This is a genomic window from Actinomadura pelletieri DSM 43383, assembly GCF_003634705.1.
Lineage (GTDB): Bacteria > Actinomycetota > Actinomycetes > Streptosporangiales > Streptosporangiaceae > Spirillospora > Spirillospora pelletieri.
Map to the genome: position 1 here is coordinate 346,030 of NZ_RBWU01000007.1, position 230,125 is coordinate 576,154.

Annotated in this window: 206 protein-coding genes and 1 pseudogene (2 of these 207 running past the window's edge); 94 read left to right on the plus strand and 113 right to left on the minus strand. The window is 72.0% G+C overall.

Annotation, left to right across the window (positions count from 1 at the left end; genetic code table 11):
* Both BZB76_RS29810 and BZB76_RS29815 read left to right on the plus strand, forming a co-directional pair.
* Positions 1–609, plus strand: the 3' portion of a protein-coding gene (locus BZB76_RS29810) for a phosphotriesterase family protein (protein ID WP_121437751.1). Its footprint begins 396 nt before the window's first position; 609 of the gene's 1,005 nt are visible here — the last part of the coding sequence; its start codon lies beyond the left edge, outside the window; the stop codon is at positions 607–609.
* Between the two features lie 117 nt (positions 610–726).
* Complete coding sequence (locus BZB76_RS29815; RefSeq protein WP_121437752.1) at positions 727–1,431, plus strand: phosphoribosyltransferase; 705 nt, start codon at positions 727–729, stop codon at positions 1,429–1,431.
* A gap of 350 nt (positions 1,432–1,781) precedes the next feature.
* Here the strand turns inward: BZB76_RS29815 and BZB76_RS29820 are convergent, their stop codons facing one another.
* From BZB76_RS29820 to BZB76_RS29835, 4 genes are all read right to left on the minus strand, one after another.
* Positions 1,782–2,078: a WhiB family transcriptional regulator gene (locus BZB76_RS29820; protein WP_075901375.1), complete on the minus strand. Its 297-nt coding sequence runs from the start codon at positions 2,076–2,078 to the stop codon at positions 1,782–1,784.
* Between the two features lie 183 nt (positions 2,079–2,261).
* The gene (locus tag BZB76_RS29825) at positions 2,262–3,176 is read right to left on the minus strand and encodes a sucrase ferredoxin (RefSeq protein WP_121437753.1); all 915 of its coding nucleotides are present in this window, start codon (positions 3,174–3,176) and stop codon (positions 2,262–2,264) included.
* An 87-nt stretch (positions 3,177–3,263) separates the two neighbouring features.
* Entirely contained in the window at positions 3,264–4,829 is a 1,566-nt protein-coding gene (locus BZB76_RS29830; protein ID WP_121437754.1) for a glycerol-3-phosphate dehydrogenase/oxidase, read from the minus strand.
* Positions 4,826–5,425 carry a TetR/AcrR family transcriptional regulator gene (locus tag BZB76_RS29835; protein ID WP_121437755.1) on the minus strand — a complete coding sequence of 200 codons (600 nt, stop codon included), beginning with the start codon at positions 5,423–5,425 and terminating at the stop codon, positions 4,826–4,828. Before BZB76_RS29835 ends, BZB76_RS29830 begins: the two co-directional genes overlap by 4 nt.
* Before the next feature lie 76 nt (positions 5,426–5,501).
* Between BZB76_RS29835 and BZB76_RS29840 the strand changes: the two genes are divergently transcribed.
* From BZB76_RS29840 to BZB76_RS29860, 5 genes are all read left to right on the plus strand, one after another.
* Entirely contained in the window at positions 5,502–7,205 is a 1,704-nt protein-coding gene (locus BZB76_RS29840) for an FAD-binding oxidoreductase (RefSeq protein WP_121437756.1), read from the plus strand.
* Positions 7,206–7,215: 10 nt separating this feature from the next.
* Positions 7,216–8,118, plus strand: coding sequence for a YegS/Rv2252/BmrU family lipid kinase (locus BZB76_RS29845; protein ID WP_121437757.1), 903 nt, complete (start codon positions 7,216–7,218; stop codon positions 8,116–8,118).
* 342 nt (positions 8,119–8,460) lie between these two features.
* Positions 8,461–10,038, plus strand: a complete 1,578-nt coding sequence (locus BZB76_RS29850; protein WP_246007302.1) for a metallophosphoesterase family protein — start codon at positions 8,461–8,463, stop codon at positions 10,036–10,038.
* Between the two features lie 149 nt (positions 10,039–10,187).
* Positions 10,188–10,712 carry a DUF4234 domain-containing protein gene (locus BZB76_RS29855; RefSeq protein WP_121437759.1) on the plus strand — a complete coding sequence of 175 codons (525 nt, stop codon included), beginning with the start codon at positions 10,188–10,190 and terminating at the stop codon, positions 10,710–10,712.
* Positions 10,713–10,836: 124 nt separating this feature from the next.
* Entirely contained in the window at positions 10,837–12,696 is a 1,860-nt protein-coding gene (locus BZB76_RS29860) for a bifunctional 3'-5' exonuclease/DNA polymerase (RefSeq protein WP_170180813.1), read from the plus strand.
* Between the two features lie 23 nt (positions 12,697–12,719).
* Here the strand turns inward: BZB76_RS29860 and BZB76_RS29865 are convergent, their stop codons facing one another.
* Positions 12,720–14,117 carry an MFS transporter gene (locus BZB76_RS29865; RefSeq protein WP_170180814.1) on the minus strand — a complete coding sequence of 466 codons (1,398 nt, stop codon included), beginning with the start codon at positions 14,115–14,117 and terminating at the stop codon, positions 12,720–12,722.
* 113 nt (positions 14,118–14,230) lie between these two features.
* Between BZB76_RS29865 and BZB76_RS29870 the strand changes: the two genes are divergently transcribed.
* Positions 14,231–14,839: a TetR/AcrR family transcriptional regulator gene (locus BZB76_RS29870; RefSeq protein ID WP_121437762.1), complete on the plus strand. Its 609-nt coding sequence runs from the start codon at positions 14,231–14,233 to the stop codon at positions 14,837–14,839.
* Positions 14,840–14,841: 2 nt separating this feature from the next.
* Here BZB76_RS29870 and BZB76_RS29875 read toward each other — a convergent pair whose 3' ends face one another.
* The 8 genes from BZB76_RS29875 to BZB76_RS29910 form a co-directional block, all read right to left on the minus strand.
* Positions 14,842–16,107 (minus strand): flavin-dependent oxidoreductase, encoded by a 1,266-nt coding sequence (locus tag BZB76_RS29875; protein WP_121437763.1) that lies wholly within the window; start codon positions 16,105–16,107, stop codon positions 14,842–14,844.
* Between the two features lie 13 nt (positions 16,108–16,120).
* Positions 16,121–16,939 carry an ABC transporter ATP-binding protein gene (locus BZB76_RS29880; RefSeq protein ID WP_121437764.1) on the minus strand — a complete coding sequence of 273 codons (819 nt, stop codon included), beginning with the start codon at positions 16,937–16,939 and terminating at the stop codon, positions 16,121–16,123.
* 98 nt (positions 16,940–17,037) lie between these two features.
* Positions 17,038–17,859 carry an ABC transporter permease gene (locus BZB76_RS29885; RefSeq protein WP_121437765.1) on the minus strand — a complete coding sequence of 274 codons (822 nt, stop codon included), beginning with the start codon at positions 17,857–17,859 and terminating at the stop codon, positions 17,038–17,040.
* Positions 17,856–18,632 carry an ABC transporter permease gene (locus BZB76_RS29890; RefSeq protein ID WP_121437766.1) on the minus strand — a complete coding sequence of 259 codons (777 nt, stop codon included), beginning with the start codon at positions 18,630–18,632 and terminating at the stop codon, positions 17,856–17,858. Before BZB76_RS29890 ends, BZB76_RS29885 begins: the two co-directional genes overlap by 4 nt.
* Positions 18,629–19,621 (minus strand): ABC transporter substrate-binding protein, encoded by a 993-nt coding sequence (locus BZB76_RS29895; protein WP_121437767.1) that lies wholly within the window; start codon positions 19,619–19,621, stop codon positions 18,629–18,631. The genes BZB76_RS29890 and BZB76_RS29895 overlap by 4 nt, the downstream gene beginning before the upstream one ends.
* A gap of 137 nt (positions 19,622–19,758) precedes the next feature.
* Complete coding sequence (locus tag BZB76_RS29900) at positions 19,759–20,607, minus strand: ABC transporter permease (RefSeq protein ID WP_211343251.1); 849 nt, start codon at positions 20,605–20,607, stop codon at positions 19,759–19,761.
* Positions 20,604–21,413 (minus strand): ABC transporter permease, encoded by an 810-nt coding sequence (locus BZB76_RS29905; protein ID WP_121437768.1) that lies wholly within the window; start codon positions 21,411–21,413, stop codon positions 20,604–20,606. Before BZB76_RS29905 ends, BZB76_RS29900 begins: the two co-directional genes overlap by 4 nt.
* Before the next feature lie 19 nt (positions 21,414–21,432).
* Positions 21,433–22,416 (minus strand): ABC transporter substrate-binding protein, encoded by a 984-nt coding sequence (locus BZB76_RS29910; RefSeq protein WP_121437769.1) that lies wholly within the window; start codon positions 22,414–22,416, stop codon positions 21,433–21,435.
* Between the two features lie 750 nt (positions 22,417–23,166).
* Between BZB76_RS29910 and BZB76_RS29915 the strand changes: the two genes are divergently transcribed.
* The 5 genes from BZB76_RS29915 to BZB76_RS29935 all read left to right on the plus strand — a co-directional run bounded on the left by BZB76_RS29915 (position 23,167) and on the right by BZB76_RS29935 (position 29,016).
* Positions 23,167–26,490, plus strand: a complete 3,324-nt coding sequence (locus BZB76_RS29915) for a sensor histidine kinase (protein WP_170180815.1) — start codon at positions 23,167–23,169, stop codon at positions 26,488–26,490.
* Positions 26,487–26,936: a roadblock/LC7 domain-containing protein gene (locus tag BZB76_RS29920; protein ID WP_121437771.1), complete on the plus strand. Its 450-nt coding sequence runs from the start codon at positions 26,487–26,489 to the stop codon at positions 26,934–26,936. Before BZB76_RS29915 ends, BZB76_RS29920 begins: the two co-directional genes overlap by 4 nt.
* A 30-nt stretch (positions 26,937–26,966) precedes the next feature.
* Positions 26,967–27,440, plus strand: coding sequence for a DUF742 domain-containing protein (locus BZB76_RS29925; RefSeq protein WP_121437772.1), 474 nt, complete (start codon positions 26,967–26,969; stop codon positions 27,438–27,440).
* 40 nt (positions 27,441–27,480) lie between these two features.
* Positions 27,481–28,086, plus strand: a complete 606-nt coding sequence (locus tag BZB76_RS29930) for a GTP-binding protein (protein ID WP_246007328.1) — start codon at positions 27,481–27,483, stop codon at positions 28,084–28,086.
* Positions 28,087–28,242: 156 nt separating this feature from the next.
* Entirely contained in the window at positions 28,243–29,016 is a 774-nt protein-coding gene (locus BZB76_RS29935) for an SGNH/GDSL hydrolase family protein (RefSeq protein ID WP_121437773.1), read from the plus strand.
* A 412-nt stretch (positions 29,017–29,428) separates the two neighbouring features.
* Here the strand turns inward: BZB76_RS29935 and BZB76_RS29940 are convergent, their stop codons facing one another.
* Positions 29,429–29,764 (minus strand): STAS domain-containing protein, encoded by a 336-nt coding sequence (locus BZB76_RS29940; RefSeq protein WP_170180816.1) that lies wholly within the window; start codon positions 29,762–29,764, stop codon positions 29,429–29,431.
* Between the two features lie 215 nt (positions 29,765–29,979).
* On the opposite strand from BZB76_RS29940, the gene BZB76_RS29945 reads away from it, so the two are divergent.
* Positions 29,980–33,579, plus strand: a complete 3,600-nt coding sequence (locus BZB76_RS29945) for an AAA family ATPase (RefSeq protein WP_147449601.1) — start codon at positions 29,980–29,982, stop codon at positions 33,577–33,579.
* Positions 33,580–33,807: 228 nt separating this feature from the next.
* Here BZB76_RS29945 and BZB76_RS29950 read toward each other — a convergent pair whose 3' ends face one another.
* On the minus strand, positions 33,808–34,356 hold the full coding sequence (locus BZB76_RS29950; RefSeq protein ID WP_147449602.1) for a hypothetical protein: 549 nt from the start codon (positions 34,354–34,356) through the stop codon (positions 33,808–33,810).
* Between the two features lie 106 nt (positions 34,357–34,462).
* Positions 34,463–36,454, minus strand: a complete 1,992-nt coding sequence (locus BZB76_RS29955) for an ABC transporter ATP-binding protein (RefSeq protein WP_246007303.1) — start codon at positions 36,452–36,454, stop codon at positions 34,463–34,465.
* Positions 36,455–36,629: 175 nt separating this feature from the next.
* Here BZB76_RS29955 and BZB76_RS29960 point away from each other — a divergent pair, with 175 nt between their 5' ends.
* The 5 genes from BZB76_RS29960 to BZB76_RS29970 all read left to right on the plus strand — a co-directional run bounded on the left by BZB76_RS29960 (position 36,630) and on the right by BZB76_RS29970 (position 39,299).
* Positions 36,630–37,802 (plus strand): LCP family protein, encoded by a 1,173-nt coding sequence (locus BZB76_RS29960; RefSeq protein ID WP_121437778.1) that lies wholly within the window; start codon positions 36,630–36,632, stop codon positions 37,800–37,802.
* 38 nt (positions 37,803–37,840) lie between these two features.
* Positions 37,841–38,137 (plus strand): hypothetical protein, encoded by a 297-nt coding sequence (locus BZB76_RS29965; RefSeq protein WP_121437779.1) that lies wholly within the window; start codon positions 37,841–37,843, stop codon positions 38,135–38,137.
* A 76-nt stretch (positions 38,138–38,213) separates the two neighbouring features.
* On the plus strand, positions 38,214–38,381 hold the full coding sequence (locus tag BZB76_RS35015) for a hypothetical protein (RefSeq protein ID WP_170180795.1): 168 nt from the start codon (positions 38,214–38,216) through the stop codon (positions 38,379–38,381).
* A gap of 171 nt (positions 38,382–38,552) precedes the next feature.
* Positions 38,553–38,717 carry a hypothetical protein gene (locus BZB76_RS35020; RefSeq protein ID WP_170180817.1) on the plus strand — a complete coding sequence of 55 codons (165 nt, stop codon included), beginning with the start codon at positions 38,553–38,555 and terminating at the stop codon, positions 38,715–38,717.
* A gap of 93 nt (positions 38,718–38,810) precedes the next feature.
* Positions 38,811–39,299, plus strand: a complete 489-nt coding sequence (locus BZB76_RS29970; RefSeq protein ID WP_121437780.1) for a glutathione peroxidase — start codon at positions 38,811–38,813, stop codon at positions 39,297–39,299.
* 506 nt (positions 39,300–39,805) lie between these two features.
* Here BZB76_RS29970 and BZB76_RS29975 read toward each other — a convergent pair.
* From BZB76_RS29975 to BZB76_RS29990, 4 genes are all read right to left on the minus strand, one after another.
* Positions 39,806–40,411 carry a TetR/AcrR family transcriptional regulator gene (locus tag BZB76_RS29975; protein ID WP_170180818.1) on the minus strand — a complete coding sequence of 202 codons (606 nt, stop codon included), beginning with the start codon at positions 40,409–40,411 and terminating at the stop codon, positions 39,806–39,808.
* 39 nt (positions 40,412–40,450) lie between these two features.
* Positions 40,451–40,993: a methylated-DNA--[protein]-cysteine S-methyltransferase gene (locus BZB76_RS29980; RefSeq protein WP_121437781.1), complete on the minus strand. Its 543-nt coding sequence runs from the start codon at positions 40,991–40,993 to the stop codon at positions 40,451–40,453.
* A gap of 73 nt (positions 40,994–41,066) precedes the next feature.
* Complete coding sequence (locus tag BZB76_RS29985) at positions 41,067–43,721, minus strand: DUF6493 family protein (protein WP_121437782.1); 2,655 nt, start codon at positions 43,719–43,721, stop codon at positions 41,067–41,069.
* Positions 43,718–45,097 (minus strand): SWIM zinc finger family protein, encoded by a 1,380-nt coding sequence (locus BZB76_RS29990; RefSeq protein ID WP_121437783.1) that lies wholly within the window; start codon positions 45,095–45,097, stop codon positions 43,718–43,720. The genes BZB76_RS29985 and BZB76_RS29990 overlap by 4 nt, the downstream gene beginning before the upstream one ends.
* Positions 45,098–45,195: 98 nt before the next feature.
* On the opposite strand from BZB76_RS29990, the gene BZB76_RS29995 reads away from it, so the two are divergent.
* The 12 genes from BZB76_RS29995 to BZB76_RS30050 all read left to right on the plus strand — a co-directional run bounded on the left by BZB76_RS29995 (position 45,196) and on the right by BZB76_RS30050 (position 56,566).
* Positions 45,196–45,576, plus strand: a complete 381-nt coding sequence (locus BZB76_RS29995) for a hypothetical protein (protein ID WP_246007304.1) — start codon at positions 45,196–45,198, stop codon at positions 45,574–45,576.
* 64 nt (positions 45,577–45,640) lie between these two features.
* Positions 45,641–45,964: a DUF3817 domain-containing protein gene (locus BZB76_RS30000; RefSeq protein WP_121437785.1), complete on the plus strand. Its 324-nt coding sequence runs from the start codon at positions 45,641–45,643 to the stop codon at positions 45,962–45,964.
* A 76-nt stretch (positions 45,965–46,040) separates the two neighbouring features.
* Positions 46,041–46,967, plus strand: a complete 927-nt coding sequence (locus BZB76_RS30005) for a bifunctional helix-turn-helix transcriptional regulator/GNAT family N-acetyltransferase (RefSeq protein ID WP_121437786.1) — start codon at positions 46,041–46,043, stop codon at positions 46,965–46,967.
* Positions 46,968–47,889: 922 nt separating this feature from the next.
* A complete protein-coding gene (gene lon, locus BZB76_RS30010; protein ID WP_121437787.1) occupies positions 47,890–50,286 on the plus strand; it encodes an endopeptidase La in 2,397 nt (798 codons plus the stop codon).
* 171 nt (positions 50,287–50,457) lie between these two features.
* Positions 50,458–51,468, plus strand: a complete 1,011-nt coding sequence (locus BZB76_RS30015) for a Gfo/Idh/MocA family protein (RefSeq protein WP_121437788.1) — start codon at positions 50,458–50,460, stop codon at positions 51,466–51,468.
* A 94-nt stretch (positions 51,469–51,562) separates the two neighbouring features.
* Positions 51,563–52,552 carry a sugar ABC transporter substrate-binding protein gene (locus BZB76_RS30020; RefSeq protein ID WP_121437789.1) on the plus strand — a complete coding sequence of 330 codons (990 nt, stop codon included), beginning with the start codon at positions 51,563–51,565 and terminating at the stop codon, positions 52,550–52,552.
* Positions 52,549–53,619, plus strand: coding sequence for an ABC transporter permease (locus BZB76_RS30025; RefSeq protein WP_121437790.1), 1,071 nt, complete (start codon positions 52,549–52,551; stop codon positions 53,617–53,619). Before BZB76_RS30020 ends, BZB76_RS30025 begins: the two co-directional genes overlap by 4 nt.
* Positions 53,616–54,392 carry an ATP-binding cassette domain-containing protein gene (locus BZB76_RS30030; protein WP_121437791.1) on the plus strand — a complete coding sequence of 259 codons (777 nt, stop codon included), beginning with the start codon at positions 53,616–53,618 and terminating at the stop codon, positions 54,390–54,392. The genes BZB76_RS30025 and BZB76_RS30030 overlap by 4 nt, the downstream gene beginning before the upstream one ends.
* Positions 54,393–54,862: 470 nt before the next feature.
* Positions 54,863–55,321, plus strand: coding sequence for a hypothetical protein (locus tag BZB76_RS30035; RefSeq protein WP_121437792.1), 459 nt, complete (start codon positions 54,863–54,865; stop codon positions 55,319–55,321).
* A 23-nt stretch (positions 55,322–55,344) separates the two neighbouring features.
* A complete protein-coding gene (locus tag BZB76_RS30040) occupies positions 55,345–55,899 on the plus strand; it encodes a phage tail tube protein (RefSeq protein WP_121437793.1) in 555 nt (184 codons plus the stop codon).
* On the plus strand, positions 55,896–56,207 hold the full coding sequence (locus BZB76_RS30045; protein ID WP_121437794.1) for a hypothetical protein: 312 nt from the start codon (positions 55,896–55,898) through the stop codon (positions 56,205–56,207). Before BZB76_RS30040 ends, BZB76_RS30045 begins: the two co-directional genes overlap by 4 nt.
* Positions 56,208–56,299: 92 nt before the next feature.
* Positions 56,300–56,566, plus strand: coding sequence for a hypothetical protein (locus BZB76_RS30050; RefSeq protein ID WP_211343252.1), 267 nt, complete (start codon positions 56,300–56,302; stop codon positions 56,564–56,566).
* 41 nt (positions 56,567–56,607) lie between these two features.
* Here BZB76_RS30050 and BZB76_RS30055 read toward each other — a convergent pair whose 3' ends face one another.
* Positions 56,608–57,087, minus strand: coding sequence for a helix-turn-helix transcriptional regulator (locus tag BZB76_RS30055; RefSeq protein WP_170180819.1), 480 nt, complete (start codon positions 57,085–57,087; stop codon positions 56,608–56,610).
* Positions 57,088–57,294: 207 nt separating this feature from the next.
* Between BZB76_RS30055 and BZB76_RS30060 the strand changes: the two genes are divergently transcribed.
* The 4 genes from BZB76_RS30060 (at position 57,295) to BZB76_RS30070 (ending at position 58,737) form a co-directional block, all read left to right on the plus strand.
* Positions 57,295–57,531, plus strand: a complete 237-nt coding sequence (locus BZB76_RS30060) for a helix-turn-helix domain-containing protein (protein ID WP_121437797.1) — start codon at positions 57,295–57,297, stop codon at positions 57,529–57,531.
* A 57-nt stretch (positions 57,532–57,588) separates the two neighbouring features.
* Positions 57,589–57,861: a WhiB family transcriptional regulator gene (locus BZB76_RS30065; RefSeq protein ID WP_246007305.1), complete on the plus strand. Its 273-nt coding sequence runs from the start codon at positions 57,589–57,591 to the stop codon at positions 57,859–57,861.
* A gap of 127 nt (positions 57,862–57,988) precedes the next feature.
* Entirely contained in the window at positions 57,989–58,528 is a 540-nt protein-coding gene (locus tag BZB76_RS34375; RefSeq protein WP_147449603.1) for a hypothetical protein, read from the plus strand.
* Positions 58,525–58,737, plus strand: coding sequence for a helix-turn-helix transcriptional regulator (locus tag BZB76_RS30070; protein WP_170180820.1), 213 nt, complete (start codon positions 58,525–58,527; stop codon positions 58,735–58,737). The genes BZB76_RS34375 and BZB76_RS30070 overlap by 4 nt, the downstream gene beginning before the upstream one ends.
* Positions 58,738–58,915: 178 nt before the next feature.
* On the opposite strand, the gene BZB76_RS30075 is transcribed toward BZB76_RS30070, so the two are convergent.
* The 5 genes from BZB76_RS30075 to BZB76_RS30095 form a co-directional block, all read right to left on the minus strand.
* Positions 58,916–59,836: an SHOCT domain-containing protein gene (locus BZB76_RS30075; protein ID WP_170180821.1), complete on the minus strand. Its 921-nt coding sequence runs from the start codon at positions 59,834–59,836 to the stop codon at positions 58,916–58,918.
* A 289-nt stretch (positions 59,837–60,125) separates the two neighbouring features.
* The gene (locus tag BZB76_RS30080) at positions 60,126–61,013 is read right to left on the minus strand and encodes a DUF4429 domain-containing protein (protein WP_121437800.1); all 888 of its coding nucleotides are present in this window, start codon (positions 61,011–61,013) and stop codon (positions 60,126–60,128) included.
* 386 nt (positions 61,014–61,399) lie between these two features.
* The gene (locus tag BZB76_RS30085; protein WP_121437801.1) at positions 61,400–62,311 is read right to left on the minus strand and encodes a DUF4429 domain-containing protein; all 912 of its coding nucleotides are present in this window, start codon (positions 62,309–62,311) and stop codon (positions 61,400–61,402) included.
* Between the two features lie 347 nt (positions 62,312–62,658).
* Positions 62,659–63,546: a DUF4429 domain-containing protein gene (locus BZB76_RS30090; protein WP_121437802.1), complete on the minus strand. Its 888-nt coding sequence runs from the start codon at positions 63,544–63,546 to the stop codon at positions 62,659–62,661.
* A 693-nt stretch (positions 63,547–64,239) separates the two neighbouring features.
* Positions 64,240–65,154 carry a DUF4429 domain-containing protein gene (locus tag BZB76_RS30095; protein ID WP_170180822.1) on the minus strand — a complete coding sequence of 305 codons (915 nt, stop codon included), beginning with the start codon at positions 65,152–65,154 and terminating at the stop codon, positions 64,240–64,242.
* 118 nt (positions 65,155–65,272) lie between these two features.
* On the opposite strand from BZB76_RS30095, the gene BZB76_RS30100 reads away from it, so the two are divergent.
* From BZB76_RS30100 to BZB76_RS30140, 9 genes are all read left to right on the plus strand, one after another.
* A complete protein-coding gene (locus BZB76_RS30100; protein ID WP_147449604.1) occupies positions 65,273–67,168 on the plus strand; it encodes a phage tail protein in 1,896 nt (631 codons plus the stop codon).
* Positions 67,169–67,244: 76 nt separating this feature from the next.
* Positions 67,245–68,153: a phage distal tail protein gene (locus BZB76_RS30105; protein WP_170180823.1), complete on the plus strand. Its 909-nt coding sequence runs from the start codon at positions 67,245–67,247 to the stop codon at positions 68,151–68,153.
* A complete protein-coding gene (locus BZB76_RS30110) occupies positions 68,150–69,307 on the plus strand; it encodes a siphovirus ReqiPepy6 Gp37-like family protein (RefSeq protein WP_121437805.1) in 1,158 nt (385 codons plus the stop codon). The genes BZB76_RS30105 and BZB76_RS30110 overlap by 4 nt, the downstream gene beginning before the upstream one ends.
* Positions 69,308–69,309: 2 nt before the next feature.
* Complete coding sequence (locus BZB76_RS30115) at positions 69,310–70,251, plus strand: hypothetical protein (protein ID WP_121437806.1); 942 nt, start codon at positions 69,310–69,312, stop codon at positions 70,249–70,251.
* A gap of 90 nt (positions 70,252–70,341) precedes the next feature.
* Complete coding sequence (locus BZB76_RS30120) at positions 70,342–71,427, plus strand: hypothetical protein (RefSeq protein ID WP_121437807.1); 1,086 nt, start codon at positions 70,342–70,344, stop codon at positions 71,425–71,427.
* Positions 71,427–72,755 carry an alkaline phosphatase D family protein gene (locus tag BZB76_RS30125; RefSeq protein WP_121437808.1) on the plus strand — a complete coding sequence of 443 codons (1,329 nt, stop codon included), beginning with the start codon at positions 71,427–71,429 and terminating at the stop codon, positions 72,753–72,755. The genes BZB76_RS30120 and BZB76_RS30125 overlap by 1 nt, the downstream gene beginning before the upstream one ends.
* A gap of 160 nt (positions 72,756–72,915) precedes the next feature.
* Positions 72,916–73,149 (plus strand): hypothetical protein, encoded by a 234-nt coding sequence (locus BZB76_RS30130; RefSeq protein ID WP_121437809.1) that lies wholly within the window; start codon positions 72,916–72,918, stop codon positions 73,147–73,149.
* Between the two features lie 109 nt (positions 73,150–73,258).
* Entirely contained in the window at positions 73,259–73,507 is a 249-nt protein-coding gene (locus BZB76_RS30135) for a hypothetical protein (RefSeq protein ID WP_121437810.1), read from the plus strand.
* Positions 73,504–74,280 carry a peptidoglycan recognition protein family protein gene (locus BZB76_RS30140; protein WP_246007306.1) on the plus strand — a complete coding sequence of 259 codons (777 nt, stop codon included), beginning with the start codon at positions 73,504–73,506 and terminating at the stop codon, positions 74,278–74,280. Before BZB76_RS30135 ends, BZB76_RS30140 begins: the two co-directional genes overlap by 4 nt.
* 76 nt (positions 74,281–74,356) lie before the next feature.
* Here BZB76_RS30140 and BZB76_RS35415 read toward each other — a convergent pair whose 3' ends face one another.
* A complete protein-coding gene (locus BZB76_RS35415; protein WP_121437812.1) occupies positions 74,357–74,785 on the minus strand; it encodes a cytidine/deoxycytidylate deaminase family protein in 429 nt (142 codons plus the stop codon).
* On the minus strand, positions 74,778–75,464 hold the full coding sequence (locus tag BZB76_RS35420) for a RibD family protein (protein WP_121437813.1): 687 nt from the start codon (positions 75,462–75,464) through the stop codon (positions 74,778–74,780). Before BZB76_RS35420 ends, BZB76_RS35415 begins: the two co-directional genes overlap by 8 nt.
* 87 nt (positions 75,465–75,551) lie before the next feature.
* Here BZB76_RS35420 and BZB76_RS30155 point away from each other — a divergent pair, with 87 nt between their 5' ends.
* Together BZB76_RS30155 and BZB76_RS30160 are read left to right on the plus strand one after the other, a co-directional pair.
* Entirely contained in the window at positions 75,552–76,682 is a 1,131-nt protein-coding gene (locus BZB76_RS30155) for an exonuclease SbcCD subunit D (protein WP_121437814.1), read from the plus strand.
* The gene (locus tag BZB76_RS30160; RefSeq protein ID WP_121437815.1) at positions 76,679–79,648 is read left to right on the plus strand and encodes an AAA family ATPase; all 2,970 of its coding nucleotides are present in this window, start codon (positions 76,679–76,681) and stop codon (positions 79,646–79,648) included. Before BZB76_RS30155 ends, BZB76_RS30160 begins: the two co-directional genes overlap by 4 nt.
* 108 nt (positions 79,649–79,756) lie before the next feature.
* On the opposite strand, the gene BZB76_RS30165 is transcribed toward BZB76_RS30160, so the two are convergent.
* From BZB76_RS30165 to BZB76_RS30180, 4 genes are all read right to left on the minus strand, one after another.
* Positions 79,757–80,077, minus strand: a complete 321-nt coding sequence (locus tag BZB76_RS30165) for a GroES family chaperonin (RefSeq protein ID WP_117402137.1) — start codon at positions 80,075–80,077, stop codon at positions 79,757–79,759.
* Between the two features lie 10 nt (positions 80,078–80,087).
* Positions 80,088–81,014 (minus strand): NAD-dependent epimerase/dehydratase family protein, encoded by a 927-nt coding sequence (locus BZB76_RS30170; RefSeq protein ID WP_246007307.1) that lies wholly within the window; start codon positions 81,012–81,014, stop codon positions 80,088–80,090.
* Entirely contained in the window at positions 81,011–81,772 is a 762-nt protein-coding gene (locus BZB76_RS30175) for an SDR family NAD(P)-dependent oxidoreductase (RefSeq protein WP_121437817.1), read from the minus strand. Before BZB76_RS30175 ends, BZB76_RS30170 begins: the two co-directional genes overlap by 4 nt.
* 130 nt (positions 81,773–81,902) lie before the next feature.
* Positions 81,903–83,366, minus strand: a complete 1,464-nt coding sequence (locus BZB76_RS30180) for an APC family permease (protein ID WP_121437818.1) — start codon at positions 83,364–83,366, stop codon at positions 81,903–81,905.
* A 151-nt stretch (positions 83,367–83,517) separates the two neighbouring features.
* On the opposite strand from BZB76_RS30180, the gene BZB76_RS30185 reads away from it, so the two are divergent.
* Both BZB76_RS30185 and BZB76_RS30190 read left to right on the plus strand, forming a co-directional pair.
* Entirely contained in the window at positions 83,518–84,153 is a 636-nt protein-coding gene (locus BZB76_RS30185) for a TetR/AcrR family transcriptional regulator (protein ID WP_121437819.1), read from the plus strand.
* Positions 84,150–85,259 (plus strand): DmpA family aminopeptidase, encoded by a 1,110-nt coding sequence (locus tag BZB76_RS30190; protein WP_121437820.1) that lies wholly within the window; start codon positions 84,150–84,152, stop codon positions 85,257–85,259. The genes BZB76_RS30185 and BZB76_RS30190 overlap by 4 nt, the downstream gene beginning before the upstream one ends.
* Before the next feature lie 13 nt (positions 85,260–85,272).
* Here the strand turns inward: BZB76_RS30190 and BZB76_RS30195 are convergent, their stop codons facing one another.
* The 4 genes from BZB76_RS30195 to BZB76_RS30210 all read right to left on the minus strand — a co-directional run bounded on the left by BZB76_RS30195 (position 85,273) and on the right by BZB76_RS30210 (position 88,971).
* Entirely contained in the window at positions 85,273–86,304 is a 1,032-nt protein-coding gene (locus tag BZB76_RS30195; protein ID WP_337959779.1) for a diacylglycerol/lipid kinase family protein, read from the minus strand.
* Positions 86,305–86,445: 141 nt separating this feature from the next.
* Positions 86,446–87,471, minus strand: coding sequence for a cation diffusion facilitator family transporter (locus tag BZB76_RS30200; RefSeq protein ID WP_121437821.1), 1,026 nt, complete (start codon positions 87,469–87,471; stop codon positions 86,446–86,448).
* Complete coding sequence (locus tag BZB76_RS30205; RefSeq protein WP_121437822.1) at positions 87,471–87,872, minus strand: ArsR/SmtB family transcription factor; 402 nt, start codon at positions 87,870–87,872, stop codon at positions 87,471–87,473. The genes BZB76_RS30200 and BZB76_RS30205 overlap by 1 nt, the downstream gene beginning before the upstream one ends.
* Before the next feature lie 52 nt (positions 87,873–87,924).
* Positions 87,925–88,971: a DUF6777 domain-containing protein gene (locus BZB76_RS30210; RefSeq protein WP_121437823.1), complete on the minus strand. Its 1,047-nt coding sequence runs from the start codon at positions 88,969–88,971 to the stop codon at positions 87,925–87,927.
* A 200-nt stretch (positions 88,972–89,171) separates the two neighbouring features.
* Between BZB76_RS30210 and BZB76_RS30215 the strand changes: the two genes are divergently transcribed.
* Complete coding sequence (locus BZB76_RS30215; RefSeq protein ID WP_121437824.1) at positions 89,172–91,280, plus strand: serine/threonine protein kinase; 2,109 nt, start codon at positions 89,172–89,174, stop codon at positions 91,278–91,280.
* On the opposite strand, the gene BZB76_RS30220 is transcribed toward BZB76_RS30215, so the two are convergent.
* From BZB76_RS30220 to BZB76_RS30250, 6 genes are read right to left on the minus strand one after another with little or no spacing between them, the layout of a single operon-like run.
* Positions 91,269–92,468, minus strand: a complete 1,200-nt coding sequence (locus BZB76_RS30220; protein WP_420534836.1) for a VWA domain-containing protein — start codon at positions 92,466–92,468, stop codon at positions 91,269–91,271. The genes BZB76_RS30215 and BZB76_RS30220 overlap by 12 nt on opposite strands.
* On the minus strand, positions 92,459–94,768 hold the full coding sequence (locus tag BZB76_RS30225; protein ID WP_121437825.1) for a DUF5682 family protein: 2,310 nt from the start codon (positions 94,766–94,768) through the stop codon (positions 92,459–92,461). Before BZB76_RS30225 ends, BZB76_RS30220 begins: the two co-directional genes overlap by 10 nt.
* Positions 94,765–95,895: an ATP-binding protein gene (locus BZB76_RS30230; protein WP_121437826.1), complete on the minus strand. Its 1,131-nt coding sequence runs from the start codon at positions 95,893–95,895 to the stop codon at positions 94,765–94,767. Before BZB76_RS30230 ends, BZB76_RS30225 begins: the two co-directional genes overlap by 4 nt.
* The gene (locus BZB76_RS30235; protein ID WP_475647905.1) at positions 95,892–98,108 is read right to left on the minus strand and encodes a DUF5691 domain-containing protein; all 2,217 of its coding nucleotides are present in this window, start codon (positions 98,106–98,108) and stop codon (positions 95,892–95,894) included. Before BZB76_RS30235 ends, BZB76_RS30230 begins: the two co-directional genes overlap by 4 nt.
* Positions 97,994–99,289: an SWIM zinc finger family protein gene (locus BZB76_RS30245; RefSeq protein ID WP_121437828.1), complete on the minus strand. Its 1,296-nt coding sequence runs from the start codon at positions 99,287–99,289 to the stop codon at positions 97,994–97,996. The genes BZB76_RS30235 and BZB76_RS30245 overlap by 115 nt, the downstream gene beginning before the upstream one ends.
* A 46-nt stretch (positions 99,290–99,335) precedes the next feature.
* Positions 99,336–100,094 carry a M50 family metallopeptidase gene (locus tag BZB76_RS30250; RefSeq protein WP_246007308.1) on the minus strand — a complete coding sequence of 253 codons (759 nt, stop codon included), beginning with the start codon at positions 100,092–100,094 and terminating at the stop codon, positions 99,336–99,338.
* A gap of 241 nt (positions 100,095–100,335) precedes the next feature.
* Here BZB76_RS30250 and BZB76_RS34380 point away from each other — a divergent pair, with 241 nt between their 5' ends.
* The 7 genes from BZB76_RS34380 (at position 100,336) to BZB76_RS30275 (ending at position 106,265) form a co-directional block, all read left to right on the plus strand.
* Complete coding sequence (locus BZB76_RS34380; RefSeq protein ID WP_147449605.1) at positions 100,336–100,626, plus strand: hypothetical protein; 291 nt, start codon at positions 100,336–100,338, stop codon at positions 100,624–100,626.
* 183 nt (positions 100,627–100,809) lie between these two features.
* On the plus strand, positions 100,810–101,763 hold the full coding sequence (locus BZB76_RS30255; protein ID WP_211343253.1) for a threonine ammonia-lyase: 954 nt from the start codon (positions 100,810–100,812) through the stop codon (positions 101,761–101,763).
* Between the two features lie 85 nt (positions 101,764–101,848).
* Complete coding sequence (locus BZB76_RS30260) at positions 101,849–102,439, plus strand: hypothetical protein (protein ID WP_147449606.1); 591 nt, start codon at positions 101,849–101,851, stop codon at positions 102,437–102,439.
* 99 nt (positions 102,440–102,538) lie between these two features.
* Positions 102,539–102,868: a hypothetical protein gene (locus BZB76_RS30265; protein ID WP_121437832.1), complete on the plus strand. Its 330-nt coding sequence runs from the start codon at positions 102,539–102,541 to the stop codon at positions 102,866–102,868.
* Positions 102,869–102,935: 67 nt separating this feature from the next.
* Positions 102,936–103,064, plus strand: a complete 129-nt coding sequence (locus BZB76_RS36485; protein WP_281273928.1) for a hypothetical protein — start codon at positions 102,936–102,938, stop codon at positions 103,062–103,064.
* Between the two features lie 470 nt (positions 103,065–103,534).
* A complete protein-coding gene (locus tag BZB76_RS30270) occupies positions 103,535–105,067 on the plus strand; it encodes a hypothetical protein (RefSeq protein ID WP_147449607.1) in 1,533 nt (510 codons plus the stop codon).
* A gap of 52 nt (positions 105,068–105,119) precedes the next feature.
* A complete protein-coding gene (locus BZB76_RS30275; RefSeq protein ID WP_121437834.1) occupies positions 105,120–106,265 on the plus strand; it encodes a CaiB/BaiF CoA transferase family protein in 1,146 nt (381 codons plus the stop codon).
* A 217-nt stretch (positions 106,266–106,482) separates the two neighbouring features.
* Here the strand turns inward: BZB76_RS30275 and BZB76_RS30280 are convergent, their stop codons facing one another.
* The 5 genes from BZB76_RS30280 to BZB76_RS30300 all read right to left on the minus strand — a co-directional run bounded on the left by BZB76_RS30280 (position 106,483) and on the right by BZB76_RS30300 (position 110,569).
* Positions 106,483–107,736: an aspartate aminotransferase family protein gene (locus BZB76_RS30280; RefSeq protein ID WP_121437835.1), complete on the minus strand. Its 1,254-nt coding sequence runs from the start codon at positions 107,734–107,736 to the stop codon at positions 106,483–106,485.
* A gap of 81 nt (positions 107,737–107,817) precedes the next feature.
* Positions 107,818–108,477 (minus strand): GntR family transcriptional regulator, encoded by a 660-nt coding sequence (locus tag BZB76_RS30285; protein WP_121437836.1) that lies wholly within the window; start codon positions 108,475–108,477, stop codon positions 107,818–107,820.
* A 25-nt stretch (positions 108,478–108,502) separates the two neighbouring features.
* Positions 108,503–109,279: a maleate cis-trans isomerase family protein gene (locus BZB76_RS30290; RefSeq protein WP_121437837.1), complete on the minus strand. Its 777-nt coding sequence runs from the start codon at positions 109,277–109,279 to the stop codon at positions 108,503–108,505.
* Between the two features lie 29 nt (positions 109,280–109,308).
* The gene (locus tag BZB76_RS30295) at positions 109,309–110,070 is read right to left on the minus strand and encodes a maleate cis-trans isomerase family protein (RefSeq protein WP_170180825.1); all 762 of its coding nucleotides are present in this window, start codon (positions 110,068–110,070) and stop codon (positions 109,309–109,311) included.
* Between the two features lie 16 nt (positions 110,071–110,086).
* Positions 110,087–110,569, minus strand: coding sequence for a DUF3830 family protein (locus tag BZB76_RS30300; RefSeq protein ID WP_199487703.1), 483 nt, complete (start codon positions 110,567–110,569; stop codon positions 110,087–110,089).
* A 312-nt stretch (positions 110,570–110,881) separates the two neighbouring features.
* Here BZB76_RS30300 and BZB76_RS30305 point away from each other — a divergent pair, with 312 nt between their 5' ends.
* Together BZB76_RS30305 and BZB76_RS30310 are read left to right on the plus strand one after the other, a co-directional pair.
* Positions 110,882–111,880 carry a D-2-hydroxyacid dehydrogenase gene (locus BZB76_RS30305; protein ID WP_121437838.1) on the plus strand — a complete coding sequence of 333 codons (999 nt, stop codon included), beginning with the start codon at positions 110,882–110,884 and terminating at the stop codon, positions 111,878–111,880.
* A gap of 2 nt (positions 111,881–111,882) precedes the next feature.
* Complete coding sequence (locus BZB76_RS30310) at positions 111,883–113,286, plus strand: amidase (protein ID WP_121437839.1); 1,404 nt, start codon at positions 111,883–111,885, stop codon at positions 113,284–113,286.
* A 1-nt stretch (position 113,287) separates the two neighbouring features.
* Here BZB76_RS30310 and BZB76_RS30315 read toward each other — a convergent pair whose 3' ends face one another.
* From BZB76_RS30315 to grpE, 10 genes are all read right to left on the minus strand, one after another.
* Entirely contained in the window at positions 113,288–113,935 is a 648-nt protein-coding gene (locus BZB76_RS30315) for a DUF1707 SHOCT-like domain-containing protein (RefSeq protein ID WP_211343254.1), read from the minus strand.
* Between the two features lie 299 nt (positions 113,936–114,234).
* A complete protein-coding gene (locus tag BZB76_RS30320) occupies positions 114,235–116,538 on the minus strand; it encodes an FdhF/YdeP family oxidoreductase (protein ID WP_121437840.1) in 2,304 nt (767 codons plus the stop codon).
* Positions 116,539–116,596: 58 nt separating this feature from the next.
* Positions 116,597–117,685: a S1C family serine protease gene (locus tag BZB76_RS30325; protein ID WP_246007309.1), complete on the minus strand. Its 1,089-nt coding sequence runs from the start codon at positions 117,683–117,685 to the stop codon at positions 116,597–116,599.
* A gap of 58 nt (positions 117,686–117,743) precedes the next feature.
* A complete protein-coding gene (locus BZB76_RS30330; RefSeq protein WP_121437841.1) occupies positions 117,744–118,991 on the minus strand; it encodes a multidrug effflux MFS transporter in 1,248 nt (415 codons plus the stop codon).
* 118 nt (positions 118,992–119,109) lie between these two features.
* Entirely contained in the window at positions 119,110–120,831 is a 1,722-nt protein-coding gene (locus BZB76_RS30335) for a TRAFAC clade GTPase domain-containing protein (RefSeq protein ID WP_121437842.1), read from the minus strand.
* Between the two features lie 4 nt (positions 120,832–120,835).
* Complete coding sequence (locus BZB76_RS30340) at positions 120,836–123,094, minus strand: GAP1-N2 domain-containing protein (RefSeq protein ID WP_121437843.1); 2,259 nt, start codon at positions 123,092–123,094, stop codon at positions 120,836–120,838.
* Positions 123,095–123,096: 2 nt separating this feature from the next.
* Positions 123,097–124,308, minus strand: coding sequence for a TRAFAC clade GTPase domain-containing protein (locus tag BZB76_RS30345; protein ID WP_121437844.1), 1,212 nt, complete (start codon positions 124,306–124,308; stop codon positions 123,097–123,099).
* Positions 124,305–126,953, minus strand: a complete 2,649-nt coding sequence (locus BZB76_RS30350) for a SaeA-related protein (RefSeq protein WP_121437845.1) — start codon at positions 126,951–126,953, stop codon at positions 124,305–124,307. Before BZB76_RS30350 ends, BZB76_RS30345 begins: the two co-directional genes overlap by 4 nt.
* 16 nt (positions 126,954–126,969) lie before the next feature.
* A complete protein-coding gene (locus tag BZB76_RS30355; RefSeq protein WP_121437846.1) occupies positions 126,970–128,553 on the minus strand; it encodes an Hsp70 family protein in 1,584 nt (527 codons plus the stop codon).
* Between the two features lie 7 nt (positions 128,554–128,560).
* Complete coding sequence (gene grpE / locus BZB76_RS35425; protein WP_211343255.1) at positions 128,561–129,511, minus strand: nucleotide exchange factor GrpE; 951 nt, start codon at positions 129,509–129,511, stop codon at positions 128,561–128,563.
* Between the two features lie 192 nt (positions 129,512–129,703).
* Between grpE and BZB76_RS30365 the strand changes: the two genes are divergently transcribed.
* From BZB76_RS30365 to BZB76_RS30375, 3 genes are all read left to right on the plus strand, one after another.
* A complete protein-coding gene (locus BZB76_RS30365) occupies positions 129,704–130,393 on the plus strand; it encodes an ACT domain-containing protein (protein ID WP_121437983.1) in 690 nt (229 codons plus the stop codon).
* An 83-nt stretch (positions 130,394–130,476) separates the two neighbouring features.
* A complete protein-coding gene (locus tag BZB76_RS30370; RefSeq protein WP_121437847.1) occupies positions 130,477–131,118 on the plus strand; it encodes a class II aldolase/adducin family protein in 642 nt (213 codons plus the stop codon).
* Between the two features lie 4 nt (positions 131,119–131,122).
* Positions 131,123–131,542, plus strand: a complete 420-nt coding sequence (locus BZB76_RS30375) for a TIGR03668 family PPOX class F420-dependent oxidoreductase (protein WP_121437848.1) — start codon at positions 131,123–131,125, stop codon at positions 131,540–131,542.
* A gap of 19 nt (positions 131,543–131,561) precedes the next feature.
* Here BZB76_RS30375 and BZB76_RS30380 read toward each other — a convergent pair whose 3' ends face one another.
* Positions 131,562–132,569 (minus strand): ADP-ribosylglycohydrolase family protein, encoded by a 1,008-nt coding sequence (locus BZB76_RS30380; RefSeq protein ID WP_246007310.1) that lies wholly within the window; start codon positions 132,567–132,569, stop codon positions 131,562–131,564.
* 31 nt (positions 132,570–132,600) lie between these two features.
* Positions 132,601–133,419, minus strand: a complete 819-nt coding sequence (locus BZB76_RS30385; protein ID WP_246007311.1) for an AraC family transcriptional regulator — start codon at positions 133,417–133,419, stop codon at positions 132,601–132,603.
* A 62-nt stretch (positions 133,420–133,481) separates the two neighbouring features.
* Here BZB76_RS30385 and BZB76_RS30390 point away from each other — a divergent pair, with 62 nt between their 5' ends.
* The gene (locus BZB76_RS30390) at positions 133,482–133,892 is read left to right on the plus strand and encodes a DUF2000 domain-containing protein (RefSeq protein ID WP_121437851.1); all 411 of its coding nucleotides are present in this window, start codon (positions 133,482–133,484) and stop codon (positions 133,890–133,892) included.
* Positions 133,893–133,989: 97 nt separating this feature from the next.
* On the opposite strand, the gene BZB76_RS30395 is transcribed toward BZB76_RS30390, so the two are convergent.
* Positions 133,990–134,232 (minus strand): hypothetical protein, encoded by a 243-nt coding sequence (locus BZB76_RS30395; RefSeq protein WP_121437852.1) that lies wholly within the window; start codon positions 134,230–134,232, stop codon positions 133,990–133,992.
* Positions 134,233–134,552: 320 nt separating this feature from the next.
* On the opposite strand from BZB76_RS30395, the gene BZB76_RS30400 reads away from it, so the two are divergent.
* Both BZB76_RS30400 and BZB76_RS30405 read left to right on the plus strand, forming a co-directional pair.
* A complete protein-coding gene (locus BZB76_RS30400) occupies positions 134,553–136,232 on the plus strand; it encodes a hypothetical protein (RefSeq protein WP_121437853.1) in 1,680 nt (559 codons plus the stop codon).
* 126 nt (positions 136,233–136,358) lie between these two features.
* Positions 136,359–137,096 (plus strand): thioesterase II family protein, encoded by a 738-nt coding sequence (locus BZB76_RS30405; RefSeq protein ID WP_121437854.1) that lies wholly within the window; start codon positions 136,359–136,361, stop codon positions 137,094–137,096.
* A gap of 75 nt (positions 137,097–137,171) precedes the next feature.
* Here BZB76_RS30405 and BZB76_RS30410 read toward each other — a convergent pair whose 3' ends face one another.
* Both BZB76_RS30410 and BZB76_RS30415 read right to left on the minus strand, forming a co-directional pair.
* The gene (locus BZB76_RS30410; protein WP_246007312.1) at positions 137,172–138,245 is read right to left on the minus strand and encodes a S1 family peptidase; all 1,074 of its coding nucleotides are present in this window, start codon (positions 138,243–138,245) and stop codon (positions 137,172–137,174) included.
* A gap of 201 nt (positions 138,246–138,446) precedes the next feature.
* The gene (locus BZB76_RS30415; RefSeq protein ID WP_121437856.1) at positions 138,447–139,349 is read right to left on the minus strand and encodes a S1 family peptidase; all 903 of its coding nucleotides are present in this window, start codon (positions 139,347–139,349) and stop codon (positions 138,447–138,449) included.
* Positions 139,350–139,580: 231 nt separating this feature from the next.
* On the opposite strand from BZB76_RS30415, the gene BZB76_RS30420 reads away from it, so the two are divergent.
* Both BZB76_RS30420 and BZB76_RS30425 read left to right on the plus strand, forming a co-directional pair.
* Entirely contained in the window at positions 139,581–140,534 is a 954-nt protein-coding gene (locus BZB76_RS30420) for an ornithine cyclodeaminase family protein (RefSeq protein ID WP_121437857.1), read from the plus strand.
* Between the two features lie 275 nt (positions 140,535–140,809).
* A complete protein-coding gene (locus tag BZB76_RS30425) occupies positions 140,810–141,415 on the plus strand; it encodes a response regulator transcription factor (protein ID WP_121437858.1) in 606 nt (201 codons plus the stop codon).
* 228 nt (positions 141,416–141,643) lie between these two features.
* Here the strand turns inward: BZB76_RS30425 and BZB76_RS36860 are convergent.
* The 7 genes and pseudogenes from BZB76_RS36860 to BZB76_RS30460 all read right to left on the minus strand — a co-directional run.
* Positions 141,644–142,780: pseudogene (locus BZB76_RS36860) on the minus strand (ATP-binding cassette domain-containing protein); the annotation flags it as partial.
* A 326-nt stretch (positions 142,781–143,106) separates the two neighbouring features.
* Complete coding sequence (locus tag BZB76_RS30435; RefSeq protein WP_121437859.1) at positions 143,107–144,789, minus strand: ATP-binding cassette domain-containing protein; 1,683 nt, start codon at positions 144,787–144,789, stop codon at positions 143,107–143,109.
* Positions 144,790–144,852: 63 nt separating this feature from the next.
* Positions 144,853–144,963 carry a SapB/AmfS family lanthipeptide gene (locus tag BZB76_RS30440; protein ID WP_121437984.1) on the minus strand — a complete coding sequence of 37 codons (111 nt, stop codon included), beginning with the start codon at positions 144,961–144,963 and terminating at the stop codon, positions 144,853–144,855.
* Positions 144,964–144,968: 5 nt separating this feature from the next.
* Positions 144,969–147,539 carry a class III lanthionine synthetase LanKC gene (gene lanKC / locus BZB76_RS30445; protein WP_121437860.1) on the minus strand — a complete coding sequence of 857 codons (2,571 nt, stop codon included), beginning with the start codon at positions 147,537–147,539 and terminating at the stop codon, positions 144,969–144,971.
* A 175-nt stretch (positions 147,540–147,714) separates the two neighbouring features.
* Positions 147,715–150,666: a helix-turn-helix transcriptional regulator gene (locus BZB76_RS36490; protein ID WP_281273929.1), complete on the minus strand. Its 2,952-nt coding sequence runs from the start codon at positions 150,664–150,666 to the stop codon at positions 147,715–147,717.
* Positions 150,667–150,780: 114 nt separating this feature from the next.
* The gene (locus tag BZB76_RS30455; RefSeq protein WP_246007314.1) at positions 150,781–152,046 is read right to left on the minus strand and encodes a glycosyltransferase; all 1,266 of its coding nucleotides are present in this window, start codon (positions 152,044–152,046) and stop codon (positions 150,781–150,783) included.
* Positions 152,047–152,237: 191 nt separating this feature from the next.
* Positions 152,238–153,905 (minus strand): CocE/NonD family hydrolase, encoded by a 1,668-nt coding sequence (locus BZB76_RS30460; RefSeq protein WP_121437863.1) that lies wholly within the window; start codon positions 153,903–153,905, stop codon positions 152,238–152,240.
* Between the two features lie 114 nt (positions 153,906–154,019).
* Between BZB76_RS30460 and BZB76_RS30465 the strand changes: the two genes are divergently transcribed.
* Entirely contained in the window at positions 154,020–155,135 is a 1,116-nt protein-coding gene (locus tag BZB76_RS30465; RefSeq protein WP_246007315.1) for a mechanosensitive ion channel family protein, read from the plus strand.
* On the opposite strand, the gene BZB76_RS36560 is transcribed toward BZB76_RS30465, so the two are convergent.
* From BZB76_RS36560 to BZB76_RS30525, 9 genes are all read right to left on the minus strand, one after another.
* Positions 155,124–156,023, minus strand: a complete 900-nt coding sequence (locus BZB76_RS36560) for an ATP-binding protein (protein WP_337959781.1) — start codon at positions 156,021–156,023, stop codon at positions 155,124–155,126. The genes BZB76_RS30465 and BZB76_RS36560 overlap by 12 nt on opposite strands.
* Before the next feature lie 26 nt (positions 156,024–156,049).
* Positions 156,050–156,676, minus strand: a complete 627-nt coding sequence (locus tag BZB76_RS30480) for a GOLPH3/VPS74 family protein (RefSeq protein ID WP_121437864.1) — start codon at positions 156,674–156,676, stop codon at positions 156,050–156,052.
* Positions 156,673–156,972 carry a type II toxin-antitoxin system antitoxin gene (locus tag BZB76_RS35430; protein WP_211343256.1) on the minus strand — a complete coding sequence of 100 codons (300 nt, stop codon included), beginning with the start codon at positions 156,970–156,972 and terminating at the stop codon, positions 156,673–156,675. The genes BZB76_RS30480 and BZB76_RS35430 overlap by 4 nt, the downstream gene beginning before the upstream one ends.
* Positions 156,973–156,983: 11 nt before the next feature.
* Entirely contained in the window at positions 156,984–157,898 is a 915-nt protein-coding gene (locus BZB76_RS30490; RefSeq protein WP_121437865.1) for an SPFH domain-containing protein, read from the minus strand.
* A gap of 57 nt (positions 157,899–157,955) precedes the next feature.
* Positions 157,956–159,500 (minus strand): MFS transporter, encoded by a 1,545-nt coding sequence (locus BZB76_RS30495; RefSeq protein WP_121437866.1) that lies wholly within the window; start codon positions 159,498–159,500, stop codon positions 157,956–157,958.
* Positions 159,501–159,590: 90 nt separating this feature from the next.
* The gene (locus BZB76_RS35030; protein ID WP_420534837.1) at positions 159,591–162,155 is read right to left on the minus strand and encodes an ATP-binding protein; all 2,565 of its coding nucleotides are present in this window, start codon (positions 162,153–162,155) and stop codon (positions 159,591–159,593) included.
* A gap of 28 nt (positions 162,156–162,183) precedes the next feature.
* The gene (locus tag BZB76_RS35035) at positions 162,184–162,354 is read right to left on the minus strand and encodes a hypothetical protein (RefSeq protein WP_170180829.1); all 171 of its coding nucleotides are present in this window, start codon (positions 162,352–162,354) and stop codon (positions 162,184–162,186) included.
* Positions 162,355–162,515: 161 nt separating this feature from the next.
* Positions 162,516–163,682 (minus strand): epoxide hydrolase family protein, encoded by a 1,167-nt coding sequence (locus tag BZB76_RS30520; protein ID WP_121437867.1) that lies wholly within the window; start codon positions 163,680–163,682, stop codon positions 162,516–162,518.
* Between the two features lie 113 nt (positions 163,683–163,795).
* Positions 163,796–165,058: an outer membrane protein assembly factor BamB family protein gene (locus BZB76_RS30525; RefSeq protein ID WP_121437868.1), complete on the minus strand. Its 1,263-nt coding sequence runs from the start codon at positions 165,056–165,058 to the stop codon at positions 163,796–163,798.
* Between the two features lie 627 nt (positions 165,059–165,685).
* Here BZB76_RS30525 and BZB76_RS30530 point away from each other — a divergent pair.
* Entirely contained in the window at positions 165,686–166,372 is a 687-nt protein-coding gene (locus BZB76_RS30530; RefSeq protein WP_147449608.1) for a hypothetical protein, read from the plus strand.
* Positions 166,373–166,384: 12 nt separating this feature from the next.
* Here the strand turns inward: BZB76_RS30530 and BZB76_RS30535 are convergent, their stop codons facing one another.
* From BZB76_RS30535 to BZB76_RS34385, 6 genes are all read right to left on the minus strand, one after another.
* Positions 166,385–166,579, minus strand: a complete 195-nt coding sequence (locus BZB76_RS30535; protein ID WP_121437870.1) for a DUF397 domain-containing protein — start codon at positions 166,577–166,579, stop codon at positions 166,385–166,387.
* Positions 166,580–166,592: 13 nt separating this feature from the next.
* Positions 166,593–166,781, minus strand: coding sequence for a DUF397 domain-containing protein (locus tag BZB76_RS30540; protein ID WP_121437871.1), 189 nt, complete (start codon positions 166,779–166,781; stop codon positions 166,593–166,595).
* Between the two features lie 14 nt (positions 166,782–166,795).
* On the minus strand, positions 166,796–167,659 hold the full coding sequence (locus BZB76_RS30545; RefSeq protein ID WP_121437872.1) for a helix-turn-helix domain-containing protein: 864 nt from the start codon (positions 167,657–167,659) through the stop codon (positions 166,796–166,798).
* Between the two features lie 461 nt (positions 167,660–168,120).
* The gene (locus tag BZB76_RS30550; RefSeq protein WP_121437873.1) at positions 168,121–168,630 is read right to left on the minus strand and encodes a hypothetical protein; all 510 of its coding nucleotides are present in this window, start codon (positions 168,628–168,630) and stop codon (positions 168,121–168,123) included.
* A complete protein-coding gene (locus tag BZB76_RS30555) occupies positions 168,630–169,076 on the minus strand; it encodes a hypothetical protein (protein WP_121437874.1) in 447 nt (148 codons plus the stop codon). Before BZB76_RS30555 ends, BZB76_RS30550 begins: the two co-directional genes overlap by 1 nt.
* On the minus strand, positions 169,073–170,881 hold the full coding sequence (locus BZB76_RS34385; protein WP_147449609.1) for a hypothetical protein: 1,809 nt from the start codon (positions 170,879–170,881) through the stop codon (positions 169,073–169,075). Before BZB76_RS34385 ends, BZB76_RS30555 begins: the two co-directional genes overlap by 4 nt.
* Positions 170,882–172,237: 1,356 nt before the next feature.
* Here BZB76_RS34385 and BZB76_RS30565 point away from each other — a divergent pair.
* From BZB76_RS30565 to BZB76_RS30575, 3 genes are all read left to right on the plus strand, one after another.
* Positions 172,238–172,468 (plus strand): hypothetical protein, encoded by a 231-nt coding sequence (locus BZB76_RS30565; protein WP_121437876.1) that lies wholly within the window; start codon positions 172,238–172,240, stop codon positions 172,466–172,468.
* A 98-nt stretch (positions 172,469–172,566) separates the two neighbouring features.
* Positions 172,567–173,526, plus strand: a complete 960-nt coding sequence (locus tag BZB76_RS30570; protein WP_121437877.1) for an McrB family protein — start codon at positions 172,567–172,569, stop codon at positions 173,524–173,526.
* On the plus strand, positions 173,523–174,725 hold the full coding sequence (locus tag BZB76_RS30575) for an McrC family protein (protein WP_121437878.1): 1,203 nt from the start codon (positions 173,523–173,525) through the stop codon (positions 174,723–174,725). Before BZB76_RS30570 ends, BZB76_RS30575 begins: the two co-directional genes overlap by 4 nt.
* Before the next feature lie 83 nt (positions 174,726–174,808).
* On the opposite strand, the gene BZB76_RS30580 is transcribed toward BZB76_RS30575, so the two are convergent.
* Positions 174,809–175,264, minus strand: a complete 456-nt coding sequence (locus BZB76_RS30580) for a hypothetical protein (protein ID WP_147339620.1) — start codon at positions 175,262–175,264, stop codon at positions 174,809–174,811.
* A 279-nt stretch (positions 175,265–175,543) separates the two neighbouring features.
* Positions 175,544–176,410 carry a hypothetical protein gene (locus BZB76_RS30585; protein WP_121437879.1) on the minus strand — a complete coding sequence of 289 codons (867 nt, stop codon included), beginning with the start codon at positions 176,408–176,410 and terminating at the stop codon, positions 175,544–175,546.
* A gap of 358 nt (positions 176,411–176,768) precedes the next feature.
* Between BZB76_RS30585 and BZB76_RS30590 the strand changes: the two genes are divergently transcribed.
* From BZB76_RS30590 to BZB76_RS30600, 3 genes are read left to right on the plus strand one after another with little or no spacing between them, the layout of a single operon-like run.
* On the plus strand, positions 176,769–177,194 hold the full coding sequence (locus tag BZB76_RS30590) for an ATP-binding protein (protein WP_121437987.1): 426 nt from the start codon (positions 176,769–176,771) through the stop codon (positions 177,192–177,194).
* The gene (locus tag BZB76_RS30595) at positions 177,191–177,829 is read left to right on the plus strand and encodes a hypothetical protein (protein ID WP_121437880.1); all 639 of its coding nucleotides are present in this window, start codon (positions 177,191–177,193) and stop codon (positions 177,827–177,829) included. The genes BZB76_RS30590 and BZB76_RS30595 overlap by 4 nt, the downstream gene beginning before the upstream one ends.
* Before the next feature lie 39 nt (positions 177,830–177,868).
* Positions 177,869–178,747, plus strand: a complete 879-nt coding sequence (locus BZB76_RS30600; protein WP_121437881.1) for an SAM-dependent methyltransferase — start codon at positions 177,869–177,871, stop codon at positions 178,745–178,747.
* Between the two features lie 18 nt (positions 178,748–178,765).
* Here BZB76_RS30600 and BZB76_RS30605 read toward each other — a convergent pair whose 3' ends face one another.
* A complete protein-coding gene (locus tag BZB76_RS30605) occupies positions 178,766–179,167 on the minus strand; it encodes a PPOX class F420-dependent oxidoreductase (protein WP_121437882.1) in 402 nt (133 codons plus the stop codon).
* Positions 179,168–179,321: 154 nt separating this feature from the next.
* On the opposite strand from BZB76_RS30605, the gene BZB76_RS35435 reads away from it, so the two are divergent.
* Entirely contained in the window at positions 179,322–179,954 is a 633-nt protein-coding gene (locus BZB76_RS35435; RefSeq protein ID WP_211343257.1) for an excalibur calcium-binding domain-containing protein, read from the plus strand.
* Between the two features lie 31 nt (positions 179,955–179,985).
* Here the strand turns inward: BZB76_RS35435 and BZB76_RS30615 are convergent, their stop codons facing one another.
* Genes BZB76_RS30615 through BZB76_RS30625 form a run of 3 tightly spaced genes read right to left on the minus strand, consistent with a single transcriptional unit; the run spans position 179,986 to position 181,753 of the window.
* Positions 179,986–180,459 carry an NUDIX hydrolase gene (locus tag BZB76_RS30615; protein ID WP_121437883.1) on the minus strand — a complete coding sequence of 158 codons (474 nt, stop codon included), beginning with the start codon at positions 180,457–180,459 and terminating at the stop codon, positions 179,986–179,988.
* An 18-nt stretch (positions 180,460–180,477) separates the two neighbouring features.
* Positions 180,478–181,041 (minus strand): carboxymuconolactone decarboxylase family protein, encoded by a 564-nt coding sequence (locus BZB76_RS30620; RefSeq protein WP_121437884.1) that lies wholly within the window; start codon positions 181,039–181,041, stop codon positions 180,478–180,480.
* 28 nt (positions 181,042–181,069) lie between these two features.
* On the minus strand, positions 181,070–181,753 hold the full coding sequence (locus BZB76_RS30625; protein ID WP_121437885.1) for a DUF4286 family protein: 684 nt from the start codon (positions 181,751–181,753) through the stop codon (positions 181,070–181,072).
* Positions 181,754–181,892: 139 nt separating this feature from the next.
* Between BZB76_RS30625 and BZB76_RS30630 the strand changes: the two genes are divergently transcribed.
* From BZB76_RS30630 to BZB76_RS30645, 3 genes are all read left to right on the plus strand, one after another.
* Positions 181,893–182,669, plus strand: coding sequence for an IclR family transcriptional regulator domain-containing protein (locus BZB76_RS30630; RefSeq protein ID WP_121437886.1), 777 nt, complete (start codon positions 181,893–181,895; stop codon positions 182,667–182,669).
* Positions 182,670–183,330: 661 nt separating this feature from the next.
* The gene (locus BZB76_RS30640; protein ID WP_121437888.1) at positions 183,331–184,671 is read left to right on the plus strand and encodes a cation:dicarboxylate symporter family transporter; all 1,341 of its coding nucleotides are present in this window, start codon (positions 183,331–183,333) and stop codon (positions 184,669–184,671) included.
* Between the two features lie 227 nt (positions 184,672–184,898).
* Positions 184,899–185,720 (plus strand): SGNH/GDSL hydrolase family protein, encoded by an 822-nt coding sequence (locus tag BZB76_RS30645; RefSeq protein WP_121437889.1) that lies wholly within the window; start codon positions 184,899–184,901, stop codon positions 185,718–185,720.
* 18 nt (positions 185,721–185,738) lie between these two features.
* On the opposite strand, the gene BZB76_RS30650 is transcribed toward BZB76_RS30645, so the two are convergent.
* Entirely contained in the window at positions 185,739–186,815 is a 1,077-nt protein-coding gene (locus tag BZB76_RS30650) for a lysylphosphatidylglycerol synthase transmembrane domain-containing protein (RefSeq protein WP_121437890.1), read from the minus strand.
* A gap of 254 nt (positions 186,816–187,069) precedes the next feature.
* Here BZB76_RS30650 and BZB76_RS30655 point away from each other — a divergent pair, with 254 nt between their 5' ends.
* Positions 187,070–188,269: an aminotransferase class I/II-fold pyridoxal phosphate-dependent enzyme gene (locus tag BZB76_RS30655; RefSeq protein ID WP_121437891.1), complete on the plus strand. Its 1,200-nt coding sequence runs from the start codon at positions 187,070–187,072 to the stop codon at positions 188,267–188,269.
* Positions 188,270–188,278: 9 nt separating this feature from the next.
* Here BZB76_RS30655 and BZB76_RS30660 read toward each other — a convergent pair whose 3' ends face one another.
* The 3 genes from BZB76_RS30660 to BZB76_RS35040 form a co-directional block, all read right to left on the minus strand.
* A complete protein-coding gene (locus BZB76_RS30660) occupies positions 188,279–189,328 on the minus strand; it encodes a threonine aldolase family protein (protein WP_121437892.1) in 1,050 nt (349 codons plus the stop codon).
* Between the two features lie 80 nt (positions 189,329–189,408).
* Positions 189,409–189,972 carry a hypothetical protein gene (locus tag BZB76_RS30665; RefSeq protein WP_121437893.1) on the minus strand — a complete coding sequence of 188 codons (564 nt, stop codon included), beginning with the start codon at positions 189,970–189,972 and terminating at the stop codon, positions 189,409–189,411.
* Positions 189,973–190,056: 84 nt separating this feature from the next.
* Positions 190,057–190,212 carry a hypothetical protein gene (locus BZB76_RS35040; protein ID WP_170180830.1) on the minus strand — a complete coding sequence of 52 codons (156 nt, stop codon included), beginning with the start codon at positions 190,210–190,212 and terminating at the stop codon, positions 190,057–190,059.
* A 295-nt stretch (positions 190,213–190,507) separates the two neighbouring features.
* On the opposite strand from BZB76_RS35040, the gene BZB76_RS30670 reads away from it, so the two are divergent.
* A complete protein-coding gene (locus BZB76_RS30670; RefSeq protein WP_246007316.1) occupies positions 190,508–192,022 on the plus strand; it encodes a GAF domain-containing protein in 1,515 nt (504 codons plus the stop codon).
* Here BZB76_RS30670 and BZB76_RS30675 read toward each other — a convergent pair.
* The gene (locus tag BZB76_RS30675; protein ID WP_121437895.1) at positions 191,982–192,725 is read right to left on the minus strand and encodes a histidine phosphatase family protein; all 744 of its coding nucleotides are present in this window, start codon (positions 192,723–192,725) and stop codon (positions 191,982–191,984) included. The two genes, BZB76_RS30670 and BZB76_RS30675, sit on opposite strands and share 41 nt — an antisense overlap.
* 76 nt (positions 192,726–192,801) lie before the next feature.
* Between BZB76_RS30675 and BZB76_RS30680 the strand changes: the two genes are divergently transcribed.
* Complete coding sequence (locus BZB76_RS30680) at positions 192,802–193,167, plus strand: hypothetical protein (RefSeq protein WP_121437988.1); 366 nt, start codon at positions 192,802–192,804, stop codon at positions 193,165–193,167.
* Positions 193,168–193,282: 115 nt separating this feature from the next.
* Positions 193,283–193,690, plus strand: a complete 408-nt coding sequence (locus BZB76_RS30685) for a hypothetical protein (RefSeq protein ID WP_121437989.1) — start codon at positions 193,283–193,285, stop codon at positions 193,688–193,690.
* A gap of 49 nt (positions 193,691–193,739) precedes the next feature.
* Here the strand turns inward: BZB76_RS30685 and BZB76_RS30690 are convergent, their stop codons facing one another.
* Together BZB76_RS30690 and BZB76_RS30695 are read right to left on the minus strand one after the other, a co-directional pair.
* Positions 193,740–194,507: an NERD domain-containing protein gene (locus BZB76_RS30690; RefSeq protein WP_170180831.1), complete on the minus strand. Its 768-nt coding sequence runs from the start codon at positions 194,505–194,507 to the stop codon at positions 193,740–193,742.
* A gap of 362 nt (positions 194,508–194,869) precedes the next feature.
* Positions 194,870–195,634, minus strand: a complete 765-nt coding sequence (locus tag BZB76_RS30695) for a TetR/AcrR family transcriptional regulator (protein WP_211343258.1) — start codon at positions 195,632–195,634, stop codon at positions 194,870–194,872.
* 108 nt (positions 195,635–195,742) lie between these two features.
* Here BZB76_RS30695 and BZB76_RS30700 point away from each other — a divergent pair, with 108 nt between their 5' ends.
* A complete protein-coding gene (locus BZB76_RS30700; RefSeq protein ID WP_121437896.1) occupies positions 195,743–196,726 on the plus strand; it encodes an ATP-binding cassette domain-containing protein in 984 nt (327 codons plus the stop codon).
* A complete protein-coding gene (locus tag BZB76_RS30705) occupies positions 196,723–197,514 on the plus strand; it encodes an ABC transporter permease (RefSeq protein ID WP_121437897.1) in 792 nt (263 codons plus the stop codon). The genes BZB76_RS30700 and BZB76_RS30705 overlap by 4 nt, the downstream gene beginning before the upstream one ends.
* Before the next feature lie 249 nt (positions 197,515–197,763).
* On the opposite strand, the gene BZB76_RS36170 is transcribed toward BZB76_RS30705, so the two are convergent.
* On the minus strand, positions 197,764–198,510 hold the full coding sequence (locus tag BZB76_RS36170; RefSeq protein ID WP_170180832.1) for a zf-HC2 domain-containing protein: 747 nt from the start codon (positions 198,508–198,510) through the stop codon (positions 197,764–197,766).
* 8 nt (positions 198,511–198,518) lie between these two features.
* The gene (locus tag BZB76_RS30715) at positions 198,519–199,118 is read right to left on the minus strand and encodes a sigma-70 family RNA polymerase sigma factor (RefSeq protein ID WP_246007317.1); all 600 of its coding nucleotides are present in this window, start codon (positions 199,116–199,118) and stop codon (positions 198,519–198,521) included.
* 345 nt (positions 199,119–199,463) lie between these two features.
* Between BZB76_RS30715 and BZB76_RS30720 the strand changes: the two genes are divergently transcribed.
* Both BZB76_RS30720 and BZB76_RS30725 read left to right on the plus strand, forming a co-directional pair.
* Positions 199,464–200,264 carry a hypothetical protein gene (locus BZB76_RS30720; RefSeq protein WP_246007318.1) on the plus strand — a complete coding sequence of 267 codons (801 nt, stop codon included), beginning with the start codon at positions 199,464–199,466 and terminating at the stop codon, positions 200,262–200,264.
* A 76-nt stretch (positions 200,265–200,340) separates the two neighbouring features.
* Positions 200,341–200,769 (plus strand): PPOX class F420-dependent oxidoreductase, encoded by a 429-nt coding sequence (locus BZB76_RS30725; RefSeq protein WP_121437899.1) that lies wholly within the window; start codon positions 200,341–200,343, stop codon positions 200,767–200,769.
* 198 nt (positions 200,770–200,967) lie between these two features.
* On the opposite strand, the gene BZB76_RS30730 is transcribed toward BZB76_RS30725, so the two are convergent.
* From BZB76_RS30730 to BZB76_RS30765, 8 genes are all read right to left on the minus strand, one after another.
* Positions 200,968–203,502, minus strand: a complete 2,535-nt coding sequence (locus BZB76_RS30730) for a GMC oxidoreductase (RefSeq protein ID WP_121437900.1) — start codon at positions 203,500–203,502, stop codon at positions 200,968–200,970.
* Positions 203,503–203,542: 40 nt separating this feature from the next.
* Positions 203,543–204,637, minus strand: a complete 1,095-nt coding sequence (locus BZB76_RS30735; RefSeq protein WP_121437901.1) for an alpha/beta hydrolase — start codon at positions 204,635–204,637, stop codon at positions 203,543–203,545.
* Between the two features lie 184 nt (positions 204,638–204,821).
* On the minus strand, positions 204,822–207,845 hold the full coding sequence (locus BZB76_RS30740) for a helix-turn-helix transcriptional regulator (protein WP_121437993.1): 3,024 nt from the start codon (positions 207,843–207,845) through the stop codon (positions 204,822–204,824).
* Positions 207,846–208,220: 375 nt separating this feature from the next.
* Positions 208,221–208,901: a LutC/YkgG family protein gene (locus BZB76_RS30745; RefSeq protein ID WP_121437902.1), complete on the minus strand. Its 681-nt coding sequence runs from the start codon at positions 208,899–208,901 to the stop codon at positions 208,221–208,223.
* A complete protein-coding gene (locus tag BZB76_RS30750) occupies positions 208,898–210,316 on the minus strand; it encodes a LutB/LldF family L-lactate oxidation iron-sulfur protein (protein WP_211343277.1) in 1,419 nt (472 codons plus the stop codon). Before BZB76_RS30750 ends, BZB76_RS30745 begins: the two co-directional genes overlap by 4 nt.
* Positions 210,317–210,375: 59 nt before the next feature.
* Entirely contained in the window at positions 210,376–211,101 is a 726-nt protein-coding gene (locus BZB76_RS30755; RefSeq protein ID WP_121437903.1) for a (Fe-S)-binding protein, read from the minus strand.
* 32 nt (positions 211,102–211,133) lie between these two features.
* The gene (locus tag BZB76_RS30760; protein WP_121437904.1) at positions 211,134–211,631 is read right to left on the minus strand and encodes a DinB family protein; all 498 of its coding nucleotides are present in this window, start codon (positions 211,629–211,631) and stop codon (positions 211,134–211,136) included.
* Positions 211,632–211,667: 36 nt separating this feature from the next.
* Positions 211,668–212,015, minus strand: a complete 348-nt coding sequence (locus BZB76_RS30765; RefSeq protein WP_121437905.1) for a DUF1801 domain-containing protein — start codon at positions 212,013–212,015, stop codon at positions 211,668–211,670.
* Positions 212,016–212,129: 114 nt separating this feature from the next.
* Here BZB76_RS30765 and BZB76_RS30770 point away from each other — a divergent pair, with 114 nt between their 5' ends.
* From BZB76_RS30770 to BZB76_RS30780, 4 genes are all read left to right on the plus strand, one after another.
* Entirely contained in the window at positions 212,130–212,606 is a 477-nt protein-coding gene (locus BZB76_RS30770; protein WP_211343259.1) for a MarR family winged helix-turn-helix transcriptional regulator, read from the plus strand.
* 106 nt (positions 212,607–212,712) lie between these two features.
* Complete coding sequence (locus BZB76_RS30775; protein WP_121437907.1) at positions 212,713–213,519, plus strand: aldo/keto reductase; 807 nt, start codon at positions 212,713–212,715, stop codon at positions 213,517–213,519.
* Positions 213,520–213,572: 53 nt separating this feature from the next.
* Entirely contained in the window at positions 213,573–213,785 is a 213-nt protein-coding gene (locus tag BZB76_RS34390) for a hypothetical protein (RefSeq protein ID WP_147449610.1), read from the plus strand.
* A gap of 48 nt (positions 213,786–213,833) precedes the next feature.
* Positions 213,834–214,757, plus strand: a complete 924-nt coding sequence (locus BZB76_RS30780; protein WP_121437995.1) for a ribokinase — start codon at positions 213,834–213,836, stop codon at positions 214,755–214,757.
* 179 nt (positions 214,758–214,936) lie between these two features.
* On the opposite strand, the gene BZB76_RS30785 is transcribed toward BZB76_RS30780, so the two are convergent.
* The gene (locus BZB76_RS30785) at positions 214,937–215,368 is read right to left on the minus strand and encodes a PH domain-containing protein (RefSeq protein ID WP_121437908.1); all 432 of its coding nucleotides are present in this window, start codon (positions 215,366–215,368) and stop codon (positions 214,937–214,939) included.
* Between the two features lie 120 nt (positions 215,369–215,488).
* Here BZB76_RS30785 and BZB76_RS30790 point away from each other — a divergent pair, with 120 nt between their 5' ends.
* Both BZB76_RS30790 and BZB76_RS30795 read left to right on the plus strand, forming a co-directional pair.
* Positions 215,489–216,421: a Ppx/GppA family phosphatase gene (locus BZB76_RS30790; protein WP_121437909.1), complete on the plus strand. Its 933-nt coding sequence runs from the start codon at positions 215,489–215,491 to the stop codon at positions 216,419–216,421.
* A gap of 111 nt (positions 216,422–216,532) precedes the next feature.
* Positions 216,533–218,707, plus strand: coding sequence for an MMPL family transporter (locus BZB76_RS30795; RefSeq protein WP_121437910.1), 2,175 nt, complete (start codon positions 216,533–216,535; stop codon positions 218,705–218,707).
* Positions 218,708–218,789: 82 nt separating this feature from the next.
* Here BZB76_RS30795 and BZB76_RS30800 read toward each other — a convergent pair whose 3' ends face one another.
* The 4 genes from BZB76_RS30800 to BZB76_RS30815 form a co-directional block, all read right to left on the minus strand.
* The gene (locus tag BZB76_RS30800) at positions 218,790–220,736 is read right to left on the minus strand and encodes a protein kinase domain-containing protein (protein ID WP_121437911.1); all 1,947 of its coding nucleotides are present in this window, start codon (positions 220,734–220,736) and stop codon (positions 218,790–218,792) included.
* A gap of 145 nt (positions 220,737–220,881) precedes the next feature.
* Complete coding sequence (locus BZB76_RS30805) at positions 220,882–224,187, minus strand: error-prone DNA polymerase (RefSeq protein ID WP_121437912.1); 3,306 nt, start codon at positions 224,185–224,187, stop codon at positions 220,882–220,884.
* The gene (locus BZB76_RS30810; RefSeq protein WP_121437913.1) at positions 224,180–225,694 is read right to left on the minus strand and encodes a DNA polymerase Y family protein; all 1,515 of its coding nucleotides are present in this window, start codon (positions 225,692–225,694) and stop codon (positions 224,180–224,182) included. Before BZB76_RS30810 ends, BZB76_RS30805 begins: the two co-directional genes overlap by 8 nt.
* A complete protein-coding gene (locus BZB76_RS30815; RefSeq protein WP_211343260.1) occupies positions 225,691–226,461 on the minus strand; it encodes a hypothetical protein in 771 nt (256 codons plus the stop codon). Before BZB76_RS30815 ends, BZB76_RS30810 begins: the two co-directional genes overlap by 4 nt.
* Positions 226,462–226,555: 94 nt before the next feature.
* Between BZB76_RS30815 and mtnA the strand changes: the two genes are divergently transcribed.
* Entirely contained in the window at positions 226,556–227,641 is a 1,086-nt protein-coding gene (gene mtnA / locus BZB76_RS30820) for an S-methyl-5-thioribose-1-phosphate isomerase (RefSeq protein ID WP_121437914.1), read from the plus strand.
* Here the strand turns inward: mtnA and BZB76_RS30825 are convergent.
* Positions 227,597–229,723 carry a M28 family peptidase gene (locus BZB76_RS30825; RefSeq protein WP_121437915.1) on the minus strand — a complete coding sequence of 709 codons (2,127 nt, stop codon included), beginning with the start codon at positions 229,721–229,723 and terminating at the stop codon, positions 227,597–227,599. The two genes, mtnA and BZB76_RS30825, sit on opposite strands and share 45 nt — an antisense overlap.
* Positions 229,724–229,862: 139 nt before the next feature.
* On the opposite strand from BZB76_RS30825, the gene recD2 reads away from it, so the two are divergent.
* A protein-coding gene (recD2, locus tag BZB76_RS30830) for an SF1B family DNA helicase RecD2 (RefSeq protein WP_246007319.1) crosses the window boundary here: on the plus strand, positions 229,863–230,125 show its 5' portion. 1,999 nt of this gene lie beyond the right edge of the window; 263 of the gene's 2,262 nt are visible here — the first part of the coding sequence; its start codon is at positions 229,863–229,865; its stop codon lies off the right edge, out of view.

Here is a 230,125-nt window from a genome sequence, read left to right on the forward strand (position 1 = left end):
GACGGCCGGTCCGGTGTCGACCGGTTGGCCGAGCGGCTCCTCGCCGAGGTCGGGTTCGGCCTGGACGGCACCAACGCGCTGCCCGGTGTCATCGGTGAGATCGGCACGTGGGGCGAGGCGCCGACCGAGACCGAGGAGCTGTGCCTGCGCGCCGCCGCGCGGGCGGCCCGCTACTCGGGGCTGTCGGTGGCGACGTACGGCCGCGCCGGCCTCGCCCAGCTGGAGATCCTCACCGCCGCCGGGCTGTCCCCGGACCGCGTCGCCGTCGGCCAGCAGGACCGCGTCGACGACCCCGGCCTGCACCGCAAGATCGCGGAGACGGGCGCCTATGTGTCGTTCGGCACGCTCGGGCTCGCGGGGGAGGACCACGCGGCGATCGGCGCCCGCGTCCGCTTCGTCATGGATCTGCTGGAGGCCGGGCACGCCTCGCGGGTGCTGCTGAGCACGGGGGTGTCCCGGATGACCCGGGTCACGAAGTACGGCGGCGCCGGGTACGGCTACCTCTTCGACACGTTCCTGCCCGCGCTGCGGGCTGCGGGCGCGGACGACGCGACCCTCGACGCGATCCTGCGCGACAACCCGCTGCGCTGGCTCACCGGTTCCGCCTGAGCCGTCCGGGCCCGTACAGGCCCCGTACAGGCCCGGCGGCCCTTCCCCGGCGGGCGTCGCGGACGTCGGTAACGGTGGCGGGAGTGGGTAGGGCTTCCCCCGGAAGGGGGTGCGCCGATGTCCTGGAACAGAACCTCACGCGGAGGCTTCCAGCAGACCGAGACCGTCCGGCTCCCCTACACCGACCGCACCGATGCCGGGCGGGTGCTCGCCGAGCGACTCGTCCCGATGGGGTTGGACGGCGCGGTCGTCCTCGCGCTGCCGCGCGGCGGGGTTCCCGTCGGCTACGAGATCGCGACACGGCTCGGATCGCCGCTCGACGTCCTGGTGACCCGCAAGATCGGCTATCCGCCGCAGCCCGAGCTCGGGGTCGGGGCGATCGCTGAGGGAGGCTCGCCGGTGTTCGACGGCGCGCTGCTGCGCAGGCTCGGGCTCGGCGAGGCGGACCTGGCCGGCACGGTGGAGGCCGAGCGCGCCGAGCTGGACCGCCGGGTGGCGGTCTACCGGCGCGGGCGCCCGCTGCCGGAGACCGCCGGACGGTCGGTGATCGTCGTGGACGACGGCCTGGCCACGGGCGGGACCGCGCGGGCCGCCGTACGGGCGCTGCGCGAGCGCGGCCCGTCGCGGCTGGTGCTGGCGGTGCCGGTGGGCGCCGCCGAGACCGTCCACGGCCTGGAACCCGAGGTGGACGACCTGGTGGTGCCGGCCGCTCCGGGGGAGTTCCGCGCGGTCGGGCAGTGGTACCGCGACTTCGAGCAGCTCACCGACGAGAACGTGATCGCCTGGCTGGACCGGGCCGCGCGGGCCCGGGGAGCGGGCTGAGCCGCCGCCGGACGGCGACGCCGCCGTCCGAACAAATGGTGTGGCGAATTCTGGCAATTGGCCACGCGGCGGACGCCCCTTGCGGTAATGGCGTGGATTCGCGGAATGTCCCGATGATGAGCCCTGACATGTGACGCACTTGTGACACTGCCGGGACGAAGCGACCCGACCCGATCGAGGGCCCCGTTCGCGGGACCGGGACCGGGCAACGCAAACGGCCCCGCGATGCGGGGCCGTGTCGTTTTCTTGGTGGCGTGCCGGGGTTCGCGATGGGAGCGTTCTGGCGCCTGCGTACCGACCCTCCGTCGAGCCCTGCCGGCCGATCCCGCCGGTCGGGCTCCGCCGACTGGCTACGCGGCGTTGGCGCGGCGCATCCGGCGGCGACGCTCGGAGGCGCGCTCGTCTTCGTTGAGGCCGCCCCACGTGCCGTACTTCTCGGGCCTGGACACCGCGTAGTCCAGGCAGTCCGTACGGACGGGGCAGCCCATGCAGATCTGCTTGGCCTTGCGTTCGCGGATCTCCCGCTCGGGCTGGCGCTCACCGTCGGGACCGAAGAAGAGGACGAGGTCTTCCCCCCGGCACGCCGCGGCGTCCTGCCAGCCCCAGCTGGGACGAGGGAGGTTTGCCTGCCGACGTACCTGAGCCATGGAACACCCACCTTGATTGGTTCGAACAAATTCGGGACATGGACGCTCGACATGCTTCGAGTGACATGAAGTCAGAAGCGCCGAATGGTCCAACGTCTGGAGTTGCCGCTCTGTTCCCGTCCGGTTACTCCGGAAACCAGGTGACGTGCGACAGGGAGACCCTCGAATGGGGCCTCAGTGAGATTACACGAGGGCCGCCTCGTTGAGAAGGGTGAGTTCCCTAACAAGGTAGGTTTTCAGGTTCTCCCCGCAGTCCGGTCCACAGGGGGCGGACTGCTGGACGGCCTCCACGACGATGTGGTAGCGGCTCCCTTGTACGGTAACAACCCCTTTGTGCCGAGATGTTCCCGTGATGGGTTTCACGGTCACGTCGGTCACGTCGTCCAGCCCGAGCCGCCCGGTGTGGGCCCGGACGAAATGCTCGACGGCCTGCGCGGGCTCGGACGTTCCCGCACGTCCGCGCAGCCGGTCGAGGACGACCTCGCCCCGCAGGTAGGCGTTCGCCGCAGCCACCGCCTCCGCCTCGCCGAGGTCGCCGTAGCAGATCCCGTGGGGCAGGCACACCAGGTTCGCCGCGAACCGGTCGCCGCCGACGTGGGTGGTCTCCCACACCCGGCGGCCGAAGCGGGCGGTGAGCGACCGGGCCAGCGGCGCGCCGGTGCGGGCGCAGCAGGCGTTGCGGCGGCCGTGCGTGCAGACCAGGAACACCGGCTCAAGCACCCGGTCGCCGAGGCCCGGCGACCGTCCGGCGGCGAGCGCGTCCAGGTCGAGCTCGGCCAACTCGGCCGGGTCGGCGAGTTCGCGCCCCTCGATCCAGGCGCGTTCCCCGTGCGAGAACACGGCGTAGACCTGGACGGGCGGTACGGCGCGGCGGCGTCCCGCCCGGCGGATCAGCTGGGGACGGACGCCCGCCAGCAGGGCGGCCCGCACGGCCTCGGCGACCGGAACGGGTCGGGCGAGGTCCGCCACGTGCTCGGGCCAGGGGCCGGGATGCTCGATGAGCAGCCACGACCGCGCCTTCTCGGTGGCGCTCGCCAGACACGGCCGTTGGCCGGTGTGGCTACCCGGGCAATGCCCGCAGCCGTTGCCGCGCGTCACAAGAGTCCCCCGTTGATCTTCCGGCAATTAGGTAAGGATAACCTAACGTGCATCGGTCAAACATGTCGGGGGAGTGCGTTCGGACGGTCAGCGGGTGACACCGTGGTGGACCTCACGCCAAGCGTTGAGCAGCCCCTTCGCGACCGGAAGCGCGGCCGCCCGGTCGGACGCGACCAACCCGATCCGGGTGCGCCGATCGAGCAGGTCACCGGTGTCCAGCGCGCCCTCGTGCCGCACCGCCCACGCCAACTCCACGCCGAGCACCGGCAGCCCCGGGACGACCGGTTCCAGCAGGGCCGGGTCGTCCCCGGCGAGAGTGACCAGCATCGGCGCCTCCGTCCCGTACCGCTGGACGAGGCGCGCCGGCGCGTCCAGCGCGTCGAGCGGCCCGCGCGACGCCGCGCCGACGAGGGGGAGCCGCGCGGTGCGACTCGGGCCCGCGTCCAGGCCGCCCGCGCGGACGGCCGCGTCGACGGCGTCCTGCGCCATCCGCCGGTAGGTGGTGAGCTTGCCGCCGACGATCGTGACGACCCCGTCCCGCGAGGTCAGCACGGCGTGCCGCCGGGAGATGTCGGCGGTGCTGCGGCCGTCACCGAGATCCAGCAGGGGACGGAGCCCGGCGAACGCGCCGACGACGTCCGCGCGCCGGACGGGGACGTCCATGGCCGAGTTGAGGACGTCGAGCAGGAACCCGATCTCGCCGTCCGTCGGCTCCGGCACGTCCGGGATCGGGCCGTCGGTGGGCTCGTCGGTCAGGCCCACGTAGACACGGCCGTCGCCCTGCGGCATGACCAGCAGGAACCGGCTGGCCGCGTCCGGCACGGGCACCTGTGTCCCGGCCGTGGGACCGCGCAGCGCCTCCGCCCGCACCACGAGGTGGGTGCCGCGCGACGGGCGCAACCGGACCCCGTCCACCAGCCCGCCCGCCCACACCCCGGTCGCGTTCACCACCGACCGCGCCCGGACGGTGAACTCCCGGCCGGTCAGCTCGTCCCGCACCCGCGCCCCGTCGCCGGAGAGCGCGACCGCGCGGCAGCGGGTGAGGACGCGGGCGCCGTGCCCGGCCGCGGTCCGGGCGATCGCGGTGACGAGCCGCGCGTCGTCGGCGAGCTGGCCGTCCCACGACAGCAGCCCGCCGCGCAGCCCGTACGGGCGCAGCGCCGGCGCCAGCCGCAGCGTCTCGACCGCCGACAGACGCCGCGGCCCCGGCAGCGTCGACCGCGGGGTGCGCGCGGCGAGCCGCAGCGCGTCCCCGGCGCGGTAGGCGGCCAGGGTGGCGATGGCCCGGGAACGCGGCACGAGCGGCGTCAGCGGCGTGACGAACGGCAGCGCGCGGACGAGATGCGGCGCGGTGTGCCGCATCAGCACACCGCGTTCGACCGCGCTCTCGTGCGCCACGTCCACCTGCCCGGACGCCAGGTAGCGCAGCCCGCCGTGGATCAGCTTGGAACTCCACCGGGACGTGCCGAACGCCAGGTCGTGGGCGTCGATCGCGGCGACGGACAGGCCCCGGGACGCGGCGTCCAGCGCGGCGCCCGCCCCGGTCGCGCCGAGGCCGACGACCAGCACGTCCAGGACCTCGTCCGGGAGCGCGGCTAGCTCGCGTTCCCTGCGTGCGGCGTTGAGCGACGTGCGCGGATCCGGGGTCTTCACGGCGCGAGCATCCTCTCCAGGATGTGGTGCAGTTCGGCGTCGAAGGCGTCGGGGCCCAGATCGGGATCGGCGTCGTCGATCATGGTCGGCGCGGACAGCACGTAGGTCTGCACGACCAGCAGCACCGCCCGCGCCTGCCGTGCCGGATGGTCGCGGCGAATCGTGCCGTCGGCGTGGCCCGCCCGCAGCACCTCCTCGAACAGCTCCAGGAACACCAGTTGGCTCTCGCCGCAGCGGTCCAGGACGTAGGGGAGCAGCAACTCCGGGTCCACCTCGACGATCTTGCGGAGCAGCGGATGGTCGCGGAACGTCCGCACGCCGGCGACCAGGCCGGCCACGAACCCGGGCCGGACGGGACCGTCGTCGTCCGGCGGTTGCAGCGAGTCGCCGAGCCCGACCCACTCGCGGGTCATCAGATCGGTGACGATCGTGCGGACGTCCGGCCAGCGGCGGTACAGCGTCATCCGCGACACGCCCGCGCGGCGCGCGATGTCGGTGAGCGTCGTCCGGCGCACGCCGACGGCCAGTACGCAGTCGCGGGCGGCGTCCAGGACGGTGTCATCGGCGGTCCGCCTGTTGTGACGATTCGACGTCATGTGTCACAGTGTAAGCCCGGTGGTCGATCAGCCGGCAGGCCCAGGACGGGGGAGGCGTGCGGTGCGGACGAGGGACATGCTGTGGAGCGGCTGGGGCGACCCCGACCGGGCCGCGCCGCTGCCGGAACCGGTGGTGGCGCTGCTGCGCGACCTGCTCGGTGTCCGGCCGGGGGAGACGGCGCCGGTCGCGCTGGCGGACGTCGAGGTCCCCGAGCCCCGGCTGCCGGCGGAGATCCTGACCGCGCTCGCCCGGATCGTGGGCGACCGCAACGTCCGCGCCGACACCGAGACGCGCGTCCGGCACACGCGCGGCAGGTCGACGCCCGACCTGCTGCGCATCCGCGCCGGGCAGGCGTCCGACGCCCCGGACGCGGTCGTCCTGCCCGGCACGCACGACGAGGTCGTCGCGGTGCTGCGGGCCTGCGCCCGGTACCGGGTCGCGGTGGTCCCGTTCGGTGGCGGCACCTCGGTCGTCGGCGGTCTCGCCCCGAGCGGTCCCGGGGGCGCACCGGACGCGTTCGTCGCCCTCGACCTGCGGCGCATGGACGCGCTCGTCTCGATCGACGAGGTGTCGCGGACCGCCGTCCTGCAACCCGGCCTGCGCGCCCCCGCCGCCGAGACGCTGCTGGCCGAGCGCGGCTACACCCTCGGACACTTCCCGCAGTCGTACGAGTGGGCGTCGATCGGCGGGTTCGCGGCGACCCGGTCCAGCGGACAGGCGTCGGCCGGGTACGGGCGGTTCGACGACCTGGTCGTCGCCCTCACCGTCGCGACGCCGGAGGGCGACCTCGACCTCGGCCGGGCGCCGCGGTCCGCCGCCGGGCCCGATCTGCGGCAGCTCGTCCTCGGCTCGGAGGGCGCCCTCGGCGTGATCACGTCGGTGACCGTCCGGATCCAGCCCGTCCCGGAGGCACGCGCGTACGAGGGCTGGCGCTTCGCGTCGTTCGACGAGGGCGCCGCCGCGCTGCGACGCCTGGCCCAGGACGGACCGCTGCCCGCGGTGCTGCGCCTCTCCGACGAGACCGAGACCATGGTCGGCCTCACCGACCCGTCCGCGCCCGGAAACGGAGGGGTGCAGGACGGGACGCCGAGCGGAGCTCGTCCGTTGGATGGTGGTGGGTGGGGGCTGGAGGACGGGGGGTCGAGCGGAGCTCGTCCGTTGGATGGTGGTGGGTGGGGGCTGGAGGACGGGGGCTGTCTGGCGGTGGTCGGGTTCGAGGGTACGGTCGGACGGGTCGCGGAGCGGCGGGCCGGGGTGGCGGACGTCCTGCGCGCCGCCGGTGGCGAACCGCTCGGCGCCGGGCCAGGCGAGAAGTGGGAGCGGGGCCGTTTCGACGCGCCCTACCTGCGTGACGCGCTTCTGGACGTCGGGGCGTTCGCCGAGACGGTGGAGACGGCGACGTTCTGGTCGAACGTTCCGGCCCTGTACGGTGCCGTCCGGGACGCCCTGACCGGCGCGCTGTCCGACGCGGGCACGCCGCCGTTGGTGATGTGCCACATCTCGCACGTGTACCCGTCCGGGGCGTCCCTGTACTTCACCGTCGTGTCCGCACAGGGCAAAGACCCGGTCGAACACTGGGCACGGGCGAAGCGCGCCGCCTGCGAGGCGATCGTCGACGCGGGCGGCACGATCAGCCATCATCACGGGGTGGGGACCGACCATCGCGACTGGTACGCCCGGGAGATCGGGCCGCTGGGCGCGGCGGTGCTCCGCGCCGTCAAGGACAGGGTCGACCCGGCCGGGATCCTCAACCCGGGCGTGCTCGTCCCACCGGTCTAGGGGGTAACACGTGGGCGAGGCACGGGCGTTCACCGCCGTGGTCAACCCGGCGGCGGGCGATTCCGCGTCCGCCTCGTCGGTGTTGGAGGTGGCCCGGCTGCTGCGCGAGTCGGGCGCCGAGGTCGAGGTGGAGTACAGCCGCGGTCTGGTGCACGCGGCGGACGTCGCCCGCGCCGCCGCCGCGGCCGGACGCGTCGTGCTCGGCGTCGGCGGCGACGGCATGGTCGGCTGCGTCGGCGGGGCGCTCGCCGAACTGGACGCCGCGAGCGGCGCGGTCTTCGGCATCGTCCCGGCGGGGCGCGGCAACGACTTCGCGCGGCAGCTCGGCATCCCGTCCGACCCCGGGGAGCTGGCGAAGCTGCTGTTGGAGGGCGAGCCGCGCGCCGTGGACGCGATCGACGCCAACGGGACGGCCGTCCTCGGCAGCGTCTACGCGGGCGTCGACGCGGTCGCCAACGACAACGCCAACCGGACGCGGCTGCTGCGCGGTTCCGCCGCGTACTACTTCGGCGCGCTGCGCGCGATCGCCACCTGGCGGGCCGCCGACTACGTGATCACGGTGGACGGCGAGACCAGGGAGCGGCAGGGGTACACGGTCGTCGCGGCGAACTCCGGCTACTACGGGTTCGGCAAGCACATCGCCCCCGACGCGCGCGTCGACGACGGGCTCCTCGACGTGATCCTCATCCGGACGGCGCCGAAACGGCTCTTCTTCGCCGTCATGCGGGAGCTGGAGGACGGCGCGCACGTGCGCCGTCCCGAGGTGGAGGTCATGCGGGGCGAGGAGGTACGGATCGAGCTGGCGGGCCCGCCCGGCAGGACGCTCCCGTACGGCGCGGACGGCGAACTGCCCGGCCTGCTGCCCGTCACGGCACGGGTGATGCCGGGCGCGCTGCGCGTTCTGGCGCCCTGAACGTCCGCCCCGACTTGGCCCGAAGTTTGGGTCGATTTACGTCGGCATTACGGCCCCTCGGGTAGCGTCGGTTACGTCCCGCTAAGGGACCTTGGGGCCGTCTGTGGAGACCATCATGGGAAGGCGACCGCGACGCTCGCCGTTCTGGGGGGACTCATGATGGCCGCAGACGCCCGTGACGTGGTGGCGCCGGCGCCCTTGGGGGTGGCGCCGGTGTCCACCACGCCTGACGGGCCCGCGGGCGCCCGAAGATCATGCGCTGAACCGCGGCAACCCGCTTGACGGCCGAGTTCGCCTCCGGACAGGCTGTGAGGAGCCCCTCACGCTGCCGGAGGCGTTTTCTTGTCTGCCGAGCCCGTGCCCCCCGAGGCCGTCTCCAGCCCTGACAACTCCCGTGCTTCCGAGGCGGGCGCCGGATGGGTCTGCCGGCGACCCGGCACGTTCGACGAGCTGCTGCCCGAGCGCGTCGCCGACTTCTCCTGGCGCCATCCGAGGGTGCTGTGGCGGTCCCGCAACGACCTGCTCGCGCGCCTGTTCGGCGACCCGTCCAACGAGATCCGCCGCCGCTGTGTGGCCGCCCTGCGCGACCGCGGGACCCCGGCGGCGTTCACCGTCCACCGCGCCGACCCGGAGTTCTCGTTCGCCCTGCTCGGCGACACCGGAGAGGGAGACCGGTCACAGTACGCGGTGGTGCCGCCGTTGCTGAACGCGGCGGGCGACACCGACTTCATGGTCATCGTCAGCGACGTCGTCTACCCGACGGGCGACTCGGCCCAGTACCCGGACAAGTTCTTCCGCCCCTACAAGGACTATCCGGCCCCCATCTACGCGGTGCCCGGCAACCACGACTGGTACGACGGCCTGCGCGGCTTCCTGCACGTCTTCTGCGACCTGGACGCGGACTGCGCGCCGCCGCCCTGGCGCGGCCCGCTGTCGTTCGTGCCGCGCATGCTGTGGCGCAGTCCGGGTGAGGTGGACGGCGCCGCGCTCGCGGACGCCCGCCGCCGGTACCGGGGCACGCCCGGCCAGCGGTGCGTCCAGCCGGGCCCGTACTGGGCGATCGACGCGCCGTCGCTGCGCGTCATCGCCGTCGACACCGGGATCGACGGTGTCGTCGACCGTGACCAGGGCCGCTGGCTTCGAGAGGTCTCCGCGGGACCGAAACCCAAGCTGCTCGTGACCGGAAAGCCCCTGTATGTGGACGACGAGCACCATCCCGGCGAGATCGAGGGCGGCGGCACGATCGACGACGTCGTCCGGGACCCGGCGCACCACTATGTCGCCGCGATCGGCGGCGACGTGCACAACTACCAGCGGTATCCGCTGCGGACCGAGGACGGGCGGACGATCCAGTACATCGTGTCCGGCGGCGGGGGCGCGTTCATGCACGCCACCCACACCATCCCGAGGACGCGCGTCGTCGACGAGGACGAGTTCCGCTGCTACCCGCTGCGCGGTGACTCCCTCTCCCGCTACAGCAAGCTGTACGGCCGGTGGCTGCGTCTTCCCCGGCTGTTCGAACTCACCCCGGAGGAGGCCGCGATCGCCGTCGAACACCGGCTCGGCATCAGGTCGGGTCGCGGCTACCCGAACTCCGCGGACGGGGCCTCCGTGCCGTCCCGCCGGGCCCGGTTCGTCGCCGCGACGCTCGGCGTTCCGCGTGACGGGCGGCACCGTCCGGGGCGCCTGAGGTTCCCCGTCCGCAAACTGCCGCAGCGCTTCCGCTCGGAACTCGCCGACTGGGACGACCCGCCGTTCTTCAAGAACTTCCTGCGCCTGGACGTGACCGGCTCGTCCCTGCGGATCCGCTGCCACGCGGCGACCGGCTGCGGTGACCAGGAGGCGGCTCCGCCGTGCGAGGACGAGGTGACCATCCCCCTGCGCTGGGGTGGGACGGCCGAAGGCGCGGCTGAGGTGTGACGTTCGCGGCAAGTCTCGGCAAAGTCGACGAATGTCGGCGTTCCGTCGCCCCCACGTGCGCGAAGACCGTTACAGTCTTGGCCCGAAGTACGGGTGAACGGTAACGGACGGTCGGCCGTAAAACGACCGCTTCCCAGGAGCGATACTCAATGAGCTACCCCCAGCAGGGTCAGGGCCAGCCATATCAGCAGGCGCCTTCGCAGCAACAGGCCTACCAGGGCGGCTACGCGCCCGCCCCGCACCAGCAGCAGGCCCCCGCCGCCGCCGCCGTCGGCGCCGGCGTCAACATGAAGCGCCGCAACCCGCTCGGCGTCTGGCTCGGACTGCCCATCATCACCTTCGGCATCTACGGCCTCGTGTGGTTCTACAAGGTCCATGTCGAGCTGCACGAGTACGACCGCCGCATCGACAACGCCGCGACCAACGCCCTCCTGTCCATGCTGCTCGGCTTCCTCACGCTCGGCATCTGGCCGCTGATCATGTACGTGAAGCTGGCCGGGCGGATCTCCGCGGCCCAGCGCGCCGCGGGCCTGCAGCCGAGCTGCTCCGGCGGCATCGCCTTCCTGCTCGGCATCCTCGGATTCGGCGTGCTGTACTACCAGATCCAGCTGAACAAGGTCGTCGACCGTTACGGCGACACACCTGCGGGCCAGCAGGTCTCCCTGGTCGCCTGACCCCTTCAGGGGCTACGGCCCTGGCCCCGCACAGGCCGTCTCGGATCCCCTCCGCGTGCACCCGTCGCGGAGGGGATCCGTGCTGTTCGGCGGGTGTGTCGGTGGGCGGGGACACAATGCCGGTGTGAGGATCGCGGTGGCCGCCGGGGCGCGAGGTGGTGGAACGCTGCGCGTTCTCGGCGAGGACGGCGCGCCCGCCGGGCCCGTCCAGGCCGTCCCCGACCTGGTCGCCGCGATCGCGGAGCGGGAACGCGCCGACGCGCCACGGTGGGTCTGGCCGGCCACGGCGCGCCTCTACCCCCGGCTGCTGCGCGCCGGGGTGCGGGTGGGGCGCTGCCATGACCTGGAACTGGTCGAGAGTCTCCTGCTCGGGCACGCGGGACGGTACGGGGAACCGCGCTCCGTCCGGGCGGCGTGGGCACGGCTCCGCGGCGAACCGGTGCCGCCCGACCGGCCGCCGCACCACCCGGAACCGGCGCAGCCCGCGCTGTTCGACGACGACCGCGACCACGACGCCGGCGACGACATCGAGCAGGTCGTCGCCGTCCACGCCGAGCAGCGGCGCGCCATCGCGGCGCTGGACGGTTTCGCGCTGCTCGCCGCGGCGGAGTCGGCGGGCTCCCTGGTGGCGGCCGAGATGAGCCACGACGGGCTGCCCTGGTCGGCGGCCGAGCACGACGCGCTGCTCACCGAACTGCTCGGGCCGCGCCCCACCGGCGGCCTGCGTCCCCGCAAACTGCAAGGGCTCGCCGACCGCATCAGCGCGGCGTTCGGCGCCGGCAGGCACGTCAACCCCGACTCGCCGGCGCAGATCCTCAAGGCGTTCGCGTCGGCGGGGCTGCCGGTCGCTTCCACCCGCGCGCACGTCCTCAAGCGGATCGACCATCCGGCCGTGCCGCTGCTCCTGGAGTACAAGGAGCTGTCGCGCCTGCACACCGCGCACGGCTGGACGTGGCTGGACACCTGGGTGAGCGGAGGACGGTTCCGACCCGAGTACGTGGTCGGCGGCGTCGTGTCCGGGCGGTGGGCGACGAGCGGCGGCGGCGCGCTCCAGATCCCGCGCGTCCTGCGGAGGGCCGTCGTCGCGGACCCGGGCTGGTCGCTGGTCGTCGCCGACGCCGCCCAGCTCGAACCGCGTGTCCTCGCCGCGCTGGCCGGCGACCGGGCGTTCACCCGCGCGGCGGCGCACGGCGACCTCTACGCCGCGCTCTCCGACGCCTTCCCCGAAGGGGGACGCGGGGAACTGAGCGCGCGGGACAAGGCGAAGCTCGCGCTGCTGTCCGCGATGTACGGCGGCGGGACGGGCGAGGCGGTGCAGTTGCTCGCCGTGCTCAAGAACCGGTTCCCCGACGCGTTCGAGTACGTGGAGGCCGCGGCGAGGGCCGGGGAGCGCGGCCGGCTCGTCCGTTCCCGGCTCGGCCGCACCTGCCCGCCGCCGTCCGCCGGTTGGCGCGAGCTGACCGCGGCGGGCGACGACGACACTTCCGCGACGGGCGCGGCGGCGCAGGCGCTGCGCGGCCGGGGCCGGTTCACCCGCAACTTCGTCGTCCAGGCCACCGCCGCCGACTGGGCGCTCGCGCTCCTCGCCTCACTCCGCCGCCGCCTCACCGCACTCGGCGACCCCCCGTCCTCCAGCCCCCGCCCACCACCATCCAACGGACGAGCTGCGCTCGACCCCCCGTCCTCCAGCCCCCACCCACCACCATTCAACGGACGAGCTCCGCTCGACGCCCCCGCCTCCACGCCCCCGTCCGCCAGCCCTAACGCCACACCAAGCGATCGGCGAGCTGCGCTCGCCGGCCCCCGTTTGGTGTTCTTTCAGCACGACGAGGTCATCGTCCATACGCCGACGGAGCTGGCGGCGGACGTCGTCGCGGCCGTGCACGCGTCGGCGGACGAGGCGCGGCGGCTGCTGTTCGGCGACACCCCCGTCGTGTTCCCCATGGAGATCGCGGTCGTGGACCGCTACTCCGACGCCAAGTGAGCCGCCGGACGCGCCCCTCCGACTCAGGACGCGGAGCGCCGGACGGTCAACAGCAGCCCCACGAGGGCGGCGCCGACGGTGGTGATCGTGGCGAACAGGTAGACGGCGCCGTAGTCGTCATGGACCGCCCCCGCGGGCAGCAGCGCGGCGAGGACGGCGATGCCGAGCGCGCCGCCGAGCTGCCGCGCGGTCGTGTTGAGACCGGTGGCCCCGGCGAACTGGAGCGGGTTCACCGCGAGCGCGGCGGCGGACGCGGTACCGGTGGCGAGCATTCCCATGCCCGTCCCGACCAACAGGCCGACCGGCAGCCAGAAGGTGACGAAGTGCGGGTCGGCCGGCAACGCCGCCACCGCCCAGAGCCCGCTCCCGGCCATGAGCAGCGCGCCGCCGACGACGGCGGGACGGACGCCGATCCGCCCGGTGAGCCGGCCCATGACGATCGCCGCGCCGGTGGCGGTCAACGCGCCGGGCGTCGAGGCGAAGCCCGCCTTCAGGATCGAGTAGTCCCATTCGCTCGTGAGGTAGAGCACGCCGACCAGCAGCCAGGTGTACAGGGCCGTCCCGTAGAGGAACGAGGCGGCGTTGGCCAGGGCGAACTGGCGGTTGCGCCACAGCGAGATCTCCAGCGCGGGCACCGGATGCCGCGCCGACCGCCACAGCGCCAGCGCGACCAGGGCGGCGCCGCCGGTTAGCAGGGCGAGGATGCGGGCGTCCGTCCAGGACCAGTCCCGGGTCTGGGGGACGCCGAGCGCGACCGCGCCGACACCGCCGCCGAGCAGCACCGTCCCGACCAGGTCGGGGAGCCGTCCCGCGCCGCGGTCGGAGCGGGGCAGGCGCACTCCGAAGAACACCAGCGCCAGGCCGACGGGCACGTTGATGACGAACAGGGAACGCCAGCCGAACTGGTCGACCAGCACGCCGCCGAGGCTGGGGCCGAGCGCGGCGGCGAACGCGCCGGTGGCGCTCCACAGCCCGATCGCGCCCGCCCGCCGCTCGGCGGGCATGTCCCGCAGCAGCAGCGCCAGCGACGCGGGGATCATCGCGGCGGCCGCCGCGCCCTGGGCGGCGCGGGTCGCCAGCAGGACCGGCACGTTCGGCGCGAGCGCGCACGCCAGCGACGCCAGCGTGAACAGCCCGACGCCCCACAGGTACAGGGTCCGCCGCCCGATCAGGTCGGCGAGCCGCCCGGCGGGGGCGAGCAGCGCCGCGAACAGCACGGCGTACAGGGTGATGACCCAGGTCAGCCCGGACAGTGAGGACCCGGGGAAGTCGGCGTGCAGGTCGGGGACGGCGAGGTTGGCGACGGTGGCGTCGAGCATGGCGAGGAACGCCGCCCCGGCGGCCAGCCAGGGCACGTCCCGCCGGGCGCGGGGCGCCTCGGGCGGCCCGGCGGTGGTCTCGGCGGTGGTCTCGGCGGTCATGAACTGCCCTCCAGAAAAATGAACGAACGGTCGTACACTCTTCTGGGAGATCGTCATACCGTCAAGGGGGGTGTGCATTGACTTCGCACGAACGGTCGTGCAGATTTACCGGCGTGAGCACCGACGGACGGCTCCTCAAGGGGGAGCGGACACGCGCCGCCATCCTGGCCCGCGCCGCCGACATCGCCTCGACGGAGGGCTTGGAGGGCCTGTCGATCGGCCGGCTCGCCACCGAGCTGCGGATCAGCAAGAGCGGGGTGTTCACGCACTTCGGTTCCAAGGAGGAACTTCAGCTCGCGACCGTCCAGAAGGCCGTCGAGACGGTCCGCGAACACGTGGTCCAGCCCGCGCTCGACACTCCCGCGGGCCTGCGCCGTGTTCGCGCGCTCCTGGACGCGTGGCGGCGCTACCAGTGCGAACCCGTCTTCCCCGGTGGATGCTTCTTCGACTCCACGATGGCCGAGTTCGACGCCAGGCCCGGCCGCGTCCGCGACGCCATCGCGGCGTCACAACGCGACTGGCGCGGCTTCCTCGAACGCTGCGTCGCCGAGGCCCGTGACCTCGGCGAGATCGATCCGGCCACGGACGTCGTCCAGCTCGCCTTCGAGGTGGACGCCCTGTTCCGCGCCGGATCGACCTACGCCCTGCTGCACGACGACCCGTCCCTCCACGACCGCGCCGCCCATGCCGTCGACACCCGCCTCGCGGCGGTCACGACCTGAACTCAGCGCACGGAGACCGAGTAGGACGGGCGGGAGTTGAGCGACTCGACGTCCGAGAAGGACGTCTGCCGGTACGCGCTCGTGATCGTCGACAGCTCGTCGGGGGTGAGCACGTCCTCGATCGCGGTGAAACCGTCCGGGGCGCGCTCGCTCACCGTGTGCAGGATCCGGTCGGCGGGCATGTCACGGCAGGCCAGCACGATGGCGTTGACCTTCTCGCGCCGTTCCCGCTCGTAGCCGAGCAACCCCTCGGCCGGATCGGCGGCGCGCGCCAGCTCGTGCGCGAGGACGCGCGCGTCCAGGACGGCCTGGGAACCGCCGTTGGAGCCGATCGGATACATCGGGTGGGCGGCGTCGCCGAGCAGCGTCACCCGGCCCGACGTCCAGCGGTCGAGCGGGTCGCGGTCGACCATCGGATACTCCAGGATCTCCGCCGACCCCGCCAGCATCGCGGGGACGTTCAACCAGTCGAACGTCCAGTCCGCGAAGTGGGGGAGGACGTCCTCCAGGCGGCCCGTGCGGTTCCAGTTCGGGGTGGTGTCCAGCCGGTCGTCGGCCAGCTTGACCTCCGCCACCCAGTTCAGCAGCGCCCGCCCCTGCCGCTCGGCCCGCCTGGAGATCGGGTAGACCACGAGCTTGGCCGCGGCGTTGCTGCCCGCGACGGCGAGCGTCCGGCCGGTCAGGAACGGGACGCCCTCGGTCACGCCCCGCCACATCCGGATGCCGTTCCACAGCGGCGCGGGCTCGCCCGGGTGCAACCGCGCGCGGACGGCCGAATGCAGCCCGTCCGCTCCGACCAGCACATCGGCGGTGACCGTCTCAGTGGTGCCGGACGCGCGGTCGAGCAGCCGCACCCGCACGCGCGTCCCGTCCTGCTCGAAGCCCTCGAACACGGTGCCGGTGCGGACGGCGTTCTCGCCGAGCCGCGCGCGGACGGCGTCGAGCAGCGTCACCTGCAACTCGCCCCGGTGGATCGAGTACTGCGGCCAGTTGTAGCCGAGCGCGCGCCCCCGCGGCTCGCCCCAGATCCGGCCGCCGTGCCGGTCGAAATGCACCATCTCCCCGGTCGCGACGCCGAGTTCGGCCAGCTCGTCCCCGAGCCCGAGTTCGGTCAGCTCCCGGACGGCGTGCGGCAGCAGGTTGATGCCGAGTCCGAGCGGCCGAAGCCGGACGGCCGCGTCGACGACGAGGGCCCGGATACCGGCCTGGTGCAGGCTCAGCGCGGTGGTGAGGCCTCCGATCCCGGCCCCCACGATGACGACGAACATGACCCCCCTTGGTTCATTTCTCCCCGTTGGCGTCCGAACCGGTGTCCGGTCCGGCGTTCGTGGGTGCCGCCCCCGGCACCTTGGCCCCGCCCCGGACGAGTCGCCCCACCTCGGCCCGGAGCCGGACGAACTCCGGAAGTCCCCGCGTCTCGATCTGGTCGCGGGCCGGGGGCAGGTCGACGGGCAGGTCGGCGTGCACACGGGCGGGTGAGCGGTTCAGGACGACCACCCGGTCGCCCACGTAGACGCTCTCGTCGATGTCATGGGTGACCAGCAGGATCGTCATCTTCTGCCGCCGGTGCACCTCCAGGACGAGGTCCTCCAGATCCTCGCGGGTCTGGGCGTCCACGGAGCCGAACGGCTCGTCCATCAGCATCAGCGACGGGCCGTAGGCCAGCGCCCGCGCGATCGAGACGCGTTGCTGCATGCCCCCGGACAGCTGCCACGGGTACTTGCGGCCCGCGTCCGGGAGGCCCACCGACTCCAGGGCCTCCTGCGCCGCCGCGCGCCGCTCCTGCCGGGACTTCCCGCGTCTGCGCAGCGGCAGCGCCACGTTGTCGCGGACGGTCAGCCAGGGGAACAGCGACCGGCTGTAGTCCTGGAAGACGACCGCCAGGTCGTCCGGCACGCCGTCGATGGGCGCGCCGTCCAGCGTGAGCGTCCCGCCGGTCGGCCGGATCAGCCCGGCGATGCAGCGCAGCAGCGTGGACTTGCCGCAGCCGGACGGCCCGACGACGCTGACCAGCTGCCCGTCCGGAACGGTGAGGTCGAGGCCTTCGAGGACCCCGTGGTCGTCGGCGTAGGAGTGGGTGAGCCCGCTGATCTTGAGCATTCCCGCCGCCTTCTCTCCGCTGAGTAGTACGGACCTGAGACGCCGAACGCTACCGTGATCACCCGCATTGTCCGAAACCCTCTTCGTCGGGGCGTTCGTCATGGCGCAAGCCTCTGCGAGCCCGTGTGCCAGGCCAGCAGCCGCCGCTCCAGCAGCACGAAGACGGCGTTGAACAGGCAGCCGAGGACGCCGAGCATGACGATGCCGGCCCACATCCGGGGCAGTTCGAACGTGCGCTGCGCGCCGATCAGCTCCGAGCCGATGCCCGCGGTGCCGCCCACCAGCTCGGACACGACCATCAGGATCAGCGCGAACGACAGCGCCACCCGCAGCCCCGCGAAGATCTTCGGCGCCGCCGCCGGAAGGACGATCGTCACGAGCCCGCGGAACCGTCCGATGCCGAACACGCGGGCGGTGTCCAGTTGCAGGGGCGGGACGGTGCGGACCCCCTCACAGGTGTTGAGCAGCACGGGCCACATCACACCCGACGCGATCGTGACGACCTGCATGGTCGCGCCCAGCCGGAACACCGCGACGAAGAACGGCACCAGCGTCACCGGCGGCACGGCGCGCAGGAACTCCAGCACCGGATTCAGCAGGGCGTACAGGATCCGCGACCGTCCGATCGCCGCTCCCGTCACGATGCCGGCGGCGCTCGCGGCGGCCCAACCGACGAACAGGTGGGCCAGGCTCGTGGAGAAGTCGTCCACCGCGTTGTCCGAGAGGAACAGCCGGGACGCCGGCCCGGAGAACCACAGCTCGTGCAGCGAGCCGACGATCGTGCTCGGCGGGGGGAAGTAGGTCTCCCGCACCGCGCGGGTGACGACCTCCCACACCGCGACGGCGACGGCGACCAGCCACACGCGTTCGCCGATTCCGCGCGGTGACCAGCGGGACCTTCCGCGCACCCGTCGAGTCATGCGATGCCCTCCACCCGGGCGGTGTGCCACCGGAACGCGACGCGTTCCAGCCCGCGCAGGGCGCCGTTGACCGCCAGTCCGAGGACTCCGGCCCAGACGGCCCCGGCGAGCAGCAGGTCGTTCCGGCCGCCCCCGGCCTGGGTGGAGGCGAGGTAGATGCCCACGCCGTCGACCCCGCCGGCCAGCAGCTCGGTACTGATCCCGACGATGAGGGCGACGGACGCGGCGATCCGGACGCCCGTCGCGACGAACGGCGCGGCGCTCGGCAGCGACACCCGCCACAGCACCGACACCGGCCCGAACCCGAAGGCGCGCAGGCTGTCCCTGGCGACGGGGTCGACGTCGCGCAACGCGTACAGGGTGTTGATCAGGATCGGCCACAGACACGCGTAGAAGATCAGGGACATCTTCATGCGGGTGGGGTCGCCGAACAGGATGATGGCGAGCGGGATCAGCGCGACCGAGGGAACGGGCCGGAGCAGCTCGACCAGCGCGCGGGCGGCGGTGCCGAGGAACGGCACCGAGCCGAGCAGCACCCCCAGCGGGACCGCGACCAGCACCGCGAGCGCGAGCCCGCCGGCCCATGCCGTGAGCGTGGCGCCGACGTCGACGAGGAACTCCCCGTCGACGGCCAGCCGACCGGCCTCCGCCAGCACCGTCGACGCCGGGGGCAGGGCGGTCTCGTCGACGAGGCCGCCGCGGCTCACGACCTCTGCGAGGACGACCGCTCCGGCGACCCCGACGACGCCGAGGACGACGCGGCGCGGACTCATGGGGACGCGGGCGCGACGACGTACCGCTTGGCGTCGATGTGCTCGTCCACGTAGCCGAACCGTTGCATCAGGTCCGCCACGCGCTGGATCCGGTTCGCGTCCAGCGTGGTCGGAAAGGTGCCGATGACCATGGTGGCGGCGACCGCGGCGTCGATGCCCTTCGTGTAGGCGGGCAGGGTCCGCTCGACGACCGCGCGGTCGGCGGCCATGGCCTGCGCCTTGGCGATCGCGCGCTGGAAGGCGGCGACCGTCCGCGGGTTCTTCGCGGTGAACCTCTCGGTGGCGGCGAAGTGCGCGATCGGGAAGTCGGCGGTGGGGCCGCCGGTCAGGTCGGCGACGACCCGGGCTCCCGACGACCGCGCCATCCGGGTGCCGAACGGCTCGATCGCGACGACGGCGTCGACGCTCCTGGACGTCAACGCCTGCTCCATCGCGGGCGGGGCCACCTCGACGAAGTTCTCGTCCTCGTCGAACTCGACGCCCTGGGCCCGGCCGGCGGCACGGGCGAGCAGCGTCGCGATGTTCCCCTTGGTGTTGGTGGCGATCTTCTTGCCGGTCAGGTCCTTGATCGTCCGGTAGGGGGAGTCGGCGCGGACCATGAGGGTGAGGCTCCTGGGCGCGGCGTTGTAGCCCTCGGCGACGATTCTCGGCCTGAATCCGGGGTCCTTGCTCGCCGCGAGGAACGTCGAGACGTAGTTGCTCCAACTGAAGTCCAGTTGACCGCTCTTGAGCAGCGGGATTCCGGCGGCGCCGCCCTGGATGGTGCGCGTCCGCACGGTCAGCCCCTCGGCCTTGAAAAGGCCTTTGCCGAGGGCGAGCTGGACGGAGACGGCGTCGACGATGGTCATCGTGCCAACGGTGATCTCGGACTTCTCCAGGCCGTTGCCCGACGTGTCCTCCGAGTCGCCGCAGGCGGCCGCCGTGAGGGCGACCGACACGGCGACGGCGATCGCGGCGGTCACGGCCGAGCGGCGGCGGATCGCGGTCATGAAAGGTCCTCCAGCCGGTCGGAAAAGCCGGTCGGGAACCAATTCTCAGCAGCCGCCGATGATCGTGCAATGGAAGTTTGTCAGGGGTCGGACGCGCCCTTTGTGTGCACTTGTCAAAAGGTGGAAGGTCGGACCCGTCATGCCGTCCCGCGGGCCCGGCGATGCCGGCCGAGGACCCGGCCCTCGACCGCGAGAAGGATCGTGTTGAACAGGTAGCCGAGCACGCCGAGCAGAACGATCACCGCCCAGATCGTGAGCAGGTCCGACTGGCTCTGCGCGTTCGTCAGCTGGAACCCGACCCCGTCGTAGGTGCCGGGTAGCAGCTCGGAGAACACCATCAGGATGAGCGACAGCGACAGCGCCAGCCGCAGCCCCGCGAAGATCTTCGGCAGCGCGGACGGGATGATCAGGAACCGGATCCGCTGGACCGCCGAGAGCCGGAACACGTCCGCGGTGTCCTGCTTGACGGTGTCCACGGCGCGCGCCCCGTCCGCGGTGTTGAGCAGGATGGGCCAGACGGCGCCGAAGACGATCGACGCGACCTGCATCTGCGTGCCGAGGTCGAACAGCACGATGAAGACCGGCACCATCGTGGGCGGCGGGATCACCCGCGCGAACTGCAGGACCGGCTCCAGGTAGGCCAGGGCGCGCTCGGAGCGGCCGAGCGCGATGCCGAGGACGACGCCCACCACGATCGACAGCAGCAGCCCGAGGGCCATCCGGGTCAGGCTCGGCGCGATGGACTCGCCCACGTCGTCGTTGAGGAACAGCCGGCTCGCCGGGCCGGTGAACCACAGCTCCCGCATCCGCGCCGCGACGTCCGACGGCGGCGGGAAGAACGGGCTCTCGGCGGCGCGCGTGGCCGCCTCCCAGCCCGCCACCAGCACCGCGAGCGGCAGCCAGCGGTGCAGGAGCCCGCCGACCAGCCGTCCCGCCAGGCCGCCGGTCCGCGCGGTGAGGGCGCCCGGCGCCGGTGTCCGCGTCACGACGCACCGCTCCCTTGGGCCCGGTGCCACCGGAACACGCGGTTCTCCGTCTGCACCAGGACGGTGTCGATGACGAGCCCGATGCAGCCGGCCCACACGGTGCCGGCGAGGACGTCGCGGGTCCCGTCGGGCACGTTGCCGGCCTGGGCGATGAACATGCCGAGACCGTCGCCGAAACCGGACAGGATCTCGGTCCCGACGGCCAGGATGAGGGCGATCGACGCGGCCAGCCGCACGCCCGTCGCGATGAAGGGCGCGGCGCTCGGCAACGAGACCCTGAGCAGGACCTGGAGACGGCCGAAACCGAACGTCCGGAGCGTCTCCTTGGCGGTGGGGTCGACGTCCTGGAGCCCGTACATCGTGTTGAACAGGATGGGCCACGTGGCGGCGTAGGCGACGAGCGGCACCTCCATGTTGAGCCCGGAGCCGAGCAGCAGCCCGGCCAGCGGGATCAACGCCACCGAGGGGATCGGCCGCAGGAACTCCACGATGGCGCGGACCGCGGTGTTCACCGCCGGGACGCTGCCGAGCACCAGCCCGAGCGGAACCGCGATCGCCACCGCGACGGCGAGGCCGAGCGCCCAGGCGGTGAGGGTGACGCGCACGTTGAACAGGAAGTCGGGGTCGCCGAGGAGCTCCACGGCGCGCGCGGTGACGCTGGACGCGGGCGGCAGGTACGACCGGTCCACGATCCCCGCCCTGCCGAGGATCTCGCTCGCCAGGAACAGGACGGCCACCCCGACGGCCCCCCGCGCCCACTTTCCGGGGCGGGACAGGCCGCGGGACGGCGTCGTCGCGTCGGGCATGACCGGCGGGTGCGCGCCGTCAGCTGGTCGTCGGGCGGAACAGGATCGCGCCCAACGCGGGCTTCTTCGTCAGCAGCCTGGACTCCATCATGAGGTCCACGAGGCGCTGGATGCGGTTGGTGACCAGGGAGCTGGGGTAGCCCGGCAGCGTGATGACCGAGGCGACCTTCGTGTCGATCCTGGTGTAGGTGGGCAGGACGCTCTCCACCCGCGTGCGGTCGGTGGTGGCGATCTTCTGGGCGGCGAAGATGGCCCGCTGGAAAGCCGCGGCGGTCTTCGGGTTCTTCTTCGTGAAGTCCTGCGTGCCGACGTAACCGGCGATCGGCAGGTCCGTCACCGGCTCGGCGCCGCCGTCGACGACCACCCGGGCCCCGAGCTTCTTCTCGACGTCGGAGGTGAAGGGCTCGACGAGGTGGACGGCGTCGACGTCGCCCTTCTCCAGCGCCGCCGCCATCTGGGGGAAGGGCACCTGGACGTAGTCGACCCTGGAGGCGTTGACGTTGTTGGCCGTCAGGATCGAGTTGAGCGTCAGCGACTGGACGTTGTTGAGGATGTTGACCGCGACCCGCTTGCCCTCAAGATCCTTCGGGGTCCTGATACGGGCCTTGGGCATGACGAGCACGTCCATCATGTGCGAGGTCAGCGACGCGCCCTCGGCCAGGATGCTGAGCTTGAGGGTCCCCTTGTCGTTGGCCTGCAGGAACGACACGTAGTTGGCGCCGGCGATCACGTCGATCTCGCCCTTGATGAGCGCGGGGATCGCCTGCGTGCTCTGCTGGACGGGCTTGATCTGGACCTTCAGCCCCTCGGCCTCGAAGAGCTTCTCCCGCTGCGCGATGTACACGGCCACATTGTCGGCCAGCGGCAGCGCCGCCACCGTGACGGTGGTCTTCTCCAGCCCCTTGCCGCCCGAGGAGGAGTCTCCGGAGCCTCCGCAGCCGGCCGCTGCCACGACGAGGGCGAGAGCGCTGACGAGCGCTGAGAGACGTCGGGATTGCCGCATGGGCTCTCCTTAACTCACGGGGGGACGTTCGATTTCGCGGGGCTTGCGGTCAGGGCGAGCGCGCCGAGGGGAACGACTGTAGTCACCCCGACCCGGTCATGGAGATCTCGGGTGTCCAGAGAGTAGCCGAACCGGCGACTTGAGTTGTTTGGCTCCGAATTGTGTGACGGTCTTGTGTCCTAGAGTGGGGCGGCGCGTGGATCGTCCGGCGCCCTGCGACGGGCAATGGACGTCCATTTCCGCGAGCGCGCCGTCGTGTTCGCGGGCGCGGTGACCGTCCATCGTCGAACCAATGCGGAGAGTGATCGATCGTGTCCTGCGGAGACGGCCGAGAATCCGCTGGTCGGCGATCGGTTGGCGAGGGTCGCGAGGCGAGCGGCGTTCGATTACCGTGCGCATCTCTTCGGTTGCCGAGGGTGTGTGTACGGTGAGTGACCCTCCGTGCTCGATAAAACGGACATATAGGCACGAAATCGCGATCATGGCGTTGTGTCATATCGACTGGCCTATGGTCCTTTGCGGCCTATCCGTGGATGTGCTGCAATGTCGTGCGCCTAGGGTGGAGGTTATGTCGCTTTTAGCCCTTTGTGCCGATGAGGTCACGGAGAGTGCGACATCGTGTGGAGAGGGTGTTAACGGCGGATGCAACCTAGCGACGAAGGTCGCGACCGGCCTCGACCCGGGAACGTCGAGGTGCAGTCGGACCGCTCGAGACGATCGGGCAGCAGACTGAGCCTGCGGAACTGGCGCGTGCCGCAGCGGCTCATCGTCCTGATCCTGGTTCCGACCGTCGCCGCCGTCGTGCTCGCCGGGGTGCGCATCACCAACTCCGCGGACGAGGCGGAGACGTACGGCCGTGTGGAGCGCATGGCCGAGTTCGGCGCGGCCATCACGCAGTTCGTCACGGAGTTCACCTCCGAGCGCGACCTGGCCGTCGAGTACAGCGCGGCGGGACGCGCCGAGACGCTGCTGCCGGGCGTGCAGGCCTCGCAGTTCAGCACGGACGCCCAGATCCAGCCCGTGCGGCAGGCCGCGTCCGTCATCGACTCGTCCTACGGCTCCGAGGCCGTCCGCGGCGCCCGCACGGTCATGAACCGGCTGGACGCCGTCGAGTCCCTGCGGACCCTCGTCATGCGCACCAGGGTGCCGCCCTTCACCCTGCTGCAGAAGTACACCCAGACCATCGAGGAACTGATCTCCGTTCTCGGCAGCATCTCCTCGAACGTGGTCGACAACCGACTGGCCCAGGCGAGCCGGGCGCTCGGCGCGCTCACCCGCGCCAAGGAGGCCGTCTCCCGCGAGCGCGCGCTTCTGCTGCTCGGCGCGCGGCAGCGGCTGCTGGCGCCCGACGAGATCGGCGCCCTCACCGCCGCCCGCGCCCGGGAGGACAGTGAGATCGCGACCTTCCGCGCCTCGGTGACCCTGGAGCAGGCGCAGGTGTTCGAGGACACCGTGGTCGGCGGCCGGGTCGACGAGGCCCGGATGATGCGGCAACGGGTGGTCTCGGCGGTCGCCGCGACCGGTGGGAGGCTTCCCCTCAACCTCGTCGGCGACGGACCCGCCGGGGGCATCAAGGAAGCCATGTCCGACATGATCAACAAGATGCGCCTGACGGAGCTGGACCTGACGCAGGACATCCTGGACGTGGCCGCGGAGCGGCGGGGCGACGCCCGCAACGCGACGATCGTCGACTCGATCATCGTCGCGGTCCTGCTGGCCCTCGTCCTGCTGATCACGATCGTGATGGCCCGGTCCCTGGTGCGGCCGCTGCGCCGCCTGCAGTCCGGCGCGCTCGACGTGGCCAGCACCCGACTGCCCGGCCTGGTCGACCGGCTCCGGGACCCGGAGGCCGCGGCCGGCGGTATCGAGGTCGAGCCGATCGACGTCGACTCCACCGACGAGATCGGCCAGGTCGCCCGGGCCTTCGACGAGGTCCACCGGGAGGCGGTCCGACTGGCCGCCGACGAAGCGGTCCTGCGCGGCAACATCAACGCGATGTTCGTCAACCTCTCCCGCCGCAGCCAGTCCCTGATCGAACGGCAGCTGCGCCTGATCGAGACCCTGGAGCAGAGCGAGCGGGACGAGGAGCAGCTCGGCAACCTGTTCCGGCTCGACCACCTCGCCACCCGCATGCGCCGCAACTGTGAGAACCTCCTGGTCCTCGGCGGCCAGGAGCAGGTGCGGCGGTGGAACCGGGCCGTCCCGCTGATCGACGTCATCCGCGCCTCGCTGTCGGAGGTCGAGCAGTACGAGCGCGTCGCGCTGCGGGTGCAGGGCGACATGACGGTCGCCGGGCCCGTCGTCAACGACCTCGTCCACCTGCTGGCCGAGCTGGTGGAGAACGCCACCGTGTTCTCCTCCGAGCACACCAAGGTGACCGTGTCGGGGCAGATGCTGAGCGGTGGCGGCGCCATGCTGCAGATCACCGACAACGGCGTCGGGATGTCGACCGAGGACCTGGAGCAGGCCAACTGGCGGCTCGCGAACCCGCCCGTCATCGACTTCTCCGCCGCCCGCCGCATGGGCCTGTTCGTGGTCGGCCGCCTCGCCGTCCGGCACGGCATCCGCGTCGAGCTGCGGGCCGCGCAGGGCGGCGGGCTCACCGCGTTCGTGGTGCTGCCCGACGCGGTGATCACCCCCGGCGCGTCCACCGGGATCGGCAGCCGCGGTCTCGGTTCGCGCGAGGCCGACGCCGAGCTCGCCGCGCTCGCCGCCACGCCCGAGCCGCCCGCCATCGGCACGGGCGGCGGGTACCGGCCGGACGGACAGGGACCGGCCCAGCTGCCCGCCGGGCCGCCGATGTCCGGAGGCAGCGGCGCCCACCCCATGGTCGGCGGCAGCGGCGCGCACCCCATGGTCGGCGGCACCGGGCCGCTGCGTCCCGCCCGCGGCACGACCGGCCCCCAGCACGCCATGAACGAGACCGGACCGGTGCCCGCCGTCGGCGGAACCGGCCCCCACACCACGTCCCCCGCCGGCTCGCAGCCCCCCTTCACCCCCGGTGAGCAGGGGCCGGCCATCCCCACCAACGGCGTCCCCGCCAACGGCGACGAGGAGCCGCCGCCGCGCAGGCCGGGCGAACTGCCCGTCCGCCGGCCCGGCGCGATGCTGCCGCGGCGCCCGACCGACGACGGCCCGAACGGCCTGTTCCAGCCGCGCAACGAGCGGCCACAGCAGGACACGGGCAACGGCGCCCGCCGTCCGGGCGGGCACCGGCAGACGGATCCGCGGTCCGTCGTCCCGGAGGCGCAGCCGATGCTGCCCGAACCGGGGCCGTCCCGGCAGATTCCGTGGGGAACCGGACCGCTGGAGCAGGTCGCCGGGGACTTCGGCGGCGAATCCGACCGGACGTCGTCCGACCCGTACGGCGACGGCTCCTCCGAGGTCAGGTGGACGGAGCCCGCGGTACGGGAACCGCAGGCCCCGACCCCGTCCAGCTTCCATCCGCCGGAGGACGCCGTGCCCGAGCCGGTCGGCCACGAGCCGCCCGCACAGTCACCGCCACAGCCCCCGCCCGAGCCGAAGACGCCGCCGCGGCTCCCCGAGCGCTCGCCGATCTTCGACGCGATGCAGTCGGAGTGGTTCCAGCGCAGGTCCGACGCCGCCGCGGGCGAGGATCCCGTCCGGGGCTGGGAGTCCCCGGCGGACGCCGGCTTCCGCGCCGCCGAGGCCGTCCGCGAGCCGGTCACGGCCACCCGCACCAACGTCGGGCTGCCCAAGCGGGTGCCCGGCAAGAACCGGGTGCCGGGCGCGGTGGGCCGTGGCACGGCCTCCGCCGGCAACGACCGGACGCCCGCCGCTCCGGCGCAGGGCGAGGCGACCGGGCGCGGTCCCGCCGCGACCGGCCGCGGTCCCGCGGCCGCGGCGCCGCAGGCATTGCCGGGAGCCCCCGCCGAGGGGCAGGCTGTGCAGGGCCGGCAGGAGCAGGGACACGGCCAGGTGGCCGACGTCGTACGCAACCGCTTCGCGAGTCTTCAACGCGGCGTCCATCGGGGACGCCACGAGATTCGCGGCGAAGGCACGTCAGGTGAAGCGTCGTCGGACGACGACGGCGAGACAGGAGGCACCCGGTGAGCGGGCAGGATCTCAACTGGTTGGTGACGAACTTCGCGGACCGAGTCGCGAAGGTCGCGCACGCCGTCGTGGTCTCCTCGGACGGTCTGCCGATGGCGTACTCGGCGGGGTTCCCGCCCGAGCGCGCGGACCAGCTGTCGGCGATCGCCTCCGGGCTGATGAGCCTGACCCAGGGGGCGGCGAAGATCTTCGACGCCGGGGGCGTCAACCAGACGGTCGTCGAGATGGACCGCGGACTGTTGTTCGTCATGTCCATCACCAACGGGTCGGTGTTCGCGGTCCTCGCCGCGCCCGACTGCGATCTCGGTCTAGTCGCGTACGAGATGACGCTGCTGGTGGAGCGCGTAGGCCGGGTGCTGACGCCCGCGCTGCGCGGCCAGGAACAGCAGCCGCCGTACTCCGGGCCTCCCGTGACCGAGATGGGCGCCGGGCCCGCCCGCTTTTGATCGTGACGGACTCTGACGGAGGTCGGCGACATGGATCGAGGCAGTCCCTACGGAGGCGGGCCCGGGGGGCCGGGCGGCTGGCCGGTGGACCCGGGCCGCGGACCCGCCCCGGCACCGGGACCCGCGCAGGGGCGGCCCCCCGAGGCTGACGAGGGCGACACCAGCTCGCTGGTGCGGCCGTACGCCGTGACCGGCGGACGGACCAAGCCGCGCTACGACCTGGCCATCGAGGCCCTGGTCACCGCGGCTCCGTACCCGCCGCGCGATGTGGCCGTGCTCACCCCGGAGTACCGGGCGATCATGGACCTGTGCCGGTCGGCGCGCTCGGTCGCCGAGGTCTCGGCGCTGCTGCGCCTGCCGCTGGGCGTCGCGCGGGTGCTCGTGGCCGACATGGCCGTCGAAGGGCTGTTGCGACTGCACCAGTCGCAGCCCGCCACCACCACCGGCGGTCAGCCGGACCTCCGCTTGCTAGAAAGGGTGCTCAGTGGCCTTCGGAAGCTCTGACCAGGTTCCGGTCCCGGGGTCGCACGGCGGAGAGGCCGAGCTGACCTCGGTCAAGATCGTCGTCGGTGGCGGCTTCGGTGTCGGCAAGACCACCTTCGTCGGGTCGGTCTCGGAGATCATGCCGCTCACCACCGAGGCGGTGATGACCGCGGCCAGCGCCGACGTGGACGACCTGTCGGCCGTGCCCGACAAGACGACCACGACGGTCGCGATGGACTTCGGGCGCGTGTCGCTCGACAGCGAGCTGATCCTCTACCTGTTCGGCACCCCCGGACAGCACCGCTTCTGGTTCATGTGGGACGACCTGGTCCGCGGCGCGATCGGCGCCGTCGTCCTGGTCGACACCCGCCGGCTGGAGGACTGCTTCGCCGCCGTCGACTACTTCGAGGAACTCGGGCTGCCGTTCGTGGTGGGCGTCAACGGGTTCCACGGCGAGTTCCAGTACGCCGTCGAGGACATCCGCGAGGCACTGTCGATCAGCGCGCACGTGCCGATCATCCAGTGCGACGCGCGCAGCCGCGAGTCCACGAAGCAGGTGCTGATCACGCTGGTCCAGCACGCGATGACGGTGCACGCCACGGCCCCCGCCGCCGCCCTGCCGCCCGGCGGTGTCCAGCCTGGAGCCGCCTCCCCGAGCTGGACCTGACGTTCCGGCTCCGCCCCCCGCCGCGTCACCCTTGTGACGCCCCCTGTCACCCGGCCCTGTCACGCCCCACCCCGCGCCGGCTACGGTCGCGTAGGCGTCCGCCCCCGATGCATCATCTCCTACGTGATCTACCATGAACCGGTGATGGGGGTTGCGATGAGCGAAATGGAGCGGATCGGAACATTCGTAGCACTCGGCGACAGCTTCACGGAGGGGCTGAACGACCCCTACCCCGATGAGCACGACCGGTTCCGCGGCTGGGCGGACCGCCTCGCCGAGCACATCGCCGCGCACAACCCGGGCCTGCGGTACGCCAACCTCGCCGTCCGCGGCAAGCTCGTCCGGCAGATAGTGGACGACCAGGTGCCGCTCGCCGTCGAACTCGCCCCCGACCTGGTGACGCTCTGCGCCGGCGGCAACGACATACTCCGTCCGGGCGCCGATCCCGACGCGCTCGCGGTCGTGTTCGACGACGCCGTCCGCCGGCTGCGCGCCACCGGTGCCCGCGTGGTCGTCTTCACCGGCTTCGACACCCGCGGCCTGCGCAGCGGCGGCCGCATCAGGGGCAAGGCGGCCACCTACAACATGCACCTGCGCGCCATCGCCGACCGCCGCGACTGCACGGTCGTCGACCTGTGGCCGCTGCGCGTGTTCCACGACCCGCGCGCCTGGTACGAGGACCGCCTGCACCTGTCGCCCGAGGGACATCGCCGCATGGCCCTCTTCGTCGCCGACGTCATCGGCGTCCCGGTCGAGGGCGACTGGCGCGAGCCGTGGCCGCCGCTCGACCCCGCCGACTGGCTCACGATGCGCCGCGAGGACGTCCGCTGGGCCCGCACCTACCTGCTGCCATGGATAGGCCGCCGCGCCACGGGCCGCTCCACCGGCGACGGCCGCGGCCCGAAACGCCCAACCGCACTGCCACTCTGACCCTCCCACCGCGACCTCACCCCCACGCACGAACGCGTGCCCCGCCCGCCGCAGCAAAGCCGAAGGCGATCGCAACCGGACGAATCACGAAGCGACGCCACGTCCGCCCAGCCCCGGCCACGCAGCAAGGCACCAGGCGAGCGCAGTGGGCCGGTCCTGTAATAAACACAGCGACCTCAGCCGGCACGCGAACGCGTCAACCGGACGCATGACGAAGCGATGCCGCGTCCGCCCAGCCCCGGCCACGCAGCAAGGCACCAGGCGAGCGCAGTGGGCCGGTCCTGTAATAAACACAGCGACCTCAGCCGGCACGCGAACGCGTCAACCGGACGCATGACGAAGCGATGCCGCGTCCGCCCAGCCCCGGCCACGCGGCAAGCCGCCAGGCGAGCGGAGTGGGCCGATCCTGCAATCAACACAGTGCGTCTTCGACTGTGTCGGTGACGGGGATGCGTCGGTGCAGGCCGGTGATCTCCAGGGCGCGGCGGACGATGGGGCGCGGCGCGGCGAGGGTGAGGCCGCCGCCGCCCGCGGTGGTGGCCTTGAAGCAGGCGACGATGACCGAGAGGCCGCCGGAGTCCATGAACTCCAGGCCGGTGAGGTCGAGGACGAGGCGTTCCCCGTGCTCGCGGCGGGCGTCGTTCAGGTGCCTGCGCAACTCGTCCGCGGAGGCGATGTCGAGTTCTCCGCGCAGCCGCACCACGGCGCGCCCCTCATGTGGCCGGGTGGTCACTTCAAAAGGCGGCACGAGGCGATCCCCTCCCGTCGACGCGCGTCCGTCCCGGTGACGCTTTCCGTGTGACAACTATTGCCGAGGAAGGACGTACTGCCAACCCGCCGCGCGACGGGGATGTGACGCCGTGCCGCCGGGCCATAAGGTGCTGTGCGACGTCATGCCCGACCCGCCGCGGAGAAGTAGCGGTCATGTGCGGACAAGTTGCGGACAGGTAAGGACCCCCCCAGGTGAGTTCCCCCCGGTTGCCGGACCATCTCGAAGTGCTCCTCACCGAGGAGCCCGTCCTCGACGTCTACGCGCACGGCCCCTGGCGGGTGCCGGACGGTCTGTACGAGGAGATGCGCGAACGAGCCGTGGAGTACAACCGGGATCCGCGGGCCGTCGTGCTGACCCGGCAGCTCAGCGACTTCTACGGGGACGGCACCAGCGCGGCGGGAGCCGAGCAGTGGTCCCTGCTGACGTTCCTGCTCGGCGCGTCGGCGGTCCGGGGCGGGTCGCGGGGCGACGTGGACTACGAGCTGCTGTCGGCGTTCCTCGCGACGCCGGAGCCGGCCGTCCGCGAACCGGTGGCGTGGTTCACGCAGGGCGGCCGGTGGCGGCCGCCGGGCCTGTGGCTGCCCGAACCGGCGGGGGCCGACCGCGAGCGGCGCGCCGTGATGTTCGAGCTGGCGCGCGAGGGGCTCGACGTCTTCGAGGGCCTGGAGCCGGTGGAGCGCCGCAGGCGGGCGCTGATGGACCTGTTCGACCGCCGCGCCGCCGACCCCGAGCTGCGCGAGGAGGACATGAGCGTCCCCATCGCGCGGCTGGAGGACGCCTGGGCCGCCGGGCTCACCGACGAGGAACTGAGCGTCCTGCCCGAACTCGCGGGACCGGTCGGCTACCTCGGCTGGGCGTGCGCCGGCCTGGACGCCGCCCACGAGCGCCTGGCCGGGACCGTCGCGGACGGTGACGAGCCCGACGTGGCGCTCGCCCGGCTGCTGCTGGCGGCCGAGGCCTCCGTCGTCCCCGCCGAGCTGGCGGTGGCACTCGGGACGGGGCGTTACGAGAACGTGGAGGAGCGGTTCCGCGCGGCCCGCGGCGCCTTCTCCACCGAGGCGTGGCAGCAGGAGGTGCGCGCGTGGCTGGCCCGCGGCCTGGTCGCGGGGGAGGCCGACGCCGCCCGCGCCTGGCTGGACATGGCGGTGCGCGTCACCGGCGCGGTCCAGGGGCTGCCCGACGCGGCGGTCAGCCCGCGCTGCCGGGTGCCCGTGCGCCTGTTCCAGGCGGACGTGCGGCGGCTGTTCACGATGCGGCGGGTCGTCAACGTGCTCGGCGCGTCGCTCGGCGCCGGCCGGGACGAGCCCCGCGCCGATCGGGCGGGCGACCGGGAGGGCGGCGTGGCCGTCGAGGACGCGCTGGTCGGGCAGCCGGAGTTGGCCCGGGTGGTCGCGGACGCGGTGGGAGTGCGGCTCGCGGACGGGCGTCCCGTGCGGCTGCTGGTGTCCGGTCCGGAGGGCACCGGCAAGGGCACCGCCGCCGAGGCCGTCGAACGCACGCTCGCCGAACAGGGCGCGGTCCGCGAGGCACTGTGGATCTCCGATCAGGTGTTCGCGTCGCTCGGGGTGAGCGACGCCGTCCTGTGGCTCCAGGCCCGCGTCCGCGACTGCCTGGAGTCCGGGATGCTCCTGGTCGTCGACGACCTGGAGAAGCTCGCCGCGCACGAGCGGTGCGGCGCCGCCGCCGTGGAGGAGCTGCGGCGGCTCATGGCGCGCTCGCCGTCCCTCGACGTCGTCGCGCTGTGCCGTCCCGGCGGCGACCGGCGGCTGTTCGACGCGAACCCGGCGCTCGTGCGGTCGTTCGACGTGGCCCGCACCCGCGACTTCGGCGACGACGACTTCGCCGAGCTGTTCACGCGGGCCGTCATGCGTCGCGGGGCGGACGTCGCCCCGGACGTGGCCACGGCGGCGGGCGAGGTGCTCGCCCGCACCCCGCCGCTGCGGAACCTGCGCGGCGCCCGGCTGGTCGAGCACATGGCCGGCCGCGCGGTCGCCGCCGCCGCGCTGCGCGCCCGGGACGGAGCGAACACCGGCACGAACACCGGGATGAACGGCGCGCGGCCACGGGTCATGGCGGACGACCTGCCGCAGCGGCTCATCCCGGGCCGTCCCGCCGACAGCGACCCGTTCGCCGAGCTGGCCGCCTGCGCCGGGATCGAGTCCGCCAAACGGGAGGTGGACGCGCTCGTCGCCGAGGCCAGGGCGGCGCGCCTGCGCCGCGAGGCCGGGATGACGGCGCGGACACGGCCCCGCCACCTGGTGTTCACCGGGAACCCGGGCACCGGCAAGAGCAAGGTCGCCGGGATCCTCGGCCGCATCTACGCCGACCTCGGGCTGCTGTCGTCGGGCCATCTCGTCCAGGTCGAACGCGCCGACCTGCTCGGCGAGTACGCCAGCGAGAGCGTCCTGCGGGTCCGCCGGGCGGTGGAGCAGGCGCACGGGGGAGTGCTGGTCGTCCGCGACGCGCACGCGCTGGTGTCGGCCGCGCCGGACGCCGCCCGTGGCCGCGAGGTCCTGGACGTGCTGCTCACCGGCGTCCAGGCGCACAGCGAGGACCTCGTCGTCGTCCTCACGGGCCCGGAGGCGGAGGTGAACGGGCTGCTGAAGTCGCATCCCGACCTTGCCGCGCACTTCCCGCGCACCGTCCGGTTCCCCGACCTCACGGTGGCCGAGCTGGTCGAGGTGTTCGCGGCCAAGGCCGCCGACGCCGGCTTCGCGCTGGCCCCCGGCGTCCTGGACAAGGTCCGCGAGCTCACCGAGTCCGCCCCGCGCGAACGCGGGTTCGGCAACGCCCGCGCGATGATCCACCTGCTGGACCGGGCGGTGGCGATGCAGGGCCGCCGCGTCCTCGCCGACGGCGTCGTCGACGAGACCGAGTCGCTGGACGAGATCCTTCCCGAGGACGTCCCGGACACGCTCAGCCGTGGCCGCGACGACGTGCCCGGCGACCCGCTCGCCGAGATCGAGCGGCTGATCGGCCTGGCCGACATCAAGCGGGAGGTGGCGTCCCTGGTCGCCGAGGTCCGCGCCGAGCAGTTGCGGCGTGACGCCAAGCTGGCGCCGGCGCCCCCGTCCCGCCACATGGTGTTCATGGGCAACCCCGGCACGGCGAAGACGACGATCGCCCGGCTGGTCGCGGCCGTGTACGCGCGGCTCGGGTTGTTGTCGTCCGGACACCTGGTGGAGGTCACCCGCGCCGACCTCGTCGCCGAGTTCATCGGGCAGACCGGGCCGCGGGTGCGGGCCGCCGTCGAACGCGCCCTCGGCGGCGTGCTGTTCGTGGACGAGGCGTACGCGCTGTCGTCGGCGGGCGGCGACCCCCGCGACTTCGGCCACGAGGCGATCGCCGAACTGCTGCGGCTGATGGAGGAGCACCGCGACGACCTGGTGGTCATCGTCGCGGGCTACGACGGCGAGATGGAACGCTTCCTGACGGCCAACCCGGGCCTGAGGTCCCGGTTCCCGAAGCTGCTGCGCTTCCCCGACTACTCCTCCGACGAACTCGTCACGATCTTCGAGTTCATGGCGGCGGAGGCGGGGTTCGCGCTCGCGCCCGGCGTCCTTCCCGCGCTGCGCCGGCTCGTCGCCGCCCATCCACGGGACGCCTCGTTCGGCAACGCCCGGCTCGTCCGGAACCTGCTGGAGGCGGCGATCTCCCGGCAGGCGAGGCGCATCACCGCCGCGCACGACGAGTCGCCCGCCGGGATCGACTCCGCCGAGGTGGGGCTGCTGCGCCCGGTCGACCTGCCGGACGCGCCGCCCGCCGAACCTTCCGTCGGCCCCTACATCTAGCCGGGCCGCTTCCGGACTCTCACCGGCCGCGTGGGCGGCCCTGCGGGAGCGGGACTCAGCGTCCGCGGCCGCCCGGTTCCCGAGCGGTCTGGTTCCCAAGCCGTCTGGTTGCCGAGCGGTCTGGTTGCCGAGCGGTCTGGTTGCCGAGCGGTCTGGTTGCCGAGCGGTCTGGTTGCCGAGCCGCCCGGTCCGGTTTCCGAGTCGTTCGGTTTCCGAGTCGCCCGGTTTCTAACCGGTCACCCGGGCCAGCGCGGTCTCGTACTGCTTGGCCTGCCCCGGCGTCAGGAACCCCGACACCCGCAGGAGCACCCCGCCGCGCACATAGTGGTATTCGGAGCCCGCCACCCCGCCCAGCGCGCCGAGGGTCTGCTGGATGTACTCCGACCGTGCCCGCGCGCCCGTCTCGGTCGGGTACACCTCGACCCCGCAGCCCCGCTCCACCGACCCGCGCTCGGCGCTCGACGCCTTCGCCGCCGGGACCCTTCGATCGGTGCAGGCCGCCTTGCTCGTGTACTGTCTCGGCCGCCCCAGGTGCCCGTTCGGGTCCGTGCGCGCCGTGTAGACCACGGCCACCTTGATCGGCATCCCCACCCGCCGTAACCCGGTGAGCACCTGCGCCGCGGTCAGCTGCCGACCCGTCGGGCGAATCGCCGGGCCGCCCGCCGGGTCGGCCGTGACCGTCACCGTGACGGTCGCCGTCGGGGACGCCTTCGAACCGTCGCCTCCGCACCCGGCCGGCGCGGCGGTCGCTCCGATCGCGGCCACCATTGTGAACATCGTTCGCATCCTCATGATCGCGATCATGCCGTTCCCGGTCGCCGCGGGCCGGTGAAATCAGGCTGTTTCGGCCGGAACCGGTCGGCTCGGTGTGGGGCGGCTCGGGCTAGCCGGGACGCGTCCGCGTGTCGGCGACCCCGTAGGCGGCGGCCTGGAGGGAGTACAGCTCGGCGTAGACGCCGTCCAGCGCCATCAGCGCGGCGTGGTCGCCCTCCTCGATCACCTTGCCGTGCTCCAGCACATAGATCCGGTCGGCATAGCGGACGCTGGCCAGCCGGTGCGTGATCAGCAGGACGGTCCGGCCCTCGGCATGCGTGCGGATCCGCTCGAACAGGCGGTGCTCGGCCCGCGCGTCCATGGCCGCGGTGGGTTCGTCGCAGATCAGCAGCGGCGCGTCCCGGAAGAAGCCGCGCGCGACGGCGAGCCGCTGCCACTGGCCGCCCGACAGGTCCGCGCCGTCCTTGAACCGGCGGTCCAGCAGCGTGTCGTAGCCGCGGACGAGCTCGTCGACGACCTCGTCGGCCCCGGACGCGCGGGCGGCGTCGAGCATCTTCGGATCCTCCGACCCGTCGTCCGCGGGCGCGTGGTCGCCGTGGCCCATCGTGATGTTCTGCCGGGCGGTCATCGGCCAGTGCGTGTACTCCTGCGCGATGACGGCGACGCGCTCCCACACGTCCTGCTGCGCCACCGTCCTCAGCGGCACGTCGTCCCACCGGACCTCACCGGAGTCCGGGTCGTACAGCCCGGCCATGACCTTCGCGAGGGTCGTCTTGCCCGAACCGTTCTCGCCGACGAGCGCGACCACCTCGCCCTCGCGCAGCCGCAGGGAGATGCCGTTGAGGGACGGCGTGTCCGCGCCCGGATAGGTGAACGTGACGTCGTCCACGGTGACGCACGCGAAGGCGTCGGGCAGCCGCCCGCGCGGTTTCGTCCCGTCGGACGGGGCGGGCGGCAGCGCGCGGCGCGGGACCCTGTCCTCCGCCTTGGCGCAGAAGTCCAGGTAGTCGCCGAAGTAGAGGCCCTCCTCGTAGCACTGGTTGACGGCGTACACGAGGTTGACGAGGGAGGACTGGCCCGTCCTGATGGCGAGCACCGCCGTGCCCGCGACCGCCAGCGGCACCGTCCCCTTCCACAGCATGAGGCCCAGCGCGATGTAGACGGTGGCCGTCGCGACGCCCTTCAGCGCGTCCCCGGTGACCCTCGCGACGGTCTGGCGGCGGGCGAGGTCCAGCTCCACGGACCGCTGATAGGCCGCCGACCGGTCGTACTGGTCGAGCAGGAAGCCCCGCATGGTGAACGAGCGCACCTCGGCGGCGTGCTCCCGGTCGACCATCAGGTCCGACAGGATCCACTTCCGCCGCGAGACCTCGACCAGTTTCAGCATCGTCAGGTACTGCATCCGGGCGCTGCGGACGGACGCCCAGCCCTCCGGGACGGCGGTCAGCAGCAGCAGAGGGAGCAGCAGCGGGTGCAGCACGCCGAGCGTCCCGGCCGCCGCGACCATGCCCACGGCGCCGGTGAGCACGTCCACCGCCTGCTGGACGACCCGCGCCGCCGACGTCAGGCCGCGGAACTTCGCGCGTTGCAGGTCGTCGAGGAAGTCGGAGTCGTCGAGCGCGGCGAGGTGCACCGCGGTCGTGGCCTCGTACAGCCGGAGTTCGGCGAGCCGCTGGACCTGCGGGTCCAGCCGCGACTGCGACCAGCCCGCGCACGCCTGCAGGCCCGCGCGCAGCGCCACCGCGACCGCCACCAGCGCCAGCGAGGGCAGCGAGTCACGGACCCGGTCGGGTGTCGGACCGGCGCTGAACAGCGCGGTGAGCACACCGGTCGTGGCGAGCAGCCAGAACGCCGTGAAGATCCCGGCGAGCAGGTTGAGGGAGATCGTCGCGGCGGTGTCGACGCGGCTCGCCCGCCACGCCAGGGCCGTCGCCTGGACGATCACCGCCGGGAGCCGCCGCGCGACCGTGCCCAGCCCCGTCTCGGCGAGCTCCGCGTCCCGCGCGTGCCACCGGGGGGCGCTCAGTTCCGGAAGGTCGGGGTGCGCGGGCGGGGACTTGCGGCCCCGTCCCGTCCGCCGTAACCGAATGAACCGTGACAAAGCCCGTCGTGCACCCATGTGCCGTCCTCCGCCCGTCCTGCCCGACCTAGGCAGTGTGCGCCCTCCGAGGGAGGATGTCCGCCGCATATGTCACACAGGGTGTTGATTTGTAGCAGTGGACAATCATGCGCCGGATGGACGCGCCGAACACCCCGGGTTGTCTAGGGTTTACGGCATGAGCGACGGCTGGCCCGAGGGTTGGGCACGTGGGGAGGGCGGCCAGGTGGGCCGCGGCGGGGACGGCTTCGCGCGCGCGGAGCATCGGCAGCCCGCCTACCGGCGGGACACCTACGACGATCCCTACGACTCGAACGCCGACCCGTACGCCGGTGACCAGCTCGCCGGACACGGACGGGACGACGGCGGCCGGTACGGCGCGCCCCCGCCGAGGAGGCGCCGGAGGCGTCGCTGGCCGCGTGTCCTCGGCGGCCTCACGGTCGTCCTGCTCGTGGTCGCGGTCGGCGGGTACGTGTACCTCGACTCGCGGCTGAAGCGGGAGGCCGTGCTGGAGGACTATCCCGGCCGGGTCGCCGACACACCCGGGACGAACTGGCTGATCGTCGGCTCCGACAGCCGAGAGGGCCTGTCGAAGGAGGACCAGCGCAGGCTCAAGACCGGCTTCACGGGCGGGCGGCGCACCGACTCGATGATGCTGCTGCACTACGGCTCCGGTGGCACGTCCCTCATCAGCCTGCCGCGCGACTCCTACGTCCCGATCCCGGGACACGGCTCCAACAAGCTGAACGCGGCGTTCGCGTTCGGCGGCCCGAAGCTGCTCGTGCGGACCGTGGAGAAGGCCACCGGCGTCCGCATCGACCACTACGCCGAGATCGGCTTCAACGGCTTCGTCGGCGTGGTCGACGCCGTAGGCGGCGTCGACATCTGCGTCAAGGACGACATCAAGGACCCCAAGGCGGGCCTCGACCTGAAGGCCGGCTGCCAGACGCTGGACGGCGGGCAGGCGCTCGGCTACGTCCGCACCCGCGCCTTCGCCCGCGCCGACCTCGAACGCGTCGAGCACCAGCGGCAGTTCTTCGCGGCGCTGATGAAGAAGGCGTCGAGCCCCGGCACGATGTTCAACCCGTTCCGGAGCGTGCCGCTGGCCATGAACGCCACCAGCAACTTCCTGGTGGACGACGGCGACCACCTGCACCACCTCGTCCGCATGATGTGGGCGATGAAGGGCGTCAGCGGGAACGACGGCGTGACCACCACCGTCCCGATCGGCGGCAGCGGCAGCTCGCCCAGCGCGGGCGCGTACATCACCTGGGACAGGTCCAAGGCGTCCCGGCTCTTCGAGGCCCTCCAACAGGACCAGCCGATCCCTCAGGACGTCATCACCAAATGACCGGGGTTGGCCCGTCCCCGCGCGGTTAGAGTCGGACCATGTCCGACACGCCACGGGACGGCGCCGCCGAACTCGACGCGCTGCCGTCCAAGGACCTGTACGACCGCGCGATGCGGCTCGCCAAGGAGCGGCGCGACGTCGGCTTCCTCTGGGACCTGCTGCGCGCGATCCCGCCCGCCGCGGCCGCGATCGGCGAGGTCGACCGCGCCGAGTTCGACCTGTTCCACGGGCTGTCGCTGCTGGAGGAGTTCACGCACGCGGGGGAGGGCGAGCTGGCGGACGCGCTCCGTCCGCTCTACATCGAGTACCTCACCGCGCACGCCAAGGACACCTGACGCGGTCTTTGACCGGCCTTGATCTCCGTCCGACCACCCCGGGGAATCACTCTTCGCAGGCAATCCACTGCGGAGGGTGATCGAAGTGAACAAGAAGCATATGAAGATCGCCGCCATCGCCTTCACCGTCTGGTACGTCATCAGCCGGCCCGAGGGAGCGGCGAATCTCGTCAACAACGCCCTGAGCGGGCTCGGCAACGCCGCCGAGTCGTTGTCGCAGTTCATGAGCGCTATCCCGAGCTGACGGACCGTTCCAGGGCCCCGTACCCCCGCCGGTACGGGGCTTCTTTCGCGTGTGGTCAGCAAGCGGTTGCCTCCGCGTCACAGTAAAATCGCGCTTTGCGGGCAGACGCGCCTGGGCACAATTGGATCGGGTCAGTTGTGTCGCTGCGCTACAACCAGGGACGGCGTACGGATGAAGAAGAACCTCCGCTATGTGGCGATCGCCTTCGTCATCTTCTATTTGCTCAGCTCACCGACGGACGCGGCAGGAGTGGTGAACAACGCCTTCAGCCAACTGGGCACGGCGGGTAACCAGCTCGCCTCCTTCGTCGAGGCCTTGGGCAGCCCGGGCAGCTGAGGCCGCCCCGGCGCCAACGCCGAAGGTTTGAACGACGACAACACCGTCGGGGACGGGGCCGGTCACGCGGAGTGATCTCCTAAGATCGGCCTCATGTCTGTCTTCGACGTAGAGATCGACGGTCTCCAGGGCGGCTCCGCCGACCTGGGCCAGTACCGTGGTAAGGCCGTGCTCGTGGTCAACGTCGCCTCCAAGTGCGGCCTCACCCCGCAGTACTCCGGTCTGGAACGACTCCACGAGCGGTACGCGGAACGCGGCTTCACCGTCCTCGGAGTTCCCTGCAACCAGTTCATGGGACAGGAACCCGGCACCGCCGACGAGATCGCCGAGTTCTGCTCGACGACCTACGGCGTCACCTTCCCGCTGACGGAGAAGGTCGAGGTCAACGGCGACGGCCGCCATCCGCTGTACCAGGCGTTGGTCGACGTGCCCGACGCCGAGGGCCACACCGGCGACATCCGCTGGAACTTCGAGAAGTTCCTCATCACCCCCACCGGCACCGTGGCGGCGCGTTTCGCACCCCAGACGGACCCCGAGTCCCCCGACATCACCACCGCCATCGAAAAGCACCTCCCGGCCTAACCCCACCCGCGACCACGCACACCCACCCGAGAACGACACCCGCGAGGGTCGCCGCTCGGGCGCTGCCGACCGAGAAGGCCCTCTCGGAACCTTCGCCTGACGTTCCCCTGCGGGTGTGGGCGCTTACCACCTGGAGCGGCAGCCTGCGATCGGGTCGGCCTTCGGGCGTGGTCGGTCACGTCGACCGCCATGAGAAGAACCTCTTCGCCTGGCGTCATCTGCGGTGTGCGTGCTCTCACCCGGGACGGCATGCCGCGATCAGGTTGGCCCCTTGGGTGTTGTCGGTCGGGGTGGGCGCTGCCTTGGAGAGGAACCTTCTTGCCTGGCGTTCATCTGCAGGGGGCGTGTTTCCCCTGGGAGCGGCATGCCGTGATCGGGTCGGCCTCTCAGCGTTGTCGCGGGGTGGTCGCCGGGATCGGGAGGAAGCTCGCCGTGTGGCGTTCGCTTCTGGGGAGCGCTTTCGCTGGGGAGTGGACGCAGCGATCGGGGTGGGTGTGGCGGGGCCTTTAGGGGGTGGAGGGCGTTCGGGGTTCGGTGGGGGTGAGGCCGTGGACGGCCTGTGCCAGGGTTGCGGTCACGATGGTGTCCGCGTTGGACGGGGTGCGCTGGGCGAGGCGGGCGGCGGCGTCCACGAGGCCCTGGATCAGCGCGGCGCGGACGGCGGCGTCGGGGACGCCGCCGTCCTCCAGGACGGTGACCAGGGGACGTAGCAGCTGCGCGTGGCCGTCCCGGATGCGTTCCAGGGCCGGTTCCGCGAGCGCGTGTTCGACCAGGGCGACGGCGGCGGCGTGCCGTCCGTCCGTCATGACCTCCAACTGGGACCTGATGTAGGCCTCGACCTTGCCGCCGAGATCGTCCGGGCCGGCCAGCGCCGTCTCGACGTGCGCCGCCCACCGGGGCAGTTCCTCCTCGACGATCGCGGCGACCAGGTCGTCCTTCGACCGGAAGTACTCGTACAGGCTCGGCCGCGACAGGCCCACCCGCCGTGCCAGCGCGGCGAGCGAGAGCGCCTCGATGCCCTCCTCGGCGACGAGCGTCCGCGCGGCGTCCAGCAGCGTCCGTAGCTGCCGCGCCCGATGCGCCGCCACGGTCGCCTCACTGATCTTCGGCACCCGCCCATCCTACGAGCGGTCGGCCCGTCCGCGCCGTGCTCAGGGGCCGCGGGTGAGGTCCCAGTCGAGGGTGGCGGGCAGCGCGCCCTCCAGGGTGAGCAGCCACCGTTTGACCTCCACGCCGGAGCCGCCGCTGTAGCCGCCGAGGCCGTTGGAGGCGACGACGCGGTGGCACGGCACGATCAGCGGAATCGGATTGGCGCCCATCACCTGCCCGATGACCTGCGCGTGCACCCCGGTGCCGGAGCGGTGGCCGAGGTCGCCGTAGGTGACGACGTTCCCGTACGGGACGGTCTCGTACAGCGTCGAGAGCACCTGCCGCTGCACCTCGGAGACGAGTCGCCAGTCGATCGGCACCTCGAACCGCTTCAGGTCGCCGGTGAAGTAGTCGCGCAGCGCCGACAGGGCGGGCGCCAGGCGGGCGGGCGCGTCCACGACGGGCAGGCCCGTCGCCTTGGCGGTGCGGTCGCGGGCGGCGGGGGTGTCGCGGAAGTGCAGCGACACGACCCCCGTCTCCGTCTCGGCAACGAGGAGGCGTCCGAGCACGGTGTCGACCGTGCCGAACGCGAGGGTCTCGGTCATCGTGCGGCGCTCCTTCCCGGCATGTTCAGCCTTCCACGCGGGTTCGTCATCTCGTCAACACCGTCGTGCGGCCTCACGTTGCGAGGGTCCGGTGGAGCCGGGCGGACTCCTTGACCAGACGGCTGGTCCCGCCGCGGGCCGCGACGTCGGCGACGCGGGGGATCGGGCCCCTGGCGCCCGTGGTCTCGGCGACGCGGGTGCCGAGGGCGAGCAGGTCGGGGACGCCGGCCGGCGCGCGCTCGCCCGGTTCGGGGAGGACGTGGGGGAGGGCGGCGGCGACCGTCGTCCAGACGTCGGCGTGGGCGCCCGCGTCGGCGGCGGACGTGAGTGCCTTCACGGCGCGGGAGAGGACGATGCGGCCATGGACGACGAGTTGCCCGAGGGCCGCGCCCGTCTCCGCCGCAGGGAGGTGACCGCGTCCGCTGAACGCCAGCAGCGCCTCGACCACGCCGGCGCGCTCGCGCGGGTCCCGGCTCGTCAGCGAGCAGGCGAGGATCGTCCCGGTGGCGGCCCCCGTGGGCCCGTCCGCCTCGGCCAGATCGAGCAGGACGGCGCCCTGGCCGTAGCCGTAGTCGACGGCCTCGTCCACCGCCAGCTGCGGGACGAGGTGAGCCGCGACGATCTCACGATGAGAGGGCGCGACGGACGGCCAGAACGAGAGGTGGTACCGGCCGGGGTGGAGGTTCTTCTCCGACCAGCCCTCCTCGGGAAAGGCACAGAGGCGGGCGACGTCCGGATGGTCGAGCGCCTCCACCGGGGCCAGGACGTGGTGGGAGAAGCGGAGCTTGTCACCGGGCAGGGTGTGGGTCGGCTGGTCGAGGACCCGGCACTCGACGTCGGGGTCGGCGAGCCCGCCCTCGGCGAGCCATGACGCGACCGCCCGCCCGGCCTCGGACTTCAGACCCTTCGCGCGTGCCGTGACGGACGCGTCGATGTCCCGGGGGAGGCGGAGCAGCGCCTGCGTCAGGTCGGCCGGGCCCGGCTGGAGGCCCGCCCTCTCCAGCCGTTCGAGGCGGCCGACGAGGACATCGGGGTCGACATGGCCGCTGCCCTCGGTCGGCGTGGCGAGCAGAACCGGCAGCTTCCCGACGGCGAAAGCGGCCTCGTGCTTGCGCCAGGTGAGGAACCGCTCCATCCGCGGCCAGAACCCATGTCCTTCCCCCTCCTCGTGGGAAAGGAAGGAGTTGCGCGCATCCCCCGCCAGAGTCGGTTGCTGGTACAGGTGCCTCCACACCGCCAACTCGACCCACCGCTGGTTGGTGTAGGAGTACAGATGCGAGCCGCCGTCCCTGTCCAGGAACCAGGGGACGTGCTCGGACATCGCCTGCCGCAGCGCTTCCATGGTTCCGTCGAGGTCGCGATAGGCGAACTCGACGAGGGCGCCCAGCAAGCGTTCGACGGTGCGCCACGGCGGCTCCCTGCGCACGGAGGCGATGTACTCGTCCACCAGTTCGGTGAGTGAACCGATCGGGGCGGGGGACTCGCGCGGCGTGAAGGGCGGCGGGCCCGGTGGCTCCGGTGCGGCCTCGGCGGCGGTGGCGATCTCGCCGAACGCGGCGCCGATCGTCGCGCGCAGGTCGGCCGGAAGGACTTCGGCGGCGTCCCGGATCTGCGCGCGGACGGCGTCGCCCGCCCGCGAGGCATGCTTGACCGCGATCCTGACGGCACGTTCTTGCAGGTCGAGAACGTCGGAGGAGAAGACGGCGGCGACCGTGCGGAGCGTGGCGTCGACGCGGTCGCGCTGGCGGGCCGTCCGGTCCAGCCAGGAGAGCGCGGCCCGCAGGAACTTCTTCTCCGGACGGAAGAGCACCGCGCCCGCGGCCTCCTCGAACAGCGGCTCGTCGAGCCGTCCCAGGTCGTCGGCCCGCCGCACCTCCCGCAACGCGAGTTCGGCGACGATCGACGGCGCGGCCGGGAGCAGGCGCGCGTAGTCACGGACCCGGGCGACCACCTCGTCGTCGGTGGTCTCCAACGCGTCGTGCAACTGAACGAACCAGCGCAGGGTGTGCGGCGTGCCACCGCGCAGGAAGCGGTTGACGCAGCCGTCGAGAAGGACGCCGCGTTCGAGGCGTCCGGCGCGGGCCAGGCCGACCAGCGCGATGGACCAGCTGTATTCCGGGCCCATGTTCCACGCCCCCTGGACCGCCTCGCGGGAGAGGACGGCGCCGACACCGTCCACCTCGAAGATCTTCGGGACGAGCGCGTCCAGGAACGGGTCGTCGCCGAGGGTCTGCGCACGGGTCTGGGATGCGGCCCAGCCGACGACGAAGCCGTCGGTGACCGGGACGGCGGCGCCGGCGGACGTCACGAGCGCCGCCACGATGTGCCACCTGGCCCCGCCCTCCTCGGCGACCTGGATGCGGGCGGCGATCCGGTGGGCGACGTCCGCGCGCCACTCGTCCGGGTGGCGGGACGTGACGTCGCACAGCCACCGGCAGAGCGCGGTGATCGTGTCGATGTGCAGCCTCGGGCGCAGGTCCGCCCTGCACAGCCAGGTCGCGGCGGCCGCGGCCCCGTTGATCGTGCCCGCACCGGCCACGAGGAGCGCGTGGATGTGGGCCTCCTCCAGGAAGCCGAGCCGTGTCTCCGCGCGGAGCCGCTTCAGCTCGCCCGGCAGTTCCTTGGCCACGGCGCGCCGTCCGGGCTCGTCGAGTGCCGCGACCAGCCGCGCCGTCAGTTCCCCGTCACCGGTCTCGAGGGCCTTCCGGACGTCGTCCCACGCGCTCATCGACCGGCCTCCACCATCACGTCGACGTCCTGACGGACGATGCGGGCGGCCAGGACGTGTTTACACGGGCCGCGTCCCCCTCGATGGTCGATCCACCACGGGCAGGTACAGGTGACACTTTCGCCGACGAACCGGACCCTACGTTCGCCGCCGCCGGTCAGCACGATCGCCGTGTCGTCGGCCGTGAACCGCACGGCACCGTCCTCGACGAGCGCGCGCGCCGACCGCAGCCGCGGGTTGAGGGCCGCCACCCGGGAGGGGTCGTAGGGCAGTTCGCGGTGGAAGAACGCGGCCTCGGCGGCGTCGAAACCGACACGACCGGACGTCCCGAGCTGGGTCAGCGCCGCCTTCGTCCGCTCGAGGGTGAGCCCGGACCGCTCGGACAGCAGGTCGGGGTCGACGCGGGGCTCGAACGACAACAACGCGCCGACCAGGTCGGCGTCCCCTGCGGCCTCGTCGGTCGCGAGCGCGTCGAGCACGGCGCCCTCGCCGGAGAAGCCGCGCGAGTGCTGGGGCGACAGCGTCAGGACGTAACGCATCCCGGGCAGCTCCAACTCCCAGACGCTCGACGCCGGGCCGCTCGCGCCGGTGACCGGCGGGCCGTAGACGCGCAGCGCCCGCGCGAAGCGGAGCAGGGGCAGCAGCGTCCGGAGCCGGTCGGGCCCGGCCAGGCACACCGCGCCGGGCGCCGGACGCGGCGAGATCCGCAGTGTCCGAACCGCGGGCAGCGCCCAGAGCACGTCCCGCCCGCTCTTCGGCAGCGACCGGAGGAACCGGACGGCGTCCGGAGCCGCCAGCTCGGCGCGGGGATCGAACCCGGCGGTGATGACCTGGACCTCCGCGAAACCCCGGAGCCACCGCTCGGGCAGCGGCACCTTCTTCTCCACGACGGCGCCGTCCAGCGTCGTCACGGCCAGCCCCTCCGCGCCGACCGCCAGGTGCAGCGGGTCGGAGCCGCCGACGCGGGCCAGGGCCTCGCGCAGCGGGCCGTTGACGTCGACGTTCGTCGTGCCGCGCTCGTGTACGTCACCGTCCAGCGCGGGCTCCAGCACGTCCAGCCGCGCGTACACGCCGCCGCACGCGGAGAACGACTCCATCCGCAGCCGGTCGCCGCCGCATGTCACGACCGGGTCGCGGGACGAGGTCGGACGCGGCTGGTGGTACCGGGTCTGCGCGACGTCGGCCAGGGCCAGCAGCGCCGCCGCGGCCGGTGCCGCCCGCGTCAGGACGCCGCTGAAGAACCACGGATGCGCCTGCGGCCCGGAACTCGTCGTCCCGCCGGATGTCGACAGGCCGAGAAGCCCGCCGTCCAGCCCGGACGGACGCGCGTACGTATACGACTGTGCGGCCCCCGTGGCCGCGGTGCTGGTCGCCATGCCGAGCAACGTAGGGTTCCGTGCCGACAATTTCCGGGTTTCCGGCGATGAGCCCGATTTGATCTGGGCGGACGGGCGGGGTCCTGGTCGAGGTGCGGATGACCGGGGGTAGGCTCGGTGCCGTGCGACGGTTCCTCACCCCTGGCTGGATCGGGCTGCACGTGCTCGCGCTCGTGCTGTGCGGCGCGTTCCTCGGCTTCGGCTGGTGGCAGTTCGACCGCGCCCAGAGCGGCAACGACCGCAGCTGGGCGTACACCTTCGAATGGCCGATCTTCGCGATCTTCGTGATCGTGATGTGGGTCAAGATGATCCGCGACGAGCGGGCGGGCACCAGCCCGGCGCCGAAGGTGATCGAGGAGCCCGCGGAGGCCGAGGTCAAGCAGGAGATCATCCGTCGCCAGGAGGAAGAGGACCCGGCGCTCGCGGCCTACAACCGCTATCTCGCCCGGCTCAACTCCGAGAGCGGCGGACGAGGCTGACGGGGCGGGCCGCGGCCCGCCGACCGCACACGCCGTGCGGACCGTCGAGGGAAAGGTGTGTTCTGTGGCAGGCGCGTTGGTCAGGTACCGGGTCCTGGCGCTGGTGGTCGGCACGCTGCTGGTGCTGCTCATGATCGGGATGGTCCTGAAGTACTCGCCGATCGACGAACCCGCCCTGGCGGGCCTGGTGGCGCCCGTCCACGGCTTCCTCTACATGGTCTACCTGCTGGCCGCCTACGACCTGTGGCGGCGCACCGGCTGGCCGCTGAGCCGGATGGTGATGATCGTGCTCGGCGGCATCGTCCCGCTGATGACCTTCTTCGTCGAGCGGGGAGTCGTGCGCGACGCGCGGGCCCTGCGCAAGGCCGAGGCCGTGGCCAACGCCTGACCCGCGCCTCCCCGGACTGGCGGAGCCGTCGACCCGTCCAGTAACGTTTGACTGAGTCAAACGTTGGAGGTCGGCGATGGTGGTGACCGAGGACGACGTCGAGACGGTCCGGGCGTTCAACCGGTTCTACACCGGGGTCATCGGGGTGCTCGGCGAGGGGCTCGTCCGGACCCCGTACTCCCTCACCGAGGCGCGAGTGATCTTCGAGCTGGCGCAGCGGCCGGACACGGAGGTCCTCGCCCTGCGCCGCGCCCTGGACCTGGACGCCGGCTACCTCAGCCGGATGCTCACCCGGTTCGAGGCCGACGGGCTGATCACCCGCGAGCGCTCGGCCGAGGACGCCCGACGCCAGATCGTCCGGCTCACCTCCCGGGGACGCGAGGTCTTCGCGACGCTCGACGAACGGTCCGTGAACGAGATCCGCGACCTGCTGGACGGGTTGCCGCCCGGGGATCGGCCCGGCCTGCTCGCCGCGATGCGGACCATCCACGGCGTCCTCGGCGACCGCCCGGACCGGGACGGCGGCGTCGTCCTGCGCCCGCCGCGCCCCGGCGACCTCGGCTGGATCGTGGAACGCAACGGCGCCCTCTACGACGTGGAATGCGGCTGGGACCGCACCTACGAGGCCCTCGTCGCCGAGATCGTCGCCGACTACGCGCGCAACCACGACCCGCGACGGGAGAACGCCTGGATCGCCGAGGCCGGCGGCGTCCGGGTGGGCGGCGTCTTCTGCGTCCGCCGCGACGACGACGTCGCCCAGCTGCGGCTCCTGCACGTCGAGCCGGACACCCGCGGCCTCGGCGTCGGATCAGCCCTGGTCGAGGAATGCGTCCGCTTCGCGACCGAGGTCGGATACACCGAGATGATGCTGTGGACGACCGCGTTGCAGCGTTCCGCGCACCACATCTACGCACGCGCGGGTTTCGTCCTGGAAGTGGAGGAACCGCCGGTGGAGCGCTTCGGCAGCGTCGTGCACGGGCAGGTCTGGCGCAAGAGACTCTGAAGCGGGCCCGTGGTGGCGTCGCGCCTCCACGGGCCCGGATCCGCAGCGATCCCTTGGCTGCTCTGGCGGCCGGGACGGGGGTCGGACGGAGTTCCGGCCGCCGCTGTTCTCACCGGCGAGACGCCGGTTCGTCTCGGACCTGACCTCCACCCCCTTCCTGCTCGGGGCCGGGCGGAAGGCCCGCCCGGCGGACGAGAGCGGACGCCACGGCGGCGCCCGAACGCTTGGGGCCGGGCCGGCGGCACGCCTGGACGGTGCCGCGGGCCCGGCCGGTGGGGGACTCCGATGCCGCGGGGGCGTGCGGCACCGGGTTCCGGTCATGGTCGGCGGGTGGTGCTGCCGGTCCGGTACGGCCGAGAGCCCGAGGTGTGCCGCCGCGCGTCCCCGCCGCCGCACCCGTTGGGGGACGGTGCCTGTCGCGGTGGGACGAGCCGTGGACGCCCTCGGCCGTACGGACCGGGCCGCGCGGGGTGGAACACGGGAGGAGGATCACGCGCCCTCGACGTCGCATCGGCCCTCCCACGTCCTCGACCTGGGGCTTTGCCACCCCAAGGATCTTTCCTTCACTCATTGTCACAATCTCGTTGCGGTTAGTACCCGCACGTCATGCGCGCGTAAACCGCACCCGTCGCAAAGAATCCTGATCAAGATCGCAACTTTGCCCCCGCATTGCCCACGCCGCCGAACCGGCAAAGGAGACCGCCGGCCGAAAGAAGGGATCAGTCGGCGAGGACCTGCCCGATCACATGACGGGCGTTGGCGGAGATGCATGGACGGCCGGAGTCGCCTCGACGGTCGTCGAGGGATGGGGGCATGATCGCTGAGAGCGAACGTTGCTGCGGAAACAAACTCGTGCTCCGTTTTCTTGAGTGTGTATGACTCAACTTGGTGTTGGGTCGTCGAACTGAACTTGGAGCTGAGCATGAGCGAGACCCTGACGTTGCCGGTGCTGCCCCTGGACGACGGGGCCGTTCTGCCGGGCATGGTGGTGCCGCTGGACTTGTCCGAGAGCGGGGAGATCCGGGCCGCCATCGAGGCGGCGCGGGCGGCGGCGCAGGCCAAGGGGCCGGGTATCCGGTCGGTGGGCAAGCCGCGGGTGTTGCTGGTGCCGCGGTTGAACGGGCAGTACGCCGCCGTCGGCACGCTCGGTGTGATCGAGCAGGAGGGACGGCTGCCCGGTGGCGAGCCGGGCGCGGTCGTGCGCGGTGTGCGGCGGGTGCGGATCGGGACCGGGACGACCGGGCCGGGCGCGGCGCTGTGGGTCGAGGGGACCGAGATCGAGTCGCCGCCGCCCTCCGGACGCGCGCAGGAGCTGGCGAAGGAGTACAAGAGCCTGGTCAGCGCGATTCTGCAGAAGCGCGGCGCATGGCAGGTCGTGGACGTGGTCCAGCAGATCGACGACCCGTCCACGCTGGCGGACAACGCCGGATACGCGCCGTACCTGTCGCCCGAGCAGAAGGTCGAGGTGCTGGAGACCCCGGACGTGGTGGAGCGGCTCACCCTGGTGATCGGGTGGGCGCGTGACCATCTCGCCGAACTGGACGTGGCGGAGACGATCCGCAAGGACGTCCAGGAGGGCATGGAGAAGACCCAGCGGGAGTTCCTGCTGCGGCAGCAGCAGGAGGCGATCCGCAAGGAACTGGCGGAGCTGAACGGCGACCCCGCCGACGAGGAGGACGACTACCGGGCCCGGATCGAGGCGGCGGACCTGCCCGAGAAGGTGCGCGAGGCGGCGCTCAAGGAGGTCGACAAGCTGGAGCGGTCGTCCGACGCGTCCCCCGAGGGCGGGTGGATCCGCACCTGGCTCGACACCGTTCTCGACATCCCGTGGAACACGCGGACCGAGGACGCCTACGACATCGCCGGCGCCCGGGAGATCCTCGACGCCGACCACGCCGGGCTCGACGACGTGAAGGAACGCATCGTCGAGTACCTGGCCGTGCGGAAGCGGCGTGAGGAACGGGGTCTCGGCGTCGTCGGCGGACGCAGGAGCGGTGCGGTGCTCGCGCTGACCGGACCTCCCGGCGTCGGCAAGACCTCGCTGGGCGAGTCGGTCGCGCGGGCCATGGGACGCGAGTTCGTGCGGGTCGCCCTCGGCGGTGTCAGGGACGAGGCCGAGATCCGCGGTCACCGGCGCACATACGTGGGCGCGCTGCCGGGACGGATCGTCCGCGCCATCCGGGAGGCCGGGTCGATGAACCCGGTCGTGCTGCTGGACGAGGTCGACAAGGTCGGCGCCGACTACCGGGGCGACCCGACGGCGGCGCTGCTGGAGGTCCTCGACCCCGAGCAGAACCACACCTTCCGCGACCACTACCTGGAGGTCGAGCTCGACCTGAGCGACGTGCTGTTCCTCGCCACGGCGAACGTGGTGGAGGCGATCCCCGGGCCGCTGCTCGACCGGATGGAGCTCGTCCAGCTGGACGGCTACACCGAGGACGAGAAGGTCACGATCGCCCGGGACCATCTGCTGCCGCGCCAGCTCGACAAGGCCGGGCTGGAGGCGTCGGAGGTCGGCTTCGGCGAGGACGCGCTGCGGCTGCTGGCGGCCGAGTACACCCGGGAGGCGGGCGTCCGGTCCCTCGACCGGTCGATCGCGCGGGTCCTGCGGAAGGTCGCGGCCAACGTGGCGCTCGGCAAGGCGACCCTGCCGGTGTCGATCGGCGCGGACGACCTGCGGAACTACCTCGGGCGGCCGCGGTACACGCCGGAGGTGGAGCTGAGCCGGAACGAGCGGCGGACGAGCGTCCCGGGCGTCGCGACGGGCCTCGCGGTCACCGGCGCGGGCGGCGACGTCCTGTACGTCGAGGCGTCGCTGGCCGACCGGGAGACCGGTGACACCGGGGTGACGCTCACCGGGCAGCTCGGCGACGTGATGAAGGAGTCGGCGCGGATCGCGCTCAGCTACCTGCGCTCGCGCGGGGCGGAACTGGAGTTGCCGGTCGGCGACCTGAAGGACCGCGGCGTCCACGTGCACGTGCCGGCGGGCGCGATCCCGAAGGACGGCCCGAGCGCGGGCATCACGATGACGACGGCGCTGGCGTCGCTGCTGTCGGGGCGGCCGGTCCGCCCGGACGTCGCGATGACCGGTGAGGTGTCGCTGACCGGACGGGTCCTGCCGATCGGCGGGCTGAAGCAGAAGCTGCTGGCCGCGTCCCGGCTCGGCATCACCACCGCGATCGTGCCGAAGCGCAACGAGCCGGACCTCGAGGACGTCCCCAAGGAGGTCCTGGAGAACCTGACGGTGTTCGCCGTCAGCGACGTCCGCGAGGTGCTCGAACTGGCACTGGAGCCCGCCACCACGCCGGTGGCGGTCTGAGGAACGCCCGAGCGCCCGCGCCGTGACCCGGCGCGGGCGCTTGCGCGCGTCCGGCGAGGGTAAGGAGATTCGGACGCCTTCATTGCCGATAAGCGCGCCCGCCGGTCGTTGACGGGGCTGGAACGCTCCAGCACACTCGTGCTCACCTGACCGCCCACCGGGAGGGGATCGATGAGGATCGGACTGGCCGGCGCGGGGCGCATCGGGGCGCGCCACGCCGTGGCCCTGCGCGAGTTGCCCGAGGTGGAGACCCTGTTCGTCGCCGACGCGGACCCGTGCCGCGCCCGCGACCTCGCGGCCCGCCTGTCCCCGGCGGCCCGGGTGAGGGTGTTGGACGAGGTCGAGGAGCTGTTCTCCGCGGGGCTGGACGGGCTGGTCGTCGCGGCGGCCACCGACGCGCACGCACGGCTGGTGGAACAGGCGGTGTCCGCGGACATACCGGTCTTCTGTGAGAAACCGCTCGCCTCGGACCTTGATGGAACGTTCCAAATCATGGCGGCCGCCGCGGCCGCCGAGGTGCCCGTCCAGGTCGGTTTCCAGCGGCGTTTCGACGCCGGGAACGCGGCGGCCCGGGAGGCCCTGATGTCGGGACGGCTCGGCTGGCTGCACACCGTCCGCTCGTGCAGCTTCGACCCCGCGCCGCCGCCCGCCGAGTACGTCCCGTGCTCCGGCGGGCTGTTCCGCGACTGCGTGATCCACGACCTCGACCTCATCCGCTTCGTGACCGGACGCGAGGCCGTCCGCGTCACCGCCGCCGGGGCCAACCGGGGCGACGAGTTCTTCCGCGAGTGCGGCGACATCGACACCGGGTCGGCCCTGCTCGTCCTGGACGACGGGACGCTCGCGGTCGTGTCCGCCACCCGCTACAACGCCGCCGGGTACGACGCGCGCCTGGAGCTGTTCGGGTCCAAGGACAGCATCGTCACCGGCCTGGACGACCGGACGCCCGCGACGCCCCTCCCCGAACGGGGCTCCGAACCGAGGAACGCCTACTGCGGATTCATGGACCGCTTCGCCGACGCCTACGACGCCGAACTCCGCGCCTTCGTGGACATGGTCGCCGGACGGCGCGGCAACCCGTGCCCGCCCGAGGAGGCGCTGGAGGCGTTCTACCTCGCCGAGGCGTGCGAGCTGTCGCTGCGGGAGGGCCGCGCCGTCGGGACGGACGAGGTGCGCCGGTGAATGCTCCCTCACCCCGCGGGTATCGTCCGCCGCGCGCGATCTGTGATCGACTCCACTGACCGACCGATCGGGGGGGAACGGAGAGAGCGACCCCATGAGAGGCGTGTGCGCGCGTGGAACGTCCAGGGGCCTGGCGGTCCTGACGACCGTGGGACTGCTGGCGCTGGGCGCCTGCAGCAGCGAGGGCGGAAAGAAGGCCGAGGAGAGGGCGGAGGGCGCCGGTTCGCGGTTGAAGATCGCGATGGTGACGCATTCGGCCCCCGGCGACACCTTCTGGGACATCGTGCAGAAAGGGGCCAGGGCCGCCGCCGCCAAGGACGACGTCGAGTTCCTCTACGCGGCCGACCCGGACGGCGGAAAGCAGGCCGAACTCGTCCAGACCCAGATCGACAAGAGGGTCGACGGGATCATCGTCACCCTCGCCAAGCCGGACGCGATGCGGGACGTCCTGGCCCGCGCGACAGCCGCGAAGATCCCCGTCGTCTCGATCAACTCCGGTCAGCGGGAGTCGGCGACGCTCGGCGCGGTCGCCCACTTCGGCCAGGACGAGTCGATCGCCGGTGAGGCCGCCGGAGCCGAGATGACGAGGATCGGCGCGAAGAACGCGCTGTGCGTCGTCCATGAACAGGGCAACGTCGGCCTGGAGGCCCGCTGCGCCGGGGCGAAGAAGACGTTCCGCGGGACGATGCAGAACCTGTTCGTCCAGGGCTCGAACATGCCGGGCGTCAAGTCGTCCATCACGGCCAAGCTCCAGGCCGAGGACGGCGTCGACGGGATCCTGACGCTCGGCGCGCCGTTCGCCGCCACCGCCGTCGACGCGGTCAAGGAGACCGGTGGCGACGCGAAGATCGGCACATTCGACCTCAACCGGGACCTCATCGCCTCGATCAAGTCGGGCGCCGTCGCGTTCGCCGTCGACCAGCAGCCCTACCTGCAGGGATACGAAGCCGTCGACCAGCTATGGCTGCTGCGGGCCAACGGCAACGTCCTCGGCGGCGGACGTCCCGTGCTGACCGGCCCGGCGATCGTCACCAAGGAGAACGCGGGACGGCTGGAGGCGTTCGCGAACCGGGGGACGCGATGACCCGCGCCGCGACCTCGGGCGTGGCGGAACCCCCGGTCGCCGGTCCCGGCCCGGACGAGCGCCTGGCCCGCCGGTCGCCGCTGCGGCGGCTGCTCGGCCGCCCGGAACTCGGCGCGCTGCTCGGCGCCGTCGCGCTGTTCGTGTTCTTCTCCGTCGTCGCGGACGCGTTCCTGAAGGCGGGGTCGTTCTCGACCGTCCTGTACGCGAGCTCCACCTTCGGGATCATGGCGGTCGGGGTCTCGCTGCTCATGATCGGCGGGGAGTTCGACCTGTCCGCCGGGGTGCTGGTGACGTCCTCGGCGCTGATCGCCGCGCTGACCGCGTACCAGCTGACCCTGAACGTGTGGGCGGGCGTCGCGATCTCACTCGTGCTGACGCTGGCGCTCGGCGCGGCGAACGGGCTGCTCCGCGTCCGGACGAGGCTGCCGAGCTTCATCGTCACGCTCGCGACGTTCTTCATGCTCGCCGGGCTGAACCTCGGCGTGACGAAGGCCCTCACCGGCAACGTGGCGAGCGACTCCGTCCGCGACATGGACGGGTTCGACAGCGCCCGCGCGGTCTTCGCGTCCGACACCGACGTCCTCGGCGTCAACGTCAGGATCACGGTGCTGTGGTGGCTGCTGTTCGTCGCGGTCGCCACCTGGATCCTGCTGCGCACCCGCACCGGCAACTGGATCTTCGCGGTGGGCGGGTCCGCCGACAGCGCCCGTGCCGTCGGCGTGCCCGTCGACCGCGTCAGGATCGGCCTGTTCATGGGCGTCGCGTTCTGCGCCTGGTTCTCCGGGATGCACCTGGTGTTCGCGTTCGCGACCGTCCAGTCGGGGGAGGGCGTCGGCAACGAGTTCCTGTACATCATCTGCGCGGTCATCGGCGGCTGCCTGCTGACGGGCGGCTACGGGTCCGCGATCGGCGCGGCGATCGGCGCTTTCATCTTCGGCATGACGAACAAGGGCATCGTGTACGCGGAGTGGAACCCGGACTGGTTCCGGTTCTTCCTCGGCGCGATGCTGCTCATCGCGACCGTGGTGAACCTGGCCGTCCGGCGCAGGGTGGAGCGGACGCCATGACGGACGCACCGCTGATCAGGTTGACCGGCGTCGGGAAGAGCCACGGCGCCGTCATCGCGCTCCGGGACGTGGACCTGGAGGCGTCCGCCGGCGAGGTGACCTGCGTGCTCGGCGACAACGGCGCGGGCAAGTCCACCCTCATCAAGATCGTCGCCGGGCTGCACCGCCACGACACCGGGACGTACGAGGTCCAGGGGGAGAAGGTCGAGTTCGGCTCGCCCCGCGAGGCCCTCGACCGCGGCATCGCCACCGTCTACCAGGACCTCGCGGTCGTGCCGCTGATGCCGGTCTGGCGGAACTTCTTCCTCGGCTCCGAGAGACGCCGCGGGTTCGGCAGCCTCGACATCGCGTCCATGCGCGAGACCACCCACCGCGAGATGTCCGCGATGGGCATCGACCTGCGCGACGTCGACCAGCCCATCGGCACCCTGTCCGGCGGCGAACGGCAGTGCGTGGCGATCGCCCGCGCCGTCCACTTCGGCGCGAAGGCCCTCGTCCTGGACGAGCCCACGGCCGCCCTCGGCGTCAAACAGGCCGGGGTGGTGCTGCGCTACATCGTCCGGGCGCGCGAGCGCGGCCTCGCCGTCATCTTCATCACCCACAACCCGCACCACGCCTACCCGGTCGGGGACCGCTTCCTCATCCTCAACCGGGGGAGGAGCATCGGCCACCACACCAAGGACGAGATCACCCGTGAGGAGCTGACCGCGCTGATGGCGGGCGGCGGCGAACTGGAGGAACTCGCCCGAGAACTGGACGTCACCGGCGACTGACCTGCCCATTCGCCCCGCGAAGACGCCTCGCCTCGCGTGCCGCGGAACCGAAGCGGGCCCGCGGCGCCGCCTTTGCCTCATTGAAACGCGTTCAGTCAATTGAGCTTGACTCGCACGAGTCGTCATCATCGTTTCCGATGGTGGTGCTCTTATTGGAAGGGGCCACCGGAAGGCCACCGGACGTGTGCGCGGACGGTGGCCTTCCGCATTTCCGGGATGGGCGGCGGCTGTTGAGCCGGTCAATTGCCGGGCGCCGGACGCGCCGTCATCATCGTTTCCGATGGTGGCTCAGTGCTGCGAGCCGGCCGCCTGGAGAGACGGCCCCCGGGATTTACCCCGGGGGCCGTCGCATGTCTCGGAGAACTCCCCGGAAGGCCGCGGCCGGTGCGCGACGCCCGGATCAACGAAACCGATCGGGCGCCCCCGGCACGCGGCCTTCCGGGGTCCGCACGACAAGGAAGGAGAGCACTTTGGCGATCACCTTCGACGCCGCCGCGCTCGTGCCGCCCGGCGACGCTCCGGTGGCCGCGGTGTTCCCCGACGTCGAGGCCCTCGTCGGGAACTACCTGACGGCCCGGCCGGAGATGGCGGGCATCCCCGTGGGGCCGGTGCTGCCGAGCGGCAACGACGGGAGCCAGCCCGCCGTGGTCCTGATCCGCGACGGCGGCTCGTACCGCGAGTACGCGGTGCTCGACGATGCCCAACTGCGGATCGAGACCTACGGGCCGGACCCGACGGCCGCGCACGAGCTGATGCGGCGGGTCCGCGCGCTGCTGGCGGGCCTCCCCGAGGTCACGATCCCCGGCTCGGTCATCACCGATGTCACCGAGGAGGTGGGGCTGCGGGGCCTGCGCCGCCTCACCGACCGCACCAATCCTCAACGCACCCGCTACGCACTCAATGTGCGGCTGCTCATCCGGCTGCAATAGCAGCGGACGCTAAGGAGAGAGAAATGGCAGGAATCAACGCGACCGAGATCCGCGTCGCCGGTACCGGGCGGGTGCTGGTCGCGCCCAAGAACGCCGACATGGCGGCTCCCGGCACGACGCTGGGCGCCGAATGGAAGGACCTCGGTTACACCACCAACGACGGGATCAAGTTCACCAAGAAGGACAAGCTCGATCCCGTGGACTCGTGGCAGAGCATGGCCGCGGTCCGCTTCGTCCAGAGCGACCGGGACCTGACCGTCAAGTTCCAGCTCATCCAGATCAACGTGGACACGCTGCCGTTCGTCATGGGTTCGGGCAACACCCCGCTCACCCCCGACGTGGACGGCGTCGTGCGGTACGACATCTCGGCGACCCCGGTACCGGCCGAGTTCGCGTTGGGCCTGGAGTTCACCGACGGCGCGAGCGTCACCCGGTTCTACGTCCCCCGGGGCGTCGTCACCGACATGGACGAGGTGCAGTTCGCCAAGAACGCCCCCGTCAAGCTCGGTGTCACCATCAACGCCATCGCCTCGGACGCCACCCCCGTCAAGCCGCTGGCCAGCTGGATGACGAAGTGACGGCCCGCTACAGCGTCAACGCCGCACGCGCGCAGCGGCTGGAGGCGCTCGGCGAGCACTGGGAGTTCGAGATCGACGGTGAGCGGTACGCCCTGGCGACCGAACTGCCGCACAAGATCGTCAAACGGCTCGCCGATCTCGACCCGTCCGATGTGGAGGGCATGCTGGAGCTGCTGCTCGGCGAGGAGCAGTTCGAGCGCTTCAAGCGGCATGAGGTCAGCGTCCAGGACGTCCAGGCCCTGGTGGAGGCCTACGGGCGGGACTCGGGGATGTTCCCGGGGGAAGGATCGGCCTCGACGAGCTCCTGACCGAGCACGCCGAGGCGATCGAGGCCGACCTGCTCCGTTACTACGGGGTCGATCTCCTCGATCTCCATCGCGGCACGCTGTCCGCGCGGCGGGTGCTGGTGCTGATCCGGCACCTGCCGCGTGACAGCGCGCTCGTCCGCGCCCTGCACGGTGAAGAGGCCGACTGGGGCGCGGTCGAGCATCTGCTCGCGGCGGTGGTCGATCATCTGGCGATCGGCAACTGGCTGTTCACCAGCGCCCACAGCGACTCGGAGCCCCCGCGTCCGGAGCCGGTGCCCCGTCCCGGGGAAGCGCGGGAGGAGGAGACGGCGGCGAATCCGAGCCCGCAGGAACTCGCCGCCTTCTTCGGAGGGCTGTGAGCGCGGCCATCGGTGGTCGCTCGCCACCGGGGCCGCGCGGGTCAGTCGTCGTCGGGGCCGCGCAACCGGCGCAGGACGCGTTCCCAACGCTCCACCCGGCGGCGCCGCCCCGCCCGGCCGCCCGGCCGGTCCCCGGCCTCGACGGCGAGCACGATCACGCGAAGATCGTTGTCGAGGTCGATCACGGCGGAGTCGAAGAGCGCGTGCTCGGTGAGCTCGTCGCGGATGCGGGTGGGGAGCCGGTCGGTCCACAGCGCGTCAGCCTGTGGCGCCGCGGGGGCCGGAAGCTCTCGCGGTTGCTCACCGGCGAGAAGCGCCTCGAACGAACCGGGCGCCCAGCGCAACGCCAACTCGACCAGTGGCCACTTCGTCGGCCGGCCGCCCATGCGGCCGGCCTCGATGTTGCGGATCGTCGTCTCGGACACACCCGCGGCCGTCGCCAGGTCGCGCTGGCGCATACCGAGATGGACTCTCCGGGTGGCCACGGACTCACCCACGGTCGCGTGACGTTGCATGAGCATCGCCTCATTCTGTCGCAGCCGGACGTTGGTACACCGGGCCATCACCTGGTTGGTCCGGGCGAGTACTGATACTGCCGGTCACGCCGATGAGCTGTGACGACTCCGCGAGAGCCACTTCACCGAGATCGTTTCGTAGTGTGATCCTTCTCACAGGAGCGTCGAAAGTTGAACCATCTGAGCGCAAGATCATTGTCATAAATTGGCGTCATGAAACACCAGAAACTCGTCCCCATCGATGGGGCAGCCTTACGCGTGCTCCGCAATCGACGCCAGCTGAGGCAGGCGGACGTCGCGGCCCTCGCGGGCATCGATACGTCGTACCTCTGCATGTTGGAGACGGGACGCAGAAGCCGGGCGTCCTATGCCGTGGCCTGCCGGATCGCCGCCGCGATGACGGTGTCATTGGCGTCAATAATCAAAGAAAACCATCAGGATGTCGCATAGGAGGAGAGGCCGAGTGCGGACGAACGTCCCGTGCCGTCCTTCCGGGGGGGAGGAGCCGTGAAGCTGGATCTCTCCGCCGCCTGGCATGCGCTGGCAGCCTGCCGCGGCGTCGATCCGGACGCGTTCTTCGTCCGGCCGTCCGACCGTGCGGGGGTCGCCGCCGCCAAGCGCATCTGCGCCGGCTGCCCCGTACGGGAGGAATGCCTGCGCTACGCCGTCGCCGACGAGGCCCTGGAGGGCATCTGGGGCGGCATGACCGACCGTGAGCGGACGGCGACACGACTGCGGACCCGCCTCGCCCGCGATCTGCTCACCACCACCCCCGCATGAGTCCCGCCGGGGATCGCGCGCCACAGCACGGTCCCCGGCGTCGTCCGATCCAGCATTGAGGAGACCAATGTTCCTTTGTCCAGGTCCGTGCAATCGGACTTCACGTCACCGCACCGCGCCGCGGTCGGTGAGCGTCGGCGAGCCGGTGTGGTGCCGGCCCTGCCAGTCGCTGCTGCGGCACCGCCTGGTCGAGCTCGACGACCTCGCGGCCAAGGTCGGCGCCGCGCTGGACCAGCGGCGCTCGGGCCCGGGGGAGAAGGTGTCGGGCACCCGCACCCGGCCCTCGCCGTCCGCCGCGGTCGACGACCTGGACGAACTACTGCACACCCTGTTGGGCTGGGAGGACGCGTACCGGGAGGCACGCTCACTACCACCCCGCCCTCGCCGAGGCCGGTACGCGCCGACCCTCGCGGGCACCGTCGCCTGGCTCGCCCACCATCTCGATGGCATCCTCGCCTTCGACGGCGCCGCCGACTTCGGACGCGAGATCCTCGACCTGCACCGACGTCTGCGTTCCCGCACCCGCACCGGCCCCCCGCGCCGCCCCACCACCGCATGCCCGGACTGCGACCTGATGACCCTCGCGCACGACCCCGACGCCGACGAGCTGCGCTGCGGCGCCTGCGGCTGGACGTCCGCCGCCCACCCCCGGAAGAAGGTGTCATGACCGACCTGACCCGAACCTTCCTGTCCGTACCGCAGGCCGCGGAACGCGTGGGCATGGGCGTCCCCGCGATCCGCCAGTGGATCAGCCGTGGTCACCTGCCCGTCGTCCGGGTCGGCCGCCGCGTCTTCGTCCGCGAACTGGACCTGCTCATCGCAGAACGCGACACCCGCCGCCGCGGCGGCAAACGCCCGTCGACGCCGACCGACTGACCCGAGAGCCGGACACCCTCCCCCTCTGACAGAGGGACCCCCACGGCCCGCAACGTGGGGGTTTTCCCGTCTCTGCCGAGAACCGCAAACCTCGACCGGACCGGCCGACGCACAGCCCCCGCGTTCCAGCCGACCCCCCGGGCAAGCCCGACCGCACACCCGGGCACGCCCCCCGCTCTCAGAGCCGGTCGAGGATCTCCTTCTTCTTGGCCTGAAACTCGTCCTCGGTCAGGACACCGGCGGCACGTAGCTCGGCGAGTTCCTTGAGAAGCTCGAGCGAGTCGCCGGAGCGCTCGCTGGACCGATGAGGATGGTAGAGGTCGAGCCACGTTCCAAGCGTCGCCGGGTCAGGCTGTGAACGGTTGCTCATGACTCGCTCATGAAGGGCTGCGGCGAAGAACAGTGCGTCGGCTTCTGCAGGACCGGGGGACATGAGCAGTGCGTTGATGTCGACGAAGGGGTGGACACTCGCACCTTCCGGCGTTCCGACAAGGTGAACCTGGACGTAGGAGATCTCGTCGACGGCAAGATAGCCGGGCTCCCATGACACCGACTCGATCGATGACATGGGCACCGTCCAGATCCGCCGCCTGTCGACCTTCTCAGGCTCAGCCAGCTGGTTGAACTCGAAGGTGACCGTGTCGCGGTTCAGCGTGATCCTGCCGTCGCCGCCGATGAGGCGCTGCGGTATGCCCGGCACGCGAATCAGCGGACGTTCTGCGGGAGTGTCGGCGAGCCCGGTCTTCCTGATGGCCGCCTTCAACTCCTCGGCAAAGTACTCGCCGATCAATTCCTCTTTGCCATGAACGAAGAAATAGAGAGGATTGAAATCCGGATGCTCGATCGTCCCACCCGCAACGGTATGGAACGGACACGCACCCGCCCTCGGAGTCAGGACGAGCCCACTGTGACCACCGTTCTTATGCAACTCGATCCTGACGTCGCTTAACGATTGCACTGGGATACGCGTCTCAACGAGCAGCGATCGCATGCGGTTCCAGATGCCGGCGTCCGAGCGGTAACGAAACTTCTTGTAACGAAACCTCACCTCGTCGCCGAGCCAAATGATGTTACCGGCCCGCAGTCGCACTTCTTCCACGAAAGCATCATAGTAGACGCATCGACCGGGTACCATCCACGCAGCTCTACGCCTCTTGGGCAGCATCTACGACCACTGCTGACGAACACCATCTCTGACGATCCGCATCAGAAGGCGTGAGTCCAAGTGCCACTACACGCACTCGGAAAAGTCAGATCACGGCTCCGCGAAGGCCGCACAATTCTTCATGCGGTCGGTCATAGAACTCGCCCAACTCGGAAGCGTGCGGACCCGCGGGGCCTGCCGCCGTTCCCGTCGATGGCACCTGATTCGGGAAAGAAGGCGTCGTTCAGAGCCGGTCGAGGATCTCCTTCTTCTTGGCCTGAAACTCATCCTCGGTGAGGACGCCGGCGTCCCGGAGTTCACCGAGTTTGCGGAGCAGTTCGGTGGCGTCGTGCTGTGGGGCCGAGAGATCGTCCGACTTCTTGGAGCTAGAGGGGGCCAGGTTCCTCGGATGCATGCGTTCCACGACTGTGGCGGCGAACACCAGTGCTTCTGCGAACTGTTCGTCCGTCTCCAGGAGCACGGTGGTCGCATCGACGGTCTGGTGCTTGGGCCGGTAAATGCCGACGGGCCGAAAGCGAAGGTATCCGATCTTATCGGGATCGTGCTTCCAATCCATCCACGTGATGGAACGGATACGGTCGATTCTCAGTGTCGACCGATGTACGCTAAGTCGCTTTCTAGGGTTCGCCTCCAAGCCCCAGGTGAAGCGCAGAACATTTCCGCGCAAATCCACGGCACCGTCCAGACCCACCAGTCGAACAGTGGGGTTGGGTACAGAAATAAGGAATCGATCGGCTCGTGTATCGGACATACCATGCGCGTCGATCGCCGATGCGATCTCGGTTGCATAGTACTCGATCAACAGCTCCTGATCGGCATCGAAGTCAAAGCAAAGTGGGTCGTTGGCAGGGTGAAACTCTGCTCCGGCAACTTCGTGAAAGGGACTGGCGCCGGGACGCGGGAGGAACCGGATGCCCCCGGAACAGTTCTGGGTCTTCCGCGTAAATTCTACCCCCTTGAGAGCACTAATCGGCACGTGCAGCTGCGGCAAAAGCCGATACATACTGGCGCATCGCCGCAAGCCCCCAGTGCTCTGAAACTCGATGTAGTTGAACTCGAGCGCATCCCCCGACCAATCGCCGAACGCATTTAAGAAGTGGAGCCGGTCCATAACGACAAATCATACCATATCGACCGGGCCAGTGGATGCCAATGTTGAATGAGTTTTCCAAGCCCCTAGAAGAGGATCAAAAGGAAAACGACTATAATCAGATAAGACCTAGTGTGACGAGCACTCGTGAAATCCTGACTGCAAGTCGAGGACAGTGAGAACTGCAATCGGTAGTTGTAGGGCTCGAACTCTTTACAGGCGACCGCTCAGCACCATCATTGCGGAACTAGAACACAGGGCCCCGACCCGGACCCCATAAGCTTCGAGCGCCGCGAACTGACTCGCAGTTCCGCAAGTGCTGAAAGTTTGCCCACCTAGTCCTGGTTGTATGGCGAGTTGGATCGACGACGATCAAGATAGGATCTGCCAGACACTGTGGCGTCGGGCTAGATCCCTCTGAAAAGCTTCCATTTTCTGATCTCGAAGTCCTGGTGACTGATCTGTTGTGTGTCGCGGAGTCGGAGCAGGGTGCGGAGTTCATCGACGGGATTGTCGACGACGTCTTGTTCGCCTGTCTTATTGGCTGCTCTGAATCTGGCAGGAGTCAAGGTGGCCAGGTGAGCGGCGAACAGCATGCCGTCTGCAAACTGCTCCGAGCTGAAGAGAAGTATCGAGTGGGGGTCCTCGGTGGGGTGCGGTTGAGTGGCCGGTGTGGTTCCAGTGGGCGTGATCTGAATGTATCCGATCCCATCGGGATCGAGATCGTCAGGTACATATCTGATTGAATGGTCAGGTACATATCTGATTGAATGGATTGAATCCAGGGGAACGATCTGCTGCCGTTTACCTTGCGTCTTCTCTCGCCGTGCGTTCTTCCCCCATGTAATGGCCAGTTTGTGATCGTCGATTTCAGCGAACGCGTCGTCGGCGGTGAGGTGCTCGAGGGGGTTCGGCACAGCAATGGCGAACTCGTCGGCGGGGGTGTCGGCGAGCCCATGCATGTGAATGGCTCTGCGGATTTCCGTGACGTAGTACTCGGCCAACAGCGACGATTTGGCGGAGTAGCCGATAATAAGGGGATTGACTGCATCGATGATGCCGACACCGGCCACCTGGTGGAACGGGCTCGCGTGGGCCCGGGGGACCAGTCGGATAACGCCGACCCGGTTGCGGTGCGGCAACGTGTTCTGGACAGCGGCCAAAGCGGTGACCGGAACACTGACTTCCCTTAGAACGTCACGGAGACGCTGCCTGGTGCGATACACGTCCTCATCAGGGAGAGGGTCTTCGTAGCACAGTTGAATTTCGTGACCGTCCCAGACCAATGCGTCGACACGAAGCTTGACACGCTCTGCCATGCGACGAGTGTAGCGAGCACCACTGCATTCGGAACTGAAAACGATCTCGCCAAAGCCAAAGGATGCCCTACCAACTCTCTGGCAGGCTGCGGATTGTTAGTGACGAAAAGAGGGGGCACCTCAGAAGATCTGTCCAAAGATTAGGGAGACCGACTGCCAGGGATCGAGGCTCTGCCGTAGAAGATCACGGCTCCAGCATCGACGCCTTCGCGCCCCGCCGCCTTCGCCATGTCCAACCTCAATGCGGTCGCCCGTAGAGCCCACCAGCTCCTGGCGCGGGTGGCTCCAAAGGCCTACGAGACGCTGCCGTCTCCGTAGATCGCGCCTGGTCAGGGGGATCCCAACGATCAGAGCCGGTCGAGGATTTCCTTCTTCTTGGCCTGAAACTCGTCCTCGGTGAGCACGCCGGCGTCCCGGAGACCAGCAAGTTTGCGGAGCAGTTCGGTGGCGTCGTGCTGTGAGGTCGAGGAATCGTCCGCCTTCGTGGGGCTCGGGGGCGACACCCTCCTCAGTTGCTTGCGTTCTAGGACTGTGGCGGCGAACACCAGTGCTTCTGCGAACTGTTCGTCTGTCTCCAGAAGCAGCGTGGTGGCGTCGACAAGCTGGTGCATGAACTGGTGAGTGCCGACGGGCTGAAAGCGAAGGTATCCGATCTCATCTGGATCGTTCATCCAATCCATCCACGTAATGGATCGAATATCATCGATAGGCAGTGTCGATCGATGTAGGCGCATTCTCTTTCCGGGGTTCGCTTCCAGGCCCCAGGTAAAGCTCAGAACATCTCCTTGAAGGTCGACGGCACCGTCGAATCCTACGGAGCGAACAATGGGGTTGGGTACGGAGATGAGAAATCTATCGGACGGCATATCGGACAAGCCGTGTGCGTCGATCGCCGATGCGATTTCGGTCGCGTAGTACTCGATCACCATCTCTTGGTCGGCGTCGAAGATAAAGTAGAGCGGGTCGTCGGAAGGGTGGAGTTCTGCTCCGGCAGCCTCGTGGAAAGGGCTGGCTCCGGGCCGTGGGTGGAACCGGATGCCGCCGGTGTCGTTCCGGACCGCTCGCGTGAGTGTCACTCCTCGGAGAGCAGTCGTTGGCACGTGCAGCTGCTTCAAAAGTCGATACATATGCGCGCATCGCCGCAAGCCTTTGGTGCCGTTAAACTCGATGTAGGTGAACTCGAGTGCGTCTCCCGACCAATCGCCGGATACATTAAAAAACTTCAGCTGGTTCATGGTGTAAGAATTGTATCATATTGAACGCGCGGCAGATTGCAATGTCGATCAAACGTTTCAATGTTCTGTAGGGGCTTTGCGGAGGGGAATAGTAGCTATTAGGTAGAACAATGCGCGACGGGCCTAAACCCCGTTTTCCGTGTCGAAATATTGGCTACAACTCGAGGGTTGCGCCCGACCTGGTCGGAAGGACCAAAGTCCAGTGCGCTCAGATGGCAATGCGCTCAGCGATCGTTATCGCAAGAGAGCTAAGCCACTGTGCCGTGAGCCGTATCTTGATGGGCTTCGAGTAACACGAACCTGACTGGCAGTGCCGCAACGCGGATTTTTCAGCGGCCCATTCTTGGCCGCCTAAATGAACGGCGACTTCAATTTTGCCACCAATGCCTTACGCGGTGTTCGAACCCGGTCGAAAATTTTCCGCTTCTCGGCCTGGAACTCCTCCTCGGTGAGCACACCGGCGTTTCGGAGTTCACCGTGTTTGCGGAGTAGTTCGGTGGCGTCGGGCGAGGCTGGGATCTGGTCGGAATTTTGCAACCAATCCATCCATGTAATGGATCGCATATCGTCGATTGGCAGTATTGTCTCGATTCGGTGTTGAGGGGCGCCAACAAGGTGTCGGGGTGGTCGAAAAGCCTGATTCCTGCCCGGACAGGGAAGTCGGTTCTGTCGTCGATGCTGTGACCTCGGTGTTCAGAGCCGGTCGAGAATCTGCTTCTTCTTGACCTGGAACTCCTCCTCGGTGATGATGCCGGCGGCGCGTAGGCTGGCGAGGTCTTTGAGAAGCTCGAGTGAATTGTCGGCTTGATTGAAACTGTGGGGATGGTAGAGGCCTAGCCAGGTCTTGAGAGGTTCGGGGGCAGGTTGTGATCGGTTGTTTGCGAGCCGCTCATGAAGGGCTGCGGCGAAGATCAGTCCGTCGGCCTCCCCCGGTCCGGTATACAGGAGCAGAGCGTTAATGTCGTAAAAGGGATGAATTCTTGCGCCTTCCGGCGCCCCAATAAGATGAATCTGGAAAAATGGTACCCTGTCGATCGCTGAATACTGGGGCTCCCATGATACCGATTCAATCGATGATATAGGTACCGTCCAAACCCGCCTTCTCTCGATCTTTTCAGGTTCGGCCTGATTGTTGAATTCGAAGGTGACCGTATCGCGGTTCAGCGTAACTCTGCCGTCGCCACCGATGAGGCGCTTGGGTGTATGCGGTACCTGAATTAGCGGACGTTCAGCGGGGACGTCGGCGAGCCCGGTCCGCACGATGCCCGCTCGCAATTCCTCAACATAGTATTCGACAATTAATTCTTCGTTGGCGTTGAGAAAGAAATGAAATGGATTGAAATCCGGGTGCTCGATTGTTCCGCCTGCAACAGTATGGAAAGGGCAGGCGCCCTCCCTGGGTGTCAGGGTGAGTCGAGCGCGAAACTCTTTCGTATGCGGCTCCAGTTCGACGTCGTGGAGCGAATGCACGGGAATGCGTAGTTCCCCGAGTGCTTGGCGTAGTCGGTTCCAGATCTCGACGCCGCGCTTGCGGATTTTCTTGTAACGGATCCTGACCTCGTCATCCGACCAAATGATGGCGCCATCGTGCAGGCCTACCTCTTCCATGTCGGCATCATAGTCGACACGGTGACTCCTCGCCATACACACTCCCTGCCAACGCCGTGCTTATAAGGCGGGGCTCGCCAGTACCGTCACGGCATTTATTATCGAGATGAGGCCATTGATGAATGATTTGGCTCAAGAAGTCAAGAAACTGAGTGCCTCGATAGACGCTCTGACCAAAAAGCTTACAACTCCTTCGTCGTCACCGACCTTTCCTTTCACTCCACTTCCTGTTGCCTTCACCATCGCCAACTTCGATGCGGTTGGTAAAGGAATCTGGAATGCGTTGATGTCGAGGCGTCAGAAATCGGAGTCCGAGGATAGTAGTGTCGGCGCAAAAAAGGATCGCCCGGAAGCGCCGTCTAGGAGACTGCGCACTGCTGCAGCTACCGGGTTGACGGCAACAACGATAAAAATGAGTCGCCCTCAAGTTGTGCCTCCTTTTGACACGAGATTGATAGCGCGTAATTCGGAATCTGCCGGCAGGGCCGCGGCGGAACAGTTTAACTCCGCGCTGAGCAAGGGAAGGATTGGTGCGCGGAAGACGGCGAACGAAATTGTCCTGGGTGTAGTCCAGCCTCTTGACGGGCTTGATGCAAAGATGCAGCGAGCTGGCACTGACGGGGTTCGTGGTTTTGTTCGCGGACTTGTGCAGCGGGGTTCGGAGTTGGCGCGGGCGGGTGCTGGGTTGGCCGATAGGGCTCTGCAGGCGGCTCGTCAGCGGTTGAGATCGAGGTCGCCGTCCATGGCGATGGCGGAGATCGGGCGGGATGCCGGCTCCGGGTTCGTGCTCGGTCTGACACAGAGCCGCGCGAAGGTGGCAGCCGCTGCCCGAGGCATGGGCCAGGCCACCACCGCCGGTGCGCAGAGCGCGACGGCGGGGTTGAAGCCGTTGAACAAGGAGTTGGCGGCTACGTCCAAGGAGGCGACCAAGAGTGGGCGGCAGATGGGGACTGCCACCAAGGGGCTGAAGGGGATTGGGCCTGCGGGGAAGGTCGCTGGCACCGGGTTGAAGGGGGTTGGGGCCGGGTTCAAGGCGGCGCTTGGGCCTGCGGGGTTGATTCTGCTGCTGTTGGAGCCGTTCCTGGCGAAGCTCATTGAGACGGTGACGAGTTCCAAGAAGTTCAAGCAGGCCGTTGAGGTCGCGATGAAGGGGGTCTCCATCGCGGTCGGGTGGGTCTCCAAGGTGATCAAGGGGATCTTCGACTGGGTGAAGAAGAACTGGAAGAAGCTGCTGCCGCTTTTGCTCGGGCCGTTCGGGGCCGTGATCGCGGGAGTGCTGATCTTTCGGAAGCAGATCACTGCGGGGATCAAGTGGGTGATCAATTGGATTAAGAAGAACTGGAAGTTGTTGGTCGCGATTCTGACCGGGCCGTTCGGGCTTGCGGTTGCGTTCGTGATCAAGTTTCGGGGGCGGATCGGTGGGGTGGTCTCCTCCATCATCAACTGGATCAAAGGGAACTGGCGGGGGCTGCTGGCAATTCTGACCTGGCCGTTCAGGGCGAGTGTGTCGGCGATCGCCGGGATCTTCGGCAGGATCGTGGGCTATGCCCGTGGGCTGCCGGGACGGATTCGGAGTGCCATCGGCTCCGTCGTGTCGGTTCTGCGGGGCAAAGGGGCGGACCTCATCACCGGGTTCATCGCAGGGATCAGGTCCAAGGCCGGGGAGATCATTTCGACCGTCAAGGGCTATATCACCGACAAAATTCCCGGTTTCGTCAAGAATGCGTTCAGATCCAATTCGCCGTCGCTGGTGATGATGGAGATCGGACGTGACGTCGGTGAGGGAATGGCGTTGGGCATCGAGGACGGGAGCCGAGATGTCGATAGGGCCATGGTCGGGTTGGTTTCGGTGCCGCAGGTCGGGGCCGGGGTTTATTCGAGTTCTCTGCGGCGCGGAGATGCGCAGCGGAAGTACGAGTTCCACTTTCACGGGCCGGTCACGGACCCGGAGGAGACCAGTCGTCAGTTCGCTTCCCGGTTGCGCGAATGGGAAGTCCTCAATGCCGCTAGTTAGGTGAATCATGCCGATTCTAATCACACAACAGACCAGGCCGGATCCTGGGCCGTCCCCGGAGCGGGAGCTCGCCACGGTGACGTGGACGTCCGGTTCCGGCACGGAGACCATTCTGTCGGATTGGCGGCAGGGTTACACGCTCGGTGCCGGGGCCAAGGGTCTGGGGATGCCGCAGTACCAGCTGTACCTGCGTGAGTCCGGTGCGCTTGACGGTGACGTTGTTACCGGGGTGCGTGCCAAGGCTCGTCAGATTTTCCTGCCGATCGTCGTTTACGGCGAGGACCGGGCTGAGGCGCTGGCCAAGCGTGCGCTTCTGGCGGACGCGTTCGATCCGCTGGAGGTCAATCGGGGCGGTGAAGGTGTTCTCACCGTGGCCGAGCCTCGGACGGAGCCGCGCCGTATTCGGGCCTACTACGTCGAGGGCATGGAGGGCTCCGAAGGACGGGACGAAGCCGGCTGGAACTGGGCCCGGTTCGGGATCACCCTGCATGCCGCCGAGCCCTACTGGCAAGGTCCGGAGATCACTCGGTCCTGGGGGGCCGGGATCTCGGCCGATCCCGTCTTTCCGCTCGGTGTTCCGCCGGCCTATCCGTTGCGGGCCAGGAACGTGCAGACCATTGGTGAGAGTGTGCGGGTCGAGTGTCCTGGTGACGCTCGGTCGTATCCGCGTTGGACGATCAGTGGGCCCGCGGCTTCCGGGGTTCGGTTCGTCAACCGTGACCTCGGTGCGGAGTGGCGGCTCGACCGGCCGCTCCAGGCCGGGGACGTGGTGGTCGTCGACTGCCATCCGCGGCGGCGGACGGTGACCCTTGGCGAAACGAATCTGTGGCCTGACCTTGCGCCCGGTGCGCAGCTGTGGCCGCTGGTCCCGGGGGTCAACGAGATCGACATGCTCCTCGGCGACGTCGGTGAGACCACGCGGGTCGAGCTGAGCTTCGTCCCGCTGCACAAGACCGCCTACGCGGTGCGGGCAGGCCTGTCGTGAGCACGGGCGAATGGCAGGTGCTCGTCCGGGACGCCGACCGCCGCGTCATCGGCGAGGTCACCGGGGAGAACGACCTGGAGGTGATCGACCGGCATCTCGCCGTCGGCGCCTGGAAGGTCACCGTGGACGCGGCGTCCCATGACGCGGTGCTGCTGCGCGAAGGCGCCGGCATCGTGTTCCTTCGGGACGGCGAGATCGTGTTCTCCGGTCCGACCCGGCAGATCGAGCGGGTCCAGAGCGCCGACGACGGTGGTATGGGCACGCTCATTGCGTCGGGCGCGTGTGACAAGGCGTGGCTGAGCCGGCTGGTGTGGCCCGTTCCGGGCACGGCGATCCCGGAGACCGGCACGACCTTCCCGGTCGAGTCGTACGAGTTGCCGTCGGCGCCCGCGGAGACGGTGCTGCGCACGCTCGTCGACAAGCACGCCGGTCCCGGGGCCGCTGTGTCGCGGCGGGTGCCGGGGTTGATCCTGGCCGCGGACGGGGCGCGCGGCACGCCGGTGTCGGTGTCCTCGCGGTTCGGTGTGCTGCTCGACACCCTTTTCGAGCTGGGCGCGCGCGGCGGGGTCGGCTTCGACGTGGTGCAGCGGCCGGGCGGCTCCCTGGAGTTCGCGGTCTATCCCGAGCGTGACCGGCGGGAGGCCGCGCGGTTCTCGATCGAGCTGGGCAACCTCCGGTCGTACCAGTACACGCTGACCCCGCCCGAGGCCACGTTCGTGATCGTGGCCGACGACAAGGAGAAGACCGCCCGCAGGTTCTACGGCTTCGACCGGCCCGACCCGGGTTGGCCCGGCCTGCGGGCCGAGGACTTCGTGGACGGTGCCGATCTCGGCACGACCGACCCGGTCGGGACCGCGCGGACCCAGGCGAACACCCGGCTGGACGAGACCGCGGGACGGGCCGCCGTCACCTTCGAGCCGATCGATACCGAGGCGGTCGTGCTCGGCCGCGACTACCGCAAGGGCGACCGGGTGAGCCTGGAGATCGACGGAGTCCAGGTCGACGACCTGGTCCGCGAGATCCGCTACACCCGCACGGCCGGCGAGGGACAGGTCGTCGTGCCGATCGTCGGGGCCGACGAGCAACGTCCGCGCATCTATGAGCAGCTGACACGGCTGCGCCGCAGGATTCACAGCAGAGAGACGAGGCGATAGCCATGACCGAGAAGTCGGGAGTCTTCGCGGGCAACCCGATCGCGACGGAGATCGAGCTGGCCCGGTTGTTCCAGGGTTTCCAGCTCGACGGGGTGCGCGGCAACCCGAACGACACCGCCTGCCAGGTGATCCCGGACGGCGGGCTCAACATCAAGGTACGGACCGGATACGCGCATGTGGCCGGTTACTGGTATGAGTCGCTCGGGGACGGGGAGGTCCGCGCCGTCGCGGCCAATGCCGCCACCCAGCCGCGCAAGGACCTGGTGGTGCTGCGCGCCGACCCGGAGGCCGACAAGGTCACGGTGGCGATCCGCCAGGGGACGCCGCTGCTGCCCGACCCGGTGCGGCAGCAGGGCGGCGTCTGGGAGCTGCCGCTGGCACGGGTGCGGGTGGCGCCCGGGGCCGCCTCCATCGGCGTGGCCGACATCGAGGACGCCCGGGAGTTCGCCGGGACGACGATCGCGCCGAGCCACTCCACCGACCGGCCCGACAGACCCGCGATGGGGCAGCTCATCTACGAGACGAACACCGGCCGGTGGGTGGGCTACACGGGCGGCACCACCCCCTGGCGGACGGTGGCGGAGGACACCGGTTGGATCAACCTGTCACCCGCCTGGACGGACGTCTGGCAGGTCGGCTGGGCACTGAAGGCCCGCCGCCTCAACGGGATCTGCTACCTGCGCGGCGCGCTGCGCCGCATCAAGTCCACCTACGGCAAGGGTGACGCGGACGGGACGCTGCTGACGATCCTGCCCGCCAACCTGCGGCCCTTCGAGCGGCATTCGCCCGCCATGGTCTGTGACCACGGCAGCAAGGGCGGCTACGTCGTCCCGGGCCGCATGGACATCAATCCCGACAACGGCGAGGTGCGGCTCATGCATGTCAGCGCCGACGTTCCGGTCGGCCACTACGCCTTCTTGTCCACCACCTGGATCGGGCGATGAGAACGGCACCGGCGGGCACTGGCCCGGCGCGCGGCGCGCGGACGAGGAAGACGGACATGAACGGTTGTGGCGAAGGGACGGTGGCCTGAGATGGCCCGACACACGTTCGGCGGCGGAATCGCCGACTACGTCGTGCAGTACGGAGAGGGCGGCGAGCTGCGACTGGCGGCGAACGCCCAGATCACCTTCTGGGACGCGTCGTCCGGCGGCGCGCAGATCACCGAGCTGGTCGACATGACCGACGAGCCCATCGCGAACGGTGTGGTGACGGCCGACGGCAACGGCGCGATCCCGGCCTTCGGACGGGGCCCCGAAGGCGTCCGGGCGATGTGGGCGGCGGCCTCGCTGAACGGGCAGGGCCCGCGTCGGCTGATGCTCGCCTCCGACTCCGGCGACGAACTCGCCGACATCCAGGGGCGGCTCGTGGAGATCGAGGAGAAGCTCTCGGGCGTCGGGGTGATCACGGTGGCGCCGACCGCGCCCACCGCGCCCGGCATCGGCGACGTGTGGATCGACACCTCGACACCGTCGAGTAACGAGCCGCTGGCGTTCCGGGCGGCGAGCGGGGCGGCCGGGAACTTCGGACCGAGCATCACCTGCCCGCTGCCGAACGGGATCGTTCCCGGCGACTATGTGATCGCCGTCCTGTCGCTCAACGCCAACGCCGGGCAGAACATCGCCCCCCCGCCCGCGGGCTGGACCGAACTGGTGCCCTCGGTGCTGATCGGCGGCGACACGAGGGCCGCCGTGTACGGCACGACCTACGCCGCCGGACAGCCGGACCCCACGTGGACGTTCACCGCGGACGTCAAGGCGACCGTCGGGCTCGCCGCCTACGCCAACGCCGACCCGGACGTGCAGGTCGGGGCCGTCTACCAGCGTTCGGCGGTGGTCGCGGAGATCGACGCCCCGTCCATCACCACGACGGAGCCGGGCATGCGCGTCGTCTGCGCCTACGCGGAGAAGAGCACGGTGGCGACCGTGATCGATCATCCCCCGGGCACCGAGCGGCGGTTGGCCCAGTTCGGCAACGGGGCCAACACCGTTCCGTCCGTGCTGCTGTGCGACTTCGCCCAGCCCGTCGCGGGAGCGACCGGTACCCGGACCGCCGTCTGGAACGTCACGTCCAACAACGGGCTCGGCGTGCAGATCGGGCTCCGACGCAGGAGCGAGTGATGGCCGAACTCGTCTACGGCTGGGTGGGCGGCACCACGGCCACGGCGGCGCGGTTCACCGTGTGCACCACGGACGCGCCGCAGGTGCGGGTCGCGGTGTCGAACACGCCGGACATGGCGAACGCCGTCCGCTCGACACCGCAGACGCCCGACGGACGCGGGCTGTCGAAACACGAGGTGACCGGCCTGCCCGCGGACACCGCGCGGTACTGGACGGTGGAGGTCGACGGCGTGGCGCTGCCGGGCACCGGCCGGTTCCGCACGCTGCCGGTGCCGGGGTCGCAGGCCGATTTCGGCTTCTGCTTCTCCGGTGACCGCGTCAAGAACTCCGACCACGTGGTGTACGACCGGATCCGCGCCATGGACCCGCTCCAATTCCTCTTCCTCGGGGATCTGCACTACGACGACGTCGACTCCGCCGACCAGGCCGAGTACGACGTGCGGCATCGGACGGCGCTGTCGAGACCCCGGTACGCCCGCCTCATCCGCGAAGTCCCCACGGTCCACACATGGGACAACCACGACTTCACCGGAACCGGCGGCTGGTCGGGATCGGTGGGTGCGCAGGCGGTTCGGCGGTCGCTGCTGGACCACGGGACGTTCTATCCGCTCGCCGGTGAGCAGCTCTACTACACCTGGGTGGTGGGGCGGTGCCGGTTCATCATGCTCGACACCCGCGGAGGGCGGTCCCGGCCCACGGCCCCGGACGGGGCCGGCAAGTCGCTGCTCGGCGCGGCCCAGAAGCAGTGGTACCTGGAGCTGCTGCGCAAGGCGTCCGAACCGGTGATCTTCGTGGTGGAGTCCTTTCCGCACCGTCCCAGCACCGGGGACCGGTGGCTCGAGTACCGGGCCGAGTACGACGAGATCAACGCGTTCGTCAACGCGCTCGGCGTCGGCTCGCGGATGGTGCTGCTCAGCGCCGACATGCATGTGGTCGCCGCGGACGACGGGCGCAACTCCCGGATCGGGGCGATGGAGCTGGTCGCCGCGCCCCTCGACCAGGGGAGCGGCGGGGGCGGCGGCACCTGGCAGATCGGGCCGATCGCGCCGCCCGATGGAACCGGGCAGTTCGGGCACGTCCAGGTGAACGACACGGGCACCTCGATCACGGTGACCTTCACGGGCTACGACCACAACGGCACCGTGCTGGCCACCCTGGCGAAGGAGTTCCCGGTGACCGACCACCGCCCGACGCCCCGCACGACCCTGCGGGCGCGCACCGAGGACGGGTGGTACGACGCTCCCGTCCTGGCCGGGACGGATTCCGGCGCGGGCACGGAGTTGACCCCCGCCCGCGCGTGGACCTGGCAGGGCGAGGACTGGGGTTGAGAGAGGGAGGAACGAACATGCTCGTCGCATCGTCCCCACCGGGGACCCCGGAGAACTCGAAGGATCCGGAGACTCCGGACGAGCGGGACCGGAAACCGCGTTCGGACGAACGGCGGGCCCCGGTCCCCGATTCGGCCCGGTCCGTCCGCCGGACGTCGCCGTGAGCGGCGACACTCCGGGCGTCGTCATCACCACCCGGGACATCTACGACAAGGTCGTCGAGGTCGGCGGCAAGGTCGACGGGATGCTCGCCGCCCACGAGCGCATCCGCGAGCAGGTCGGCGACCACGAGGAGCGGCTGCGCGCGGCGGAACGCTGGCGTTACGCGCTGCCGGTCTCGGTCCTGCTGGGCGGGCTCTCGGCCACGTCCACCCTTCTGGCGACGCTGCTGTGACGTAGCCGCCGCCGCCAAGCGCCCCTCGTGGCGTCCCCGCATATCGCGAGCCCCCGCCGGTCACCGGCGGGGGCTCCCGCATTTCGCAGGCAATTCACAAGGAGCCGTCATGCTCGACAGCGTCATCCGAACACTCGTCCCGCTCGTCGCGGGTCTGCTGCTGACCCAGGCCGCCAAGCTCGGCCTGGACATCTCCGAGGGGACCGTGACCGAACTGGTCACCGTCCTTGCCACCGCCGCCTACTACATCCTCGGCCGCCTCACCGAGGCCCGGCTTCCCCGGCTCGGCGGGGCGCTGCTGTCACTCGGTCTGACCCGCCGCGTGCCGAACTACACCCGGCGCGGAGGTGCGTCGTGAGGCTCGTCTCCCGCATGGGGTGGGGCGCCCGCGCGTCCCGCGGCGCGACCCGGCTGTCCTCGACCCGGGGAGTGAAGATCCACTACACCGGTTCGCGGGTCGATCCCCGGCTGGCCACCGACCACGGGCGCTGCGACGACGCGGTCCGCGGCATCCAGCGCTCCCATATGGAAAGCCGGGGCTGGAACGACATCGGGTACAGCATGATCTGCTGCCCGCACGGTCATGTGTACGTCGGCCGGGGCCCGAACCGGCTCCCGGCCGCCAACGGTCCCGGCCTCAACTCCGGCCACTACGCGGTCCTGGGGCTGGTCGGCAACAGCGGTCTGACCGAGCCGACGGACGCGATGCTGCACGGCATCCGGGACGCGATCGACTACCTGCGTCGCGAGGGCGGCGCCGGGAAGGAGATCAAGGGTCACCGGGACGGCTACGGGACCGACTGCCCCGGCAAGGCCCTGTACGCGTGGGTGCGCGCGGGCGCCCCCCGTCCCGGCGGCACGGCCACCCCACCGGCGCCGCCGCGGCCGGGGGAGAAGGCGCCGGCGTGGCCCGGACGGCTGCTCGCCCAGCCGCCGATCGTTCGCGGCGACGACGTGCGGACGTGGCAGGCGCGGATGCGCGAGCGGGGCTGGGACCTCACGGCGGACGGCGCGTACGGGCCGAGGTCGGAGTCCGTCTGCCGGTCGTTCCAGGCCGAGAAGCGCCTGACCGTGGACGGTGTCGTCGGCCCGCTCACCTGGCGGGCGGCCTGGGAGTCCCCGGTCACCTGACCGGAGACGGCGGCACCCTGGGTACGGGAGGCCCCGGACGGGCACGGGGCCTCCCGGTGCCGCCACCGGGCCGCGTCTACAGCAGGTGCGCGTTCGGTTCGCGGGCCCGGTCGGCGAGTTCGGGCAGCTCGACGACCTCGACGCCCGCCGCGGCGAGGATCTCCGCGCCCGTCCCCGCGGCGAACAGCGCCGGCTCCCGCCACGCGAACACGACCCGGCGGGCGCCCGACGCGACGATCAGTTCCGCGCACGGGCGGGGACGCGACGCCCGTCGCCCGCACGGCTCCAGCGAGCTGTAGACGGTCGCGCCGGTGAGGTCGGCGTCGGTCCTGGCGAGGGCGGCCTCCTCGGCGTGGTCGTTCGGGTCGTGGTCCCGGGAGTGGCCGCGCGAGATCTCCCGTCCGTCGGCGCCGACGACGACCGCGCCGACCGAGAACGCGGTGCGGGACGGCGGGCACAGCGCCGCCAGGTCGCAGGCCAGCGCCAGCCACCCGAGGTCATCCACGGGAGCCGCCGACGAGGTAGCGCAGCAGCGCGAGGTCGCCGATGCGGGTGACCTCGGCGAGTCGCATCGGACGGTCCGGCGACTGCGGGAACACCCCGGACCGGACGAAACGCGGCGCGGACGGGTCACCGACGAAGAACGGCGCGACGACGAGCTGCAACTCGTCCACGACCCCGCTCGTCAGGAACAGCGTGTGGACGCCCCCGCCGCCCTCGACCATCAGCCGCCGCACGCCGCGTCCGGCGAGGTCGCCGAGCATCGTGGCCAGCGCGAACGGTTCACCGGCGTCGACGACCTCGGCGACGCCGTCCAGCGTCGATGTCAACCGCGCCGCCGTGGCGGACGGCGCGTACACCAGCTTCGGCGACTCGCCCGTGGTGAAGAACCGCGCGCCGGGGTCGAGTTCGCCGCTCCAGGTCAGCGTCACCTTCGTCAGGTCGGGCGGCTGGCCGCGCCCGGCCCGAGTCTCCCGCCGCCGCGCCGACTTGATCAGCAGCCGAGGGTCGTCGGCGCGGATCGTTCCGGCGCCCACGAGGATCGCGTCGCACCCCGCCCGTACCGCGTCGACGCGGTCCCAGTCGGCGGCGCTGGACAGCCGCAGCCGCTCCGGGCTCGCGTCGTCGATGTATCCGTCGGCGGACATCGCGCAACTCAACAGCACGTAGGGGCGTTCGCTCACGCAGTCACCCTATTCGAAGACTGTTTCGAGGCACTTCGGCGTTTCTGCTCCGGATCTGACGGAGGGGACGCCTAGGGTTGCTGCGACATGCGACTCCTGCACACCTCCGACTGGCATCTCGGCAGATCGTTCCACCGCGAGGACCTGCTGGCCGCGCAGGCGGTGTTCGTCGACCATCTGGTCGCGACCGTCGAGGCGGAGCGGGTCGACTGTGTGCTGATCTCCGGGGACGTCTACGACCGGGCGCTGCCCGCCGTCGACGCCGTCCGGCTGTGCAACGAGGCGCTGGAGCGGCTCGCCGCCCACACCCGGGTCGTCCTCATCGCGGGCAACCACGACTCGGCCCGCCGGCTCGGCTTCGGGTCGGCGCTGATGGACGCCGCCGGAGTGCACGTCCGCACCGACTTCACCGCCGTGGGCGACCCCGTCGTCGTCGGCGACGCGGCGATCTACGGCATCCCCTACCTGGAACCCGAACTCGTCCGGCATCCGTGGGACCTCCCCGAACGCAGCCACGCCGCCGCGTTGACCGAGGCGATGCGCCGTGTCCGTGACGACGCCGCGAACCGTCCCGGCCTGCGCTCGGTGGTGCTGGCGCACGCGTTCGTGACCGGCGGCGAGTCCAGCGAGAGCGAACGCGACATCTCCGTCGGCGGCTCGTCGCAGGTGGCGGCGTCGGTGTTCGACGGTGTCGACTACGCGGCGCTCGGCCACCTGCACGGCCGCTGGGCGGTCACCGACCGCGTCCGCTACTCCGGTTCCCCGATCGCGTACTCGTTCTCCGAGGACAGGCACGTCAAGGGGTCCTGGCTGATCGACCTGCGTGAGGACGGCATGGCGGCGGAGTTCGTCGAGGCCCCGGTGCCGCGCCGCCTCGCCCGCGTCCGCGGACGCCTCGACGACCTCCTCACCGACTCGTCGTTCGACCGGTTCGAGGACCACTGGCTCCAGGTGACGCTCACCGACTCGCGCCGTCCGTCCGCCGCGATGGAACGGCTGCGCCGCCGTTTCCCGCACACGCTCGTGCTCGGCTTCGACCCGGGCGACGACGCGTCCGACCGCGCCCGCCCCTGGAGCGACCGCGTCCGCGGCCGATCCGACCTCGACATCGCCGGTGACTTCGTCGCCGAGGTCACCGACGGTCCCGCGACCGCCGCCGAGCGCGACCTCCTCCATGACGCGTTCGAGGCGTGCCGCCGGAAGGAGGCCATGGCGTGAGGCTGCACCGGCTGGAGATCGGCGCGTTCGGGCCGTTCTCCGGCACCGAGGTGATCGACTTCGACGCGCTGTCGGACGCCGGGCTGTTCCTCATCCAGGGCCGGACGGGCGCGGGCAAGACGAGCGTCCTCGACGCGGTGTGCTTCGCGCTGTACGGGCAGGTCCCCGGCGTGCGGAACGCGGTGAAGGGCCTGCGCAGCGACCACGCGCCGCCCGGGGCCGGGCCGCGCGTGGTGCTGGAGACCACGATCCGGGGACGCCGCCTGCGCCTCACCCGCTCACCCGCCTGGGAGCGGCCGAAACTGCGCGGCTCCGGGACGACGACCGAGCACGCCAAGGTCATCGTCGAGGAGTTCGAGCACGGCGGATGGACGGGCCTCACCACACGGCTGGACGAGGCCGGCGACCTGGTGTCCCGGATGCTCGGGATGACCGCCGTCCAGTTCTGCCAGGTCGCGTTGCTGCCCCAGGGAGAGTTCGCCGGGTTCCTGCGGGCGGGCGCGGACGAGCGGCGCAAGGTGCTGGAACGGCTCTTCGCGACCGAGGTGTTCACCCAGGTCGAGAAGTGGCTGGCCGACCGTCGCGCCGCCACCGGACGCGAGGTCGCGGAGCTGGGCGCGGTGGCGGCGTCGGTCGCCGACCGCGTCGCCGAGACCACCGGAACAGCGGCGGAGCCGTTCGCCGAGGTGGAGGCGCTGCCCGCGTGGGCCGCCGAGCTGGCCGCCGGGCACGAGGACGTCCGCGCCGCCGTCACCGGGCTGCGCGCGGAGGCCGCCGCGACCCTGCAGACCGCCCGTGCCGCCCTGGACGACGCGCGGACGCTCGCCGACCGGCGCCGCCGCCACGCCGACGCCGTCGCCCGGCGGGCCGTGCTCCGCGAGCGCGCCGAGCACAAGTCGCGGCTGGCGTCGCAGCTGGACGCCGCCGCCCGCGCCGACCGGGTCGTCCCCCTGGTGAGGGCCGTGCGGGACAGGCACCAGGAGGCGGTGCTGACCCGCCGCCGGGCCGACGAGACACGCGCCGCGGTCGGCGCGCTGCTCCCGCCGAACGCCTCGGAGGACGTGCTCGCCAAGGCCGAACGCGACCGCCGCGACGAGATCGCCGCGCTGGAGGGCCGCCGTGCCACGGCCGCGCGGCTCCGGGGGATCGAGGACGAGCGCGCCGCCCTGGCCCGCGAGCTGGCCCGGCTGGAACCGGAGGAGGCGCGGATCGCCGCGGCCCTCGCCGAGCTGCCGGGCGCCGTGGAGGCACGCCGCGCCGAACTGGACGAGGCCCGGATCGCCGCCGCCGGACGTCCCGCCGCGCAGGCCGCCGTCGCCGAAGCCCGCCGCCGTCTGGACGCCGCGCAGCGCCGTGACCAGGTCGAACAGCTCCTCGCCGAGGCGGAGGAGGGGTATCGCGACGCGATCGACGCCGCGCAGGACGCCCGGCAGAACGTCCTCGACCTGCGGCAGGCGCGGCTGGACGGCATGGCCGCCGTCCTCGCGGGCGACCTCGCCGACGGCGAACCGTGCCGGGTCTGCGGCTCCATCGAGCATCCGGAACCCGCCACGTCCGTCGCGCCGCCGCCGACCGACGAGCTGATCGACCGGGCCCAGGCGGAGGCCGACCGGGTACAGGCCGTCCGGGAGCAGGCCGGTCGGGAGGTCGAGGCGAAACGCGCCGAACGCGACCATCTTCTCGACATCGCCGGGGAGGCGACCGTCGACGGCCTCGCCGAGGAGGTCGCCGACGCCGAGGAGGACCTGCGGGCCGCGGCGGAGTCCGCGGCGGCGGCCGAACGGCTGGAGGCCGACCTCCACCGGCTCGAACAGGAACTCGACGGTGTCCGCGACGCCCGCGCCGCGATCGACCAGGCCCTCACCGAGAACCGCACGAAGGACGGGGAACTCGCCGCCGAACGGGCCCGGCTGTCCGCGGAGCTGGCCGAGGCCCTCGGCGGCGACGCCACCCTGGAGGCCCGTATCGCCCGGCTGGGCGGTGAGGCGGACGCGCTCGCCGCGGCCGTCGAGGCGCTGCGCGCGTCCGACCGCGCCGCCGGGGAACTCGCCGCGGCCCGCGCGAACCTGACCGCCGCCGCCGAGGCCGAGGGGTTCCGCACGCCCGACGAGGTCGTCGAGGCCGCCCTGCCCGACGAGGACCAGGGCGCCCTGCGCGACGAGATCCGGCGGCTGGACGACGAGGAGGCCGCCATCAGCGACCTGCTCGCCGACCCGGCGCTCACCGCGGCCGCCGCCGCGCCCGCCCCCGACCTCCCGGCGCTGGAGGCGGCGCTATGGGCCGCGGACGCCGCGCACACCGCGGCCGTGTCCGCCGCCGACCGCGCCCGGCACCGCTGCGAACGCCTCGCCGAACTGCGCCGCGACCTGGACGCCGCCGTCCGCGCGTGGCGTCCCGCCGCCGAACGCCACGAGGTCGCCAAGCGGCTCGCCGACCTGACGTCCGGCAAGCACGCCACGAACCGGCACGCCATGTCGCTGTCGGCGTACGTGCTGGCCGCCCGCCTCGAACAGGTCGTCGCCGCCGCGAACGAGCGCCTCGGCCGCATGTCCGGGGGCCGCTACGCCCTCGTCCACACCACCGCGAAGGCGGCGGGCGACCGCACCAGGGGCGCCGGCGGGCTCGGCCTGCGCGTCGCCGACGCCTGGACGGGCCTCGACCGCGACCCCGTGACGCTGTCGGGCGGCGAGTCGTTCATCACCTCGCTGGCCCTGGCGCTCGGCCTCGCCGACGTCGTCACCGCCGAGGCGGGCGGCGCCGAGATCGGCACGCTGTTCGTCGACGAGGGCTTCGGCACCCTCGACGAGGAGACCCTCGACGAGGTGATGGACGTCCTCGACGGCCTGCGCGACGGCGGCCGGGCCGTCGGCATCGTCAGCCACGTCGCCGAACTGCGCTCCCGCATCCCCGCGCAGTTGCGCGTCACGAAGAACCGCCGCGGTTCCACCATCGAGATCACCGTCTGACCGGCGTCGGACGCCTCACCCCGACCGTCGACGACGCCGGTCCGCCGCTACGGCACCCTCGACGTGGTGCGTTCGCGGTACGCGGCGACCGACCCTTCGTGGGCCCGGCTACAGGTACAGGCCGGTGCCGTGTTCCGGTCGTTCGCTGGCGATCGCGTGCAGGTCACGCTCGCGCATGACGAGGTAGTTCTCACCCTGGATCTCGACCTCGAACTGGTCGCCCGGGTGGAACAGGACGCGGTCGCCGACCTTGACGACGCGGACGTGGTGGCCGACCCCGCACACCTCGCCCCACACCAGCCGGTTGCCTTGCTCGACCGTCGCGGGGATCACGATGCCGCCGGTGCTGCGGCGCTCCCCGCTGTCCTTCTCGACCTTGATCATGACACGGTCGTGGAGCATCTGGACTTCGAACTTCGGCTCGGACACGCTGGGGAGTTTAGCCGTCCGGACGGATCAGAGCGTTCCACGCGTCGGCGATGATCTCCGGCAGGGCGGAGCGTTCCGGACGCCAGCCGAGATCGTCCGCGACGGCCCGCGCGTCGCCCACCAGCACCGGCGCCTCGGGCGCGGGCGGGCGCCGCAGCGCGGGCACGGGCCTGCCGGTCACCTTCCGGACGGCGGCGACGACCTCGTGGACGGCCGCGCCCGTGCCGGTCCCGACGTTGTAGACGCGTTCCTCGCCGGGACGGACGGCCTCCAGCGCCCTGACGTAGGCGGCGGCGAGATCGTCCACGTGCACGTACTCGCGGACCGCGCGCCCGTCCCCGTTGATCTCCAGGTGCGGAGCGTGCCCGGCCGCGACGGCGAGGGCCTTCGGGATCAGCCGTGTCTCGTCGGGGTCGGCGCGGCCGTCCACCGACCCGGCGACGTTGAACGTCCGGAGTACGACGGCGCCGATCGCGCCCGTGCGGGCGTGGAACCGGACGGCGTGCTCGGCGGCCAGCTTCGACGCCCCGTACGGACTGGTGGGCGCCGGAGTCTCGCTCTCCGGGATCGGCTGCCGCTCCGGGGTCCCGTACACGGCGGCCGACGATCCGAACACGACCCGGGCCGTGTCCACGGTCTCTAACAGGTTCACCGTGCCCTGGACATTGGTGGTGAAGTACCGCAGCGGTTCGTCGAACGACGCGCGGACGCGGGTCAGCGCCGCGAGATGGCACACCCCGTCGTACGGGCCTTCCGGCAGCCGGTCCGGGTCGAGCAGGTCACCGTGGACCGGACGGACCCCGTCCGGCACCTCGAAGTCCCGCCGCACCAACCCGTCGACGTCGTGTCCGGCGGCGACGAGACGCCGTCCCACCGCGTACCCGACATAGCCCGCGGCCCCGGTGACCAGTACCCGCATCCCCATACTTCCGGTCACCTGCGACCGGTCGAGGACGACACCCGGACGACCAGCCCGCGGGGGAGCAGCCGGGCGGCGCCGACGATCAGCTTGTACTGCGGGCTCGGGACACTGACCCGGACGCCGCGCCGCAGATCACGGAGCGCGGCCTTCACCACGGCGTCCTTGTCCAGCCACATGAGGTCGGGCACGTGCGACATGTCCAGCCGGGCGCGTTCGTGGAACTCGGTGCGCACGAAACCGGGGCACAGCGCCATCACGCGGACCCGTCCGCGCGAGCGCCGCTCGACGTCGGCGGCGACGCTCTCGCTGAAGGACACCACCCACGCCTTGGACGCCCCGTAGGTGCCGCGCGCCACGAACGCCGCCACCGACGACACGTTGACGACGCCGCCGCGCCCACGCTCCAGCATCCCCGGCAGCGCGGCGTGGGTGAGCCGCAGCACGGCCTCGCAGTGCACCTTCAGCATCGTCAGCTCGTCCGCCACCGGGGCGTCCGGGAACGCGCCCCGGTTGCCGAACCCGGCGTTGTTGACGAGCAGGTCGACGCCCTCGCGCAGACGTTGCTCCGCCGCGGCGAGACCGTCCTCCGTGGCCAGGTCGGCGGGCAGCGTCTCGGCGCGCACCGCGTACCGGTCGCGCAGTTCGGCGGCGGTTCGGCTCAGCCGTTCGGCGTCGCGGGCCAGCAGGACGAGGTCGAATCCGTCGGAGGCGAGACGGCGGGCGAAGGCGGCACCGATCCCCGCGGTCGCGCCGGTGATGAAGGCGGTCGGCATGAATCCGAGCCTAGGGGCCCGGCCCGACGGTCCGTCGCCGACCACCGGAGAAGTCCGGACGGTTCGGCGCCCGATCCCGGTGCGCGGTCTCGGTGAGGGCCGCCGGTGGCGGGCGGCCCTCACCGGGCGACTACGGCGTGGTCGACTCCGGTTCCTCGCCCTCTGTCTCACCACCGGTGTCCCCGCCCGTCTCGTCGGTCGCGTCCGTCAGCTTCCAGCCGCCGCGGCGGCGCAGGACGAGCGCGAAGTAGGCGGTCGCCACGGCGATCACCGAGAGGGTCACGAACAGGCTCGGGCGGCCGATCTCCGGGTCCTTGGCGTTCTGGTAGATGACATAGCCGAGGGCGCCGAGCGCGGCGACGGGCGCGACCGGGAACCACGGCATCCGGTACTGCGCGTGCGCGGTGCTCCCGTTGCGACGACCCGCGATCACCGCGAGGCACAGTGCCCCGTACACGGCGACGAGGGACGTCCCGGTGACCACGAGCAGGAACTTCTCGTCCAGGAAGCACGCGGCGGCGCTGAGCACCCCGGCCACGATCGTCGCGATCCACGGGGTGCCGAAGCGCGGGTGGATCGCCGCCAGCGCGCCGTCGATCCGCGGCGTCCAGGTGCGGTCCCGGCCCGAGCTGAAGATCAGCCGGGCGGTGAGCAGCATGATGGCGATCACCGCGTTGAAGATGGCGAGCGCGATGGCCAGGCTGATCACGGTGTTGAGGGTGTCCCCGGCCCGCTCGGTGATGAAGTACTCCAGCATGTTGTCGGCGCGCAGCAGCTCGTTCACGTCGGGCGAGCCGAGCAGGACGGCGGTGATCGGGATCAGTTCGGCCGCGACCGTGATGCCGAGGGCCCACAGCACGGTCCGGGCCACCGCCCGCTGCGCGTCATGGGTCTCCTCGCCGAAGTACACCGCCGAGCCGTAGCCGTTGTAGGCGAAGATCGCGACGGCGGTGGCCGCCGCGATCAGCCCCGCGGACGCGGCGGTGAGGCCCCCGCCGTCTCCCGCCACGACCGGGTCCGCGAGCAGGTCGGTGAACGGCCGCTCCACGTTCAGGAAGCCGAGCCCGGCCAGCACCAGCAGCGCGGCCATCTCGATGGCCAGGAAGATCCCGGTGACCACCGCGTTGACCTTGATGTCGAAGATCGCGATGACGGTCGCGACGGCGACCGTGACCGCGGCGACGACCGGGCCGTTCAGCCCGTCGACGAGCACGCCGAGGTAGGTGCCGACACCGAGCGCGATCACCGCGAGGATCAGCAGCTGGGTGATGAGGATCAGGCCGAGCACGACGAAGCCCGGCAGCCGTCCGAGGGTGCGGCCGACGATCGCGTACTCGCCGCCCGTGAGCGGGTACGCCGACGCCAGCTCGGCGTACACGAACGCCATGAACACGCCGACGACGCCCGCCGCCGCGAAGCTCCAGAACGCGCCGGTGCCGGCCTGCGAGATCACCCCCGGCGCGATGATGAAGACGGAGGACGCGGGCGTGATCGCGGAGAGCACGATGAGCAGGGCGCCGACCGTGCGGAGCCCGCGGTGCAGCGCGGGGCGGTGGTCGGCGTCGGTCGGTGGACGGACCTCGGGTGCGGCCATGGAGGGGACCTCCTCGACTCGAATTCTTCGAACGAGTATCAAAGAACGACCGGCCACCGGGTCAAGAAGAGGCGTCATAACATCTTGGTCTCGGGTTTCTTACTGGAAAACCTGACTTGCATTGTCTGAAAGATCTTCGGAGAATGTCGGCATGGCACGTCCCAGCAGGGCCCATGAACGGCGCGCCGACCTCGTCGCCGCCGCCCGCCGCGCGGTACTCGACCGCGGCGTGCTCGACCTGCGGCTGCGCGATGTGGCCGAGGAGGCGGGGCTCTCGCCGGGGTCGGTTCTCTACTACTTTCCGACGCTCACCGACCTGCTGCGCGAGGTGCAGCGGGAGGCCGTCGACCGGTTCTGCGGCGCGCGGGAGGAGGCCGTCCGGGACGAGTCCGACCCCCGCCGACGGCTCACCGCCATGATCCGCAGCGGGCTGCCGTCGGATCCGCGCGACGAACTGTGCGTCCTGCTGTACGAGCTCGGCACCGTGGCCCGCCGGGACGCCTCCTACGCCGCCCAGCACATCCGGCTGTACGAGCGGCAGGTCGGCATCTACGCCGCGATCCTGGAGGCGGGCGCCGCGACCGGCGTGTTCACCCTGACCCGCGACGCCGCGAGCATCGCGCGCAACCTCGTCGCGCTGGAGGACGGGTACGGCCTGCACATCACCATGGCCGTGCCCACCATCGACGTCGCGCGGGCCGAGAGCCTGCTGCTGGCCTGCGCGTCCGACGCCACCGGCTGTGACCTCAGCACACCGGAACCCGGGGATCAGAGAGGTGACCGATGACCCGCGCCCGCACGTTCGGCCTGCCCCTGTCGGGCATACCCGGCCCGCACAACGCGATCACCGACGTTCCCGGGGTGGAGGTCGGCTACCGCACGCTGATCTCCGGGGACGGGCCGCTCCGCCGCGGCGCGGGACCCGTCCGCACCGGCGTGACCGCGATCCTGCCGCGCGGCCGGACCGGCTACCACGACCCGTGCGCCGCCGGGATCTACTCGCTCAACGGCAACGGTGAGATGACCGGTTCGCACTGGATCGCCGAGACCGGCGCGCTGACCCTTCCCGTGCTGATCACCAACACGCACGCGGTCGGCGCCAGCCACCGCGGCGCGATCGACTGGGCGCGACGCGAGCGTCCCGACGCGCAGGAGTGGATGCTGCCCGTCGTCGCCGAGACCTGGGACGGCTACCTCAACGACATCGACGGCGACCACGTCCGGCCCGAGGTCGCGGTCGCGGCGATCGACGCGGCCCGCGGCGGCCCCGTCGAGGAGGGCTCCGTCGGCGGCGGGACGGGCATGAACTGCTACGAGTTCAAGGGCGGCAGCGGTACGTCCTCGCGGACCGTGCCGCACGGCCGCGACACCTACACGGTCGGCGCGTTCGTCCAGGCCAACTTCGGCACGCGGCGGCAGCTCACCGTCTGCGGGGTGCCGGTCGGCGTCGACCTCGCCGACGACAACCCGATCGCCGACCCCGCCTGGCTCGCGCCGCCCGGCGCCGGCTCGGTCATCGTCGTCATCGCCACGGACGCGCCGCTGCTGCCCGGCCAGTGCACCGCGCTCGCCCGCCGCGTCCCGCTGGGGCTGGCCCTGACGGGCACGTACGGGGGGCACGGGTCCGGCGACATCTTCCTGGCGTTCTCCACCGGCAACCCCGGCGCGATCAGCGGTGGCTTCCCGACCGGCGACCCCGGCTACGACGCGCTCCGGTTCGTCCCGTGGAACCGGATCGACCCGTTCTACGAGGCCGTCGTGCAGGTGGTGGAGGAGGCCGTGCTGAACGCCCTGTTCGCCGCCCGCACCATGGTCGGACGGGACGGCCACCGCTCCCCGGGCCTCCCGCAGGACCGGCTGAAGGACCTGCTCACGGCACGGGGCGTGCTGTAGCCGCCGGCGAAGGTCAGGTGTCGACGAAGGTCTGCGGGACGATCACGCGCAGCGCGTTGCCGCGCAGCCGGATCGACACCGGGGTGCTGCCCCGGATCTCGCCGTCCACGTCCACCTGCATCGGCGGATCGGTCTCGATCTCGACATGCCCGGTGGTGAGGAACGCGTTCTCGGCGAGGGTCCGCCACTGGCCGGTCAGCACGTGCCGCGCCGTGGCGGACGCCAGCCGGAGCCGCCGCTCGTCGCCGAGCCGGTAGACGGCCAGCAACCGGTCGTCGGGGCTGGCGTCGCGGGCGATGCGCTGCCCGCTGTGGTGCGCGCCGTTCGCGACGTTCAACTGGTGCGTGACCAGCTCCCGGGTCTCCCCGTCGATCGTGATCCGGGCGGTGAACGCCCGGTGCCCCGGCAGCAGCCGCGCCGCCGTCAACGCGTACGCGGGACGGCCCAGAAACCGCTTCAGCGTGTGCGGGACCTTCTCGGCGACCTGCACCGACAGCCCGAGGCTCACCATGTTCGCGAAGATGTGCTCGCGGTCGCCCGCCGGTCCCTCGCCCTGCGGGTCGCCGGTGCTCTCGAACCAGCCGACGTCGACGTCGGCGACCTTGCCTCCGGAGGGCCCGCCGACCGCGAGGGTCCGGACGGCGCCGGGCAGGTCCATCGGCAGTTCCAGGCTGCGCGCGAAGTTGTTGGTGGTGCCGAGCGGCAGCACGCCGAGCGCGATGTCGCGGTGCGCCAGATGCCCCACGGCCTCGGCGACCGTGCCGTCCCCGCCGCCGACGACCACGAGGTCGGGTTCCAGCGCGAGGACGTCGGAGAACAGTTCCCGCAGCCGCGTCGGGTCGGTCACCGGGAACACGTGCACGACGTCCACGCCCGCCTCGCGCAGCATCCGCCGAGCCCTGCCGTAGAGGCGGCGGCCCCGCCGCGAACGGGCGTTGATCACCAGCGCCGCGCGTCCGCCCTTGGCGATGGCCGACTCCAGTTCCGCCTTGCTCCGCATCTGAACGCTCCGCATCTCCACGCTCCGCATCTCGGGCCCGCTCACCTCCTCGACCGCGTCACCCTGCCCAGGGGCAGTGAACCGCGCCCCCCGGTCCGACAGTGATGAACCGATATCGCGTTTCTAAACATGAACCTGGTCAGAAGGCCGACCTGTCGGCATCCGGACCGTCAGTGTGGACGCCGGTCAGTGGTCGCAGGGCGCGTTGCCCGCGTGCTCGTGCGGTTCGTCCCCCTCCGACACGTGGCGGGGCCCGTGTGGATCGGCGCAGTGGATCCGGTCGCCGCCGGACGGATCGACCACATGGTCGACCTCCAGCGTCGTGTGCGTGATCCCGTACGAGTCGCGCAGCAACCCCTGCAGGTCACGGCGGACGGCGTGGCAGTCGCCCTTGCTGTCGACGAGGACGTGCGCCGACAGCGCCGGATAGCCGGAGCTGACCTCCCACACGTGCAGGTCGTGCACCTCCTCGACACAGGGCCGCCCGGCGAGCCGGGAGCCGAGTTCGGACGGGTCGAGGCCCGCGGGCGCGGCCTCCATCAGCACCCGGCCGGCGTCCTTCAGCAGCCCGTATCCGGCCTTCAGCATGAGCGCGGCCACCACCAGCGAGGCGATCGCGTCGGCGCGGGAGAAACCGGTCGTCCAGACGACGAGTCCGGCGACGGCGGTGGCGATGAACGCGAACAGGTCGTTGAGGATGTGCTGGAAGGCGCCCTCGACGTTGAGGCTGCTGCGGTCCGCCCGGCTGATCAGCACGGTCGCGGCGACGTTGACGGCGATGCCCGCGAGGGCCGTCCAGAACACGAACTGGCCCTCGACGTCGTGCGGCTCGATCAGCCGCCGGATCCCCTCGTACACGAAGTAGACGGTGAGCAGGATCAGCGTCAGCCCGTTCAGCTGCGCGGACAGGATCTCGGCGCGGCGCAGCCCGTAGGTGAAACCGGCCCGCGGCGGGCGCGCGGCGATGCGCATCGCGACCAGCGCCAGCGCGATCGCGAACGCGTCGGTCAGCATGTGCGCGGCGTCGGTGATCAGCGCCAGCGATCCGGCGATCACGCCGATCGTGACCTCGCCCGCCATGTACACGACGATCAGGGCGAGCGCGCCGCCGAGGAGACGGCGGTCGGCGTTCGGCGAGACGCCATGCCCGTGCCCATGCCCATGCCCGTGGCCGTGCCCGGACTTCGCGGGGCGGGTCTCCCGGTGTGCCATCAGGTGCCCTCCGTCCCGTGACCGACGTGGGTGAGGGCGAGGTCGAGCAGCATCCGCACGTGCGAGTCGTCCAGCCGGTAGTAGGCCATCCGCCCGGCCCGGCGCACCCGGACGACGCGGTTGGCGCGCAGCAGGCGCAGCGCGTGCGAGACCGCCGACTCCGAGTGCCCGCAGGACGCGGCGATGTCGCACACGCACATCTCGCCGCCCTCGAGCAACGCGATGATCACCCGAAGCCGTCCGGGGTCGGAGAGCAGGCCGAAGACCTGCGCCAACTCCGTGATCGTCTCCGCGTCCGGCAGGGACGCGGTGACCATGGCGACCTTCTCGGAGTCGACCACGCGGACGGCACAGGCCTCACCGTCGACGACCGGCGCCACGACATCTGACTGACTGCTCATATGTGCAGACTAACATCGGGGCCAAAACGGCCGGCCGCCGCCCCCCGACCGGTCACATGAGCGGCGCCTTCGGATCGGTGGACGGCGGTGTGGGCCGTGCGAACGACATCGTCCCCTCGGGCGGACCGCTCGGCGCCACGCCCCCCGCGCCCCCGCCACCGGGCTCACCTGTACCAGGCTCGCCTGTGCCCGGCCCGTCGCCGGTCCCCGTGCCCGAACCCTCGGGCGGCACGCCCGGTGAGCCGGATGAGGTCCCGGGGTCCGGGGTGCCGTCGCCGGGCGTTCCCACGTCAGGCGTTCCCGTGCCTGGCGACTCCATACCCGGGGTGCCGGAACCCGGCGACTCCGGTCCGGAGTCGGACGGGGACGGCGAGTCGTCCACCGGGACCTCCGTCTCGGTGGACGGCAGCTCGATCGGCGGTCCGTCGGCCTCGCCGCCGCTGGCGCGGGGCCGCTGGAACCCCATTCGCGCCTCCGGGTCGACAAGGACGAACGTGACGATCGGCCCCTTCCCGGCGTCCCTGGGACGGACCCTGGTGACTTTCTCCGTCGTGAATCCCGGCCAGGATCGGCCAGTGTAGGTCGCGTTCCGAACAGAGATCTTTTTCTCGGGCCGGGTCAACGGATTGCCACAATTACACTTAACCACCGGGACTCCGTAACCATTGACCAAAACGCCCATTCCGGCCTGAAGGACGGCGGGTCCGCTCGTCGCCTTCCCGTCCCGGAACCCGTGGTTGGTGACGAGCGTGTCGGTGCGCAGCAGGACCGGAGTCAGCCGCGACACGTACCGGGGAACGTCCTTGACGGCGATGCCCTGCACGCCCGCCCACGCCTCTGCCTTGTCCGGGTTGGCCTGCAGGAACGCGGCCAGCCGCCCCTGGTCACAGGTCGCCGCGCGCCGCGTACCGCCGTACAGGCCGGGCGAGTCGCCCACCTGCGTCCCGCCCGCCCGGGGCCGCTTCTTCACCGCCGGTTCGTCGGTGTTCGCCATCCGGGTGTACGGATCGGGGCCGGGCGTGCCCACCGTCAGGCGGGTGATCGTCGCGCCCGCGTCGCCGCAGCCGGACAGGCCGCCGGCCACCAGTGCCAGGGCCATGGCCGCGCCCACGACCGGCCCCGGGGAAACCCCGCGCCGTCGAATTGGCGAATGGATGTCACGCATGTTTCCTCTCCCGCTTCGGGCTCGCCGAACCTATACTCTTTGATGCCGGGCGGACGGGTTTTGTGCTCGGTGGAAAGCTCAAAATTTCTTCGCCGGCCGCCATGGCCGGTTTCGGGACCCGACGGGGGTGGCGAATGGCGGGCCCGACTCCCCTCACTTCCGCCGATCCGACTCGGCTCGGCGGCTGGGAGCTGCTCGGCCGGCTCGGCACCGGCGGCCAGGGCGTGGTGTACCTCGGCCGTCCCGCACGGCCCGGGAACGGTCCCGACCGCGTCGCCGTCAAGCTGCTGCACACGCAACTGGTCGGCAACGCGGGCGCGCGGGAACGGTTCGTCCGCGAACTGGCCCTCCTCCAGCGCGTCGCCGGGTTCTGCACCGCGCAGATGCTCGACGCCGACACCGCCGGCGACCGGCCCTACATCGTCAGCGAGTACATCCCGGGACGGTCGCTGCGGCACCTCGTCCAGGACGAGGGCCCGCGCACCGGCGCCGACCTCGACCGGCTCGCGATCAGCTCGGTGACCGCCCTGTCGGCGATCCACCGCGCGGGCGTCGTGCACCGCGACCTCAAACCGCAGAACGTCCTGATGGGCCCGGACGGCCCCCGCGTGATCGACTTCGGCATCGCCCGCGCGTTCGACACCGGCGCCACCCTGATCTCCCAGGTCGTCGGCACCCCCGCCTACATGGCGCCCGAGCAGTTCTCCGGCCGGGTCGTGCCGTCCACCGACCTGTTCGCCTGGGCGGGCACACTGCTGTTCGCCGCCACCGGCCGCGACCCGTTCGCCGGAGGGCCGCTGCCCGCCGTGATGAACCGGATCATGCGCGAGACACCCGACCTGAGCGTCCTGCCGAGCCCGCTCGCCGACGTCGCCGCCGCCTGCCTCGCCAAGGACCCGAAGGCCCGCCCCGCGTCCGAGGACGTCCTGCTGTGGCTCCTCGGCGAACGCGAGAAACACGCCCGCCTGGAGACGACCCCCGCGCACACCACCCCCGTGCCGCCCGCCCGGCGACCGCCCACCGAGCCACCCCAGGGCACCACTCCCATAACCATCCACCCACCACCCGGCACAGCATCTCCTGGCACCGCGAGGCCTGACTCGCCGTCGCAGGACGCGACCTTCCCCGGCTCCGCGCCGAGCGGCGCCGTGAAACCCGGCACGGCGTCGCCTGGTGCGTCCTCCGGCATGGCGTTCTCCCGCGAAGTCTCACCGGACATGGCGTCGCCCGGCTCGGCCTGGCCCGGCTCGGCGCCGAGCGGCGCCGTGGAACCCGGCGCGGCGTCGCCTGGTGCGTCCTCCGGCATGGGCTTCTCCGGCGAAGCTTCGCCGGGCATGGCGTCGCCCGGCTCGGCCTGGTCCGGTTCGGCGGCGAGCGGTGCTGCGGAACCGCGTGCGGCGTCGCCCGGCTCGGCGAGCGGTGCTGCGGGGCCTGGCGCGGCGTCGTCTGGCGTGTCGTCCGGCATGGCGTTCTCCGGCGAAGCTTCGCCGGGCATGGCGTCGCCCGGGTCGGCCTGGTCCGGTTCGGCGGCGAGCGGTGCTGCGGAACCGCGTGCGGCGTCGCCCGGCTCGGCGAGCGGTGCTGCGGGGCCTGGCACGGCGTCGCCTGGCGTGTCGTCCGGCATGGCGTTCTCCGGCGAAGCTTCGCCGGGCATGGCGTCGCGTGGGTCGGCCTGGTCCGGCTCGGCGAGTGGGGCTGCGGGGCCTGGCGTGGGGTCGCCTGGCGTGTCGTCCGGCATGGGTTTCTCCGGCGAAGTTGTGCCGGGCGGTGCGGTGCCTGGGTCGGGGATGTCCGGTGGGGTGCCGTTCGTTCGGGGTCCGGAGGCGCGGACGGTTCCGGCGTTCTCGGGGGCCGCAGCGCGGCCTCGGCCCCTTCGGCGGGGGGCGGCGCTCGGGGTCGGGCTGGTTCTCGCCGGGCTGCTCGCCGCGCTCGACGTCGCCGCGCTCGCCGTTCTGATCGCGTTGCCGTCCCTCAGCGAGGGTGACGGCGGCGCCCTGCTGCCCGTGGTCGCGGCGTCGTTCGCCGTGGTGGCCGTGGTCACGCTCGTCGCGGTGATCCTCGCCTGGCGTGGCAGCCGGACCGCCGCGTGGACGGTGATGGCGGCGCGCGTCACCCGCGTCGCGATGTGGGGCGCGTGGGGCGCCCTCGTGCGGATCGAGGCGTCCGCGCTGGCCGGGCACGCCGTCCTGACCGCCGTCGTCGTGGTCCTCCTGGCACGTGGCCTGGCGCGCTCACCCCGCTGACGTGGCCGCCTGCCGCTCCGACCATTCACGCAGGTCGCGGCGTTCGATCGCGGCGGCCATCAGGTCGGGGAAGGCGTCGGGGGTGCAGGCGAACGCCGGGACGTCCAAGGCGGCGAGGGCCGCCGCGTTCGTGTGGTCGTAGGCGGGCGCGCCCTCGTCCGACAGGGCGAGCAGCACCACGACCTGCACGCCCGACGCCGTCAGCGCCGCGACGCGACGCAACAGCTCGTCCCGGATCCCGCCCTCGTACAGGTCGCTGATCAGCACGAGGATCGTGTCGTTCGGCCGCGTCACGAGGCCCTGGCAGTACGCGACGGCCCGGTTGATGTCGGTTCCGCCGCCGAGCTGCGTGCCGAACAGCAGCTCCACCGGGTCGTGCAACTGGTCGGTCAGGTCGACGACGTTGGTGTCGAACACCACCAGCGACGTCCGCAGCGACCGCATCGACGCCAGCACCGCGCCGAACACGCTCGCGTACACCACCGACGCCGCCATCGATCCGCTCTGGTCGATGGCGAGGATGACGTCCCGTTTCACGGCCTGCTGCCGTCGCCCGTATCCGATCATCCGCTCCGGGACGAGGGTGCGGTGTTCGGGCAGGTAGTGCCGCAGGTTCGCGCGGATCGTCCGCTCCCAGTCGACATCGGCGAGCCGCCTCGGCCGCAGCACCCGCGCCGACCGGTCCAGGGCCCCGCCGACCGCCGACCGCGTCTTGTTCGCCAGCCGCCGCTCCAAATCCTGGACGACCTTCCGGACCACCGCCCGCGCCGACTCCCGCGCCCGGTCCGGCAGCACCCGGTTCTGGGACAGCAGCGTCCCGACCAGGTGGACGTCCGGTTCGACGGCGTCCAGCATCTCCGGCTCCAGCAGCAGCCGCGTGAGGTCGAGCCGCTCGATCGCGTCCTTCTGCATGACCTGCACGACGCTCGACGGGAAGTAGGTCCGGATGTCGCCGAGCCACCGCGCCACCGACGGCGCGGAGTCGCCGAGCCCGGCGCCGCGCCGCCCCGGCCGGGACCGGCTCTCGCTCTCCCCGGCGCCGTATAGCTTCTCCAGCGCCGCGTCCATGCGGGCGTCGTCGCCGGTGAGCGAGGCGCCGGTGCCGTCGGCACGGTCGCCGCCGAGCACCAGCCGCCACCGTCGCAGGCGCTCGCGGTCATCGCCGCCGTGGCCCTCGCTCATGTCCATCGCTCCCATCCGAGGATCCGCAGGGTCGTGGTGGTGGCCGCCGCCGCGCGAGCCTCGTCCACATCGTCGTCGGCCGGCCGGGTCGCCGTGGCGGGCGCGTGGTCCAGGTGCCGCAGCCGTTCGCCGATGGCGCGGCGTTCGGTGGCCGCGTACGCGCCGAAGGTGCGGCGCAGCAGCGGCAGGACGTCGGTGAACGAGTCGCCGGGCAGGCCGGCGACCCATCCGTCGACGAGGCGGAGGAGGGTCTCGTCGTGCACGAGGAGCAGCGCGCCGCCGGACAGGAAACCCTCGACCCAGGCGGCGGCGCGGGCGGGTTCGGTGCCCGCCGACACCGCCCGCGCTATCCGGTCGGGGACGTCGCCCAGGCGGCCCGCGTCGTGCAGGAGGCGGGTGAGGCGGCCGTCGACGAGGCCGTGCAGGGCGTCGGGGCGGGCGACCAGGCCCGCCAGCGTCCGGCGCCAGCGTTCGAGGTGGTCGTCGTCGGCGAGCAGGGACAGGGCGCCGTGGACGTCGTCGACACGGCCGAGGAACTCGCGGGCGGCGTCGTCGTCCAGACCCGTGATCGCCGGGGGCAGGCCGACACAGACGCGGACGACGAGGCCGTCGACGACCGTGCGGAGCGGACCGGTGGAGGTGCCGCGGACGTCCCCGTACCGCAACGCCCTGACCAGCGCGGGCATCGCCGCCATCAGGTGCGCGACGTCGGTGTCGACGGCGGCCCGGTCGGCGAGCGCCCGCATCACGGTGGGCAGCGCGTCCCCGAGGTCGGCGAGCAGGCACCGTTCCGCCAGCGACGTCAGGTCGGCGAGCGCGGTCGCGTGCGCGGCGAGCGACCCGGCGCGGGCGGTGGCCGCGCCGCGCACCGTGGTGCCCCACGCGCTCGCCTCGATCAGCTCGACATCGAACTCGGGACGCCAGGTCAGCGTCCACGTCTCCCGGAACGTGCCCTTGGACCGGCCGGACTCGGCGGGGACGCCCCAGGGCACATCCAGGATGCGGAGCCGGTGCAGCAGGCGGCTGCGGTCGAGGTCGTTGGGTTTGCGCAGGTCGAGGTCCTGCTCCCGGTCGAGGGCGGACGGTTTGAGCCGCAGCCGCCGCTGCTCGGCCCGCAGGTCGCGCGCCAGCGGCACCATCGGTGTCCGCTCCGGGACGGCGCCGAGCCGCTCGCCCACGACCATCCGCTTCTGGATCAGTTCGACCGGCAGGTCGGCGCCCTCGCACAGCACCGCCCGCGTCGCCTCGGTCACCTCGTCCAGCCCGGCCAGGGGACGGCCGCGCAACGCCGCGAGCGTCTCGGCGAGCCGCACCGCCTCGATCACGTGCGCCGACGAGACGTGCAGGTCCTCCTCGCGCAGGACGCGGGCCGCCGCCGTCAACCACCGCTCGATCGGACGGTCCCGGGCGGTGAACAGGTGGTGGTACCAGCTGGGGGACCGGACGCCCGCCCCGTACCCGGACCAGCCCGACAGCCGCCCGTGCGTCCACGGCACCCACGTCATCGCGACCTTGGCCTTCGGCAGGCCGCGCAACGTCCGGTCGTCGTGCGCCGCCGGGACCTTCGCCCGCAGGGCCGGGACGTGCCACGCGCCGCAGACCACCGCGACCCGCGCGTACCCCTCCTTGAGGGTGCGGCGCAGCGTCCGCCGCATGTGGGCCTCGCGCCGCTCCTCGCGCAGCAGATGGTCGGCGGGCAGCCCCGCGGACGCCGTCCCCTCCGGCAGCGCGGCGAGCTGGTCGCGCAGCTCCGTCATGGCCTCCGCGATCGCGGCGAACGGGGACGGGCCGCCGCCGCGATGCTCCACGACGTCGTCCCACCACCGTTCGGCGTCGTCGTACCCGGCGGCCTTGGCCAACCAGCCGAGCGGGTCGAGCCGGATCCGCTCCGCCGGATCCCCGGGCGCCTCCGCCTCCTCCGTGTCGTCCTCGGTCTCGACCTTCTCGTCGGCCGGGACGAGTTGGTGCGCGGCCGGAAGGTCGCAGAAGCGGACGGGGACGCCCGCGCCGAGCGCGTACCGGATCGCCTGCCATTCGGGGCTGAACTCGGCGAACGGCCAGAACGCGGCCTTCCGGTCGCGGCCCCCGTCGCCCTGTCCGGAGCCGGCCGCCGGGGCGGGGGAGTGGGCGAGGAGCGCGACCGGCGGCACCATGCCCGGATCACCGGCCAGCTCCACGATCGGGTCGGCCTCCGGCGGGCCCTCGACCAGCACCGCGTCCGGCTTGAACTCCTCCAGGGCGCCGCGCAGCGCCCGCGCCGAGCCGGGCCCGTGATGCCGGATCCCGTAGACCTCGACGTGGCTCAAGACACCTCCCGGCAGGCGCGGTAGAAGTCCCGCCACTCGGGACGGTCCCGGACGACCGCCTCCAGGTACTCCTGCCACACCACCCGGTCCGACACCGGATCCTGGACGACGGCGCCGACGATCCCGCCCGCCACGTCCGCGGCGCGCAGCACACCGTCGCCGAAGTGCGCGGCCAGCGCCAGCCCGCTCGTGATCACCGAGATGGCCTCGGCGGTGCTGAGCGTCCCGCTGGGCGACTTCAGCTTCGTCCGCCCGTCGCTCGTCATCCCCGAGCGCAGCTCCCGGAACACGGTGACGACCCGGCGGATCTCCTCCAGCCCCGCCGGGGCCTCGGGCAGTTCCAGCCCGGCGCCGATCTGGTCGACGCGACGCGCCACGATGTCGACCTCGTCCTCGACGGACTCGGGCAGCGGCAGCACGACGGTGTTGAACCGGCGGCGCAGCGCGCTGGACAGCTCGTTGACGCCCCGGTCGCGGTCGTTGGCGGTCGCGATGACCGTGAAGCCCTTGCGGGCCTGCACCTCGGTGTTCAGCTCGGGGACGGGCAGCGTCTTCTCCGACAGGACCGTGATCAGCGTGTCCTGCACGTCGGACGGGATACGGGTCAGCTCCTCGACGCGGGCGACCGTGCCGCGCCGCATCGCCCGCATCACCGGGCTCTCCACCAGCGCCTTCTCCGACGGGCCTTCGGCGAGGAGCCGCGCGTAGTTCCACCCGTACCGGATCGCCTCCTCCGCGGTGCCCGCCGTCCCCTGGACGAGCAGCGTCGAGTCGCCGCTGACGGCGGCCGCGAGATGCTCCGACACCCACGTCTTCGCGGTGCCCGGGACGCCGAGCAGCAGCAGCGCCCGGTCGGTGGCGAGCGTCGCGACCGCGACCTCCATCAGGCGGCGCGGCCCCACGTACTTCGGGCTGATGGACGTGCCGTCGGGCAGTTCGCCGCCGAGCAGGTACGTGGTGACGGCCCACGGCGACAGCCGCCAGCCGGGCGGACGGGGCCGGTCGTCGTGCTCGGCGAGCCGCGCCAGCTCCCCGGCGTACTCGTGCTCGGCGTGCGGCCGCAGCACGGCGCCCGTCTCTCCGGAGGGACGTCCCCCCGGGTCGCCCGGCGTGTTCTCTTCGGTCACGGGACAAGCTCCTTCAACATCTCGTCGCGGAAACGCAGGGTGGCGATCAGTTCGGTCACGGCCCGGGTTGCCGCCGAGTCCAGATGGTCCAGCCGGGACACGGCCGCCGGGTCGAGTCGCAGGTCGGCGAGCCGGCACAGCTGTGTGACCAGGTGCTCCTCGCGTGCCGTGACCCCCTCGGCCCGGTCGGGACGGGCCGCGTCGAGCGTCGCGACCACCGCCGACGCGAGCGCGCCCGTCCATGGCCCGGGGACGCGTTCGAGCACGCGCAGCGCGTCCGACCGTCCCTTCACCCATCTGAGCAGGTCGGCCGCGGCCGTGTCGCGCTCCGCCTCCGGCAGGACGGACACCAGGTCGGCGAGGGCCTCCGGCTCGTCCACCATCACCCCGCCCCTGAGCAGCGCCCGCGCCCATCCGGCGTCGTGCTGGGCGAGCGCGGCACGCGCCCACCCGATGTGGACGTCGCGTCCGTCCGGCTCCGAGACCGGCAGGCACACGATCTCCATGGGGGACGTCTCGAACAGCTCCGTCCAGGTGGACAGGGGAGTGCGGGCGAGGATCTCGCGCAGCCACGCCGCCCGCGTGCCCACGGGCGCGCCGCCGCTCCGCGGTGCGAACGACCCGCTCGGATGGAACGGGACGCCGTCGCGGGCGAGGTCCTCGTCGTGGGCGTGTGGCGGCTCGACCCGGATCCAGGTTCGTGTCCGGCCGCGAGTCCTTCGTGTCTCCGGGACCAGGCAGGCACGGGCCCGCTCCGCCATCCGCTCCCCGTACGCGGACCCGGGCAGGCGGGCCAGCAGGTCGGACGCGTGCTGCCGGACGTCCTTGCCGCGATCCTCCAACGCCGATTCGAGGAACTCCTCGTCGTCCAGCGACAGCCCGTGCGCGAACGTGGCGAGGAACGCCGCGCGGTCGGGCGCGGGCTCGGTGGCCCATGTCGCCGCCAGCAGCTCCCGCGCCTTCCCCGGGTCGGCCCCGCGGAGCCTGGTCAGATACGCCACGCGCCGGTTGCGTGTTCCGGTCTCCCACACCTCGGGGCCGCCGCCGGGATCGTCCCCCGAGCCGACCAGGTACGCCCAGTCGGTGTTCTGCAACGCCAGCCACACGCCCCGCCGCCCGACCGCCCGCACGATCTGCGGTCGCAGCGACCGGTCGCCGCGTCCCCGCTCCAGCAGGTCGGGCAGCGACTGCGCGGGCACCCGGAGGCCGTGGCGGGCGGCCGCGTCCAGCCATTCGGGCAGCACCCTGATCTGTTCGCCGGCCAGGATCCGCCGCAGCCGCGCCGCCGCGGGCGCGGGCACCACCGGCGCGTCCTCCACCGGGGCGAGCGCCACGGGCGCGGGCACCTCGACCACGGGCATCCGCCCGGCCCGCCGCCGCACGGTCAACACCGCCGCCTGATCGAGCAACCGCCCCGCCGAGTCACCGCCCCCGACACCCTCCAACGGGCCTTGCGGCGGACCCTGAGCCGGGCTCTGAGCCGGGCCTTGTGGTGGGCCGTGTGCCGGGCCGTGTGTCGGGCCTTGTGGTGGGCCGTGTGTCGGGCCCTGAGCCGGGCCTTGTGGTGGGCCGTGTGCCGGGCCGTGTGTCGGGCCTTGTGGTGGGCCGTGTGTCGGGCCCTGAGCCGGGCCTTGTGGTGGGCCGTGTGCCGGGCCGTGTGTCGGGCCTTGTGGTGGGCCGTGTGTCGGGCCCTGAGCCGGGCCTTGTGGTGGGCCGTGTGCCGGGCCCTGAGCCGGGCCTTGTGGTCGGCCTTGTGGTGGGCCGTGTGTCGGGCCTTGTGGTGGGCCCTGAGCCGGGCCGTGTGGCGGGCCGTGTGTCGGGCCGTGTGTCGGGCCTTGTGGTGGGCCTTGTGGTGGGCCTTGTGGTGGGCCGTGTGTCGGGCCTTGTGGTGGGCCCTGAGCCGGGCCTTGTGGTGGGCCCTGTGATGTGCTCGGTGGTGAGCCTTGCGGTGCCTCCTGTGCCATGCCGTGTGCTGAGCCCTGTCGTGGGCGGGGGCCTGTCGTTTTCGGGGTGGTCCGGTCGGCGACCTCGGGGAGGGGTGGGGGGTCGCGTCGTTCGGTGCCGAGCAGTGCGGCGGTGACATGCTCGTCCCACGCGGTCACACGATCACCGTTCCCTCGTCGTGCCACGCGGCCAGCGGACGCAGGCCGCGCGGGCTCCATTCGCCCGCCAGCGTGACGGGCCCGCCGCCCGACAGCGCGAGCAGCCGCCATGGGTCGATCGGCCGCAGCGGCAGCGCGTCGCCGGAGTCGTCGACGGCGAACAGGGCGCCGCCGTCCGTGCGGGCCAGGCGCACGCTCTCCAGCGTCGCGGGCCAGCGGTCGATCCACGGGTCGTGGGCGAGGGCCGCGGCGTGCTCGTCCAGGAACTCCCGGACGGACGTTCCGGCGGGCCGGCCCGGCGTGACCGGCCCCTCCCGCCCGGCGACCAGGGCCCGCAGCGGCGGGGCGCCCGGATAGAACGCCAACTCCGCGTCGATCTCCGTGCCGACCACGAGCGACGCGTCCAGGACCGTGCCCGGCGCGGCGAAGGACAACACCAGCGCGGGACGCCCCGTCCGCCGCCCCCGCAGCCACACGCGCCGTGTCGTCAGCAACTCCTGGGCGGTGTCGCGCTGCCCGACGACGCACCAGCGGTCACGGACCTTCTCCCCGTCCGCCAGCACCTCCTCCTGCGGGACGGTGAACCCGACACGGGACCGGACGGTCTCCCGCAGCCCCTCCGGCAGTTCGTCGCGCCGCCGGTACGCTCGCACGAGCAGCCGCAGCAGCGCGTACTCCTCCAGCAGGCGGCCCGGCCAGTCGGGGCGCCGGGGGATCGCGGCGAGGCTTCTGACATGCCCGGCGAGCGCACTGGCCTGCGCGTCCACGAGCCGCCTGGCCACGTCGTCCCACATCTTGTAGGGGGCCTTCTCCGCCTGCGCGAGCCCGTGCGCGACCTGGTCGCGGAGCCACCGGTCGAGTTCGGCGAGCCCGTCGTCGACGCGGCGGGCCCGCCGCTCCACCGTCTTCGGATCGCGGGCCCTGGCGGCCGAGGCGGCACGCCGCTCCACCGCCTTCTCGGCGCGGGCCCGGCGTTCCTCCATCCACTCGGCCGCCCAGCCCGGGCGCGGGCCGTCGTCGACCGCGCCCTCCGCCCACAGCAGGAGCAGCCCGAGGCTGTGCTTGCACGGGAACTTCCGGCTCGGGCACGAGCACCGGAACGCGGGCTCGGTCAGGTCGGCGCACGTCCGGTACGCGGACTTGCCGCTGCCCCGGCATTCGCCCCAGACCGCCTCGTCGTCACAACCTGTGCCGGCCCACTTGGCGGGTTTGGCGACGCCGCCCGCCGCCTTCGCGGACGCGGCGTCGGGCGCGAGGCCGAGTACCTGCTCCCGGTCCCATCGATCGCTCACACCGTCGAAACTATCGGCGCCCTAGGACAATCCGGCGGAGCCCCGATCAGGGGTCCGGCGTGGCGGAGAAGTCGGGGAGGGAGACGCCGTCCGGGACGAGGAGGGCGGCTCCGGTCACCAGCGCGAGCAGGGCCGTGGCGCCGAACAGGCCCACCCACGCCAGGCCGGGGACGCCGGTGAGCTGTGCGAGCTGGTCGGCGTCGGAACTCGGCGCCATCCGGTGCGCGCGCATCCGCTGCAGCTCGATCACCGGCCGGGTCGCGGCCAGCAGCAGGAACCAGGCGGCGAGGTAGGCGAACCCGGCCTGCACCTCCGCGCTGCCGAGCCAGGACACGGCGAAGATCACCGCACCGGTCACGATCACCGACAGCGCGCCATAGGCGTTCCGGATCATGATCAGCATCGCGCCGAGCAGGGCCAGCGAGAACCACAGCATCAACGTGATGCGACCGCCCGCGAGGAGCAGCGCGAAGAACAGCCCGAGCAGCGGGGGAGTGAGGTACCCGGCCATCGCCGTGAAGATCATGCCGGGGCCGTGCGGTTTGCCGCGCGAGACGGTGACGCCGGAGGTGTCGGAGTGCAGCTTGATGCCGTCCAGCTTCCGGCCGGTGAGCAGCGCGACGAGCGCGTGCCCGCCCTCGTGCGCGATCGTCACCGTGTTGCGCGCGACCCGCCAGGTGGGCCCGTGGACGACCGAGCCGAGCGCCACGACGCCGACGAGCACGACCAGCCACAGCGGGGGGTCGGGCTGTGTTCCGGTCAGACGGTCCCACAGGTCGCCGATGCTGATGTCGTCCACGTCCACCTCGGAATCCTTGTCGCGATGCCCAAACATTAGGACGTCCGGCATCAACGCCGCGTTCGGTTCGCCCTGGTCGGAAGTAGGTCGGACGCGACACACCAGGGAGATGTGAACAATGTCACGCGGCTTCCCCCGTAACCCGCGTAGATCGTCAGGTCAGATCTTCGCGGTTCTCCTCTCGGTGCGTCCGTCATCACCGTTAAGGCGCCCTGCGCGCCGAGGTACGGGGATTCGACCGTGGTCGGTGTTCGCGCCCGCGGAGCCAGGGCTGCGGACCGGGCCGCGCGCCGTCCCATGCCTGCCCTCCCTCGCGGTGTGGGCGGCCGCGCCGCCGCTCGGCGTCGGCTGCGACACGCCGCTCGCCGCCGTGACCGTGGTGCTGGTCGCGGTCCTGGCCCTCGTGCGCGCGGATGACGCCGACGGACGTATCGGATGGCGCGCCAGCCGTGGGCGTGCCCGCCGCCGTCCTCGACGGGCTCGCATTCGCCGCCGGTCCGGCCGTCCCGGTCGGCGCAGAACCGTGCTACCCGCGTAGGCGGCTGGCTGCTGAGCCCCGACCAGGTCATGTTCACCGTCCAGGCCGAGCGGAACGAGATCATGCGACTCGCCATCCTCGACCGCTTCGACGGTCATGTTCGGCCTGCCTGGGCCGGGTGTCGACGAGTTGGGGTGCCTCGTCGCAGGCAAGGGCGGGCGGTCGCGCCGATAGCGTGGGTGTGTGTTGGGAAATGTGCGGTATGTGCGGCCACCCGGGGTGGATGACCTTGATCGTGCCTGGCGGGCCGTGTCGGGTGTGCTGGCGCCGACGCCGCTGGTGTCGTCTGGTCTCGCGGACGGGGCGGCGTTGAAGTTGGAGACGTTCCAGCCGACCGGTGCGTTCAAGGTTCGGGGTGCGCTCGCGGCCTTGGCGGCGCTGCCGGACGGGGTTCCCGCCGTGACGGCCAGCGCCGGTAACCACGGGCTCGGCATGGGGTACGCGGCGGCGAGGGTCGGGGCGGACGTCACCGTGGTCGTGTCGACGCGGGCGTCGCGGGTGAAGGTCGAGAGGATCGCCGCGTATCCGGTGCGGCTCGTCCAGCACGGGACGACCTACGACGAGGCGGAGGCGCACGCGACGGCCCTGACCGCGCGGAGTTCCGGGCGCTATGTCTCCGCCTACAACGACCCGGCGGTCATCGCGGGACAGGGCACCATCGGGCGGGAGCTCGACGAACAGGCGGACGGGCCGCTGACGGTCGTCGCGCCGGTCGGCGGTGGCGGGCTGCTCGCCGGGCTCAGCCTGTGGGCGCGCGAACGCGGGGACGTGCGGCTCGTCGGTGTGGAGTCGGCGGTGTCGCGCGGAGTGTCGGCGTCGGTGGCGGCCGGACGGGTCATCGAGGTCGACGTGGGCGAGACGTTCGCCGACGGGCTGCCCGGCAACCTCGAACCCGGCTGCGTCACCCCCGGGGTCATCGGACCGGACGCCGCGCTGACCGCCGTCACCGATGACCAGATCCGGACGGCGCTGCGCTGGCTGTTCCGGGAGCACGGTCTCGTGGCCGAGGGCGCGGGCGCGGCGGGGGTCGCCGCCGTCCTCGCCGGGAAGGTCGAGGTCACCGGTCGGCTCGTGGTCGTCGTCTCCGGGCGCAACATCACCGGCGAGACCTACGTCGACGCGCTCCGTGAAGGCTGAGTCACGCCCGAGTCTGCAAAAACACGGATATTTCGCTCTGGTCTCCACTAGCTTGACCCCCTGCACGGGGAGGGTGATCGGGGACGTGTCGATGGGGGGCCCGGGACGGCTGTTCCGGCGTGACCGGCTGACCGGGCGAATGGCGGTCGGGCTCGTCGGTGCGCTCGGCATCGCCGACGTCGGCGCCCGGCCGTCCGCGCGGGGCAAGGGCCTCGCCGTCCACGGCAACGGGCTCGCGGGCAAGGTCGACGGCGAGGTGGGCGTGATCCCGCGGATTCTCGGCGCGGAGGTCTACTTCCCCGACGAGACCGCCGGGGCGCTGATCGTGTACGACGCGGCGGCCGACCGGTTCCAGGCCCCGATCCCGGTGACGGGCCGGCCGGCGAAGCTGGACGTGTTCGTCCGCGACGGGTTGCTGCGGGCGAACGACCGGTCCGGGCCGCGCGCCGTCGTGATCGCCCGGCAGGGCGCCCAGCGGGGCGTCGACAAGTACCGGGACGGGGTCGCGGACGGCCCGAGGCGCACCACGATCCCGCTGCCCGGAGATGGGAACGCTCCGCCGCCCCCCGGGGCGTCCCGAACGGTCGCCGCGGCCCGGGGAGCCGCCGACCGCGCCGTCCAACGTGACGATCACGCCGGGCGCGGTTCCGTGCACCTTCACCCTGAGGGGCGGTGAACGCGGTCGCGAGTACCGATTCCGCGTCGCCGCCCGCTACAAAGACGCGCACGGCCGGACACGGGAGCAGGTATCGGACGCCAGTGATCCGGTCCGGCCGTGCGTCACACCGGGTGCGCCGACCGGCCTGACCGCGCGGGCGACCGCGTCCGGCGCGGGGGCCACCGCTACGAGGTCACCTGGGACGGCCCGGTCAGGGGCCGCCGGACGGTCTCGGCGACGTCCGCGACGCTCGGTGAGGTGTCGACGAACGGCTCCCACACCTTCACCGTCGTGGCCGTGGACGGCGCGGGAACCGGCCCGAAGGCGACCCGCGCGGGGAGACCGACCGGCCCCGCGACCCGTCACCCGGTGGAGCGCAACGGCGAATCCACCGGCCACGTCAGGAGCGCCGCCGACGCGAACGGCAGCACGATCGTCCCACCATGAAGGACGACAACGGCGAGAGCATCGTCGTCAATTGCCAGAAAAGGGCGTGTAATACAAAAGGAACGAAGTGCTGGCCGGTGACATGTACGCCAATATCGCCTACAATGGCAAGACCGGCTACATCATCGGATATCTCGTGAACACACCGGGGGACTGGAAGAGCTTCGCCGGGCCGCCGGTCCGAAACTGCGGATAGTCGCGGCAGCCGCGCTTTCGTCGACGCACGCGGGCGCCGACCAGGACACGTCCGGCGCCTGCCCCCGGTTGAGGCGCAGCACCGCGCCGCCTCGAAAGCATAGGCGGTCTTCGGTCGCAGGCCCGAGACGATCGCCGACCGGGAGTTCGCGCTTGACCGGCACGATCGCAGCCGAACCCGCGGCCCGCCGCTGGACGAGCAACGGCAACCGGCGGGGCGCGATCATTCGATGTGCTGCGGCCCCGAGGCGGTTCCCCGGGAGGGCAACAGCGGAGTACGGGGACGAATCAGAAGCGGCGCCCCGCAGCCGGACGGCCCGCGACCCGCCGTTCGGGGCGCGCTTCCGAAGAAATGGACCCGCGTTTTCCATGGGGCGATAATCGTTGTCCCAATTACGCTCCAGCGGTGTTCCGCGGCGCCCTAACCTCGTGGTTCCCGACGAAGGAACGGTCCGGAGGGAGTGGCCCGGCGTGACGGAGGATGTCCTGGCGAGTCCGGAGACGGAGACGCCGACGACGAAAACTGCTTATGGCGACCTTGTCCGGATGGCGTATTTCGTTCTTCCGGGAACGGGAAAACGCGTCTACCGGCTGGCGATCGCGCGCCGGATCGTGGACGGCACCGCGCGCGGCGCACGGGACCGGTCGCCCGCCGGGTACGCGCGCCGCCGGACCCGGGTGCTGCGCCGGGCGATGCGCCCGTCCCGCCGGCTCCGGATCGGGCTCGGGCCATGGCTGCGGGCGCTGCCCGCGCAGCTTCCCGACCCCGCGCTCACCGCCGCGCTGGCCCGGCTGGACCCGCACGTCCGCGTCGCCTATGTCCTGCGCCATGTGGAGGGCCTGCCCCGGTACGCCGTCCGCGACCAGTTGATCGAGCTGCGCGTCCGCGACCCGTGGCCGGTGATCCGCGCCGCCGACGCCGCCACGCTCCCGTCCGCGCGGCGGCCCGAGCGGTTCGACCCGGTGCTGCCGCGTCCGGTCCGGACCCGGTCGGTGGCGCCGCTCGTGCTCGCGACCGTCCTCACCGGGGTCCTGGCCGCCGTGCTGGTGATGACCGAACACGACGAGCCCGGGGCGGACGCCCCCCGCCTGGTGTTCGCCGAGCCGGACGCCTGGACCCGCGCCCGCACCCTCGACGCCTGGCCGGTGCGCGGCGACCTCGCCCGCGACCGGACGTTCACCGGGCGCGCCGCCGCCGCGTGGCCGGGCTCCCGCCGCTCCGGCGGCGCGCCGCAGCTCCTCTACGCGGGCCGCGTCGACGGCGTGCCCGTCGCCGTGCTGCGGCGCGGCGACCGGCTCGCCCGGTACTCGCCCGGCGGCCTCGTCGTCACCGCAGCGGGCGCCGACCCGTCCGCCCCGATCGCCCTCGGCGGCGGGCGCTACCTCCTCGCCCCGTGGGACGCGCCGCCGCAGACCCTCACCGGCGAGCCGCTCGCGACGTCGGGCGGCGTGACCGCGCCGATCCGGGCCCGTACCGCCTGCGGCCGGGGCCCGCTCTTCCACCTCGGCACCAGAACGGTCGGCGATCTCGGCGGCCCGCGCGCCGCCGTCCTCACCTACCACTCGCCCGCCTACCGCCCGGACGGGACGGACCGGCTCGCCCGCCTCGGCCCGGAGGGACGGAAGATCTGGGACCGCCTGGCCTGCGTCGCCTCCTCGTCCCGGCCGGTGTCGGAGGCGATGGCGTGGCGCTTCTGGTCGGGCCGCCTCCCGCACGGCGGCGGCCGGGCCGACTGGGTCTGCACCCGCCTCACCCACACCGCCGGCACCCTCGCCCGCGCGACGCTGCTCGCCGCGAAGGACCAGCCCACGGGGCACTGCGACGCCCGGCGCCCGGCCGGCGGGACGTGGTGGCGGGCGCCGTCCGACCGCTGGTACTACCTGGCGGCGGCCGGGCGCGGACTCGTCCCGCACGTGGCCGGCGTCGACCGTTCGACCACGAAGGACCGCCTGCTCGTCGCCCCGGGCCCCCGGACCACCCCGCTCACCGTCACCGCCCGCTGAAACCGCCCGGATCGGGCACACTGGGGGACCGAACGACATTCAGGGGGTGCGGATGGGCAGCGGACCACTCGCCGGAACACGTGTCGTCGAGCTGGCCGGGATCGGACCCGGCCCGTTCGCCGCGATGCTGCTGGCCGACCTCGGCGCCGACGTGATCCGCGTCGACCGCGCCACGGCCGTGCGGGACGGGAAGGCCACCGGCGGCACCGACTTCACGAACCGCGGCAAGCGGTCCATCGCGATCGACCTCAAGAGCGACCGCGGCCGGGACGTCGCACTCCGCCTGGTCGAGCGGGCCGACGTCCTCGTGGAGGGGTTCCGGCCCGGGGTCGCCGAACGCCTCGGTCTCGGCCCGGACGACTGCCTGGCCCGCAACCCGGCGCTCGTCTACGGACGCATGACCGGCTGGGGCCAGGAGGGTCCGCTCTCCCGCACCGCCGGACACGACATCGCCTACCTCGCCGTCACCGGCGCCCTGCACGCCATCGGCCGCGCCGACGGTCCGCCGCAGGTCCCGGTGAACCTGCTCGGCGACTTCGCGGGCGGCAGCATGTACCTCGTCGTCGGAGTCCTGTCCGCGCTCCTCGCGGCGCGGACCTCCGGGCGCGGACAGGTCGTGGACGCCGCCATCGTGGACGGTGCCGCGCACCTGTCCACATTCGTCCACGGACTCCTCGCGGGCGGTCTCTGGGAGGACCGCCGGGGCGTCAACCTGCTCGACACCGGCGCCCCCTGGTACGACGTCTACGAGACCTCCGACGGAAGGCACATGGCCGTGGGCGCCCTCGAACCGCGGTTCTACGCCGAGTTCCTCCGCCTCCTCGGCCTCGCCGACGAGGACCTCCCCGCCCAGCACGACCGTGCGGGCTGGCCCGCGCTGCGCGCCCGGTTCGCCGCCGTCTTCCGCACCAGGACCCGCGACGAGTGGACGGAGATCTTCGTGCCGAGCGACGCCTGCGTAACGCCCGTCCTCTCCCTGACCGAGGCGGCCGACCACCCCTGGAACACCTCCCGCGGCGTCTTCCCCGACCTCGCGGGCCACCGCCAGCCCGCGCCCGCCCCGCGCTTCTCCCGGACCCCCACGCGAACCGACGGCGTCCCCGCCCTCCCCGGTGGCCAGTCCCGCGCCATCCTGGACGACCTCGGCTTCCCCGACACCGAGACCCTCCTCAAGGACGGCACCGTCACCCAGGCCTGAGCCGCAGGCTCAGCCGGTGCCACGGCGGGGAGGACGAAGGCGGCGACGAGCTGCCAGGGCGCCCGTGCGAGGCCGCCCGCGAGATCACGAAGGCCGGACGGCGTGAGACCGAGAACGACCGCGCGGGACACCTGTCTCGACGGTCTACGCGCCCTTCGTCGACGGCCTCACCCGCGGCTGAGCGTTCCCCGCCCGGCCGCGGGTGAGGGGCGATCGTTCAGGAGACGGCGTCGGTGACCGCGCCCGACCAGAGGGCGAGCGCGTCGTCGACCTGCTCCGCGGTGACGATCAGCGGCGGGATCATCCGGACGACATTGCCGTGCGCGCCGCAGGTCAACAGCAGCAGCCCGCGTTCGGCGGCGGCCCGCTGCGCCCGCTGGGCGGTGGTCGTGTCGGGCTCGCCGTCCGGCGTGGTGAACTCGCCGGCCTGCATCAGCCCGAGCCCGCGCACGTCGCCGATCACCGGATGATCGGCCGCGACCTTGCGGAGCCCGTCGGCGAGCCGCGCGCCCTGCCGGGCCGCGTTGGCGACGAGGTCCTCGTCCCGGATGACCTCCAGCGTCGCGAGCGCGGCGGCGCAGGCCACCGCGTTGCCGCCGTACGTGCCGCCCTGCGACCCCGGCCACGCCCGCTCCATCAGCGAGGTCGGCGCGGCGATCGCCGACAGCGGGAACCCGCTGGCCAGGCCCTTGGCGGTGATGAGGACGTCGGGCCGCGCCGCCGCGTGCTCATGCCCCCAGAACCGGCCGGTGCGGCCGAACCCGGTCTGCACCTCGTCCATGATCAGCAGAATGCCGTGCCGGTCGGCGCGCTCGCGCAGACCCTCAAGGAACGCGGGCGGCGCCGGGATGTAGCCGCCCTCGCCGAGCACGGGCTCGACCATGAACGCCGCCGTGTCGGACGCGGGGCTCGCCGTGGCGAGCAGGTAGTCCAGCTCGCGCAGCGCGAACCGCGTCGCCTCCTCCTCGGCCCACCCGTACCGGTACGCCTGCGGGAACGGCGCGATCGCGACGCCCGGCATCAGCGGGCCGATCCCGGCGCGGAACTTCGTGCCCGCCGTGGTGAGCGCGGCGGCGCCCATCGTCCGGCCGTGGAAGGAGCCGTGGAACACCACGATGTTCTGCCGGCCGGTGGCGTGCCGGGCCAGCCGGACGGACGCCTCGACGGCCTCACTGCCGCTGTTCATGAAGAACAGCGAGTCGAGCCCGTCCGGGAGCACCTCGCCGAGCGCGTCGGTGAGCCGCAGCAGCGGCTCGTGCATGACCGTCGTGTACTGCCCGTGGATCAGCGTGCCGACCTGCCTGCGCGCCGCCTCGACCACGCGCGGGTGGCAGTGGCCGGTGTTCGTGACGCCGATGCCCGCGGTGAAGTCCAGATGCCGTCCGCCGTCGGTGTCGTAGAGGTAGACGCCCTCGCCGCGCTCGGCCAGGACGGGAGTGGCCTGCTTGAGCAGGGGTGACAGCGTTGCCATGGCGTCCCTCCGGTAGATTGTCGACAATCTGCAATGTAGGTGGGGCGACCCCCGATGTCCAGCGCGCTCAGGTGACGCGGGTCAGGTCACGCGGAGGCGGTCGATGGAGTCGGTCATGTGCTCCTCGATGAGGGTCAGCAGCCGCTCCTCCTCGCCGTCGCCGATCGCGTCGACCAGCCGCCGGTGCTCCTCGACCAGCTCGGACGGCTCCGGATAGGTGTCCTGGAGGGCGTTCAGGCACATGCGGGTCTCCACCAGCAGCGTGTGCGCCATCCGCTCCAGCCGGGGGCTGCCGGACGAGCTGACCAGCACCTCGTGGAACGCCTGGTCGGCGTCGCTCATCGCGACCCGGTCGCGTTGTTCGGCGGCCTCGACCAGCGCCTCCAGGGCCTCGGTGAGCCGGGCCACCGCCTCGCCGCGGTTGCGTTCCATGATGAGCCGGCAGGCCTCGCGCTCGATCGCGAGACGGGCGAGGTAGACGTCCTCCACGTCGCCCTCGTCGAGCGTGCGGACGAACAGCCCGCGGTGCGGCTCGCTGACGAGCAGTCCCTCCTGGACGAGCCGCTGCATCGCCTCGCGCAGCGGGCCGCGGCTGATGCCGAGCCGCGCGGCCAGTTCGGCCTCGCCGAGCTGCGCGCCGGGTTCCAACGACCCGTACATGATGGCCGAGCGCAGCTCGTCCGAGACGAGCTCGACGGTCGACTTGCGGGGGACAGGTTCCAGCTCACCCAAACGGCCCATGCCGCGGGCCCCTTTCGTTATTCCGTTATGGCTGCCAGGTATGTCGTCCCGACCCGGCGGGGACGGCGGCGGGCGCGGCGAACAGCCGGCCCAGCCCGGTGCGCGGCGCAAGCCCCCCGGGGCCGGACGCGAGCCGCAGCCCCTCCCACACGCTCACCTGGTTGGCGGTCAGCACCGGCTTGCCGACGGCCGCCTCCAGCTCGTCGAGCCAGGACACGGTGTGCAGCGCGGTGTCGGGCACCAGCACCGCCTCGGCGTTCGGATGGTCGTTGGCCGCGACGAACGCGAGGACCTCCGCGCGTCCGAGGGTGCCGACCTCGGCGGCGGTGACGATGCCCCGGCAGGACAGCGCGACCACCTCGACGCCGGCGCGGCCGAGGAACGCGACGAACCGCTCGGCGACGTCGGACGGGTACGTCGCGGCGACCGCGACCCTGGTCAGGCCGAGCGCGCGGGCCGCGTGCACGAACGCGAACGACGTGCTGGACGCCGGTACGCCCGCCGCCGCCGCGACGCCCTCCACCTGCCGCCGGGCGCCGTCCCAGCCGAACACGAAGCTGCCGCTGGTGCAGGCCCACACGGCGGACCGGACGCCCATCTCGCGCAGCGTCCGGGCGCCGTCGGCGAGGACGTCGGCGCCGCCGATGTCCAGCAGCGCGTCGACGCGGTGGGCGTCCTCGCGCATCAGGGTGTGCACGACCGGCAGGCGCACCCCGCCGAGGGCGCGCTCGATGGCCGGGTAGTCGTCCTCGGCGCTGTGACCGGGGTACAGGAAACCGGCGCTCAACCCGTTCTGGTGCATGGAGTGGACAATCCTAACGCTCGGGGCGATCATGCCGCCGTGGACGGGGCCAGCGCGACCAGCGACTGCCCGGGACCGGCCGCGGACCGGCCCATCGCGCGCAGCGCCGAGCACATGGTGACCTGGTTGGCGGTGAGGACCGGCTTGCCGATCATCTGCTCCAGCGGTGCGATGATGTCGTAGGTGGGCACGTTGGTGCAGCTGATGAAGACCGCCTCGGCCTCCGGGACGTCCACCGTCGACACCGCCGCCACGATCTCGCCGTAGCCGACCTTCCAGATGTGGCTGAGCAGCCCCATCCCGACGGACGACACGACCTCGATGCCGTACTCGCCGAGAAACGACACCAGCCGCTCGGTGACCGCGTCGATGTACGGGGTGACGACCGCGATGCGGTTGACGTTCAGCAGCCGCAGCGACTCCACCAGCGCGCCGGACGTCGTGGTGGACACCGGCGCGCCCGCCGCCAGCATCGACTCGTGCAGTCGCAGCTCGCCCGCCTTGCCGCCGATGAAGCTGCCCGAGGCGCAGGCGTAGGCGACGGCGAGCGGTTCGGGGGCCAGCACGTCCCGGGTGGCCTGCCGGACGATCGACTGGTCCGACAGCGCGGACGCCATCTCGACCGTGACCGGCACCGGCACGTAAGGGAGCCGTGTCATGAACAGCGACACGTCGTCGGGCGTCCACCGCCACAGCTCGCGGTCGAGGGCGAAGTCGAAAGGGGCGACCACGCCCACACCGTGCTGGGCGAGCAGCTCGGGCCCGACGACCAGCGTGGGGTCGAATGTCATCTGCGCAGCCACCGCTCTATGACTCGGCGCGGCTGTAGAGGAGACGCTCGCCGACCCCGCCGGAGCGCCAGACGTCGTTGCACGCCTCCGCCATCCGGTCGAGCCCGTCGACGATCGTCGCGTACACGTTGCCGGGGACCCAGCCGACGTCCCCGTTGAGCAGCAGGTTGTTGCGGCCGTAGAAGATCGCGAGATCGATCACCCCGGGCAGCGCGTGGATGCCCTTCTCCTCCTTGAATCTGCGATCCAGCATGCCGCCGGCGAACGAGAAGTAGACGACGTCCCCCGGGATCGGGGTGACGGTGGGGTTCTCCAGGCCGACCTCTTCCTCGGAGAACCGCTCGACCATCGTGTACACCTCGTTGCGGGCGTACTTGGCGTGGTAGGCGTCGCCGCCGAGGGGCAGGGCGCGCCACACCGCCTCGCAGGTCCGCGGCGCGTCCTTTTCGAGCAGCTCCGCCACGCACGAGACGCCGCGCCGCTCCAGTGTGATGGTCATCAGCTTGGGCATGCTGGACCTCCCCGCGAACAGGGGTGGGCGAGAGCGTCGCCACCCGAAGGACTCTCCATGTTTGTGGGGGGAACACCCCCACACCCCCCGGAAGGGGGTGCAGTCAGAGCGCTCTGGGATCCGTCCTGGCCTTGCGTGGGCAGTGGTTGCGACGGTCTTGCAGCACACGAGTTCCCAGTGCGGTTCTCCGGGCCGAGCGAACCGCGCTGATTGTTGACAATCCTACGAACCCTTCCTAGCGTGTCAATGCCTCCTTGTGTTGCCTTCACGTAAACTCCGCACTCCCTGAAAGTGGCGCCGATGGAGCCTGTTCCGCCCGCCCCCGGTGGGCCGCTTGACCTGGTGGTTCTGACGGGGGACGTCCCGCCGTCCGGCATGGCCGCCGCCGAGCGCCTCGCCCGGGTCCGCCATGTCGGCGAGGCCGGGCTCGCGGAGGCCCTTCGGGACGCCGACATCCTCTTCGTGTGGGACTTCCTGACCGACGCGCTCGCCGACGCGTGGCCCTCCCGCGGCGGGCCCGCTTGGGTGCACATCGCGAGCGCGGGCGTCGACCGGCTGATGTTCCCGGGGCTGGTGCGGGCCGACACCGTCGTCACGAACTCGCGGGGGGTCTTCGACGAGCCGATCGCCGAGTACGTCCTCGGGCTGGTGCTCACCTTCGCCAAGGACCTGCACACGACGCTCCGGCTCCAGGGCGCGCGGCGCTGGCGGCACCGTGAGACCGAACGGATCACCGGCGCCCGCGCGCTGGTCGTCGGCACCGGTCCGATCGGCCGGGCGATCGGCCGCCGCCTGACCGCCGCGGGCCTGGAGGTGTCCGGCGCCGGGCGCACCGCCCGCGACGCCGACCCCGACCTCGGCACCGTCCATCCGATGGAACGGCTGGACGAGGCGCTCGGCGCGGCCGACTACGTCGTGCTGGCCGCGCCGCTCACGCCCCAGACCCGCGGCATGATCGACGCGGCGGCGCTGGACCGGATGCGGCCGTCGGCACGGCTGATCAACGTCGGGCGCGGAGCCCTGGTCGCCGAGGCCGACCTCGCCAAGGCGCTGCGCGACGGCCGGATCGCCGGCGCGGCGCTCGACGTGTTCGAGGACGAGCCGCTGCCGGAGTCCTCGCCGCTCTGGGACCTCCCGAACGTCGTCGTCTCGCCGCACATGTCGGGCGACGTGGTCGGCTGGCGCGACGAACTGGTCCGCGTGTTCGTCGACAACCTCGACCGTTACGTGTCCGGCCGCCCGCTGCGCAACGTCGTCGACAAGCGGCTCGGCTACGTCGGCTCCGACCAGAGGGGGTAGCCATGTCCGATGCGGCCGACCTGACCGCGACCGAACTCCTGGCGGCGTACGAGGCCGGGACGCTGTCGCCGGTCGAGGCGACCGAGGCCGTCCTGGCCCGGATCGACCGGGACGACCCCGCCCTCAACGCGTTCTGCCTCGTCGACGAGGAGACCACCCTCGACATGGCCCGCGCGGCCACCGACCGGCGGCGGCGCGGCGCGACGCTCGGGCCGCTGGACGGCGTGCCCGTCTCCATCAAGGACATCCTGCTCACCCGGGGCTGGCCGACGCTGCGCGGCTCCGCGACGACCGACCTGGCGGGCCCGTGGGACGAGGACTCCCCGGCCGTCGCCCGCCTCCGCGAACAGGGCGCGGTGTTCGTCGGGAAGACGACCACCCCGGAGTTCGCGTGGAAGGGCGTGACCGACAACCCGGTCGACGGCGTCACCCGCAACCCGTGGGACGTGACCCGCACGCCCGGCGGGTCGAGCGGCGGCGCCGCCGCGGCCGTCGCGGCGGGCATGGCGCCGCTCGCGCTCGGCACCGACGGGGGCGGCTCGGTCCGCATCCCCGCCGCGTTCACCGGGATCTTCACCGTCAAACCGACCTATGGCCGCATCCCGCACTACCCGGCGAGCGCGTTCGGGACGCTCGCCCACACCGGCCCGATGACGAACACGGTCGCGGACGCGGCGCTGCTGCTCGACGCGGTCTGCGGCGCCGACGGACGCGACTGGTCGTCGCTGCCCCCGCCGGACACGTCGTTCACCGAGGCAGGCCCGGACGACCTGACCGGCCTGCGGGTGGCGTTCAGCCCCGACCTCGGGTACGCGCGGGTCGATCCGGAGATCGCGGCGTCCGTCGCGGCCGCCGCCGAGGCGTTCGCCGAGCTGGGCGCGAAGGTCGAGCAGGTCGATCCGGGCTTCGGTGACCCGGTGGAGGAGTTCGAGGTCCTGTGGTTCGCGGGCGCCGCCAAGGTCGTGGAGCGGCTCTCCCCGCAGGATCGCGCCCGCCTCGACCCCGGGCTGCGGGAGATCTGCGAGCAGGGGGCCCGGTACTCGGCCGTCGAGTACCTCACCGCGACGGCCCGCCGCATGGAGCTGGGCCGTCTCATGGGCGTGTTCCACGAGCAGTACGACCTGCTGCTGACCCCGACGATGCCGATCGCGGCGTTCGAGGCGGGCGTGGAGGTGCCGCCCGGGTCGGCGTCCCGCCGCTGGACGAGCTGGACCCCGTTCACCTACCCGTTCAACATGACCCAGCAGCCCGCCGCGAGCCTGCCCTGCGGTCTCACCTCCGAGGGCCTGCCCATCGGCCTCCAGGTAGTCGGCGCCCGCCACGCCGACGCCCTGGTGATGGCCGCATGTGCCGCGTACGAGAAGGCGCGGCCCTGGAAGCGACTCACTCCGAAGCGGCCTGCGTGACCTAGTCGGAGTCGGGGCGCTCCAACTCCTTGTCGTGCCCCTTCCGGCGGCTCGACCGGCGGCGCTTCACCCCGACCCCGCCCCAGAACGCCAGGCCCTTGACGACGACGGTCGGGGCGCCGGGCACGCCGGGCCCGCTCGCCCCGTGGTCGAAGCCGCCCATGATGCCGAGGCCCTTGACGTGGACGGTGATGTCGTCCGGCACGATCACCTCGACCCCGCCCATCAAGGCGAGGGCCCGGATCGTCGTCACCGGCTCCTCGAACCGCGCCTCACGCAGGTCGATCTTGCCGCCGCCCCAGAAGGTGAACGCGCGGAACCTGCGGGGGACGTTCCACACGCCCGTCCGCCGGAACCCGCTCATGATGCCGATGCCGGTCTTCCATGACGGCGCGGCCTCCACCGGGCTCCAGTCCCTCCCGTCCGCGGGGGACGGCGGCGCCGCGCCCGGCGACGGCAGGTCACGCGTGATCGGCTCCAGCTCCGCGTACGTCTTGGCCGCGTACACCGCGTCCAGCCGCTCGTCGAGCTCGGCCAGCGTCAACCGCCCCTCGCCGGCCGCCTCGCGCAGGATGTGCGCGACCCGTTCGCGGTCCGCGTCACCGGCCCGCATCTCCGGCGTTCCGGAACGCTCCGGGAGGTTCGTCATGGCCCAAGCCTAGAACCTGTTCCGATCCGACCCCAGCCCCGCACGCGAACGCGTAACCGCCCGGTACAGCGACGCCGAAGGCGAGCGGATCGCGAAGCGATGCGCGTTCGCACGGGAACGGTCACGCAGCGAGCCGGTCCTGCAATAGATACAGCGACCTCAGCCCGCGCGCGAACGCGTGACCTGCCCGGTGGAGCGATGCCGGAGGCGAGCGGAGCCGGGCAGATCGCGAAGCGATGCGCGTTCGCACAGGAACGGTCACGTAGCGAGCCGCCAGGCGAGCGAAGTGGGCCGGTCCTCTACAGAACAGCTTCCAGGCGGACGATGACCGACTTGGACGTCGGGGTGTTGCTGACCTCGGCGGTGCTGTCGAGCGGGACGAGGACGTTCGTCTCCGGGAAGTACGCCGCCGCGCAGCCCCGCGCCGTCGGGTAGGACACGATCCGGAAGGACGGTGCCCGCCGCTCCACGGTGCCGGTCGACGACCCTGCGGACGGGTCCGGCCACTCCGAGACCAGGTCGACCATGGCGCCGTCGCGCAGGCCGAGGGCGTACAGGTCCGCGGGGTTGACGAACACGACGCGGCGTCCGGCCTTGATGCCCCGGTAGCGGTCGTCCAGGCCGTAGATCGTGGTGTTGTACTGGTCGTGGCTGCGGACGGTCTGCAGCAGCAGCCGCCCCTCCGGGACCCGCAGGACCTCCAGCTCGTTGACCGTCAGGTTCGCCTTGCCGGTCGCGGTCGGGAACCTGCGCTCGTCGCGCGGCGCGTGCGGCAGCGTGAACCCGCCGGACCCGCGGACCCGGGCGTTGTAGTCCTCGAAGCCGGGCACGACCCGGGAGACATGGTCGCGGATCACGTCGTAGTCGCGTTCCATCGCGTCCCAGTCGATGCCCGAGCCGGGCAGGGTCGCCTTCGCGAGACGGCAGACGATCGACACCTCCGACAGCAGGTGCGGCGACGCGGGCGCGAGACGGCCCCGGGACGCGTGCACCATGCCCATCGAGTCCTCGACGGAGACGAACTGCGGCCCGGAGTCCTGGACGTCGCGTTCGGTGCGGCCCAGCGTCGGCAGGATCAGCGCCGTCTCGCCCGCGACCGCGTGCGAACGGTTGAGCTTCGTCGACACCTGCGCCGTCAGGCGGCAGCTCCGCAGCGCCGCCTCGGTCACCGCGGAGTCGGGGGTCGCCCGGACGAAGTTGCCGCCCATCCCGAGGAACACCTTCGCGCGGCCGTCCCGCATGGCGCGGATGGCGTCCACGGTGTCCAGGCCGTGCTCGCGGGGCGGCTCGAAACCGAACTCGGCGGCGAGCGCGTCGAGGAACTCCGGCTTCGGCTTCTCCCAGATGCCCATCGTCCGGTCGCCCTGCACGTTGGAATGGCCGCGCACCGGGCACACGCCCGCGCCGGGACGTCCGATGTTGCCGCGCAGCAGCAGGAAGTTGACGACCTCCCGGATCGTCGGGACGGAGTTGCGGTGCTGGGTGAGGCCCATCGCCCAACAGACGATGATCTTCTTGGCGGCCAGCACGTCGCCGACCGTCGCCGCGATCTCGTCCCGGGTCAGGCCGGTCGCCTCCAGCACGTCGTCCCAGTCCAGGCCGCGGACGTGCTTCTCGAACGCCGCGAACCCGTGGGTGTGCGCGTCGAGGAACTCCCGGTCGACGGCGTCCGGCGCGTCCGATTCGAGGAGCATCCGGTTGATCGCCTGGAAGAGGGCGAGGTCGCCGTTCAGTCTGATCTGGAGGAACCGGTCGGCGAGCGCCGTGCCCCGGCCCGTCACCCCGGACCGGCGCTGCGGGTTCCTGAACCGCATCAGCCCGGCCTCGGGCAGCGGGTTCACGGCGACGATGCGGGCCCCGCCCTTCTTGGCCCGTTCCAAGGCGGAGAGCATCCGCGGATGGTTGGTGCCGGGGTTCTGGCCCACGACGAAGATCAGATCAGCTTCGTGGAGGTCGTCCAGCAGCACCGAGCCCTTGCCGATGCCGATCGTCTCGCTCAGCGCCGAGCCGGACGACTCGTGGCACATGTTGCTGCAGTCCGGAAGGTTGTTGGTGCCGAACGCCCGGACGAAAAGCTGGTAGGCGAACGCGGCCTCGTTGCTCGTCCGGCCCGAGGTGTAGAAGAGGGCCTCGTCCGGCGAGTCGAGGGCGTTCAGCTCCGACGCCAGCAGCCCGAACGCCTCGTCCCAGGACACCGGCTCGTAGTGCTCGGACCCGGCGCGCTTCAGCATCGGCTCGGTGAGCCGTCCCTGCTGCCCGAGCCAGTGGTCGGACCGCTCCGCCAGCTCGGCGACGCTGTGCCGGGCGAAGAACTCGCGGGTGACGCGGCGGGTCGTGGCCTCCTCCGCGACGGCCTTGGCGCCGTTCTCGCAGAACTCGGCGACATGCCGGTGGTCGCCCTCCGGCCAGGCGCACCCCGGGCAGTCGAACCCCTGCTTCTGGTTGACGCGCAGCAGCGTCAGCGCGGTCCGCCGCACGCCCATCTGGTCGTAGGACTGGCGCAACGCGGCCGTGACCCCCGGCACGCCCGCGGCCCACTCCTTCGGCTTCGACACCTTCATCCGGGCGTCGTCGAAGTCGTCGGCGGGCGCTTTGCGGGTCATCGCTCACATCCTCGAAACTCGGTCGGACTTGTCCCACTGTCGCAGGTGAACGGCGGTTTCACTGCGGCGGGCCCTCCACCAGCCGGATCATCGCCGTCACGCGGGCACCCTGCGGGGTGGTCCACTCTACGCGGACGATATCGCCCGGCCGGTGCGCCAGGACCAGCGCGGTCAGCGTGGTGGGGGAGTCCACGACCCGGCCGCCGAGGCCCACGATGGCCGCGCCCACGGGGACGCCCGCCGCCTCGGCGGGAGCGCCGGGAACGACCTCCGCGACGACCGCGCCGCGAACACCGCCGGTGGAGCGGACCTTGACGCCGAGCATGGCCGTCGGGCCGATGTGCACGGTGGGCGACGACTCGCCCCGCTGGATCTGCCGGGCGACGGCCAGGGCGTCGTCGGACGGGATGGCGTACCCGCGGTGGTCCTGCTTCGGCGTGGCCCCGTTCATCGCGAACCCGGCGGACGCGGCGGTGTTGACGCCGATGACCCGGCCCGCGGTGTTCAGCAGTGGGCCGCCGGAGTCGCCCGGCCGGATCGGCGCGCTGGTCTCGATCAGCCCGGCGAGCCGCTCGGACGTGCCGTGCGTGTCGTCACGGGCGGTGACCGACTGCTCCAGCGCGGTGACCCGACCGGTGACGACGGTGGGAGTGCCGCCCTTGCCGCCCGCGTTGCCGACGGCCGTGACCGTGTCGCCGACCGTCACGTCCGACGCGGACGCGAACTCGGCGGCCTGGAGCCGGATCGCGCCGGTCAGCCGGATCACCGCGATGTCGCCCGCGCGGTCGTACCCGACGACCCGCGCGGAGTAGGTGCGGCGGTTGTCGGTGTCGGTGCCCTTGATCTCGGTCGCGCCCCGGATCACGTGGTTGTTGGTGAGGACGAGGCCGGACGGGTCGAGCACGATGCCCGTCCCGGCGGCGCGGGTGCCGTTCAGCGACTGCCGGGTCTCGATGTTGACGACGCCGGGCCGCCGTCCGCTGGGCCGGGTGTCCTCGGCGGTCGGGGGCGCGGTGGAGGGCGGCGGGACGTCCCGGCCCCCGCCGACGTCGACCGCGCGGCAGCCGACGGCGAGCAGCGACAGCAGCGTGACCAGAAGTATCAGCATCGCGGTACGGGTGCCGCGACGCACGGTGTCCTCGCTCACTCGGCCTCCTGGCGCCTTCCCCTCAGCGCTTTTCGGATTTGTTCCCCTTTTTCGAGGATTAGCCCGAGACGATGGAGGCGGTGCCGCGGGACCGGGCGGCGGACGCGGTGGCCGCGACCGCGAGGACGGCCAGGACGGCGATCGCCAGGGCCATGGGAACGGCGGTGTCCGGTCCGGCGATCCCGGCCAGCGGCGCGGCGGCGCCGCCCAGCGCGAACTGCGACACCCCGAGCAGCGCGGAGGCGGTTCCCGCCACCCGCGGCGGGCGCCCCGACAGGGCCAGCGCGGTCGCGTTCGGCCCGATCAGGCCCTGCCCGGCCGCGACCAGGAACAGCATGGTCAGCACCGCGTAGAGACCACCGCCGGCGAGCACCACGACGAGCAGCCCGACCGCGCCGGCGGCGACGATGGCGAGCCCGACGGCGAGCAGCCTGCGCAGTGGCACCCGGCCCGCGAGGACTCCGCTGACCTGCCCGGCGGCCACGATGCCGACGGAGTTGACGCCGAACACGACGCTGAACGCCTGCGGCGACAGGCCGTAGATGTCCTGCAGGACGAACGGAGAGCCGGCGATGTAGGTGAACATCGCGGCGAACGCCAGCCCGCTCGCCAGCCCGTGCCCGACGAACGACCGGTCGGCCACGAGCGCGCGACACGTCGCCGCCGTGGCCCGCAGCCCGCCGGTCTGCCGCCGTCCGGGCGGCAGCGTCTCCCCGAGCCCGGCCAGCGCCGCGAGGAACAGGGCGACGCCGATGCCCGCGAGGACGGCGAACACGCCCGGCCACGGCATGAGCCGGAGCAGCTGCCCGCCGACGGCGGGCGCGAGGATCGGCGCCAGCCCGTTCACCAGCATCAGCAACGCGAAGAACTTGGCGGCCGCGACACCGTCGTACAGGTCCTGGACGATCGCGCGGGCGATCACGATCCCGGCGGCGCCGGTGGCGCCCTGCACCAGGCGCAGCGCGATCAGCGTCTCCACGGTCGGCGCGGCCACGCACAGCAGCGAGGCCACGGCGTACGCGGCCATCCCGATCAGCAGCGGCCGGCGCCGGCCGAAGGCGTCGCTCAGCGGCCCCGCCACGCCCTGCCCGATGGCCAGACCGACGATGCACGCCGTCAACGTGAGCTGCGTCTGCACCGCGCCCGTCCCCAGGTCCTCGGCGAGGCTGGGCAGCGCGGGCAGGTACATGTCGATGGACAGCGGGGCGACGGCCGTCAGCGCCCCGAGCACCATGATCATCCAGAGCCGCCGGCGGCCCGGATCGTGGAGTGCGGCACCGGCCGCCGATGCTGCCGTCTGGGTCATGGGGGTCTCTCCGTACGGGCGCGGGGGCTGGAGCGGGGCGTCCTGAAGAGAACAAGGCTGTGACGGTCCGTTATCTTCCGCGTCAGGAAGTGGGGTACGTCACACTCGTTCGGAGGGATCAGAACGGGAGGCGGTCGGCCGCCGCGACGACCGCGCCGGTCACCGTCGCGACGGTGAGGACCGACAGCCCGGCCAGCACGGCCCAGCGTCCGACCGTGTACCCGACCGGCACGCGGGACGAGCCGCGTCCCCGCACCGGCCACGGGGCGCGCAGCGGGGCCGTCCCGGGCAGCTCGGACGGGGCGTCGACCGCCGCGCCGTCGCCGTTCGCCGCGCCCGTGACCGTCAGCCCCGTCACCCAGCCGAGCAGGTCGGCGACCTGCTCCGGGTCGGTCGCGAGGCCGGACGCGAAGTACCGCACCTGCCCGGCGACCTGGTCGAGGGTCCGGACGGTGTTGCCGAGGCCGACCCGGTCGAGCCAGGCGCGCAGGTCGCCGTCCTCGGCCAGGCGACGGCCGATCTCCGTGCGGGTCAGCAGGTCGGTCTTGGTGACGATGACGGCGACACGTTTCTGGCGGCCCTGGTCGGGACGGGACCGCAGCTCGTTCAGCACCCGCTGGAGAGTGTCGGCGGGGTCCTCCTCCGACGACACGGCCGCCTGGTCGACGAAACTGCGTTCGTCCCCGGTCAGGGCCCTGCGCAGTTGGGGGAGGGCGAACGGGTCCAGGACGAACAGCAGCGCCTCGCCGTGGTCGAGGTAGCGCAGGGACTCCACCTCCGTGGCGCCCGTGTAGTGCTCGCCCGCCGGGTCGAACAGGTAGAGGATGCGGCGCGCGCGTCCGGGCAGTTCCACGTCCACCATCGTGGCGAGGGGCAGTTCCGGGCCGGTCTTGGCGAGCCGCCCGCCGCGCTGGAACTCGTGGATCGCTCCCGCGTACGCCTGCGCGTGGCGTTGCTCCACGAACGCGAGACGGCCCTGGACGGCGCGCGCGCGGGTATGCAGCGCGCGGATGCCGAGCACCATGAACGTCGTCTTGCCCGCCGCCGGGCCGCCGACGAACGGCAACGGCTCGACGCGGACGCGCCCGATCCGTTCCGGTAGCCGTCCACCGCAGTGCGGGCAGTACGCGGCGAGCCGGAAACGTCCGAGCGGCACGGTCGTCGGCAGCCGCGCCCCGCACCGGCACACGTGCCGGAACGCTCCGCCCGATCCGGGGACGAGACGCCGGTGCCGGGCGCCGCACCCCGGGCACTCGTACTCCGGCAGCCCGATCCGCTCGTAACAGAACGGATGCGGGCACGTCTGGAGGATCCGCCCGTACATCATGAAGACGCGTTCGACGGCGGCGAGGACCAGCACGCACAGCAGCCACACCGCGAGCCCGGTCGCGGCTGCGACGCCGTACAGGACGGTCAGCGCCACCACGAACCCGGCCGCGGGCACGGCCGCGGCGACGATGCCCGCGCACAGCGCCAGCCACACCGGGAAGACGAAGAACCCCCACAGACCGCCCAGCAGCAGCCGTGTCAGCCGGACGACCACGCCGCTGGCCGTCCGGTACACCTGCGGGACGACGGTGCTGCTGATCGTCCACCAGTCGCGCCACACCTGGCCGAGCAGGTAATGGCGGTAGGCGATCTTCGGTTCGGCGACCGGCGACGGCCCCTCCAGCGTGGACGGCGCCAGCGCCCGGCACGCGTGCAGGCAATACAGGCCGAGCGCGGCGACCCCCGCCACGATCAGCGTCGCCGCGAACAGCACGGGGAACACGTACAGGAACCCGAGCCACATCACGGCGGCCCACGCCGCGATCAGCAGCAGCACGATGACGGGATGCACGGGCTCACCTCCCCTCGCGGGCGGACGGGTCCTCCGCGAGGAGATCCCGGAGCACGGCCCGCAACTCCGGGCTCCGCGACAGGCGCCCGTCGAGTTGTTTCGCGGCGAGCCACCGTCCGGCGGCCGTCCGCGCCCACGCCTCCAGGGCCGGTTCGCCGCCGCCGCGCGCCCGCAGCCGCAGGACGACCTCCACCAGGTCGTTGCGCCGCTCCAGGTCGTCGCCGCGCAGCGGGCCCCGTCCGGTGCGGGCGCGGGCGGGCAGCTCGGCGGTCCACTGCGCGCCGAGGCGGGCGCGCGCGTCGGCGGGCAGCCCCGCCAGCAGCTCCGCCCGGAACGCCGGGGGCCGCCGGACGAGCCGCCGCGCGGCCCCGACGAACGCCTCGCCCGCGAGCTGCGGTGTCGCCCCGTCCGCGGCGGCGATCTCCGCCAGGGCGGCCGCGGCGCGCGGCGCGCCGGCCGTGATCGCCTTCGCGTACGCCTGGACGAGGGCGGCGTCGCGTCCGGCCCGCCCGTCCGGCACGATGTCGCGGACCCGTTCGGCGAGCCGCAGCGTCTCCGGGTCGGCGAGGCGGTCGCCGCCGGGGAAGGCGAGCCGTGTCAGCGTCCGGGACGGGAGCGCGGCCAGCGCCGGACGGCCGGCCACGGACGTTCCGTACGCGTCCAGCAACTCCGCGCATTCGACGACCGTCGGCGGTGTGGCCCACACCTCCCGCAGCGCCGTGTCGAGGGCGTCGGGGTTGGCGCCGTCCAGCCGGAGCAGCTCACCGGTCACCGCGATCCGGCGGCCCGGAGTGCGCCGCCCGACCGACGCCAGCACGGCGCACGCCACGGCGGGCGCGGCCCGCAGCCGCTCGGCGTGCGCGTACAGCAGGTCGCAGGTGCCGGGCGTGAGCGCCGCCGCCCGCTTCGCCTCCCCGGTCTTCCAGGCTTCCGCCAGCCCGCCGACCACACCGTCGAGCAGCGCGTCGCGGAGCGCGGCCGGGCACCCGGAGAGCGCGTCGCCGAGGTCACCGGCCCCGGACCGCGCGCACCGCGCCGCCGCGTCCGCGACCCGCGCGGAATCGGGTGGGACGCCCGCCCGCTCGGCGACCGAGGCCGCCGCCACGACCGCGCCCAGGCCGGACGCCTCCGCCATCGCCGCCGCGACCCGGTCGGCGACGCGGCGCGCACACTGCCGCGCCACCTCGGTCGCGCCCGCGTCCCGCGCCCGTTCGTGCACGGCGAGCGCCAGGTCGAGGCCCATGGACGGGACGCCGGGGACGAGATCGCGCCACACCCACTCGGGGATCCCGGAGCCGCGCCGCGACAGCAGCTCCGCCGCCGCGCCCTCCTCGTCCGCGGTGACGGTCGTGTCGCCCCGGCACAGCGCCAGCAGCGCGGCCGCGCCCTCCCGCGCGGGATCGTCGAGGGGCGCCAGCTCGGCCAGGGCGTCCAGGCCGCCGAAGTCGCCGTCGCGCCAGCAGGCCGCGACCGTTCGCGCGAAGCGGCTCGCCGTACCGCCCGCCGTCGCGCCGCCCCGCAGGTCGAAGGCCCGGGCGTGCGAGGCGTGGTGCTGCGCCGCGGCCCAGATCGCGGGAGTCGTGCCGACGAGGCGCTGCGCGGCGCCGCCCGGATCGCCGGTGTAGGTGACGAACGACAGCCGTGCCGCCGCCTCCACCGGCACCGAGTACGACACCACGGCGATCCACCGCGCGATCAGCTCGACGTCGTCGGCGACCAGCACCACCCGGCCGTGACCCCGGTCGAGGACGCCCGCGACGGCGTCCACCAGCCGGCCGAGCAGCGCGTACGGGTCGTCCGGGCCGGAGCCGGCGAGCCATGCGGCCAGCGCCTCCGGGTCGAGCGCCGCGCCGGGCGTCAGCTCGTCCAGCCGGTCGAGCGCGGGGTCGGGCGCGGGATCGTGCGTCCAGTGCGGGGCGTGCCACAGTTCGGCGGGACGCAGCCCCTCCAGATCCTCCGGCTCCGCCACGACCGCGTGGGCGAAGAAGTTGCCGTAGCGGCCCGAGTAGTCGCGTCCGAGATAGCGGCAGCGCAGCAGCAGCGGTCGCCCGTCCACCCGGTCGTAGAGCAGGGACAGGGGGAACGCGGCCAGCTCCGCGTCGTCGGGGGACAGCGGCGCGTCCGGCGGCGGACGGTACGACAGGTACGGTGTCACACCCGCCCTGACCCCGTCCGGCAGGCCTGGCGTCTCGGCGACGAACTGGAACCCGGCCCGGCCCGTGGGCCCCCGCCGCGCGGACGTGTAGTGCAGTTGCCACGCCACGGCTAACCTCCGGTCCGGGGCTCGGGACGGACGCCGTCGAGCATCCCGAACCGGTACAGCAGCCACAGCAGCGGATCCTCGGCCCGGTAGGGCCGGACGCCGCCCGCGCCGACCCGCCCGTCGTCGGGGACGCCGCCGAGCGCCGACAGCCCGAACAACGCGTGGTCGGCGTACTGCTGCCCGAGATAGGTGTCGAGCTGCCCCGCCCGCCAGTCGTGCAGCAGCGCGCGGACCTGCTCGTTCACCGCGTCCCTGTCGTCCAGGTCGAGCACGCCCGTACCCGACCTGGAGCGGTGCAGCGCCGACTGGCTCAGCAGCCCCGGCCGCAGCACGTCGATCTTGGTGAGCGCGACCGCGACGGGAACGGGCAGCGGTTCGCCGGGCCGGGTCCCGTGCCGCAGCCGCAGCGCCTCGGTGACGCGCGCGATGACGTTCAACGGCTCGCTGTCGGGATCGTCGCCGGCGCCGCGCGGCGGCGCGACGGCGTCCCGCAGGCCCGCCCGCGCGCCGGGCAGCTCCAGCGGATCGACCAGGAAGATGATCGCGTCGGCCGCCTCCAGGTACCGCAGATGCAGGTCGGTGACCTCGCGGCTGCGCAGGTCCTCGCCCGCGGTGTCGAACAGCACCAGCGCGAGCGAGTCGTTGCGGGCCCGCGCGAAACGCCCCCGCCGCGTCCGCGTGAGCAGGTACACCAGGGGTTCGCGGGGGGCGGTCGCGGCGCTCGCCGTCGTCGGCAGCAGCCGCCGTTCCTCCAGCAGCGGGCGCGCGAAGTCGCGCTTGTACCGTTCGATCGTGCGGTCGTCGCACGCCACCAGCGACGCGTCCAGCTCCGTCCCGACACGGTTCATCAGCTCGTGCAGCAGGACGGCGATATAGGTGCTCTTGCCCGCGTTCTTCGCGCCGACCAGCGCGACGATCCGCCCCGGCGAGTCGCAGTACGCGGACGGCAACGGGTTGTGGCACTCCGGGCAGGCCCGGTTGCCGGTCGGCAGCCCGCAGTCGGGGCAGTCGGCGCGCCCCCTGCGGCCCGACGCGGCGAACACCGGCGGCAGCGACGCGCCCGCCGTCGACCCGGTGTAGGTGGCGAGTTCCTTGTCCAGGACGGGCGCGCAGCCCTGCCGCCGCCCGACCTGCCCGCGGCAGCGGAACAGGATCCGCTGCGACGCGACCGACGCGAAGCAGTACGGGCAGGTGACCCCCCGCGCCCTGGTCATCGCGTGACCTGGAGTGTGCGGACGGGCGGATCGGCCAGCTCGACGACGTCGTCGTCGGCGAAGCAGCGCAGCCAGTACGGCCTGGACGCGTCCGGCACGGCCAGGGACAGTTCGCCGGGGACGGGCACCTGCTCCCAGGCGCCGAGCGTCTCGCCGTCCGCGGCGCGGTGCGGCATGACCCGTCCGGCGCGCAGCACCAGCGACAGCCGCGCCACCCGCAACGGCCGCGACGACGTCAGCCGGATCGTCAGCGACCGCCGCCACGGCGGACCGGAGCGCAGCACGTCGTAGCGGACCACCGTGCGGGCCTCGACCCGCGCGGTGACCGGCGGGCCCGTCACCCGGGAGCCGCCGACGGTCCCGGCCGCCGCGACCGACAGCTCGACCGGCTCGTCCTCGGGGACGGGCAGCCGGATCCCGCCCTGGGTGTCATAGGCGGCGCGGGTCACCGTCCGTGTCGACGACGGGTCGTCGTCCTGGACGGCGTTCCCACCGACCCGGTAGACGACGTCGACCTCGGCGACGTCCGGCGGCCAGTCGAACCCGACGTGCACATGGTCGCCGCGCCGGTCGGCGACGAGGCGGCGCGGCGGCGGCAGGTTCACATGCCGGTGGTAGGCACCGATCGCGGCGCCGCCCTCCGCGACCGACACCGCGAGCAGCCAGCCGCCCGCCCCCGGCCGCACCTCCAGCCCGCCCGGCACCGGCGTGCACGCCAGCCGCCGCGTCTCCCGCCGCACCTCCTCCAGCGGGACGAGCGCGCTGCGCGGCCACGGCGGCGGGCCCTGCGACAGCACCAGCTCGACCGTCCCGTTCCCCGGCGGGTCGAACCGGACCCGGACCAGTCCCGGGTCGGACCCGTCGACCTCCGCGTCCAGCTCGTACACCGGTTCGGGCGGCGCGCTCGGCGTGACCGACGTCCGGACCCCGTCCGTCTCGACCTCCCGGCCGGACGGGTCGAGGTACACGGCGGCGATCCGGTAGTGCAGCGTCCGCCCGTTCGGGACGCGTTCGCGGAACCCGTCGCGCCCCGCCGGGACCTCGGCGCCGTCCCGGACGACCACGACCCGCGCCGCCTCCGCCGGGCAACGCCAACGTCCCGTCACCTGACCGTCCCCGGCCGTCAGCTCCACCTCGGCGGGCTCCGGCCGCACCACCACCGGGCCCACCACGGCGGGCGCCGCGGACGCGTCGCCCCGCACCGCGAACACGCCGTAGTACACCGGCGCGTTCACGGGCGGACGCTGGTCCACCGCACCCTCCACCGCCTGCCCGTCCGTGGGAGTGCGCGGCGGCCGTGCCGCCCGCCGCACGACCCGGTACGTCACCTCGCCCGCGGTGGACGGCGACGGATCCCACGACAAACGCACCACGGCCCCGCCGTCCCCGCCGCCGTCCCCACCGCCGTCAACGTCGGCGCGGACGGCGGGGACCGGGCGCGGCGGGAGTCGGCGCAACTGGTTCAGGGCGCCGGGAAGATCGCGGACGAGCCGGAGCGCGTCGTCGAGGAGGCGGTGCGCGCGGTCCGGATCGGGTTCGGCGACGGCGGTCTCGCGCAGGCGCAGCGCCGTGTCGAGCCGGTGCCGGGCCTCGGCGGCGAGGACCTCCTCCTCCGCCGGCTCCCGGTCGGCGGGCGGCGCGGGCACGGCCGCGGCGTCCGCCAGCTCCGCCGCCGCGAACACCTCACCCGCGTCGAGCAGCGCGCGGAGCCGCCCGGCGAGTCCGCCGCCGCTCGGTCCCGTCTCGCGGACCACCGAGAACACCATGCGGCGGGCGTCGCGCCGGTCGACGCCGAGGTCGTCCACCGCGTACCGCAGCAGGGCCTGGTCGGACGCCCGCTGCCGCAGCCGCTCGCGGAGCCGGTCCGCCACGTCGAACAGCAGCAGCTCGGCGAGCGGCGTGGCCGACCGCAGCGCGGCGAGGATCGTGTCGGCATGGGTGGTGCTGGTGTCCCGGCCGCGCCGCGCCCACTCGGCGGCGACCGCCGCCACCGCGTCCTGGTCGAGGCTCAGGTTCCCGCCGGGCGCGGCGAAACCGTCCAGGATCCGGAACGGGCCGACGAGCCGCGCGCCGAACACGAAGTCGGCGAGGTGCCGGTGGCCGAGCACGTCCAGCGACTCCTGGACCCTCCGGTACGCCGGGTAGGGCGCGGCGGACGGCAGCGGGTCGGGCTCGCGGATCTCGACGCCGTCCGCGGCGGCGGCCCGCTCCAGCTCGGCGCGGGTCACCCCGCCCGCGCGGGCGATGCCGTCGACCTCGGCGGGCGTCGCCATCCGCAGCGTCCCCGCGGCGTCGGCGAGCCGGGCGCGGGCCTCGTCGCGGCGCCGCTCGGTACGTTCCCGGCCGCCGCGCAGCCGCGCGTCCAGGGGGCGCGGGTCGCCGCGTTCGGCGGCGGCGAACAGCGGCGCCAGCTCCCGGTGCTCGGCCTCCAGCCGGTCGATCAGCTTGCGGTACTTCAGCTGCCCCCGGGCCCGCCGCCAGCACTGCCGGACCTGCTTGACCCGCGCCGCGACCACCGCCCCGGTGAGCGGCTCCGCGAGCGGGCCGGTGAGCGCGTAGCGGACGCGCAGGTCCTCGGGAGGCCGGTCGCCCGCGGCCCGCGCGGGCTCCAGCACCTCCCGCCGGTAGTCGTCGTCGAACGCCACGGGCGCCTCCCCGGTTTCAGCTCACCCGGACCCGGGAGAGGGCCTTCCGGGAACGCTCGACCTCCTCCTCGGACATCCCGCCGACGTCCACCTTCAGCTCCAGCCGCTCACCCGTCTCCTTCTCCACGGCCGTGACGTTCAGCAGCCCGGACGCGTCGAGTTCGAACGTCACGCCGATCGGCCAGCCCGCCTTCTTGCCCGGTGGTACGCGGATCTCCCCGGTCGCGATCTCGGTGTTGTCGATCAGGTCGGTGGACTCCACGACCCCGGCCTGCTCCATCACCCGGATGTCGGCGGACGTCTGGTCGTCGTACACGGTGAAGAAGTCCTCGGTCGGCGCGGCGGGCAGCTCGTCGTTGGCGTGGACGAGGTGCGCGACGCTCTCCGCGCCGGTGTCGCGGTCGACGACGACGATGCCGAACGCGTGCGACGCGACCGTCCTGATCTGCCGCCCGGCGATCCGCTCGCGCTGCTCGGCGGACAGGCCCGCGCGGTTCGCCATCTCCTCGGCACGTTCCTCGGCGCCCTCCCGGACGAGCCGCCGGTACGTCTCCTCGAACGCGTACAGCGCCGCGCCCTTGGCGACGGCGAGATCGGGGTCCTGCAGGCGGGGCGCCAGGCCCAGCTCGGTCGCCAGCCGCGCCGCGACCACCGGCATCTTCGTGGAGCCGCCGACCAGGACGAGATCGTCGTAGTCGTGCACGCCCCGCTCCGCGGCGGTCGACAGCGTCCGGCCGGTGATCTCCACGGTCCGGTCGAGAAGGTCCTTGGTCAGCTCCTCCAGCTTCTCCCGCGTGATCTCGACCGTCGCGACCCGTCCGTCGTGCATGACGCGGACGGTGTGCGCGGTCCGGGTCGTGAGGGCCTTCTTCGCGTCCTCGGCGTCGCGGCGGAGCTGCTGCTCGGTCTGCTTGTCGTCGAGGGGGTCGACGGCGTCCGGATGCTCGGCGCGGAACCGTTCGGCGAGGTACTCGACGAGCCGCGCGTCCCAGTCGGCGCCGCCGAGCTCGTGGTCGCCGTCGGTGCACACCACCTCGATGTGCCCGCCGCGCAGCGTGATCACGGTCGTGTCGAACGTTCCGCCGCCGAGGTCGTACACCAGGATCGTGCGGTCCTGCTCGGGGTTCAGGACGCCGTAGGTGATCGCCGCGGCGACCGGCTCGGACACGATGTCGATGACGTTCAGGCCCGCGATCCGGCCCGCCTTGCGGGTCGCGTCGCGTTCGGCGGCGCCGAAGTACGCCGGGACGGTGATCACGACGTCGCGGGCCTCGTCGCCGGTCGTGGTCCGCGCGTCCGTCGCCAGCTTCAGCAGGATGAACGCCGACAGCTCCTCCGGCGTGAAGTCGATGCCGTGGATGGGACGGGTCACGTCCCGGCCCATGTCCCGCTTGATCAGGCTGACGACGTTGTCGGGCTCCAGCACCGCGGTGTCCTTGGCGGTGGCGCCGACGACGACGTTCTCGCCGCTCTCGAAGTAGACGACGGACGGGGTGGTGTCCGTGCCCTCCAGGTTACGCAGGACCGCCGGCCGCCCCACGTCGTCGATGGAGGCAATGCAGGAGTACGTGGTTCCCAGGTCGATCCCGTAGACAGCCATGTCCCTCTCACCCATCGGTGCCGAGTCCGGTATTCCCTTGCGTGTCTGTTGTGTTCTGCGTGACCGGCGCGTTCCGCGCGCCTCGCTCGATTTCTGTGTCCGATGTGTTCTTTGTGTCGGATGTGTTTTTTGTGTCGGACGTATCCGACGTGTCGGACGTCACGGCGGGCCCGGCGCCGTTGGAAGCGGTGCCCGCCCGCTCCGCACCCGCCTGTTCCGTGTGCTCCGTTTGTTCCGTAGGCCCTGTTTGTTCCGAGGGCCCTGTTTGTTCCGAGGGCCCTGTTCGTTCCGGGGGCGCCGTTCGTTCCGGGGGCGCCGTTCGTTCCGGGGGCTCCGCCTGCTCCGTCGCGCGTGCCCTGTCGCGCCCGGCGTCGAGCCGCCCGACGCTGACGGCCGCCTTCCGCAGCACCCTTCCGCTCTGCTCGAACCCGTCGGACTCGACGGCGGTCACGGTGCCGTCCCGCAGCGGGTCCTCGACGGGCGTGACCGCGACCGGACGGTGCCGGGCCGCGTCATAGGGCGCCCCCGGCTCGACCGTGAACCGTTCGACGCCGAGCCGTGCCAGGGCGTCCGCGACGTCGTCGGCCACCGCCGCCAGCAGCAGCGCCGTCCGCTTCGGGTCGGGTGGATCGGTGAGGTCGGGCGCGGCGAGGCGCACCGACTCGCGGCGCGCCTGGTCGTGCAGCCGGTACAGCGCGGCCCGGACCGGTTCCAGCATGGCCTGTAGCTCACCGCGCCGCAGCCGCTGGTTCTCCTCGTGGAGCCGGTCGATCACGGCCTCGCGGTGCGCGGCGCGTTCGTGCTCGCGGTCCAGCCGCGCGGCGAGCCCGGCGAGGGCGGCCTCGACGTCGCACGGCGTCCGCTGTGCGCCTGAGCCGGCGTCCGGCTCGGTCGCCGGCGCGGTCCCCGGCTCGGTTCCGGAGTCCTCGTCGACTCGGGGTTCCCCGTCCCTCGACACGTGCAGTTACCTTAATGGTGGGCGGCATGAGGCGATAGGCCTGCTGATGACCTTCACCGGACTCTAGTTTGACCTGTGCCCGCCATTCCAGCACCGGACCCGGCAGCGTTTTCTCGCGTCGTCACTTCTGGGTAACACGAAGGAAACGGGTCTCGTCGAGACTGGGGGACGCGCAGGGAAGTGGAGGTGGCGATGTTGCTGCGGATACGGATTCGTCTGCCCGACCGTCCGGGGGCGCTGGGACAGGTGGCGCGCACGCTGGGGGCGGCGGGCGCGGACGTCGTTCAGATGGCCGTGTTGGAACGTGACAACGGCCGGGCGATGGACGACTTCACGGTCGCCTGGCCGGCCGGCGCGGGGCTGGAACGGCTGTCCGACGGGCTCGGCTCGGTGCCCGGAGTGGAGATCATCGGGGTCTGGCCGACCGTCGAGCCGCAGGGCGTGTTCCCGGACGCCGCCGTGGTCGGGCAGGTCGCGGCCGTCCCGGAGCGCGGCGCGGAGATCCTCGCGGACGCCGTCCCGGCCCTCCTGAGCGCCGACTGGGCGGGCCTGGCGGAACTGACCGTGGACGGGGACGCGGTGCTGGTGCACACCAGTGTCGGCGGCCTCGTCAACGCGCCGGGGCTGGGGGAGGGCGGTCCCGGTCTGGGAGGCGGGGCCGTCGAGCTGCCGTTGCTGGCGCCGCTGCGCCCGCGCGCCTTCACCGCGCCGGACGGCACGCAGTTCGCGGTCTGCCCGCTGGCCGGGGGCACGGTCGCGCTGGTCGTGGCCCGGACCGGGGCGCCGCCGTTCCACCGCACGGAGGTGTTCCGGCTGGAGCAGCTCGCCGGCGCGGCGGACGCGGTCCTGGCCGGTGCCCGCTCCGGCCGCTCACCGGTCTGACCCGGCCGTCGACGACCGGACACCTGGAAGATCGTCAGGGCGTAGCGTGGCCGTGCAGGCGCTGAGACGTGAAGGGTGTTCGCATGTTGCTGGCGGACGAGAGGGACGCACTCACGGTGACCGGTCGGTCGCTGGCCGAAACCGGTCTGGTCGGCGGGACGTCCGGCAATGTCAGCGTCCGGTCGGGCGATCTGGTCGCCGTCACACCGGCCGGAGGGCGGCTGGACCGGCTGACGCCCGCCGACTGCCCGGTCGTCACCCTCACGGGACGTCCGGTCGACGGCGAACGCGTTCCGTCCTCCGAGACGCCGATGCACCTTGCCCTGTACGAGGCGACCCCGGCGGCGGCGATCGTGCACACCCACTCCACCTATGGCGCCGTCGTGGCGTCCACCCTGTCCGAACTGCCCCCGATCCACTACAACATCCTTCTGCTCGGCGGTGGGGTGAGGGTCGCCGAGTACGCCACCTACGGGACGCCCGAGCTGGCGCGCAACGTCCGCGCCGCGATGGAGGGCGGCAGGCGCGCCGCGCTGATGGCCAACCACGGCGGCGTCACGATCGGCCGTGACCTCGATGAGGCGTTCGAGAACGCGCGGCTCCTCGAATGGCTCTGCGGCGTGTACGTCCGGGCCAGGATGATCGGCGAGCCGCGCGTGCTGACCGACGATGAGCTGGCGAAGGTGGTCGAGCGCGGCCTCACGCCACCGGACATGGCAGGCTGAGGAGGTGCCGAAGCTCTCCTCGGACGACGCGCGCCGCCTTCTGACGACGGTCCCGGTCGCGCGCCTGGCGACCGTGGGGGAGGACGCGCGGCCCCACCTCGTCCCGGTGACGTTCGCCGTCCACCGCGGCTCCGTCTACACGGCCGTCGACCACAAGCCGAAGAGCACCGGGAACCTGCGGCGCCTCGCCGACATCCGCTTCAACCCGCGCGTCGCGCTGCTGGCCGACCACTACGAGGACGACTGGGAACGGCTGTGGTGGGTTCGCGTGGACGGCCGCGCGTCCATCGTCGAGGACCCGGCGCGGAAGGCCGAGCCCGTCCGGCTCCTGACCGAGCGCTACGCCCAGTATCGCGACCGCCCGCCCGAAGGGCCCGTCATCGCCGTCACCATCGACGCGTGGAGCGGCTGGACGGCGACCTGACGTCCGGCCCGCCGCCCGATCATTCCGGCACGTCCCAGGCCTCGCCGATCCGGCGCAGCAGGTCGGCGTACTCGATACGGCCGGACCACTCGTCCGGCCAGGCGTCCATGCCGAGCCGCGCGCCCGCGAAGGCGCCCGCCAGGCACGCGATCGAGTCGGAGTCGCCGGAGCTGGCGGCGCCGCGTCGGATCGCCCGGACGGGCTCGTCCGGGAACAGCAGGAAGCACAGCAGCCCGGTGGCGAGGGCCTCCTCGGCGGTCCAGCCCGCGCCGGTGATCTCGCAGGGGTCGGACGCCCGGTCGCCGCGCGCGAGGGCCTCGTCCAGCGCGTCGAGCCGGCCGAGGCACTCGTCCCAGCCGCGGGCGATGAAGGTCTCCGGGGCGTCCATGCCAGGTCGCTTCCACAGGTCGCCGAGCCAGCGTTCGTGGTAGACGGTGCGCTGGTCGTGGCACCGCGCCCGGAGCGCCGCGGGCAGGTCGGCCGGGTCCATGCCGTCGGCCAGCCACCGGACCGCGAACGCGGTCAGCTCGCTCGCCGCCAGCCCGGTCGGATGGCCGTGGGTGAGGGCCGCCTGGAGCTGGGACGCGCCCGCCCGTGTCTCGTCCGACAGGCCGGGCGCGAGGCCCACCGGCGCGACCCGCATGTTCGCGCCGCAGCCCTTCGACCCCGACACGGTCGCCTCCACCCACGGTCTCCCGGCGGCCAGCCCCTCGCACGCCCGCAGGCACGTGCGGCCGGGCGCCCGGTTGTTGTCGGGGCTGCGCAGCCAGTCGACGAACCGCCGCCGCCACATCGGCGTGATCAGGTCGGGGGTGAACGGCGGGTTGTCCAGGGCGTCCAGCAGGGCGAGACCGACCGCTATCGCCATCTGCGTGTCGTCGGTGACGAGCGCCGGGTCGCCGGTCGGCTCCGTGGGTCCGTGCTCCCCGAAACGGCGGTGGATCCGCTTCATGTCGAGGAACTCCGTCGGAGCGCCCAGAGAGTCGCCGTACGCCAGCCCGAACATGGCCCCGCTCGCCCGTCTCATGGACGGCATTCTTCCTTAATCGGTACAGGCTTCAATCGGTACAGGCTTCGCGGTATCCGCCGGGGGTCACGCCGTAGCAGCGGACGAACCAGCGCGTCAGATGCGACTGGTCGGCGAACCCCGTCACCGCCGCGACGTCCCCGATCGCGTCGCCCCGGGCGAGCAGGCGGCGGGCCGCGCGGAGGCGGAGCTGCCGCTGGTAGTCGCTCGGCGCCATCCCGTGGACCCGCCGGAACCCGCGGTAGAGCGCGTACCGGCTGCACCCGGCCGCCTCGGCCAGCTCGTCCGCGCCGATGTCGTCCAGGTACGCCTCGTCGAGCCGCCGCCGTGCGCGCTCCACCGACCGCCCCACCGACCCCGGCGCCGACACCGTCCGTGGCCGCCGTGTGGCGGCCCGGTCCACCATCGCCCCGACCGTCGCGGTGAGCAGCTCGTCCCGCCGCAGGGCGGGCGCGCCGCCGAGCAGCGCCGCGTGGAGACCGCGCAGGTTCCGCGCCAGGACCGGATCGGCCACGACGGGGGAGTCGAACAGCGGGAGTCCCACCGGACGGTCCGCGATGTCGGCCAGCACATCGGCCACCAGTTCCGGCCCGAGGTGCACGATCCGGTAGGTGAAGCCCAGCTCGTCGGCGGCGTGACCGTCGTGCGGATCGTCGGGGTTGAACGCGATGACCATCCCGGCCGCGCTGGTGTGGGCGTCGCCCCGGCACCGGAACGCCTGGTAGCCGTCCTCGGTGACGCCGAACGAGTACGTCTCGTGACTGTGCCGGTGGTAGACGTGCCGCTCGAAATGCGCGTGCATCGCCTCCATCGGGCGGCTGGACGACCTCCAGTACCTGCTCCAGTCCACGTTCCCAGTGTGGCGCACGACCGTTCAAGACGGGTTCCCCGGACCACGGAACGCTGGACGGCATGCGTTTCGACACCAAGATCGGCATCGTGGTCCGCGACGACTTGGCCGCGTGGCAGCGGCTCAACGTGACCGCGTTCCTCGCCAGTGGCGTCGCGTACGGCGTCCCCGCCCTCGTCGGCGAGCTCTACGAGGACGCGTCCGGCAACGCGTACCTGCCGATGTTCCGGCAGCCCGTCCTCGTCTACGAGGCCGACGCCGCCGCGATCCGCGGCGCCCACGCCCGCGCCCTCGCCCGCGACATGCACATCGCCGTCTACATCGAGGACATGTTCAAGACGGGTCACGACGAGGCCAACCGCGAGACCGTCCGCTCCGTCACCGTCGACGACATGCCCCTCGTCGGCTTCGCCGTCCACGGCCCGAAGAACGGGGTCGACAAGGTCCTCAAGGGGGTGCGCCTGCACCCGTGACCCTGCACCCGTGACCCTGCACCCGTGACCCTGCACCCGTGACCCTGCACCCGTGACCCTGCACCCGTGACCCTGCACCCGTGATTCCGGCCCGCGGCTAGGGCGCCCAGTCGTGCGGTCCGAGCACGTATCCCTTGCTGGTCGAATGCAGGTGGTTGATCGACACCAGGTGCCCGAGGGCGGCCCACAGGTCCTCCTCGGGTCCGCCCACCAGCCGCCCGATCGTGTCGAAGTCCGCCGCCCCGCCCTCCTTGTCGATCTCGGCCACGGTCTCGTACACGGTCAGCTCGAAGTCCGACAGCTCCTGAACGTCCCCACGCCGTGCGTCTCGCTCGTCCATGCCTCAACCCTGCCCACCCCCACACGTTCAACCGACCCCTGGCGGCCCCTTCGGTCGACGGACGGCGAAGGGTACGGGCAGATGGAGCGGTTGCCCACTGGCAAGAACCTGTCTCCGGGGGAACCGTTCGAGGTCGGGTGGGCAGTCGAAGGTTCGGTGACTTCATGTGATGTTGGACACGGGGTGGAACGGTCTCACGCGCCGTAGGGTGATCTTTGTGTCCAGGGACGGAACTCCCCGCAGGAGCGATCCATCGGATCTCCCTCCGTCCGGTTCTGCGCCCACTCCTCGAACATCTGTCTTGTAAACAGAAGGGGAACATGGTGAGGCGTTTACGCACAGGTCTGGTCGGCATCGCCGCGATCGCGGCGCTGCTCGTCCCCGTCCAGGCGGCCGCGGCCGACCCGGGCGGTCGTGAGGCTCCGCCGCGCGGTGGCCCCACGAAGACCTTCTTCAAGCTCGGCCACAGCAAGACCAAGGCATCCGCCGCCGCCCGCCGGGCGGCCGACCACACCGTCACGATCCACGGCATCGACGCCACCGGGACGCCCGTCGCCCCGCTGGGCACCCTGATCGACCCGGAGACCGGCGTGGAGTACCCGCTCACCGAGAGCGGGGACGCGCTCACCGCCGTCGTCCCGGCCGGTACCTACAGCCTGACGAACATCGTGCTCACGGGCTCGGCCTACGACCCCAGCAACCTGGCCCTCTACGGCAACCCGGCGCTGACGGTCGACGACGACGTCGAGTTGACCCTGGACGCCAGGACGGCGACCGAGATCCAGGCGGTCAGCCCCTCCTCGACCGCCACCGAGGTCCACAGCCACGCCCAGATCGTGCAGAAGATCGCCGGTCAGGACATCTCCACGATCGTGAGCGGCAGGTCCGACATCGGCCTGCGCGCCTGGCCGTCCGCGAGCACGACCCGTCCGTACCACTTCGTGTACGCCGAGACGCAGGCCGAGCCGTTGAGCACGCTGCCGACGCCGCGCGTCTACAAGCTGGTGTTCCCGACGGCCGGACAGATCCCGAGCGACCTGACGTTCGAGGCCGCGCCGGCGAGCCTCGCGCTGGTGAACACCACCTACGCCGCACAGGGCGTGCCCTCCACCGAAGCGGGCTTCCACTCCGTCATCGCCGACGTCGAGGACGTCGGCGGTGAGGCGCTGGGGCTCACCCATCCCACCGTCGCGCCCAAGACCCAGCGGGTCTACTACACCGCGAACGGTGTGAAGTGGAGAGGCGCCTCCTTCTACAAGGTGGGCTCCATCCAGGTGGCCGAGGATCAGTCCACGCCGCGTTCGTTCACCGCGGGCGGTACCCATTCGGAAACGTGGAACAAGGCGGCGTTCGGGCCGACGATGAAGGTCGGGCACGGCCAAGGGCAGCTTCTCGCCCGTCCGCTGCTCGCCGACACCGGCCAGCCGGGTCACGAGAACTTCAGCGGCAACTACGGCAACGGCACCACCGGCACGCTCACCCTCTACCGCAACGGGCAGAAGGTCGGCGAGAGCGCCAACCCGATGGCCGGTGACTGGAACGTGCCCGCCGATCCCGCGACCTTCCGGCTCGATCTGGCGGTGAACCGGAATGTCGCCTGGTCGAACTACGCCACGAGCATCAACGCGCGCTGGACCTTCCCGTCCGCCGAGCGGCCCGGTCACCCGCTCGACGATCAGCGTCGCCTGCTCCAGCCCCGGATCAGCGGCGCCTTCGACGGCAACGGGCGGGCGCCGGTCGGCACGACGTTCCCGCTGGACGTGGTCGTCGAACGGCCCGTGGGCGGGAGCGCGGTGACGTTGACCTCGGTGGAGGCGTCCTTCAACGACGGCACCACCTGGAGCACGGTGCCGGTGACCGCGTCCGGCACGGACCGCTGGACCGCCAACATCCTGCACTGGTGGCCGCACAACGGTTACGTGGCCCTGAGGGTCAAGGCGACCGACGGCTCCGGGAACGCCGTGGAGCAGACGGTGATCCGCGCCTACGGCCTGCAGTGACCATCGCCCCCGTGGTCCCGGGAGTTCCGGGACCACGGGGGTCGCGCCGGGGGCGGCGGCCTACGATGGGCGGGACGACCGGCACGGATTCTCGACGTCCGCCCCCCGGCACGAGGAGTTGATCGAGTGAGCTGGTTCCGCTGTGCCGAGCACCGGCCCTGGGCGTCGACGCGGCTGTTCTGCCTGCCGCACGCGGGCGGGTCCGCGGTGTTCTTCCGGTCATGGGCCAAGGAGATCGCCCCGGCCGTCGAGGTGCACGCCGTCCAGTACCCGGGCCGCGCCGACCGGCTGGCGGACCCCTACGTCACCGAGGCGGACCGGCTCGCCCGGCTCGTCGCCGGGGCGATGGCGGCGCTGGACGACCGTCCCGCCGCGCTGTTCGGGCACAGCATGGGCGCCATCGTCGCGTACGAGGTGGCGCGGTCGTTGCAGGAGCGCGGCGCCCCGCCGGTGCGCCTGTTCGTGTCCGGCGCGCGTCCGCCGCACGACCGCGGCGACGACCGCGTGCACGAGCGGGACGACGACGGCCTGGTCGCGGAGATGCTGCGGCTCGGCGGCACCGACGGCGAGGCGCTGCGGGAGCCGGAGCTGCGGGAACTGGTCCTGCCGTACGTGCGCAACGACTTCAAGCTGATCGAGACCTATGTCCACCGGCCCGGGACGCGACTGACGGTGCCCGTCACGGCGATCATCGGGGACGCCGACCCGCATGTGACCGAGGCGCAGGCCGCGGGCTGGGCGGACGTCACCGACGGGGAGTTCGCGTTGACGGTCATGCCCGGGGGCCACTTCTACCTGGCGGAACGGCAGGCGGCCGTCATCGCGGAGATCGTCCGCGCCCTGGACGTCCCGGCCGTCTCCTGACACGCGGCGGGCCGCCTCCGCGGGAGGTCGGTGCGGAGGCGGCCCTACGGACAGCCGACGGTGGGTACTGAAGGATCAGTAGATCTGGACGCCGTACACCTGCATCGCCTCGGTGACGGGCTGGAAGTACGTCGTCCCGCCCGACCGGCAGTTGCCGCTGCCGCCCGAGGTCAGGCCGAGCGCGGTGGACCCGGCGAACAGCGAGCCGCCGCTGTCGCCCGGCTCGGCGCACACGTTGGTGCGGATGAGGCCGCTGACGCTGCCCTCCTGGTAGTTCACCGTCGCGTTGAGCGCGTTGACGCTGCCGTCGTGGAGCTGGGTCGTGCTGCCGCTGCGCTGGACGCGCTGGCCGACGGTGGCGTTACCGGCGGTGGTGATGTCCTGGGTGCCCCGGCCGTAGAGGTGGACGGCGCCCCGGGTGTCCTGCGGGGTGGAGGTGTACTTGACGATGCCGTAGTCGTTGCCGGGGAAGCTGCTGCCGGCGGTGTTGCCGAGCGTCCGGCCGCTGCTGTCGGTCCAGGTGGTGCTGTTCCTGGTGCAGTGCCCGGCGGTGATGAAGTAGTACTCGTTGCCCTTCTTGACGTTGAAGCCGAGCGAGCAGCGGGATCCGCCGGTGCGGATGGCCTCGCCGCCGAGCGTGAACTTCTGGAACTTCCCGGCGACGTGCTCGATGCGGACGGCCGCGCCGTGCTTGGCCACGGCGGCCTTGACCCGCTTCAGCTTCGCGCCGGTGACCGTGCTGTCCACGGAGAGCAGCACCTGGTTGGTGTCGGGGTCGACGGCCCAGGCGGTGCCGGGGATCGTCGCGTCCTGCTTGAGGGTGTCCTCGACCTTCTTCAGGTACGAGCCGCTGCGGGAGACCGTCTCCGGGACGGCGCCCGCGGCCCGCACGGTCTGCGCGGCCTCGGCGTCGGTGACCGTGACGACCAGCCGGCCGCCCTTCAGGTAGGAGCCGGCGGTCCGGCCGCCGAGCTGCTGGGCGAGCCTGGTCGACAGTTCGCCGGGGCCCGCGGGAGCGGCGGCGGCGACGGGAGCGACCGAGCCGGAGGTGGCGGACACGGAGGGAGCGATGGCGAGGGCACCCGCCACCATACCGGCCGACGCCGTGGTGACGCCGACGGCGAGCACACGCCTCTTGGTGATCTTCACTGCACAAGCCTCCACGGGGGGTTGGGTGCGCCCTGCTGGCACACCGGAGGTCCTGCACATGGTGTGGGAACCGTCAATGCAGGCGTAAGACGCAGAAGGTGACCAATTCGGAACAGAGCGATTGTCACCCTGGCGATGGATCCGTGGTCAGACCGCAATGCGACACGGCCATCGGACCCGTGGAACGTGATGGGAAATCGTTCAGTAGATCGTCACGCCCTCCCTCTGGAGCACCTCGTCGACGGGTTGGAAGTACGTCGCCCTCCCGGAGGAATTGCAGTGGCCCACGCCGCCGGATGCCAGACCGATCGCGAGGTCTCCCAGGAAGAGCGGGCCGCCGCTGTCGCCCTCCTTGGAGCAGATGTCGGTGAGGATCAGATCGTGGACGGCGCCCTGCTGGTAGTTGACCGTGAAGCCATAGCCTCTGATTCTTCCGGTCTGAACACCGGAGACCTGGCCCACGTGCGTCACCGTCTGCCCGACCGGGACTCTTCCGGCGCCGACGATGTCCTGGTACCGGTCGCCCACGCGGACGCCGCCCTGGAGGTCATCGGGCGTGGAGGCGTACTTGCTCTTGACGACGCCGTAGTCGTCGCCGGGGAAGCTGAAGGAGGAGGTGGTGCCGAGCAGCTTGGTCAGTTCCGGATCGGCGTACCAGGCGGTGACGCCCTTGGCGCAGTGGCCCGCCGTGAGGAAGAAGTAGTCGGAGCCTCGTTTGACGTTGAAGCCCAGCGTGCAGCGGACGCCTCCGGCGGCGTAGATGGACTCGCCGCCCGCGGTGAGCGGACGGAGCGTCCCGGCGACATGCTCGATGCGGACGGCCGAGCCGTGCTCGGCCACGGCGGCCTTCACCCGCTTCAGTTTCGCGCCGGTGACCGTGGAGTCCAGGACCACGGTGACCCGGCCGGTGGCGGAGTCCACGCCCCAGGCGGTGCCGGGGACGCCGGCGTCGCGCGTGAGCGCGGCCATGATCTTCCCGGGATCGGCGCCGCCGCGCCCGGGAACGGTACTCGCGGGGGCCGCCGCGGCGAGGACGGGTGTCAGCAGGACGGACGTCGCGACGGCGGCGGTGATGCCGTGGATGCGTGGGGGACGGATGTTCATGAGATGCCTCCTGTGGGAGCGGACGCGCCCGGACGGCGCGCCGGAGGTCACCGCACATGCTGAGAGAACACCGAACCCGACGTAAGGGAAAAAGGTGACTAATTGCCCTAATGTGGATTGTCATCCGGCGTGCGCGCCGATCATTTCCGACGGGAACGAGAAGGTCGGTGACGTCATGACGATCGATGAGCCGGTGGTGACGTCACGATGTCGAGGCGGGAGAATGGTCCGGTGACGTTGCTTTTGACCCGTTCGGACCTGGAGATGTTGCTGGACCCGGCGGGCTGTCTGGACGCGCTGCGCCGCGGCTTCACCTCCGCGGAGGACGAGGTCGCCGCGCGGCGGGTGATCGGGCGACTGCCCGGCCAGGGGACCGCGACCGCGTTGCTGCCCGGCCTGGTCCGGGGCGTTCCCGCCTACACGGTCAAGGTCAACGCCAAGTTCCCGGGCAGCAGGCCCGCGCTGCGCGGCGTCGTCTGCCTGCACGACCTCGGTACCGGGGAGTTGCTGGCGCAGCTGGACTCGGCCACCGTGACCGCCTGGCGCACCGGGCTCGCCGCCGCGCTCGGCACCCACGCGCTGGCCCGTCCGGACGCGCACACGGTCGCGATCGTCGGCGCGGGGGCACAGGCGGAGCTGGTGATGCGGGGCCTGCCGGAGTTGCGGGAGGTGCGCGGCCTCACCGTCTGCGATCTGGACGCCGGTCGCGCCGCCCGCTTCGCCGAGCGGCACGGGAGCCGGCTCGGCATCCCGGCCGACGTCGAGCCCGACCCGCGCGCCGCCGTCGCGGACGCCGGGATCGTCGTCATGGCGACCTGGGCGCGCCGTCCCATCCTGCACGCCGGGGACGTGCCGCGCGGCACGCACATCACCTCCCTCGGCGCCGACGAGCCCGGCAAGGCCGAACTGGGCGCCGATCTGCTGGAGGGCGCCCGGGTCGTCGTCGACGACGTGGCCCTCGCCGTCGAGATGGGCGTGCTGGCCGAGGCGGGCCTGGACGTCAAGCACGCCGCAGGGACGCTCCGCGACCTGATGTGCGGCCAGGTGCCGGGACGGGTGCGGAACGGTGAGGTCACCGTGTACGCGCCGGTCGGTCTGCCCTGGCAGGACCTCGCGGTGAGCTGGGTCGCCTACCGGACGGCCCGCGCGTCCGGCGCCGGAACCGAGTTCGATTTCTTGGCATGAGTACAGGTAAGGGGCATTTCGCGGGATAAGGGCATCCGAATTGTCGGTTTGTTTCGGTCTTTACAATGACGCCATGCATAGTGTTGACTCCGGGCGGTAGATCCTCCGCCTGACCCAGCCGTTCAAGTGGCCCTTGGAAGCTCGTTGTCGTGCCGCCCCGATCGGGTGCCCCTTCCCGGTCCCGCCTTAGCCCCGAGGCCGGAACGCGGTTCGGTAATGGCGTCCCCGCGCGCCGCGGTGGGCGGCAGCGCCACGGTTCACGCCAGGAGACGAAAATGATTCGGATTCTTCTCGCCGAGGGGGCACCTCTCCTCCGTGGCGGGCTCGCCGCCCTGTTCGACGGAATGAAAGACCTCGACGTCGTCGCCGCGATCGGCTCCGGTGAACAGATGCTGCGGACCGCGCGCAGCCAGCGTCCCGATGTCGCGTTGATCGATGTCGGGCTGCCCGGAATGGATGGCTTCGCCGCGGCGCGCAAGTTGCGCGAGGCCGTGCCCGAATGCAGCACGGTCCTCATGGCGGGCCGATGTCGCAACGGCGACCTGCGGCGCGCGGTGGCGGCCCGTGCCTCCGGGTTCGTGTTGAAGGACACCTCGCCCGGCGACCTCGTCGACGCGATCCGGCGGGCCGCGAACGGCGCGCGGGTCATCGACCCCGATGTCGCGTTCCAGGAACTGTCCTCGGCGAAGAGCCCGCTCACCGAACGGGAGTCGGAGGTCCTGTCGCTCGCCTCACGGGGCGCTTCGGCGGCCCAGATCGCCGAGGACCTCTTCCTCACGATCGGCACCGTCCGCAACCATCTGTCCCGCATCAACCGCAAGATCGGGGCGCAGAACCGCATCCAGGCCATCCGGATCGCCGAGGAGGCGGGCTGGCTCTGAACCCGTCCCCCAGTGCCCGATGAGGTCGCGGTAGAGCGGTGACACCGCGGGCAGGTCCGCGTGCCGTCCGACCTGCGCGCGGGTCCCGTCCAGGACCAGGACGCGCTTCGCCCGCGCCGCCGAGCTGATCCGGTGCGCGATGACGATCAGCGTGCCGGGGCGCCGCGCGAACGCCTCCTCCGCCCGTGCCTCGGCCGCCGCGTCCAGCCGGTACGCGGCCTCGTCCAGGACGACGATCCGCTGCGGCGCCAGATAGGCCCGGCACAGCGCGATGAGCTGCCGGTCCGCCTCCGCCAGGTCCGCCGGGACGATCTCCGCGTCGTATCCGCCGAGGTCCCGGACGAGCCGCGCCAACCCCACCGCGTCCACCGCCCGCTCCACCCGCTCCGGCGCGGTGTCCGGCGCGTAGTAGGTCAGGTTGTCGCGCAGGGAGCCGGAGAACACGTACGCCTCCTGCGGGATGAGCACCCGCAGGTCGGGGGAGCCGGGCGGCAGGCCGTCCACCAGCACCTCGCCCTCGGCGGGTTCCACCAGGCCCGCGATGAGGGCCGCCAGGGTCGACTTCCCGATGCCGCTGGGGCCCACTACTGCGAGGTGGTCGCCGCGCGGGACGACGAGGTCCAGGTTCTCGATCACCGGCCGCGCGCCCCGCCCGTAGGCGAACGAGACCCCGCGCAGCTCGACGGCCGGGGCGTCCGGGACGGGCCGCGCCGTCTTCGGCCGCACGGGCGGCGCGGGCGCGCTCGTCTCCAGGATGCGGCCCAGCGTCACCACCAGGCGCAGCCCGCTGCCGCCCATGCCGTGCACCAGCGTCCGCAGCGCGGGCTGCACCCCGTGCAGGACGTAGGTCACCGCGCCGATCAGCGTTCCCGGCGTGGCGCCACGCCGTGTCAGCCACGGCGCGGCCGCGAGGACGAGCAGCAGTGGCAGCCATCCGCCGACGGCGAGCGCCACGGCCCGCAACGCCGCGAACCGCGCCACCGCGCGACCGGCCGCCGCCTGCGCCTCGACCGCGGCGCCGAACCCGGCGCGCACCGTGGGCTCGCCGCCGCACGCGACGACGTCCCGCAGCCCCTCGGTCAGCGCCGTGGTCCGCTCGGCGATGTCCTCCTCGCCGACGACCAGGTCCCGCTGCCGGACGGCCGCCGCGCCGAACACCGCGCCGAACAGCAACAGCCCGAGCAGCAGCGGCGGCGCCACCAGCAGCGCCACCTCCGGCATCAGGGCGAACAGGCCGAGCAACGCCGCGCCGGTGGAGAACAGGAAACCGCGCACGACGACGAGCAGCCCGCCGAACGTGTCCCGGACGATCTCCACTTGGTGGGTGATCCGGGCGACCGCGCCCATGTCGGGCCTGCCGCGCATCGACCGGCGCAGCGCCCCGTCCGTGACCCGCCGGACGAGGTCGTCGCGGAACGGCTCCACGATCGCGGCCAGCGCGGGATACAGCCGGCGGGCGCCGAACGCTCCCGCGGCCGCGGCGACGGTGAGGATCCCGAGCCAGACGGCCGCGTCGACCGTCCGTCCGGTGCGGAACGCGTCGGTCGCCTCGGCGACGGCGCGTCCGAACAGCGCGGTCGGCACCGCCTCGACCAGCGACCACGCGGCGGCCCGCGCGACGGCGCGCGGTCGGGCCCGGACCGCGTCTCCGACCGTCCGGCGCAGCACCGCCGCGGCGTCGCGTCTGCTTCTCACGCCGCGCTCCGGAACAGCGCGCGGTAGTCGGGGTCGTTCCAGAGCGTCGCGTGCGGGGCGAGCGCGCGGACGCGGCCGTCCTCCAGCCAGGCGACGAGGTCGGCGCGGGCGGCCGTGGACGCCCGGAGCGTGACGATCAGGCGGGTGCGTCCGGCGAGCCGGTTCAGCAGCGCGTCGGTGATCTGGAGTTCGGTGACGGTGTCGAGGCTGGAGGTCGCGTCGTCCAGAACGAGGATGCGCCCGGCGTGCGCGAACGCCCGCGCGAGCCCCATGCGCTGCAACTCCCCGCCCGACATCGGCGCGTCGGGGAGCGGGGTGGCGTAGCCGTCCGGGAGACGGCGGATGAAGTCGTCGGCGCGGGCCGCGCGCGCCGACTCGCGCAGCGACGCGTCGGACGGCCGGGCCGGACCGAACGCGAGCGCGTCGAGGACGGTGTCGCCGAACAGTGCGGGCCGCGCGAAGGCGTACCCGATCTCGCGGCGCAGCGCCGTCCGGGTGAGGCGGGGGAGCGGCGTCCCGTCCAGCAGAACCTCGCCGCGGTCCGGGTCGGTGAGGCGCCCGGCGAGCGCGGCGAGCTCCGAGGCGCCGGTACGTCCGGTGACGGCGACGGCGAGACCGCCGGGGACGGCCAGATCCAGCCCGTCCAACGCGCCCCCGGCGGCGCTGACCCCGCGGAACTCCAGGTGGCCGGGGCCGGACGGGACGGACTCCGCGCCGTAGACGGGCGAGGGAAGCGCCAGGACCTCGACGGCGCGCGCGGCCCCGGCGCGGGCGCGACCGAGGCGCAGCAGCTGCGTGAGGACGGGCCCGAACCCGGCGGCGAGCCCCGCGTACTGGACGGTCGCGACCAGCTCACCGGGGGTGATCCGGCCGGCGGCCAACTCCACCCCCGCGACCGCCACGACCGCGATCTGCAGGAGCAGCAGCGCCAGCAGCCCGCGCGCCGTGATGCCGCCCTGGACGCGCCACATCCGCTCGCCCTCGCCGCGCAGTTCCGGCAGCGGCTCCAGCACCCGGACGGTCTCGCGATCCGCGGTGCCGGCCGCGGCGATCGTCCGGCATCCGGCGAGGGCCTCGGCGAGGCGTCCCGCGATCGTGCCCTGGATGGTGAGATAGCGGTGCACGGTAGCGCTGATGTCGCGGACGAACGCGCGCATCAGCAACGCGATCGCCGGCAGCGCCACGGCGATCGCCGCGGCGACCCGCCAGTCGATGAGGACCAGCGCGACCAGCGCCCCCGCGGCCGGCAGCACTCCGACGGCGGCCTCCGGCGCGGCGGCGGGCGCCACCCCGGCCTCGGCGGCGCCGCCGACGACACGGCCCGCGACGTCACCCGGCGGGACCCGCAGTGCCGGGCCGACCGCGAGGACGTGCCGGACCAGCGTGTGCCGCAGCCATGCCGTCGCCCGCGCCGAGGCGCAGCCGGTCGCGAGCTCCGACAGCACCTCCGCCACGGCGGACGCCACGACGAGCGCGACGCACGGCCACACCGCCGCGGCGGCCGGGGCGCCGCCCGGCGGGACCGCGTCGATCGCGCGGGCCAGCGCGTAGGGCAGCAGCACCGCCGCGACCGCGTCCGCCAGCGCGGCGGCCGCCACGAGGACGGTCCAGCCGCGGGCGCTCCCGGCGGCCCGCAGCAGCAGCCGGTTCGCGCCGGCCGTGACAGGTTGGGTGGTCATCGGTTCTCCAGAACGACGACGGCCATGGCTCCGAGCCCCCGGAGCCATGGCCGCCCACCATCGTTACAGGCAGAGAGTCTGACTGTTCGAGCTGTGGCCGCACAGCACGCTGAGGCTGCTGTTGTGACCGCCGCCGTTCTCGCTGGTCATCCCCTGAAGGTCGAGAAGCGCCATGTTCTTCACCTCCTTTCGGGCTGGATAGAGGTGGCCGCCGTGAGGGTTCCCACGGGGAGCTCATCGGGTCCGGCGGAGCCTGTCGTCCGCAGGAAGGGAAGCGTGGGGGCCGGATCGTGCAGGGCCGCGCCCAGCGCGAGGAGCACACCGGCCGTGCCGGTCGCCAGGTCCATCGACAGCCGGTACATGTGCTCGCCCGGGAACGCCAGCCCGCCGGCGTACGGCAGGGCGTGCCACGCCAGGTCGCGGACGTGTCCCGCCACCCGGTCGCCGGCACGGTCGTGGCGGGACAGGTAGAGCAGCATTCCGGCGCGTCCGGTGAACAGGCTCGGCTGCGCGTAGTACCGGGACATCGCGGCGACCCGGATCGCCCGCCGCGCCGCCTCGAACTCCTCGTCCGGATTCAGCGCGAGGTATTCGTCCAGGACGAGGCCGATGCCGACGCTGCCGCGCCCGAGGTAGGGGAACATCCGGACGTCCTGCTGGACGTGCAGGGCGCCGTTGTGGTCGGTGACGCAGGCGGCGAGGTCGCGGCGCAGCGCGTCCGCGGCGAGGTCGAGCAGCTCCGGATCCCCGGTGCGCTCGTGGAACCGGACGAACATCAGCGCGGCTCCGGCGCCGCCGTGCAACAGACCGGGCCGGGGCGTCGGACCGTCGGGCCGCCTCCCCGCCACGATCTCGACGGCACGGCGCGCCGCGTCGAGCAGGGACGTCTCACCGGTCGCGTCGGCGAGGTCGGCCAGGGCCAGCGCGGCGCCGGGCAGCCCGCCGTGGAGGTCGTCGCCGAGCCGTTCCCACCGCTCGTTCAGGCAGTGGTCCGCGGCGGTGAGCGCCTCGTCCGCGCGGCCGAAGCGGGCCAGGACGTGCGCCGCCCCGAGCAGCCCGTCGTACAGGCCGAGGCCCGTGCCGCGTTTCGGGTCGGCGACCCGCGCGGCCAGCCAGTCCTCGTGGTCGGGGAAGCGTCCCGCGCCCGTCTCGTGCAGTGCGTACAGGACTCCGGCGGCGCCGTGCGCCAGGCCGAGCGACGCCTCGCCGAACTGCTCGGGGTCGCCGGGGAACAGGCGGTCGGTCCGGTCGGGTGTGGCGCTCGCGAGGATCGCCCGCGCCAGGTCGTCCCTGGTGCGTTCCCAGCCGCGCGCGTCCGGGACGAACACGGGCGCGGACGTCGGCGGCACACCTCGCGTGATCTCCCGTACCGCCTCGTCGAGGAACTCCCGCGGCACCGGGAAGTTGTCGGCGATCAGGTCCGCCAGCTGCGGTGCCTTGGCCCGGTCGACGATGAACAGGATGGTCAGCGGGGCGAACAGCGCGAGCCGCAGGCACGCGAGGCTGTAGTCGTCGACCTCGGTGCCGCGCCGGTCGGGCGGGGCGAGGAACGCCGGGTTGGCGAGGGTCTGCCGGCCGCGGTCGGACGCGGGCGCCGCCGTCTCGAAGTCGATCAGCGCGGCGGAGTCGTCCGGACGGACCATGATGTTGAACATGTGCAGGTCGTTGAAGACCATTCCGCGTTCGTGAATCGCGGCGACCACCCGTTCGACGCCCGCGTACACGCGCAGCGCCCATTCCGTGTACGCGGCGTTCTTTTCCGCGTCCCGGTGAGGGTCGAGCATCGGATGCCGTTCGGCGAAGAACGTGTTGAGGGTGCGTCCCTCGATGAACTCCTGAACCAGGAAATGGTGCTCGCCGAGCGTGAACCAGTCGAGCGCGGCGGGAACACCGTCGATTCCGTCGAGCGCGCGCAGCACGTCTCGTTCCCGTTCGATGCGCGTCACCGCGTCCGCGCCGTCTGCGGCCAGACCCGCGTGGGGGCGTCCTTCTTTCAGCACGACCTTCCGCCCGGAACGGGTGTCGGTCGCCTCATAGACACCGCCGCCGTTGGAGAAATGCAGGGCCTTGGTGATCTGGTACGGCAGGTCCGTCGTCGTCGTGGCGCCGCGGGCCTGGAAATGGGATTCCAGACAGGCCGGGAGGGTCACCCAGTCGGGGACGGTGAAGACGGGCTCACGCCGGTCCGGCACCAGTTCCCCGGCGCCGTTCTCCAGCGCGGGAACGAGCTTGCCCTGCTCGTCCAGACATCGGCGCTCGGCGAAGCCGCCGTACCTGACGTGCAGCGGACCGGCGCCGATGCGCAGGTCGCTGAGGATGTAGGGGCCGGGCAGGCCGTCCACGACCGCGCCGAGCTCGTCCAGCACCCGCTCCAGCTCACGCTCGTCCGCCGGGTAGATCGTGACGAGCTTGCCGCTGGCGCCGCGCGGCGCGTACTTGGCGTTGCGCATCCGCAGCGTGGCGGGGCCGCGCAGGTGCTTGAACTCGATACCGTTGCCGACGCAGTAGTCCCATGTTCCGGCCAGAATCTTGGCGGCGCTTTCCGCGCATCCGGAGACATGTACTTTCCAACCCTGGGGCGGGGTGCGGCGTTCCGGCGGGTCGTAGATGACCCATTCGTCACCGAAAACCTGCGTCCAACCCTCCGGAAGATCACGCTGAGTGATTTCGAAGTCGGTGTGGCGGGTGACGGGCGGCGCGTCGTAGAAATGCTGATCGGCGAGGCAGTAAAGCTCGTATCCCTTGTCCACCTCGGGGATTCCCTTCTGCGAGTGCCGATCAACTTCTGCTGATTAAGAGAATGGCAGCTCGCCGGGAAATCGACCAGTGCAGGACATAATGAATGACCCGTGAAGATCTACCGTATGCCGCACGCGCCCGTCACCGGACCGGCATTTCCCCTGGAAAATCGTGGTGCGGACGGGGTTATTCGAGGCCCTCGCGGTGCGCCACGGCCGCCGCCTGGGTGCGGCTCGCGACGTTCAGCTTCGCGAGGATGTTGGAGACGTGGACGCTCGCCGTCTTCGGGGAGATGAACAGCCTCGCCGCGATCTCCCGGTTGCCGAGCCCGTCCGCGACCAGCTTCAGGACCTCCCGCTCCCGCACGGTCAGGGAGCCGAGCGTGCCGGACGGCCCGGACCGTCGCGCGCCGCCCCCGCCCCCGTGACCGAGCCGGGCCCGGCCGCCGAGGTCGCGCAGCGCGGCCAGCAGTGGTTCGGCGCCGAGCGCCGTGGCGCGTTGGACGGCCGCCCGCCACTCCGTCGCGGCCGCGTCCCGGTCGCCGCTCTCGACGAGCGCCTCGACCAGCCGCCACCGGGACCGCGCCACCTCGTACACGAACCCGCCGTCGGCGTCGCCGTAGGTGAACAGGTCGGTGGCCTTCCGCCACAGCTCCACGTCGTGGACGCCGGCCACGCGGCGCCGTTCGGCCTCCGCGCGGGCCAGCCAGGCGTGACCCTCGAGACCGAGCCAGGCGCGGGGCCGTCCGTCGGTGTGGACGGCGGCGACCGTCCGGGCCAGGCGCAGCAGACCGTCGGCCGCCTCGCCCGCCGCGCGCACGGCGGCGTGGTCACCGGTCGCCCGGGCCCGCGCCGCGAGTTCGGCATGGGCCCACAGGCCCGTCGCGGAGAGGCGGAGCGCGCCCTCGGCCTCGCCGTAGGGCGTGGCGAGGACGTTCTCGACATGCGCGACCGCGCCGCGCGGATCGCCCCGCCACAGGGCGTGCTCGGCGGCGAGACCCCGCGCGAGGTAGTTGAGGTACAGGTCCTGCCCCCACAGCGGCTCGATCCACCGCAGCCGCTCACCGGCGCCGGGTGAGCCCTGTGCCACCTCGACGAACAGCGCGTACGCGGAGATCTGCGCCTCGGCGGGCCGGACGACCCGCACGGGGAACTCCTCGGCGAGCCGGTTCGCCCCGGCCCAGTCCCCGACCGTGTAGTGCACCAGGTACTGCAGGGACCGCAGGATGATGCCGTAGGTGTGCCACCGGAGCCCGTTGTCCAGGACGAACCGCACGCCCTCGTCGGCGGCCCGCGCCGCGCCCGCGAGGTCGCCGCGGTCGAACTTCGCGCGGGCGTGGTGGAACCTGACGCGGACCGCCTGCGAGCTGTCGCCCGCCACGTCGGCGAGTTCCTTGGCCTGCGCGAACAGCTCCGGCACCCGCGGGTCGGCCTCCCGGGACTCCCGGTACAGCCCGAGCGTGACCAGCAGCGCGGCCTCGGCGGCGGTGGCCCCGGCGGCGCGGGCCTCCGCGACGCCCTTCTCCGCGAACTCCGGCATCTCCTCGTCGTCGTCCCGGTAGAGCAGCGACCGGGCGTAGGTGGCGAGGGCCCCGGCGCGTTCGACGGTCGGGGGGCCGTCCGCCAGCATCGCCACCGCCTCCCGCGCGGTCGCCTGCGACTCCTCCATCTCGTCGATGTCGTTCAGGTACGTCGCCAGATGATCGCGGATCTCGGCGCCGAGCAGCCGGTCCGCCGGGTCGGCCAGGCCGACCAGCCGCCGGAGCCGGTGCACGGCGTGCCGCAGTTCCCCGCCCCGCGCCGCCTCCTTCGCGGCGGTGAGCGACAGCCGCACCCGGTCGGTGCCCGCGGCGGTCTCGGCCTCCGGGACGGCGTCCCACAGTTCCAGTGCCCGCTCGTAGTGCTCGAACGCCTCGGCGGGCGCGCCGAGCCGGGCCGCCTCGCGTCCCGCCCGGACGGACGCGGCGAACGCGACGGGCAGGTCGTGCGCGGCGAGGCTGTGGTGGGCGAGTTCGGCGGCGGCGCCGCGCGTCCCGTCCGGGAGGGCGGCGAGCATCCGGGCGTAGTCGGCGTGCAGCCGGGTCCGCTCGCCGGGCAGCAGGTCGGCGTAGACGGCCTCGCGCAGCAACGCGTGCCGGAACGTGTACCCGGTCCCGGACGGGACGAGCAGCTGGTGCGACACGACCTCGCGCAGCGCCTCACCGGCCGCCGCCTCGTCCAGCCCCGACAGCCGGCGGATCGGTTCGTCGTCGATCCGGCGGCCGGCGACCGCCGCGACCCGCACGACCCGCTGCCCGGCGTCCGACAGCCGCTCCATCCGCGACAGCAGCAGGTCCGCGAGTCCGGCGGGCAGTTCCGTGGCCTCGGGCGGGCAAGGGGCGTCGAGCCCCGCGGAGTACAGTTCGGCGGCGTAGAACGGGTTGCCCTCGGAACGCCGGTGCACCAGCTCGACGGCCTCCGCGGTGACCGGCGCGGACCCGTGGGACAGCTCCGCGAGGTAGGCGGCGGTCTCGCCGGGCCCGAACGGGGAGACCATGACGCCGGTCACGTTCGGCAGCCGGAGCAGTTCCGCCACCACGGGCCGCAGCGGATGCCGCCGGTGCAGGTCGTCGGACCGGTACGTGCCGACGAGGCAGACGCGTTCGCGTTGCAGCACGCGGCAGAGGAACGTCAGCAGGTGCCGGGTGGACCGGTCCGCCCAGTGAAGGTCCTCCAGGACGAGCAGGACGGGCCGTTCCCGCCCGAGTTCCCCGAGCAGACCGAGCACCGCCCCGAACAGCTGCTGCTGCCCGAGTTCGGCGGCGCCCGGGTCGGCGTCGCCGTCGGGGAGGAGCCGTCCCAGCACGGGCCGTGCGTCGAGCACCGCGCGGACCGCGTCCGCCTCGGGGGAGCCGCCGTGCGCGGCCGACCACAGCGCGTCGGCGAGCGGCAGGTAGGGCACGCTCTCGCCCAGCTCCGCGCACTGCCCGACGAGGACGGCGCAACCGTCGTCGCGTGCGGCGCGCACCAGCGCGTTCACCAGATGCGTCTTGCCGACGCCCGCGTCGCCGCTGACGAGCACGGCCCCGGCGTGGCCCGCGGACGCACGCGCGAGCGCGGCGGTCAGCTCCGCGAACTCGGCGGCCCTGCCGATCAGCACCAACGGCCCCCTTCGTTCATCCCGCCCAGTATCCCACCCGGTGGACTTCGCGGGGCGGACATGAACGGGCCCCGGATCCGGGGAGGGATCCGGGGCCCGCGAGGGCGGCGCTTCTCAGCCGGCCAGGGCGGGGGTTCGGCCGGTTTCGTGCTCCGCCTCGTCCAGTTCGGCGACCAGGTCGACGTCCGGCTCCGGCTCGACCTCCTCGGCGGGCAGCACCCGCTGGTAGGCGCGGAGCGTCTCGGCGGCGGTCCGCTCCAGCGAGTACCGGGAGCGGGCGCGGTCGGCGGCGGCGATCGAGTAGCCGTGCAGTGTGGTCTCCTCGTTGAGCAGGTGCCGGATCATGCGTCCGATCACGACGGGACGTCCCGCGGGGACGTGCACGCCGGTGATGTGGTCGAGCACCTCGTCGGCGTTGCCGCCCGCCGGGGTCGCGACGACGGGGACGCCGCAGGCCATCGCCTCCAGCGGCGCCGCCGGGCACGGCTGGTGCGGGGACAGGCACAGCGCGAGGCTCGCCGTGCGCAGCAGCTTCGGCAGCGACTTGCGGGGCAGCCGCCCGAGGAAGATCACCCGATCGTTGACGTGCAGTTCCTTGGCGAGCAGCACGAGCCGGTGCACGACCGGATCGTTCTCCAGGTCCTCGCGGGCGGGACCGCCCGCGACGGTCAGCTCGGCGTTCGGGACGTGCACCAGGGCGCGCAGCGCGGTCGCGACGTCCCCGGCCTCCAGGTCGCCGCACACCATCACCAGACGGCGCCGGTCGCCGCGCGGCATCGCCGGTCCGACCTGCGTGAACAGGTCACCGTCAACGCCATAGGGGACGACGCGGATCCGGGGGCGCGGCACGCCCGTCCGGACGAGCGCGTTCGCCTCCTCGACATGCCCGGCGAGGACGATGTCGGCGTCCCGCGCGATGGCCTTCTCCAGCCGGTCGCGGTGCGGGTGGACGGGGAGCCCGGCGCGCCGCTCGGTGGCGGCCACGCCGTGGTAGCTCTGGGCGAAGGGGATGCCGAGTTCGCGGGCGACGGCGCAGGCGGCGATCCCGCCGATCCAACCGTGCGCGTGGACGATGTCGGGGCGACCGGCCCCGCTCCAGCGGCGGCGCAGACCGTCGGCGAACTCGCGGAGGTGCTTCAGCAGCTCGTCGTCGGGAAGGGGGCGGGCGGGCCCGGCGTCGAGATGGACCAGTGCGGCGCCCGGCGCCAGCCGGGTCCGGGCACGCGCGGCCTTGTTCTGGCGCCGGGCGTACACCGTGACCTGGTTCGGCTCACCTTCCGCGGAGAGCGGACGGGTCAGCGAGCGGGCGAGGTCGCGTACGTGGACCGAGTGGAGGTGCTCGCCGTCAAGGTCGGAGGCGGACACGAGTGCGATGTTCAACGGGCGGTGCATACGGATCCTCCGGGGCAACACAGGGGAAGCACGGAGGTATCTGCGTCGTAGACACCTGCTCGATCAGACTCTTATCCGGCCACACCTACCGTCAAACCTCGCGAATCGGATCTCCTGCCCCGCGCGGCCCGCCGATCCGCCTCCGACCAGCGAGGACACCGGACGAGATCCCTGACCGATCAGGAGACGACGGGGAGGGTGATCGCGGACGGATGGGCGGGGGAGTGGAAGATCTCCTGGTCCGCGGTGAGCATCTCGGTGGCGGCGCCGATGGGCGCGCCGGTGCCGGGGTTGCGGGCCACGCGGGGGTAGGCGCCGCTGGCCACCTGCACGCGGACACGATGCCCGCGGCGGAAGCGGTGACCGGCGGGCCACAGTTCGACGGCGATCCGCCGGACGCCGTCCGGCCCCGGTTCCGGTGAGCCGGGGACGAGCCGGCGCATGCCCTCGCACAGGTTCATCGACGCGCCGTCGGGGGTGACGTCGCACAGCCGGACGACGAAGTCGGTGTGCTCGCGGTTCGAACGGATGTGCAGGTCGGCGGTGACCGGGCCGATGATCTCCAGATCCTCGTCGAGGACGTCGGAGGTGTAGGTCAGCACGTCCCTGCGACGTTCCAGGCGCCGCTGGTCGGTGGACGGGTGCGTCTCGCCGAGCAGGGTCGGCCCGCCGAGGAACGGCGTCGGGTGGTTCGGGTCGTACCGGTAGGTGTCGGGCCGGTGGGTGTCGGGCCGGTGGGCGTCGGAATCGGACTCGGAATCGGACTCGGGCGGCGCCTCGGGGGACAGGGCGCCGTCCTCGCGCAGGTGCCAGCGCTCCTCCCGCATCCCGGGGACGGGCCAGTCGGGGAACTCCCGCCACTCCTCCGCGCCGGTGACGTACAGCCGGACGGGCTGTTCCCGCAGCTGGGACGGGTCGTCCAGCAGGTGGGCGCGGAACCAGGCGATCGACTCGCCGATCGAGCCCCGCATCATCCGCTGGTCGGCGTGGAACCACGGCCCGATCGTCAGGTAGGGGCGGCGGCCGGCGGCGCGGAGCGCGGCGTAGTCCTTGATCTGCCAGGGCAGGAAGATGTCGTACCAGCCGCCCGTCATGTTCACCGGCGCCGTGACCTGGGAGACGGTCGGGCTGAAGTCGCGTTTGTCCCAGAACGGGGTATCGGGGCCGTTGATGAGGAGGTCCTGGAAGAAACGCTGCTGCGCGCCGGTCGCGAGCCGGTCGAGTTCGGCGAGGGGACGCCCGGACAGGGTGGCGCGGCGGGCGCGGCGCGGCGACAGCACCGCGGTCGTGATGCCGGACAGGGAGTTCTTCATCCGCGCGGTCATGTCGACCCAGATGAGGGCCGACTCCAGCGCGAACGCCCCGCCGACGTTCACCGCGTCACGGAACGTGGACGCGGTGACCTGCATCGACAGCGCCCGCAGCGCGGGCCCGGCCTCGGCGGCGACGGCCCACTGCACATAGCCGAGGTAGCTCGGGCCGTGCATGGCGAACGTTCCACCGAACCACGGCTGTGACCGAAGCCACTCGACGGTGGCGAGGCCGTCCTCGCGCTCGTCCAGCGCCTCGAACACCCCGCCGGACCCGAAACCGCCGCGGACGCTCTGCACCACGACCTGGAACCCGTGCGACGCGAAGCCCTGCCCGCACATCAGCCCGAACGGCCCGCGCCGCCCGTAGGGGGAGCGGACGAGCACCGTCGGCGCCCGCTCGACGCCCTCGGGGGCGTAGTGGTCGGCCAGCAGGGTGACGCCGTCCCCCGCGGGGACCTCCAGGTCCCGTTCGACCGTGACGCGGTGGGGGCCGTTCCGCAGTCCCAGCGCCGTGACCCCGAGCCGGCGCATCATTCCCACGCCTACCACCTGATCGATCGTAACCGTCCCCCTGTCTCCCCCCGGTCCCCGGTGTCCCGGATGTGCGTCGCGCGCTCCGGGCCTTCACTACGATCGAGGACGCACAACATGGCAAATCGGGACGGGACGGGGCAGGCCGCGGGCCGTCCCGAGGGAAGGGGAGACGCGCGCGTCATGGGTGACCTGAGCTGGGAGCGGATCATCGCCGCCGCGGTCGTGCTGGCGGTGGCCCTGGCGATCGCGGTCGTCCTGCGGCTGCTGACCGGACGGTTGGCGAAGCGGGCGGACGGCACCCGGTGGGACTGGGACGACATGGCCGCCCGGCTGGTCAAGGACCTGGCCGTCCCCGTCTCGGTGATCCTCGGCCTGTGGACCGCGGCGAAGGTGCTGGACCTGCCGCGCGGCACGCTGGACGTGACCGCCAACGTGCTCACCGCCGTGACGATCTTCGTGGTGTCGGTGGCGCTGGCCCGGCTGATCGCGAGTTCGGTCAGCGCCTTCGCGATGAGCAAGCAGGGCGTGGCCGCCAATGTCACGATCTTCGCCAACATCGCCAAGGTCGTGGTGATCGGCGTCGGTCTGCTGATCATGCTGCAGAGCCTCGGGGTCTCGATCTCGCCGCTGCTCGGCGCCCTGGGCGTCGGCGGTCTCGCGGTCGCGCTCGCCCTCCAGGACACCCTGGCGAACCTGTTCGCGGGCGTGCACGTCCTGGCGTCCAAGACCATCGAGCCCGGCGACTACATCAAGCTGGCCACGGGCCAGGAGGGGTACGTCGTCGACATCAACTGGCGCAACACCTCCATCCGGACGCTGTCGGACAACATCGAGGTCATCCCGAACCAGCGGTTCTCCGACACGATCCTCACCAACTACCACCGTCCCGCGCAGGACATGTCGATCCTGGTCTACGCGAAGGTGGCCTACGAGGTCGACCTGGACCGGGTGGAGGAACTCCTCGTCGAGGTCGGTCAGGACGTGATGAAGGACGTGCAGGGCGGCGTCGAGGACGCGAGCGTCCTGGTCCGGTTCGACGACTTCAACGACGCGACCGTCGGCTTCCACGTCATCCTGCGGTCGACGGAGTTCGGCGACCAGTTCCTCATCAAGCACGAGTTCCTGAAGCGGCTGCACCGGACGCTGCGCGAGGAGGGCATCGCGCCGCCCTACTGGCACCACCGCGTCGTCGTCGACGCGCCCGCCCGCGAGGACGAGCTAGCCCTCTGACTCCGCGTCGAACCAGGCGAGGAACTCGGTGCCGCCGAACATCCGCGCCGTGTCGACGGCGGACGGCGACCCGGCCCTGGGGTCGGCGCCCGCGTCCAGGAGCGCCCGCACCACGTCCGGTTCCCGTTGGAGCACCGCGCCCGGGAGGGGCCGCAGCCCCTCGTCGTTCGGACGTTCGGGGTCGGCGCCGCGCGCCGCGAGCGCCCGCACGGTGTCGGCGTGGCCGTGAGACGCGGCGAGCATGAGCAGCGTGTCGCCGCCGTCGTCGGACAGATTCGGCGGCACCCCCGCCTCGACGTACTCGACGAGTTCCGCCGTCCGCCCGGCGCGCGCCATCTCGAACAGCCGGTCCGCGAACTCGTCCATCGCCGGGTCGGCCGCGGCCACGAAGGGGGCCGCGTGGTCCGCGGTGAGCCGCACGCCGAGGCTGTCCGCCCCGTACCGCAGCCGCTTCTCCAGGGCGACGAGCGCGCCGGCCTCGGGAAGGGAGCGGAAGCGCACGTCGTCCGCCAACGCCTTCATGATCAACAGCCCGCGGCCCCGCTCCTCCCGTGGCCCGGGGTCGGGCACGCCCGTGGGGTCGAACCCGCGGCCCGAGTCGATCACCTTGATCAGGCAGCGGCGATCCTGGATCGTGGCGCGCACCGTGTAGCCGACGCCCCGCTCGGCGTGCCGGATCACGTTGGTGCACGCCTCGGTCAGCATCACCTCGATGTCACCGCGAATCTGGTCGTCCACCCCGAGGGCGGTCAGCGCCGCGTCCAGCAGCCTCCGTGTCGCCGGGACACTGGCCGCGTCCCGGGGTAGCAGGAGGTCGAGGCTGATCTCCACGTCCACTCCGTCCTTCACCGTCCTGTTCTTCGTGCCCCACCGGTCACCCTCAAACATGGACGGTCCGGCCGTCGCGGGGGAGTTCAGCCGCCGCCGTCGGAGCGGTCCTGGTCGAGCGCCCGGCGGACCGCCGGGGCCGCGGGGCCCGTCCGCGCCGTCAACTCCGCGATCCGCCGCCGGTAGCGCCGCCGGTCCGCGCCCGGCAGGACGGTCTTCAGCTCGCCCGCCGCGGCCAGCGCGACCGCGGCGGCGTCGAAGCTGTTCACATGGGCCACCGGACGTCCCCGCAGCGCGGAGGACGCCCCGCCCCACAGCGTCTTCACCACCCGGGGATCCTTCACCGTGATCTCGTGCCGCGGGAACACCCCGAGGACCGTGCGCCTGCGCACCCGGATCCAGCCGTCGTGGACGAGTTCGTCGCGGACCGTCCGCACGATCGCCCTGCTGTCCTTGCGCACCCAGTGCTTCCACGTCCGGGGGCGCGGGGACGCGGCGATCTGCGCCAGCACCCCGTACGGGTCGTCGCCGGGCGTCCCCGGGACGGGCCCGCGCCGCCCCTCGCCGAGGCGGCCGTCGAGGTACAGCTCGGTCAGGGCGGCCGCGCGCAGCACGTAGCCGAGCTGCGCGCCGCCCTTGGTCATCTTCTGCTTGTTCGTGTCGTAGGCCAGCAGGAACATCCGCGCCGGCAGCGTTTCCGGAACCCGGATCATGACTCGTCCTCGCCTCCGCGGACCGGCGGGTCGTTCTCGTCCCCCGCGTCGTTCTGGTTCTCGGTGTCGTCCCGGTTCTCGGGGTCGTCCCGGTCGCCGTCGTCGGACTTGCGGGGACGGCCCCGTCCCCGCATCCGGCCCGCCGACGCGGGCATGCGGCCCGCGTCGGCGAGCGCCCGCCGCAGCAGGAACTCGATCTGCGCGTTGGTGCTGCGCAGCTCGTCCCCGGCCCACCGTGCCAGCGCGTCGTGCACCGCCGGGTCGAGCCGCAGCAGGATCTTCTTGCGCTCAGCCACGGGTAAGGGGCTCACTGGTAGAGGCTGCCGGTGTTGACCACCGGCTGGGCGTCGCGGTCGGCGCACAGCACGACCAGCAGGTTGCTGACCATCGCCGCCTTGCGTTCCTCGTCCAGTTCGACCACGTTCTCCTCGTCCAGCCGTTCCAGCGCGAGCTGCACCATGCCGACCGCGCCCTCGACGATCCGCTGCCGCGCCGCCACCACCGCGCCCGCCTGCTGGCGCCGCAGCATCGCCTGCGCGATCTCCGGCGCGTACGCCAGCCGGGTGATCCGTGACTCGATGATGTCGACGCCCGCGGACGCCACCCGCTGAGCCAGCTCCTCCGACAGCTGCGCGGTGATCTCGTCGGCGTTGTCGCGCAGCGAGGTCCGGTCGTGCGCGTCGTAGGGGAAGCTGCCCGCGATGTGCCGGACGGCCGCCTCCGTCTGGAACGCCACGAACTCGACGAAGTCGTCGACCTCGAACACCGCCCGCGCGGTGTCGGCGACCTGCCACACCACCACGGCCGAGATCTCGATCGGGTTCCCGTCCAGATCGTTGACCTTGGCGAGGCCCGTCTCGTGGTTGCGGATCCGGGTCGACACCCGCCGCCGCTCGGTCAGCGGGTTCACCCAGCGGAGCCCGTCGGTGCGGACCGTGCCGGAGTAGCGTCCGAGCAGTTGCAGGACCCGGGCCTCGCCGGGCGCCACGGGGGTCAGTCCGGCCGCGATGACCAGCCCGACGAGCGTGAGCAGCGTGCCCGCGACGATTCCCGCCGCGATCGCGGCGGCGCCGCCCGTCGCGATCCCCGCGACCACGGCCACGGCGGCCAGCAGGATCAGCAGCAGCGCCAGCCCGAGCATCGCCCAGCCGCCGCGGTCGGTCGCCGCCCGCTCCTCGATCTTCGGTCGTGGCATCTCGACCTGCGTCGTCGCGTCCGCCATCCCGTCCCCTTCCTCGTTGTGATCTATCACCAATCTAGCAAAGTGATATCACTTTTCCTAGGGTAGGGGTGTGCCGACCGGTTCGCGCTCCTCGGCGTCCGGGATCACCTTCGGCACGCGGCGCAGCGTGACCAGCGCGAACACCGCGACCAGGGCGGCGAACCCGGCGCTGCACAGGAGCGCGGCGTGCATGCCGTCCACGAACGCGTCCCGGGCCGCCGCACCGACCTCGGCGGCGAGCGCGGGCGGAAGCTCCACGGCCGCGCGCAGGGCCGCGCCGAGGGAGTCGCGGGCGGCGGACGCGGCGGGCGCGGGCACACCCGCCGGCAGGTCGAGCACGTCGCGGTACACCGCGTTCAGGACGCTGCCGAGGACCGCCATACCGAGCGCGCCGCCCAGTTCGGTGGCGGTCTCCGAGATCGCCGACGCCGCCCCGGACCTGCCCTTCGGCACGGACGCGAGCACGGTGTCGCCGGTGACCGTGAGGCCCATGCCCATGCCGACGCCCGACAGCAGCATCATGGGGACCATCGCCCAGTACGAGGTGTCCGTCCCGACGGTCAGGAAGAGCCCGAACCCGCAGGCGGCGAGCAGCAGCCCGGCGGCGACGACGCGGGCCCGGCCGAGCAGGGCGATCAGCGGCGCGGCGAGCAGCGCCCCGCCGACCATGGCGCCCGCCGCGCCCGGCAGCCCGGCCAGGCCCGCCCGCAGCGGCGACCAGCCGAGCGCCAACTGGAAGTACAACGAGAAGATCAGCGACTGCGCGACCAGGGCGAACATCGCGAACATGGTGGTGACGACCGAACCGGCGAACGCGGCACGGCGGAACAGCCGGACGTCGATCAGCGGCTCGTCCAGCCGCGTCTGCCGGACCAGCAACGCCGCCAGCGCCACCACGCCCACCGCCGCCGAGACGGGGATCCGGGCCTCGTCGAGACCGTGCGCGGCGGCCTCCTTGATCGCGTACACCAGGCCGAGGACGCCGACGACCGACAACGGCACGCTGAGCAGGTCGAGCCGTCCGGGCACCGGGGCGCGCGACTCGCGCAGCACGACCGCGCCCGCGACCGACGCCAGCGCCATGATCGGCACGTTGATCAGGAAGACGGAGCCCCACCAGAAACGGTCGAGCAGCGCGCCGCCGAGGACGGGTCCGAGCCCGACCCCGAGGCCGACGACGCCCATGAACGCGCCGACCGCCATCGTCCGTTCCCTCGGCTCGGTGAACGCGCGGCGGATCAACGACAGGCACGACGGCATCAGCGTCGCGCCCGCGACGCCCAACACGGCGCGGGCCGCGATGAGCAGTTCGGCGCTCGGCGCGTAGGCGGTCACGGCGGACGCGGCGGCGAACAGCGCGGTCCCGACCAGCAGCAGCCTCTTGTGCCCGATCCGGTCGCCGACGCCGCCCATCGTGATCAGCAGCGCGGCGAGCGCGAAGCCGTAGGCGTCCGCGATCCACAGCAGCTGGGTGGACGAGGGGCGCAGGTCGGCGCTGAGATGCGGGACGGCCTGGTTGAGCGCGGTGAGATCGATGTTCGGCACGAGCGCGACCAGCAGGCAGATCGCGAACGTGCCCCACTTGTGTGCGGGGGTGTCCATGCCCGTGACCTTCGCGGGCGGCGCTGACCGTCCGCGCACCGTCCGCTGACGGTCCCGAGGCCCGCAGGTCGGCGGACGGTCGGCGGACGGTCAGCGGACGGCCAGCAGCGCGTGCGCCTCCTCGCGGGACAGCGCGGCGCCCCGGCCGAACGCCGCCTCGTACGCCGGATCGCCGAGCAGGCCGCGCGCCCCGGCCGCCACGCGCGCCGCGTCGACGTCACCGGCGACCTGGACGCCCCGGAGCACCGCCGACGCGCCGAGCAGCGTCGCCGCCCGCTCGCCGTCGCCCTCGGCGACCGCGACGCCCGCCAGCCCGACGCCCGCGTTCGCCCGGTACATGAAGATCGGATGGTCCAGGGACATGTCGAGGGCCTCGAAGAACAGCGCGCGGGCCCGGTCGTGGTCGCCGTCCGCGGCCGCCAGCCGACCGAGTCCGACGAGCGCCGAGCCGCGGACGGCGGCGGCGATGAACCGTTCGGAGGCGTACCCGCTCAGCGCCGTCTCGTAGAGCCGCCGTGCCGCGGCGACGTCCCCGCGCAGCCGCGCCACCTCGCCGAGCCCGTGGTAGCCGCCCGCGACCTTGTCGGGGGTCCCGGCGCGGCGGGCCGTGTCGATGCCGCGTTCGAACTCGGCCCGCGCCGCGTCCAGGTCGCCGTCGAGGATGTGCACGAAGCCGCGCTGGTACAGCAGGTCGGCGGTGTCCTCCAGCGCGCCGAGCCGTTCCATGAGCGAGACCGCCTCGTCCAGCAACTCCAGGGCCCGGTCGCGGTCACCGCGCCGCGCGGCTACCTGAGCGAGCGGGTCCAGCGAGTTGGCCGTGCCCCAGCGGTCGCCGCACTCCCGGAAGCCGCGCAGGGCCAGGGCGCCCGCCCGCTCCATCTCCGCGACGTCGCCGTTCGCCTGCGCGATGAACACGTCGCTCATCCGCACCAGCGCCCGCGACCACGGATCGTCCCCGACCTGCTTGGCGAAGATCTCCAGGTCGGTGCGGCCGGGTCCGGCGGTCAGGGCCCACAGGACGATGGCGACCGGATGGGCCAGTGGCCGTTCGATCCGCCGCAGGAACGCCTCGGCCCGGTCGAGCCACGCCACCGTGCGCTCCCCGGTGACACCGCCGGCCACGGCCGAGGTGACGCACAGGACGTACTCCTCTTCCAGGCCTTCCGGCGGGTCGTCGACCGCGTCGAGCAGTTCGACCGCCAGCGGCGCGCCCTCGACCCGTCCGCGCAGCCACCAGTACCAGGTCAGCGCGGCGGTCAGCCGTAGCGCCGGCGCCGGGTCGGCCCGCACGGACCGTCGCAGCGCCGCGTGCAGGTTCCCGTGGTCGGCCGCCAGCAGCTCCAGCCATTCCAACTGCTCGGACCCGCGCAGTCGCGGGTCGGCGCGCTCCGCCAGCGTGAGGAAGAACGCGGCGTGCGCCCGCTCGAACCGTTCCGTCTCACCCGCCTCGGCGAGCCGCTCCGCGCAGAACGCGCGGATGGTGTCGAGCATCCGGTACCGGGTGCCGTCGCTCAGCACCAGCGACTTGTCGGCCAGCCCGGCGACGAGTTCGCCCGCGTCGCCGACCCCGCAGACGTCGGACGCCGCCGCCAGCGTGAACCCGCCGGAGAACACCGTCAGCCGCCGGGCGAGCGTCCGCTCCGCCTCGTCCAGCAGGTCCCAGCTCCACTCGACGACGGCCCGCAGCGTCCGGTGGCGGGGCGCTGCCGTCCGGTCGCCGCGCGACAGCAGCCGGAAGCGGTCGTCGAGCCGCGTCGCGACCTCGGTCACCGGCAGCGAGCGCAGCCGCGCGGCCGCCAGTTCGACCGCCAGCGGCAGCCCGTCCAGTGCCCGGCAGATGCCCGCGACGGCCGCGGCGTTCCCGTCGTCGACGGCGAATCCAGGACGCACCGCCTCCGCGCGGTCGAGGAACAGCCGTACCGCCGGGTACGCCGCCATCTCGTCCGCCGGGACGCCCTCGGGCGGCGGCTCCAGCGGCGGCACGGGCAGCAGCGCCTCACCGGTGATGCCCAGCGCCTCCCGGCTGGTCGCCAGCACCCGCAGCCGCGGGCACGCCCTCAGCAGCCGGTGCGCGAGTTCCGCGACCGGCGCCACGACATGCTCGCAGTTGTCCAGGACGAGCAGTGCCCGCCGCCCGTCCAGCGCGGTGACCAGGCGCTCCACCGGGTCCGGTGGCCCACCGGGCACCGGCCGCATCCCGCCCTCCCGCAGCCCGAGCGCCCCGAGCAGCGCCTTCGGCACCTCCCCACCGCCGACGGGGGCCAGGTCCACGAAGCAGATTTCCCCGTCCTCCCGCTCCGCCGCCTCGACCGCCAGCCGAGTCTTTCCCGCTCCGCCCGGTCCGAGGAGGGTGACGAGCCGCCCGTCCATGAGCATCTTCCCGACCCGCCGCAGTTCCTCCTCCCGTCCGACGAAGCTGGTGAGCCGCGCCGGAAGGTTCGTCCGGGCCGCCCGCGTCGGCTCGCCGCGCAGGATCGCGACATGCGCGTCGGCGAGTTCGGGTGACGGGTCGGCGCCGAGTTCCTCGGCCAGCAGCCGCCGCCCGGCCTCGAACACCCCGAGCGCCTCCGCCTGCCGTCCGTCGCCGTGCAACGCCCGCATCAGCAGGGCCCGCGCCCGTTCCCGCAGCGGCTGCGCGTCCACCAGTTCCCGCAGCGACGGGACGACCGCGCCCGCGTCGCCGTCAGCGAGCCGCGCCGCCGCGAGGCAGACTCACCCGTCCGCCCGGCGTCACCAGCACGTCGTGGAACGACACGTTCGGCAGCAGCCGCCGCGTGAACGCCATCGGCAGGAAGACCAGCAGCCGGTCGGCGAGCCACGGCTCGACGCCCGCCCCGGTCAGCCGGTGCCACACCTCCTGGTCGCCGGGCTGGCTCCGTCCCCGCGCAGAACGCGGCGACCCCCGCCTCGACGGCTCCGTCGAATCCCACTAATTCGATCATCGCGGAACCCTATCGCGGCCGGTGGCACCGACGAGACCGCCCGGTCCGGGGGACGGGCGGTCTCGGCCGGGGGTCAGCGCAGGGGCCGGAAGAAGGCGCGGACGTCGGCGGTGAGCAGCTCGGGGCGCTCCAGCGCGGCGAAGTGACCGCCCTCGTCGAAGTCGGACCAGTGGACGATGTTGTTGGCCTGCTCGGCGTACCTGCGGATCGCGACGTCCTCGGCGAAGCAGGCGACACCGGTCGGGGTGGTCGGGGGCTCGGTGTTCCAGGAGCCGTCACCGTGCATGTTCTCGTAATACATGTTGGCGGCCGAGCCGATGGTGTCGGTGAGCCAGTACAGCATCACGTCGGTGAGCATCCGGTCGCGGTCGATGGCGGTCTCCGGAAGGTCGGTGGACGGGTACGTCCACTCCTTGAACTTCTCGACGATCCAGGCGAGCTGACCGACGGGGGAGTCGGTGAGCCCGTAGGCGAGGGTCTGCGGCCGGGTCGCCTGGATCTGGAAGTAGGCGCTGCCGTCCCGGTTCCAGTTCGCGAGCCGGTCGAGGCGGGCGCGTTCGCGGTCGTCGAGGGCGGCCCTGTCCTCGTCGGGCACGTCACCGAACGGGATGAAACCGTAGGTGGCGGCGTTCACATGGACGCCGACGACGCGGTCGGAGTCGATGCGGCCGAGTTCCGGCGCGACGAACGCGCCCATGTCTCCGCCCTGCGTGCCGTAGCGGTCGTAGCCGAGGCGGCTCATCAGCTCGGCGAACGCGCGGGCCACGCGGTCGGTGTTCCAGCCCGACTCGCGGGTCGGGCCGGAGAAGCCGAAGCCCGGCATGGACGGGATGACGACGTGGAACGCGTCGGCGGGGTCACCGCCGTGGGCGCGCGGGTCGGTGAGGGGGCCGATCATGTCGAGGAACTCGACGACCGAGCCGGGCCAACCGTGGTTCAGCAGCAGCGGCAGCGCGTCGGGCTCGGCGGAGCGCACGTGCAGGAAGTGGACGCTCTGCCCGTCGATCTCGGTGATGAACTGCGGAAACTCGTTCAGCTTGGCCTCCTGGGCGCGCCAGTCGTAGGTGGTGCGCCAGTACTCGGCGAGTTCGCGCAGGTAGTCGGTGGGGACGCCGCGCTCCCAGGCCGCGCCGGGCAGGGCCGCGCCCCACCGGGTGCGGGCGAGCCGGTCGTGAAGGTCCCGCAGATCTGCTTCGGGGACGTCGATGCGGAACGGACGAATCTCGCTGGCGGCGCTCATGTTGCTCCCTGTTTGGAACGGATCGTTCTGTTCTCATACTAACAGAACGGAATCATCTATTCCAGTCAGGAGTCGAACGAGGGGCTCCGGGGCGGAGCCGGAGCGTCCCTACCTCACTTCTTGCCGGCGGGCTTCTCCGTCGGCGGTCCGAAGGCGGCGAGGACCGGCTCGGGACGCGTCCGGAACTCCTGCCGGACCAGGACGAAGTGCCCGTTCACCCAGTACGGCCGGGCCTCCTGCTTGATCATCTCGTGGACGCCGGCCATCGACGTGGGGATCGACAGCAGTCTGGTCGACCGTCCGGTGCGCGGGTCGAGGGCGACCACGGCGCCGGGGTTGGGGGAACGGCGTTTCAACGTGAGCGGTGGATGCGCCGCGATCAACCGGCCGCCCTCCCAGGCCACCGGGACCGGCTGGGCCTGCGCCCCGAGGTCGCTCTCCCACAGCAGGCGTCCCGTGCTCAGATCGTGGGCGACGACCTTCTGTCCGCTGAAGGTCCCGGACGCCACGCGCAGGTACACCGTCGTCCCGTTGAGCACGATCCCGTTGCACCAGGTGACCTCCCCGTCCGGGCAGTGGACGAAGCGGCTGGTGTCACGGCTCAACCTCACCCGCCCGACCGGGGCGCCGGCCTCGTCGAGCATCATCACTTCCTGGACCTGACCGCCGTACCCGTCGCCGAGGCCGACGATGACGGGGTCCGTCGAGAAGATCCCCGACAGACCGGTGTCCTCACCGAGCTGCCGGGTCCATCGCGGCCTGCCGTCATTCGCGCCGAGCAACTGCATCGCGGTGGTCAGGCCGCCCCGGCACTTGAGTTCGGCGACCAGCGCGGCGCCACCGCCGACCCCTGAGTACAGGCAGCCCTTGAGCAGCCCGATGTGCCGCCAGACGGGCCGGCCGTCACGCAGCCGGAACGCGTTGATGCCCTCGTCCTCCCGCTGCACCGCGACGGTCTCGTCCGCGATGACCACCTGGGTCTCCTTGTCGTCACTGGAGTCCCACGGCGGCAACGGCCGCTGCCACACCGTCGCGCCACGCCCGACGTCGATCACCTGCACGCGGTCGCATTCGAACGTTCCACCACCGTGCAGCACCGCGATCCGGCCGCCCGACATCACCTTGGACGCGGCGCACAGGTCTCCGGGCAGCGCCACGGCCCAGCGCCTCGTCCCGTCCACGACGCCGTACCCGGTCACCTGCCGCCCGGCGGCGAGCACCAGCGCGTCCCCGGACGGCCACGCCAGGGGATCGTGCGGACTCGACGGCGCCCTGGCATTGTCGAGCCACCACGCCAACCTCGCCGTCGGCCCTGACGATGTTCCGCCACCGAAGAAGACGTCCCGCACGACGAAGAACGCCATGACGGCGAACATCACCGGAAAGATGAGAAAGACCAGGTACCGAGGGTCCTGAAGCTTCCGGCGACCCCGTTCAGACCCCGGTGGCAGAGCAGAGGAGTCAAATGGCGAAGGCACGCGTAGTTCCTACCACGAAAACCATTCCCGAGACGCATCCGGGACCGATTCGTGTTAACTCAATCAACAGACAGATCAAGAGACATACTGGTTTGACGACCACCCCTGCGGCCTACGGTTTCCCGAAAGCTCGTCACCCGGCGGCTTTCCGGGGCCTCATCTGAGAAGCCGTGAACGGGCGGGGCGGGTTGGACGTCATCGGCGTGCACGACCGGCTGATCGAGGACTATTCGAGATACACCTCCTCCCTCGTCCAGGTCCGTGACGTGAAGATCGCCGAGCATCTGCGGCACGAGCATGAGGACAAGGTCCACTGGCCTCCCACTGCGCACGCTTCTTCCGCGCGAAGAAGCACGAGTCCGACGATGGCGCCCGCACGCTCACCCTTCACCAGCACCAGCGGGACGCGATCGAGACCGCGAAGTCAGGTGACAGCTACGTCCTGACGACCGGCACCGGGTCCGGCAAGACTGCGGGACGCCCTGCGACGTGCCCGGCCTCCAGTGTGTCGGCACCTCGGCCACCATGGCGAAGGGCGCGACGTTCGCAGAGGCCCGAATGCGGATCGCGGCCGTCGCGTCCAGGCTGTTCGGCGCGGACGTGCGACCGGACCGGGTGATCGGTGAGACCCTGCGCCGCGCCACGACGGAGACCGACCCGTCCCCGGACGACCTTCGCGCCGCAATGACCGCCGTCCTGGAACAAGGCCCGGCCCGCGCCTACGAAGCCCGGACCGCTGACCCGCTGTTCGGGTGGATCGAGACGACGTTCGGCCTGCGCACCGAGGACGACAGGTTCGTCCGCCGCCGCCCCCGCACGCTCCCGAGTGCCGCAGGGGATATGGCCGCCTTCGCCCATGAACCGGGAGACAGCACTGCGCCGTTCGTGTGGGATGAGGGACGGCGGTTCGCGATGCAGGCTGAGTTCGATGCCGCCTACTCTCACCTCTATGGCGTCAGCCGTGATGATGCGGACTACATCATGGACAGCTTTGGGGCGTTTCGGCGCAACGATCCCGAGCGGTTCGCGCGTACCAAAACGCCGATCTCGGATGTCTACGATGCAATGGCGCAGGCGATGGAGACGGGAGAGCCGTACGAGACCATCCTTGACCCGCCCCGGAGAAGGGCCGCGCCATCCAGACAGGTGGGCGCGGACGGCCAAGAGATGCCAGCGGCCTTGGTACGAGTCGAACTCGTCCAAGGCCACTGATGTTCGGAGGGGTCAGAAACCGTCAGTGCGGATCGCCTGGAGGAAGGTCCGCCATTCGTCCCTGGTGAACTCCAGAGTTGGGCCCTTGCCCTGAAGCTTGGTGTCGCGGATGCCGATGGTGCCCCTGTGGCCACGGGTCACCTCGACGCACCCGCCGTCAGGGTTGCTGTGCCGTGACTTGCGCCAGCCGTGGAAGGTCTTCGTCACGTACCCAATCCTGTCAGGTGCCACGACGAATGTGCTCGAGGAGACGAGCCCATTCGGCCGGTGAGAACTCGAGGATGGGGCTGTGGTGAAGCTTGGTGTCGCGGACTCCGATGGTTCCGTGGATTGCTCGGCCCACCTCGATGCAGTGGCCGTTGGGTTCGCTGTGGCGTGACTTGCGCCAGCCGTGGAAGTGCTTGGTCATGTGTCCGATTCTGTCTAGTCGGTGAGCCGGTTGGCTACCCGATCGAAGAAGGCGATGCTGTCCTCGGTGGATAGCGCGACCTCCCGGAGGCGGTCGTATATTCCGGTATACCGGGCCACCTCGCCGCGTTGGGTAACCACGAGATCCGTGGTAACGGTGTCGACGATTGCGATGGGTGGGTCGGCCGGTTCGGCGAACTTGTACAGGTAGAAGGATGACTTCGGGAGGAAGCCTCCAGGGATGCGGGCGCTGTGCAGCAGCACCCGAACCGTGATCCGCGCGTCGTCTGAGACCGTCGTGATCATGTGCCGGAGTTGGGCGATCATTACCCGTGGCGGTACGGCCAAGCGGTGAATCACGCACTCGTCCAAGATGGTCTCGTAGGACGGGCCGTCCGGTCTGAGGAGTTCGCGCTGCCTGTGCTCGCGGGCTTCGGCCATCCGTTCTGGCTGGTAGTCGAGAGTCCTGTGACTCTGGTCCAGTTCGACGAGAGCCTTGATGAACGGACGGCACTGGAGCGCGCCGGGCATCGCGGTCTGATCGTAGCTGCGGACGGTCTTGGCGTTGTACTCCAGGTCCGCCGCGAGCTTCTGCCTGGGGCCCATGGACATGCCGTACCGGTCCCACCAGCCCTTCTGAGCGGCCTCGTGAGCGAGCTTGATGAGTCTGTCGTACTCGCTGCCGGTGATTTCGAGGAGGTTGAGCATGTTCATGATTTCGGCGAGGTCCGGGCGGCCCTGGGCGTTCTCCAGCCGGGAGACCTTTGAGCGGGTGTAGTACATGAGATTGGCTAGGGCGTCGGCCGTGAGGCCACGGCTCTCGCGGAGTTTGCGGATCTCGACCGCCAACTGACGGCGGCGGACGTAGGGGCTTGGCATGATCGTCCTCCCGATATCGCGTCGGACATGATCCGTGGTGATCGCTATCCCTGTGCGATCCTTTGACTATCGAGCAATCATATGGTCACGCTCGGTCAAAGCCGCGACATGTAAGCGCGGGATCGAAAATCGGCACGTCCACGATTCGAGCACCATAGATTTAAGCCCACTCAGTCGACACCAATATCTGTCGAATGGCAGCAAATGTCGGATTCAGATTCGAGCGTTCGCGCCTATCCTCCACCGCATACCGGCCGAACTGCCCAAAACAACCACATGCAGGCAAGCAGGCCGATCTCTCCCAACTGCGCCCCCGCCTCGCTAGTGCGTGAACGGCAAGGTTCGTTCATCTGCGGCGTGTCGGTTATCCGGCCTCCCAGAACCCCGACTCGCCGCAAGTGAACGCATCCAGTGAACCTTGGCGGACACCGGGACCGGTCGCTCTCTCCAGACCGCCGCTCTCAGACCGTCCCCGAGGAAGGTGCAGCAGACGCCTCGGCCCGCCGCGCCGCCAACCACTCCTCGGTGTACGCGACCGCCTCATCAATGAACTGCTCCAGCCCCGCCCGACCGAGATCGGCTTCGGTGATGAGGTGGAGGAGGACGTAGACCTCGACATGAAGGGCGACACTCACGTCGTCCGGGCCACCGTCTTTCAACGGGGGTGCGCCGATGGCGCGGCGGATCATGTCCTCGGCCACGAGCGGGTTGATCAGACCCGCCTCCTCGCCAGAATTGATCCGTAGCTCCGCTACGAAACGCACGATGTCGCCTACGGTGTAGATTGGTGCGAATTTTCGGCGCACAGCGACGTTAAATGCCCCATAGAGCAGCGACATGTAGCCTGCCGCCGTCTCATCGTCCTTTTGCATCTCGCTTTGTAGGGACGCCCACGTCACCGGCCCCTCCAAGAGGAACGCCCGTAACGCCAGGATATTTTTCTCGCGAATTTCGACGGCTGAATAGTCCACTATTCAAGCATCTCTTCCGCGTCCGCACAAATCTTTCTCATGAAGGCATTGAGTTCAGCTTCGTTGTAGCGGGCCTGTGCCACCAAACCGGCCAACAAGATGATTTGGTGGCGTGTAATGGCGCTGCTATCTATCCCGGAAAGCGAGCCCTTGCCCAGTGCATGCAGGATGATTTGCTCTGCCACGTCGGGGTTTACTTCGTCTGGAGAAGACTCGCTTCTTGCGCGTACCGTAGCGATGAAGTCGATGACCTCAGAACGATCCGCAACTTTGCCGTCTTTGACAAAGCGCCGCTGGATCGCTTCGAAGAGTCCGGCGGCGAGCAGCGCCGCGTATCCGATGTGATCGGTCTCGTCGAGTGCGTTGAACAGCCGAAGGTGCTCTTCTGCGGGTCGTCCCGCGAGTTGAACATGCAGGGCTTCGACTTGCCTATCGTTTATGGTCATTCTTCCTTGTTCCTAGATCGTTTCCTCAAGCCGAAACCTAGACGAACTAGTTCCGTCCCCAAGATGACGCTGCCGATGATACCGACCAGCGCGTCGCCAGCCTTGAGTGGCTGTTCCACGCTGTTGATATGGTCCGAAATGTTACGACCAATGCATGGCTGTGACTTTGGGGGACGTGCATCGAATTGTTCGAGCGCAGGCTTGGCGGTCTCGTTGACGTCCTTCTTGAAGGTTGGGCCGGCCTCCATCATCTCCCGGCGTAGGTCCCTAGGACTACGTGGCCGCTCGGGGTCTCGCTCCCGCGGGTCGCGGTCTGCGGGGTCGTCCTCGGGGCGGCGGAGCTCGCCGCGTCCCGGCGTATCGGTGTGAACCTCATGGCGACTCGATGGAATCGGCTTGCCGTCGCTGTCAACAGGGATGGTGATGCGTTCCTTGTAGCGGCTAGGCTCGATTTCTGTCGACTTTTCTCCATGGGGAGCTAACTCTTTGCCAGATTTCGTCGTTTCACCGGATTGGCCGGAGCGTTTAGTCTCTTGGATCGTCGGCTCGGTGTTGTCGTCTTCGGCTTTTTTACCACGGTCGTCGTTTTCGGCGCCGGGTTCTTGCGCTCCGGTGGGCTGGTCGGTGGTCTGGCCCTCGGGAGCGGATTCCTGTTCGCCGGGCCGGTTGTCGGGTGGGGACGGTGTGTGGTCGGTGTCCCCGTCCGGGGCCTGCGGGGTGTGTTCGGCGTCGCGTGTCGGCTCTGTGGTGTGGTCACCCGGCCGGGGGTCACCTGGTGTGGTGTCCGGGCGGGCCTCCGGCTGCCCTGGGGATGCCTGATCGGTGGCCTGTCCGGTCTGCTCGGGCGGGGTTTCGCCGCTGTCGCCCAGAGAGGCGCGTGCGTCCCGGGTGTCCTGCTCGGTGGTGGCGGGTTCGGGAGCGTCCTGCCGGGGGAGGGGCTGGTGTTCCCGGTCTTGGGGGCGGTCGGCCTCGGTGGTCCGGGCGGCTGGTCCCTCCTGATCGCGTTCGCCGGAGGCGGTGCGGCTGTCGTCGGAGGTGCCGTCGTCCTTCTGCGGTTCGCTCTGGTCGTTGTCCTGCCTGAGGATCTCGGGTTTACCGGCCGCTTCGCCGTTCCGGGATGTGGCGGGCCCGTCCTCACGGTCGGTGGCGGGTTCGGTGCCGTCGGTCTGGCGGTCCTGTGCCGCGTGTTGTTGGGCTTCGCGGGCACGGGCGAGACTCTCCAGGCGGGACGGCTGCTCGGGTGATCCCGGCATGTCGCGTTTGGGCCATTCGCTGGTGGCGGGCTGTTCGGCCCGTCCGCTCTCGGACCCGGCTTCGCTGTTACCGGAGTCGCGGTCCTTGCCTTCGGGTGTCTGGGCGGCGGCGGGTTCGTCGTCGCGGTCCCGTCCGGCGGTGGCGCTGGAATCCTTGGTTTCGCCCCGCTGGGTTCCGTTGTCCTGCTGGGCCTCACGAGCTCGCGCTTGGCTTTCCAGCCGGGACGGCTGCCCGGGTGATCCCGGCATGTCGCGGTACTGCTGGTCGCGCGGGCCGGGCCGTTCGCCCCCACCTTCGCCGCCGGAGTCGCGGTCTTTGCCGCTCTCGCGTGGCTGCCCGTTGGTGGTCTGGGGCTTGTCGTGGCGTTCCCCGCCCGGCGGGCCCCCGTTGTCCTGCTGCGCTTCGCGGGCGCGCGCCCGGCTCTCTAACCGGGACGGCTGCTCGGGCGAGCCGGGATTGTCGGCCGGGGGCGTGTACGGCCGTTCGGACGAGGATGACTTGTCGCTGTTCTCAGTACGGGTGTCGGTCCCGCTGCCCTGCTCCACGCCCACGCTCGCAGCCCTTCCGGTTGGGGGACGCGAACCGGCCCGGACGAGATCGTCCAGCGAACCGCTCGCCGGGCGTGCCCCTCAACGCGCGGGGCCGACATCCAAGGGCACACCGCCCCCTATGAAATCGCGCACGTCCAAACTTTGCACCCTTCAGAATCACCCACACCGCACCCGCCCTCCGCCTCAGCCGCCGAGGTGCCCGAAACGCAACGGCTTCGTCCTGAGAGTCGGTGTTGACATGGCGAACCGAAGCGCGAACGCTGACCATTCAAGCGATACGACAACGCACTATTTGTCCGAATTGAACTAAGGAGACCCCGCCCATTCGCCGCTCCGGACGCTCCCGGAACGACTCGCCTCAAGTAGGGTCACGCACGGTTGGAGTCAAGCGGCTGTCGCAACGACGCTCTCGCCGAGCGCTCGGGCAGGGTGTCCAGGCGCACCGGCCCCGCGCACGTCGGGGGAGGACGAACATGAACCAGCGGCAACGACCCGCAGCTCACTCCGCCAACGGACCGAACCTGGTCTCGTCATCGATCAGGGCACCGTCGTCCGCTCAGCTTCTCCCGTCAAAACCGTGCTTCGCCAATCTTCTCCGACAAGTTTCGCCCGGCGCCGTCGGTCAGGATCGCGTTGCCTGGCCCACGCCCGGCTACGACGGACCCGCCCCGAAAAGGATCCCGCGTTCCCACCTTTTCCGACGCCATCCGGCACGGTGCGTGGTCGGCGGGTCCGGGTCGCCTGCGCTTGCGCGTCCTGGAGCGAAGCGCGGCGCTGCCGTCGATGTGGTGCGTGACGTTGCCCTCCCCGTGCAAGCTTCGCTCTCGTCACCAACACCGGCGTTGATTGCGCTGCGGCGTATCCGGGCCTGGGGACCGACCGTCAAGCCACCGACCTCGGCCGGGCCCAGCCCCGCCCCCACCGGCCCACGCGCCGGGGTCTGCGGGACGGGGAGCCGCAGTTGTCGGGCGGGGGCGCGTACAGCCGTTCGGAGGACGCGGGGTCGTCGTAGGTCTTTCAGTGCGGGTCTCGGCGCCGCCGCCCTGCTCCACGCCCACATTCGCAGGAGAAGGGCCGAAGACATTCTGTACGGGGATCATCTTGAGAGTGGGGGGCCTCCCCGACCGGATGGAGCCGGGAACAAACGGGTACCTCGCCTACTCGGACTTTTCAAGACCGAAAGGTTCTGTGCCACGGTCGACACCTGGACGGGCCACTGCACCACCCCCACGTCGAACGGCGCGCGGACGGGTTCGGGGCCGGGGAGTACCCTGTCGGCAAACGGGGTTGCCATACGGAGTTGCTCCGCCACGAATACATCGCGGACGCCCTGGTCACGTCAGGAAAGTATCTGTCATGTCGCCCTCTGTCGCCCACGGTCGTCGGCTCGCCTTCGGGGTGAGTGCGGTGTTCGCTCTCCTGCTCTCTCCTTTAACGGCGATCTTCGCGACGCTGATCGGTCTGGTGGGTTTCCTCAGCACGTTGCTCATGCCGAAGAGCCGGAGAGCGACCGTTGCCACGGCCATCTTTGGAGGGCTCGTCGTGGGCAGCATTCCGTACCTCGTGGGCGGTTTGCTCGTCCAGTGACCGGATTGGCCGGTTGCCGCGCAGCGGGGCCGGTCATTGCCTGGTGACGACGGCACCGGCCACCGCAAGGCTCGGCTCATCGGAGCCCGAGCCTTGCGGTGGCTCCGCCGTTCGGGGCGCCTCGCCCCGCCCGGCGAGCGGTCAGTTCTCCTTCGCCAGCAGGCGCGCGCGTACGTCGATCTCCATCGGTTCGTTGGGCGGAAGCCCGTCGACCGTCCGGGTGGCGAGTAAGTACGTGTACTCGCTCTTCTGGTCCGTGCCAATGCGTCGAACTGCTCCGCGAACGGCCCCAGCTCATCCTCTACGGCCCGCCCGGCACGGGGAAGACCTACCTGGCGCGGCACCTTGCCCGCCACCTGACCTTCGGCCGACCGGAGTGCGTCCAACTCGTCCAGTTCCACCCCGCCTACTCCTACGAGGACTTCTTCGAGGGCTACCGGCCCGCGAAGGCCGACGACGGCACCGTCTCGTTCGACCTGGTGCGCGGGCCGTTCCGCAGGCTTGTGGCCGCCGCCCTCGCCCACCCGGGACGGCCCTACGTGCTGATCATCGACGAGATCAACCGCGGCGACCTCGCGAAGATCTTCGGTGAGCTGTACTTCCTGCTGGAGTACCGGGACGACCGGGTCAACGTCCTGTACGGCGCCGCGGACGACCACGGCTTCTCCCTGCCGCGCAACGTCATCATCATCGGCACGATGAACACCGCCGACCGGTCCATCGCCCTCGTCGACACCGCCATGCGGCGACGGTTCTGGTTCACCGAGCTCCACCCCGACGCGCCGCCCGTCCAAGAGATGCTCGCCCGGTGGCTCCACCGGGAGGAGATGCCGGACGAGCCCGCGCGGCTGCTCGCCGAGCTCAACAGCCGCATCGAAGACCGCGACTTCAGAATCGGCCCGTCCTATCTGATGCGGAACCGCGCGGCCACCGAGGCCGGGCTGGAACGTATCTGGCGAACCCAGATCCTCCCGCTGCTGGCGGAACACCACTACGGTGACGGCACCGACGTCCCCGCGCGGTACGGACTGGACGCACTGCGCAGTGGGCTGACGTGACCGTCGTCCGGCTCCGGGAGAACGGTCCCTGGACCGAGCACGAGCTCACACCGGAGCAGGTCACCGCCCTGTCCGCGGCCGGGCTGGCGCGCGTCGCGCCGGGGCCGCGCCCCGGGCTGTGGCGGGTCCGCGACAACGGCCTCGTCGGCGCCGCGAGGGTTGGACCCACGGGCGATCCGGTCGAGATCCGCGTCGAGCCCAAGACGCCCATTGACCGGCTCCTCTTCCTGCTCGGCCACGCCCGCGGCGTTCGCGGGTGGCGGCAGGAGGAGGTGGACGCCGGAGGGCGGCCCGACCTGCTGCCCGCCCTCGCGCACGCGTTCGCGCGGGCCGCCGAACGGGCCCTGCGGCAAGGCGTACTGCTCGGCTACCGCGAGACGGAGGAGGCCCTGCCCGTCGTGCGTGGACGCATCCGCGTGGCCGACCAGCTCCGGCGGCGCCACGGGTTCCCCGTTCCGGTCGAGGTGCGCTACGACGACTACACCACCGACATCCCCGAGAACCGGCTGCTGCTCGCCGCCGCCCACAGGCTCCTCGTCCTGCCGGGCGTCCCCGCCGCTACCCGTGGGCTTCTCCGTCACCTGTTGATGCGGTTGGACGGGGTGGAACGGCTCGTCCCCGGCCGCCCGCCGCCCGCCTGGAGCCCGTCCCGGCTCAACACCCGATATCACACCGCGCTCGGGTTGGCGGCCCTCGTCCTGCGCGGAGCGTCCTATGAAGTCGACGACGGCACCACCGTCCGGGTGGACGGGCTGATGCTGGAGATGTGGCGGGTCTTCGAGGACTTCGTCTGCGTCGCCCTCGCCGAAGCGCTCCGTCCGTACGGGGGCACGGTGAAACTCCAGGACAAGCGTCACCATCTGGACCGCGCACGCCGGGTACCTCTCCGACCCGACCTCGTCGTCAACACCGCCGACGGGCGCCCCTCGACCGTCGTCGACGCGAAGTACAAGACCGGGGACACGCCCCAAGGCGACCTGTACCAGGTTCTGGCCTACTGCACGGCGATGAGGCTCGACCGTGGCTATCTGGTGTACGCCTCGAAAACCGAGACGCACACCCATGTCATCACCGGCACCGACGGTCTTCGGGTCGCGGAGACCGCGCTGGACCTTTCGTCGTCCCCGGACGGGCTCCGCGCCCAGGTCGAGCGGCTCGCACACCGGATCGCCGCGGTGGATGCCGCCGTCGTACGCTGACCGCGCTCATCCCAGACGCCGGCCCAGGGCGGCGCGGGGCTCGAAGAGCGGATCGGTCGGCCGTTCCCCGTTCGCGGCCCCGCTCACGGCTGCGTGATCATCTCGGCCCGCCGTGCGGCGAGCCAGTTGCCGGTGTAGGCAACGACATCGTCGATGAACCGGTCCAGTTCGGCGTCGGAGAAACCGGCCTCGGCGACGAGGTAGAGCAGGATGTGGGCCTTGATGCCCAGGACGGTCGTCAGGTCCTGCGAGCCGTCGTCGTCCAGTGGCGAGGCGTCGACGGTATGGCGGATCACGTCCTCGGCCACCAGTGGGTTGATCAGGCCCGGCTCGTCCTGGTGACTGATTCGCAGCTCCGTGACGAACCGCATGATCTCGGCCGCGTCGCAGTTCGGCGGGAACCTTCGGCGCACCGCGACGCTGAACGCCCCGAGGAGCAGGGACACGTACCCGGCCGCCGTCTCGTCGTCCTTGCGGAACTCACCGTGGAGGGGCTGCCACGCCGAGGGCCCGTCCAGCAGGAAGTGGCGCAACGCCATGATGTTGTTATAGCGAATCTCAACCAGCGAATAGTCCATTGACCGGGATCTCTTTCGCTTCGGTACCGCGCTGAGCAGCGTGCGCACACGAACCGAATCACGATCGGGAGCGCCGCATACTCCGGCGGGTGCGGTGGTCGGGGGCTTCGCCATTCTTACCACGGTCTTCGTCGAAGGCGAGGCTGTGTTCGTAAAGTTCGTAAAGATCGTACGGTCCGGCGCGCCGGTCCGTGGCCTTCCTGCCATGACCGGACCACGGACTCCGCGCGCCGTCCGTGGTCAGTCCGTGCGGTTGTCCTGTGCGTCCGGGGGGTGCGCGCCGCGGGCGGGTCGGTGGCGTGGACGGTCGGTCTTGGGTTCGACGCGGATCGACGAATGGCCGTAACCGGTCCTGCGGGTGGGAAGCATGCCGGGGACGCTCTCGCTCGCCATGAAGGCCAGGCTCTGCCGGAGGTACTCGCGGGGGCCCGGGTTCAGGTGGACCGCCCAGGGCGGGTCGGGCTCGTGCCGCAGCCAGGCGTAGCAGGCCAGGGCGTAGCCGAACTCCCGCTGGGTGAGGTAGCCGAGCCGTGCGGCGCCGTCGTTGCGGGCCGCGTTGAGCATACGGTCGTCCAGGTGGCCGAGGGGTCGCACGGACCAGCCCCGGGCGGCCGCGCCGAACCGGAACGCGGCGTTCGTGGTGAAGATCCCGAAGCCGAAGAACACGGTGAGCAGGTCGGTCAGCCGCTCGCCGTCCTTGCGGTCGGGGTCGACGCGGCCCTCACCGAGAAGCCGGACATGGGACATCTCGTGCGCGATGATCGCCGTGAGGTACCGCGCGTCCGCGGCCTCCGTACGGTCCAGGCCGATGATCGTCTGACCGTCCTCGACCCGGTAGTGCCCGACGACGCGTTCCGTCCTTCGTTCCGCCGACCCGTCTTCGTTCGCCCGGTCGAAGAGTTCCAGGGTGAGTTCGGACGCGACGATCGCCATCACCTCGCACACTCCGGCCACCAGGTCCGCGATCTGCGCGGGCGTTCCCGCGTACCCGTGGGGCAGGAAGCCCGAGGTCGGCAGGACGGGGCCGCGCACGATCGGCACCAGGCCGAACTCGTGGACGCACCAGTTCAACCACTCCTCGATCCATGCCCGCTGGGCCAGGCTCACCGGGCATTTGGTTTGCTCCTTTCGTAGCCAAGGGGGTGGTTCTTCCGAATTTCTGTACATCATGCTCCCGCCCGATCCGTTTCGACGTGGGTCGGCAGCATTCTCTCCGCGTACTCCCCGAATCTGGCCACGGTCGGTGAATAGGGGAGATAAGAGGACCTGCGCCATTCGGGAGGACGAAATTTGTACAGGGGAAATTCGGAAGTCTGACGACCGTCCGTACCAATCCTCCGGCCGGGGGCCAGGTGTGCGAATTCTTCGTGCATGGGCGGCGACATCCTGTGACGATCGATGCGCGGACCTGGGGTGACCCCCGAACGATCCGCAACAGATGTCCGTCACGACCCGAGGTGTTCTGATGTCCCTGACGATGCATCCGGCAACGGAGTCCGCGCCGCTGTGCTGGCGGCGGTCCTTCCCCGGCGGGGCCGAGCAGGCCCGTGCCGTCCGCCGGTTCGTCGGCTGCCTGCTGGCCGACTGTCCCTACCTCGACGACGTGCTGCTCGCCGCCGACGAACTCGTCGTCAACGCCCTGCGCCACACCAAGTCCGGGCAGGACGGCGGCTTCTTCGTCGTCGAGATCGCCAGGGACGGCGGGCGCGTCGCCGTGTCGGTGGCCGACCAGGGCGGGCCCGGCGAGCCCGCCGTGCTCGACGCCGCCGAGCTCGCCGAGTCCGGGCGCGGGCTGCGCACCGTCTCCCACACGGCGGCGAGCTGGGGCTGGTACGGCAACGACCAGGGCCGTACCGTCACCGCCGTCTTCGTGGGGAGCTGGGCCGCGTGAACGAACCCGCCGCCTGGACGCACCACCAGGTCCACCACCAGGTCCACCACCAGGTCCACGCCGCCATGACCGCCGCGATGCGCGCCGACGTCCACGCCATCGAAGCGGCACTCGTCCGCACCGGGGACCTCGACCTTTACAGCCGCGAGTTCGTCGCCGGGTCCCGGCGTCTCGTGCTCGCCGGCACGGCCGCGCTCACCTGCGTGCTCTCCGCGCACCGGCCCGGCGACGACCCGCACGGTGGGCAGGTCTGCCGCGGCTGCGACTCCCGCCACTGCCGCACTCTGCACGGCGTCGCCGACGTCCTTGCCGCCTACACCGTCCACCCGGGGACCGTCGACCGCGCCGAGGCGTGGCGCCGCGCCGACGCCCACTTCGGTCGCGGCGCCCTGCCCGTCCCGGTGATCATCGAGGAGTTCGCGGACGGGTTCATTGCCCGCGCCGCCGACGGCCCGCAACGACCCCGCCCCACTGCTGACCGTCGACCGGCACACCGGGGCGCTCAGTCGCTGGCTTTCCCTGCCGTTCGAAGTCCGCGTCCGCGAGTACACGCACTGCCGGGCGGGGTGGTAGGGGTCGGCCGGATCCGGAAACGGCCGTGTCACCGCTTTACCATCTCTGTCATGATGTGTTGATTTCTGTCGGTCGACCAGTTCGGACGAAAGGTCTCGGCCATGGGGGAAGTAGGGCCCACTCCGCCGTCGGGCGTCGACACCGCGGTCCCCAACGTCGCCCGGATGTACGACTACTACCTGGGCGGAAAGGACAACTACGCCGCCGACCGGGAGGCCGCGGAGAAGGTCATCGCGGCGATGCCGGGGTCGCGGATCGGGGCGCGCGCCAACCGGGCGTTTCTCATGCGCGCGGTCCGGTATCTGGTGGGGGAGGCGGGGGTCACGCAGTTCCTCGACATCGGCGCGGGGCTCCCCACCCAGAGCAATGTGCACGAGGTGGCGTTATCGGTGAATCCGGCCGCCCGTGTCGTCTACGTCGACTGGGACCCGACGGTCTGCGCGCACAGCCGCGCGCTGATCCGGAACCCGCGCCAGGTGGGCGTCGTCGAGGGTGATCTGCGGTGTCCGGACGCCGTCCTGCGCCACGAGACGACCCGGGCGCTCCTGGACTTCGACCGTCCGATCGCGGTGATGATGGTGTCGATCCTGCACTTCATCGCCGACTCCGACGATCCCCCGAGTCTCGTGGCGCGGTACCGCGACGCCACCGCCCCGGGAAGTCACCTGGTCGTCTCGCATCTGACCGGGGATCTGCTGGAGAAGGCCGTCCCGGAGGAGACAGAGCGGGCCAAGGAGGTCTACCGCCGCACGGCCAGCCCCGTCCACCTGCGGTCGCACGAGCGGATCCGGGAACTGTTCAAGGGGTACGACCTGGTGAGTCCGGGGCTGTCGTGGCTGACCGACTGGCGCCCCGACGAGCCGACCCCGGACGGCTCCACCGTGGTGAGACTCGACGAACGGCGCGGCGCGCCGGTCGAGGAGGCCCCCGGTTACGGCGGTCGGATCCCGGCCTACGCGGGCGTCGGCCGCAGGTCCTGACCGTCCGGGGCCGGGAGGTCAGGCGGCGGTGCGCTTGGCCATGCCCTCGACGGCGGGGTCGAGGCCCCAGGTGAAGATGGTGTGCGGGTGGACGCGGATCAGGTCCGGGCCGAACGGGGAGCCCGGCGCGGGGTCCTCCACGAGCGTCTCGGCGCGGCCGCGGATCTCGATGCCGCGGACGTGCCAGGGCCGGACCGAGGCCAGGTCGTCGATGACGAGGGCCACCTGGTCGTTTCCGGCGATGTTGCGGTACTTGCGGGACTTCGTGAGGTTCCAGCCCCGGATGTCGAAGGCGCCGATGTCGGCGTTGTAGGTGTACCCGACGGGGTTGTTCTGCGGGTCGCCCTTGGGGCCGACCGTGGCCAGCCGGCCCAGACGCTGGGTGGCGAGGTAGTCGCGCTCGATGTCGGTGAGGAACATGGCCCCAGCATGGAACCTCAACTCATCTTCAGGTCAAGCGCGGCATTTGGCGAGATATTCGCCTCCGGGAGACGTGCTCCTTCTGTTGGTATCCGAAGATTTGCTGTGAACTGGATGTCATGGTGCGGCGGGTTCCACGAGGGAGCCACGTACCATGCCGGAACCACCCCGTTCTCTTGCCGACCGTGTCGCACACCGCTGGTTCAGGGTGGTCCTCGCCGTTCTGGCCGCGGCCGTCCTGCTCGGAGCGCTCCTCTCGTGCGGAACGGGTTCGGACGAACCTGAACAGGCCGGGCGGCCGGGGACGACCGTGCCGCCCACCTCGGCTCCGCCGACGCCGCCACCACCGCCGCGGACGCCACCTCCGCCTCAGCCCGGTGAGGAGTCTCCGGACCCCCGCCCAGGGGACGGTCTCGACCCGCGCTTCGCTACGTGCGCGCAGGCCAACGCCCACGGCTACGGCCCCTACGTCAGGGGCGTGGACCCCGAGTACTACTGGTACCTCGACCGTGACCGTGACGGCATCGACTGTGAGCCCTGGACGTACTGGCCGTCGCCGAGCGAGCCGCCGAGTGAGGAGCCGAGCCCCCTGCCGAGCGAGCCGCCGAGTTCCCCGCCGGATGAGGTTCCGGATCCCTCGTCGCCGGATGAGGCGCCGTCCGACGGAGACACGGGCACGGAACCGCCGTCACCTCCGAGCGAGGAGCCGCCGGAGCCCGGGGAGCCGCCGTCCGACACCGAGCCCGGTGGGGAACCCTCGGAGCCGGCGCCGGGAGAGCAGCCGTAACGCGATCGTCCGTCCCCGCGGTGGGCGGAGATCAGGACGGGGGCGTCAGGGAGAGGATGAGTGCTCGCAGGCGCGGGGACATCTCGTTCGGCAGGTCGTCCAGGGCGTACCAGCGGGCCTCAAGGATCTCCGCCGCGTCCAGATCGAGGTGTCCACCGGTCACGCGGGCCTCGTAGTACGTCTCGATCCGGTGCCGGAAACCGCTGGCGACCGCCGCCGGTGGGCCGCCGACCTTCACCTCCAGGGACGTCTCCTCCCGCACCTCGCGGGCGACGCCGTCCTCCAGCCGCTCACCGGCGTCGACATAGCCGCCGGGCAGGCCCCACGCCCGGTACGCGGGCCAGAGCCGGTGCCGCAGCAGCAGGACGCGGCCGTCGTCGTCGCGGACGATCCCGCCCGCGTACACCAGGAAGGTCCGGTGCCGGAGCCGGGCGAGGCGCCACTGCGTCCGCCCGCCGAGCCGTCTCCAGGCCCGCGCGGTCGCGGCGGCGAACCGGATCCTCATTGCGCAGATGGTAGCCGTTCAGTCGGTGACGCGGAGGACGCGGAGCTGGTCGGCGACGAGCCGGTAGTAGCCGACGAGCGTCACCAGCTCGTACAGGCGGGGAAGGCCGAGGACGTCGGTCGCCGCGGTGAAGCCGTCGTCGGTGAGGTCGCCGCTGGCGGCCAGCTCGCGGGCCGCGGCGAGGACGGCGATCTCCACCGGGTCGTCCAGGCCGCAGTCGCCGCCCGCGCGGATCGCGGCGAGCTGGTCCTCGGTGATTCCGGCGTGCAGCGCCGCGTGGCTGTGCACGGCCCACTCGTACTCGGAACGTTCGTGCGCCGCGACCGCGAGGATCGCCAGTTCCTTCTGCCTCGGGGTGAAACCCGTCCCGAAGCGGACGGCGGTGCCGAGTTCCTGCAGCGCGTTGCCGAGTTCGGGGCTGAGCAGCATGCCGTTGAACGGGCCGCGCAGCCGTCCCTCCTCGTCGGTGATCGGGAACGGACGGCTCGTGGTGGCGCGGGCGCTGTCGAGGAGCCGGTCGTAGAGGGCGCGCTGTTCGGCGGTCAGGTCGGCGGGCCGGAACGCGTCGACGCGGGCAGGCATGTGTTCCCCCGGAAAGAAAGGTGGTCGGTCAGCGGGCGCCGGCGGGGTCGCCACCGGTCTGAAAGCTGTTGTGGTAGGCGAAGACCCGGCGTTCCTCGGCCGTGAGGGTGCGCATGACCTCGGTACGCCACGGCGTGTTCGTCGCCGCCCGGTAGGCGTCGCCGTCGAAGACGCCCGGATCGTCGATCTCGTGGAGGGCGAGGAAGCGGGGCGCGTCGCCGTCCACGAGAGCGTACCGCCGGGTCCGGCGCCAGCCGGGCAGCGCGTGCAGGGCCGGGATGTGCTCCTCGACGTACCAGGCGTGGAAATCCGGTTCCCGCGCGGGCTCGACGGTCATCGCGCGGGCCAGCAGGATCGGCGGCGGCGCGGCGGCGGGCGCGCCGTGCTCGTCCACCAGTGCGTAGATCCGGCGGTCGAGGACCTCCAGCGCGGCCATGACCGTGGTCTCCCGCGCGCTGCGCCGCTCGCGCAACCGGCGGTACTCGGGCGTCTGGAGAACGTCCAGGTCAAGGTCGTACCATGCGAGCCAGGACGGCGCCCGGCCGTCGACGGCGCGGTACCGGTGACCCTGGTGGACGCCCGGCAGGGCGAGCCGTGCGGGGCCGTGCTCGCCGTCGTACCAGTCGTGGAACGCGTCCTCGTCGCCGTCCCGTGGCTGGGACAGGACGTAGAGCAGACCTTCGGTCCCGCCCTCCCGCACGTCTTCGGGCACGATGGGCCTTCCTTGCTCGGCGAGGTCCCCGGATCCCGGGGACCGTCCCGGATGCCGGAGACTAGGGTTGTCCACGGAATCCGTTCTACTGACGAACTTTCGTGCGTCGGTAGATAACATTGGAGTCGGGAGTTCAGGAATGTCAAGGCAGGACCCGGATGTGATCGACTCGGTCGAGAAGGCGTTCCGCGTGCTGGAGGCCTTCTCGGCGGACCATCCGACGCTGACCGTGAGCGAGGCGGCGGAGCTCACCGGCCTGTCCCGGGCGACCGCCCGGCGCATCCTGCTGACCTGCGTCCGGCTCGGGTTCGCGGAGGTGGACGACCGCCGGTTCCGGCTGCTGCCGCGCGTGCTGCGCCTCGGTTACGGGTACCTCGCCTCACTGCCGATCTGGGAGCGCGCCCAGCCGCACATGCGCAGGCTGGCGGAGGAGGCGCGGGAGTCGTGCTCGGCGGCCACCCTGGACGGCGAGGAGATCGTCTACGTCGCCCGCGTGCCCGCCAAACGCAGCATGTCGATCGTGCTGAACGTGGGCTCGCGGCTGCCCGCCCACCCGACGTCCATGGGACGGGTCCTGCTGGCCGCACTGCCCCCCGACCGGCTCCGCGAGCGCATCGGCACGATGCGGCTCGACCAGCTCACCCCGCACACCATCACCGACCCGGCCGCGCTGGCGGCGGAACTCGACCGGGTGCGCGAACAGGGCTACGCGGTGGTGGACGGCGAACGCGAGGAGGGCGTCCGCTCGGCGGCGGCACCGGTCCGGGACGGTTCGGGCGCCGTGATCGCGGCCATCAACATCTCGGCCAACGCGGGCCGCGTCTCGGTCGCCGACCTGTACGAACGCTTCGTCCCGCTGGTCGTGCAGGCGGCCGACGCCATCTCCCGGGACATCGACTTCGTCCCGTCGAGCTAGTCGCGGCCCACTTCGCTCGCCTTGCGGCCCACTTCGCTCGCCTTGCGGCCCACTTCGCTCGCCTTGCGGCCCACTTCGCTCGCCTTGCGGCTCGCTACGTGACCGTTCCTGAAGCGAACGCGGTATCGCTTCGCGATCCGCCCGGCTCCGCTCGCCTTCGGCTTCGCTGCACGGGTAGTTAACGCGTTTGCGGGCTGAGGTCGCTGTGTTCTTGCAGGCCTGGCCGACTGCGCTCGTCTGGCGGCTCGCTGCGTGGCCGGGTCTGGGGCGAGCGCGGTATCGCTTCGCGTTCTGCCCGGTTTCGCTCGCCTTCGGCTTTGCTGCACGGGTAGGTAACGCGTTTGCGGGCTGAGGTCGCTGTGTTCTTGCAGGCCTGGCCGACTGCGCTCGTCTGGCGGCTCGCTGCGTGGCCGGGCTTGGGGCGAGCGCGCATCGCTTCGCGATCTGCCCGGTTTCGCTCGCCTTCGGCTTTGCTGCAACTGGCGGTTACGCGTTCGCGCGTGGGTTGAGGTCACTTTGCGACAGGTCCTGCGCGTGCTTCTTGGGCAGGGTCATGCCTGACGGCTCTCGCTTGGCGGGCTCTTGACCCTGATCGGTACGTCGGTCACACTCGCCTTCTAACCGGCGTACATCTGTGCGACTGACGAACAGAGGTGGAGCGATGTCCAGGGCCACGTCCGCGCTGCGGACCGCCTTCACCACGAAGCTCTGGCTGACGGTACTGGTCGCCCTCGCGCTCGGCGCCCTGCTCGGGTTGGTCGCGCCGGACGCCGGGGCGTCCATGCAGCCGCTCGGCGACGGCTTCATCTCGTTGATCCGGATGCTGGTCGGCCCGGTGATCTTCTGCACGATCGTGACCGGGATCGCCTCCGCCGGCGCCCTGGCGGGCATGGGCCGCGTCGGCGTCAAGGCCCTGGTCTACTTCGAGATCATCACCACCATCGCGCTGATCATGGGTCTGGTGGTGATGGACGTGCTGCGTCCGGGCGACGGTGTGCACGCCGACCCCGACGCGATCAAGCTCACCGGCAAGGCGAGCGAGTACGCGGCGGACGGGGAGAACCAGCACTGGTACGACTTCCTCGTCAACATCATTCCGGAGAGCGTGGTCAGCGCCTTCGTGGACGGGAACGTCCTGCAGATCCTCCTCGTGTCCGTGCTGTTCGCCATCGCCGTGAAGATGATGGGCGAGCGCGGCGCCCCCATCGCGCGCGGTGTGGAGCGGGTCGGCGAGGCCGTCTTCGGCATCGTCCGGCTGATCATGTACCTGGCCCCGATCGGGGCGTTCGGCGCGATGGCCTACACCACCGGCAGGTTCGGCACCAAGACGCTGACCAGCCTCGGCGCCTTCGTCGGCCTGTTCTGGGCGACCGGGATCGTGTTCTGCCTGCTCGTGCTCGGTGTCGTGGCGAGGCTCTGCGGCATTCGCATCCTTCCCCTCTACCGCTATTTCAAGGACGAGCTGCTCATCACCCTCGGCACCGCCAACTACGAGGCGGTCATGCCGAAACTCATCGAGAAGCTGGAAAAGCTGGGTTGTCCGCGGCCCATCGTGGGGCTGGTCGTCCCGTCCGGTTACGCGTTCAACTCCGACGGCGTCTGCCTCTACATGGGGTTCGCCGGGCTCTATATCGCGCAGGCGTTCGACATCGGCATGTCGTTCTGGCAGCAGCTCGGCCTGCTCGCGGTCTTCCTCATCACGTCCAAGGGCGGCGCGGGCATCGCCGGCGCGGGTTTCGTCCTGCTCGCTGCCAGCCTCTCCACCACGGGCGTCATTCCGGTCGCGGGAATCATGCTCATCTTCGGTGTCGACCGGTTCCTGTCGATGATGCGCGGCATCGTGAGCCTCTGCGGTCAGATGCTGGCCAGCATCGTCGTCAGCAAATGGGAGGGCGTGTTCGACCGCGACCGCGCCATGCTGGTCCTCCGCGGCGGTACCCCGACCGACGACCCGGCGCCCGCCGACCCGCTCCCGGCCGCGCCCGTCGGCGGCAAGGCGTGACCGGACGGCCGGGACGCGGTGAACCCGAGGAATTCCGACAGGGGAGTGCGGCGGTAATGATCGTTCATTGGTGGTCACTTTCGCAAGGAGTCCCGGAAATGTCCTGAGATGTCAAGATCTCAAGGGCGAATAGTGACAAATGATGTTGATCAGATCGTAAGCTTCGGTGAATGGCGGCGAGGGTATAATTTCGACGGCATAATTCGATACCTCGCCCCGGAGTGCAGATGCGTCCCATCCGCCCCAGTCTGGTCGCCTTCGGCGCGGCGACCCTCGCCGCCGGATCCCTGCTCTGGCCCGCGTCCGCCTCCGCGGCCGCCACCAGCTATGTCGCCCTCGGCGACTCCTACTCGTCCGGCACGGGGGCCGGAAGCTACGACCCGGCCAGCGGGTCGTGCACGCGCAGCGCGAACGCCTATCCGAAACTGTGGGCGGCGGCGCACGAGACCGCGTCGTTCAAGTTCGTCGCCTGTTCCGGGGCGACGACCGCGACCGTCATCAGCGGCCAGCTCGGCGCGCTGAGCTCGTCCACGACGCTGGTCAGCATCTCGGTGGGCGGCAACGACGCCGGGTTCGCCGACGTCATGCAGACCTGCGTGCTGAACTCGGACTCGACCTGCCAGAGCCGGGTGACGCAGGCCGAGACCTATATGAAGAACACCCTGCCCGGCCGGCTCGACTCGGTGTACTCCAAGATCCGCGACAGGGCGCCGTCCGCCCGTGTCGTGGTGCTCGGCTATCCCCGGCTCTACCAGATCGTCAACGGGTGCGTGGGGCTGAGCACGACCAAGCGCAAGGCGCTCAACCACGCCGCCGACACGCTGGCGGGGGTGACCGCCAAGGCCGTGAGCCGCGCCGGCTTCACCTGGTCCGACGTCCGGGACGAGTTCTCCGGGCATGAGCTGTGCTCCGGCGACGACTGGCTCAACGCCGTCACGATCCCGCTCGACGCGTCCTACCATCCGACCGCGCGTGGCCATCGGCTCGGCTACCTGCCCGCTCTGACCGGCTCCGTCCGCGCCGCCATGAAGCGGCACACCCAAACCTGATCTACAACGTAAAGGCGGTCACCGGCGAAGCGTGCGGCAGCTCAGCACGCCCAGGGGGACCGGCGCCCAGAACGTGACGGCCCGGAACAGCAGCACCGCGTGCAGGGCCGGGCCGGCGGCGAAGCCGAGCGCGGCGAGCGCGGCCACCAGCGCGGCCTCGGTGGTGCCGACGCCGCCGGGGGTCGGGATCGCCGATCCCGCCGCCGCCCCCACCAGGTAGGCGGTGACGAGCGCGAGGACGTCGGTCGGGCCCGCGCCCGTTCCGGGCACGGCGAGGACGGACAGCGCGAACGCCAGACCGAGCGCGAGCGTGGTCGCGGCGGACCCGGCGAGGGCGACCGCCAGGTCGCGCGGGCGGCGGCACAGGTCGGTGACCCCGGCCGCGGCCCGTCGCAGCGCGGCCCGTCCCAGCGGGGAGCGTTCCGGGGCGGCGCGGGCGGCGCGCCTGGCCCACAGCGCGGCGGCGGGCAGCAGCACACCGCCCGCGACGAGCACCGGCACGGACGGGACGAGTCCCACGGCCGCGACGGCATGGCTGCCCAGCGCGTCCAGCACGCGGCCGTCGCCGCCGCCGAGGCCGAAGGCGGCGACGAGCAGCAGCAGATCCGCGAGCACGCTCGCCACCTGGAAGACGGTGACGGCGATCGCGGCCTGCGGGAGCGGCAGGCCCCGGCAGACGAGGTAGCGGGTGTTGACGGCGACGGCGCCGAGCCCGCCCGGCGCGACACGGTTGGCCGCCGCGGCGGTCAGTTGGGTCAGCGTCGTCTCGTACAGGGGGATCGGCCGGCCGGACGCGGCGCGCAGCGCGACCGCCGAGAACACGAAGTGCAGCGCCGACAGCAGGACCAGCGCGGGTAGGAACGCCCAGCGCATCCGGGTGAACGCCGTCGTCACGCCGTTCATCGCCGGGAGCGGCGGGCCGCCGGCCAGCAGCACCGTGACCAGAGCGGCGGCGAGCAGTGCCCCGACTATGGCCCAGCGGGTCCGGCGGGTCCGGAGGGACCGCCGGAAAGGGAATGGTGTCGCGGCGTCCGCGCCGGGACCGGGGAGTCCGGCGGGCGCCGCGCGTTCAGCGCCTGCGGCGATCGTCTCCACACCTCAGTGATCGACTATTTGACTGAAGGGTACGCGACCTTCAGACCTGCGCGGTGCGAACGATGGGGGACGTTCGGGGCGTCCGGATCGCCTGTGCTCGCGGGGTTCGGGCGGCGCGGCGGTCGGGCGGAGGGTTTCTTGCGCGGCACGGCTCATTGGTCCACGCCATAGTTGAATTTCACACTATGATTAGGCTCCGCTACAGGACGTGACGGTCGCATGACCGAACTTTGGAGGACCGGGGGAGTGAGAGCATGACCGGCGTACATCAGCGGCTGGGTGAGCGAATCAGGCACCTCAGAGGGGGCAGGTCCGGCCGGGGCGGGCGCCGGCCCGGCCCGGCCACGGCCTCCGGCGGCCGGGCGATCGTGCTGACCTGTGGCGACTACCTCGCGATCGCCGAGCATCCGGCGATCACCGACGCCATGATCGTCGGCCTGCGGTCGGCGGACGCCACGGCCCCGCTGCCGGGCCCGTGCCTGCCCGACGAGCATCCGCAGATCGTGCTCGGCGCGGAGTTCGCTCGGCACATGGGCGCTCGCGCGGGGGTGCTGTGCCCGTCGGGCTGGGCGGCCGGCGCGGGCCTGATGCAGGTGGTCGCGGGGCCGGAGGTGCCCGTCTACCTGGACGTTCTCGCGCACCTGTCGCTGTGGGAGGGGGCACGGGCGGCGGGCGCCGAGCCGGCGGGGTTCCGCCACAACGACCTCGTCGACCTGCGTCGCCGGGTCGAGGCGGCCGGTCCGGGGGTGATCGTCGTGGACGCGGTCTACGGCACCGACGGTTCGGTGGCGCCGCTGCCGGCCCTGGTGGAGTTCGCCGAGGAGCACGGGTGCCTCCTCGTCGTGGACGAGTCGCATTCGCTCGGCACGCACGGCGAGCGTGGTGAGGGCCTCGTCGCCGCGCTCGGGCTCACCGGCCGGGTCGACTTCCGCACGGCGAGCCTGACGAAGGCGCTGGCCGGACGGGCGGGTCTGATCGCCTGTGACCGTCCGGGGTTCGTGGACTACTTCGCGCACGCCGCGCTGCCCGCGGTGTTCGGTTCGGCGTTGCTGCCGCATGACATCGCGGGTCTGGCGGCGGCGCTGAAGGTCGTCCGGGACGAGAACCGTCGCCGTGACCGGCTGCGTGTCGTCACGCGCCGGCTGCGGGACGGGTTGACCGAGCTCGGCCACCGGTTGGTGGAGTCCGACACGGCGATCATCGCGATCGAGGCGGAGTCGGAGGCGGACGCGACGCGGGTGCGTGACGCGCTGGTGTCGGGTGGGGTCTACAGCGCGGCGCTGTTCCCGCCGGCGGCGTCGGCGGGGCGGACGCTGGTGCGGCTGTCCGCGCACGCGGGTCTCAGTGACGGCGATGTCCGCCGGGTGCTGGAGGTGTTCGCCCGGACCGGTGAGCCGGTGGTGGCGTCGTCGCGGTCCGGGCGGTCCGTTCGTCACGGTGCCGGTCGCTCGTAGGCCGGGGGGTCAGGTGGACAGTTCCTCGGTGAGCGCGGCGGTGAACGCGTCGACGTCGTCCTCGGTGGTGTCGAAGGAGCACACCCAGCGGACCTCGCCGGTCTTTTCGTCCCAGATGTAGAACGGGAACCGTTTGCGCAGCCGCTCCGCCGCGGCTTTCGGCATGACGGCGAACACGGCGTTGGCCTCGACGGCCTGGGTGATCCGGACGCCGGGCACGGTGCGGGCGGCGTCGGCGAGGCGGCGGGCCATGGCGTTGGCGTGGGCGGCGTTGCGGAGCCACAGGTCACCGTCGAGGAGCGCGGCGAGCTGTGCCGACACGTACCGCATCTTGGACGCCAGTTGCATGCTCGACTTGCGCAGGTACGGGACGCCCCGTGCCGCGTCGGGGTTCAGGACGACGATCGCCTCGCCGAGCAGCAGCCCGTTCTTGGTGCCGCCGAACGACAGCACGTCCACGCCGGCGTCGGTGGTGAGGGCGCGGAGCGGCAGGTCGAGGGAGGCGGCGGCGTTGGCGACGCGCGCGCCGTCCATGTGCAGGGTCATGCCGTGCTCGTGCGTCGCGGCCGCGATCGCCGCGGTCTCCTCCGCCGTGTAGACGGTGCCGAGTTCCGTGCTCTGGGTGATGGAGACGACGGCGGGTTGTCGTCGTTGGACGTTGCCGAAGCCGGTGGCGTGCGCCTCGACGAGGTCGGGTGTCAGCTTGCCGTCGGGGGTCGGCACGGTGACGAGCTTCAGGCCCGCGATCTTCTCGGGGGCGCCGCACTCGTCGGTGTTGATGTGGGCGGACTCGGGGCAGATGACGGAGCTCCACCGTTCCGACATGGCCTGCAACGACACGACGTTCGCGCCGGTGCCGTTGAACACCGGGAACACCTCGGCCCGTTCGCCGAAGTGGCGCCGGACGATGTCGCGGAGCCGGGCGGTGGTCGTGTCGTCGCCGTAGGCGGGTTGGTGCCCGTCGTTGACGGCGGTGAGCGCGGCGAGGATGTCGGGGTGGACGCTCGCCTGGTTGTCGCTGGCGAACGCCGGGCCGGTGCCGGTCGGGGACTGTGTCATGGGTGCATTGTCCGGCACGGTCGTTCGAGGCGTTTCGTCGTCCGCTGCTCAGCCGTCCGCCGTTCGGTGTTCCGCCGTTCTCACGCGGGCCGGTCGGTGATGTTCTGGATCGGGGCGGGCGCGGTGTCGGCCGGGGGTTCGGCGGTGCGCAGCGCCATGCGCGCGCGCATGGCGTCCACGTCGTCGCCGAGCCTGGCGAGGTTGGCCTGCAGGTCGCGCCACAGTCCGGTCCGGTGTTCCAGTTGCGCGAGCTTGGTGCGCAGGTCGGCGATGCGTCGTTCGGCGGCCTCGAGCCGGGTCTGGTGGCCCGCGGTGTCGCGGCCGGTGCGGATCAGGCTGGTGGCGACGGCGGCCAGGTCGCGTTCGGTGTCGTCCATGCGCTCGTCGATGCGCGGCAGGAGCCGGTCGTTGAGCTGGCCGACGAGGGAGTCGAGTTCGGTGCGGAGCGTCCGCAGCTCGGTATCCTGGTCGCGGACGGTCTGTTCCAGACTCGCGACACGTTCGGTGTAGGAGGGGAGGAACCGGCCGAGTTCCGCCGACCGTTCCAGATCCCGCCCGAGTCTGACGAGAAGGCCCACGCCTTCTCGCAGCTGACGCTCCGCCTCGGCGGCGGCGCGGCGGACGAGACCCGGGATCACGGTCATGGCGCTCCCTCCAGGGGACGGCTTCGATGGATTCCTCCTAAACTCTAGGCGAACCACGTCTGAAGATTTTGTGGACCGGACGTTTTATTTCGGCCGTCCGAGCCGGTTTCCGGCGTCCGTCGGGCGGGGTGCCGGACGGCACGCGCACAGCCCGCGGCGGACGATGAGCCGGGCGCGTTCGGTGGTGTAGTCGGCCCGGTTGCGGGCCGGGCGGACACGGTGGCAGGTCAGGCAGAGCATCGGTCGTTCGTCCTCCCGTGGCGCGGGGAGCGGCGGTACCGGCGGCGCCCCGTGCGCGTTCCCCCGAACAGCCCATATGGGGCGACGCGACCCCCGAACCGGTCCTGCTGCTCCCGGCGTCGGCCACGTTAGGCGCCCGAAGGTTGCATGCACGTTGCGGTCGATCGGTCACTGTCCGTGTGAGATTTCGCGGTGGGAACCCCGGAAACGGTTGCGCCGCCACGCGGATGGCCCGATCCTCGGACGGGCCGGGGAAGCAGTCGGAGGATCGGGGTAGTTCGGGGAAGGAGTGGTGGTGGTGCACAGTCCGGTGGCCGTCCGGCCGCCGATCCTCGAGTCGTGGCGTCGCTCCCGGGTCGCCGGTGTCGACGCGGGCGTGGCGGCCGCTCCGCTGGTGTTCGACCGTGACGTCCTCGCCGACGCCCGTGTCGCCCATCCGCTGGAACGTCATCTGCCGATGCTCGAGGAGCTGCTCCGGCGCGTCGCCGACGAGACCGAGCATCTGATGGTGATCAGCGACGCCACCGGGCACGTGCTGTGGCGGCAGGGCCCGCCGGCCGTGCGGCGGGCCGCCGACGCGATCGGGCTGACGGAGGGTTTCCGCTGGTCGGAGGACGCCGTCGGAACCAACGGGATCGGCACCGCCCTCGCCTCGGGCCGGCCCGAGTACGTGTACGCGGCCGAGCACGTCGCGCACGTCCTGCGCGGTTGGTCCTGCGCGGGCGCTCCGATCACCGATCCGGACTCGGGGCTGGTGATCGGCTGTATCGATGTCAGCGCGACGGCGGCGGCGTTGCATCCGGCGACGGTGGCGCTGGTCGCGGCGGCGGCGGGGCTCGCCGAGTCGCGGCTGGAAAACGAGATGCGGCAGCGGGACGAGCGGTTGCGTGAACGGCTCCTGCCGCATCTGCGCGCCTCGCGGGAGACCGGTGTGCTGGTCACCGCGACCGGTCGGATCATCGGGACCGGGCCGGGGGAACCGGGTGTGGCCGGGTGGCGGGGGCGGCGGGTGCGCGTCCCCGAGTGCGGCCGGACGGTCACGTTGCCGGACGGGCGCGCCGCCGTCGCCGAACCGCTCGGTGAGGCGTTCCTGCTGCGCCTGCGCGGGGGCCCTCCGCCGCGGGACGCCGCCGCCTCGCCTTCCGGTGGCTCGCCGTCCCTCGGTGGCGCGCCGGTCGGGGGCGGGTCGCCGTCCGCCGGTGGGAGGCCGCTGCTGACGCTGTCGTTCCTCGGCGACGACCGGCCGCGGGCCCGGTTGGACGGCGCGCCGTTGGCGTTGACGTTGCGGCACGCGGAGATCCTGGCGTTGCTGGCCCTGCATCCGCGTGGTCTGACCGGTGACCGGCTCGCGCTGTACCTGTACGGCGACGACGGTAGTGCCGCGACCGTCCGGCCGGAGATCCACCGGCTCCGCCAGCAGCTCGGCGGTCTCGTGCGCGCCCGCCCGTACCGGCTCGGTTGCGCGGTCGAGGCCGACTTCCTCACCGTCCGGCGGCTGCTGGACGAGGGGGACGTCGCCGCGGCGGTGCGGCTCTACGCGGGGGAGTTGCTGCCCGGTTCGGACGCGCCGGCCGTTCGCGCGGAACGCGACGAGTTGGCGGTGCTGCTCCGGCGGCTGGCACTCGACCGGGGCGGCGCCGACGCGTTGTGGGCCTACGCGCAGACGGAGTCCGGGCGCGCCGACCTGGAGGCGTTGGAGCGGCTTCGGGCCGTCCTTCCGGTGGGTGATCCGCGGTTGCCGGCCGTCGCATCCCGCAGCGATCGCCTTCTCAGTGAGGAGCTTGGGCCGGGGAGTCGTCCGCGTCGTTGAGGTGGGTGCTGTCGTTGTAGCAGACGGCCCGTGGACCGGACCCGTCCAGCCGCCACCGGCTCAAGGACGCGTTCGCGACGCGTGCCTTGTCGATCTCCATGATCTCCCGCTCCGACAGGCCTTCCACCAGGTACCGGGTCATGACGACGATCACGTCGTGCGCGACGACCAGGACTCGCCCGCCGGGCGCCTCGTTCTCCAGGTCGCGGTAGAAGCTGCGCAGCCGCAGCGCCAGGTCGGCCCAGGACTCGCCGCCGGGCGGCCGGTGGTAGAACTTGCCGAGGCGGCGCAGCCGGTCGGCCTCCTCAGGGAACCGGCGGCGGACGCCGAGTTCGGTGAGGCCGGACAGGACGCCCTGCTCACGGTCGCGGAGCCGTTCGTCGACGCGGATCCGCGGCCCGTCGGGATTCTGCGGCGCGGCGTACGGCGTCTGCGCGAGCGCGATCCTGGCCGTGTCGAGGGCGCGGACGAACGGGGAGGTCACGACGGTGGTCGGGCGTTCGTCCTCGGGGAGGGCGGCGAGCCGGCGGCCGAGGTTCGCGGCCTGCGCGCGGCCGGTGTCCGTCAGCGGCACGTCCGGGTCCCGTTCGGGAACGTCGATCTCCTCGGCGCCGGCGCCGAGCGCCGCCGCGTAGGCGAGGTTGGCGGTGCTCTCGCCGTGCCGGGTCAGAATCAGCCACTGCAGCGCCTTCACGCCCGCCATGCTGCCACGCCCCCGGACCTCCTGAGCCGCGTCGTGATGAGCCGCGTCCTCTACAGGACGTAGTACTCTTTTGTCCGTGACGGACGCACTGTCCACTGTGATCATCGTGGTGGCGTTGCTGCTCGCCGCCTACGCCCTGGTGACGACGCTGCGCAACCGCGCCATGGACGCCGCGCATCTCATCGCGCTCGGCGTCCTGGAACTTCTGCTGGTCGCGCAGGCCGTCGTCGGGTTCGTCAAACTCTCCGGCGACGAGGGGCCGGACAGTTCGGTGACGTTCGCCGGCTACCTGCTCGGCATTCTGCTCATCCCCGTCGCGGGCGCCGGCTGGGGCCTGCTGGAACGCACCCGGTGGGGCTCGGGTGTGATCATCGTGGTCGGGATCGCGGTCGCGGTCATGGTGGTCAGGCTGGGCCAGTTGTGGAGCGGCACCGGTGGCTGAGCCCGAACGCGCCCGTCCCTCCGGCGGGGCCCGTGCGGACGACGGCGTCCGCGCCGACGCCGGCACCCGCACGGGCGGCGCGTCCCGCCGCGGCACCGCGGGCGGGCCGGGACGGTTGCTGGTCGCCGTCTACGCGGTGTTCGCGCTGGCGGCCGGTGCTCGGGCGGGTGTACAGATCGCCACCCGGTTCTCCGACGCGCCGCTCGCCTACTCCCTGTCGGCGTTCGCGGCGGCCGTCTACGTCCTGGCGACGGTGGCGCTCGCCCGGGGCGGCCGGACGTCCTTCCGGGTGGCCGTCGCCGCCTGCACCACCGAACTGGTCGGTGTGCTGGTGGTGGGCTCGCTCAGCGTCGCCGACCCCGACGCGTTTCCGGACGAGACCGTCTGGTCCGGGTTCGGGCGGGGCTACGGGTTCGTGCCGCTGGTGCTCCCGGTCGTGGGCCTGCTGTGGTTGCGCCGCACCGCCCGCCCGGGTGGCGGGCCCGAAACGGGCGGTGGGCGCCCTGTGGGCGGCGGCGAGTGAGCCCTCCGGCCACAGGTGTCTGTCGGTCCCACGGGTGGTCATGGCGTGGTCACGCGGCGTTGGGCGGGGTGAGCCGGCCGCCGATCGGCAGGGCGTGCACGGCGGCGCGGGCGATGGCCTGGACCTCGTCGGGGGAGTAGTCGGCGGACGGGTTGCGGCCCATCCAGCGGATCAGTCTCAGTGGCGGCGCGAACACGATCCCGTCGGCGGTGAACGGCGTCCGAACGAGTTTGCCGCCGTGCACGGCCAGCACCGGCCGTACCTTCACGGGCACCTCCGCGACCCGTGAGATCAGCTCGGCGGCGGCGTCGGCCCGCGCGGTCAGCTCGCCCACCAGCTTGGACTGGGTCCGGCCGTCGATGAACAGCCGCCCGCCGTGGTGGGAGATCTCCGCGTCGGGACGCCAGGCCTCGTTGTGCACCAGCCACACGCCGCCCGGCCCGACCACGAGTTCGTCGGCGGACCCGTGGCCCGGGACCACCCGCTCGTACAGAACCTGGTGTCCGCGCCGCTCCAGCGTGAGGCGCGACCACCGGTTCATCCGCTCCGTGCCGCGCAGTCCGCGCCGCCACACGCTGGACGCGTGGTAAACGCGCCAATGGACGAACGCGTCCGCCGACGCCACCAGCACGGCCATCACGATTCCGAATATGGGGTTCACCAGCAGCCCGCACACAAGGAGCGTCACGACCGCCAGAATTGCGCGGGTCCGCAATCTACCTTTTCGGCCGCGCTGCCACAGGTCCTCGTATACCGCCTGCGGCGAGCCTCCGGTGAACGCCGCCCTGTCCCTCAGGTAGATGGAGCTGCCGATCATGACGAACCTTCCCAGCACCCTGCGATGACGCCCTCATTATGGGGAGGTCCGCGGCAATGTGGCCACACTTAGCAAGGTGACGTAAATCAAACGTGGAAGCAACTTCCCGGCTGGAAAGCATTGTCTACCTGGTATTTCTACATGGTTGGGCGGGCCGGTCCGCGGGAAGATTTCTGAAGCGTCCACAGAATGGCTGAAAGGCACGGTGCAAGTCTCACCGCAACGAACAGAGCCTTTTTCATTCGCGTGGCATATCCCGCATGAGTGGTCACGCAGCGGAACGTTCCGGACGGTCCGCGAAGCCGGCTCTGGGCGGGGCCGGCGGCGCGTGCGGCGGCCCGTCGAGGGGGCGCGCGCCGCTTCTAGCGGGAGGCGATGAGGGTCTCGATGCCGTCCAAAATTCGGGCCAGTCCGAACTCGAAGGCGCGGCCGGGGGAGATGGCCGAGTTGTACTCCATGCCGGCGGCGGTCCCGACGCGGGTGGCGACCGGGTAGTCGTCCTCGTTCACGAACGCCTCGAGGGCGGGGGCGACGGTGTTCCACCACTCGACGTCGCTGATGCCGCTGCGGCGCTCGGCCTCGGCGGCGTTGACCGACACGCGGGCGGCGCTCTCGGCGAAGCCCGTGACGAGGGCGACGACCGAGTCCATCTCCACGTCGGTGAGGCCGGCGCCCTCCACCGCGCGCAACTCGTTCTCGTACTTGGCGATCGTGTTCGGGCCGAGCGGCGGGCGCGCCAGCGTCACCCGCAACAGCCACGGGTGGCGGTGGAACAGGGCCCAGTTGTCGCGGGCGACGTGCTCCAGCCGCTCCCGCCAGGTGTCGCCGGACGCGGGCGTCAACTCTCCGAACACGCGGTCCACCATGACGTCGATCAGCTCGGCCTTGCCGGGCACATAGGTGTAGATCGACATGGGGGAGACGCCGAGCTCGTCGGCGATACGGCGCATGGACGGCGCGTCCAGGCCCTCCGCGTCGGCCAGCGCGATCGCGGTGCGGACGATCTCCTCGGCGGTCAGTCGCGGCTTCGGCCCGCGCCGCGGTGGACGGTTCGCCGCGTCCCGCGCGCCCCACAGGAGCTCCAGGCTGCGCATCGGGTCGCCGGCCCCGCTGTACTCGGTCGTCACATCGGGAATCCTCTCAGGGATGAAACTCTGTACGTCGTACGTTATAGTGTCGCCGACATTAACTCCGTACACCGTCCATAATTGTGGCGTACATAGTTTGGAGGACGGGTGACGCGACCGACCTTCGCGGTCCACGCCGAGGGGCTGCGCAAGCGCTACGGCGACACGGCCGCCCTCGACGGGCTCGACCTGCGAATCCCCGCCGGCACCGTGCACGGCCTGCTCGGCCCGAACGGCGCGGGCAAGACCACCGCCGTGCGCGTCCTGACGACGCTGACGGCGCCGGACTCCGGCACCGCCGCCGTCGCCGGGCACGACGTCGTCCGGGAGGCGGCGCGGGTGCGGTGCGCCATCGGGCTCGTCGGCCAGCACGCCGCCGTCGACGAGGTGCTCGGCGCGCGGCAGAACCTCGTCATGTTCGGCCGCCTCTACCACCTCGGCGCGAAGGAGGCGCGGCGCCGGGCGGACGAGCTGCTCGACCGGTTCCGGCTCGCCGACGCCGCCGACCGGCCCGCGGGCGCGCTCTCCGGCGGCATGCGGCGCCGCCTCGACCTGGCCGCGTCGATGATCCTCGCGCCGCCGGTGCTGTTCCTGGACGAGCCCACCACCGGCCTCGACCCGCGCAGCCGCATCGAGGTGTGGGACGCGGTCCGGGGCCTGGTGGAGGGCGGCACGACCGTCGTGCTCACCACCCAGTACCTGGAGGAGGCCGACCGGCTCGCACACGGCGTCTCGGTGGTCGACCGCGGACGGGTCATCGCCGAGGGCACCCCGGACGCCCTCAAGGGACGCCTCGGCGGCGACCGCGTCGAGGTCGTCCTGGACGATCCCGCCACGCTCGACACGGCCGCCGCGATCGTCGGCCGGGTCGCGTCCGGCGAGGTCGACGTGGACGCCGACGCCCTGCGCGTCGGCGCCCCGGTCTCCGGGCGGGGCGCCGCGCTCACCGAGACCGTCCGGGCCCTGGACGAGGCGGGCGTCGGGGTCGCCGACATCGGCCTGCGCCGCCCCACGCTCGACGAGGTGTTCCTGCACCTCACGGACACGACCGCCGAAACCGAAACGACCACCGAACAGGAGGCACGCGCGTGAACGTTCAGACGCTGCGCTGGGCCGTCGCCGACGGCCGGACCCTCACCGGGCGGGCCCTCGCCCACTGGGCGCGCAGGCCCGGCGAGGTCGCCGTCGCGCTGCTGTTCCCGGTGATGGTCGTGCTGATGATGGGCTACCTGTTCGGTGGCCAGATGGACGTGCCCGGCGGCGGCGACTACCGGGAGTTCATCATCCCCGGCATGTTCGCGCTGACGATGGTGTTCGGCGTCGAGACGACGTTCGCCGCGGTCGCGGGCGACGCGGCCAAGGGCGTGACGGACCGGTTCCGCTCCATGCCGATGTCCTCGTCCGCCGTGGTCGTGGGACGGGCCGTCGCCGACATGCTGCACTCGGTCGCCGGGCTGGCCGTGATGGCGGTCTGCGGGGTGCTGATCGGCTGGCGCGTCCACGACGGCGCGGGCCGGGCGCTCGCCGCGTTCGGGCTGCTGTTGCTCCTGCGGTTCTCACTGGTGTGGGTCGGTGTCTTCCTCGGCCTGCTCGCGAAGGGCCCGGAGTCGGTGGCGGTCGTCCAGACGCTGGTGTGGCCGATCGGGTTCCTGTCCAGCGCCCTGGTCGCGCCGAGCACCATGCCGGACTGGCTCGGCGTGATCGCCGAGTGGAACCCGATGTCGGCGACGGTCACGGCGTGCCGGGACCTGTTCGGCGGCGGCGCGACCGGCGGGTCGTGGGCGGTGCGGCACAGCGTCCTGATGGCGGTGGTGTGGCCGGTGGCGATCACCGCGGTGTTCGCCCCGCTCGCGGCCCACCGCTACCGCACGCGTTCATGACCGGACCGGCCCACTTCACTCGCCTTGCGGCTGTGTTCACTGCAGGCACGGCCCACTTCGCTCGCCTGGCGGCTCGCTGTGTTGATTGCAGGCACGGCCCACTTCGCTCGCCTTGCGGCTCGCTACGTGACCGTTCCTGGAGCGAACGCGGCATCGCTTCGCGATCCGCCCGGTTCCGCTCGCCTTCGGCTTCGCTCCACCGGGCGGGTCACGCGTTCGCGTGCGGGCCGAGGCCTCGGCGACCCGGCTCTAGCCGGGGACGGTCAGGAGCGTGCGGGGACCGCCCGCGGGTTCGCCGATCGTGCGGACCTCGAAGCGGGCGATCTCCCGCGGTTGCAGGGCGGTGCCGCCCTGCAACGTGAGGCGTGGCCGCGCGGACCCGGGCAGCCCGTACCCGGCGGCGGGCACCGACCAGCCCACGACCGTGTGGGCGCGGCCCGCGCGGTCCACGGCGACCAGTTCGCACTCCAGTGGCCCGCGGACCCGGCTGAGTTCCAGCGCGATCCGGCTGCCCCACGCCCTGCGCTGCGTCGCGACCGTCCCGGTGACGCCGGTGCCCGCGTCGGCCGCCGACGCGCGGTGACCGTCCCGCAGCAGCGCGGCCGTTCCGCCGTCCGGCCGGGACGCCGCCCGGTCACGGTCGGCGCCCAGCGTGAAACCGGTGCCTAGCGCCGCGCCGACCAGCACGACACCGGCGGCGGCCGTGGCCATCGCCCGGACCGCGCGGTGGCGCCGGTCCCGGCGGCTTCGCCGCCGCAGCAGGTCGGCGAGCACCGCCGGTTCGGGCGGCGGCGGAACCGCGTCCGCCGGTTCGGGGATCCGGCCGATGCCGTCCAGTGTCGCGGCGACGCCGCGCAGTTCCGCGAGTTCGGTGTCGCACGCCGGGCATCCCGACAGGTGGTTCTCGAACGCCCGCCGGTCGGGTTCTTCGAGCAGGCCGAGGGCGTAGGCGCCGACGTCGGTATGCGACCCGGTATGTGACCCGGTATGTGACATGGCCGCGCTCATGGCGTCACGCCCCTTTCCTCCAGGGCGACGCGCAGCGCCCTGAGCGCGTAGTAGACGCGGGACTTCACGGTCCCCACGGGAATGCCGAGATGCTTGGCGGCCTCGTTCACCGAGCGGTCCCGGAAGAAGGTCTCGTCGAGGATCTCGCGGTGGGCGGGGGACAGCGCGAGGAGGGCCTCGGACACGACGACGGAGCGCAGCAGGTCCTCCAGTCCGTCGGGGACGCGCATGTTCTCCAGCGGACCCTCGCCCGCCTCCTGCGGCCGGGCGTTCTTGCGACGCTGGTCGTCGATGACGATCCGGCGGGCGACCGTCGCCAGCCACGGCAGCAGCGAGGCCGCGTTCTCGTCGAGCTGGTGCGCGCTGCGCCATGCGCGGATCATCGTCTCCTGGACGACGTCCTCGGCCCAGTGCCGGTCCCCGCCGGTCAGGCGGAGGACGAACGACAGCAGCGGACGCCCGTACACGCGGTACAACTCGGTCACGATCACCTGGTCGTCCACGTCGCCCGAGGGCCGCGGGCCGCGGAACCAGCTCCACGGACCGGCGGGACGTTCTCGCGGGGCCGACACGGCGGCCGGTGATCTGTGCGCCATTGCGGGGGTCTCCGGCTGAAGCGGGGGCGGACGACGCGGTGACCGTGCGCCCGAAGGGGCTTCGAGCGCCCGGCATCGCGTCGAGAAGCAGTACGGGACCCCGGCGCCGGGGGTTCAACGGACCCGGTTGGACCGGTCCTTTCCACTGTGGCCCTTACTGGTTCGCTATCTTCTCCTTACCGTCGGCGCGGACGGTCCGCGTCCCGCGTCCTAGTTCCGGTGATGGACACGTAGGCCCGTCGCCACCGGTCCGGAACCAGGGGCAACGCTCACTCCAACCCGTGGAGCGAATGCGGGCATCAGGCCCATTTGCCCAGATCAGGACCGAGGGGCGGGATCGGGACATTGAGAGGGAACGGCGACACACGACTCAGCTACCGCCTGCTGGTGGCGGTGGACATCCAGGGCTACAGCAAACGCGACACCCGCGAGCAGTTGCTCGCGCAGCGCGACCTGTGCGACGCGCTCGACCGCGCCGCGCACGCCGCCGGCCTGGACCGGGACCGGTGGGACAAACAGGTCGGCGGGGACGGCGAACTGGCCACGCTGCCGGACGGCACCGACCCGGCAGCCGTGGCGGGCGACTTCGTCATCGGCCTCGCCGACGCGCTGCGCGAACTCAACCGGGAGACGACCGGCGCGACCGGCCCGGCGACCCGCCGCGCGACCGGCCGCGAAACGGGCCGGCATCCGCTGCGGGTGCGGCTCTCGCTGCACCACGGCACGCTGACCGCCGGGCCGTTCGGACCGGCCGGCGACGCGCCCATCGTCGTCCAGCGGCTGCTGGACGCCGCGCCGCTGCGCCGCCTCCTGCACGACGACGCCGACCGCGACCTGGCCTGCGTCGTCTCCGACTCGCTGTTCGAGGACGTCGTGCGGACCGGGTTCTGCGCGCTGTCGCCGGACGCGTTCCAGGCCATCAAGGTCACCGCGAAGGGCACGGCCTTCCGCGGCCACATCCTCACCGGCCACGCGGCCCGCCGCCCCGCCGAGGCGGACGCCCGCGGCGACCACCACGGGGGCGGCGACCGACACGACGGCGTGCGCGGCGACGGCGGCGATTGCGGTGGAGGCGGGAGCGGGCCGGGCGATCGGCTCGTCCCCGAGGCCCGCGTCCTCGACTTCCCGGCCTTCGCCGTCGGCTAGGCCCGGGAAGCGAACGGCCGGATGCGCGGTTGACGCCTGCGAGACCGGAAATCCCGGTGGTCTACGGAGGTGGACGATGGCGGACGAGACGGCCCTGGCGAAGCTGGTGGCGGAGCACGACCTCGGGGTGCTGATCACCCTCAAACGGGATGGCAGGCCCCAGTCGTCCAACATCAACTACCACTTCGACGAGGACCGCCGGCTCGTCCGGATCTCGATCACCGCCGACCGGGCCAAGGCCCGCAACCTGGCCCGCGACCCGCGGGCGAGCCTGCACGTCAGCACCCCCGACGGCTGGTCGTACGCCGTCGCCGAGGGAACCGTGGACCTGTCGGCCGTCGCCGCCGACCCCGGTGACGCGGCCGTCGACGAACTCGTCGAGCTGTACCGGGACATCCGCGGCGACCACCCCGACTGGGACGAGTACCGCCGCGTCATGGTCGAGGACGGTCGCCTCGTCGTCCGCCTGCACGTCGAACGCCTCTACGGACGCGCCGGCTCCTGACCCGCCCGCGCCCGACGCACCCGGCCGCCTCCCGCACCCGGGACCCCGGGCCGGGGGCCGCGCGACCCCCCGCGCGACCCCCGGCGAAAAGGTGCGGGCCGAGGGCACCCCGCAGTTCCCTCGGCCCGCACGACCAGCCCCCCCGGCGCGCCCCCCGACGCGCCCCCTGGGCAGGCCCCCCACGGCACCGGTTCCCGCTCACACGAGATCCGGGCCGTACACCTCCCACAGCTCGCCCGCGAAGAACCTGCCGAAGTTCAGCAGCGTCTCCGCGCCGTCCGGACCCGAGGTCCGGAACGTCGTGAGCTGCCGCGCGAAGTCCGTCAACCGGATGTTCAGCACACCCGCCGCCACGACCTCCGCGCGCCCCTCGTCCTCCTCGTCCGCGCCGACACGGCCGTCCAGCAGCCGCACGTACAGCGTGGACGTGTCCGGCCAGATCCGCGTCGGCGGACCGTGCAGGACGTTCTTCGTCCCGCTCAGCGTGCGGGCCCGGCCCTCGCCGTCGGTGTAGAACAGGCGGTACCTCATCAGCCGCCTGTCCACCGTCGCGTCGGCGTCCCCCGAGGGATCGACGAACAGGTTGAACGTGCCGCGCTCGACCCGGCGGCGGCCGCCGTGACCGGACACGTCCACCCATCCCTCGGCCCGCGCCTCATGCCCCGGCTCGCGGACGAAGCGGTCGATGTCGTCCGCCGTGATCGTCAGACGGAACGACAGCGGCCGCCGCCCCTCCGCCCGGCCGCCCGCGCGCGGATCGGACTCACCGTAGGTGACGAACCCCTTCATCTCCTCGGTGAACCACAGCGACGTCCCGTCCCCGCGTGGCGCGCGGCCCCCCACGGACGAGCCGTTCCGGACCGTGCCCCCGCGACCGTGCCGGGTCTCGCGCGGCGGGCCGTCGCCCGCCCCGTCCGGCGAGCCGGAGTCCCCGCCCGGCTCGGCCCCCGTGGCAGACGGGGCGGTGACGGCCGGACCGCCCGCACCTCCTTGTGCGGACGCGTGCTCCAGCAACCGCGTGGCCATCCGGTCGGCCTGCGCGGCGATGGTGAGCGAGGGGTTCGGGCCCACCGGCCCCGGCATCGCCGCCCCGTCGGCGATGTAGAGACCGGGGTACCCGAACACCTCGCCGAAGGCGTCGCAGACGCCCTCGCCCGGGTGCGCGCCCATCGGGGCGCCGCCGAGAGGATGGACGGTGATGATGCGCTTGCGGAACCACATCGGATTGTCGGCGTAGTCGGCGCCGAGCACGTCCGCGATGCCCCGCATCGTCCTGCGGACCCGGTGGAACAGGTCCCTGCTGGTCTCCGTCGTCCACTCCGCGGACAGCATCCCGTCCCGCAACCGCAGCCGTCCGTCGGCGGTGTCGCGGCCCATGCCGAGCAGCGGCAGCGAACTCACCGTCAGGGCGCCGTCCCCGATCAGCTCCGAGATCTCCTGGGACAGGTTGGTGTCCGGACGGCCCCGGAACATGTCGGTGAACCGCTCCCACAGGAACTTCACCACGCGCTCGAAGTCGTTGGCGACGTCGTAGCCGTCGACGATCCAGTCGGTGAACCCGGGGTAGCCGCCGTCCTGGATGTAGGCGCCGCGTCCCGTGCCGGGCGCGCCGTCCAGCTCGTCCGCCAACCGGATCGCCGTGGTGATCACCGGGCCGCGGCTGGCGTTGAGCGGCCGGACCCGGTTGCGGTCGGTGGCGCGCAGCAGGAACGTCAGCAGGTCGCCGTTGCCGCTGAACCGGGTGCCGAGCGCGTCGCTGAGCCCCGGGAACGCCTCCCGCGACCGCAACAGCAGGTACGTGGTGCCGTACGTGCCCGCGCCGAGGACCAGCCGGTCGCACGTGATCGTCCGGACGGGCAGCCGCCTACGCTTCTTCAGCGACACGGCGTAGGGGTCGGTCGGCACCTCGTGGTGGACGTAGTCGACCTCGTAGCCACCGCCCCGGCGGGGCCGCAGCGCCGTCACCTCGCGGCAGGTGCGGATGTCCGCGCCGTGGTGCGCGGCCGCCGACAGGTAGTTGTGGTCCAGGCTGTTCTTCGCGCCCTCGTTGCAGCCGATGTCGCACTCGCCGCACAGCTGGCACGTCCGGCGCGGGACGCCGTGGATGTTGCCGTAGCCCGCGTCCACGATCGGCAGGCTGATCCCGGGTTCACCGCCCGGCCGCTCGGCGAAGCTGACCGCGAGCGGTGGGAGCGTGCACTGCAACCCCAGCTCCGCCGCCGCGTCCTGCATCGCGTGCGTCTTCGGCGTGTTGTCGTAGGGCACCCGGTCCAGCGGGTACGGCGTCGCGCCGATCATCCTCTCGACCGCGTCGTAGTGCGGGTCCAGGTCGGCGCGGGAGATCGGCCACGGTTCGTGGGCGCCGCCGGGCAGGTCGTTGACGAACCAGTTCTCGTCCTTGCGCAGCAGCACGTTCGCGTAGATCAGCGACCCGCCGCCGAGCCCGGCGGACACCACCGAGTCGCAGCCGTTGAAGCTCCACACGTCGTACATCCCGTAGAGCCCGGCGGCCGGGTCCCAGAACGCCCGTCCCATCTCGGCGGGGGAGCGGGGGAAGGCGCCCGGCGGGTACGGCTGCCCCCGCTCCAGCAGGACGACCGACGACCCGGCCTCCGCCAGCCGGTACGCGGCCACGGAGCCCCCGAACCCCGAACCGACCACGACCGCGTCGACGTGCTCCCGGCCCCCCGCGCGGCCTTTCCCCGTGCCGCCGTTCCCCGTGCCGCCGTTCATCGCACCGAGCCCTTCGCCGCGCCGTTCCGCGTCTCGGTCCTCATGAGCCGTGCCGCTTGAGGAAGTCGACGATGTGCGGAAACACGTCGAGGTGGGCGTTCTTGCCGATGAGGGGATCCAGATGGCCGTAGCCGGGCAGGACGGCCGCCTCGTGGCGTCCGGGCGCCACCCGCTCCAGGATCCTGTGCAGATGGACGTTGGAGTCGGTGAAGACGCGGTTGTTGCTCGGCGCGAGCAGCAGCATGGACGTCTCCACGTCCGCCGCGCCCGCCAGGTAGTCGCGCGGCAGGGCGGCGTACCGCGAGTCCCGGTCCGCGAACCGCACCGCGCGCCCCGCCTTGATCATCTTGTGGACGTGCCGGTAGTAGCTCAGCCCGGACGCCGTACAGATGTCGGCGACGCGGGCGTGGGTCTCGGGCAGCAGGTTGGTGTGCTCGTACATCGCGGGCTTGCCCGCGCCCCACTGGAAGCTCTGCATGTGGCAGGCGCGGACGTTGCACTCGCCGTGGAACAGCGACACCGCCCGCGACAGCATCCACGGTCGGGTGAACCGTGGCGCCTGCCCGAACCGCGGGTCGAGGAACGGCAGGCCGACGACGTACTCCAGGAACCAGGCGCCGGGGCCGAGCTTCAGTTTCGACCACGCCGGAACCCGAGGTGTCAGGGACACGCTGTTGCAGGTCAGGGTGGCGATGTCGGTGATGATCCCGGCGAACACGCTCATCGCGAACGCCATCGCGCCCAGGCAGTGCCCGATGACGTGCACCCGGCGGTCCCCGATGTGCCGGCGCAGTTCCGTGAGCGCGGGCGGGAAGTCGTACAGCGCGACGTCGTCGAGGTTGAAGTGGTGCGTCTCGGTGTCGTAGGGGTAGCGGCCGCTCATCCGGAAGTCCAGGGCCCAGACGTCGGTGAACCCGTTGTCGAGCAGGTGGGACGCCAGGTTCCGGATCTCCGGCATGATGAACAGGTCGCTGGAGGAGGTGAGCCCGTGGACGAGCAGGACCACGTCGTCGCTCTCCGCGCGTAGGAACCGCGTCAGTTGCAGCCCGAGTCCGTCCTCGGTCGTCACCGGATACGTGGAGATCTCCACGTCCTTCACGCCGGCGAACGTGAACCGGGGGATCACGCGTTCCATCTCTGCTCACCTCCATTCGCCTCGCAACGATGATGCTGGGACCCACCGGTGCGGGGCATCGTGGTAAACCCGTACTTCTCCCCGAGAACTTGGTCGGCGGGAAAGGGACGAATCCGCTCACGTCCGAGACCATCGTGTTCGTTACTACTGTGATGGTCCAGTGCGCGCAGAGGTTCCGAAACCCTCAGTCGGTACCGGGAGCGCCGGGTTCGGCCGTGCCCCGGGTCAGGGCGTTCACCACACCCACCCGGGAACTCACCCCGAACTTGGCGAAGATGTGCGACAGATGCGTCTCGACCGTGCGGATGCTGACGTACAGCCGGTCGGCGATCTGTGAGTTCGTGCAGCCCTCGACGACCAGGGACGCGACCTCGTACTCCCGTTTGGACAGCCCGCCCGGCAGCCGGGAGTTCCGGCCGCCCTTGGACCCCTTGGCCGGCACCCGCACCCCGAGCCGGCGCTGCTCCCGGACGACCTGGGCGTGCAGCGCCCGCGCCCCGCAGCCGGAGAAGATGTCGGCGGCCAGCCGCAGCTGCGCGCGGGCCGCGGTGCGGTCACCGGCCTCGGCGTGCGCCTGACCGGCGCGCAGCCGCGCGCGGCCGACGTCGATCCGGTGCCCCGCCTCCTCGAACGTGTCCGCCGCCGCGAGCGCCTCCCGCGCCGCCTGGGCCGCGTCGGTGGACTGGAGGGCGTGCGCGCGGGCCAGCCCTGCCAGCGCGTTGTGCGCTTCCAGACCCGGGATGATCAGATGCTCGGTGCGTCGCACCCACCGCTCCGCCGCGTCGGCGCGGCCCCGCCCGGCCTCGACCCCGGCCATCATCTCGCTGATCGACAGCTGGGTGCGCTGGTCCAGCGGCCCGCTGACCGCGCGCTCGAACGCCTCGGCGGCCTCGTCCGGGCGGCCGAGCCCGAGCAGCGCGGTCGCGTGCGCGTAGCGGGCCATCGACCCCCACCACTCGCCGACGCCCGCGCCGACCTCGATGGCCTCCTCGGCGTGCCGCAGCGCGGTCCCGTTGTCGCCCGACCAGCCCGCCACCAGGCTCTGCTGGGTCAACGCGAACACCAGCTGCTGCCCCGAGTTGAGCAGCCGCGCCTCCTCGACCGCCTCCTCCGCGGCCGCCGCGGCCTGCTCCAGCCGTCCCAGCATCCCGTGGGCGCGGGCGAGACCCGCCATCAGGTTCGTGACGATGTACATCTGGCCCGTGGACCGGGCGACGGTGACGGCACGCTGGAACCGGTCGGCCGCGCTGTGGAAGTGGCCCATGAACGTCTCCGCCCAGCACAGCCAGGCGATCGCGTCCATCCACTCGGCCAGGTGCTCGTCGGGCGCGGCGTTGGTCAGCCGGTCGGCGGCCTCCAGGTAGCGGATCGCGTCCTGGACGCGGCCCGCCGCCAGCGCGGGCATCGGCCGCACCGCGGCGACCGCCACCTTCAGGCTGGGCTCCCAGTCCTCGGAGTTGTCGGGCATCAGGTCCAGGACGGCCTGCGCGGCGCGGAAGTCGATCCGCATCATCCGTTCCGCGATGAGCCGCATCCGCAGCGGCACCGCGGCCGGGGAACGCGGGTCGGGCATCCGGCGCAACTCGTCCAGCAGCAGGGCGCGCGCCTCGTGCGGGCGGCCGAGCTGCCGCTCCATCAGCGCCGCGAGCCGGGCCGCGCGGGCCCGCCGCTCGTAGTCGTCCGGCGGCAGCATCCGCAGCACGTTCCGCGCGGTCTCGCGCCCCTCGATGAGGTGCCCGCCGACCGTCTGCACCTGCGCCAGCTCCATCATCAGTTCCAGGCGGGACGGCAACGCCGGATCGTCGGCCGTTCCGTCCGCCTCCGCCGCCGCGCCGGTCGTCGGCATCAGGCTGAGCGCCGACTGCAACCAGTGCGCGGCCGTCGTCGGCGCCTGGGTGGCGAACGCGCGCGCCGCCTCCACCAGGGTCGCGATGGCGTTGCGGTCACCGACCCGGCCCGACCGCTCCAGATGCCGGGCGCGGACCGCCGCGGGCGCGCCGATCTCGGTGAGGTACGTCGCGATGCGGCCGTGCGCCGCCAGCCGCCATCCCGCCGCCGCCGACCGGTACGCGGCATGGCGGACGAGCGGATGCCGGAACCGGAACCGCTCCGCCCGGGGCCGCACGATGTCGCGGGCGACCAGCTCGTCCAGCGCCGCCAGCGCCTCCTGCTCGCTGACCTGCGCCGCCGCGGCGGCCAGCAGCGGGGTGAACTCGTCGGCCGCGACCGCCGCGCTCTGCGCGATCAGCTGCGCCTCCGGCGACAGGCCGCTCAGCTCCAGTTGCAGCGCCGCGCGGACCGCGGGCGGCAGTTCGCCCTCGGTGTCGCCCGCGGCGAGCGGTTCCCGGGTGCGGGCCAGCGCCTCCAGGTAGAAGGGGTTGCCGCCGCTGGCCTTGTACAGCTCGCGGCAGCGCGTCCCGCTGACGCCCGGGCCGAGCAGCTCCGTGACCTCGTCCTGGGTGAGCGGCCGGACCGGCAACCGGCTCCCGCCGACCGCCTGGAGGGAGGCCTGCACCAGCGCGGCGAGGCGGGCCGACGCCTGGGCGGGCCGGTACGCGAGCGCGATCAGCACGCTGGCGCGCGGCGGATGCCGGACGAGATGGTCGAGCAGTTCGATCGTGGCGTCGTCGGCCCAGTGGACGTCGTCGAGGATCAGCACCAGTCCCGACGGCGCCGCGACCTGCTCCAGCAGATGCCGGACCGCCCGGTACAGCTGGTAGCGCGCGACCGGTGTGTTGTCCGAGGGCGCCCCGGCCGGGCTCGGGCCCTGGCCGGGTCCCGCGTGCGAAGGGGCCTCGTTCGGTCGCGGGCCGTCGTGGAGGCCGGTGTGCTCGCCGTCGTGGAGGGCGGTCGACAGCGCGGGGAACACCGGGGCCAGCAGCCGCACGGTCGTGGGGCTCAGCTCACCGATGTGCTCCTCGAGATGGTCGTCGAGCGCGTCGACGACGGCGCCGAACGGCATCTCCTGCTCGAACTCGGCGGCCCGGCCCGCCAGGCTGCCGAGCTTGCGGGCGTCCGCGGCGTTCAACAGTTCGGTGAGCAGGCGGGTCTTGCCCGCGCCCGGTTCGCCGACCAGCGCGAGGAAGCGGAACGAGTCGGCCGCGGTGGCGTCCAGGGCCTCCTCGAAGGCATGGAGGACGTCCTGCCGGCCGACGAGGGGAACGCTGTCCGGCGACTCGACGCCGCCGTGGCCGGAACGACCCTCCATGTCCACACCCCACCAGTGACAGGCGGTCGATACGCCGTGATCCGTGCTCTTTGTTGAAGTTCCTGAGAATTGGCGGGATTTACCCTATCGGGTGGAACGTCCATAAGGCGGGGCAACACGCCCCACCCGAGCCCCCGGCACCGGGCGGGTGCACTCCACCACCCGCTCCGCCGCCCGGCGCTCCACCCGGATCCTCACTGTGTTGTCCACGCCGTTGTTTCACTGCTATCAACCGTCCTCCCGGGCCGCGTGTCAAGCTCGGGAGGGTAAACCGTTCCGCCGTCGTGACCTCCGACCGAACTCCGCTCGGCGCCGGGCCGGTCACGCGCGGCACCGCACCCGCCGAGCATAACCCCGCCCCCGGGGCGGCATCGGTCATTCGACGAGGAGCACCTCCAGCGTGCGCGGACCGTGCACCCCCTCGACCCGGGTCAGCTCGATGTCGCTCGTCGCCGACGGACCCGACACCAACGTCAGCGGCCGGCGCGGATCGAGCCGCTCCAGCGCCTCGGGCACGTCGGCGACGACCTGCCCGGCGAGCACGACGACCACATGGTGGTCGGGGACGAGGGACAGCGCGCGCGGCCCCTGGTCGGCGCCGTGGTCGAGGACGATCGTGCCGGTCTCGGCGATGGCGACGGCGCAGCCGGTGACCGCGCCCGCGAGACCGTCGAGCGACGCCACCGGCGGGTCGCGGACGAGCGTGGCCCGTGTCGCGGACGTCCACTCGGCGGGTAGACCGGACGGCACGCCGTAGGAGCCGGCGCGGCCCGCCAAGCGCTCCGCGACCGTCCCCGGCACCTCCGACCCGCGGACGCGCAGGACGGTCGCGCGGTAGTCGGCGACCCGCTCGGCGAACAGGTCGAGAACAGCGCCACTACCCGCACCGCCACTACCCGCACCGCCACTACCCGCGCCGCCGTGGTGGCGGCGCAGGTAACGGCGGTCGATCCGGGCATAGGCCGCGGCGACGTCCGCGTCCCCGCTCGCTCGCCGGGCGCCTGCCGCGCTCGCGGCCTCTTCGATCCGGCGGAGGATCTCTTCACGCGCGTTCACCCGCCGTCCTCCTCCCGGCCGCCGGTGCGGGCCCACCAGGCACGGAACGACTCGGGCGGGGGAGCGGGTGCGTCCCGTGTCTCGGTCCAGGCGCCGAGCGGGCCGGGCAGCCGCCGGATCCGACCGCCGCGCGCCACGACACGGCGGGCCCTGGACGCGGCGCGCTGGGCGAGCGCGAGCCGCGTCGGGGAACGCAGCGTCCACCCCGCCGCCGCCATCGCGACCCGTTCGAGCGGACGGCGCGGGCCGTCCTCGACCGCGCGGGCCCGCAGGTGCACCAGCACTTCCGGAATGTCGATCGCGACCGGGCACACGTCGTAGCACGCGCCGCACAGCGACGACGCGAACGGCAACGACGCGTCCACCTCCGACCCGACGCCCCTGATCTGCGGCGACAGGATCGCGCCGATCGGCCCCGGGTACGGCGACCCGTAGGCGTGCCCGCCCGCGCGCCGGTAGACCGGGCACACGTTCAGGCACGCCGAGCAGCGGATGCACCGCAGCGCCTGGCGTCCCACCTCGTCCGCCAGGGTCGCGGTCCTGCCGTTGTCCAGCAGGACGAGGTGGAAGTCCCGCGGGCCGTCACCGGGATGGACGCCCGTCCACAGGGACGTGTACGGGTTCATCCGCTCCGCCGTAGACGAGCGCGGCAGCAGCTGGAGGAACACCTCCAGGTCGCGAAAGCTCGGCACGACCTTCTCGACGCCCATCACCGAGATCAGCGTCTCCGGCAGCGTCAGGCACATCCGCCCGTTGCCCTCCGACTCCACCACCACGAGGGTGCCGGTGTCGGCGACGGCGAAGTTCACCCCCGACACCGCGACCTTCGCCGACAGGAACTTGGCGCGCAGATGACGCCGCGCGGCCTCCGCCAGCTCGGCGGGGGAGTCGGTCAGGCCGGCCGGGACGTCCTCCATCGCCCGCAGGAAGATGTCACGGATGTCGGACCTGTTCCGATGGATGGCCGGGACGAGCAGGTGCGACGGACGGTCGTCCCCCAACTGGACGATCAGTTCCGCGAGGTCGGTCTCGTAGGCGGTGATCCCCTCCCCGGCGAGATGCTCGTTCAGGCCGATCTCCTGGGTGGCCATCGACTTGACCTTCACGACCTCGGTCTCGCCGGTCGCCTTCACCAGGTCCGCGACGATCCGGCCGGCCTCGGCGGCGTCGCGCGCCCAGTGCACCGTCCCGCCGGCGCCGGTGACCCTGTCCTCCAGCAGCCGCAGGTAGTGGCGGAGATGGTCCAGGACATGGTCCTTGATCTGCCTGCCCGCCTCCCGCAGGTCGGCCCAGTCGTCCAGCTCGGCGACCGCGCCCGCGCGGCGCGCCCGGATCGTGGTGGTCGCGTGCGCGAGGTTGCCGCGCAGCCGCGCGTCCGACACCGCGCGGCGTGCCGCGTCCGGAAAGGACGGCATCCCCAGGTACGTCGGCATCGCGCCCGGCCGGTGGGCGTCCCCGCGCGCCGCCCCGCCCGTCACGCGGGAGCCTGTTCGGTGGAGGCGAGGATCTCGGCGAGGTGCAGGGTCCGCACCCCGGCGCGCGTGCGGGTGAGCGCGCCGCCGAGGTGCGTCAGACAGGAGTTGTCGGCCGCGCACAGCACCTCGGCCCCGGTCCCGCGGACGGCGGTGACCTTGTCCGCGCACATCGCGGCCGACACCTCGGAGTTCTTCAGCGCGAACGTCCCGCCGAAACCGCAGCACTCGTCCGCGTCCGGCAGTTCCCGAAGGTCGATGCCGCGCACCGCGCCCAGCAGCCGCAGCGGACGGTCGCCGACACGCAGCATCCGCAGCGAATGGCACGTCGGATGGTAGGTGACGCGGTGCGGGAAGTAAGCGCCCACATCGGTGACCCCCAGCACGTCCACCAGGAACTCCGACAACTCGTGGACGCGCCGCGCCGCGCTCCCGGCCGCCCCGGCGGAACGCGGCGCGAGCCTCGGATGCCAGTCACGGATCATCGCGGCGCACGACGCCGACGGCGTCACGATCGCGTCGTAGCCCGCGAACGTCTCCTCGAAAGCCGCCACGAGCGGGACGGCCTGGCGCCGGTAGCCGGTGTTGAGGTGCAGTTGCCCGCAGCAGGTCTGCCCGGCCGGGAACTCGACCTCGTGGCCGAGCCTGCGCAGCAGCCGCACCGTCGCCTTCCCCGTCTCCGGGAACAGGGTGTCGTTCACGCAGGTGAGGAACAACGCGACCCGCATGACGCGCCTCCCGGGGAACAGGGTGACCGAACTCAGCGGCCCACCGAACCGTCGATCCGCTCGCGCAGGATGTCGGCGTGCCCGGCATGCCGCGCCGTCTCCTCGATCATGTGCACCAGTACCCACCGCATGGACGGCGGCGACGTCTCGCGCAGCGACCGGACCCCCTCCCGGTCCAGGTCGGGGCAGGCCGCGGTGATCGCGTTGCTCCGGGCGACCGCCTCCCGGTACGCGGCGACGAGGTCCTCGGCGGTCTCGTCGTCGCGGGGCGGTTCCTCGTGGTCCCACATCGGCACGTCGGCGCCCTCGTACGCCCACACGAACCAGTTCAGTTCGACGCGGGTCAGATGTTTGACCAATCCGAGCAGGCTCGTGCCGGACGGGACGCCGGGCGCGCGGGCCGCCTCGTCCGAAACACCCGTCGCCTTGGCCACCACCGACTCCCGCAGGTAGTCGAGGAACGTCAGCAGCGTCGTCCGCTCGTCGGAGTTCAGACTCGGTGGACGGACGTCTCCACGCGGTTCACCCATGCCTGGACTCTATTCCCAGAGTCGGGACGTCCTCGCTCAGGCGGCGTCCAGCCGGACGGCCTGGGCGATGTAGCCGCGCAGGGCCTCCTCGTTGATCCCGTCCAGTGACTTGATCTTCACATGACGGGTCTTCTTGCCGACGCCCTCCAGCAGGCCGTGCGGGTCCTCGAACTCGGCGCCGCGTTCGAAGGCGAAGGTCAGGTGCGTCTTGCTCTGGCTGATGACCGCGAGGACCCGCCTGCCGCGCCAGGCGGGCGACCCGTAGGTGAGGCACTCGGCGGCGTCGGGCGCCCCCTCGGCCATCAGCGCGCGCAGCGCCGTCAGGATCCCGGCGTACTTCGGGTCGAGCTTGGTCGCGACATAGGTGTCGATCTCGGTGCCCATCAGAATCTCCTTTTCCGCGCATCCCGGGTCGGGGATGGTTCGGTGCCGTGCGAGTAAGCTATAGTCACTTCTATTGATAGTCAAGATCAGTGACTAAATTCCCGGGAGGAGTCCATGGAGACGGCATCGGAAGACGCGGGTCACGCCGCAGACCCGACCCCTGACCTGGGCATGTTGTCCGGTCAGCTGATGCGGGGACTGCAGGAGGAGCTGTTCTCGCGCCTGGCCGAGCAGGGCCATTCGGACGTCCGGCCCCGGCACGGCACCGTCCTGGCGTTCCTCGACCCCGCCGGTCTGCGCGCGACCGAGCTGTCGGCCCGCTCCGGCCAGCACAAGCAGATCGTCGGGACGATCGTCGACGAGCTCGTCGCGCTCGGCTACGTCCGCCGCGAACCCGATCCCGCCGACCGCCGCGCCAAGCGGATCGTCCCCACCGAGCACGGCCTCGACGAGATCGCCAAGGCGCGCGCCATCCTCGCCGACATCGAGAGGCGCCACCGCGAGAACCTGGGCGACGAACGCTTCGACGTCTTCAGAGCCGCCTTCCAGGAGGTCGTCCAAGGTCAGCGCGCATGGCAGGACTCACGGTGAGCCGGTGGGCCCGTTCCGGGAACACGGATTCGGGTCGCGTCCGCCGGGCAGGATCGCCTCAGCGCTGCCGAGGAGGGGGAACGTGACCGTACCGAAGGTTGATCTCATGGACGGGGCCGCGATGCCGCAGGTCGGCTTCGGGGTCTTCCAGGTGTCGGACGACGAGGCCGAACGCGCGGTGGCCACGGCCCTGCGGGAGGGGTACCGCAGCGTCGACACGGCCAGTGCCTACGGGAACGAGACGGGCGTCGGGCGGGCGCTGCGCGCGTCGGGCGTGCCGCGTGAGGAACTCTTCGTCACCACGAAACTGTGGAACGACGCCCAGGGGTTCGACAACGCGCTGCGGGCCTGCGAGGCGAGCCTTTCCCGGCTCGGCCTCGACTACCTGGACCTGTACCTGATCCACTGGCCCATGCCGGACCGTGGCCTGTACCTGGAGACCTGGCGGGCGCTGGAACGCCTCAAGCAGGACGGACGCGTCCGCTCGATCGGCGTGTCGAACTTCACCGTGGAGACGCTGCAGCGAATCATCGACGAGGCGGACGCCGTCCCGGTCGTGAACCAGATCGAGCTGCACCCTTACTTCCAACAGGACGGTCTGCGCGCCTTCCACCGGGACCACGGCATCCGCACCGAGGCGTGGGCGCCGCTAGGCCAGGGGCATGGGCTCCTGGACGATCCCGCCCTCGCCGCCATCGCACGCGCCCACGACCGCACACCCGCGCAAGTAGCGCTCAGATGGCATCTGCAGATCGGGAACGTGGTGATCCCGAAGTCGGTGACGCCGTCCAGGATCGCCGAGAACATCGACGTCTTCGGGTTCGAGCTCTCCCCGGACGACATGAAGGCGATCGGCGAGCTGAACAAGGGCGTCCGGTTCGGCCCCGATCCCGTCACGTTCGGCGCCGCCTGACCGAGCCGCCCCGACTCCGATCACGGAATATCACTCATTGTAACGTTCCATGTGTGGAGAGTGATCGGCGGAGTTGGGTGGGGCCGGGCGGTCTGCGGGTGACGGCGGTCCGGCTCGACGGGGCGCACCAAGTGTGGGCCCGGTACACCGGAGTGCGAGGTCAGAGCGCATATCTGGTGACGCGCGACGGGGCGTTCGTCGGCTACTACCGGACGGTGGAGGAACTGGCCGAGGTGGTCGACCTGGCGGACCTGCGCACGCCATGACCACACGGGCGGTTGCGCGCACGCCCCGGCGCCGGTAACGGTTACACCGTGCGTTCAACGGACTGGGACGTCGTGGTCGTCGGATCCGTCAACGCCGACCTCGTGGTGGGCGTCGACCGGCGTCCCGCGCCCGGGGAGACGGTCCTCGGTTCCGACCTCGCCACGCACCCGGGCGGCAAGGGCGCCAACCAGGCGGTAGCGGCGGCCCGGCTCGGCGCGCGGGCCGCGCTCGTCGGGAGGGTCGGCGACGACGCCCACGGCGCGCTGCTGCGCGATGCCCTCGCGGCCGGCGGTGTCGGCCTCGACCGGCTGACGACCACGCCGGGAGTGCCGACCGGCGTCGCGATGATCACGGTCGGGCCGGACGGCGACAACAGCATCGTCGTGTCGCCCGGCGCCAACGCCCGGCTCGCCCCCGAGGACGTGGCGCGGGCCCGCGACGTGATCGCCGGGGCATCGGTCGTCTCGGTCCAGTTGGAGGTGCCGCGGCCCGCCGTGGAGGCCGCCGCCCGGATCGCCGCGGACACGGGCGCCCGGGTCGTCCTCAACCTCTCGCCGCCCGCGGCCGTCCCCGACGAGCTGCTCGCGCTCTGCGACCCGCTCGTCGTCAACGAGCACGAGGCCGCCTTCCTCCTCGGCGCGGACGCCTCCGCGACGGACCCGGCCAAGATGGCGGCGGCACTCGCACGGTCCGGACCCCGCTCGGTCGTGGTCACCTGCGGCGCCGAGGGAGCAATGGTCGCGGGGGGCGCCGACGGCACGGTCAGGATCGCGTCCCCGACGGTGAAGGCGGTGGACACGACCGGCGCGGGCGACGCGTTCACCGCCGCACTGTGCCTACGGCTCGCGCGGGGCGACGCGCTGCCGCCCGCCGCCCGCTACGCCGCCCGCGCGGGCGCCGCCGCCGTCCGCGCACCCGGAGCGCAGAGTTCTTTCCCCACACCGGACGAACTCCCCGCCCCGGGCGCCTAGGCCCGGTCCAAGGTGGCCTCAGCCCGCAAACGCGTGCCCCGCCCGGCGCAGCAAAGCCGAAGGCAAGCGGAGCCGAGCGGATCGCGAAGCGACGCGCGTTCGCCCAGGAACGGTCACGTAGCGAGCCGCCAGGCGAGCGAAGTGGGCCGGTCCTGCAATCAACACAGCCGGGCCTGTAATCAACTCAGGGTCGTGCGGGCCCGCAATCGGTACAGCTCGTCGGCGACGTCGTGGACGTCGGCGCCCAGGTCGAACGCGCTGAGCAGGTGCAGGTCGTCCTCGGTCTCGATCTCCAGCATGCGGGTGTGCAGCAGGAGCCGCCGCCGCTCGTCCACCCGGATGGCGGTCACGTCGTTCCAGGGGACGCGGCGGCGCCGGGCGTAGCCGGTCACGACGGTGACGCCGTCGCCGTCGGCGGCGAGCCGGACCGGGGCGAGCAGGTCCCGCAGCACCAGGGCGTTCAGGCCGAGCGCCGCCGCGATCGCGAGGAACAGGAACTGCGGGTCGTGGCTGTACAGGACGATCAGCGCCGTGACGGCCGCCGCGCCCCCGCACTTGACCACCACATGCCCGGGCGGCACCCGCCAGCGCCGTTCCGCACCCGTCTCCATGACAGCCACCGTAGCCCGCGTGGGCGGGTGCGGCGGGACGAGGGGGCTGGACGGCCACAATGCTGTTTCTCCGGGCAGTCGGCCAGGAATGCGACGAAACCGTCCGATAGCGTCATACGCATGCGACTCGGCGTGTTGGACGTGGGCTCGAACACCGTGCACCTTCTGGTGGTGGACGCCCATGAGGGTGCCCGGCCGCTGCCCGCGTACTCCCACAAGTCGGAGATGCGGCTCGCCGACCACCTGGACGAGAAGGACCACCTCTCCGCGGAGGGGGAGGCGCTGCTGCGGGACTTCGTCGACGAGGCGTTGCAGATCGGTGAGGACAAGGGCGTCGAGGACCTGGTCGCCTTCGCCACGTCCGCCGTCCGGGACGCCGCGAACGGTGAGGCGGTGCTGGACCGGATCCGCGCCGACAAGGGCATCGACATCAGGGCGCTGTCCGGCGAGGAGGAGGCGCGGCTGACGTTCCTCGCGGTGCGGCGCTGGTTCGGCTGGTCGTCGGGACGGCTGCTGGTGGTGGACATCGGCGGCGGCTCGCTGGAGGTCGCGTCCGGGATCGACGAGGAACCGGACGTCGCGTTCTCGCTGCCGCTCGGCGCGGGACGGCTGACCCGCGACCGGTTCACCGCCGACCCGCCGCCCCACGACGAGGTTCGCAACCTGCGGCGGCACGTCCGGGCGGAGATCGCACGCCGGGTCGGGGACGTCTCCCGGTACGGTCCGGCGGACCACGCGGTCGCGACGTCCAAGACGTTCAAGCAGCTCGCCCGGATCGCGGGCGCCGCCCCGTCGGCGGAGGGACCGTACCAACGGCGGGTGCTGGCCGGTGCCGACCTGACCGAATGGGCGGGGAAACTGGCGGCGATGCCGTCGGCGGAGCGGGCGCAACTGCCGGGAGTGTCGGAGTCGCGCGCCCCGCAACTGCTCGCGGGCGCGATCGTCGCGGACGCGGCGATGGACCTGTTCGAACTCTCCGAGCTGGAGATCTGTCCCTGGGCGCTGCGGGAAGGCCTCATTCTCCGCCGTCTGGACATGATGACAACCGGTTGACCGGATCCGGCCGCCGGTTGCGCGCGTCGCGATATGACTTGCCGAGTGGGATTCAATCAGCGTAGGGAAGAAGATCATGTAGTCCCGCTTCACTACTGGGGGTTCTCCGATATGACGCGCGCGTACAGGTTCGCCTCTCTGCCCTGTGGGCGGCGGGCCAAATGGGTCGTGCTGGGCGTCTGGATCGCCGTGCTCATCGTGTCGTTTCCGTTGGCAGGAAAGCTGACCGACGCACAGACGAACGACTCGTCGGCTTGGCTGCCGAACGACGCCGAATCGACGCGGGTCGTCGAGGAGTCCAAGCGGTTCGTCCCGTCCGAGACATTACCCGCGGTGATCGTCTACCACCGGGACGGCGCCGCGATCACCGCGGCCGACCGGGCGAAGGCCGCGGCGGACGTCCCGCGCCTCAAGGCCGTCAAGAGCGATCTGGAGACCTCCGGGCCGAAGCGGCAGCTCGCCGTCGACGTCAAGGGGCCGATCCCGGCGCAGGACGGCAAGGCGCTGGAGACCATCGTCACCGTCCATGTCGGCAACGACGGATGGGCGGTGCTCGGTCCCGGCATCGAGGACTACCGCGACATCGTCCAGAAGGGACCCCCGGGCCTGGAGGCGCACATCACCGGGCCCGCCGGGTACGGGGGCGACTTCAGCAACGTGTTCTCCGGGTTCGACAGCGCGCTGCTCGCCGTCACCGCCGCGATCGTCATCGCGATCCTGCTGCTGACGTACCGGAGCCCCGTCCTGTGGCTCGCGCCGCTGGTGTGCGTGGCGTTCTCGCTGATGGCGGCGCAGGCGCTCATCTACCTGCTGGCCGAGTACGCGGGCCTCACCGTGAACGGGCAGGCCGCGTTCATCCTCACCGTGCTCGTGTTCGGCGCGGGCACCGACTACGCGCTCCTGCTCATCGCCCGGTACCGGGAGGAACTGCGACGGCACCAGGACCGGCACGAGGCGATGGCGGTCGCGCTGCACCGCGCCGGGCCCGCGATCATCGCGAGCGGCTCCACGGTGGCGCTGAGCATGCTGGCCCTGCTCTTCGCCGTCCTCAGCTCCACCCAGAGCATGGGCCCGGTCATGGCGATCGGCATCGTCGTCGCGTTCGCCGCGATGGTGACGCTGCTGCCCGCGCTGCTGGTGATCTGCGGACGCTGGATGTTCTGGCCGCGCCGCCCCGTCTACGGGTCGGACGAGCCGACCGAGCGCGGCCTGTGGGCCCGGGTCGGGTCCGCGGTCGCCGTCCGACCGCGCCTCACCTGGATCGTCACGGCCGTGGTGCTCGGCGCGCTCTCGGTCGGGGTGCTCGGGCTGCGGACCGACACGCTGGCCGCCAAAGACTCCTTCAGCACGGGCAAGCCCGACTCGGTCACCGGCGAGGAGGTCCTCGGACGGCACTTCCCCGCGGGCAGCGGGGCGCCCCTCCAGGTCATCACCAACGCCGGGACGGGCGACAAGGTACGGGCCCAACTCCTCAACGTCCCGGGCATCGCGGACGTCAGGGTCCCCGCGAAACCGTCCGGCGGCCGCATCTACCTGGAGGGCACGCTGTCCGTGCCGCCGGACAGCGATCGCGGGTTCGCCGCCGTCGAACGCGCCCGCGAGGCCGTCCACGACGTGCCGGGCGCGAACGCCATCGTCGGCGGCGCGTCGGCGGTGACGCTCGACGTCAGCGACGCGTCCCACCGGGACCAGAACGTCGTGATCCCGATCGTTCTCGTCGTGGTCTTCCTCATCCTCGCGGTGCTGCTGCGCGCCCTCGTCGCGCCGTTGCTCCTCATCCTGACGGTCGTCGTGTCGTACGGGGCGGCGCTCGGGGTCAGCGCCCTGGTGTTCAACCACGTGTTCGGGTTCGCGTCCACGGACCCGTCGTTCGCGCTGTGGACGTTCGTGTTCCTCGTGGCGCTCGGCACCGACTACAACATCTTCCTGATGACCCGCGTGCACGAGGAGTCGAGACGGGTCGGCACGCGGCGCGGCGCGCTGGTCGGGCTCGCCGCGACCGGCGGCGTGATCACCTCGGCGGGCACGGTCCTGGCCGGGACGTTCGCGGCGCTCGGGACGATGCCGCTGGTGTTCGTCGCCGCGCTCGGGTTCACGGTGGCGTTCGGGGTGCTGCTCGACACGTTCATCGTCCGGTCGGTGCTGGTCACGGCGCTGAACCTGGACGTCGGACGGCACATGTGGTGGCCGAGTCGCCTGGCCCGCGCCGAGGCGGAGGCCCCGGCGGACGCGCCCGGCACGCCCGGCGCGTCGGGGGAGCCCGCTCCCGCGGCCCGCGGCGACTGACCCGGCCGCCGAACCGGCCCTCGCGTCCACGGCCCGGTCGAACCCGCTCCACGGCGGGCTCGACCGGGCCGTGGCGTTCGCGTCACATCCAGTACGGGTGGCTGAGCGTGCGGCCCCGCGGGGTGAGCACGCGGTCCCCGGTGCCGTCGAGGCGGATGGCGTGGATCACCGGTGTGCCGACCGCGCCGCGCACGTAGCAGAGCCAGCGTCCGTCGCTGGACCACGCCGGGTCCATGTCGTCCTGGATGCCCTTGGTGACCTGGCGCAGATCGGAGCCGTCGGCGTTCATGACCCAGATGGTGGTGGCCTCGTCCGGGCCCCGGGTGAACGCGATCTTGCGGCCGTCCGGCGACCACTCCGGGTCGACGGAACGGACCCGGTCCTTGGTCAGCCGCGTCCAGGCCGCCTCGGGACGCTTCGGGTCGAGGGTGTAGATCTGGTCGGTGCCGTCCCGGCGGCTCCAGAACACGATCTGGTCGGTGACCGACCACATGGGGTCGTCCTTGAACGACGCGTCGGTGGTGAGCTGGACGGGCCGGGCGCCGCCCTCGACACCGATCATGAAGATCTGCCGCACGCCGTCCTTCTCGGCCATGTACGCCAGGCGGGTGCCGTCCGGCGACCACGACACCCGGGTGCCGCGGACGACGCCGGTGATCCGCCGCAGGTTGGCGCCGTTGGCGTTGACCACCCACGCCTCGGCCGTCCTGTCGTTCTGCCTGGTGAACGCGATGCGTCCGCCCTCCGGCGACCGTTCGGGCAGGATGTCGCAGCGCGGCCCGCCGATCAGGGTCTTCACCTCCGCCTCGCCGGGCTGGTAGACGCCGATGTCGGCGTGGCAGTCCCGGGGCCAGCCGGGGGCGGTGTCGATCCGGACGAGCATCGGCCCGGTCGGCAACGCCGCCGCCGGGGGCGCCTTGCGCTCCTCGTCCGGGCGCATGACGTAGTAGAGGCCCGCGGCCACGGCCGCGGCGGCGAGCAGCCCCGCCACGGCCGAGACGGCGACCTTGGTGCGCCGGGACGGTCCGTCCGGCCGCCCCGGGGCCGGCACCGTGACGTCGCGGGAGGTGACCCCCGGGTCGGGGAGCGGCGGCGGTGCCGGTGCCGTCACCGGTGCCGTCGCCGGGCCGAACCCGGGACCCGGAGGGGGCGGCGGGCCGGCCGGCGCCATCCAGGTCTGGCCCAGCTCGGACGTCACGTCCGCCTCGCCGGCACCGCCGACCAGGGCGAGCAGCAGCTCACGCGCCGTGGGCCGCTGCTCGGGGTCCTTGCGCAGCGCCGCCCGGACGAGCCCCCCCAACGGTTCCGGCAGCTCCCCGATCTCGGGATCGGCGTGGACGGCGCGGGCCGCCAGGATCTGGAACGAGCCCTGGCCGAACGGGTTGCGCCCGTTCGCGGCGTACACGACGAGGCAGCCCCACGCGAACACGTCCACGGCGGGGGTGATGTGCTGCGTCGTGATCTGTTCGGGCGCGATCCAGCCGGGGGTGCCGACGACCTGCCCGGTGCGGGTGTGGGTGGACGCCATGTCCAGCGCGCGGGCGATCCCGAAGTCGATGACACGGGGACCGGAGATGGACAGCAGCACGTTGCTCGGCTTGAGGTCGCGGTGCACCAGCCCCGCGCTGTGGATCGCGACGAGCGCGGCGGCGACGCCGACCGCGACGCCGTGCAGCAGGCCGGGCGACAGCGCGCCCTTCTCGGCGACATGGTCCAGCAGGGACGGGCCGTCGATGTACTCGGTCACCATGTAGGCGAGCCCGAGGTCGTCGCCGTGCTCCAGGACCTGCGCGGTGCAGAACGACGCGACGCGCTGCGCGTTCGCGGCCTCGTCGTGGAAGCGGGCGAGGAACGACCGGTCGCCCGCCAGCGCGGGCCGCACGACCTTGACCGCGACGGGACGGCCGTTCGGGTCGCGGCCGAGGTAGACCGCGCCCATCCCGCCTTCGCCGATCTTGGCCTCGATGCGGTACCGGCCGATCCGCGTGGGGTCGTCCGGGCGCAGTTCACCCAGCGAGGTCGCGTCCATGGAGATCACCTTCCGGCCCCATGGGCCGCGTGTTGGCGGCCGCCGACGCGGCGGCACGCGGCCCCACCGATTCCATACGATGACAGACTTTTCTTGAGATGGCAGATACCGTGGCGAGGTTCTCGTCTCTTCGCAACGATCCGCGTCAGTGGAAGTCGCGGGCGCGGACGCGACCGGGCACCGGAAGGCGGCGCAGCCGGGTCGCGCGGACGTTGGTGACGCCGTCGACGCGTTCGAGCCGCCCGTTGACGAGCAGCGCCTGGGAGTCGACGGCGAGGCCCCGGTGCCGGCGGAACACCTGCGGCGGGCACACCACGTTGACGATGCCGGTCTCGTCCTCCAGCGTCATGAACACCATGCCCCCGGCGGTCGGCGGACGCTGCCGGTGGGTGACCAGCCCGGCGACGACGACGTTGGTGTCTCCCGGCGTCGCGGCCAGCCGCGTGGACGACAGGGCGCCCAGCTCGTCGAGCACCGCCCGGACGTGCGCGACGGGATGGGTGTGGGACACGCCGGTGGCCCACAGGTCGGCGAGCGTCTCCTCGATCGGCGTCATCGCGGGCAGCGGCGGCGCGGCCGCGCCCGGCGTCACGCCCGCCAGTTGCCCGGGGCCCGAGCCCGCCAGCGCCCCCGCCGCCCACAGCGCCGCGCGCCGGGACAGGCCGAACCCGTCGAACGCGCCCGCCGTGGCGAGGGCCTCCAGCGCCCCCGACGACAGCGGGACGCGGCGGGCGAGGTCCTCCATGCTCGTGTAGGGGCGGCCCGCCGCGACGGCCTTCGCCGCATCCTCGCCGAGGTTGCGGACACCGGCGAGGCCGAGCCGGATCGCGGGCTGCGGCTCGGACGGCGCGTGCGGATGCCGGTCGCCGCCACCCGACTCGGGGGCGACCGGCACGGGCTCCTCCAGCACGGGATGGACGTCGCTGGCGTTGATGTCGACGCCGCGGACCACGACGCCGTGGCGCCGCGCGTCCGCCAGGAGGCTCTGCGTCGAGTAGAAGCCCATCGGCTGGTTGCGGACCAGCGCGGCGGTGAACGCCGCCGGATAATGGCGTTTCAGCCACGCGCTCGCGTACACCAGGTGCGCGAAGCTCTGCGCGTGCGACTCGGGGAACCCGAACCCGGTGAAACCGAGGATCTTCTCGTAGACGTCCTCGGCGACGTCGGCGGGGATGCCGCGCTCGGCCATCCCGTCCAGCAGCCGCGTCCGCAGCCGTTCGACGCGTTCGGGCGCCCGCTTCGCGCCCATCGCCTGCCGCAGTTGGTCGGCCTCGGCGGGCGTGAACCCGGCGCAGTCGACGGCGAGCTGCATCATCTGCTCCTGGAACAGCGGCACGCCGAGCGTCCGCGACAGCGCGGGCTCCATCAGCGGATGCGGGCAGCGCGCGGGTTCCAGGCCCTTGCGGCGCCGCAGGTACGGGTGGACGGACCCGCCCTGGATCGGACCGGGCCGGATCAGCGCCACCTCCACCACCAGGTCGTAGAACTCGCGGGGCCGCAGCCGCGGCAGCGTCGCCATCTGCGCCCGCGACTCCACCTGGAACACCCCGACGGTGTCGGCGTCGCACAGCATGTCGTACACCAGGCCGTCCTCGGGCGGGATCGACTGGAGGTCGTGGCGCCGCCCGTGGTGGGCCTCGACCAGGTCGAAGCAGTCGTGCAGCGCGGCGAGCATCCCGAGGCCGAGCAGGTCGAACTTCACCAGCCCGGCGGCGGCGCAGTCGTCCTTGTCCCACTGCAGGACGCTGCGGCCCGGCATCGTCGCCCACTCGATCGGGCAGATCTCCCCGACCGGCCGGTCGGCGATGATCATGCCGCCGGAGTGGATGCCGAGATGCCGGGGCAGGCGCAGCATCCGGTTCGCCAGGTCCAGCACCGGGCCGGGGACGTCGGCCTCCGACCCCACCGGGTCGCGCGGGTCGATGCCCTTCGACCAGGCGTCCTGCTGGCCGGGGGAGAAGCCGAGCGCGCGCGCCGCGTCCCGGACGGCCATCCGCGGACGGTAGCTGATGACGTTCGCGACCTGCGCCGTCCGCTCCCGCCCGTACTTGCCGTACACGTACTGGATGGCCTCCTCGCGGCGGCGGTGCTCGATGTCCAGGTCGATGTCGGGCGGGCCGTCGCGTCCCGGGGACAGGAAACGTTCGAACAGCAGCCCGTGCCGGACGGCGTCGACGCCGGTGATGCCGAGCGCGTAGCAGACCGCGGAGTTCGCCGCCGAGCCGCGTCCCTGGCACAGGATGCCCCTGCTCCGGCAGAACTCCACGATGTCATGGACGATCAGGAAGTAGCCGGGGAAGCCGAGCTGCTCGATGACGTCCAGCTCCCTGGCGATCTGCGCGTACGCGCCGGGGACGCGTTCCCGTTCGGGCGGCCCGTAGCGGCGCGGGGCGCCCTCCGCGACGAGGTGCCGCAGCCAGCTCGCCTCGGTGTGCCCGTCCGGGACGGGCCAGTCCGGCAGGCGGGGCGCGACGACGTCGAAGTCGAACCGGCATTCGGCGGCGAGCGCGACGGTCCGATCCTGGACGCCCGGGAAGCGCGCGAGCCGCCTCGCCATCTCCGCGCCGCCGCGCGGATGCGCGGTGCCGTTCGCGGGGAGCCAGCCGACCATGTCGTCCAGGCTGCGCCGGGCCCGGACCGCCGCCATCGCCTGCGCCAGCCGCGCGTCCGCGCCGGGCGCCGCGAAGTGCACGTTGTTGGACGCGACCACGTCGACGCCGACGCGACGCGCCAGCGCGAAGAGGATGTCACCCCGGTGGTCGTCGCCGGGCTGGTCGTGGTCGGTGAGCTCGACGAACACGTTCTCGCGTCCGAACATGCCGACGAGGTCGCGCAGCTCGCGCTCCGCCGCGTCCGGGCCGCCCGCCTCCAGCGCCGCCGGGACGTGACCCTTCCGGCACCCGGTCAGCACCGCCCACTCGCCGCCGTGCGCGGCGGCGAGGTCGGCCAGGTCGTAGCGGGGACGGCCCTTGCGTCCGCCCGCGAGCTGCGCCGCCGTGATCGCCGAGCACAGCCGCGCGTAGCCGCCCGCGCCCCGCGCCAGGACGAGCAGATGCCGCCCCGCCGGATCGGGCTCCCCGGTCCGCGGGCCCGGCAGGCCGAGGCTCAGCTCCGCGCCGAACACCGTCCCGATCCCCGCGTCCCGGGCGGCCTGCGCGAACTGCACCGCCCCGTACATGCCGTCGTGGTCGGTGATCGCCATCGTCTCCACGCCGAGCCGAGCCGCCTCGGCGACGAGCGACGCCGGGTCGCTCGCGCCGTCCAGGAAGCTGAACGACGAGTGGACGTGCAGCTCCGCCCACGGCACATTCGTCCCGGCGCGGCCGGGAGCGGGCCGCGGCCCCGGCGACGTGTCACGGGTCGGCGGCTCCGTGGGCCGTTCGCCCTGACGCCACGACAGCCGCTCCTCGAACTCCCGCCACGAGATCGGCGGGTTGTACCAGTCAGTCATAGACGCCCTCGATGTGCCAGCGACCGCCCTCGACGGCGAGCAGGTAGGCGGCACCGTCGTCGGTGGTGACCTGGAACCGGGCGCGGCGCCGCGCCCGGTCCGGATCCCACCAGCGCTCGTCGGCGGGCCACGGCCCCGTCCATCCGGTGACCGCGGCGGGACGTCCACGCAGGCGCAACGTGGCGGGCGGCGCGGACACCTCGCAGCGCGCCGACACCACCACCACGGCCCCGGCGGCGTCGACCAGCTCCACGTCGGGCGGGACCGCGGGCACGACCGCCGGGGCGGGCGCCGGCACGCGTCCCGGCCACGGCCCGTCCGGCAGGTCGGCGGGCGCCAGGTCGCCGACCGGCACCCGCACGACCCGCTCGCCCGGCCCGCGCCCGCCGACGAGGACCGGCCGGGTGATCCCCTGATGGCCGAGCAGGGCCTGGATCCGGTCGGCGGCCCGCGCGATCCGCTCGGTCACGGACGAACGGCCCCACAGCGACTCCTGCCGTCCCACGTCCGGGACGAGCTGGTCGGGCACCAGCTCCAGGGACGTCACACCGCCCCAGACCGTCCCGGCGTCGCCCGACGGCCGGTGCGCGGACAGCTGCCACCGCACCCGCTCCGCCACCGCCAGCGCCGACAGACCGTCGTGCCGCCACAGGCGCCGCTGGACGTGCCCGTCCGCGAAACCGGCCACGACCTCCAGCCGGACGCAGCCGAGCCCGCCCGCCGCAAGACCCTCGTGCAGCTCGCCCGCGAGCCGTTTCGCCGTGAACACCACTTGTTCGGCCTGCTCGGCGGGCGGGTCGAACTCGACCCGCACCGACAGGTCCGCGGCGGCCCCGACCGGCGCGAGGGGACGCGGCTCCTCGCCCCGCGCCATGCGGTGCGCGACGGCGCCGTCCCTCCCGAACCGTCCGGCGACATGCCCGGGCGGCAGGGCGGCGAAGTCGCCGAGAGTCTTCACGCCGAGCCGTCGCAGCAGGTCGGCCAGCTCGGGCCGGTCCAGGACGGCGAGCGGGTACGGCGCGAGGAACGCCGCCGCCCCGCCCTCCGGAACGACCACACCGCCCTGCCCGGCACGCGCGGCCAGCTCCGCCGTGAACAGCCCGTCGGCGATGCCCGCGCCGCAGTCGTGCCCCGCCTCGACGACCGCGTCCTGGACGAGGACGCGCAGCGCCTCTTCACCGCCGTAGAAGCGGGCCGGGCCGCGAGCCGGGATCGCGCACAGCCCCGGCCGCACCACCTCCACCCGGGGGGTCAGCGCCGCGACTGCCGCCACGACCGTCTCGAACAGCCGCCCCTCCGCGTCGGTGTCGCGCTCCCGCACCACCAGCTCCGGGCATCGGCGCTGCGCGTCCCTGAGCCGCTGCCCGCGCCGCACCCCCTCGGCCCGCGCCGCCGCCGTGCACGCCGCGACCCGCCCCCGCGCGACCACGGCCCCGGCGGTGGCGGCGTCCACGCCCACCGCCGTGGCGGGCCAGTCCGGACACCACAGCACCAGGACCCTGGTCACGCGATCTCCCTGCGCCCGGGACCCGCGACCCCCACACGGGTGTGGACGGGGGCGCCGTCGGCGACGGCGCCCGGAACGAGTTCCAGCGGCGGCCGGACGGCCTCGTCGGGCCGGACCGCGCCGTCGGAGGCGGGCAGCCAGACCCGGACGCCACGGCCGCGGCCGGGCGCGTCACGCCCTTCGGCGACGACCCGGACACGGCGACCGGTCAGCCGCCCGTGCCCGTCCGCGACGCCCTCCCACACGACGTCCTCCACACGGAGGCGCAGCCGGGTGCCGGGCCAGTCGCGGGCGAACGCGCCGGTCAACGTCAGGACGCAACCGTGCTTGCGGGCCAGCGCGGTCAACCGCCGGACGGCCGCCGCTCCGGGACGCTCCGGCGGGCACAGCAGGATCAGGTCGACGGCCTCGGCGAGCGCGGCGACGACGTCGGGCCAACGGTCACCCGGGTCGTCGACGAGGAGCAGGCGGTCCGGGGCCGCGCCCATGCCCACGGCGGCGACGACACCGAACCCGGGAAGGCCGACGACGCCGCACCAGCGGTCGTCCCCGGCGACCCCCGCGACCAGGGCCAGACCGAGCGACGCGGCGCCGAGCCCGTCGAGGCCGACGACGGACCCGGGCCGCAGCCCGCCGCCCGGCAGGACGGGGCGCAGCGGCGCCAGGACCGGTACCGTGCTCCGGGCGGGCACCGTGTCCAGGAGGTCCGTGTCCCGGAGGAGCGCGTCCGGGACGGGAGAGGCCAGCACCCCCCCAATTTCGAACACAGGTTCGATCATTGTCAAGTCGTCGCAGGTCACATGGGAAGTGGCGGGGAGCGGAAAGTCCGATGGCACCGGGCTTTCCGGCATGATGGGCGTTATGTCGGACGATGCACGGACCATCGAGTGGACGGTCGACGGGCTCCGCCTGCTGGACCAGACCGTCCTGCCCCACCGCGTGGAGTATCTGACCGTCCAGGACGTCGACGCGCTCGTGGACGCGATCCGGCGGCTGGTCGTGCGGGGCGCGCCCGCGCTCGGCGTGGCGGGCGGGTTCGGTGTCGCGATCGCCGTCCGGCAGGCGGCCCGCGACGGCTGGGACGACGCCCGGCGGGACGCGGCGATCGCCCGCGTCCGGGCGGCCCGCCCGACGGCGGTGAACCTGGCGGCCGGGGTCGACCGGGTGCTGCCGTTCGTCGCAGCGGGCGAGGACGCGGTCGTGGCGGAGGCCCAGGCCATCCTGGACGAGGACGTGCGCGGCAACCACGCCATCGGGGCGTTCGGGGCGGACTGGATCCTCGACCGGGTGGGGGACCGGCCGCTGCGCGTGCTCACGCACTGCAACGCCGGCGCGCTCGCGACGGCAGGGTGGGGCACGGCGCTCGGCGTCGTCCGGGAACTGCACGGGCGGGGCCGCGTCGAACTCGTCTACGCGGACGAGACACGCCCCCTGTTGCAGGGCGCGCGGCTCACCGCGTGGGAACTCGACCGGGCCGGGATCCCGTGCGTCGTCCAGACCGACGCCGCCGCGCCGAGCACGATCCTGCGCGGCCTCGTCGACGTGGCCGTCATCGGCGCGGACCGTGTCGCCGCCAACGGCGACACCGCCAACAAGATCGGCTCGGTGGGGGTGGCGCTGGCCTGCGCGACCGCCGGGATCCCGCTGGTCGTGGCCGCGCCGTGGAGCACCGTCGACCTGTCCGTCCCGGACGGGAACGGCGTCCCGATCGAGGAACGTCCCGCCGAGGAGGTCCTGACCTGGAGCGGCGCGCGGACCGCCCCGGCGGGGGTGCGCGGGTTCAACCCCGCGTTCGACGTCACGCCCGCCCGCCTGGTGACCGCGCTGGTCACCGAGACGGGCGTGCTGGAGGTGTCGGCGGGCACGACCCCTTCCCTGGGAAGGGGCACGAGAAGGGCGGCGTCAGCGGTCACCTCCCGGGTCGAGGGTGCGGGTGGCGGCGCGTAGGCTCCGGAACAGCCGGGCCTCGTACTCCTTCGCGGCCCGGACGTCGCGGTCGCCGAACAGCGCGTCGTAGAGCGCGGGCAGCCGCTGCGTGGCGTAGCCGGTGTCGAGGCCGGGCGCGAACACCTGATGCCGGTACCAGGGACGTCCCGGCAGGCCCGCCTGCGTCAGCAGATCCCGCTCCGCCTGCATGATCTTGTGGTTGAGTCGGCGGAACTCGGCGGTGTCGCCGTCACGGAGCGCCTCGTCGGCGCGGTCCCGCAACGCCGCCGCGGCCCGTGCCCACGCCTTGGCCTGCTCGATGTCGCGGGACACGTCGACGACCACCGAGCCCAGCCGCTCACGCTGCTGCTCGGTGAAGTCGGCGAGGTAGCGGGCCGTCTCCTCGGCGTAGGGACGGTAGCCGAGCGCGACGACGTCGGCGTTCGCCAACCGCAGCGTCGCGATGCCCGCCAGCCGCGACATGGCCGTGTGGTACTCCCAGTCCGGGTCGCCGAACCGCGACATCCAGTAGTGGTCGTCGCACGCGCAGTGGTAGTTGCCCGCGGTGCCCGGTGACGCGGCGCCGATGTCCATCGCGGGCACCCCGTACCGCTGGAAGAACGCCTGGAAGTCCGAACCGCCGCCGATGCGGCCGATCGGCGTCTTCCCGTCGTTCTGCGCCTTCCACGCCTCGTAAAGAGTCCCGTCCGTGCCGGGCCACCGCACTTCCTTCGTCGCGTCGATGACGGACTCGTCCAGCGCGGGCGTCGTCGTGGCGCCGAAGTGGGAGCCGCCCGCGCCGTCCATGTTCACGTAGGCGACGGCGTTGCGGAGTTCCCGGTCGCGATCCTCGGCGTACTCGGTGGAGCCGAACAGCCCGTACTCCTCACCGTCCCAGGTGGCCAGGACGACGGTGCGCTTGGGACGCCACCCCTCCTTCAGGAGTTTCCCCAGCGCGCGTCCGACCTGGAGGACGTTCTCCGTGCCGGACAGGTTGTCGCTGCTCCCGTACGTCCAGGAGTCGTGGTGCGCGCCGAGGATGACCTCCTGCTCCGGGTGCTCGCTGCCGCGGATCCGCACGGTGACGTTCCACAGCGGACGCACCTCGAACGTGTTCTCCAGGTCGAGGTGGACCTTCGTCCCGCCGGGCCCGAACCGGTACGTCAGCGGCAGGCCGCCCCGCCACTCCTTCGGCACCTCGGGGCCCGTCAGCGCCTTCAGCAGCGGCGCCGCCGCGCCGTAGGAGATCGGCGTGGTCGGGACGAGGTCCTTCAGCATCGGCGCCTCCGACGGCGGGATGCGCTTGGCGTCCTTCACCGACGGCCAGCCGGGCGTCTGCGGGTCACCGGCGGCGAGCTGGATCTGCGCGACGCTGCCGCGCTGGATGCCGTCGGGGGCGCGCCACGGCCCGTCCGGGTACACCGCGCCCTTGGTGAACCCGTCGTCGGCGGGGTCGGAGTAGATGAGGACGGCCTTCGCGCCGCGCCTGGCGGCCTCCCGCGGTTTGACGCCGCGGAACACCGCTCCGTAGCGGGCCAGGACGATCTTCCCCCTGACGGAGACGCCCTGCTTCTCCAGCAGCTCGAAGTCCTGCGGCCGCCCGTAGTTGGCGTACACGACCTCGCCCCGGACGTTCCCGGACGGCGACAACCCGTTATGCCCCGGAATGACGTCGTCGTAGTGCTTCTGCCAGGGCCGCTTCTCCTCCTTGACGGGCAGGGACACGCGGTCCGGCGCCGTCATCTCGACCTTCACGCGCTTCGGCATGGACAGGTACGCGTAGTAGGTCGTGACCTCGGGTTCGAGGCCGTACGACCGCAGGCGCGCGACGAGGCGCTCGACGCGCCTGCGGTCACCGGACGTGGTCGTCAGGCCCGGTTCGCTCGACAGTTCGGCGTCCAGGTCCCGGGCGACCTTCGCGGACGGGACCGCGCTGAACAGCTTCTCGTACCGCCGCTGCCAGCGGGAGTTCTCTTCGGTGAACCCCGGGATCGGGCGTTCGCCGGCGGGGGCGGCGACCGCCGGGGCGGCGGGCAGGATGAGGGTCAGGGCCAGGGCGGGGGCGGCCAACGCCGCCAGCGCCTGGGTTCGGGAGCGGAACACCGGCGTTGCCTCTCAGTGCGCTGTACGGGGTGCGCCCGGACCGTACGTCGCGATCAACGGAAGATCTAGATCGCCTGCCGGATCCGGCCAACCCGGCGGGGCGATCGGCCTGTCGGAGTGATGGGCCATCATGGTCACCGTGCCGAACCCCCCGACGCCTCACGCCACGCCGCGTCCGGCGGAGCTTGACGCGGTCCTGGAACGGATCACATACGCCAATGAGGAGACCGGCTACACGGTGGCGCGCGTCGCGACCGCGAAGAGCGGGAGCGACCTGCTCACCGTCGTCGGCGCGCTGCTCGGCGCCCAGGTCGGGGAGAGCCTGCGGCTGGTCGGCCGGTGGCGGTCGCATCCGAAGTACGGGCGGCAGTTCGAGGTGGAGTCGTACACGACCGTCCTCCC

Bases quoted from the DNA above. Each gene is read 5' to 3' on its own strand.
- BZB76_RS30655 (WP_121437891.1), top strand. From the start codon at position 187,070: ATGACCGGCGTACATCAGCGGCTGGGTGAGCGAATCAGGCACCTCAGA.
- BZB76_RS30190 (WP_121437820.1), top strand. From the start codon at position 84,150: ATGACCCGCGCCCGCACGTTCGGCCTGCCCCTGTCGGGCATACCCGGC.
- BZB76_RS30060 (WP_121437797.1), top strand. From the start codon at position 57,295: ATGAAACACCAGAAACTCGTCCCCATCGATGGGGCAGCCTTACGCGTG.
- BZB76_RS30080 (WP_121437800.1), bottom strand. From the start codon at position 61,013: ATGGACCGGCTCCACTTCTTAAATGCGTTCGGCGATTGGTCGGGGGAT.
- BZB76_RS30525 (WP_121437868.1), bottom strand. From the start codon at position 165,058: ATGTTCGCCGTCATGGCGTTCTTCGTCGTGCGGGACGTCTTCTTCGGT.
- BZB76_RS30155 (WP_121437814.1), top strand. From the start codon at position 75,552: ATGCGACTCCTGCACACCTCCGACTGGCATCTCGGCAGATCGTTCCAC.
- BZB76_RS30495 (WP_121437866.1), bottom strand. From the start codon at position 159,500: ATGGACACCCCCGCACACAAGTGGGGCACGTTCGCGATCTGCCTGCTG.
- BZB76_RS30090 (WP_121437802.1), bottom strand. From the start codon at position 63,546: ATGAACCAGCTGAAGTTTTTTAATGTATCCGGCGATTGGTCGGGAGAC.
- BZB76_RS29880 (WP_121437764.1), bottom strand. From the start codon at position 16,939: ATGCTCAAGATCAGCGGGCTCACCCACTCCTACGCCGACGACCACGGG.
- BZB76_RS30380 (WP_246007310.1), bottom strand. From the start codon at position 132,569: ATGAGACGGGCGAGCGGGGCCATGTTCGGGCTGGCGTACGGCGACTCT.
- BZB76_RS29995 (WP_246007304.1), top strand. From the start codon at position 45,196: ATGACCGGGGGTAGGCTCGGTGCCGTGCGACGGTTCCTCACCCCTGGC.
- BZB76_RS29855 (WP_121437759.1), top strand. From the start codon at position 10,188: ATGAGCTACCCCCAGCAGGGTCAGGGCCAGCCATATCAGCAGGCGCCT.
- BZB76_RS30605 (WP_121437882.1), bottom strand. From the start codon at position 179,167: ATGTTCCTCACCGACATCGAGCGCGACTACCTCGCCACCCAGCGTCTG.
- BZB76_RS30540 (WP_121437871.1), bottom strand. From the start codon at position 166,781: ATGACCAAGCACTTCCACGGCTGGCGCAAGTCACGCCACAGCGAACCC.
- BZB76_RS30520 (WP_121437867.1), bottom strand. From the start codon at position 163,682: ATGAGCGCCGCCAGCGAGATTCGTCCGTTCCGCATCGACGTCCCCGAA.
- BZB76_RS30095 (WP_170180822.1), bottom strand. From the start codon at position 65,154: ATGGAAGAGGTAGGCCTGCACGATGGCGCCATCATTTGGTCGGATGAC.
- BZB76_RS35040 (WP_170180830.1), bottom strand. From the start codon at position 190,212: ATGCTCTGCCTGACCTGCCACCGTGTCCGCCCGGCCCGCAACCGGGCC.
- BZB76_RS30070 (WP_170180820.1), top strand. From the start codon at position 58,525: ATGACCGACCTGACCCGAACCTTCCTGTCCGTACCGCAGGCCGCGGAA.
- BZB76_RS30760 (WP_121437904.1), bottom strand. From the start codon at position 211,631: ATGGGTGAACCGCGTGGAGACGTCCGTCCACCGAGTCTGAACTCCGAC.
- BZB76_RS29875 (WP_121437763.1), bottom strand. From the start codon at position 16,107: ATGTTCGTCGTCATCGTGGGGGCCGGGATCGGAGGCCTCACCACCGCG.
- BZB76_RS30765 (WP_121437905.1), bottom strand. From the start codon at position 212,015: ATGGGCACCGAGATCGACACCTATGTCGCGACCAAGCTCGACCCGAAG.
- BZB76_RS30725 (WP_121437899.1), top strand. From the start codon at position 200,341: ATGGCGGACGAGACGGCCCTGGCGAAGCTGGTGGCGGAGCACGACCTC.
- BZB76_RS30565 (WP_121437876.1), top strand. From the start codon at position 172,238: ATGTCGCCCTCTGTCGCCCACGGTCGTCGGCTCGCCTTCGGGGTGAGT.
- BZB76_RS30665 (WP_121437893.1), bottom strand. From the start codon at position 189,972: ATGACCGTGATCCCGGGTCTCGTCCGCCGCGCCGCCGCCGAGGCGGAG.
- BZB76_RS30290 (WP_121437837.1), bottom strand. From the start codon at position 109,279: ATGCACCAGAACGGGTTGAGCGCCGGTTTCCTGTACCCCGGTCACAGC.
- BZB76_RS29925 (WP_121437772.1), top strand. From the start codon at position 26,967: ATGGATCGAGGCAGTCCCTACGGAGGCGGGCCCGGGGGGCCGGGCGGC.
- BZB76_RS30660 (WP_121437892.1), bottom strand. From the start codon at position 189,328: ATGACACAGTCCCCGACCGGCACCGGCCCGGCGTTCGCCAGCGACAAC.
- BZB76_RS30030 (WP_121437791.1), top strand. From the start codon at position 53,616: ATGACGGACGCACCGCTGATCAGGTTGACCGGCGTCGGGAAGAGCCAC.
- BZB76_RS30395 (WP_121437852.1), bottom strand. From the start codon at position 134,232: ATGGACGAGCGAGACGCACGGCGTGGGGACGTTCAGGAGCTGTCGGAC.
- BZB76_RS30750 (WP_211343277.1), bottom strand. From the start codon at position 210,316: ATGCCGTCCTTTCCGGACGCGGCACGCCGCGCGGTGTCGGACGCGCGG.
- BZB76_RS30275 (WP_121437834.1), top strand. From the start codon at position 105,120: ATGGGCAGCGGACCACTCGCCGGAACACGTGTCGTCGAGCTGGCCGGG.
- BZB76_RS30530 (WP_147449608.1), top strand. From the start codon at position 165,686: ATGGCGAAGGGCGCGACGTTCGCAGAGGCCCGAATGCGGATCGCGGCC.
- BZB76_RS30740 (WP_121437993.1), bottom strand. From the start codon at position 207,845: ATGGAGGGTCGTTCCGGCCACGGCGGCGTCGAGTCGCCGGACAGCGTT.
- BZB76_RS30435 (WP_121437859.1), bottom strand. From the start codon at position 144,789: ATGACCACCCAACCTGTCACGGCCGGCGCGAACCGGCTGCTGCTGCGG.
- BZB76_RS30135 (WP_121437810.1), top strand. From the start codon at position 73,259: ATGCTCGACAGCGTCATCCGAACACTCGTCCCGCTCGTCGCGGGTCTG.
- BZB76_RS30390 (WP_121437851.1), top strand. From the start codon at position 133,482: ATGCGTTTCGACACCAAGATCGGCATCGTGGTCCGCGACGACTTGGCC.
- BZB76_RS30330 (WP_121437841.1), bottom strand. From the start codon at position 118,991: ATGACCCAGACGGCAGCATCGGCGGCCGGTGCCGCACTCCACGATCCG.
- BZB76_RS29890 (WP_121437766.1), bottom strand. From the start codon at position 18,632: ATGAGTCCGCGCCGCGTCGTCCTCGGCGTCGTCGGGGTCGCCGGAGCG.
- BZB76_RS30775 (WP_121437907.1), top strand. From the start codon at position 212,713: ATGGACGGGGCCGCGATGCCGCAGGTCGGCTTCGGGGTCTTCCAGGTG.
- BZB76_RS30125 (WP_121437808.1), top strand. From the start codon at position 71,427: ATGGCCGAACTCGTCTACGGCTGGGTGGGCGGCACCACGGCCACGGCG.
- BZB76_RS29960 (WP_121437778.1), top strand. From the start codon at position 36,630: ATGAGCGACGGCTGGCCCGAGGGTTGGGCACGTGGGGAGGGCGGCCAG.
- BZB76_RS30285 (WP_121437836.1), bottom strand. From the start codon at position 108,477: ATGGGCCGTTTGGGTGAGCTGGAACCTGTCCCCCGCAAGTCGACCGTC.
- BZB76_RS36170 (WP_170180832.1), bottom strand. From the start codon at position 198,510: ATGTCACATACCGGGTCACATACCGGGTCGCATACCGACGTCGGCGCC.
- BZB76_RS30025 (WP_121437790.1), top strand. From the start codon at position 52,549: ATGACCCGCGCCGCGACCTCGGGCGTGGCGGAACCCCCGGTCGCCGGT.
- BZB76_RS29985 (WP_121437782.1), bottom strand. From the start codon at position 43,721: ATGAGCGCGTGGGACGACGTCCGGAAGGCCCTCGAGACCGGTGACGGG.
- BZB76_RS30320 (WP_121437840.1), bottom strand. From the start codon at position 116,538: ATGACCCGCAAAGCGCCCGCCGACGACTTCGACGACGCCCGGATGAAG.
- BZB76_RS29990 (WP_121437783.1), bottom strand. From the start codon at position 45,097: ATGGCGACCAGCACCGCGGCCACGGGGGCCGCACAGTCGTATACGTAC.
- lon (WP_121437787.1), top strand. From the start codon at position 47,890: ATGAGCGAGACCCTGACGTTGCCGGTGCTGCCCCTGGACGACGGGGCC.
- BZB76_RS30620 (WP_121437884.1), bottom strand. From the start codon at position 181,041: ATGCCTGCCCGCGTCGACGCGTTCCGGCCCGCCGACCTGACCGCCGAA.
- BZB76_RS36560 (WP_337959781.1), bottom strand. From the start codon at position 156,023: ATGTTTGAGGGTGACCGGTGGGGCACGAAGAACAGGACGGTGAAGGAC.
- BZB76_RS30345 (WP_121437844.1), bottom strand. From the start codon at position 124,308: ATGACCAGGGCGCGGGGGGTCACCTGCCCGTACTGCTTCGCGTCGGTC.
- BZB76_RS30280 (WP_121437835.1), bottom strand. From the start codon at position 107,736: ATGGCAACGCTGTCACCCCTGCTCAAGCAGGCCACTCCCGTCCTGGCC.
- BZB76_RS30440 (WP_121437984.1), bottom strand. From the start codon at position 144,963: ATGGCGCTTCTCGACCTTCAGGGGATGACCAGCGAGAACGGCGGCGGT.
- BZB76_RS30020 (WP_121437789.1), top strand. From the start codon at position 51,563: ATGAGAGGCGTGTGCGCGCGTGGAACGTCCAGGGGCCTGGCGGTCCTG.
- BZB76_RS30730 (WP_121437900.1), bottom strand. From the start codon at position 203,502: ATGAACGGCGGCACGGGGAACGGCGGCACGGGGAAAGGCCGCGCGGGG.
- BZB76_RS30215 (WP_121437824.1), top strand. From the start codon at position 89,172: ATGGCGGGCCCGACTCCCCTCACTTCCGCCGATCCGACTCGGCTCGGC.
- BZB76_RS35435 (WP_211343257.1), top strand. From the start codon at position 179,322: ATGCCGGAACCACCCCGTTCTCTTGCCGACCGTGTCGCACACCGCTGG.
- BZB76_RS30600 (WP_121437881.1), top strand. From the start codon at position 177,869: ATGGGGGAAGTAGGGCCCACTCCGCCGTCGGGCGTCGACACCGCGGTC.
- BZB76_RS30640 (WP_121437888.1), top strand. From the start codon at position 183,331: ATGTCCAGGGCCACGTCCGCGCTGCGGACCGCCTTCACCACGAAGCTC.
- BZB76_RS30005 (WP_121437786.1), top strand. From the start codon at position 46,041: ATGGTGGTGACCGAGGACGACGTCGAGACGGTCCGGGCGTTCAACCGG.
- BZB76_RS30555 (WP_121437874.1), bottom strand. From the start codon at position 169,076: ATGACCATAAACGATAGGCAAGTCGAAGCCCTGCATGTTCAACTCGCG.
- BZB76_RS30115 (WP_121437806.1), top strand. From the start codon at position 69,310: ATGACCGAGAAGTCGGGAGTCTTCGCGGGCAACCCGATCGCGACGGAG.
- BZB76_RS30085 (WP_121437801.1), bottom strand. From the start codon at position 62,311: ATGGCAGAGCGTGTCAAGCTTCGTGTCGACGCATTGGTCTGGGACGGT.
- BZB76_RS30305 (WP_121437838.1), top strand. From the start codon at position 110,882: ATGGAGCCTGTTCCGCCCGCCCCCGGTGGGCCGCTTGACCTGGTGGTT.
- BZB76_RS30355 (WP_121437846.1), bottom strand. From the start codon at position 128,553: ATGGCTGTCTACGGGATCGACCTGGGAACCACGTACTCCTGCATTGCC.
- BZB76_RS30690 (WP_170180831.1), bottom strand. From the start codon at position 194,507: ATGATCGGCAGCTCCATCTACCTGAGGGACAGGGCGGCGTTCACCGGA.
- BZB76_RS30735 (WP_121437901.1), bottom strand. From the start codon at position 204,637: ATGGAACGCGTGATCCCCCGGTTCACGTTCGCCGGCGTGAAGGACGTG.
- BZB76_RS30040 (WP_121437793.1), top strand. From the start codon at position 55,345: ATGGCAGGAATCAACGCGACCGAGATCCGCGTCGCCGGTACCGGGCGG.
- BZB76_RS30175 (WP_121437817.1), bottom strand. From the start codon at position 81,772: ATGCCGACCGCCTTCATCACCGGCGCGACCGCGGGGATCGGTGCCGCC.
- BZB76_RS29835 (WP_121437755.1), bottom strand. From the start codon at position 5,425: ATGACGTCGAATCGTCACAACAGGCGGACCGCCGATGACACCGTCCTG.
- BZB76_RS30205 (WP_121437822.1), bottom strand. From the start codon at position 87,872: ATGAGCAGTCAGTCAGATGTCGTGGCGCCGGTCGTCGACGGTGAGGCC.
- BZB76_RS30675 (WP_121437895.1), bottom strand. From the start codon at position 192,725: ATGGCGGGCGTGAAGGCGCTGCAGTGGCTGATTCTGACCCGGCACGGC.
- BZB76_RS30015 (WP_121437788.1), top strand. From the start codon at position 50,458: ATGAGGATCGGACTGGCCGGCGCGGGGCGCATCGGGGCGCGCCACGCC.
- BZB76_RS29815 (WP_121437752.1), top strand. From the start codon at position 727: ATGTCCTGGAACAGAACCTCACGCGGAGGCTTCCAGCAGACCGAGACC.
- BZB76_RS30785 (WP_121437908.1), bottom strand. From the start codon at position 215,368: ATGGAGACGGGTGCGGAACGGCGCTGGCGGGTGCCGCCCGGGCATGTG.
- BZB76_RS30805 (WP_121437912.1), bottom strand. From the start codon at position 224,187: ATGACTGACTGGTACAACCCGCCGATCTCGTGGCGGGAGTTCGAGGAG.
- BZB76_RS30235 (WP_475647905.1), bottom strand. From the start codon at position 98,108: ATGGCGGCTGCTCGCGCTGTCGGGCGGCGGGCCCGTCACGCTGGCGGG.
- BZB76_RS30590 (WP_121437987.1), top strand. From the start codon at position 176,769: ATGTCCCTGACGATGCATCCGGCAACGGAGTCCGCGCCGCTGTGCTGG.
- BZB76_RS29965 (WP_121437779.1), top strand. From the start codon at position 37,841: ATGTCCGACACGCCACGGGACGGCGCCGCCGAACTCGACGCGCTGCCG.
- BZB76_RS30055 (WP_170180819.1), bottom strand. From the start codon at position 57,087: ATGCTCATGCAACGTCACGCGACCGTGGGTGAGTCCGTGGCCACCCGG.
- BZB76_RS29885 (WP_121437765.1), bottom strand. From the start codon at position 17,859: ATGACTCGACGGGTGCGCGGAAGGTCCCGCTGGTCACCGCGCGGAATC.
- BZB76_RS30770 (WP_211343259.1), top strand. From the start codon at position 212,130: ATGGAGACGGCATCGGAAGACGCGGGTCACGCCGCAGACCCGACCCCT.
- BZB76_RS29905 (WP_121437768.1), bottom strand. From the start codon at position 21,413: ATGCCCGACGCGACGACGCCGTCCCGCGGCCTGTCCCGCCCCGGAAAG.
- BZB76_RS29895 (WP_121437767.1), bottom strand. From the start codon at position 19,621: ATGACCGCGATCCGCCGCCGCTCGGCCGTGACCGCCGCGATCGCCGTC.
- BZB76_RS30480 (WP_121437864.1), bottom strand. From the start codon at position 156,676: ATGATCCGGGTTCCGGAAACGCTGCCGGCGCGGATGTTCCTGCTGGCC.
- BZB76_RS30755 (WP_121437903.1), bottom strand. From the start codon at position 211,101: ATGCGGGTCGCGTTGTTCCTCACCTGCGTGAACGACACCCTGTTCCCG.
- BZB76_RS30800 (WP_121437911.1), bottom strand. From the start codon at position 220,736: ATGGACGCGACCTCGCTGGGTGAACTGCGCCCGGACGACCCCACGCGG.
- BZB76_RS35020 (WP_170180817.1), top strand. From the start codon at position 38,553: ATGAAGAAGAACCTCCGCTATGTGGCGATCGCCTTCGTCATCTTCTAT.
- BZB76_RS29950 (WP_147449602.1), bottom strand. From the start codon at position 34,356: ATGTTCACAATGGTGGCCGCGATCGGAGCGACCGCCGCGCCGGCCGGG.
- BZB76_RS30295 (WP_170180825.1), bottom strand. From the start codon at position 110,070: ATGACATTCGACCCCACGCTGGTCGTCGGGCCCGAGCTGCTCGCCCAG.
- BZB76_RS30580 (WP_147339620.1), bottom strand. From the start codon at position 175,264: ATGGCGTTGCGCCACTTCCTGCTGGACGGGCCCTCGGCGTGGCAGCCC.
- BZB76_RS30715 (WP_246007317.1), bottom strand. From the start codon at position 199,118: ATGGCGCACAGATCACCGGCCGCCGTGTCGGCCCCGCGAGAACGTCCC.
- BZB76_RS30300 (WP_199487703.1), bottom strand. From the start codon at position 110,569: ATGACCATCACACTGGAGCGGCGCGGCGTCTCGTGCGTGGCGGAGCTG.
- BZB76_RS30185 (WP_121437819.1), top strand. From the start codon at position 83,518: ATGGCACGTCCCAGCAGGGCCCATGAACGGCGCGCCGACCTCGTCGCC.
- BZB76_RS30645 (WP_121437889.1), top strand. From the start codon at position 184,899: ATGCGTCCCATCCGCCCCAGTCTGGTCGCCTTCGGCGCGGCGACCCTC.
- BZB76_RS30120 (WP_121437807.1), top strand. From the start codon at position 70,342: ATGGCCCGACACACGTTCGGCGGCGGAATCGCCGACTACGTCGTGCAG.
- BZB76_RS29980 (WP_121437781.1), bottom strand. From the start codon at position 40,993: ATGACCGAGACCCTCGCGTTCGGCACGGTCGACACCGTGCTCGGACGC.
- BZB76_RS30615 (WP_121437883.1), bottom strand. From the start codon at position 180,459: ATGAGGATCCGGTTCGCCGCCGCGACCGCGCGGGCCTGGAGACGGCTC.
- BZB76_RS30180 (WP_121437818.1), bottom strand. From the start codon at position 83,366: ATGGCCGCACCCGAGGTCCGTCCACCGACCGACGCCGACCACCGCCCC.
- BZB76_RS30425 (WP_121437858.1), top strand. From the start codon at position 140,810: ATGATTCGGATTCTTCTCGCCGAGGGGGCACCTCTCCTCCGTGGCGGG.
- BZB76_RS30370 (WP_121437847.1), top strand. From the start codon at position 130,477: ATGTTGCTGGCGGACGAGAGGGACGCACTCACGGTGACCGGTCGGTCG.
- BZB76_RS30465 (WP_246007315.1), top strand. From the start codon at position 154,020: ATGGCAAATCGGGACGGGACGGGGCAGGCCGCGGGCCGTCCCGAGGGA.
- BZB76_RS30100 (WP_147449604.1), top strand. From the start codon at position 65,273: ATGAATGATTTGGCTCAAGAAGTCAAGAAACTGAGTGCCTCGATAGAC.
- BZB76_RS30460 (WP_121437863.1), bottom strand. From the start codon at position 153,905: ATGATGCGCCGGCTCGGGGTCACGGCGCTGGGACTGCGGAACGGCCCC.
- BZB76_RS29970 (WP_121437780.1), top strand. From the start codon at position 38,811: ATGTCTGTCTTCGACGTAGAGATCGACGGTCTCCAGGGCGGCTCCGCC.
- BZB76_RS30415 (WP_121437856.1), bottom strand. From the start codon at position 139,349: ATGAACATCCGTCCCCCACGCATCCACGGCATCACCGCCGCCGTCGCG.
- BZB76_RS30200 (WP_121437821.1), bottom strand. From the start codon at position 87,471: ATGGCACACCGGGAGACCCGCCCCGCGAAGTCCGGGCACGGCCACGGG.
- BZB76_RS30210 (WP_121437823.1), bottom strand. From the start codon at position 88,971: ATGGCCCTGGCACTGGTGGCCGGCGGCCTGTCCGGCTGCGGCGACGCG.
- BZB76_RS29865 (WP_170180814.1), bottom strand. From the start codon at position 14,117: ATGACCGCCGAGACCACCGCCGAGACCACCGCCGGGCCGCCCGAGGCG.
- BZB76_RS30545 (WP_121437872.1), bottom strand. From the start codon at position 167,659: ATGCCAAGCCCCTACGTCCGCCGCCGTCAGTTGGCGGTCGAGATCCGC.
- BZB76_RS29910 (WP_121437769.1), bottom strand. From the start codon at position 22,416: ATGCGGCAATCCCGACGTCTCTCAGCGCTCGTCAGCGCTCTCGCCCTC.
- BZB76_RS29820 (WP_075901375.1), bottom strand. From the start codon at position 2,078: ATGGCTCAGGTACGTCGGCAGGCAAACCTCCCTCGTCCCAGCTGGGGC.
- BZB76_RS30790 (WP_121437909.1), top strand. From the start codon at position 215,489: ATGCGACTCGGCGTGTTGGACGTGGGCTCGAACACCGTGCACCTTCTG.
- BZB76_RS30365 (WP_121437983.1), top strand. From the start codon at position 129,704: ATGTTGCTGCGGATACGGATTCGTCTGCCCGACCGTCCGGGGGCGCTG.
- BZB76_RS30310 (WP_121437839.1), top strand. From the start codon at position 111,883: ATGTCCGATGCGGCCGACCTGACCGCGACCGAACTCCTGGCGGCGTAC.
- BZB76_RS30220 (WP_420534836.1), bottom strand. From the start codon at position 92,468: ATGGACATGAGCGAGGGCCACGGCGGCGATGACCGCGAGCGCCTGCGA.
- BZB76_RS30630 (WP_121437886.1), top strand. From the start codon at position 181,893: ATGTCAAGGCAGGACCCGGATGTGATCGACTCGGTCGAGAAGGCGTTC.
- BZB76_RS30795 (WP_121437910.1), top strand. From the start codon at position 216,533: ATGACGCGCGCGTACAGGTTCGCCTCTCTGCCCTGTGGGCGGCGGGCC.
- BZB76_RS30490 (WP_121437865.1), bottom strand. From the start codon at position 157,898: ATGGCGGACGCGACGACGCAGGTCGAGATGCCACGACCGAAGATCGAG.
- BZB76_RS30400 (WP_121437853.1), top strand. From the start codon at position 134,553: ATGGTGAGGCGTTTACGCACAGGTCTGGTCGGCATCGCCGCGATCGCG.
- BZB76_RS30315 (WP_211343254.1), bottom strand. From the start codon at position 113,935: ATGACGAACCTCCCGGAGCGTTCCGGAACGCCGGAGATGCGGGCCGGT.
- mtnA (WP_121437914.1), top strand. From the start codon at position 226,556: ATGTCGGACGATGCACGGACCATCGAGTGGACGGTCGACGGGCTCCGC.
- BZB76_RS29935 (WP_121437773.1), top strand. From the start codon at position 28,243: ATGAGCGAAATGGAGCGGATCGGAACATTCGTAGCACTCGGCGACAGC.
- BZB76_RS29840 (WP_121437756.1), top strand. From the start codon at position 5,502: ATGCTGTGGAGCGGCTGGGGCGACCCCGACCGGGCCGCGCCGCTGCCG.